General features: G+C 65.4%; 216 protein-coding genes, 1 tRNA gene, 3 pseudogenes and 1 riboswitch (2 of these 221 only partly in view). Of the genes and pseudogenes, 83 read left to right on the top strand and 137 right to left on the bottom strand.

Annotated elements, in window-relative coordinates; genetic code table 11:
- The 3 genes in view from bchB to bchF are tightly spaced (at most 1 nt apart) and all read right to left on the bottom strand, a layout consistent with a single transcriptional unit that may run on beyond the window.
- Positions 1 to 1085 carry the 5' portion of a ferredoxin:protochlorophyllide reductase (ATP-dependent) subunit B gene (gene bchB / locus RPC_RS06600; protein WP_011471781.1) on the bottom strand. The gene continues 508 nt to the left of window position 1, outside the view, so 1085 of the gene's 1593 nt are visible here — the first part of the coding sequence; it begins with the start codon at positions 1083 to 1085; the stop codon falls past the left edge of the window.
- A 1-nt stretch (position 1086) separates the two neighbouring features.
- Positions 1087 to 2373, bottom strand: coding sequence for a ferredoxin:protochlorophyllide reductase (ATP-dependent) subunit N (locus tag RPC_RS06595; protein ID WP_011471780.1), 1287 nt, complete (start codon positions 2371 to 2373; stop codon positions 1087 to 1089).
- Positions 2370 to 3053: a 2-vinyl bacteriochlorophyllide hydratase gene (gene bchF, locus RPC_RS06590; protein ID WP_011471779.1), complete on the bottom strand. Its 684-nt coding sequence runs from the start codon at positions 3051 to 3053 to the stop codon at positions 2370 to 2372. The genes RPC_RS06595 and bchF overlap by 4 nt, the downstream gene beginning before the upstream one ends.
- A gap of 263 nt (positions 3054 to 3316) precedes the next feature.
- Here bchF and RPC_RS06585 point away from each other — a divergent pair, with 263 nt between their 5' ends.
- Entirely contained in the window at positions 3317 to 4057 is a 741-nt protein-coding gene (locus tag RPC_RS06585) for a cobalamin B12-binding domain-containing protein (protein ID WP_167532058.1), read from the top strand.
- Between the two features lie 59 nt (positions 4058 to 4116).
- Positions 4117 to 4797 (top strand): heme oxygenase (biliverdin-producing), encoded by a 681-nt coding sequence (locus RPC_RS06580; protein WP_011471777.1) that lies wholly within the window; start codon positions 4117 to 4119, stop codon positions 4795 to 4797.
- A gap of 7 nt (positions 4798 to 4804) precedes the next feature.
- On the opposite strand, the gene RPC_RS06575 is transcribed toward RPC_RS06580, so the two are convergent.
- Together RPC_RS06575 and ppsR (RPC_RS06570) are read right to left on the bottom strand one after the other, a co-directional pair.
- Positions 4805 to 6973: a GAF domain-containing protein gene (locus RPC_RS06575; protein ID WP_011471776.1), complete on the bottom strand. Its 2169-nt coding sequence runs from the start codon at positions 6971 to 6973 to the stop codon at positions 4805 to 4807.
- 1 nt (position 6974) lies between these two features.
- The gene (gene ppsR / locus RPC_RS06570; protein ID WP_011471775.1) at positions 6975 to 8381 is read right to left on the bottom strand and encodes a transcriptional regulator PpsR; all 1407 of its coding nucleotides are present in this window, start codon (positions 8379 to 8381) and stop codon (positions 6975 to 6977) included.
- 266 nt (positions 8382 to 8647) lie between these two features.
- On the opposite strand from ppsR (RPC_RS06570), the gene RPC_RS06565 reads away from it, so the two are divergent.
- Complete coding sequence (locus RPC_RS06565) at positions 8648 to 9079, top strand: c-type cytochrome (protein ID WP_041802528.1); 432 nt, start codon at positions 8648 to 8650, stop codon at positions 9077 to 9079.
- A 123-nt stretch (positions 9080 to 9202) separates the two neighbouring features.
- Here RPC_RS06565 and RPC_RS06560 read toward each other — a convergent pair whose 3' ends face one another.
- The 17 genes from RPC_RS06560 to RPC_RS06480 form a co-directional block, all read right to left on the bottom strand.
- Positions 9203 to 9472: a hypothetical protein gene (locus RPC_RS06560; RefSeq protein WP_011471773.1), complete on the bottom strand. Its 270-nt coding sequence runs from the start codon at positions 9470 to 9472 to the stop codon at positions 9203 to 9205.
- 45 nt (positions 9473 to 9517) lie between these two features.
- The gene (locus RPC_RS06555) at positions 9518 to 10006 is read right to left on the bottom strand and encodes a TspO/MBR family protein (RefSeq protein WP_011471772.1); all 489 of its coding nucleotides are present in this window, start codon (positions 10004 to 10006) and stop codon (positions 9518 to 9520) included.
- Entirely contained in the window at positions 10006 to 11208 is a 1203-nt protein-coding gene (locus RPC_RS06550; protein WP_011471771.1) for a geranylgeranyl diphosphate reductase, read from the bottom strand. The genes RPC_RS06555 and RPC_RS06550 overlap by 1 nt, the downstream gene beginning before the upstream one ends.
- On the bottom strand, positions 11205 to 12563 hold the full coding sequence (locus tag RPC_RS06545) for a BCD family MFS transporter (protein ID WP_011471770.1): 1359 nt from the start codon (positions 12561 to 12563) through the stop codon (positions 11205 to 11207). The genes RPC_RS06550 and RPC_RS06545 overlap by 4 nt, the downstream gene beginning before the upstream one ends.
- 25 nt (positions 12564 to 12588) lie before the next feature.
- Positions 12589 to 13473 (bottom strand): chlorophyll synthase ChlG, encoded by an 885-nt coding sequence (gene chlG / locus RPC_RS06540; protein ID WP_415914806.1) that lies wholly within the window; start codon positions 13471 to 13473, stop codon positions 12589 to 12591.
- Positions 13474 to 13492: 19 nt separating this feature from the next.
- The gene (gene ppsR / locus RPC_RS06535; protein ID WP_011471768.1) at positions 13493 to 14920 is read right to left on the bottom strand and encodes a transcriptional regulator PpsR; all 1428 of its coding nucleotides are present in this window, start codon (positions 14918 to 14920) and stop codon (positions 13493 to 13495) included.
- Between the two features lie 192 nt (positions 14921 to 15112).
- Positions 15113 to 16033 carry a photosynthetic reaction center subunit M gene (pufM, locus tag RPC_RS06530; RefSeq protein WP_011471767.1) on the bottom strand — a complete coding sequence of 307 codons (921 nt, stop codon included), beginning with the start codon at positions 16031 to 16033 and terminating at the stop codon, positions 15113 to 15115.
- Between the two features lie 30 nt (positions 16034 to 16063).
- A complete protein-coding gene (gene pufL / locus RPC_RS06525; protein ID WP_011471766.1) occupies positions 16064 to 16897 on the bottom strand; it encodes a photosynthetic reaction center subunit L in 834 nt (277 codons plus the stop codon).
- A 134-nt stretch (positions 16898 to 17031) separates the two neighbouring features.
- Positions 17032 to 17202 carry a light-harvesting antenna LH1, alpha subunit gene (gene pufA, locus RPC_RS06520; protein ID WP_011471765.1) on the bottom strand — a complete coding sequence of 57 codons (171 nt, stop codon included), beginning with the start codon at positions 17200 to 17202 and terminating at the stop codon, positions 17032 to 17034.
- 12 nt (positions 17203 to 17214) lie between these two features.
- Positions 17215 to 17418, bottom strand: coding sequence for a light-harvesting antenna LH1, beta subunit (gene pufB, locus RPC_RS06515; RefSeq protein WP_041801471.1), 204 nt, complete (start codon positions 17416 to 17418; stop codon positions 17215 to 17217).
- A 151-nt stretch (positions 17419 to 17569) separates the two neighbouring features.
- Entirely contained in the window at positions 17570 to 17797 is a 228-nt protein-coding gene (locus RPC_RS06510; protein WP_011471763.1) for a hypothetical protein, read from the bottom strand.
- A 77-nt stretch (positions 17798 to 17874) separates the two neighbouring features.
- Positions 17875 to 19323 (bottom strand): chlorophyllide a reductase subunit Z, encoded by a 1449-nt coding sequence (bchZ, locus tag RPC_RS06505; protein WP_011471762.1) that lies wholly within the window; start codon positions 19321 to 19323, stop codon positions 17875 to 17877.
- Positions 19323 to 20930 carry a chlorophyllide a reductase subunit Y gene (gene bchY, locus RPC_RS06500; RefSeq protein ID WP_011471761.1) on the bottom strand — a complete coding sequence of 536 codons (1608 nt, stop codon included), beginning with the start codon at positions 20928 to 20930 and terminating at the stop codon, positions 19323 to 19325. The genes bchZ and bchY overlap by 1 nt, the downstream gene beginning before the upstream one ends.
- A gap of 25 nt (positions 20931 to 20955) precedes the next feature.
- Positions 20956 to 21951: a chlorophyllide a reductase iron protein subunit X gene (locus RPC_RS06495; RefSeq protein ID WP_011471760.1), complete on the bottom strand. Its 996-nt coding sequence runs from the start codon at positions 21949 to 21951 to the stop codon at positions 20956 to 20958.
- Entirely contained in the window at positions 21951 to 22889 is a 939-nt protein-coding gene (gene bchC / locus RPC_RS06490; protein WP_011471759.1) for a chlorophyll synthesis pathway protein BchC, read from the bottom strand. Before bchC ends, RPC_RS06495 begins: the two co-directional genes overlap by 1 nt.
- An 85-nt stretch (positions 22890 to 22974) precedes the next feature.
- Positions 22975 to 24096 (bottom strand): methyltransferase, encoded by a 1122-nt coding sequence (locus RPC_RS06485; protein WP_041801469.1) that lies wholly within the window; start codon positions 24094 to 24096, stop codon positions 22975 to 22977.
- 59 nt (positions 24097 to 24155) lie between these two features.
- Entirely contained in the window at positions 24156 to 25022 is an 867-nt protein-coding gene (locus tag RPC_RS06480; RefSeq protein ID WP_011471757.1) for a polyprenyl synthetase family protein, read from the bottom strand.
- A 103-nt stretch (positions 25023 to 25125) separates the two neighbouring features.
- Between RPC_RS06480 and crtD the strand changes: the two genes are divergently transcribed.
- A complete protein-coding gene (gene crtD, locus RPC_RS06475; RefSeq protein WP_011471756.1) occupies positions 25126 to 26676 on the top strand; it encodes a 1-hydroxycarotenoid 3,4-desaturase CrtD in 1551 nt (516 codons plus the stop codon).
- 24 nt (positions 26677 to 26700) lie between these two features.
- Positions 26701 to 27660 (top strand): carotenoid 1,2-hydratase, encoded by a 960-nt coding sequence (locus tag RPC_RS06470; protein ID WP_011471755.1) that lies wholly within the window; start codon positions 26701 to 26703, stop codon positions 27658 to 27660.
- A 665-nt stretch (positions 27661 to 28325) separates the two neighbouring features.
- Here RPC_RS06470 and phnF read toward each other — a convergent pair.
- Positions 28326 to 29054, bottom strand: coding sequence for a phosphonate metabolism transcriptional regulator PhnF (gene phnF / locus RPC_RS06465; protein ID WP_011471754.1), 729 nt, complete (start codon positions 29052 to 29054; stop codon positions 28326 to 28328).
- Between the two features lie 124 nt (positions 29055 to 29178).
- On the opposite strand from phnF, the gene phnG reads away from it, so the two are divergent.
- The 9 genes from phnG to RPC_RS06420 all read left to right on the top strand — a co-directional run bounded on the left by phnG (position 29179) and on the right by RPC_RS06420 (position 36758).
- Positions 29179 to 29631: a phosphonate C-P lyase system protein PhnG gene (phnG, locus tag RPC_RS06460; RefSeq protein WP_041801467.1), complete on the top strand. Its 453-nt coding sequence runs from the start codon at positions 29179 to 29181 to the stop codon at positions 29629 to 29631.
- 5 nt (positions 29632 to 29636) lie between these two features.
- A complete protein-coding gene (phnH, locus tag RPC_RS06455; RefSeq protein WP_041802524.1) occupies positions 29637 to 30242 on the top strand; it encodes a phosphonate C-P lyase system protein PhnH in 606 nt (201 codons plus the stop codon).
- A gap of 3 nt (positions 30243 to 30245) precedes the next feature.
- Positions 30246 to 31349, top strand: a complete 1104-nt coding sequence (locus tag RPC_RS06450; protein WP_011471751.1) for a carbon-phosphorus lyase complex subunit PhnI — start codon at positions 30246 to 30248, stop codon at positions 31347 to 31349.
- Positions 31346 to 32227 (top strand): alpha-D-ribose 1-methylphosphonate 5-phosphate C-P-lyase PhnJ, encoded by an 882-nt coding sequence (locus tag RPC_RS06445; RefSeq protein WP_011471750.1) that lies wholly within the window; start codon positions 31346 to 31348, stop codon positions 32225 to 32227. Before RPC_RS06450 ends, RPC_RS06445 begins: the two co-directional genes overlap by 4 nt.
- On the top strand, positions 32220 to 33008 hold the full coding sequence (phnK, locus tag RPC_RS06440; RefSeq protein ID WP_011471749.1) for a phosphonate C-P lyase system protein PhnK: 789 nt from the start codon (positions 32220 to 32222) through the stop codon (positions 33006 to 33008). Before RPC_RS06445 ends, phnK begins: the two co-directional genes overlap by 8 nt.
- Before the next feature lie 7 nt (positions 33009 to 33015).
- Complete coding sequence (gene phnL, locus RPC_RS06435) at positions 33016 to 33714, top strand: phosphonate C-P lyase system protein PhnL (RefSeq protein ID WP_011471748.1); 699 nt, start codon at positions 33016 to 33018, stop codon at positions 33712 to 33714.
- A 12-nt stretch (positions 33715 to 33726) separates the two neighbouring features.
- The gene (locus RPC_RS06430) at positions 33727 to 34881 is read left to right on the top strand and encodes an alpha-D-ribose 1-methylphosphonate 5-triphosphate diphosphatase (RefSeq protein WP_011471747.1); all 1155 of its coding nucleotides are present in this window, start codon (positions 33727 to 33729) and stop codon (positions 34879 to 34881) included.
- Positions 34878 to 35456 (top strand): phosphonate metabolism protein/1,5-bisphosphokinase (PRPP-forming) PhnN, encoded by a 579-nt coding sequence (phnN, locus tag RPC_RS06425; protein WP_011471746.1) that lies wholly within the window; start codon positions 34878 to 34880, stop codon positions 35454 to 35456. The genes RPC_RS06430 and phnN overlap by 4 nt, the downstream gene beginning before the upstream one ends.
- A 258-nt stretch (positions 35457 to 35714) precedes the next feature.
- Complete coding sequence (locus RPC_RS06420) at positions 35715 to 36758, top strand: transporter (RefSeq protein WP_011471745.1); 1044 nt, start codon at positions 35715 to 35717, stop codon at positions 36756 to 36758.
- Between the two features lie 7 nt (positions 36759 to 36765).
- On the opposite strand, the gene RPC_RS06415 is transcribed toward RPC_RS06420, so the two are convergent.
- From RPC_RS06415 to RPC_RS06405, 3 genes are all read right to left on the bottom strand, one after another.
- Entirely contained in the window at positions 36766 to 36990 is a 225-nt protein-coding gene (locus tag RPC_RS06415; RefSeq protein ID WP_011471744.1) for a hypothetical protein, read from the bottom strand.
- Between the two features lie 404 nt (positions 36991 to 37394).
- Positions 37395 to 37718 (bottom strand): quaternary ammonium compound efflux SMR transporter SugE, encoded by a 324-nt coding sequence (gene sugE, locus RPC_RS06410; RefSeq protein WP_011471743.1) that lies wholly within the window; start codon positions 37716 to 37718, stop codon positions 37395 to 37397.
- The gene (locus RPC_RS06405; RefSeq protein ID WP_011471742.1) at positions 37715 to 38419 is read right to left on the bottom strand and encodes a class I SAM-dependent methyltransferase; all 705 of its coding nucleotides are present in this window, start codon (positions 38417 to 38419) and stop codon (positions 37715 to 37717) included. Before RPC_RS06405 ends, sugE begins: the two co-directional genes overlap by 4 nt.
- Positions 38420 to 38567: 148 nt before the next feature.
- Here RPC_RS06405 and RPC_RS06400 point away from each other — a divergent pair, with 148 nt between their 5' ends.
- The 6 genes from RPC_RS06400 (at position 38568) to RPC_RS06375 (ending at position 44524) form a co-directional block, all read left to right on the top strand.
- Positions 38568 to 39773: a DUF3419 family protein gene (locus RPC_RS06400; protein WP_011471741.1), complete on the top strand. Its 1206-nt coding sequence runs from the start codon at positions 38568 to 38570 to the stop codon at positions 39771 to 39773.
- Positions 39774 to 39955: 182 nt separating this feature from the next.
- Positions 39956 to 40957, top strand: a complete 1002-nt coding sequence (locus RPC_RS06395) for an ABC transporter substrate-binding protein (protein ID WP_011471740.1) — start codon at positions 39956 to 39958, stop codon at positions 40955 to 40957.
- Between the two features lie 50 nt (positions 40958 to 41007).
- Complete coding sequence (locus RPC_RS06390; protein WP_011471739.1) at positions 41008 to 41823, top strand: ABC transporter permease; 816 nt, start codon at positions 41008 to 41010, stop codon at positions 41821 to 41823.
- 3 nt (positions 41824 to 41826) lie between these two features.
- The gene (locus RPC_RS06385) at positions 41827 to 42612 is read left to right on the top strand and encodes an ABC transporter permease (protein ID WP_011471738.1); all 786 of its coding nucleotides are present in this window, start codon (positions 41827 to 41829) and stop codon (positions 42610 to 42612) included.
- Entirely contained in the window at positions 42609 to 43694 is a 1086-nt protein-coding gene (locus tag RPC_RS06380; protein WP_011471737.1) for an ABC transporter ATP-binding protein, read from the top strand. Before RPC_RS06385 ends, RPC_RS06380 begins: the two co-directional genes overlap by 4 nt.
- A gap of 2 nt (positions 43695 to 43696) precedes the next feature.
- Positions 43697 to 44524, top strand: a complete 828-nt coding sequence (locus RPC_RS06375) for a phosphodiesterase (protein WP_011471736.1) — start codon at positions 43697 to 43699, stop codon at positions 44522 to 44524.
- A gap of 58 nt (positions 44525 to 44582) precedes the next feature.
- Here RPC_RS06375 and RPC_RS06370 read toward each other — a convergent pair whose 3' ends face one another.
- The gene (locus RPC_RS06370; protein WP_011471735.1) at positions 44583 to 44813 is read right to left on the bottom strand and encodes a hypothetical protein; all 231 of its coding nucleotides are present in this window, start codon (positions 44811 to 44813) and stop codon (positions 44583 to 44585) included.
- A gap of 211 nt (positions 44814 to 45024) precedes the next feature.
- Positions 45025 to 45205: riboswitch (cobalamin riboswitch) on the top strand.
- Positions 45206 to 45291: 86 nt separating this feature from the next.
- On the opposite strand from RPC_RS06370, the gene cbpA reads away from it, so the two are divergent.
- The 3 genes from cbpA to RPC_RS06360 all read left to right on the top strand — a co-directional run bounded on the left by cbpA (position 45292) and on the right by RPC_RS06360 (position 47573).
- A complete protein-coding gene (gene cbpA, locus RPC_RS25405; protein WP_157043145.1) occupies positions 45292 to 45441 on the top strand; it encodes a modified peptide precursor CbpA in 150 nt (49 codons plus the stop codon).
- Complete coding sequence (gene cbpB, locus RPC_RS06365) at positions 45438 to 46859, top strand: peptide-modifying radical SAM enzyme CbpB (protein ID WP_011471734.1); 1422 nt, start codon at positions 45438 to 45440, stop codon at positions 46857 to 46859. The genes cbpA and cbpB overlap by 4 nt, the downstream gene beginning before the upstream one ends.
- A gap of 384 nt (positions 46860 to 47243) precedes the next feature.
- Entirely contained in the window at positions 47244 to 47573 is a 330-nt protein-coding gene (locus RPC_RS06360) for a GIY-YIG nuclease family protein (protein ID WP_011471733.1), read from the top strand.
- A 242-nt stretch (positions 47574 to 47815) separates the two neighbouring features.
- Here the strand turns inward: RPC_RS06360 and RPC_RS26445 are convergent, their stop codons facing one another.
- The 7 genes from RPC_RS26445 to RPC_RS06335 all read right to left on the bottom strand — a co-directional run bounded on the left by RPC_RS26445 (position 47816) and on the right by RPC_RS06335 (position 54047).
- Positions 47816 to 47962 carry a hypothetical protein gene (locus tag RPC_RS26445; RefSeq protein ID WP_011471732.1) on the bottom strand — a complete coding sequence of 49 codons (147 nt, stop codon included), beginning with the start codon at positions 47960 to 47962 and terminating at the stop codon, positions 47816 to 47818.
- Positions 47959 to 48099 carry a hypothetical protein gene (locus tag RPC_RS26440; protein WP_011471731.1) on the bottom strand — a complete coding sequence of 47 codons (141 nt, stop codon included), beginning with the start codon at positions 48097 to 48099 and terminating at the stop codon, positions 47959 to 47961. Before RPC_RS26440 ends, RPC_RS26445 begins: the two co-directional genes overlap by 4 nt.
- Before the next feature lie 248 nt (positions 48100 to 48347).
- Positions 48348 to 49262, bottom strand: a complete 915-nt coding sequence (gene hemF / locus RPC_RS06355; protein WP_011471730.1) for an oxygen-dependent coproporphyrinogen oxidase — start codon at positions 49260 to 49262, stop codon at positions 48348 to 48350.
- A gap of 275 nt (positions 49263 to 49537) precedes the next feature.
- Positions 49538 to 50584 carry a phytoene/squalene synthase family protein gene (locus RPC_RS06350; RefSeq protein WP_011471729.1) on the bottom strand — a complete coding sequence of 349 codons (1047 nt, stop codon included), beginning with the start codon at positions 50582 to 50584 and terminating at the stop codon, positions 49538 to 49540.
- On the bottom strand, positions 50581 to 52116 hold the full coding sequence (locus RPC_RS06345; protein WP_011471728.1) for a phytoene desaturase: 1536 nt from the start codon (positions 52114 to 52116) through the stop codon (positions 50581 to 50583). Before RPC_RS06345 ends, RPC_RS06350 begins: the two co-directional genes overlap by 4 nt.
- A 53-nt stretch (positions 52117 to 52169) precedes the next feature.
- Positions 52170 to 53084: an alpha/beta fold hydrolase BchO gene (bchO, locus tag RPC_RS06340; protein WP_011471727.1), complete on the bottom strand. Its 915-nt coding sequence runs from the start codon at positions 53082 to 53084 to the stop codon at positions 52170 to 52172.
- Between the two features lie 12 nt (positions 53085 to 53096).
- Positions 53097 to 54047, bottom strand: a complete 951-nt coding sequence (locus RPC_RS06335) for an alpha/beta fold hydrolase (protein WP_011471726.1) — start codon at positions 54045 to 54047, stop codon at positions 53097 to 53099.
- A 113-nt stretch (positions 54048 to 54160) separates the two neighbouring features.
- Between RPC_RS06335 and hemE the strand changes: the two genes are divergently transcribed.
- From hemE to RPC_RS06320, 3 genes are all read left to right on the top strand, one after another.
- A complete protein-coding gene (gene hemE, locus RPC_RS06330) occupies positions 54161 to 55207 on the top strand; it encodes a uroporphyrinogen decarboxylase (protein WP_041801465.1) in 1047 nt (348 codons plus the stop codon).
- Between the two features lie 163 nt (positions 55208 to 55370).
- Positions 55371 to 55667, top strand: a complete 297-nt coding sequence (locus RPC_RS06325) for a type II toxin-antitoxin system RelE/ParE family toxin (RefSeq protein WP_011471724.1) — start codon at positions 55371 to 55373, stop codon at positions 55665 to 55667.
- Positions 55668 to 55675: 8 nt separating this feature from the next.
- The gene (locus RPC_RS06320) at positions 55676 to 55987 is read left to right on the top strand and encodes a HigA family addiction module antitoxin (RefSeq protein ID WP_011471723.1); all 312 of its coding nucleotides are present in this window, start codon (positions 55676 to 55678) and stop codon (positions 55985 to 55987) included.
- Between the two features lie 33 nt (positions 55988 to 56020).
- On the opposite strand, the gene RPC_RS06315 is transcribed toward RPC_RS06320, so the two are convergent.
- The 3 genes from RPC_RS06315 to RPC_RS06305 form a co-directional block, all read right to left on the bottom strand.
- On the bottom strand, positions 56021 to 57010 hold the full coding sequence (locus RPC_RS06315) for a L,D-transpeptidase (protein WP_011471722.1): 990 nt from the start codon (positions 57008 to 57010) through the stop codon (positions 56021 to 56023).
- Between the two features lie 170 nt (positions 57011 to 57180).
- On the bottom strand, positions 57181 to 57642 hold the full coding sequence (locus RPC_RS06310) for a hypothetical protein (RefSeq protein ID WP_011471721.1): 462 nt from the start codon (positions 57640 to 57642) through the stop codon (positions 57181 to 57183).
- Between the two features lie 2 nt (positions 57643 to 57644).
- The gene (locus RPC_RS06305) at positions 57645 to 59348 is read right to left on the bottom strand and encodes a cache domain-containing protein (RefSeq protein ID WP_011471720.1); all 1704 of its coding nucleotides are present in this window, start codon (positions 59346 to 59348) and stop codon (positions 57645 to 57647) included.
- 377 nt (positions 59349 to 59725) lie between these two features.
- On the opposite strand from RPC_RS06305, the gene RPC_RS06300 reads away from it, so the two are divergent.
- Positions 59726 to 60892: a helix-turn-helix domain-containing protein gene (locus RPC_RS06300; protein ID WP_011471719.1), complete on the top strand. Its 1167-nt coding sequence runs from the start codon at positions 59726 to 59728 to the stop codon at positions 60890 to 60892.
- Positions 60893 to 60967: 75 nt separating this feature from the next.
- Here RPC_RS06300 and RPC_RS06295 read toward each other — a convergent pair whose 3' ends face one another.
- Genes RPC_RS06295 through hemC form a run of 3 tightly spaced genes read right to left on the bottom strand, consistent with a single transcriptional unit; the run spans position 60968 to position 64825 of the window.
- Positions 60968 to 62767, bottom strand: a complete 1800-nt coding sequence (locus RPC_RS06295; protein WP_011471718.1) for a magnesium chelatase subunit D — start codon at positions 62765 to 62767, stop codon at positions 60968 to 60970.
- Complete coding sequence (gene bchI, locus RPC_RS06290; RefSeq protein ID WP_011471717.1) at positions 62764 to 63786, bottom strand: magnesium chelatase ATPase subunit I; 1023 nt, start codon at positions 63784 to 63786, stop codon at positions 62764 to 62766. Before bchI ends, RPC_RS06295 begins: the two co-directional genes overlap by 4 nt.
- Before the next feature lie 58 nt (positions 63787 to 63844).
- Positions 63845 to 64825, bottom strand: coding sequence for a hydroxymethylbilane synthase (gene hemC, locus RPC_RS06285; protein ID WP_011471716.1), 981 nt, complete (start codon positions 64823 to 64825; stop codon positions 63845 to 63847).
- Between the two features lie 293 nt (positions 64826 to 65118).
- Here hemC and RPC_RS06280 point away from each other — a divergent pair, with 293 nt between their 5' ends.
- The 5 genes from RPC_RS06280 (at position 65119) to RPC_RS06260 (ending at position 70761) form a co-directional block, all read left to right on the top strand.
- Positions 65119 to 66432, top strand: coding sequence for a DUF3422 family protein (locus RPC_RS06280; RefSeq protein ID WP_011471715.1), 1314 nt, complete (start codon positions 65119 to 65121; stop codon positions 66430 to 66432).
- 2 nt (positions 66433 to 66434) lie between these two features.
- Complete coding sequence (locus RPC_RS06275; RefSeq protein ID WP_011471714.1) at positions 66435 to 68075, top strand: dienelactone hydrolase family protein; 1641 nt, start codon at positions 66435 to 66437, stop codon at positions 68073 to 68075.
- 281 nt (positions 68076 to 68356) lie between these two features.
- The gene (locus RPC_RS06270; protein WP_011471713.1) at positions 68357 to 68863 is read left to right on the top strand and encodes a CIA30 family protein; all 507 of its coding nucleotides are present in this window, start codon (positions 68357 to 68359) and stop codon (positions 68861 to 68863) included.
- 96 nt (positions 68864 to 68959) lie between these two features.
- Entirely contained in the window at positions 68960 to 70189 is a 1230-nt protein-coding gene (locus tag RPC_RS06265; protein ID WP_011471712.1) for a Coenzyme F420 hydrogenase/dehydrogenase, beta subunit C-terminal domain, read from the top strand.
- A 113-nt stretch (positions 70190 to 70302) separates the two neighbouring features.
- The gene (locus tag RPC_RS06260) at positions 70303 to 70761 is read left to right on the top strand and encodes a ferritin-like domain-containing protein (protein ID WP_011471711.1); all 459 of its coding nucleotides are present in this window, start codon (positions 70303 to 70305) and stop codon (positions 70759 to 70761) included.
- Positions 70762 to 70990: 229 nt separating this feature from the next.
- Here RPC_RS06260 and RPC_RS06255 read toward each other — a convergent pair whose 3' ends face one another.
- From RPC_RS06255 to pufB (RPC_RS06230), 6 genes are all read right to left on the bottom strand, one after another.
- Positions 70991 to 71440 carry a hypothetical protein gene (locus tag RPC_RS06255; RefSeq protein ID WP_011471710.1) on the bottom strand — a complete coding sequence of 150 codons (450 nt, stop codon included), beginning with the start codon at positions 71438 to 71440 and terminating at the stop codon, positions 70991 to 70993.
- Between the two features lie 331 nt (positions 71441 to 71771).
- On the bottom strand, positions 71772 to 72041 hold the full coding sequence (locus tag RPC_RS06250) for a hypothetical protein (RefSeq protein ID WP_011471709.1): 270 nt from the start codon (positions 72039 to 72041) through the stop codon (positions 71772 to 71774).
- 9 nt (positions 72042 to 72050) lie between these two features.
- A complete protein-coding gene (locus tag RPC_RS06245) occupies positions 72051 to 72707 on the bottom strand; it encodes a hypothetical protein (protein ID WP_011471708.1) in 657 nt (218 codons plus the stop codon).
- Entirely contained in the window at positions 72704 to 74158 is a 1455-nt protein-coding gene (locus RPC_RS06240) for a PucC family protein (RefSeq protein WP_011471707.1), read from the bottom strand. Before RPC_RS06240 ends, RPC_RS06245 begins: the two co-directional genes overlap by 4 nt.
- 195 nt (positions 74159 to 74353) lie before the next feature.
- Positions 74354 to 74533, bottom strand: coding sequence for a light-harvesting protein (locus RPC_RS06235; RefSeq protein WP_011471706.1), 180 nt, complete (start codon positions 74531 to 74533; stop codon positions 74354 to 74356).
- Positions 74534 to 74545: 12 nt separating this feature from the next.
- Positions 74546 to 74701 (bottom strand): light-harvesting antenna LH1, beta subunit, encoded by a 156-nt coding sequence (pufB, locus tag RPC_RS06230; RefSeq protein WP_011471705.1) that lies wholly within the window; start codon positions 74699 to 74701, stop codon positions 74546 to 74548.
- Between the two features lie 976 nt (positions 74702 to 75677).
- On the opposite strand from pufB (RPC_RS06230), the pseudogene RPC_RS24960 reads away from it, so the two are divergent.
- Positions 75678 to 75878, top strand: a pseudogene (locus RPC_RS24960) (response regulator transcription factor); the annotation flags it as partial.
- On the opposite strand, the gene RPC_RS06215 reads toward RPC_RS24960, so the two are convergent.
- From RPC_RS06215 to glgX, 10 genes are all read right to left on the bottom strand, one after another.
- On the bottom strand, positions 75867 to 76124 hold the full coding sequence (locus RPC_RS06215; protein WP_011471704.1) for a DUF2249 domain-containing protein: 258 nt from the start codon (positions 76122 to 76124) through the stop codon (positions 75867 to 75869). The pseudogene RPC_RS24960 and the gene RPC_RS06215 sit on opposite strands and share 12 nt — an antisense overlap.
- Before the next feature lie 23 nt (positions 76125 to 76147).
- Positions 76148 to 77359 (bottom strand): NnrS family protein, encoded by a 1212-nt coding sequence (locus tag RPC_RS06210; RefSeq protein WP_011471703.1) that lies wholly within the window; start codon positions 77357 to 77359, stop codon positions 76148 to 76150.
- 105 nt (positions 77360 to 77464) lie between these two features.
- Positions 77465 to 78181, bottom strand: a complete 717-nt coding sequence (locus RPC_RS06205) for an NnrU family protein (protein ID WP_011471702.1) — start codon at positions 78179 to 78181, stop codon at positions 77465 to 77467.
- 292 nt (positions 78182 to 78473) lie between these two features.
- Positions 78474 to 80126, bottom strand: coding sequence for a phosphoglucomutase (alpha-D-glucose-1,6-bisphosphate-dependent) (gene pgm / locus RPC_RS06200; protein WP_011471701.1), 1653 nt, complete (start codon positions 80124 to 80126; stop codon positions 78474 to 78476).
- 149 nt (positions 80127 to 80275) lie between these two features.
- Positions 80276 to 80983: a Crp/Fnr family transcriptional regulator gene (locus RPC_RS06195; protein WP_041801461.1), complete on the bottom strand. Its 708-nt coding sequence runs from the start codon at positions 80981 to 80983 to the stop codon at positions 80276 to 80278.
- A 347-nt stretch (positions 80984 to 81330) separates the two neighbouring features.
- Positions 81331 to 82188: an SDR family oxidoreductase gene (locus RPC_RS06190; RefSeq protein WP_011471699.1), complete on the bottom strand. Its 858-nt coding sequence runs from the start codon at positions 82186 to 82188 to the stop codon at positions 81331 to 81333.
- 9 nt (positions 82189 to 82197) lie between these two features.
- The gene (locus tag RPC_RS06185; protein WP_011471698.1) at positions 82198 to 82422 is read right to left on the bottom strand and encodes a hypothetical protein; all 225 of its coding nucleotides are present in this window, start codon (positions 82420 to 82422) and stop codon (positions 82198 to 82200) included.
- A 94-nt stretch (positions 82423 to 82516) separates the two neighbouring features.
- Entirely contained in the window at positions 82517 to 83344 is an 828-nt protein-coding gene (locus RPC_RS06180; RefSeq protein ID WP_011471697.1) for an alpha/beta hydrolase, read from the bottom strand.
- A gap of 150 nt (positions 83345 to 83494) precedes the next feature.
- The gene (locus RPC_RS06175) at positions 83495 to 83869 is read right to left on the bottom strand and encodes a response regulator (protein ID WP_011471696.1); all 375 of its coding nucleotides are present in this window, start codon (positions 83867 to 83869) and stop codon (positions 83495 to 83497) included.
- A 108-nt stretch (positions 83870 to 83977) separates the two neighbouring features.
- On the bottom strand, positions 83978 to 86137 hold the full coding sequence (glgX, locus tag RPC_RS06170) for a glycogen debranching protein GlgX (RefSeq protein ID WP_011471695.1): 2160 nt from the start codon (positions 86135 to 86137) through the stop codon (positions 83978 to 83980).
- A gap of 225 nt (positions 86138 to 86362) precedes the next feature.
- Here glgX and treZ point away from each other — a divergent pair, with 225 nt between their 5' ends.
- From treZ to RPC_RS06160, 3 genes are all read left to right on the top strand, one after another.
- Positions 86363 to 88183, top strand: a complete 1821-nt coding sequence (gene treZ / locus RPC_RS06165; protein ID WP_011471694.1) for a malto-oligosyltrehalose trehalohydrolase — start codon at positions 86363 to 86365, stop codon at positions 88181 to 88183.
- Between the two features lie 117 nt (positions 88184 to 88300).
- Positions 88301 to 88447 (top strand): hypothetical protein, encoded by a 147-nt coding sequence (locus tag RPC_RS26015; RefSeq protein WP_157043144.1) that lies wholly within the window; start codon positions 88301 to 88303, stop codon positions 88445 to 88447.
- 63 nt (positions 88448 to 88510) lie between these two features.
- Positions 88511 to 88831: a hypothetical protein gene (locus tag RPC_RS06160; protein ID WP_011471693.1), complete on the top strand. Its 321-nt coding sequence runs from the start codon at positions 88511 to 88513 to the stop codon at positions 88829 to 88831.
- Between the two features lie 9 nt (positions 88832 to 88840).
- Here the strand turns inward: RPC_RS06160 and RPC_RS06155 are convergent, their stop codons facing one another.
- A complete protein-coding gene (locus tag RPC_RS06155) occupies positions 88841 to 89626 on the bottom strand; it encodes an SDR family NAD(P)-dependent oxidoreductase (RefSeq protein WP_011471692.1) in 786 nt (261 codons plus the stop codon).
- A 143-nt stretch (positions 89627 to 89769) separates the two neighbouring features.
- Here RPC_RS06155 and RPC_RS06150 point away from each other — a divergent pair, with 143 nt between their 5' ends.
- Positions 89770 to 90942 carry a zinc-dependent alcohol dehydrogenase gene (locus tag RPC_RS06150; RefSeq protein WP_011471691.1) on the top strand — a complete coding sequence of 391 codons (1173 nt, stop codon included), beginning with the start codon at positions 89770 to 89772 and terminating at the stop codon, positions 90940 to 90942.
- Positions 90943 to 91007: 65 nt separating this feature from the next.
- Here the strand turns inward: RPC_RS06150 and RPC_RS25400 are convergent, their stop codons facing one another.
- The 4 genes from RPC_RS25400 to RPC_RS06135 form a co-directional block, all read right to left on the bottom strand.
- On the bottom strand, positions 91008 to 91184 hold the full coding sequence (locus tag RPC_RS25400) for a DUF2934 domain-containing protein (RefSeq protein WP_011471690.1): 177 nt from the start codon (positions 91182 to 91184) through the stop codon (positions 91008 to 91010).
- A gap of 217 nt (positions 91185 to 91401) precedes the next feature.
- Positions 91402 to 93000, bottom strand: a complete 1599-nt coding sequence (locus RPC_RS06145; protein ID WP_011471689.1) for a response regulator — start codon at positions 92998 to 93000, stop codon at positions 91402 to 91404.
- A gap of 204 nt (positions 93001 to 93204) precedes the next feature.
- On the bottom strand, positions 93205 to 93453 hold the full coding sequence (locus tag RPC_RS06140; RefSeq protein ID WP_011471688.1) for a hypothetical protein: 249 nt from the start codon (positions 93451 to 93453) through the stop codon (positions 93205 to 93207).
- A 103-nt stretch (positions 93454 to 93556) separates the two neighbouring features.
- Positions 93557 to 95152: an ABC transporter substrate-binding protein gene (locus RPC_RS06135; RefSeq protein ID WP_011471687.1), complete on the bottom strand. Its 1596-nt coding sequence runs from the start codon at positions 95150 to 95152 to the stop codon at positions 93557 to 93559.
- Positions 95153 to 95334: 182 nt separating this feature from the next.
- On the opposite strand from RPC_RS06135, the gene RPC_RS06130 reads away from it, so the two are divergent.
- From RPC_RS06130 to RPC_RS06080, 11 genes are all read left to right on the top strand, one after another.
- Positions 95335 to 97002 carry an ABC transporter substrate-binding protein gene (locus RPC_RS06130; protein ID WP_011471686.1) on the top strand — a complete coding sequence of 556 codons (1668 nt, stop codon included), beginning with the start codon at positions 95335 to 95337 and terminating at the stop codon, positions 97000 to 97002.
- 162 nt (positions 97003 to 97164) lie between these two features.
- The gene (locus RPC_RS06125) at positions 97165 to 98118 is read left to right on the top strand and encodes an ABC transporter permease (protein ID WP_011471685.1); all 954 of its coding nucleotides are present in this window, start codon (positions 97165 to 97167) and stop codon (positions 98116 to 98118) included.
- A 25-nt stretch (positions 98119 to 98143) separates the two neighbouring features.
- On the top strand, positions 98144 to 99022 hold the full coding sequence (locus tag RPC_RS06120; protein WP_041802519.1) for an ABC transporter permease: 879 nt from the start codon (positions 98144 to 98146) through the stop codon (positions 99020 to 99022).
- 4 nt (positions 99023 to 99026) lie between these two features.
- Complete coding sequence (locus RPC_RS06115) at positions 99027 to 100115, top strand: ABC transporter ATP-binding protein (protein WP_011471683.1); 1089 nt, start codon at positions 99027 to 99029, stop codon at positions 100113 to 100115.
- Entirely contained in the window at positions 100099 to 100296 is a 198-nt protein-coding gene (locus RPC_RS06110) for a hypothetical protein (RefSeq protein WP_011471682.1), read from the top strand. The genes RPC_RS06115 and RPC_RS06110 overlap by 17 nt, the downstream gene beginning before the upstream one ends.
- Positions 100293 to 101708: an Asp-tRNA(Asn)/Glu-tRNA(Gln) amidotransferase GatCAB subunit A gene (locus RPC_RS06105; RefSeq protein WP_011471681.1), complete on the top strand. Its 1416-nt coding sequence runs from the start codon at positions 100293 to 100295 to the stop codon at positions 101706 to 101708. Before RPC_RS06110 ends, RPC_RS06105 begins: the two co-directional genes overlap by 4 nt.
- Positions 101705 to 102730 carry an ABC transporter ATP-binding protein gene (locus tag RPC_RS06100; RefSeq protein WP_011471680.1) on the top strand — a complete coding sequence of 342 codons (1026 nt, stop codon included), beginning with the start codon at positions 101705 to 101707 and terminating at the stop codon, positions 102728 to 102730. Before RPC_RS06105 ends, RPC_RS06100 begins: the two co-directional genes overlap by 4 nt.
- Positions 102731 to 102776: 46 nt before the next feature.
- Positions 102777 to 103361, top strand: coding sequence for an ANTAR domain-containing response regulator (locus RPC_RS06095; protein ID WP_011471679.1), 585 nt, complete (start codon positions 102777 to 102779; stop codon positions 103359 to 103361).
- Positions 103358 to 104521 (top strand): CmpA/NrtA family ABC transporter substrate-binding protein, encoded by a 1164-nt coding sequence (locus RPC_RS06090; RefSeq protein ID WP_011471678.1) that lies wholly within the window; start codon positions 103358 to 103360, stop codon positions 104519 to 104521. The genes RPC_RS06095 and RPC_RS06090 overlap by 4 nt, the downstream gene beginning before the upstream one ends.
- A gap of 154 nt (positions 104522 to 104675) precedes the next feature.
- Positions 104676 to 105227, top strand: a complete 552-nt coding sequence (locus tag RPC_RS06085) for a hypothetical protein (RefSeq protein ID WP_011471677.1) — start codon at positions 104676 to 104678, stop codon at positions 105225 to 105227.
- A gap of 63 nt (positions 105228 to 105290) precedes the next feature.
- Entirely contained in the window at positions 105291 to 105497 is a 207-nt protein-coding gene (locus tag RPC_RS06080) for a hypothetical protein (protein ID WP_011471676.1), read from the top strand.
- Positions 105498 to 105582: 85 nt separating this feature from the next.
- On the opposite strand, the gene RPC_RS06075 is transcribed toward RPC_RS06080, so the two are convergent.
- Entirely contained in the window at positions 105583 to 106353 is a 771-nt protein-coding gene (locus RPC_RS06075) for an exodeoxyribonuclease III (protein ID WP_011471675.1), read from the bottom strand.
- Positions 106354 to 106445: 92 nt separating this feature from the next.
- On the opposite strand from RPC_RS06075, the gene greA reads away from it, so the two are divergent.
- The gene (greA, locus tag RPC_RS06070) at positions 106446 to 106910 is read left to right on the top strand and encodes a transcription elongation factor GreA (RefSeq protein ID WP_011471674.1); all 465 of its coding nucleotides are present in this window, start codon (positions 106446 to 106448) and stop codon (positions 106908 to 106910) included.
- Between the two features lie 576 nt (positions 106911 to 107486).
- A complete protein-coding gene (locus RPC_RS06060; RefSeq protein ID WP_011471673.1) occupies positions 107487 to 108482 on the top strand; it encodes a cytochrome-c peroxidase in 996 nt (331 codons plus the stop codon).
- On the opposite strand, the gene RPC_RS26435 is transcribed toward RPC_RS06060, so the two are convergent.
- Positions 108479 to 108730: a hypothetical protein gene (locus RPC_RS26435; RefSeq protein WP_167532056.1), complete on the bottom strand. Its 252-nt coding sequence runs from the start codon at positions 108728 to 108730 to the stop codon at positions 108479 to 108481. The genes RPC_RS06060 and RPC_RS26435 overlap by 4 nt on opposite strands.
- An 18-nt stretch (positions 108731 to 108748) precedes the next feature.
- Between RPC_RS26435 and RPC_RS06055 the strand changes: the two genes are divergently transcribed.
- A complete protein-coding gene (locus tag RPC_RS06055; RefSeq protein WP_041801457.1) occupies positions 108749 to 108982 on the top strand; it encodes a hypothetical protein in 234 nt (77 codons plus the stop codon).
- On the opposite strand, the gene RPC_RS06050 is transcribed toward RPC_RS06055, so the two are convergent.
- Positions 108953 to 109897, bottom strand: coding sequence for an alpha/beta hydrolase (locus RPC_RS06050; protein ID WP_011471671.1), 945 nt, complete (start codon positions 109895 to 109897; stop codon positions 108953 to 108955). The two genes, RPC_RS06055 and RPC_RS06050, sit on opposite strands and share 30 nt — an antisense overlap.
- Positions 109898 to 110152: 255 nt before the next feature.
- Here RPC_RS06050 and RPC_RS06045 point away from each other — a divergent pair, with 255 nt between their 5' ends.
- Both RPC_RS06045 and RPC_RS06040 read left to right on the top strand, forming a co-directional pair.
- A complete protein-coding gene (locus tag RPC_RS06045; protein WP_011471670.1) occupies positions 110153 to 110530 on the top strand; it encodes a rhodanese-like domain-containing protein in 378 nt (125 codons plus the stop codon).
- Between the two features lie 277 nt (positions 110531 to 110807).
- Positions 110808 to 113123: an FdhF/YdeP family oxidoreductase gene (locus RPC_RS06040; RefSeq protein ID WP_011471669.1), complete on the top strand. Its 2316-nt coding sequence runs from the start codon at positions 110808 to 110810 to the stop codon at positions 113121 to 113123.
- Positions 113124 to 113361: 238 nt separating this feature from the next.
- Here RPC_RS06040 and RPC_RS06035 read toward each other — a convergent pair whose 3' ends face one another.
- Positions 113362 to 114936: an ABC transporter substrate-binding protein gene (locus RPC_RS06035; protein ID WP_041801456.1), complete on the bottom strand. Its 1575-nt coding sequence runs from the start codon at positions 114934 to 114936 to the stop codon at positions 113362 to 113364.
- A 445-nt stretch (positions 114937 to 115381) separates the two neighbouring features.
- On the opposite strand from RPC_RS06035, the gene RPC_RS06030 reads away from it, so the two are divergent.
- The 6 genes from RPC_RS06030 to RPC_RS06005 all read left to right on the top strand — a co-directional run bounded on the left by RPC_RS06030 (position 115382) and on the right by RPC_RS06005 (position 123397).
- On the top strand, positions 115382 to 116512 hold the full coding sequence (locus RPC_RS06030) for a M20/M25/M40 family metallo-hydrolase (RefSeq protein ID WP_011471666.1): 1131 nt from the start codon (positions 115382 to 115384) through the stop codon (positions 116510 to 116512).
- 78 nt (positions 116513 to 116590) lie between these two features.
- On the top strand, positions 116591 to 117532 hold the full coding sequence (locus RPC_RS06025) for an ABC transporter permease (protein WP_011471665.1): 942 nt from the start codon (positions 116591 to 116593) through the stop codon (positions 117530 to 117532).
- A 7-nt stretch (positions 117533 to 117539) separates the two neighbouring features.
- Positions 117540 to 118430: an ABC transporter permease gene (locus RPC_RS06020; protein ID WP_011471664.1), complete on the top strand. Its 891-nt coding sequence runs from the start codon at positions 117540 to 117542 to the stop codon at positions 118428 to 118430.
- 193 nt (positions 118431 to 118623) lie between these two features.
- Positions 118624 to 120282, top strand: coding sequence for an ABC transporter ATP-binding protein (locus RPC_RS06015; protein ID WP_011471663.1), 1659 nt, complete (start codon positions 118624 to 118626; stop codon positions 120280 to 120282).
- A 218-nt stretch (positions 120283 to 120500) separates the two neighbouring features.
- Entirely contained in the window at positions 120501 to 122021 is a 1521-nt protein-coding gene (locus RPC_RS06010; RefSeq protein WP_011471662.1) for a M81 family metallopeptidase, read from the top strand.
- A 209-nt stretch (positions 122022 to 122230) separates the two neighbouring features.
- Positions 122231 to 123397, top strand: coding sequence for a M20 aminoacylase family protein (locus tag RPC_RS06005; RefSeq protein ID WP_011471661.1), 1167 nt, complete (start codon positions 122231 to 122233; stop codon positions 123395 to 123397).
- A gap of 177 nt (positions 123398 to 123574) precedes the next feature.
- Here the strand turns inward: RPC_RS06005 and RPC_RS06000 are convergent, their stop codons facing one another.
- Positions 123575 to 124030, bottom strand: coding sequence for an Lrp/AsnC family transcriptional regulator (locus RPC_RS06000; protein ID WP_041801454.1), 456 nt, complete (start codon positions 124028 to 124030; stop codon positions 123575 to 123577).
- Positions 124031 to 124166: 136 nt separating this feature from the next.
- On the opposite strand from RPC_RS06000, the gene RPC_RS05995 reads away from it, so the two are divergent.
- Positions 124167 to 125804, top strand: coding sequence for a thiamine pyrophosphate-binding protein (locus tag RPC_RS05995; RefSeq protein ID WP_011471659.1), 1638 nt, complete (start codon positions 124167 to 124169; stop codon positions 125802 to 125804).
- Between the two features lie 412 nt (positions 125805 to 126216).
- On the opposite strand, the gene RPC_RS05990 is transcribed toward RPC_RS05995, so the two are convergent.
- The 9 genes from RPC_RS05990 to RPC_RS05950 form a co-directional block, all read right to left on the bottom strand.
- A complete protein-coding gene (locus tag RPC_RS05990) occupies positions 126217 to 129390 on the bottom strand; it encodes an efflux RND transporter permease subunit (protein WP_011471658.1) in 3174 nt (1057 codons plus the stop codon).
- Positions 129391 to 129394: 4 nt separating this feature from the next.
- Positions 129395 to 130540, bottom strand: coding sequence for an efflux RND transporter periplasmic adaptor subunit (locus tag RPC_RS05985; protein WP_011471657.1), 1146 nt, complete (start codon positions 130538 to 130540; stop codon positions 129395 to 129397).
- Between the two features lie 62 nt (positions 130541 to 130602).
- On the bottom strand, positions 130603 to 131526 hold the full coding sequence (locus tag RPC_RS05980; RefSeq protein ID WP_011471656.1) for a PepSY domain-containing protein: 924 nt from the start codon (positions 131524 to 131526) through the stop codon (positions 130603 to 130605).
- Between the two features lie 72 nt (positions 131527 to 131598).
- Entirely contained in the window at positions 131599 to 132264 is a 666-nt protein-coding gene (locus RPC_RS05975) for a TetR/AcrR family transcriptional regulator (RefSeq protein WP_011471655.1), read from the bottom strand.
- A 155-nt stretch (positions 132265 to 132419) separates the two neighbouring features.
- A complete protein-coding gene (locus tag RPC_RS05970; RefSeq protein ID WP_011471654.1) occupies positions 132420 to 135878 on the bottom strand; it encodes an AAA family ATPase in 3459 nt (1152 codons plus the stop codon).
- Positions 135875 to 137101 (bottom strand): metallophosphoesterase family protein, encoded by a 1227-nt coding sequence (locus RPC_RS05965; RefSeq protein ID WP_011471653.1) that lies wholly within the window; start codon positions 137099 to 137101, stop codon positions 135875 to 135877. Before RPC_RS05965 ends, RPC_RS05970 begins: the two co-directional genes overlap by 4 nt.
- Before the next feature lie 115 nt (positions 137102 to 137216).
- Positions 137217 to 140432, bottom strand: a complete 3216-nt coding sequence (locus tag RPC_RS05960; RefSeq protein ID WP_011471652.1) for a helicase HerA domain-containing protein — start codon at positions 140430 to 140432, stop codon at positions 137217 to 137219.
- Positions 140432 to 141148, bottom strand: coding sequence for a hypothetical protein (locus RPC_RS05955; RefSeq protein ID WP_011471651.1), 717 nt, complete (start codon positions 141146 to 141148; stop codon positions 140432 to 140434). Before RPC_RS05955 ends, RPC_RS05960 begins: the two co-directional genes overlap by 1 nt.
- Before the next feature lie 7 nt (positions 141149 to 141155).
- The gene (locus RPC_RS05950; RefSeq protein WP_167532055.1) at positions 141156 to 142220 is read right to left on the bottom strand and encodes an endonuclease domain-containing protein; all 1065 of its coding nucleotides are present in this window, start codon (positions 142218 to 142220) and stop codon (positions 141156 to 141158) included.
- Between the two features lie 730 nt (positions 142221 to 142950).
- Between RPC_RS05950 and RPC_RS05945 the strand changes: the two genes are divergently transcribed.
- Entirely contained in the window at positions 142951 to 143862 is a 912-nt protein-coding gene (locus tag RPC_RS05945; protein WP_011471649.1) for a hypothetical protein, read from the top strand.
- A 295-nt stretch (positions 143863 to 144157) separates the two neighbouring features.
- Here RPC_RS05945 and RPC_RS05940 read toward each other — a convergent pair whose 3' ends face one another.
- The 24 genes and pseudogenes from RPC_RS05940 to RPC_RS05825 form a co-directional block, all read right to left on the bottom strand.
- Positions 144158 to 145402 carry an acetate/propionate family kinase gene (locus RPC_RS05940; protein WP_011471648.1) on the bottom strand — a complete coding sequence of 415 codons (1245 nt, stop codon included), beginning with the start codon at positions 145400 to 145402 and terminating at the stop codon, positions 144158 to 144160.
- 348 nt (positions 145403 to 145750) lie between these two features.
- Positions 145751 to 146830: a response regulator transcription factor gene (locus tag RPC_RS05935; RefSeq protein ID WP_011471647.1), complete on the bottom strand. Its 1080-nt coding sequence runs from the start codon at positions 146828 to 146830 to the stop codon at positions 145751 to 145753.
- A 24-nt stretch (positions 146831 to 146854) separates the two neighbouring features.
- On the bottom strand, positions 146855 to 148099 hold the full coding sequence (locus RPC_RS05930; protein ID WP_011471646.1) for a sensor histidine kinase: 1245 nt from the start codon (positions 148097 to 148099) through the stop codon (positions 146855 to 146857).
- 72 nt (positions 148100 to 148171) lie between these two features.
- Positions 148172 to 149323, bottom strand: coding sequence for a methionine adenosyltransferase (gene metK / locus RPC_RS05925; RefSeq protein WP_011471645.1), 1152 nt, complete (start codon positions 149321 to 149323; stop codon positions 148172 to 148174).
- A 46-nt stretch (positions 149324 to 149369) separates the two neighbouring features.
- Positions 149370 to 150290, bottom strand: a complete 921-nt coding sequence (locus RPC_RS05920; protein ID WP_011471644.1) for a glycyl-radical enzyme activating protein — start codon at positions 150288 to 150290, stop codon at positions 149370 to 149372.
- 56 nt (positions 150291 to 150346) lie between these two features.
- Positions 150347 to 150646 (bottom strand): hypothetical protein, encoded by a 300-nt coding sequence (locus RPC_RS05915; protein ID WP_011471643.1) that lies wholly within the window; start codon positions 150644 to 150646, stop codon positions 150347 to 150349.
- Positions 150647 to 150697: 51 nt separating this feature from the next.
- Positions 150698 to 152236 carry an aldehyde dehydrogenase family protein gene (locus tag RPC_RS05910; RefSeq protein WP_041801450.1) on the bottom strand — a complete coding sequence of 513 codons (1539 nt, stop codon included), beginning with the start codon at positions 152234 to 152236 and terminating at the stop codon, positions 150698 to 150700.
- A gap of 2 nt (positions 152237 to 152238) precedes the next feature.
- Positions 152239 to 152691 carry a GlcG/HbpS family heme-binding protein gene (locus tag RPC_RS05905; protein ID WP_415914805.1) on the bottom strand — a complete coding sequence of 151 codons (453 nt, stop codon included), beginning with the start codon at positions 152689 to 152691 and terminating at the stop codon, positions 152239 to 152241.
- A gap of 61 nt (positions 152692 to 152752) precedes the next feature.
- Positions 152753 to 153019, bottom strand: a complete 267-nt coding sequence (locus RPC_RS05900; protein ID WP_011471640.1) for a microcompartment shell vertex protein GrpN — start codon at positions 153017 to 153019, stop codon at positions 152753 to 152755.
- A gap of 12 nt (positions 153020 to 153031) precedes the next feature.
- A complete protein-coding gene (locus RPC_RS05895) occupies positions 153032 to 153835 on the bottom strand; it encodes a hypothetical protein (RefSeq protein WP_011471639.1) in 804 nt (267 codons plus the stop codon).
- The gene (gene eutJ / locus RPC_RS05890; RefSeq protein WP_011471638.1) at positions 153832 to 154683 is read right to left on the bottom strand and encodes an ethanolamine utilization protein EutJ; all 852 of its coding nucleotides are present in this window, start codon (positions 154681 to 154683) and stop codon (positions 153832 to 153834) included. Before eutJ ends, RPC_RS05895 begins: the two co-directional genes overlap by 4 nt.
- Before the next feature lie 35 nt (positions 154684 to 154718).
- Complete coding sequence (locus tag RPC_RS05885) at positions 154719 to 155393, bottom strand: phosphate propanoyltransferase (protein ID WP_208855634.1); 675 nt, start codon at positions 155391 to 155393, stop codon at positions 154719 to 154721.
- Between the two features lie 90 nt (positions 155394 to 155483).
- Positions 155484 to 155762 (bottom strand): BMC domain-containing protein, encoded by a 279-nt coding sequence (locus RPC_RS05880; protein WP_041801447.1) that lies wholly within the window; start codon positions 155760 to 155762, stop codon positions 155484 to 155486.
- A 13-nt stretch (positions 155763 to 155775) separates the two neighbouring features.
- Positions 155776 to 156363, bottom strand: coding sequence for a BMC domain-containing protein (locus RPC_RS05875; RefSeq protein WP_011471635.1), 588 nt, complete (start codon positions 156361 to 156363; stop codon positions 155776 to 155778).
- A gap of 23 nt (positions 156364 to 156386) precedes the next feature.
- Positions 156387 to 157184: a propanediol utilization microcompartment protein PduB gene (gene pduB, locus RPC_RS05870; protein ID WP_041801445.1), complete on the bottom strand. Its 798-nt coding sequence runs from the start codon at positions 157182 to 157184 to the stop codon at positions 156387 to 156389.
- Positions 157185 to 157214: 30 nt separating this feature from the next.
- Positions 157215 to 157508, bottom strand: a complete 294-nt coding sequence (gene pduA, locus RPC_RS05865; RefSeq protein ID WP_011471633.1) for a propanediol utilization microcompartment protein PduA — start codon at positions 157506 to 157508, stop codon at positions 157215 to 157217.
- Between the two features lie 80 nt (positions 157509 to 157588).
- A complete protein-coding gene (locus tag RPC_RS05860; protein WP_011471632.1) occupies positions 157589 to 158728 on the bottom strand; it encodes a 1-propanol dehydrogenase PduQ in 1140 nt (379 codons plus the stop codon).
- Positions 158729 to 158848: 120 nt separating this feature from the next.
- Positions 158849 to 161392 (bottom strand): glycyl radical protein, encoded by a 2544-nt coding sequence (locus RPC_RS05855; RefSeq protein WP_011471631.1) that lies wholly within the window; start codon positions 161390 to 161392, stop codon positions 158849 to 158851.
- Between the two features lie 804 nt (positions 161393 to 162196).
- Entirely contained in the window at positions 162197 to 163162 is a 966-nt protein-coding gene (locus tag RPC_RS05845; protein ID WP_011471630.1) for a hydroxyacid dehydrogenase, read from the bottom strand.
- Between the two features lie 29 nt (positions 163163 to 163191).
- Positions 163192 to 164499 carry an MFS transporter gene (locus tag RPC_RS05840; RefSeq protein ID WP_011471629.1) on the bottom strand — a complete coding sequence of 436 codons (1308 nt, stop codon included), beginning with the start codon at positions 164497 to 164499 and terminating at the stop codon, positions 163192 to 163194.
- 39 nt (positions 164500 to 164538) lie between these two features.
- On the bottom strand, positions 164539 to 165429 hold the full coding sequence (locus RPC_RS05835) for a dihydrodipicolinate synthase family protein (protein WP_011471628.1): 891 nt from the start codon (positions 165427 to 165429) through the stop codon (positions 164539 to 164541).
- A gap of 18 nt (positions 165430 to 165447) precedes the next feature.
- Positions 165448 to 166581 (bottom strand): iron-containing alcohol dehydrogenase, encoded by a 1134-nt coding sequence (locus RPC_RS05830; RefSeq protein ID WP_011471627.1) that lies wholly within the window; start codon positions 166579 to 166581, stop codon positions 165448 to 165450.
- A gap of 2 nt (positions 166582 to 166583) precedes the next feature.
- Positions 166584 to 166694: pseudogene (locus RPC_RS26735) on the bottom strand (4-hydroxythreonine-4-phosphate dehydrogenase PdxA); the annotation flags it as partial.
- Between the two features lie 31 nt (positions 166695 to 166725).
- Entirely contained in the window at positions 166726 to 167874 is a 1149-nt protein-coding gene (locus RPC_RS05825; RefSeq protein WP_011471626.1) for a four-carbon acid sugar kinase family protein, read from the bottom strand.
- Positions 167875 to 168072: 198 nt separating this feature from the next.
- Here RPC_RS05825 and RPC_RS05820 point away from each other — a divergent pair, with 198 nt between their 5' ends.
- Positions 168073 to 168831 carry a FadR/GntR family transcriptional regulator gene (locus tag RPC_RS05820; protein WP_011471625.1) on the top strand — a complete coding sequence of 253 codons (759 nt, stop codon included), beginning with the start codon at positions 168073 to 168075 and terminating at the stop codon, positions 168829 to 168831.
- Between the two features lie 173 nt (positions 168832 to 169004).
- Here the strand turns inward: RPC_RS05820 and RPC_RS05815 are convergent.
- Positions 169005 to 169079 (bottom strand) — tRNA-Gln (locus RPC_RS05815).
- A 192-nt stretch (positions 169080 to 169271) separates the two neighbouring features.
- On the opposite strand from RPC_RS05815, the gene RPC_RS05810 reads away from it, so the two are divergent.
- Together RPC_RS05810 and RPC_RS05805 are read left to right on the top strand one after the other, a co-directional pair.
- On the top strand, positions 169272 to 171053 hold the full coding sequence (locus RPC_RS05810; RefSeq protein WP_041801443.1) for an acyl-CoA dehydrogenase: 1782 nt from the start codon (positions 169272 to 169274) through the stop codon (positions 171051 to 171053).
- Between the two features lie 113 nt (positions 171054 to 171166).
- On the top strand, positions 171167 to 171922 hold the full coding sequence (locus RPC_RS05805) for an enoyl-CoA hydratase-related protein (RefSeq protein ID WP_041801441.1): 756 nt from the start codon (positions 171167 to 171169) through the stop codon (positions 171920 to 171922).
- A 1-nt stretch (position 171923) separates the two neighbouring features.
- Here the strand turns inward: RPC_RS05805 and RPC_RS05800 are convergent, their stop codons facing one another.
- Both RPC_RS05800 and RPC_RS05795 read right to left on the bottom strand, forming a co-directional pair.
- Positions 171924 to 172400 carry an acyl-CoA thioesterase gene (locus RPC_RS05800; RefSeq protein WP_011471622.1) on the bottom strand — a complete coding sequence of 159 codons (477 nt, stop codon included), beginning with the start codon at positions 172398 to 172400 and terminating at the stop codon, positions 171924 to 171926.
- An 819-nt stretch (positions 172401 to 173219) separates the two neighbouring features.
- Positions 173220 to 173675, bottom strand: a complete 456-nt coding sequence (locus RPC_RS05795; protein WP_011471621.1) for a hypothetical protein — start codon at positions 173673 to 173675, stop codon at positions 173220 to 173222.
- 208 nt (positions 173676 to 173883) lie between these two features.
- Between RPC_RS05795 and RPC_RS05790 the strand changes: the two genes are divergently transcribed.
- The 8 genes from RPC_RS05790 to RPC_RS05755 all read left to right on the top strand — a co-directional run bounded on the left by RPC_RS05790 (position 173884) and on the right by RPC_RS05755 (position 184404).
- Complete coding sequence (locus RPC_RS05790; protein ID WP_011471620.1) at positions 173884 to 175560, top strand: bifunctional metallophosphatase/5'-nucleotidase; 1677 nt, start codon at positions 173884 to 173886, stop codon at positions 175558 to 175560.
- A gap of 420 nt (positions 175561 to 175980) precedes the next feature.
- Positions 175981 to 176910, top strand: coding sequence for a histone deacetylase family protein (locus RPC_RS05785; RefSeq protein ID WP_011471619.1), 930 nt, complete (start codon positions 175981 to 175983; stop codon positions 176908 to 176910).
- Between the two features lie 94 nt (positions 176911 to 177004).
- On the top strand, positions 177005 to 177253 hold the full coding sequence (locus RPC_RS05780) for an exodeoxyribonuclease VII small subunit (protein WP_011471618.1): 249 nt from the start codon (positions 177005 to 177007) through the stop codon (positions 177251 to 177253).
- A 708-nt stretch (positions 177254 to 177961) separates the two neighbouring features.
- Positions 177962 to 179887: a 1-deoxy-D-xylulose-5-phosphate synthase gene (dxs, locus tag RPC_RS05775; RefSeq protein WP_011471617.1), complete on the top strand. Its 1926-nt coding sequence runs from the start codon at positions 177962 to 177964 to the stop codon at positions 179885 to 179887.
- Between the two features lie 236 nt (positions 179888 to 180123).
- Positions 180124 to 180690: a nucleoside 2-deoxyribosyltransferase gene (locus RPC_RS05770; RefSeq protein WP_011471616.1), complete on the top strand. Its 567-nt coding sequence runs from the start codon at positions 180124 to 180126 to the stop codon at positions 180688 to 180690.
- Positions 180687 to 181427: a TlyA family RNA methyltransferase gene (locus RPC_RS05765; RefSeq protein WP_011471615.1), complete on the top strand. Its 741-nt coding sequence runs from the start codon at positions 180687 to 180689 to the stop codon at positions 181425 to 181427. Before RPC_RS05770 ends, RPC_RS05765 begins: the two co-directional genes overlap by 4 nt.
- Before the next feature lie 287 nt (positions 181428 to 181714).
- Positions 181715 to 183124 carry an MATE family efflux transporter gene (locus tag RPC_RS05760; protein WP_011471614.1) on the top strand — a complete coding sequence of 470 codons (1410 nt, stop codon included), beginning with the start codon at positions 181715 to 181717 and terminating at the stop codon, positions 183122 to 183124.
- A 41-nt stretch (positions 183125 to 183165) separates the two neighbouring features.
- Complete coding sequence (locus tag RPC_RS05755; RefSeq protein ID WP_011471613.1) at positions 183166 to 184404, top strand: class I SAM-dependent RNA methyltransferase; 1239 nt, start codon at positions 183166 to 183168, stop codon at positions 184402 to 184404.
- A gap of 392 nt (positions 184405 to 184796) precedes the next feature.
- Here the strand turns inward: RPC_RS05755 and RPC_RS05750 are convergent, their stop codons facing one another.
- A complete protein-coding gene (locus RPC_RS05750; protein WP_011471612.1) occupies positions 184797 to 185654 on the bottom strand; it encodes a DUF1194 domain-containing protein in 858 nt (285 codons plus the stop codon).
- Between the two features lie 238 nt (positions 185655 to 185892).
- On the opposite strand from RPC_RS05750, the gene clpS reads away from it, so the two are divergent.
- On the top strand, positions 185893 to 186198 hold the full coding sequence (gene clpS / locus RPC_RS05745; RefSeq protein WP_041802504.1) for an ATP-dependent Clp protease adapter ClpS: 306 nt from the start codon (positions 185893 to 185895) through the stop codon (positions 186196 to 186198).
- 255 nt (positions 186199 to 186453) lie between these two features.
- Here clpS and aroC read toward each other — a convergent pair whose 3' ends face one another.
- From aroC to RPC_RS05720, 6 genes and pseudogenes are all read right to left on the bottom strand, one after another.
- The gene (gene aroC / locus RPC_RS05740; RefSeq protein WP_011471610.1) at positions 186454 to 187542 is read right to left on the bottom strand and encodes a chorismate synthase; all 1089 of its coding nucleotides are present in this window, start codon (positions 187540 to 187542) and stop codon (positions 186454 to 186456) included.
- A gap of 492 nt (positions 187543 to 188034) precedes the next feature.
- Complete coding sequence (locus RPC_RS05735) at positions 188035 to 188628, bottom strand: histidine phosphatase family protein (RefSeq protein ID WP_011471609.1); 594 nt, start codon at positions 188626 to 188628, stop codon at positions 188035 to 188037.
- An 83-nt stretch (positions 188629 to 188711) separates the two neighbouring features.
- Positions 188712 to 189533, bottom strand: coding sequence for an enoyl-ACP reductase FabI (gene fabI / locus RPC_RS05730; RefSeq protein ID WP_011471608.1), 822 nt, complete (start codon positions 189531 to 189533; stop codon positions 188712 to 188714).
- Between the two features lie 656 nt (positions 189534 to 190189).
- Positions 190190 to 190294 (bottom strand): annotated as a pseudogene (locus RPC_RS26730) (J domain-containing protein); the annotation flags it as partial.
- 187 nt (positions 190295 to 190481) lie between these two features.
- Positions 190482 to 191459: a DnaJ C-terminal domain-containing protein gene (locus RPC_RS05725; protein WP_011471607.1), complete on the bottom strand. Its 978-nt coding sequence runs from the start codon at positions 191457 to 191459 to the stop codon at positions 190482 to 190484.
- Between the two features lie 120 nt (positions 191460 to 191579).
- Positions 191580 to 192104, bottom strand: a complete 525-nt coding sequence (locus RPC_RS05720; protein WP_011471606.1) for an RT0821/Lpp0805 family surface protein — start codon at positions 192102 to 192104, stop codon at positions 191580 to 191582.
- A gap of 15 nt (positions 192105 to 192119) precedes the next feature.
- Here RPC_RS05720 and pdxH point away from each other — a divergent pair, with 15 nt between their 5' ends.
- Both pdxH and RPC_RS05710 read left to right on the top strand, forming a co-directional pair.
- Positions 192120 to 192761 carry a pyridoxamine 5'-phosphate oxidase gene (pdxH, locus tag RPC_RS05715; protein ID WP_011471605.1) on the top strand — a complete coding sequence of 214 codons (642 nt, stop codon included), beginning with the start codon at positions 192120 to 192122 and terminating at the stop codon, positions 192759 to 192761.
- Positions 192758 to 193546 (top strand): SDR family NAD(P)-dependent oxidoreductase, encoded by a 789-nt coding sequence (locus RPC_RS05710; protein WP_011471604.1) that lies wholly within the window; start codon positions 192758 to 192760, stop codon positions 193544 to 193546. Before pdxH ends, RPC_RS05710 begins: the two co-directional genes overlap by 4 nt.
- 218 nt (positions 193547 to 193764) lie before the next feature.
- On the opposite strand, the gene atzF is transcribed toward RPC_RS05710, so the two are convergent.
- The gene (atzF, locus tag RPC_RS05705; protein ID WP_011471603.1) at positions 193765 to 195558 is read right to left on the bottom strand and encodes an allophanate hydrolase; all 1794 of its coding nucleotides are present in this window, start codon (positions 195556 to 195558) and stop codon (positions 193765 to 193767) included.
- 562 nt (positions 195559 to 196120) lie between these two features.
- Here atzF and paoA point away from each other — a divergent pair.
- Genes paoA through paoC form a run of 3 tightly spaced genes read left to right on the top strand, consistent with a single transcriptional unit; the run spans position 196121 to position 199980 of the window.
- Entirely contained in the window at positions 196121 to 196777 is a 657-nt protein-coding gene (gene paoA / locus RPC_RS05700; RefSeq protein ID WP_011471602.1) for an aldehyde dehydrogenase iron-sulfur subunit PaoA, read from the top strand.
- The gene (locus RPC_RS05695) at positions 196774 to 197724 is read left to right on the top strand and encodes an FAD binding domain-containing protein (protein ID WP_011471601.1); all 951 of its coding nucleotides are present in this window, start codon (positions 196774 to 196776) and stop codon (positions 197722 to 197724) included. The genes paoA and RPC_RS05695 overlap by 4 nt, the downstream gene beginning before the upstream one ends.
- Positions 197725 to 197727: 3 nt before the next feature.
- A complete protein-coding gene (gene paoC, locus RPC_RS05690; RefSeq protein ID WP_011471600.1) occupies positions 197728 to 199980 on the top strand; it encodes an aldehyde oxidoreductase molybdenum-binding subunit PaoC in 2253 nt (750 codons plus the stop codon).
- Positions 199981 to 200113: 133 nt separating this feature from the next.
- Here the strand turns inward: paoC and RPC_RS05685 are convergent, their stop codons facing one another.
- Entirely contained in the window at positions 200114 to 200419 is a 306-nt protein-coding gene (locus tag RPC_RS05685) for a hypothetical protein (protein ID WP_011471599.1), read from the bottom strand.
- A gap of 132 nt (positions 200420 to 200551) precedes the next feature.
- Here RPC_RS05685 and RPC_RS05680 point away from each other — a divergent pair, with 132 nt between their 5' ends.
- Positions 200552 to 201022: an NUDIX hydrolase gene (locus RPC_RS05680; protein ID WP_011471598.1), complete on the top strand. Its 471-nt coding sequence runs from the start codon at positions 200552 to 200554 to the stop codon at positions 201020 to 201022.
- 5 nt (positions 201023 to 201027) lie between these two features.
- Here the strand turns inward: RPC_RS05680 and RPC_RS05675 are convergent, their stop codons facing one another.
- A complete protein-coding gene (locus RPC_RS05675; protein WP_208855633.1) occupies positions 201028 to 201261 on the bottom strand; it encodes a hypothetical protein in 234 nt (77 codons plus the stop codon).
- 371 nt (positions 201262 to 201632) lie between these two features.
- On the opposite strand from RPC_RS05675, the gene RPC_RS05670 reads away from it, so the two are divergent.
- Positions 201633 to 202733: a S1C family serine protease gene (locus tag RPC_RS05670; RefSeq protein WP_011471596.1), complete on the top strand. Its 1101-nt coding sequence runs from the start codon at positions 201633 to 201635 to the stop codon at positions 202731 to 202733.
- Positions 202734 to 202924: 191 nt separating this feature from the next.
- Here RPC_RS05670 and RPC_RS05665 read toward each other — a convergent pair whose 3' ends face one another.
- The gene (locus RPC_RS05665) at positions 202925 to 203167 is read right to left on the bottom strand and encodes a hypothetical protein (RefSeq protein ID WP_415914804.1); all 243 of its coding nucleotides are present in this window, start codon (positions 203165 to 203167) and stop codon (positions 202925 to 202927) included.
- Between the two features lie 274 nt (positions 203168 to 203441).
- On the opposite strand from RPC_RS05665, the gene RPC_RS05660 reads away from it, so the two are divergent.
- Positions 203442 to 204293, top strand: a complete 852-nt coding sequence (locus RPC_RS05660) for a hypothetical protein (RefSeq protein ID WP_011471594.1) — start codon at positions 203442 to 203444, stop codon at positions 204291 to 204293.
- Between the two features lie 868 nt (positions 204294 to 205161).
- A complete protein-coding gene (locus tag RPC_RS05655; RefSeq protein WP_011471593.1) occupies positions 205162 to 205875 on the top strand; it encodes a response regulator transcription factor in 714 nt (237 codons plus the stop codon).
- On the opposite strand, the gene RPC_RS05650 is transcribed toward RPC_RS05655, so the two are convergent.
- From RPC_RS05650 to RPC_RS05580, 15 genes are all read right to left on the bottom strand, one after another.
- Positions 205841 to 206299 (bottom strand): hypothetical protein, encoded by a 459-nt coding sequence (locus RPC_RS05650; RefSeq protein ID WP_011471592.1) that lies wholly within the window; start codon positions 206297 to 206299, stop codon positions 205841 to 205843. The two genes, RPC_RS05655 and RPC_RS05650, sit on opposite strands and share 35 nt — an antisense overlap.
- Positions 206290 to 206778, bottom strand: a complete 489-nt coding sequence (locus RPC_RS05645; RefSeq protein ID WP_011471591.1) for a hypothetical protein — start codon at positions 206776 to 206778, stop codon at positions 206290 to 206292. Before RPC_RS05645 ends, RPC_RS05650 begins: the two co-directional genes overlap by 10 nt.
- A gap of 28 nt (positions 206779 to 206806) precedes the next feature.
- The gene (locus RPC_RS05640) at positions 206807 to 207289 is read right to left on the bottom strand and encodes a rod-binding protein (protein ID WP_011471590.1); all 483 of its coding nucleotides are present in this window, start codon (positions 207287 to 207289) and stop codon (positions 206807 to 206809) included.
- Positions 207290 to 207328: 39 nt separating this feature from the next.
- Positions 207329 to 207724: a hypothetical protein gene (locus tag RPC_RS05635; RefSeq protein ID WP_011471589.1), complete on the bottom strand. Its 396-nt coding sequence runs from the start codon at positions 207722 to 207724 to the stop codon at positions 207329 to 207331.
- 6 nt (positions 207725 to 207730) lie between these two features.
- The gene (gene fliR / locus RPC_RS05630) at positions 207731 to 208477 is read right to left on the bottom strand and encodes a flagellar biosynthesis protein FliR (protein ID WP_011471588.1); all 747 of its coding nucleotides are present in this window, start codon (positions 208475 to 208477) and stop codon (positions 207731 to 207733) included.
- Positions 208474 to 210561 carry a flagellar biosynthesis protein FlhA gene (gene flhA / locus RPC_RS05625; RefSeq protein WP_011471587.1) on the bottom strand — a complete coding sequence of 696 codons (2088 nt, stop codon included), beginning with the start codon at positions 210559 to 210561 and terminating at the stop codon, positions 208474 to 208476. Before flhA ends, fliR begins: the two co-directional genes overlap by 4 nt.
- A 70-nt stretch (positions 210562 to 210631) precedes the next feature.
- Entirely contained in the window at positions 210632 to 210898 is a 267-nt protein-coding gene (gene fliQ / locus RPC_RS05620) for a flagellar biosynthesis protein FliQ (protein WP_011471586.1), read from the bottom strand.
- Positions 210899 to 210901: 3 nt separating this feature from the next.
- Complete coding sequence (gene flgD, locus RPC_RS05615; protein ID WP_011471585.1) at positions 210902 to 211309, bottom strand: flagellar hook assembly protein FlgD; 408 nt, start codon at positions 211307 to 211309, stop codon at positions 210902 to 210904.
- 17 nt (positions 211310 to 211326) lie between these two features.
- Positions 211327 to 211731, bottom strand: coding sequence for a flagellar biosynthesis repressor FlbT (gene flbT / locus RPC_RS05610; protein WP_041802495.1), 405 nt, complete (start codon positions 211729 to 211731; stop codon positions 211327 to 211329).
- Positions 211732 to 211739: 8 nt separating this feature from the next.
- Entirely contained in the window at positions 211740 to 212087 is a 348-nt protein-coding gene (gene flaF / locus RPC_RS05605) for a flagellar biosynthesis regulator FlaF (RefSeq protein WP_011471583.1), read from the bottom strand.
- Positions 212088 to 212117: 30 nt separating this feature from the next.
- A complete protein-coding gene (locus tag RPC_RS05600) occupies positions 212118 to 213161 on the bottom strand; it encodes a flagellar hook-associated family protein (RefSeq protein ID WP_011471582.1) in 1044 nt (347 codons plus the stop codon).
- Positions 213162 to 213166: 5 nt separating this feature from the next.
- The gene (gene flgK / locus RPC_RS05595; protein WP_011471581.1) at positions 213167 to 214639 is read right to left on the bottom strand and encodes a flagellar hook-associated protein FlgK; all 1473 of its coding nucleotides are present in this window, start codon (positions 214637 to 214639) and stop codon (positions 213167 to 213169) included.
- A 31-nt stretch (positions 214640 to 214670) separates the two neighbouring features.
- Positions 214671 to 215906 (bottom strand): flagellar hook protein FlgE, encoded by a 1236-nt coding sequence (locus RPC_RS05590; RefSeq protein WP_011471580.1) that lies wholly within the window; start codon positions 215904 to 215906, stop codon positions 214671 to 214673.
- 73 nt (positions 215907 to 215979) lie between these two features.
- A complete protein-coding gene (locus RPC_RS05585; RefSeq protein ID WP_415914803.1) occupies positions 215980 to 216465 on the bottom strand; it encodes a transglycosylase SLT domain-containing protein in 486 nt (161 codons plus the stop codon).
- A gap of 43 nt (positions 216466 to 216508) precedes the next feature.
- Positions 216509 to 217339: a flagellar hook-length control protein FliK gene (locus RPC_RS05580; protein ID WP_415914802.1), complete on the bottom strand. Its 831-nt coding sequence runs from the start codon at positions 217337 to 217339 to the stop codon at positions 216509 to 216511.
- On the opposite strand from RPC_RS05580, the gene RPC_RS26725 reads away from it, so the two are divergent.
- The gene (locus tag RPC_RS26725) at positions 217319 to 217765 is read left to right on the top strand and encodes a hypothetical protein (RefSeq protein ID WP_415914801.1); all 447 of its coding nucleotides are present in this window, start codon (positions 217319 to 217321) and stop codon (positions 217763 to 217765) included. The two genes, RPC_RS05580 and RPC_RS26725, sit on opposite strands and share 21 nt — an antisense overlap.
- On the opposite strand, the gene RPC_RS05575 is transcribed toward RPC_RS26725, so the two are convergent.
- From RPC_RS05575 to RPC_RS05535, 9 genes are all read right to left on the bottom strand, one after another.
- Positions 217714 to 218904, bottom strand: a complete 1191-nt coding sequence (locus RPC_RS05575; RefSeq protein WP_011471577.1) for a chemotaxis protein — start codon at positions 218902 to 218904, stop codon at positions 217714 to 217716. The genes RPC_RS26725 and RPC_RS05575 overlap by 52 nt on opposite strands.
- Positions 218901 to 220172, bottom strand: coding sequence for a MotB family protein (locus RPC_RS05570; protein WP_011471576.1), 1272 nt, complete (start codon positions 220170 to 220172; stop codon positions 218901 to 218903). The genes RPC_RS05575 and RPC_RS05570 overlap by 4 nt, the downstream gene beginning before the upstream one ends.
- A 1-nt stretch (position 220173) precedes the next feature.
- A complete protein-coding gene (locus tag RPC_RS05565) occupies positions 220174 to 220806 on the bottom strand; it encodes a hypothetical protein (RefSeq protein ID WP_011471575.1) in 633 nt (210 codons plus the stop codon).
- Positions 220803 to 222437: a flagellar basal-body MS-ring/collar protein FliF gene (gene fliF / locus RPC_RS05560; protein WP_011471574.1), complete on the bottom strand. Its 1635-nt coding sequence runs from the start codon at positions 222435 to 222437 to the stop codon at positions 220803 to 220805. Before fliF ends, RPC_RS05565 begins: the two co-directional genes overlap by 4 nt.
- 131 nt (positions 222438 to 222568) lie before the next feature.
- Positions 222569 to 223504, bottom strand: a complete 936-nt coding sequence (locus RPC_RS05555) for a flagellin (protein WP_011471573.1) — start codon at positions 223502 to 223504, stop codon at positions 222569 to 222571.
- Between the two features lie 263 nt (positions 223505 to 223767).
- Entirely contained in the window at positions 223768 to 224514 is a 747-nt protein-coding gene (gene fliP, locus RPC_RS05550) for a flagellar type III secretion system pore protein FliP (RefSeq protein WP_011471572.1), read from the bottom strand.
- Positions 224511 to 224954, bottom strand: a complete 444-nt coding sequence (locus tag RPC_RS05545) for a flagellar basal body-associated FliL family protein (RefSeq protein WP_011471571.1) — start codon at positions 224952 to 224954, stop codon at positions 224511 to 224513. The genes fliP and RPC_RS05545 overlap by 4 nt, the downstream gene beginning before the upstream one ends.
- A gap of 50 nt (positions 224955 to 225004) precedes the next feature.
- On the bottom strand, positions 225005 to 225700 hold the full coding sequence (flgH, locus tag RPC_RS05540) for a flagellar basal body L-ring protein FlgH (RefSeq protein ID WP_041802491.1): 696 nt from the start codon (positions 225698 to 225700) through the stop codon (positions 225005 to 225007).
- A gap of 5 nt (positions 225701 to 225705) precedes the next feature.
- Positions 225706 to 225926, bottom strand: the 3' end of a protein-coding gene (locus RPC_RS05535; protein ID WP_011471569.1) for a MotE family protein. It continues 505 nt past the right edge of the window; 221 of the gene's 726 nt are visible here — the last part of the coding sequence; its start codon lies off the right edge, out of view; the stop codon is at positions 225706 to 225708.

Here is a 225926-nt window from a genome sequence, read left to right as displayed (position 1 = left end):
TGCAGCTCGGCGATATGCGCCTCGACCTCGAGGTAATCGTCGGTGATCAGCGGCTCGACGTCGTAGAGCTTGGCGGCCTCGCGGATCTCGCGGCCGAACTCGCGGCTGTAGGTGCCGATGCCGACCACCTTGAAGCCGATTTCATCGGACGCAATCCGCGCCGCGGCGACGACGTGGGTGGCATCGCCGAAGATGAACACCCGCTTGCCGGTGAGATAGGTCGAGTCGACCGAATGCGAGAACCAGGTCAGCCGACTGGAATTGGCTTTCAACACCGGCGCCGCGTCGACGCCGGCCAACGCGGCCACTTCCTCGATGAATTCGCGGGTCGCCGAGACGCCGATCGGGATCGTCTTGGTGAACGGCTGGTGGAAGATCCGATGCAGCCAGGACGCCGCCTGCGAGGCGATTTCCGGGTACAGCACGACGTTGAAGTCGGCTTCGCCCAATCGCGTCAGGTCGGCCGGGGTCGCCCCCATCGGCGCGGTGACGTTGACGTCGATGCCGAGCTTGCCGAGCAGCGCGGTGATTTCGATCACGTCGTCGCGATGCCGGAAACCGAGCGCGGTCGGCCCGAGAATGTTGCACTTCGGGCGAACGCCGGGCGCGCGCTCGGGGCGCTTGCTGCCGGGCGGCGGCGCCGACGGCCCCGCCAACGCGCGGACCAGCTGATAGAAGGTTTCGGCCGCGCCCCAGTTCTCTTTGCGCTGATAGGCCGGCAGATCGATGGCGATCACCGGGACCGGCAACCCCATGCCCTTCGCCAGACCGCCCGGATCGTCCTGGATCAACGAGCCGGTGCAGGACGCGCCGACGATCATCGCCTGCGGCCGGAACCGCTCATAGGCATTCTGCACCGCGGTCTTGAACAGTTCGGCAGTGTCGCCGCCGAGGTCGCGCGCCGCAAACGTCGTGTAGGTCACCGGCGGGCGACGATCGCGGCGCTCGATCATGGTGAACAACAGGTCGGCGTAGGTGTCGCCCTGCGGCGCATGCAGCACGTAGTGCAGGCCTTCCATACCCGTGGCGACGCGCATCGCGCCGACATGGGGAGGCCCCTCATATGTCCAAACTGTCAGCTGCATCTCAGGCCACCAGTTTCGCGCGACGCACCAGCGGACGCGCAAACAATTCCGCCAGGTCAGAAGCCTGTTCGTACCCCTGGATCGGCGTGAACACGAGTTCGATCGCCCATTTCGTCGTCATACCTTCGGCTTCCAACGGATTGGCTAGACCGAGTCCGCACACCACCAGATCGGGGCGCGCCAGCCGGCAACGATCGAGCTGCAGATCGACGTCCTGGCCTTCGGTGATCTGGACGTCGGGCGGCAACAGCTTGAGTTCTTCGGCGAGATGCTCGCGGTGCAGATAGGGCGTTCCGACCTCGACCAGCTGCATTCCCAGCTCGCGGGACAGGAATCGCGCCAACGGAATTTCCAGCTGAGAGTCCGGGAACAGGAAAATCCGGCGGCCCGCCAATTCCTTGCGGTAGTTGTCGAGCGCGCGCTCGGCCCGGGCGCGCGCCGGCTGCGTCACCTTGTCGAACAGCGCCGGATCGATGGCGAAGGCATTGGCGGCGGCACGCAACCAGGCGGTGGTCCCCTCGACCCCGAGCGGGAACGGGGCCCGCAGCCGCGTCGCACCGCGATTTTCCAGCTCGCGCGCGGTATCAGCCAGAAACGGCTGCGCCAGCAAAAACTTAGTGTTAGGGCCGACGCTGGGAAGCGTCGCGGAATTGCGCGGCGGAAGAAACTGCACCGGCCCGATGCCGAGCGCCTCGAACATCCGGACGAACTGGTCTTCGACCACATCGGCCATCGACCCCACCACCAGCAGCGAGGCGTCCTTGCCGGATGCGGCTGGAAGTTCCGGAACCAATGAAGCGAGACAGGCGTCCTCGCCCTGGGTGAAGGTGGTCTCGATGCCGCTGCCGGAATAGCTGAGGATGCGAACGCCCGGCGAGAACGTCTGCGACAGCCGCAATGCCGCGCGCGACAGATCGAGCTTGATCACTTCCGACGGACAGGAGCCGACCAGAAACAGCAGTTTGATATCGGGACGCCGCGTCAAGAGTTGCGTGACGATGCGATCGAGTTCGGTATTGGCGTCGGTGAGACCGGCGAGGTCCTTCTCTTCCATGATCGCGGTGGCGAAGCGCGGCTCGGCGAAGATCATCACCCCCGCCGCCGATTGGATCAGATGCGCGCAGGTCCGCGAGCCGACCACCAGGAAGAACGCGTCCTGGATCTTGCGATGCAGCCACACGATTCCGGTCAGCCCGCAGAACACCTCGCGCTGCCCACTCTCGTGGCGCACCGGCTTGGTCAGATTGTTCGGCGGGGCGACATCGCAGCCCTGAGCGAGAACGGTCATGCGCGGCTCCCCGAAATCGTGGACACCGCCAACGCTTTGTTGCGTTCGTCGAGACGCGCGGCACGCAACTTCAAAATGAATTGAGTGGCGTTGATGACGTAGGAGGCATAGGCGGCCAGCGCCACGAACATCTGCTGCTGCGGGTCGCCGAGGCCGCCGAACAGCATCACCAGATAGGTGGTGTGCAAGGCCAGTACCAAGAAACTGAACACGTCTTCCCAGAAGAACGCCGGCGCGAAGAGATAGCAGCCGAACACTTCACGTTCCCAAATCGCACCCGTGATCATGATTGTGTAAAGCACCAGTGTTTTGATGACGACAGAGGCGGTCGCGACCGCAAAGCCGTCGCCACTCACTAGGTAGCGGATCACCAAGCCGAGGCTTATGAGGAAGATCAAAAATTGGACGGGCGCGAGAATTCCTTGAACCAAAGTCCATTTGGTTTGGTCGCGGCGAATTCGCTGCTCAGGCGTATAGAGCGGCTTAAAGCCTTGGCGCAGCGACGAAAGCCCGGGATCAGCAACAACCGGCGCGTCCTCAAGGACCACCGCGTCGGGAACTGCACTGTAAAGAGCATTTGACACAGACGCATCGCGGTGATGCGATACCGAGCCTGCGGACAACGACGGGCGCTCACCGCCCCCAGCTTGATCCTGTTCTGAATCTTCTCGACGGTGCACCGCGCCACTCCTACTGCGGCTAATTCGAGGAAAACTAAACTCCGGGCCAGCGACTGTCAACCAAACCATACGTAAATTAAACTTGACGGTTCGCTTCAAATGGACACGAATACGAGTCCAAAAGGGGTATCCAGATGGGTGATGGTACCGAGCATCAACTCGCAACGGGCTCCCGCATGGAGGGCATCGGTCCTCCACATCAGATTCAGCGAGCCCCGCCGGCCCCGATTTGGCGTTTCCGGCCCGCAGCGCCTCCGCTCAGCATGGTTCGCGCCATCAAGACCCAAATCATACCGCGGATCGCCTGGGCCTTTCGTGCAGCGCCCGAGCCGAAAACCGAGGCCGGCTCTGGAGAGCTGCAGAAGCTTGTGGCCCTTCTCCAAGGTCAGGACGAGGCGGCGCCTTCGGCTTTCATTGACGCGCTGATCGCAAGCGGCACGCCGGTCGACACGATCTTGTTGCAGTGGTTTGCCCCCGCCGCCCGGCTTCTCGGCGACATGTGGGAAAAGGATACCACTGACTTTGCCACTGTGACGCTGGCGGTCGGCCGGATGCAGCGGATCATGCACCACCTCGGCGAGAGCTTTGCCAAGGACGACTGCCGGGGCGCGGGGGACGCGGCGTTGCTGACGACCATTCCCGGCGAGCAGCACAGCTTCGGGCTGTCGATGGTCGCGGAGTTCTTTCGCCGCGCGGGGTGGACTCTATGTACCGGTCCGTTTCAAACTCAGAACGAGTTGACGGCGCTGGTTCAGGACCGCTGGTTTGACATCGTCGGCTTCTCGGTGACTTCGGACCGCAGGCTGGACGAATTGAAGCGAAGCATTCGCGAGGTTCGCCGCGAATCCCGCAACCCTCGGGTGGCAATCATCCTGGGCGGACCGATCTTGCATAGCCACCCAGAGCTTGCGGCGGCGGTCAGAGCCGATATGGTGATCGGCGATGCGATCGCCGCCCCCGATCAGGCTCGTACGCTCGTCGAATCGATGAAGGGCCAAGTCTGAGCGGATATACCTATCGACCTTCAGCTTCCTCGTGGTGCTGACGCTCAGGAGACAGCAACATGACGGTTGAAGCGCCGACCGAAGCCGTTCCGTTCGATATTACCCGCTCGCTTTACCATCGGACCAGAGCCCTGCATCTGGAAGCGGAGAAATCCGGCATCATCGCCGAGTTGCTGCGCGGCACGGCCACCCGCGCCGGCTACGCGCTGTTGCTGCGCAACCTCTTCCCGGTCTATCGCGAACTCGAAAACGGTCTCGATCGTCACCAGGACAACCCGGGGCTCGATCGGCTGAAGCCGTTCAAGCTTGGCCGCACCCAAGCCATCCAATCCGATCTGATCGCGCTGTGTGGGCCGGACTGGGCCGATAGCGTCCCTTGGCTTCCGGCCGGCCAAGCCTATGCGAAAAGGATATCGCAAACCGCGGAGGGCGACGGGCTGTTGCTGATCGCGCATGCTTACACCCGCTATCTCGGCGATCTGAATGGCGGTCAGATCGTGCGACGGCTGTTGGCGAACACTTATCAACTGCGGCCTTGCGAACTGTCGCACTATGATTTTTCCAGTTTCCCCGACCCGGCCGAGCTGAAACACAATTATCGCGCGGCGCTCAATCGCGCCGCCATGGCCGGTGCCCCCGAGCCAATCGTCGAGGAAGGCGCGACGGCGTTCTCGCTAAACATCAATCTGTCCGTCGCCGTGCAACAATCCGTCTCGCAAAGCGCGGCGATCAGCGGCTAGAGCAAGATCACTTGTCGTCGCCGGAGGTCCGCGACGAATGCCAGATCAGGTGCTGCAGCACTTCGGCGGTTCGCAGCGTCGAATTGCGGACGCTCTCGAGCATGCCGGCGATGCGGCTAGTCTCGACGCCGTAGGTAATTTCCAACGCCGCGAGCTGGGCGTTCTCGACCACCGACGACAATAGGTTCTGGTAGATAAGGTCGGTCTTGGTATCGAGACGCACGCTGCCGACCCGATGGCTCTTCATGATGCCTTCCTGCAGCCGGCTGCGCGCCGCTTCGGCGGCCTTGCGATCCGTCACATCCACGAAGATCAACACGAACCCCAGCACGCGGTCCTTCGAGGGAAAAACCGGATCAGCCCGCACCAGCAGCGGCTTTGCTTCGTTGCCTACTCCGCGCAACAGCATCTCGCCGCGCCAAGAGCGGTGATGGGTGATGAGGTCGTGGACGCGGAGTAGAAAATCCTCGGGATTGCAGAAGGCGCCCGCCAGATTGTCCAGCCGCTGCGAGGGCACGTGATCCTTCGGCAGCAACGAACGAAACGCATCGTTGATCAGCAGGATCTTGCCTTCGATGTCGGCGATGATCACCGGCTGATCCGAGATGCCGACTTGCCTGCTGTATTTCTCCAACTGATCTTGCGCGATCAGGGTGCGTACCGCACGGAATTGCAGCACGATATCGGCCACCGTCGCGCCGATCGCACGCGCGGCTGCGACGTCGCCGGGGCCCCATGGCTCCGACGTTCCCTCCACCAGCTGATGCCACTGCGCAAAGGAGCGTCGCGGCGACAAATCCGACGGATTGTCGCCGATCACGAACGGCTTCAGCGGGTCGCCGCCCCAGGTCACGGTGCGAACGCGTTCCGGCCGGAACCAGATCAGATATTCGCCGGGATTGCTGGAAACCGGGATGGCGGCGATGCCGCTTGCCACCTTGGTCAGGCCGGCGAACTCCGGAACCTCGATTCCGAGCGCCGCGGTGTAGATCACCGCGGTGCGAGGTTGGCGATCCAGCCAAGCGCCGAGCTCGCGAATGTCCTGAGTGCCCGGCACCTCGCCGGCGGTCGTGACCTGCCCCTCATAGATCAGCGCACTGCCGCTGGCGCCAAGCGGTTGCAGGATCGACTGCGACGTGTCGAAAACCCCGGCGCGCCAATCGCCCTCGCGTGAGATCGCTTCGATCATCCGTTGCTCGAGCCGCTGAACGAAAATCTCCGACTGGCTCTGCGCAAAACTTTCGAGCGCGACGATGCGCGTCGCGATCGCCTCGGCAAGCAACTCGCACACCGCCCGCATTTCGAAATGGATGAAACGGGGCTCGTAGTGATGGCAGGCGATCAGGCCCCACAGCTTTCCGCCGACCATCAGCGAGACCACCAGCGTCGCGCGGACGCCCATGTTCTTCAGATACTGCAAGTGGATCGGCGACATGCTGCGGAGAAAACACCGCGACATGTCGAGTTCGCGCCCGGTCAGTGGCGACAACCTCGGCTGCAAGGGAACGGGTTGGTAATTGACGTCGACCAGCACCCGAACCCGGGTCTGCTCGTAAAGTCGGCGCGCCATCTGCGGAATATCGGAGGCCGGATAACGGTTGCCGAGATAGGCCTCGAGATCCGATCGGCAGCGCTCCGAGAACACCTCGCCGTGGCCTTCATCATCAAATCGGTAAACCATCACCCGGTCGTAGCCGGTGCGATCGCGATACAAAGCGGCGGCCTGATCACACAGCCCGCTGAGCGAGGTGGTCGAACGAATCGCCTCGAGTGCCGTCGCGATCTGTTCCAACAGATCGAGCGAGGAGCCGGCGCGTTCGAGTTCGACGATCAATCCGCCTTCGGGCGGCCGGTGCAACAGACAATCGAACTCCAGCGCCGGATTGCCGAGACGGCAGCGCACCGCAATCGGCATGCCTTCGGCGGTGGGATCGAGATGTGGAAGGATTTGAATGAGAAGGTCGCCGTCGAGGTCGGCCAACGGCATTCCGAGAACCTGCTTGAGGTTCAGGAACTCGGCAGCATTGGCGCTGGCCTGAATGACGCAGTGGTCAGGCTCGCTGACCACCAGCAACGCGCCGTGCGGCTGAATCGAGCCCGCGAGATGAATTTCCTCCCGCTCGCAATTCGAAAGGTCAGCCTTTCCGAATGCAGTGGGCGCGTGGGCATGAACCAACTCAGTCCTCTGAGATATCCTGGGTGTCCGCTTCGCGGTCGTCGAGACCGTATCGGTTCAGCTTGGCATAAAGGCTTTGCCGGCTCAATCCCAGCAGTTCTGCTGTCGCCGTCCTGTTCCCGCCGGCATGTTCCAGCGCTTCTTTGACGTAGTGCTGTTCGACGATGCTGACGGTATCCTTGACCAGCTTGCGCAGCGACGATCTGCCAAGCTGCTCGCTGATCGGGCCTAACGCCATGCGGAGGGAATCCCCTTCCACGGCGTCGTTAAAGCGGCGCGAGACGTTGCGAAGCAGCACACCGACATAGCTTTGCTCGTCGCCATCGACGTCGACGGCGGAGATTTCCACTTCGGTCTCGCTTCCGAGTTCGCCGCGAAGCGTGGTGCGGAATAATCGAACGGTCTTGTAGCGCCGCAGCTGCGATAGCAATGCATTCCAGTCCGCACCCGGCTGGGAAAGCCATCGCGCCAACGATTCGCCGATCACCGCCGCCTTCGTTCCGACCTGCACCAGATCGAGAAACGCCTGGTTGGCATGCTGTACACCCCCCGCCGCATCGAGCGCGACAAAGCCGTCGGGCACCCGATCGATCAGTTCCTTGATCGCCGAATGTTCGATCTGCTCAGGGCTCGGCGCGGACACCGCGGCCGGCGTGAAGTGCAGCAGGAAAATCTGCCCGGGCTCCGAGGGCATCAACGCGCCACGCAGCATCCAGGGTTGCGCCGAGGGTCCCAGATGCACGAGAATGCTCAACGCCTTACCGCGCTCGCGCACGCGCGACAGCATGGCGCGGGCGGCCTCACGATCCTGCGGGCGGATATCGAGCAAAAACTCGCGGCCCGCGAGATCTTCGTTTCCGCGTTGCAAGCCGGTCAAGGCCTGAACCGCGGCGAGATTGGCCTCGACGATGCGCAGATCCGTCGGTGAGACGATCACCACGGCTTCGTTCGAGGCCTCGAACACCAGCCGATAGCGGGTCTCGACCTCGCGCAGCCGCCAATAATCGCGCTCCATCGTCTGCTGGGCGGCAATCAGCCGCGCATGCAATTCGGCGACGGCCTGCAGATTCTTGCCCAGCACCAACATGCCGGCCTGGTCGCCGAGCAGCATCGTCGTGAATTCCATGGGAATTTCAACGCCGCTGGGAAACCTTTGATTGATTTGGCGGAACGCTGAAAATCCGATCGCGCGGGCGTCGTCGACCATCCGCTTGATCTTGTCGCCGCCGGTCTCGCCGGCAACCTCGCTCCAAGGCCGCCCGAGCCAACCGTCGATGCTCTCCCCGGCCATTGCGCCCGACAGGGTCGCGTCCCGGATAATTCCGTCCATATCCAGCAGCAGGGTCAGATCAGGCTGCCCCGTTGGTCTCGTGGCGATCTCGGCCACTGCCTTGCCAGATTCTGTCATTTGTGAACCAACCGACGTCACTCGGCGTTGCGACTAGGTGCAGATAGTGACAACGCGGCTTGACATCAAGGCACCCTATGGGCCTCAAACGGGAATGATTTGCGCCAAATCCATGTCGTGAGTCAAGAATTCTATCCTTCATTCCACAAAGTGCCATGTCAATTCGGCTTTACAGCCCGTGAGTAACAGGTTTTTATGATTTCTGTTTAGGGTGCATTTCTCTGCCGAGTCGTTCGAAGAGCCAATGCGAGATCATGGAGAAGAACGTGGTTAAGAAAATTTTGACAATCATGGCGCTTGTCGCGGCAGGGTCGCTGACGGCGGGTGTCGCCTCGGCGCAGGACGCCGCCAAGGGCGAGCAGGTTTTCAAGCAGTGCATGACCTGCCATCGCATCGGTCCCGGCGCGAAGAATCTGGTCGGCCCGGCGCTGACCGGCGTGATCGGCCGCCAGTCGGGCACCGCTCCGGGCTTTGCCTATTCTCCGCTCAATAAGGCGGCCGGCGAAGCGGGCTTGGTATGGACCAACGAGTTGGTCATGCAGTACCTGCCTGATCCGAACGCCTTCCTGAAGAAGTTCTTGACCGAGAAGGGCAAGCCAGAGCTCGCCGTTGGTTCGACCAAGATGACCTTCAAGCTGGCTGACGAGCAGCAGCGCAAGGACGTCATCGCCTATCTCGACACCTTCGCGAAGAATTAATCGGCCGCAGCCGCGCGACAAGCTGATTTCAGGGCGGGATGATGTTTTTGGAAACGTCATCCCGCCCTGTCTATTGGTGCCGCAGGATCAACTCAAAAGCCGCGATCGTTCCGGCATCCGGCGCTACCCGTTTCGCCAGCGTCGGACGATGTCATACAGGTGAGCCACTCCGGCCGCCGACAGGCAGGCGATTGCGCTCTGCCAGCCGCCGCCGGCCAAGGTGAGGCGCAGCGCCAGCAGCATCAGCGCTCCGGAGATCAGATTCGGCAAGAAATCGCCCGGCGGCACGCCGCGCCGCTTCCACCGCCATAGGCCGATCAGAAACGCGGCTTCCAGCACCACCACGACCAGGATCAGGTCGACGAAGTGTCCGTTGGCGAACAGCTCAGCCATGTCCGACGATCTCGCAGCGTGGGGTGTCGGCTGAATTCCGCCCCATCAGCCGAACGGCGCATTCAATCGCACGACGGTGAGGTTGAGGAATGCGGCAAACGACACCCAGAGCAGGTAGGGCACCAGATAGTAGCTCGCGGTGGTCGACCGGCGCCAGAACACCAGGATCGGCAGCAACACCGACAGCCACAGCAACACCACTTCGAGCACCGCCCAGTCCGGACGCTTGACCACGAAGAATAGCGTGCTCCACAGCACGTTCAGCAGACCATTCAGCGCAAACAGCGCCACCACCCATCGACGCTGGGACTCATTTTCGGCGCTGCGCCAGGCATAGATCGCCGACATCGCCGCGAGCGCGAAAATCAGCGTCCAGGCCGGGCCGAACAGCCAGTCGGGCGGCTGCCACGACGGCTTGATCAGGCTCTGATACCACAGCCCGGTATCGGTCAGCAGACCGCCGATCGTTCCAATGCAGGTTGCGACCGCGGCCGCAATCAGGACGGGTTTCCAGAAACTCCTACGCGCTGCCATTATGCCGAAGCCAACCCCGTCATATGCGCGAGATTTTTGAAGAAGATCCGGACATGCGCGATCGGTTTGGCGCGCACTAGCTTCTTGTTCATATAGGCGTCCCAAGTCAGCTTCTGGACGTCGCGGTCGCGACAGATGCTGACGAACTGCTCGCGGCGCTTGTCGTTCGAGTACCAATATTTCTGCATCAGGCCGAGGATCCAGAACACCGTGCCGTTGGCGCGCATGAAGCGCTTGCGGGCGGTGGCCAGCGCGGCGACGTCGCCGGTTTCCAGGAACTGATCGATCGCATCCGCAGCCAGACGGCCGCCCAGCATCGCATAATAGATGCCTTCGCCCGACGCCGGCGCCACGACGCCGGCGGCATCGCCGGCCAACAGCACGTTGCGTCCGTCATCCCAACGCGGCAACGGATGCAGCGGAATCGGCGCGCCTTCCTTGCGGATCGTCTCGACGTCGCTCAGCCCCGCGGCGTCGCGCAGCGCGCCGACCGACTCCCGCAACGAAAACCCTTTGTGCGCCGAGCCGGTGCCGACGCTGACCGTGTCGCCATGAGGGAATACCCAGCCGTAGAAATCCGGCGACACCGTGCCCCGGTAATAGACGTCGCAACGCTCCGCATCGTACAGCCCGTCGGCGTTTTTCGGCGCCCGTACGATCTCATGATAGGCGAACACGAACGGCATCTTGTCGGCATCGGGAATGCACTGCCGTGCCACCGCCGACAATGCGCCGTCGGCGCCGATCACGGCGCGGGTGCGGACGGTCTTCTCCACCATCGTGCCATCCGACGAACGTTCGTCGTAATGCACCAGCGTGGTGCCGCCGTCTTCGTGCTCGAGGCGCTTGTAAAGACCGGTTCGCCGTTCGGCGCCGCCGTCGGCGGCGCGCTTGCGCAGCCACTCGTCGAACACCGCGCGATCGACCATTCCGACGAAACCGCCGTCGATCGGCATATCGACGCGGTGATCGGACGGCGACACCATCCGCGCCGAATTGATCTTGGCGACGATCATGTGGTCGGGAATGTTGAAGTCGCGGATCAGCCGTGGCGGGATCGCGCCGCCGCAGGGCTTGATGCGGCCGGCCCGATCGAGCAGCAGCACCTTGCGGCTGTCCTTGGCCAAATCGTGCGCCGCCGTCGCTCCCGCGGGACCGCCGCCGACCACGACGACATCAAAGAGTTCTCGATTTTCCGTCATCTCAGTCCCCCGGCGACTGCTGCTGTGGAGAGTTCGCCAACATCGCCGCGACGTTGGGTGGCTTTGGCCTGCGCGCGATGGACCCACACCGCCATGATTGCGGACAGAATGAAAAGCCCCGCTTCGCTCGTGAATACGGTGGAGTAGGATAGCGCCGGCGACGACAGGAAATACCGCGCGACATCGCTGGCCAGCGTGCCGGCAAACCCGCCGAGCCCGAAGGCCAGCGCCTGCGCCGCGCCCCACAATCCCATGCGCACGCCCTCGCGATGCTCGCCGCCGGCGCTGACCAGCGCCATCATCGAGCCGATCGCCGCCACGGCGTAGGCGCCGTTGGTCACGCCCAGCGCAAACACCGTCTCGCGCAACGGCCAGGACGGGCCGACGATGGCGGCGGCGGCAAGGCCGAGCAGCGCCATCGCGGAGGCCAGACAGCCGCCGATGGTCCAGACCTGCAGATTGCCGCGCGACTTCGGAAACACCGCGCCGATCAGCGGCACCAACGCCATGCCGAGCAGCGTGCCGCCATGTTGGACGCTCGACAGCTTGGTGGTCTCGCCCGGCGTGAAGCCGAACACTACGCCGGCGAAAGGCTCCAGGATCAGATCCTGCGCGCTGTAGGCCAGCATTGAGATGAAGACGAAGATCGCAAAGCGGCGCGCCTGCGGCTCGGCCCAGACTTCGGCGAATGCTGCGCGGAACGAGGTTTTGGAGTCGGTCCGGGCCGGCTCCGCCGCTGCGGCGGTGGCGACCCGCCGTCCTTCGATTCCCCAAACGCCGGCGATGGTCAAAACCATCGCCGCGATCGAGACGCCGCCCGACACCATCACCAGGCGCAGCGGCGAGAACGGATCGAGCATCTGCCCGGCGACCGCCGTGGTCACGATGAAGCCCGCGATCATCATCACCCAGACGATGGTCGCCGCGGCCGCGCGGCGGCCTTCATCGGTGCGCTTGGCGAGCAGCACCAGAAGCGAGGTGCCGGCCGCGCCGACTCCGCCGCCGATCAGACAGAACGCGACGATCGCCAGCGCCACCCCGAACAGCGGCTGGGTGGCCATCCAGGCGGTCGCCACCGCAGCGAGGAATCCGCCGAATGCCAGCACCGCCATGCCGCCGACGATCCACGGCGTGCGCCGGGCGCCGCGGTCGGAGCCGTGCCCCCAGGCCGGGCGAAACGCCTGCAGCGCGTAGTGAATGGCGACCAGCGCGCCCGGCAGCATCGCCGGCATCGCCAGTTCGACCACCATCACCCGGTTGAGGGTCGAGGTAGTGAGCACGACGATGGCGCCAAGCCCAGTCTGCACCAGCCCCATCCGGACGATGCCGAACCATGACAGCGGTCGCATCGTCATTGCGCTGCTCCGATCGCCACAAAAGTCATGCCGGCCCCCCGAACGAAGAGACCGCGACCGCGCTCGCCATCATGCCCATAACATAAAGGGCGACGCCGAGGCCGCTGAACCAGGTCGCGCGCTCGACCGGCCTGCCTAGGAAGCGCACCATCAGTCCGAGCTGCAGCGCCAGCACCAGGCAGACGATGCCGGCCTGGATCGGTCGATCCCAGGAGACCAGCAGCGCGATCACGATCAGCTGCGGGATCGCCATCACCGCGCAAGCGACGCGGGCGGCATTGTCGACGCCGAGCTTGACCGGCAGCGAGCCCACACCGGTCTTGATGTCGCCCTCGATCGACTTGAAATCGTTCAGCGTCATGATGCCGTGCGCACCGGCGCTGTAAAGCAGGGCCAGCGTCACGATCGGCCATCCCGGCAAGCCGCCGAGCATCACCGCGGCGCCGGTGAACCAGGCGAAGCCTTCATAGGTGATGGCGCAGGCGCCGTTGCCGAGCCAACCGTTCTGCTTCAGCCGCAACGGCGGCATCGAATAGATCCATGCCAGCACCAGGCCGAACGCCGCGGCGCCGAATACCCAGACGCCGAGCTGGCTGGCGAGCAGCAGCGACGCCGCGGTCCACAGGAACGACAGATAAAGGCCCCACCGCCCCGGGATCCGTCCCGACGGAATCGGGCGGTCGGGCTCGTTGATGGCGTCGACGTCGCGATCGAACCAGTCGTTGACGACCTGGCTGGTGGCGACCAAGAGCGGCCCACACAGCACGATGCCGGCGATCACTTCGACCCACCGCGAGGAGATCGGCACCCCCGACGACACCACGCCGCAGGCGAACGCCCACATCGGCGGAAACCAGGTGATCGGGTGCAGCACCTCGAGGATCGCCGAGGGCGCGGGACGCATGGCCATGGTGCTTCCGATCGGCGCGTTAGTCATTGGCGCCCTCACCTTCCGGCGCGTGTTCGGCGAGGCCGTAACGCCGCAATTTCACGTAAAGACTCTGCCGGCTGAGGCCGAGCATATCAGCCGCCGACGCGCGATTGTCGCCGGTCAATTCCAGCGCCGCCTCGATCGACAGCTTCTCGATCACGTCCGTGGTCTCCCGCACCAGATCGCGCAGCGGCACGCGGCCGATCAGTTCGGTGAGCTGCGCCACCGAGCGCGGCAACTCGCGCTTTGAGGTGGTGGCGGCCGATAGCCGCTTTTCGACGTTGCGGATCGCGAAGCCGAAACTCGGCTTGTCCTCGCTGTCGGTGAGCGACATTGCCGACACCTCGACCTCGGCGGTGGCGCCGTATTCGCCGCGCAACACCGTGGTGAACAGCTTGATCGATCCGCTCTGCCGCAGATTGGCCAAGGCCACGCTGAAATCGACGCCAGTGCGCCCGAGCCAGCGATCCAGCGATTCGCCGCGGGACTGCTCGGCATTTCCCAGCTGCGCCATCTCCAGAAATGCAAGGTTGGCCTTCACGATCCGGCCGTCATACTGGGTGATGACCAGACCATCGGCGGCGGATTCGAAGAAATTCAGCAGCATCGCCGTGGCCTTCAAGCCGCCGGCTTCCGGCATCGTCGAATAGGACGACAATCGGATCAAGAACAGCGTCGAATTTTCCTGCCTGAACAACGACACCGAGACGTCGCAATCGCGCGGGCCGTTCGCGGCGTGAACGCGGGCCCGATTGTCGCGGCCGGTGGCGCGGACGTCGGCCAGCAGATTGGAGATGGCCTGCGAGCTGGCGCCGTTGAAATGGCTGGGAAAAGACGAATTCAACATCTGCGGCGCGCTTTGATCGAACAGCGCCAGCGCCGCCGGATTGGCGTCGATGATCGTCTCGCTGCTGGAGTCAACGATCATGACCGCCTCCGAAGAGACCTGAAACAAGAGGCGATAGCGGGTTTCGGCGTGCCGCAGCTTGATGTAGTCGCGCTCCATCGACTGCTGGGCGTTGACCAAACGACGCTGCATCACGGCGAGTTGCCGCAGGTCGCGGCCCATCACCACCAGCCGGTTGCCCCGGCCGTAGTCCACCGCCGAATAAAGCACCGGAACGTCCTCGCCGCCGGGCGAGGGATGGTTGACCTGCCGCCAGCTTGAGGTCCCGCGCTCCGCGGCGTCCTGCAGCAGCTCCCTGACTTTCATCTGGGTATCGGAGGTGACGACGTCGGCCAATTTCGCGCCCAGCCAGCGCCCCTGGCCGTCCAATTCGAGAGCCAATTCGTCCTTGTTGAACGCCACGTCGAGAATCACGCCGTGTCCGTCGACCACCAAGGCGACATCCGTCGCAGCGGCAATCAACTTGGCAGCAGAAAGTGCACCGAGATCTCCCAGCGACTCCTTCGGAGATTTGAACACTTGCGCCAGGGCAAATATCCTCCAACAAGAAGTGACCCTCCGCTCGTGCGTGTTTTCGCCGCGTTGGAATTCACAGACCCATCCAGTCTTGCTGGAGCGGCGAACGAAGAGCAAGAGGTTGCGCGCGCCTGACCAGCAACTTGCAAGTGAGGCGCGCGCGTTCCGAGTTCGCAGGGTCGTTGTTATGCACTTTTACCGGGGCGGCGCCAGCCCGTGCTTGACGCCCCAGTCGAACCAATTATCGACGACCGGTCCGGTGAGGATGATGCCGATACCGCCCGTCAGGGTGGTCAGAACCGCAAACCACCAGGCCCAGCGATGGATCGACTCGGCCGTGGCGTTGAAGCCCATCGTCCAGCGCCAGAACAACGCCGCACGCTCGAGCGCCGTACCACGGTCGACGACCTGCTCGATTTCGCGCTCACCGCCGTAGCGGCTCACGGCCAAGATGGTCGCACCGTGCATGGCGAACAGCAGAGCCGAGCCGTACAGGAACGCGATCGAGAGACAGTGGAACGGATTGTAGTAGAGATTGCCGTACTTGATCGAGAAGTTGTTGGTCCAGTCGAGATGCGGGAAGATCCCGAACGGCGGCGCTTCGCTGAAGCTCCCCATCAACACCGGCTGAATGAAGCCGAGCGAGAAGTACAGGAAGATCGCCGAGGCGAACGCCCACGACACGTGCGTGCCCATGCCGAGCGCGCGAGCGCGGCGATAGGTCCGAACCCACCACAGAACGATCGAGGTGGTCAGGAAGAAGCCGGTCATCAACCACCAGCCGCCTTCCTTGAGCGGCGCGAAGCCGAGGCCATATTCCGGCTTCGGCGGCTCAAGAGCCAGCCAGCAGAAGTTCTTCAGGAACGCGATCGGGCTCCAGTCCACCGAGGCCAACATGTTGAGGCCGATGATCTCGATGGCAACAAACCCGCAGAGCAGGGACGCCACGCCGGTGTAGCCGAGGTAAATCGGTCCCACCTGCGCGTCGCCGATCTTACCCAGCCAGTAGCTGAACGTCGTCTGCGTCTCACGGGCCGAACTCCCGGGCCGTAAGGGTACCCCATGGTGTGCGGCGCTCTGCACCTGCACTTGTGAGAAAATATTCTGATAGGCCATGACAAGACTCTTTCTTGTGACCGGGTTAAATTAGGAGCTCCAGACCGGGAGACGACGCCACCATTCCCACCAATCGGGCCAGGAACCGCCTTCGGACAACACCGGACCGGAGAGCAGCATGCAGACCGCGCTGAAGAAAACGGCACACAGCGCGATGAACAGACCGACGCGATGGATGCCGATGGTGCCGATCGAGTAGCCGACCAGATCGCGGAACACGGTATTCTCATGCTCGGGCGATTTGACGGGTTCGCCGCGGTCGGGATTGGTCGCCGACAGAACCAGGCCGCCATGCAGAGCCAGCGCGAGACACGTCGTGAAGAAGAACGTGATCGCGATCATGTGGGCCGGGTTGTAGTGGAATTGGCCGTACTGATAGCCGGTGTTCGACACCCAATCGAGATGCGTGAAAATGCCGTAGGGGAAGCCGTAGCTCCAGGAACCCATCAGAACCGGGCGGATCACAACCAGGGTCGTGTAAGCAAAGATCGCGAAGCTGAATGCGAACGGGACATGGAAGCCGATACCAAGTTTACGGCAGATTTCGACCTCGCGCAGCGCCCACGACACGAACGCGCACCAGGCGAAGATCGTAACCCACTGCCAAATGCCGCCCTCGGCAAGAGGAGCAAATCCAAGTCCGTATTTAACGTCCGGCGGGTTGACGCTGATCTGCCACAAATTCCAGGTGGGGCCGAGCGCGGTATTCCACAGGATCAGCGCGACGCCGAGGACTGCAAAAAAGACCGTCGCGACCCCAAAGAAACCGACGTAGAAGGGACCAATCCAGAAATCGAGCAGGTCCCCCCCGATAAGCGTTCCGCCGCGAACGCGGTATTTTTTCTCAAAGCTGAGCATTGCCATCGATCGTTCCTCCGCGTGCGAGCCAGGGAATATCCATCGTTCTATCCATCGTAGTTGCCGTCGCCCCCGGAAACGGCCGAGCCCGGCAGGGCGGTCCGTTTCTCGTCCGTTCCGGTGAGCAGTACGTCATGCCATCAGGTGAGCATGCTGAGGGTGATCTCAGCCGTCTTCTTCGCACCATCGAGCCAGTTGAACCGGCTGGTGCTCAGCAGGATGAAGTGGATGATGATGCCGAGCCCGAACAGGAACGTGAACAGCAGAACCAGCGCACGGCGCGGATCAAACAGAAGCCAAATTCGCCACATAGTTGCCTCCCTTTACGACAGATACGTTGCAAAATGCTGGATGCTATCCAGCGCGGTCTTGTAACCGCCAACGGGCGCGAGCCAGGGACGCCACATCCAAGCAAGAATGTGAGCAACCACAGCGACAACGATGAAGAGGAAGAAGCTCGTCACGAAGATCGAGTGGAATTCCTTAGCTTCCGCTTCGGAAAGTCCCGAGATGGAACCGTCACTCATTTGGTACACCTCCTAGTGATGGCCTTTCGGCCGCTCGCCGCCCGAGCGTGGGCGGCAATGAATGCCGTATCGTTTCCGAAACGACAGTGAATTACCGTTTCGTTTCCGAGACGGCGCGTTCCGTCCGGCACCGCCGGACGAAATTCTCGTATTACAAGCCCATGAACGACGAGGTCACCAGAACGCTGGCGGCGTTGCTGGCCTCGCAAAACACCGACTCATGGCTCGCGGACTTCCTCGCGCGCCAAGGCATCGCCCGCGTCACCACGGCCCGGACCAGAAACAGCGCATAGCAGGCGCCGTAGATCACGCGCGATTCCTTGTCAGCACTTTCGGGAAGCAGTTTGAAGCGACGGCCGGTATGGACATATTCGGACATCGATCACTCTCCTGAATGTTGATTTGCGCATATGACACTGCGCAATTTCAGAAAGCATTGTTTTGCCTCAATCACCCTCATGCCGACTGACCTTCCATGAGAGCGCGGGCCTTGGTAACAAAGTCCGTGGTCACCCGCTCTTCGCCGGCACGACGCGCGCTGCTTTCCGCGGCATCGCGCAGCCGTTTGGCCGCCGAAATGCGTACCAGCACCGGATGGCTCTCGAGCACTTCGTCGAGCAGCGCCTTAGCTTCGTCGCTCCAGGCGATTTCCTCGTGCCGACGCGCCGGCGTCGGATCTACCCGATCGAGATCGGCGGCGAGCGGCAGGATATTGAACAAGGCATCGAACAGCGCGTTGCAGACTTCCTGCACCAGATAGGTCGCGCCGGAATAGCCCATGAACGGCGTGCCGGTATGCCGGCGGATCACCGCGCCGGGGAACGACGCCGGAATGTAGATCGCGCGGCTGCCCGCCTCGGCGAGGTACATCCGTTCGTTGTAGCTGCCGAACATGATCAGCGGCGGCTTTTCGCGCACCGCGGCGCGCACCGCGTCGTTGTCGGTCTTCTTGCCGGCCAGCCGCGACACCGCAAAAGTGCAGGGCAGCCCCATCTCGGTCTCGAGGAAATTGCGCACGCCGCGCGCATAGGTCTCGTTGGCGACGATGGCAAAGCTCGCGGTGCCGAAGAAGTCCTGCGTCACCGAGCGCCACAGATCCCACAGCGGCTTGATGGTGGTGTGCTTTTCGCGCTCGATGAACGGCTCGGGATCGAGCCCGAGCAATTCGCCGAGCTTGCGCAGAAATTTGGTGGTGGAATGCAGCCCGATCGGCGCCTGCAGATAGGGCCGCTCCAGCGCTTCGCACAGCATCCGGCCGAATTCGCGGTACATGCAGACGTTGACGTCGGCATTCACCAGCTTCGGGATGTCGGCGAGATGCGTGCCGAGCGGGAATACCATGTTGACGTCGGCGCCGATGCCTTCGATCAGGCGGCGGATTTCCGCGAGATCCGACGGCATGTTGAAGGTGCCGTAGATCGGCCCGATGATGTTGACCCGCGGCTTGACGCCTTCCGCGCGGGGCTTGCGCTCCGGAATCTTCTTGGTGCCGTATTCCTTCCACAGCCAGACGATGGCGCGGTCGGCGCTCTGCCACTGATCCTCGTCGATGGTGCGCGGCAGGAAGCGCTTGATATTGGTGCCTTCCGGGGTGACGCCGCCGCCGATCATCTCGGCGATCGATCCGGTGACCACCACCGCCGGCAGATACGGATCGAGCACGCGGTGCGCGCGCTTCATCGCGCCTTCGGTGCCGGTCTGGCCGAGTTCTTCCTCGCCGAGCCCGGTAACGACGATCGGCAATTCATGCGGCGGCAACGCGTCGGTGTAATGCAGCACCGACGTCACCGGCAGATTTTCGCAGCCCACCGGGCCGTCGATGATCACCTGCAGGCCCTTCAAGGCGGTGAAGGCGTACACCGCGCCCCAATAGCCGCCCGCGCGATCATGGTCGAGGACGAGCATCAGATCATCTCCTCCGACTTACGCTTCTTGGCCATCGCCTCGATCTGCTTCTTGTACTTCTCGCGGAACGGGACGTTGTCCTTCGGCGTGTCTTCCCAGACGCCGGCGGCGTAGCCCTGCCCGACTTCGCCGAAGAAGTCCTTCATCTCGTCGAACCGCGCCTGATTGCCGAGCGCCGCATTGACGACCTGCGCCAGCGAGCCGGCACCGGCGACGCCGAACAGCGGCCGCGCCGAGATCAGGTTGGTGAAGTACAAGGCCGGGATCGCCATCTGCTTGGCCTTCTGCACCACCGGGGTGGTGCCGATCGCCAGCTGCGGCATGAACTCGTCGATCGCCGCGTAGTCCTGCTCCAGCGAGGCGCGGTACTGCACCCGCGCGCCCTTGGCCTCCAACCATTGCCGATCGGCGTCAGACCATTCGGTGCGCGGACAGGCGGTGCCGACATAGGGCACATCCGCGCCGCTCTCGATCAAGAGCCGCGCCACCAACAGCTCCGAGCCTTCATAGCCGGAGACGGTGATGCGGGCGTTGATCGGCTTGGCGGCGAGCGCCGACTTGATCATCGGCAGGAAGCGGTTCTTGGCGGCGTCGATTTTTTCGCGCGACACGTTGCAGGCGGTGCCGATCGCTTCGAGCCAGGCTTCGGTGCCGTCGTGACCGACCGGTGCCGAGCCGACGATCTTGCGGCCGGCGAGATCGAACTGGCGGAAGCTCGCCTTGTAGAACGGGTGAATTGCCGCCACCACCGAGCAATCCAGCGCGGCATAGAGCTCGCGCCATTCGCGGGTCGGCACCACCGGACCGGCGGCAAGGCCGAGCGGCTCCAGCATCATGCCGATGCCGACCGGGTCGGCCGGAAACATTTCGCCGACCAGCGTCACCGTCGGCCGCTCGCTGCGGCCGCCGCGCGGCGCCTGCACCGGACCCTGCTCGACTTCCTTGCGGGCGTATTCCAGCATCGCGCCGGCCAGCACGTCCTTGGCCTCGGCATGGGTCGGCACGCCGAATCCCGGCACGTCGATGCCGATGATGCGCACGCCGTTGATCTCGTTCGGCAACAGATCGAGCGGCACGCCGGACGCGGTGGGCACGCAGAGATTGGTGATGATAATCGTGTCGTAATGCTCGGGGTCGGCGAGCTTGAACACCGCTTCGCGGATGTCCTCGAACAGCTTGCCGGTGACCAGCGTTTCGGAATTGAACGGCACGTAGCCGACGGTGCGGCGCGCGCCGTAGAAATGCGACACGAAGGTCAGGCCATAGACGCAGCAGGCCGAGCCGGACAGGATCGTCGCGGTGCGCCGCATCCGCAGGCCGACGCGAAGCGAGCCGAACGCCGGGCACATGCTCTGCGGCTGGTCGTGCGGCCCTTTCGGATAGTCGGCGGCGTAGCGATCCAGAATGTCGCTCTTGCCGGCGGCATTGGCCGCTGCCTTCATTTCGGCGGCACCCGCATGGCAGCCGAGGCCGTCGGCCTTGGTCGCGGCGACGTTGATCGCCGGCGCCGCGGCGTCCTGCGCTTCGGTGGCGGCGTCGACGTCGATCTCGTCATTGACGACCGAGTCGGCGATCGCTCCGGCATAGCGTGGCAAAACGACGGTCATGTCGAACTCCGCATCATGTTGCTAGTCACGCTGCGTCGTAAACGACTTCGAGGGACGGCTTGTCGAGCACGGCGACGCCGCACATGTCTTCCATGGTGGCGGGTTCGAGCACCACGTCGCGCCCAGTGACGTCGCTGGTGAACAGGCCGAGCAGACCGTCCTGACTGAGCGGCGTCGGACGTACCGGCGGCGCCAGGCCGACATTCTTGGCAAGCTCTTCGAACAAGGGCCCCCATTCGCCGCCCGGCAAGCCGATGATTTCGTAGTTCGCGCTCTTCTTGCGGATGCCGTCGTCGGCCGGAATCGCCGCCAGCACCGGAATGCCGGCAGCCTTGGCGAACGCCTGGGCTTCGCCGGTGTTGTCATCCTTGTTGATGACCATGCCGGCGACGCCGACATTGCCGCCGAGCTTGCGGAAATATTCCACCGCCGAGCAGACATTGTTGGCGACGTAGAGCGACTGCAGATCGTTGGAGCCGACCACGATCACCTTCTGGCACATGTCGCGGGCGATCGGCAGGCCGAAGCCGCCGCACACCACGTCGCCCAGGAAGTCGAGCAACACGTAGTCGAAGCCCCATTCATGGAAGCCGAGCTTTTCCAGCAATTCAAAGCCGTGAATAATGCCGCGGCCGCCGCAGCCGCGCCCGACTTCCGGGCCGCCGAGTTCCATGGCGTAAACGCCGTCGCGTTTGAAGCAGACGTCGCCGATCTTGACCTCTTCACCGGCGAGCTTCTTCTTCGACGAGGTTTCGATGATGGTCGGGCACGCTTTGCCGCCGAACAGCAGCGAGGTGGTGTCGCTCTTCGGATCGCAGCCGATCAGCAGCACCTTTTTGCCCTGCTGCGCCATCATGTAGGACAAGTTTGCGAGGGTGAAGCTCTTGCCGATGCCGCCCTTGCCGTAGATCGCGATGATCTGGGTTTCCTTGGTCACAGGAGTCGTCACCGGAGCCTCCGGCTCGACCGCCGCTTCAGCCCGGAGCGCGTCTTTCATGGTGGCCTGGGGGACGACGTTCATCAGCTCAATCTCCAGTTCAAAACCATCTTCAGACATGCAGCATCTTCAAAAGCGATCCGGTAGGCATCCGGCGCGGCTTTCGCGTCATGGTGATGCGTAATCAATCCATCGAGCGAAAGCCGCCCTGTTTCGATCAAGTCCTTGGTCGCCGCGATATCCGGCGGCTGCCATTCGGCGGCGACCCGGATCCGGGCCTCGCGCATGAATGCCGGCGGAAACGCGAACGACAAAGGATCGCTATAAAAACCAGCCAGCACGATTTCTCCGCCCGCCGCGATGCGCGAAATCAAAGAGTCCAACAATGTCGGATCGCCGCTGACGTCGTAGATGCTTTGGTAGTCCCGCCGGGCGTCGTCCGCGGGATCGATGACGCTATATCCGTCGGCGCCGCCAGCGCGGACTGGGTTCTTTTCCCACACCACCGGCGGCGGATTGCCGAGCGCAACGGCGATCCGCGCCAACAAGCGGCCAAGTACGCCGTGGCCGACAATGCATTCGGGCGGGCGTCCGCCGCGCGCCGCGATGGCGTGATAGGCCGTCGCCGCCAGCGCCAGCAGAATTCCGCGCTCACCCAGGCTCTGATCGAGCGCGATGACGCGCTTCGCTGGGACAACAAGCCGGGACGCCGAGGCGCCGAACAGGCCGCGAACTTCGCCGAAGCACTTTGCGCCGGGCACGAACACCATTTGGCCGGGACGCAAGTCGGTCGCCGAACCAGCTTCCACCACCTCGCCGACCGACTCGTAGCCGGGGACCAGCGGGTAGCCCATTCCGGGAAACGACGGCATGCGGCCCGACCAGAGCAGACGCTCCGTACCGGTACTGACCCCGCTCCAGGCCACATCGACGACGACATCGTCGACAGTCGGAGCCGTTAAAGCCAGCCGATTGACTTCAACATGTTTCGGCTGCTTCAGCACTACCGCGATGGTTTCCATCGCTTACTCCGATTCCATAGGAGCATAGCTTGCCCCCTACCCTGAACTGTCATGCTAACGTGACGGGAGATAGTGTCAAGTCAGATTAACACATTTTCGGAGTACAGCGGCCCGTAATGACGCTTGTGACCAGCGGCATAGCCCCCGGCAGTAACTTGATACCCTCGAAGCCGGCGGCACTAAGCATCTGGTGGAATTGCACAAATGTGCGAGGTTTTCCGCTGCCCATGGCGAGCAAATAGAACGCGAAATAGGCGTCGCCGATCGCTTCGGTGCCGCGCACACCGGTAATCGGTTCCGCCACCACCAGCGTACCGTCGTCCGGAAGCGCGGCGCGGGCCGCCCGCAACAACGTCATCGCCGCGTCGTCGTCGTGATCGTGGATCACCCGGACCAGCGAGATCACGTCGGCGCCTTGCGGCAATGGGTCGGTCAAGAAGCTGCCGCCGATCGCGGTGGCGCGCGACAGCCCGGAGGCGCTGAACCGCGCGGTGGCCTTGGCGGCGACCGCGGGCAGATCGAACAGCAGGCAGTGCAGCTGCGGCGCCTGGGCGGCGACCGCGGCGATGAAGGCGCCATCGCCACCGCCGACGTCGAGCAAGCAGCGATGGGTGCGGAAGGAATAGTTGTGCAGCACCTGCTGGGTGATCATCGGCTGCGACGCCGCCATCAGCGCGGTGTAAGGCGCCACCGCATCGCTGGATAATTCCGCGGTCGCGCCGCCTTTGGCGTAGGGCCAATAGCCGGCGAGTTGGCCGGCGCCGCTCTGGCCGCGCAGCAGCGCCACCGGATCCTGCAGGTCGCCATACAGCATGGCGTGATGCTCGATCATCGCGCTGACGCTGGGATTGCCGTAGAGCTCGGCGCCGAGCTTGCCGAGGCCGTAGCGATCCTGGCTGCGGCGCTGCACCAGGCCAAGCGCGATCGCGGCGTCGAGCAATAGCTGCATCGAGGCGAGCGGCAGCGCCAGTCGCGACGCCAATTCGGCGGCGCCGATCGGACCGGCGGCGAGCTGATCGAGCAGCCGCAGCCGCACGCAGGCCAACAGGATCTGCGAATAGACGAAGCCGGCGCACAGATCGAACAGCGCCCCGGCGCGCTTGCGCGCGATCGGACGGGTCAGCGGAAACACCGCAGCAAATCGTTGAAACCCCGGATTCGACAGCACCGAATCGCGGAATCCCAGCAGCCGGTCACGCAAGCTCATACGAATCCAGAAGGAAGGCGCCACCGGCCAGCCGATCAGCCAGCCGTGGCGATTTGGTGTTAGGCCGCGGACTGCGCGAGCTTGGCCGGGACCAGACGCTTGGCTTCCGACATGATCAGCGAGCGCAGCTCGTTGCCGTTCTCGCACGGCGGCATCGCTTCGATCGCGCCCCGCACCAAACCCTGCAGCCGGAAGATCGCGCCGTCAATGCCGAGCTCGGTCACCGCGCTCGGACGACCGTTGGCGACGTCCTGGCCGACCGGCTTGCCGATCTCGTCCTCATCGGCGGCGGCGTCGCGCAGATCGTCGGCGACCTGATAGGCCTCGCCGATCTTCTCGCCGACCAGCCGCCACGGCTCCGGATCGGCACCGGCCGACGCCGCACCGGCGGCGGTCGCGGCGACGAACAACGCGCCGGTCTTGGAGCGATGATAGTGCGCGAGGTTGATTTCGGATTCGCATTCCCAGGCCTGGCCGGCGACGATGCCGAACGGCACGCCGACCGCCTGCCCGATCGTCATGGTCAACGCGGCGAGCCGCTCCGGCGCGCAGGTGACGCGGGCGATGGTTTGGAACGCCAGCACGATCAGCGCGTCACCGGTCAACACCGCGAGCGGTTCGCCGAACGCCTTGTGCACCGAGGGCCGACCGCGCCTTGTGGCGGCGCCGTCGAAGCAGGGCAGATCGTCATGCACCAGCGAAGCGCAATGCATCAATTCAAGCGCCGCGCCGGCGGCCTCGGTGGCGGCCGGATTGTCCTCGCCGCAGGCCGCTGCGACGCTGTGGCAAAGTCGTGGCCGAACCCGGGCGCCGCGCGGGAACACGGCATAGCGCATTGCCTCGGCGAGCCGGGGCGGGCACCCTGTCACCGCAGCCAGACCGATCGCGTCGGTCAGCGCCCGTTCGATCCGGTTGGTGACGTCCATGGCAGGCTCCCGTGTGAGCAGCGAAGTGTCAATTTGACTTGTCAGGACCGAGTGTAAATATTCATAGACACTTGTCAATGAGATCGGGGAGACTCAAGACCAAATGCTCAGTCCGCGCCTTGCGAAGGATCAAGTGGTCATTGTCGGTGCCGGCATCGCCGGGCTCACCGCGGCGTTCGCGCTGGCCGCCCGCGGCCTCGCGGTGACGGTGCTCGAGCAGGGAACGGCGCCGGGCGGCAAGATGCGGCAGATCGGCATCGGCGGCTCGCGGATCGATTCCGGGCCGACCGTCTTCACCATGCGCTGGGTGTTCGAGGAATTGTTCGCAGCGGCCGGCAAGACTTTTTCCGACCACGTCCGGTTGCGGCCGCTGGATGTGCTGGCCCGCCACGCCTGGGACGAGCACGCGCATCTCGATCTGTTCGCCGACGAGGCGCGCTCGGCCGAGGCGATCGGGGATTTTGCCGGCGCCGCCGAGGCCAAGCGGTTTCAAGCGTTCTGCGCCGACAGCCGGCGGATCTACAAGATTCTCGAGCAGCCGTTCCTGCGCGCCGAAAAGCCCAGCCTCGCCGGGCTGATCGCCGCCGACGGGTTTCGCGGGCTGATCGATCTGCCGAAGATCCGCCCGTTCACCACGATGTGGACTGCGCTCGGCGACTATTTCCACGACTCCCGGCTGCGCCAGATGTTCGGGCGCTACGCCACCTATTGCGGCTCCTCGCCCTATCTGGCGCCGGCCACCCTGATGCTGGTCGCCCATGTCGAGCGCGAAGGCGTCTGGGTGCTGGAGGGCGGCATGCATTCGCTGGCGGTGGCGCTGGCGGATTGCGCCGCCGAGTTCGGCGCCGAGATCCGCTACGAGCAGACCGTGCGGGAAATCCTGACCGCGAATGGCCGCGCCTGCGGCGTGGCGCTGGCCGACGGCGAGCAGATCGAAGCCGACAACGTCATCGTCAGCGCCGATGTGGCAGCGCTTGGCGGCGGGCTGTTCGGTAAGGCCGCGGCCCGCGCCGCGGCGCCGATCGTGCCCTCCAAACGCTCGCTGTCGGCGATCACCTGGAGCCTGGTGGCGAAGACCGAGGGCTTTCCGCTGAGCCGGCATTCGGTGTTCTTTTCCCGCGACTACGCGGCCGAGTTCGAGGACATCTTCGGCCGCGGCGCGGTGCCGAGCGAACCCACGGTCTATGTCTGCGCGCAGGACCGCACCGACGACCAGGCGATGCTGCGCGAAGATGGCGCCGACGAATTGCTGGTGCTGATCAACGCGCCGGCGATCGGCGACCGCTACGCCTTCGGCAAGGCGCAGGTCGAGCGCTATGCGGAGCGCGCGTTCGCCCGGCTTGAGCGTTGCGGTCTACGGATCGCGCGCAATGAGGAGGCCACGCAAGTGACGACGCCTGCGGATTTCAACCGGCTGTTTCCGGCCACCGGCGGCGCGCTGTATGGCCGCGCCTCGCACGGCTGGACCGCCTCGTTCCAGCGCCCCGGCGCCCGCACCAAGATCGACGGGCTGTATCTGGCCGGCGGCAGCACCCATCCTGGACCCGGCGTGCCGATGGCGGCGTTGTCCGGGCGTTCCGCCGCCGCGAGCCTGTTCGCGGACCTGCAACGCGCCCCCGGCACCAAGCCGGTGCTACGCCCGATCACGCCCTGATTCGAACCCTACGGATTCCGAGAAATGCTGCACTGGCCCGACCGACCCACCGCGGAGACCACGTCTGCCGGCTTCAACCTGCCGGTGCCGGACGACGGCTACGCCTGGTGGTACATCGACGCGCTCAGCGACGACGGCCAAGAGGGCCTCACCATCATCGCCTTCGTAGGCTCGGTGTTCTCGCCGTATTATCGCTTCGCGCGGCGCCGCGGCCCGACCGATCCGCTCAATCATTGCGCGCTCAACGTGGCACTCTATCGCAACACCGGCAATCGCTGGACCATGACCGAGCGCGGCCGTCGCACGGTGGCGCGCAGCGCGCCGTCGCTGGTGATCGGCCCGAGTGATCTTTCGTGGGACGGCAACGCGCTGACCATCAATATCAACGAGGTGACGGCGCCGATCCCGGGCCGGATCCGCGGCCGGGTCCGGGTCATTCCGCGCGCGGTGACCCAGCAGGCGTTCACGTTGAATGCCGAGGGCAATCATCGCTGGTGGCCGATCGCCCCCAGCGCCCGGGTCGAAGTCGAGATGGCGGCGCCGGATCTCGCCTGGCAGGGCGAAGGCTATTTCGACATGAACGCCGGCGATGTGCCGCTGGAACAAGGCTTCACGGTGTGGGAGTGGTCGCGCGCGGCGCTGCGCGACGGCACCGCCATTTTGTACGAGGCCGCGCGGCGCGACGGCACCCGGTTCGACCTCGCGATCAAATTCGACGGCAATGGCGAGATGGAACATTTCGAGGCGCCGGCGCTGGAAAGACTGCAACGCACGCCGTGGCGGGTCGACCGCAGCGCGCGCAGCGAGGCCGGCGCCCGCGTCGTCAAGACGCTGGAGGACTCGCCATTCTACGCCCGCTCGATGATCGCCACCACGCTGTTCGGCGAGCACGCCACCCTGATGCATGAAAGCCTGTCACTCGACCGCTTCAAGATGCCGGTGGTGCAGGCGATGCTGCCGTTCCGGATGCCGCGAAGGGGGTAGCGGAGTTAATACTTAGTGGCCTTCCGCGAGCAAGGCCGTAACCTCTCTTCGCTTGCGGGGCGAGAGGGCGTCGCCGCACCGCTGCGATGAATTTCGACACAAGCCAGGTTTCGGTCGTGCTTTCACGCGCGGCCGTATTGCTGAAGCGATGCACCGTGTCCCGGGCAAGGCGCGGCGCCCTCGGCGCTGCGCCGCCGACCCGGGACCGTACCAACGGCAGCATCCGTAACGGCCCCGGCTCGCAGCGCACCTCGCCGCAAAGAGCGGCGTGGTGTGCTGCGTCCGGGGCACGGTTGGTAGAGATCAGCGAAGACAGAACAGCACCGTGTCCCGGGCAAGGCGCGGCGCCATCGGCGCTGCGCCGCCGACCCGAGACCGTACCAACGGCAGCATCCGTAACGGCCCCGGCTCTGCGGCGCACCACGCCGCAAGCGCGGCGCGCTACGCTGCGTCCGGGGCACGGTTGTTAGAGATCAGCGAAGACAGAACAACACCGTGTCCCGGGCAAGGCGCAGCGCCATCGGCGCTGCGCCGCCGACCCGGGACCGTACCAAAGGCAGCATCCGTAACGGCCCCGGCTCTGCGGCGCACCACGCCGCAAGCGCGGCGCGCTGCACCGCGTCCGGGGCACGTGAGTGATCGGCTATTTTCTAAACGCTGCTCGCCTACTCGTTCTCGATGACGAATTCGACGCGGTCGGCGGCGAAGCGGGAGTGTTTGGTCTGCAGCGGTTCGCCGTCCGGCGCGACGTCGGTGCTGTCGACCACCAGCACCGGGCGGCCGAGTTCGAGATCGAGCCGGCCCGCGTCGCTCGCATCGACGATGCCGGCGGTGACCCGGCTCACACCGCGGCGATAGTCGCGGATGCCGTAATGCGCCAACATCTTGGTCATCGAGCCGGTGCGCTGATAGATCGCGGCGGCGTCGGGAAAGCGCGCCGCCGACAGCCAGGTGGTGCCGACGCAGATCGGCACCCGATCGGCCAAGCGCAACGTCTCCAGCCGCACCAAGGGCGCATTCAGCTTGACGCCGAGCTGCCGCGCCAGATCGCGCGAGGCGATGTCGTCGCTGGAGCCGATCAATTGTCCGCGCGGCTCGCGGCCGCCGGCGCCGACGATCTCGGAGAATCGCGTGCGCGCGTGCAGCGGATAGGAAAGCTTGGAGGCCTGCACATAAGTGCCGCTGCCGCGCGCGGCGCGCACCAGCCCGCGCTCGGCCAATGCCGCCAAGGCGCGGCGCACGGTGTGGCGGTTGACGCGATGCGCCTCCGCAATCTCCACCTCGCCCGGCAATCGCTCGCCGTTGGGATAGGAGCCATCGGCGATGCCGCGCTCGATCGAATCGGCCACCCGCCGCCACAGCGCTACGCCGGAGTCCTGGTCTAACGTCGTCATCGTTGCATCACAGCACAAATCGGCGCGGCCCGCAGCGGCAAATCGCGCGATCGTCATCAAAAGGTCATGGCGCGCAGTTAGAAAGTTGTCTATCGTAACAGACAACTTGGAACCGGCCCCGGACATGACATCACACCCTGCCCCGCACCAGCAGCTGCGCCAGGCCGCCATGGCGGTGCTGGTGCGCGCGTCCGCAATCGAGATCGAAGCCCTGGTCGGCGCGCTGGCGCTGCCGCAGGGCGAGGATCTGCGGCAGCCGGAGAACGGCCTGGTGATGGTGCGCGGCCGGATCGGCGGCGACGGCGCGGCATTCCATCTCGGCGAGGCCACGGTGTCGCGCGCCGCGGTGCGGCTGGACGATGGCGCGGTCGGCTACGGCTACACGCTGGGCCGCGACCGCCACAAGGCGCGGCTGATCGCGCTGTGCGACGCGCTGCTGCAGACCGACCATGCCGACGAAATCGAAACCCAGGTGCTGGCGCCGCTGCGCGCCGGCATCGCCGCCGACAACGCCCGCCGCGCCGAACAGACCGCGGCGACCAAGGTGGATTTCTACACGCTGGTGCGCGGGGAGTGATGAACATGACTACGGTGGCCGAACTGCCCGCGGGCTTTGCCGACAAGGTGACGTCGGCGCAATCCACTTTCCGTTCGGTGATGGACGCGATGGCGCGGCCGGGGCGGATCTGCCGGGTCGCGGCCGCGCTCACGGCGCCTTCGCCGCTGATGCCCGCGGTGGCGGCGATCGCGCTGACGCTGTTCGATCACGACACCCCGATCTGGCTCGACGCAGCGATCGCGGGCCATCGCGATGTCGGCCAATGGCTGAAATTCCACTGCAGCGCCCCGGTGGTCGAGGATGCTTCAGTGGCGAGCTTCGCGCTGATCGCCGATTCGGCACAGATGCTTCCGCTGGAGCGCTTTGCGCTCGGTTCGAATGATTATCCCGACCGCTCCACCACGCTGATCCTGCAGGTCGAGAGCTTCACCAACGGCCCGGCGCTCGAACTCAGCGGTCCCGGCATTCGCGGCACCGCGGAGTTGGCGGCGACGATCTCGCCGGATCTGGTCGCGCAACTCGCGTGCAACCGCGCGCTGTTTCCGCGCGGCGTCGATCTCGTACTGGTCGCGGGCAGCGAGGTGGTGGCGCTGCCGCGCACCACGCGGCTCACCGCAAAGGGAGGCTAGAGCATGTATGTCGCGGTCAAAGGCGGCGAACGCGCCATCGACAACGCGCACCGGCTGCTAGCGCATCAGCGCCGCGGCGAACGCGCGGTGCCGGAAATCTCGCTGGAGCAAATCTCCGAACAGCTCAGCCTCGGCGTCGACCGCGTCATGGTCGAGGGCTCGCTGTATGACCGCGAACTCGCAGCACTTGCGATCAAACAGGCGCGAGGCGATCTGATCGAGGCGATCTTCCTGCTGCGCGCATTCCGCGCCACCCTGCCCCGGTTCGGTGTGACCTTGCCGCTCGACACCGGCGCGATGGCGGTGCGGCGGCGGATCTCCTCGACCTTCAAGGATATTCCCGGCGGCCAGATTTTGGGCCCGACCTTCGACTACACCCACCGGCTGCTCGATCCGCAACTGGCGGAGAGCTCGGAGCCGGAAGCGCCCGCGACCGGAGTGGTGGCGAATGAACCGATGCCGCGGGTCACCGACATTCTCGGCCGCGACGGGCTGATCGAGCCGTCGCCCGCGGCGGACGACGATGCGCCGGTCGGCGACCTCACCCGCGAACCGTTGAGCTTTCCTGCAGAGCGCGATCTGCGCTTGCAGAATCTGGCGCGCGGCGATGAAGGATTCTTGCTGTCGCTGGCCTACTCGTCGCAGCGCGGCTACGGCCGCAACCATCCGTTCGCCGGCGAGATCCGGTTCGGCGAGGTCGAACTGGAGTTCTTCGCCGAAGACGCCGGCTTCAGCGTGCCGCTCGGGCCGATCGCGCTGACCGAATGCCAGATGGTCAATCAGTTCAAGGGCTCGGCCACCGAGGCGCCGTGCTTCACCCGCGGCTATGGGCTGGCGTTCGGGCAGAGCGAGCGCAAGGCGATGGCGATGGCGCTGGTCGACCGCGCGCTGCGCGCCCGCGAGTTGGGCGAAGAAGCCGAGGCGCCGGCGCAGGACGAGGAATTCGTGATGTCGCATTCCGACAATGTGCAGGCCACCGGCTTCGTCGAACATCTCAAGCTGCCGCATTATGTCGACTTCCAGTCCGAGCTCGGGCTGCTTCGCCGGCTGCGGCAGGATTTCGAGGACAGAGCGGCCGACGCGCCGTTGCAGGAGGCCGCGGAATGAACGCGCCGACGTATAATTTCGCCTATCTCGACGAAGGCACCAAGCGGATGATCCGCCGCGCCATCCTGAAGGCGATCGCGATCCCCGGCTATCAGGTGCCGTTCGCCAGCCGCGAAATGCCGATGCCCTATGGCTGGGGCACCGGCGGCGTGCAGGTGACCGCCGCGATCCTCGGCCCGCAGGATGTGTTGAAGGTGATCGACCAGGGCTCGGACGACACCACCAACGCGATCTCGATCCGCAAGTTCTTCGCCAAGACCGCGGGCGTCGCCACCACCACGCGCACCGAAGAAGCCAGCGTGATCCAGACCCGGCACCGGATTCCGGAAGCGCCGCTGCATGCCGGGCAAGTGCTGGTGTATCAAGTGCCGATCCCGGAGCCGCTGCGCTACCTCGAGCCGCGCGAGACCGAGACGCGGCGGATGCACGCGCTCGGCGAATACGGGTTGATGCATGTGAAGCTCTATGAAGACATCGCCAAGTTCGGCCACATCGCCACCGCCTATGCGTATCCGGTGAAAGTGGCGGGGCGCTACGTGATGGACCCGTCGCCGACGCCGAAATTCGACAATCCGAAGATGAATGATTGCGAGGCGCTGCAATTGTTCGGCGCCGGCCGCGAGAAGCGGATCTACGCAATTCCGCCTTATACGCAGGTGGTGTCGCTGGATTTCGAGGATCACCCGTTCACCCGCTATCGCCAGGACGCGCCGTGCGCGCTGTGCGGCGCGGAGGATTCCTATCTCGATGAAATCGTCACCGACGATCAGGGCAGCCGGATGTTCGTCTGCTCCGACACCGATTATTGCGAGACCCGGCAGCGCGACGGTCATGTCGGCAGCGAAAGTGCGCCGAACAAGGAGCACGCCCATGACTGATACTCATAGCGATCAGCCGCTGTTGGTGGCCGAGGGGCTGGCGAAATCCTACGGCCATCTTCAGGCCTGCCGCGACGTCTCGTTCAAGCTCTATCCCGGCGAAGTGCTGGCGATCGTCGGCGAGAGCGGCTCCGGCAAGTCGACGCTGTTGCAGCTGTTGTCGGCGCAGTTGGCGCCGAGCGCCGGCAAAGTGTCGTACCGGATGCGCGACGGCGTGCTGCGCGACCTCAACGCGCTCGGCGAAGCCGAACGGCGGTTTCTGTTCCGCACCGACTGGGGCTATGTGCATCAGGACCCGGCGATGGGACTGCGGATGGCAGTGTCGGCCGGCGCCAATGTCGGCGAGCGGCTGATGGCGATCGGCTGGAACAATTACGGAAAGATCCGCGACGCCGCCTCCACCTGGCTCGCGCGCGTCGAGATCGCGCTGGAGCGCATCGACGATGCGCCGAAGACTTACTCCGGCGGCATGCGGCAGCGGCTGCAGATCGCGCGAAATCTCGTGACCGCGCCGCGACTGGTGTTCATGGACGAGCCGACCGGCGGGCTCGACGTCTCGGTGCAGGCGCGGCTCTTGGACCTGATGCGCGGGCTGGTCGGCGAATTGGGGCTGTCGGCGGTGGTGGTGACGCATGATCTCGCGGTGGCGCGGCTGCTGTCGCATCGGGTGATGGTGATGAAAGACGGCCGCGTGATCGAGACCGGCTTGACCGACCAGGTGCTCGACGATCCGCGCGAGCCCTATACGCAATTGCTCGTCTCTTCGATTCTGCCCGCGTGAGGTCCCGATGCCCGTGATGATCGAAATCTGCAACGCCGCGAAAACCTTCACCATGCATCTGCAGGGCGGGGTGCGGCTGCCGGTGGTGCGCGACGCCACCTTCTCCGTCGCCGCCGGCGAATGCGTGGTGCTGTCGGGGCCGTCCGGCGCCGGCAAATCCTCGATCCTGAAAATGATGTTCGGCAATTATCGCTGCGACTCTGGCTCGATCGACATCCTGCATGATGGCGCGCGGATCGATCTCGCGAAGGCCGAGCCGCGGCAGATCCTGCAGATCCGCCGCTCCACGATCGGCTATGTCAGCCAGTTTTTGCGCGCGGTGCCGCGGGTGTCGGCGCAGGACGTCGTCGCCGAGCCGCTGCTCGCCACCGGCGTGCCGCGCCAAGAGGCGCGCGAGCGCGCCGGCGCGCTGCTCGGCCGGCTGAATATTGCGGAGCGGCTGTGGTCGCTGCCGCCGGCGACGTTCTCCGGCGGCGAACAGCAGCGCGTCAACATCGCCCGCGGCTTCATCTCGGAGTTTCCGATCCTGCTGCTCGATGAGCCGACCGCCTCGCTCGACGCCGCCAACCGCGAGATCGTGGTCGAGCTGATCGACCAGAAAAAGCGCGACGGCGTCGCCATGGTGGCGATCGTCCATGACGACGAGATCCGCGCCCGCATCGCCGATCGATTGATCGACGTCACCACATTCGCCGCCGCGGCGTGAAGGACCATTCGAATGACGACGCCTATGACTGAACTTCTCGGCAATGCCAGGATCGTGCTGGCCGATCGCGTCATCGACCGCGGCTGGGTCGCCATTGATAATGGCCGCATCGCCGAATTCGGCGAAGGCCCCGCCCCGCGCGGCAGCGTCGATTGCGGCGGCGACTTGCTGATGCCCGGCCTGATCGAATTGCATACCGATCATCTGGAGATGCATTATCTGCCGCGGCCCAAGGTGCAGTGGGATCCGGTGGCAGCGGTGGTGTCGTATGACGGGCAACTGGCAACCTGCGGCATCACCACGGTGCTGGATTCGCTGCGGGTGTGGCGCGAGGAAGGCGCCGACGACGTCGACGGCCAGGCCGTCATTCTCGCCGAAGCCATCGCCGCCGCGCGCGACGCCAATCTGTTGCGCGCCGAGCATTATCTGCATCTGCGCTGCGAAATCCCGATGCCGAACGTGGTGCAGGAAGCCAAAGAACTGATCGACCGCCCCGACGTGCGGCTGATGTCGCTGATGGACCACACCCCGGGCCAGCGCCAGTTCCGCGACGAAGGAAAGCTGCGCGATTACTATCGCGGCAAGGGCGCCGGCAAGACCGACGCCGAGCTCGACGTGATGTTCGCGCGACGGCTCTACTGCAAGGAAAACTACGCCGAGGCCAATATGCGCGCGATCGTCGCGTTGGCGCATCAGCATGAGATTCCGCTGGCCAGCCACGACGACACCACCGAGGAGAACGTCGCCGATGCGCTGCGCGACCGGGTTTCGGTGGCGGAATTCCCCACCACGCTGGAAGCCGCGCGCGGCTTGCACGAGGCCGGCATCGGCATTTTGATGGGCGCGCCGAACGTGGTGCGGGGCGGCTCGCATTCCGGCAACATCGCCGCGATCGATCTCGCCCGCGAGGGCCTGTTGGACATTCTGTCGTCGGACTACATTCCGTCGAGCCTGCTGATGGCGGCGCTGCAACTGCCGCAGCGCGTCGCCGCGATCAATCTTGCCGCCGCGGTGCGCACCGTGACCAAGGCGCCGGCCGAAGCCGTCGGGCTCAACGATCGCGGCGAGATCGCGATCGGCAAGCGCGCCGATCTGATCAGGGTCCACGTCGCGCACGAGGTGCCGGCGGTGCGCAGCGTCTGGCGCGAGGGGCATCGGGTGGCGTGAGCGACCTTTTCACCAGCGCCGAACAAGCAGCAGCGCCGATCGGCCCCGGCCATTTCATCGCGGTGGTCGGCCCCAGCGGCGCCGGCAAGGACACGCTGATCGCGCTGGCGCGTGCGGCGTGCAGCCCCGAGGTGCTGTTCCCGCGCCGCGTAGTGACGCGCGCGGCCTCGGCCTATGAGGACAACGACGCGCTGACGCGAGAGGCGTTTGATGGAGCATTGGCGCGCGGCGCCTTCGCGCTCAATTGGGACGCCCACGGGCTGCGCTACGGCCTGCCGGCGTCGATCGATGAGGCGATCCGCGCCGGCCGCAGCGTGGTGATCAACGTGTCGCGCGCGGTGCTGCCGACGATCCGCAAGACTTACGCGCACGTCACCGTGGTGCTGATCACCGCGCCGCCGGAGGTTCTGGCGGCGCGGCTGGCGGCAAGAAAGCGGCCGAGCGACGGCTCGCTCGCCGAGCGGCTGCAGCGCGCGGTGAGCGTCGCCGACGTCGCGGCGGATCTGACCATCGTCAATGTCGGCCCGCCCGAGCAGCACGCGCGTGAGCTGCTGGAGGTGATCAAGCGCGGGTGATCTTGGGCGTCATCAAGCGCGGCTGATCTCGATTGTGGCTCCGAAATGAGAGCGTGCCCCGGACGCGGCGCTTGCAGCGGTCGAGATTTGGCCCGTAACGGTCCCGGCTCACGGCGCCGCGCAAAGGGCGCGGCTCCGCGTCCGGGACACCAGGCCGGATCCTGGGCTGCTGACATACGGCCGTAACACAAATCTCATTGCATCGGCGTTGGCTGAGCCGTTCGCGCGGTTCGCGTCTCCTATGATGGTGCAGTCCCAATGCAGTCCGACGTTCCTGACGCGCAACGACTTCCGATCGATCCCGAGCTGCCGCTGCTGGCGCCGCCGCAGCCGATTCCTGGGCTGGTGTGGGCGTTCCGGATCGACGCCGACGGCCGCCCGCAAGCGCTGCCGGTGGACCGGCCGATCGAGACGGCGCAGGACGGCTTGCTGTGGCTGCATTTCAACCTGACCGATGCGCGGGCGCTGCAATGGCTCGGCTCCGCGGCGCCGGCGCTGCCCGAGGAGGCCCGGGCGCTGCTGCTGTCGAAAGACACCTATCAGCAACTGCACGCCAGCGACGACGGCGCCTATGGGGTGATCGCCGACCTGTTGCGCGAGATCGGCGGCGCCACCGAAGACACCGGCTATCTGCGCTTCGTGATGAGCGAGCATCTGCTGATCAGCGGCCGGCATCGCGCGCTGTGCGCCGCCGACGCCACCCGGCGGGCGCTGGAAAACGGCTGCCGGATCGACAGCGTGGCGGAGCTGTTCGAAACCATCGTCGAGAACGTCGCCGCCACCATGGAGCGGGTGATCGACCGGCTCGCCGAGGCGCTCGACGACATCGAGGAAGAGGTGCTGTCGGAGGAGGAAGCCGATCTGCGCAAAGGCCTCGGCCAGGTGCGGCGGACCTGCGTGCGGCTGCATCGGCAATTGTCCGGCCTGCAGCAGCTGTTCCATCGGCTGGAGGAGAAGGACACCTCCGGGCTGAAGCCGGCGCTGCAGATCGCCGCCGGCAAATTGGCGCAGCGGCTCGACGGCCTCGACCGCACCATCATCGAGATGCGCGACCGCAGCCGGCTGTTGCAGGAAGAGCTGCAGCTGAAGATCGAGGAACAGGGCAACAACAGCCTGCGGGTGCTGTCGGTGTTGACCGCGCTGTTGATGCCGCCGACCCTGGTCACCGGGATCTTCGGCATGAACAGCAGGGGATTGCCGTTTGCCGACAGCGACGCCGGGTTCTGGTGGGCGGCGGCGCTGATCTGCATGGCGTCGCTCGCCGCTTATCTGATCCTGCGGCGGATCGGCATCATCCGGTAGCGACGCGCTACGCCGCGAGATCCCACAGCGACGGCGAGCCGCGCAGCAGCACGCTGCGCCCGGTCGGCGTGATGCGCGCGCCGTCGTCGTCCTCGGCCGCCAGCCCGAGCGCGATCAACTCGGCCAGCGCCCAGCCGTTCATCGCCCGCCGCCGCTGCACTGCCGGCAGCCGCAATGCGCGCAGCGTCTCCCAATGATCCGGGGCGAGGCTGCATCCGATCTCGGTGGTCATGTCGTTCCGCCTTCAGTGCGTGGAGTGCTGCGGGCTTGATACGGGTGGTAGATGAATAGGGTGCGACCGCTTTGCGGCGGGACCTTGAAATCCGCGCCGCGCAATGTGATCGACACCATGGGAACCTGACCTGAAGCTTGCCGGCCCGCAGCGCAACGCGACGGACTGCTCCCAGATCACGCCGGTGTCCCGGACGCGGTGTGGCGCGTCAGCGCCGCACCCGCGATCCGGGACCGTTCGGAAGGCAGCGTTCAGGACCGAATGCCACGATCCGTCAAGGTCCCGGGTCTGCGGAGCAGCGCTTCGCGCGGCACCTCGCCCGGGACACGGCTTGTTTTGGAGATCTGTGCAGCAGCGCTTCGCGCTGTGCCCGGACACGAGGCTGATTGCGTAGCGCGCGCGCCTCACACCGAGGAATTCAGCTTCAGCCCGATCATGCCGGCGACGATCAGCAGCAGGCACAATAGCCGCACCGGGTCGGCGGATTCGCCGAACATCACCATGCCGACCACGATGGTGCCGGCGGCGCCGATCCCGGTCCACACCGCATAGGCGGTGCCGAACGGCAGCGATTTCAGCGCCACCGCCATCAAGGCGAAGCTGGCAAGAATCGCCAGCGCGGTCGCTGCGGTCGGCCAGAACCGCGTCAGCCCGTCGGAATATTTCAGCCCCATCGCCCAGGCGATTTCCAACAGCCCGGCTGCGAAGAGCGCAAGCCAGCCGTTCAAGGCGCGCGCGGGCCCGGCGGAAAGCTCAGCACCGCATATTGCGCGTAGCCGCGATACGGCCGCTCGAACCGCAACGTGGCGCCGCGGGCGTCGGCGAAGCGCTGCAGCGTGCGGGCGAGATCGTCGCGCGGGGTGACGTCGAACAGCGCCAGCCAGCGCCGCAGCGCGGTGCGGGCCCAGCGCGGCAGGCCGTGCTGATCGCCGAAATCGACGATGTGGACGCTGCCGCCGGGCGCCAAATGATGCGCCGCGGCCTCGACCACGCGCGGCCAGTCGGCGATCATCGACAGGCAGTAGGAAATCATCACGTGATCGAAGGCGCGGACGCCGAACATCCGCCGCGGATCGAACGCGGTGGCGTCGCCATGCGCCACCCGAACCCGGTCGCTGCGGCCGTCGCGGGCAATCGCCGTGATCGCCGAAGTCAGCATTTCGGTGGACACGTCGAGGCCGAAGAATTTGGCTTCCGGATAGCGCCGCGAGGCGACCACCAGATTGCGGCCGGTGCCGCAGCCGATCTCCAGCACGCGCGCGCGGGGCGCCGGCTTCAGGCGTTCGATCATGTGGTCGCGGCCGAGCAGGTAGTAACGCCGGGTCGCATCATAGATGTGGCGCTGCCAGCGATACATCCGGTTCATGCGCTGCGTCGCGTCGACCGGCCAGGCGGCATTGACGCCAATTTCGGGCTGAAATGCGGACATCGTTGCACCTCATCATGTGTGGGGTTGCGCAATCCTTGCGATGTTTGCGCGACAGCGGTGTGACAACCGCGGCGGGAAAAGTCGCGCGTTGTCGCAAAACTGCATTGCACCGCGGATATTTTCTGCAGATTGCCGATTCGAGGGCCGCATGAATACGCACTTGATCGCGGACGCCGTCCGCAACAGCCGAAGCCGCGATGAGTCGACCCTCTGGGACAAGTTATTCGCGTTCTGGTTTCGCCGCCTGGTTTACACTCAAATCTGGGAAGACCCCGAAGCCGACCTCGCCGCGCTGCAATTGCCGGTGGGGTCGACCATCGTCACGATTTCATCCGGCGGCTGCAACGCGCTGTCGTATCTCACGGCGCGGCCGGCGCAGGTGTTCGCGGTCGACCTCAACGAGGCGCATCTGTCGCTGTTGAAGCTGAAGCTGGCCGGACTGCGGGCGTTCTCGCGCTACGGCGATTTCTGGCAGTTCTTCGGCGAGGGCGCCTCGGAGACCAATAGCGAACTGTATCGCACCAAGCTGCGGCCGCAGCTCGACGCCGAGGCCCGCGAATTCTGGGACAAGCGCAACGTGCTCGGCCGGCCACGGCACGCTTACTTCACCGACGGCTTCTATCGCCACGGCGTGCTCGGCCGCTTCATCGGCATGACGCACGTGCTGGCGAAGGCGGCGCGGATCGACCTCGCAGCGCTGCTCGACGACGACCGCGAGGCGCCGGCCCGGGTCGAGGCGCTGGCGCGGCTCGACCGGCTGTTCCATTCGGCATTGGCGCGGTTCATCACCAGGACGCCGGCGCTGTTGTTCAGCCTCGGCATTCCGCCGCAGCAGCGCGACCTGTTGGGCGGCAATTCGCCGCTCAACGAGGTGCTGCACGAACGCTTGCTCAAGCTGATCAACGTGCATCCCAACGACACCAATTACTTCGCTTGGCAGGCGCTGAGCCGGCGTTATCCGGGCCCCGGCGATGCCTGCCTGCCGCCCTATCTGCAAGCCGGCCGGTTTGCCCAGATGCGGGGCGGCGCCGGCCTGGTCATTCCGGTGCACGCCAATCTGCGGGTGTTCCTGGAAAGCCTGCCGGCGAACCAGATCGACGCCGTGGTGCTGCTGGATTCGCAGGACTGGATGGCGCCCGACGAGATCCGGGCGCTGTGGAATGCGATCGATCGCACCGGCAGCGACAAGGTCCGGGTGATCTTCCGCACCGCCGGCGCCGACTCGCCGCTGGAGGGCGAGGCGCTGGCGTCGTTGCGCGAAGTCTGGCATCGCGACGAGGCGCGCAGCGCGATCGGCTTCGCCCACGACCGCTCCGGCATCTATGGCGGCTTCCACTGCTATCAGCGGATCTGAACGCGTCGCGGTGCCGGATTGCACGCTACGATAGGCAAGCGCGCGGTTGAAGGTCCGCGCGAGGCATGCTCGCGGCTGCAATCCGCGCCGGACTACGCGGTTGTCGCAAATGAGTCACATGCGACCGATAACTGATGCGACCTGAATTGTCCGGTCTGCCGGTCTGTATCTTGAGGTCGTCGATGAAATTGTCTCGCTGGGTGTTCGCGCTGGTTGCCGTGCCGCTGTTGCTGCAGCCGGCCAAGGCGGCGGATGTGATCTGCTACAATTGTCCGCCGGAATGGGCGGACTGGGCCTCGATGCTGAAGGCGATCAAGACCGACCTCGGCTATGACATCCCGCACGACAACAAGAATTCCGGCCAGGCGCTGGCGCAGATCCTCGCCGAAAAGGCCAACCCGGTCGGCGACATCGGCTATTTCGGCGTCACCTTCGGCATGAAGGCCAAGACGCAGGACGCGCTGGAGCCCTACAAGCCCGCGCATTGGGACCAGGTCGATGCCGGCCTGAAGGATCCCGACGGCTATTGGACCACGATCCATTCCGGCACGCTCGGACTGTTCGTCAATAAGGATGCGCTCGGCGGCAAGCCGGTGCCGAAGTGCTGGAAGGACCTGCTGAAGCCCGACTACAAGGGCATGGTCGGCTATCTCGATCCGTCCTCGGCGGCGGTCGGCTATGTCGGCTCGGTCGCGGTCAATCTCGCGCTCGGCGGCTCCGCGAGCGATTTTTCGCCCGCGATCAATTTCTTCAAGGACCTGCAGAAGAACCAGCCGATCGTGCCGAAGCAAACCTCCTACGCCCGCGTGGTGTCGGGTGAGATCCCGATCCTGTTCGACTACGACTTCAACGCCTATCGGGCGAAATATTCCGAGGCCGGCCATTTCGAATTCGTGATTCCCTGCGAAGGCTCGGTGGTGTTTCCCTATGTCGTCGGTCTGGTGAAGAACGCGCCGGACAAGGACAAGGCCAAGAAGGTGATGGACTATCTGTTGTCCGACAAGGGCCAGGCGATCTGGACCAACGCCTATCTGCGCCCGGCGCGCAAGATCGCTCTGCCGGAAGCGGTGAAGGCCAAGTTCCTGCCGGACAGCGATTACGATCGCGCCAAGAGCGTCGATTGGGGCGAGATGGAAACCGCGCAAAAGGGCTTCGTCGAACGCTATCTCGCCGACGTCCACTGATTGCTCCACGTTGCGCCCCCGGCGTTGAGCGCGGGGGCGCCAGGATTCTGATGTCACACCGTTCGTTTGTCTGGATTTGCCTGTTGCCGCTGGCGGTGGTGACCGCGGCGTTCTTTCTGCTGCCGATGGCGCACCTGGTGCTGACCGGCGCCGAGGGGCCGCGCGGCCTTGAAGGCTATTTCGCCATCGTCACCGAACCGCGCTACCGCACCACGCTGATCAACACCGTGGCGCTCGCCGCCGCGACCACTCTTGCCACACTGGCGATCGCAACCGTCGCCGGCATGTTCCTGCAACGCCATCGCTTCCCCGGCCGCGCCGTGCTGATCGCGATGCTGACCTTTCCGCTGGCGTTTCCCGGCGTGGTGATCGGCTTCCTGATCATCCTGCTGGCCGGCCGGCAGGGCCTGATCGGCGACATCTCGAACAGATTGATCGGCGAGAAGCTAGTGTTCGCCTATTCGATCCAGGGGCTGTTTCTCGGCTATCTGTATTTCTCGATTCCGCGGGTGATCCTGACCATCATGGCGGCGGTGCAGAAGCTGGACACCCGGCTCGAGGAAGCCGCGCGTTCGCTCGGCGCCAGCCCCTTCGCGGTGCAGCGCGACGTGGTGCTGCCGGCGCTGGTGCCGGCCTTCATCGCCTCGGGCGCGATCGCGTTTGCCACCGCGATGGGCGCGTTCGGCACCGCCTTTACGCTCGCCACCAACATCGACGTGCTGCCGATGCTGATCTACACCGAGTTCACGTTGGCGGCGAATTTCTCCACCGCCGCGGCACTCTCGGTCGGGCTCGGCCTGATCTCCTGGGCGATGCTGGCGCTGGCGCGCTCACTCAGCGGCGGCACTGTCGCCGCGACCGGATAGCCGATGCGCGACCGCCTGATCTTTACCGGACAATTGCTGTTCACCCTGCTGGTCGCCGGCTTCCTGGTGGTACCGGCGCTGCTGTCGATCTCGGCCGGGGTCACGGAGAACTACTTCCGCGGCATCTCCTCGGGCCTGACGCTGCGGTGGGTGATCCAAGTGTTCGATCTGTATTCGGACACGATCCTGCTGTCGTTCGTGATCGCATTCGCGACGCTGGCGGTGACGCTGCTGGTCGGGGTGCCTGCCGCCTATGCGCTGCATGTGCGCGGCGGTACGCTGTCGCGGCTGATCGAGGAGATCATCACGCTGCCGCTGGCGATTCCCGGCCTCGCCATCGCGCTGGCGCTGCTGCTCGCCTATGGCGGGTTCGGCGGCTTCCGGCGCTCCTGGCTGTTCATCCTGGTCGGCCATGTGGTGTTCACCATGCCGTTCATGGTGCGCTCGGTGATGGCGGTGTTCGCCACCATCGACATCAAGACGCTGGATGAGGGCGCGGCGTCGCTGGGGGCGGCGCCGTGGCGGCGCTTCGTCGATATCATCGTGCCGAATGCGCGGCCGGGGATTCTCGCCGGCGCGCTGATGGTGGTGACGCTGTCGCTCGGCGAGTTCAACCTGACCTGGATGCTGCACACGCCGATGACCAAGACGCTGCCGGTCGGTCTCGCCGACAGCTACGCGTCGATGCGGCTCGAGGTCGCCTCCGCCTACACGCTGATTTTCTTCATCATGATTGTCCCGCTGCTGGTGGCGATGCAGATGTTTGCCGACGAGGGACGTGACAGATGACCGCGATCGATGGCCACGGTTCGGCGGTGCGGGTCGAAGCCTGCGGCAAGACCTTCACCGACGGCACCCGCGCCTTGCTGCCGGCGACGCTCGACATCGCCCGCGGCGAAACCTTGGTGCTGCTCGGACCAAGCGGCTGCGGCAAGACCACGATGCTGCGGATCATCGCCGGGCTGGAGCAGCCCGACGCCGGCGGCCGGGTGCTGTTCGACGGCGCCGACATGACCCGCGTGCCGATCGAGCAGCGCAATGTCGGCATGGTGTTTCAGTCCTACGCGCTGTTTCCCAATATGAGCGTCGCCGACAATATCGGCTACGGCCTGAAGATCCGCGGCGTCGGCAAGGCCGAGCGCGCGGCGCGGATCGCCGAACTGGTGGCGCTGACCAATATCGGCGGGCTGGAAAATCGCCGCATCGAGCAGCTCTCCGGCGGCCAGCGGCAGCGCGTCGCGCTGGCCCGCGCGGTCGCCATTCGCCCCGGCATCCTGTTGCTGGACGAACCGTTGACCGCGCTCGACGCCGCGCTGCGCGACCGGCTGCGCGGCGAACTCAACCGCCTGCTGCGCTCGCTGGGCATCACCGCGATCTACGTCACCCACGACCAGGCCGAGGCGATGGAGCTCGGCGACCGCATCGTGGTGATGCGCCACGGCGCGATCGCGCAGATCGGCACGCCGCGCGAGATCTATTTCGCGCCGCAGAGCCGCTTCGTCGCCGAATTCGTCGGCGCCGCCAACATCATCGAGGGCGCGGTCGATAACGGGCTGCTGCAGCTACCGGGCGGCTCGGTCGCGGTCGCCGCTTCCGGGATGCGCGCCGCCGCGGTGGCGATGATCCGCCCGGAGACCATCCGGATCGTCGATCCGGCGCAAGCCGCGCTCACCGGCATCGTCGACAGCGTCGCCTTCGTCGGCGATCGACAGCGCATCGTGGTGCGCGGCGCGGCCGACAAGCCGCTGGCGATCGACGCGCCGAACACGATCGAGGTGAAGTGCGGCGAGCGGGTCGGGCTTTCGATCGCCGCCGACGCGGTGCGGCTGTTGCCGGACGACGCCGCCATCCCCCACAGCAACGGACAATAATAATGGCCAAGCCGGTTCTGATCGCTCAGATTTCCGATCTGCATATCAAGGCCGAGGGGCAGCTCGCCTATGGCCGGGTCGACACCGCCGCCGCACTGGCGCGTTGCGTGGCGACGTTGAACGCGCTCACGCCGCGGCCCGACCTGGTGGTGATCTCCGGCGATCTCGCCGACACGCCGACGCCTGAGGAATACGATCACCTGAAGCGGCTGTTGGCGCCGCTGCAGATTCCGTTCGTCGCGGTGCCCGGCAATCACGATTCCCGCGAGCTGATGCGCGCGGCCTTTGCGGGCTTGCCGGACCACGGCGCGCTGAACCAGACCCTGCAGGTTGAGGGACTGCAGATCGTGGCGCTGGATTCCAGCCTGCACGGCAAGCCGGAGGGCGAGTTGGAGGCGGCCACGCTGCAATGGCTCGACGCCACGCTGGCGGCGTCAGCGCAGCGCCCGGCGCTGGTGTTTTTGCATCACCCGCCGTTCAAGGCCGGGATCTGGCACATGGATCGCCAGAACCTGCGCAACGCCGACGCGCTGGCGGCGGTGATCGGCCGCTATCCGCAGGTCCGGCTGGTGGCCGCCGGGCATGTCCATCGCGCGGTGCTGACGACGTTCGCAGGCGTCGCGGCGACGATCTGCCCCGCCCCCAATCACGCGGTGGCGCTTGATTTGGCGGAATTGAACGCGCCGTCCTTTGCGGTCGAGCCGCCGGCGTTTCATCTGCACGCCTGGATCGCCAACGGGGACGACGGCCGCCTCGTCACCCATAGCGTGCCGATCGGCCAATTCGACGGGCCGCATCCGTTCTTCGGGCCGGACGGCAAATTGCTGTGACGCCGCGAGACGCGTAGCGCCGGTGGCGGACAACGCCGTCCGCGTCACCGGTTGAGTGCTAGCTCTTGCCCTTGCCCTTCTGCTCGCGGCCGATACCGGCGACCAGCAGATAGGCCACCACCAGGCTCGCGACATTGAATGCGGCATAGCGGATGCCGTCCGGCGAGAACCCGAACTGGGTTCGCGCGATATATTCCACGGCCGCGGCGACGATCAGGGCACCAACGCCCGCCAGCGCCAGATAGCCCCAGGATTTCGGCGAGAGTTTCGGCAGCGAGATTTTCGGCATGGTATGATTATGCCCTTTGCGCATTGGTAGCAGCTAGCCGGACCGGTCGGGCCCGCTCGAAACATACACCTAACGGGAACCAGTCGCGCCAGGTTCCATCAGCTTGCAAATAGCGTCGGCTCCAGGCCAATGACCATAGAGGGTTACCTCCGCACAGGCCAGCACGTCCGGCGCTCGCCTCGGAGTTTGACGAGTCCGCCGCCGCGCAGTAATTGAGAGGGATAGTTTCAGTATCTAGGAACACGGTGCAATTCCGTGGCGGACCCGCCGCTGTATTCGGGGACGCCGGCTGCAAGGCGAAAGCCAGTCACTGATGGGGACGTCCTGTCGGGAAGGCGCAGACGGCGGACGATCCGAGAGCCAGAAGACCTGCTGAAACGGTCCGACCGGGCGAAATCCGATGGCAAAGGGTTTCGGTGAGGAACGTGCTTACGCGCGCGCCTTGCCGTATGCCCGGTCATCACGATGGAGCCTGATGATGACTAAGACTGCCACCTCGACCTCGACCACCCCCTCCACCCAGCCTGCCGCGCAGCGTCCCGACGTCATCGCGATTCGCAAGACCTGCGATTCCGAAGGCACCGGTCTGTCGCACTTCGTGCTGATGGACAAGGAGGCCGCGAAGTGAACGCGCCATTCCAATTGGCGTCCGGAACGGCCCCCTCGCGGGGCCGTTTCACTAACAGCGGCGCCGGTCCCACCATCCAGCCCTACGACATCGGCCATGATAGCCACATCGCGCTGATCTCGCCGGACACCGCGTTCTGGTCGCTGGTGCGCAAGGATCAGCTCGCCGAAACGCTGTTGGGCGGGCCGCTGCTCGACGGCTACCGCGAAAAGGCCGACGAGTTCGCCCGCGAGATGCAGGCGCTGCGGTTCGGGCTGAAGCCGTCGGCGGTCTATGTCAACGCCACCGAGCGCTGCAATCTGAACTGCACCTATTGCTACATCCCGGCCGATATGCGCCGCGACGGCATCGACATGGACGGCCCGACGCTGCTGAAGGCGCTGGACACGCTCGACCGCTATTTCAGCCGCCATATGCCGGCCGACCGCCGGCCGCAGATCATCTTCCACGGCGCCGAACCGTTGATCGCGCGCGAGGCGATCTTCGCGGCGATCGACGCCTTCAAGGACCGCTTCCGCTTCGGGCTGCAGACCAACGCCACGCTGCTGACCGATAAGGCCGCCGAGTTCCTGACCTCGCGCGGCGTCGGCATCGGGCTGTCGCTCGACGCGCCGGTCGAGGCGATCGCCGATCGCACCCGCGCCAATTGGGGCGGCGTCGGCGTATTCGGCAAGGTGGTGGAGGCGATCGAACGGCTGAAGGGCTATCCGGCGTTCAACGTGATCTGCACCATGAGCTCGCAGAATCTCGATCAGCTGACGCCGATGGTGGAATTCCTGCACCAACGCGAAGTGCCGGCCTGCATGCTCAACGTGATCCGCTGCACGCTGCCCGGCGCCCGCACGGTGCGGCCCGACGACGCGCCGCTCGCCGAAGCGTTCATCGGCGCGTTGGAGCGCAGCCACGCGCTGTATCGGCAGACCGGGCGGAAGCTGGTGGTCGCCAATTTCGCCAACATCCTGATCGGCATTCTGGCGCCGACCGCGCGGCGGCTGATGTGCGACATCTCACCCTGCGGCGGCGGCCGGGCGTTCTTTGCGCTGGCGCCGAACGGCGATCTGTTTCCGTGCAGCGAGTTCATCGGGCTGCCGGCGTTCAACGGTGGCAACCTGTTTCGCGACGACATCGAGGACGTGTTGCAGACGCCGGCGTTTGCCGCGGTCACCGGCCGCAAGGTCGAGGACATCGCGCCGTGTCAGAACTGCGCGATCCGGCACTTCTGCGGCTCGCCCTGCCCGGCCGAGGCGCATGAGATGAACGGCGGCATGACGCAGACCGGCGCCTATTGCGAGTTCTACGAGGAGCAGACCCGCTACGCGTTCCGGCTGATCGCCGACGACCGCCATGGCGATTTTTTGTGGGACGGCTGGGATGAGGGGGCCGCCACCAGCTTCGACGCGGCGCAGTTGGGGTGCTGAGGAATCGGCCCCATGGCCTTCTGCCGGGCCTGCAAAGGCTCGCCTCCGCGAGAGTTAACGACGCATGCTGAGTCGGCGTGCGGCTCTGGACTCTCTCCGTCATGGCCGGGCTCGTCCCGGCCATCCACGCCCACAAGGGACGCCTTGCCTGTTTCCGTAGATGGCCGGGACAAGCCCGGCCATGACGTGGAGAGGGCGGTGTCCACAGAAACGGCCGCGTTCGCGGCAACGAAGCTGAGTTCATTTCAAAAGCGACATTGTTCGAAGAAAGGTTGTCGCAGGGCTGAGGACGGCACGTCGTCCATTGACATCACCCTGTACCACTTGGCCATGAGCGCGGCGAAGGGCCGCAGTCTTTGCATCCGGCGGGATCCCCTCCCCGTCATGGCCGGGCTTGTCCCGGCCATCCACGTTGGGCAAATTTGCTGGATGCGAGCGGGATATGTGTACTTCCTGACCAATCGGCCAAACGGCATCCTGTATGTCGGGGTCACCAGCGATCTCGCGCGCCGGGTCTACGAGCATCGGACCGGCGCAGTGGAAGGTTTCACGCGTCGTTATGGGTTGAAACGTCTGGTGTACTTCGAGGTCTACGACGATATCCGCTTGGCCATTCAGCGTGAACACAACATCAAGCATTGGAGCCGGACCTGGAAGGTCCGGCTGATCCTCGCCAACAATCCGGAATGGAACGATTTGTTCGAAACGCTGTAGGCCGGAAAGCGTGGGGCGGCGGTGTGCTCCTCCGGGTCTCTGGACCTCGCATCCGTGGATGGCCGGGACAAGCCCGGCCATGACGTGGAGAGGGCGGTTGTACAAGAAAGGTCGGCACCCTCGGAAAAGCGGTCTGTTCCGGAATCGCCTACAAACATAGCCAAGCGTCGCAGCATCAGGGGTCGGCCGAGCCCCTATCCGTCATGGCCGGGCTTGTCCCGGCCATCCACGGCAACGAGACGCTACCGCTTTTCGCTCTCTCGCTTCGCCTTCTCCGCCTCGCGCTTTTTGTCGAGGCGTTTGCCCTGCCATTCGAGAATCAACCAGGCGGCGACGAACATCGCGAGAAGAATGAATTCGAAATAGTTGAACGAGCTCTCGCTGGTCATGGCGCGTCGCCGCGATGCTTGTCGCGCGCCGCGCGTTGGCGGTCGAGGCGGCGGCCCTGCGCCGACAGCACCGCTCCGCCGACGATCAGGCCGACGAACACCACGGCCAGCTCGATCAGTCCGAAGTAATCCTCCATCAGGCGTCCTCGATCGGGGCTAATCGCTCGCACACAGCTCCTAGAACATATCGGTTGGGATTGAAGCATCCAACCCAAATGCAGTCGTCATTCCGGATTGCGAGTTCGTAAGAACGAGCAAGTCCGGAATCCATATCCCCTGCAGGGGTTATGGATCCCGGGCTCACTCGCAGCTGTCGCTGCTCGTGCCCCGGGATGACGGCATACAGATATCGAAACGCATCAATCCAACTCGAAAGGACCAGGCCCTACCCCCAGCTCACCAAGGGCGGCATCGAACTCAAGATGGTCTCGATATTGCCGCCGGTCTGCAGACCGAACATCGTGCCTTTGTCGTACAGCAGATTGAATTCGACATAGAGCCCGCGGCAGGCGAGCTGCTGCGCGCGCTCGGCGTCGCTCCACGGCTCCTGCATCCGCTTGCGGACGATTTTCGGATAGACCTCGAGCAGCGCCAGGCCGACCTCGCGGGTGAAGGCGAAGTCGCGTTCGAAATCGCCGCTGTTGAGATGATCGTAGAAAATGCCGCCGACGCCGCGCGCGGTGCCGCGATGCGGCAGGAAGAAGTAGCTGTCCGCCCACGGTTTGAATTTCGCGTAGTAGCCCGGATCATGGGCGTCGCAGGCGCGCTGCATGGCGGCGTGAAAGGTCACGCAGTCCTCGGCGTCGGCACGGCGCTGCTCGGCCAGCATCGGCGTCAGATCCGCGCCGCCGCCGAACCAGCCCTGCGAGGTCGCGAGGAAGCGGGTGTTCATGTGCACGGTTGGCACGCGGGGACTGCGCGGATGCATGATCAGGCTGATGCTGCTGGAGACGTAGTTAAGCGAGACGCCGTCGCCGGGCAAGGTCTTGGCCATCTCCGGGGTCAGCCGGCCGTTGGCCGAGGAGGTGTGGATGCCGATTTTTTCGAACAGCCGGCCGCCGGAGAGAAAGCCGCCGACGCCGCCGCCCTGCCCGGTCTGGCGCTGCCACGGCTTGTAGGTGAAACGCGCCGGTTCGCCGGGAAACAGCGCCGCCGGCGCCTCGCGCTCCAGCGCCTCGACCTCGGAGCAGATCCTGTCGCGCAAGGATTCGAACCAGGCTTTGGCGCGGGCGCGGTGTTGCTCGGCCTCGCTGCGGGGGGCGTGAGGGATCTCGGCGCGGAGATCGGTGTCGATGGTCATCGGCAACTCTTCGGCTGGACGGCACCAAGAGCCCCATCGGTATCACGGCCGCAAGCCGGCTTCGAGCGTTTTTGCGAATGGGTGGCAAGGAAGCAGATGGGCGGCCGATGTGACGCCGTGCCCCGGACGCAGCGCAACGCGCCGCATTTGCGGCGTGGTGCGCTGCAGATCCGGGGCCGTTACGGAACGCGGTATTTGGAACGGTCCCGGATCTGCGCTGCAGCGTGAAGAACGCTGCAGCTCGTCCGGGACACGAGGTCTTGAACGAGAATAGCTTACGCCCGGCTACGCGCCAGCTGGTCGCGGCGTTCCAGCCTGGAGAACAGATCGACCAGCCAGGCCACCTTGTTCTCGATCGGCTTTTGCTGCGGCACCACCGGGGTGTCGCGCAGCGGCGTGGCGATGATGGCGTCGATCAGGAAGCGGGTCTCGGCCATGTCGCCGAACCGCGCCGGCAGATCCTTGGCCGGGGCCCATTCGGTCTCGCTGAACGCCAGCATCCTGGCCAGCACGGCAAGCTTGCGGCCGGTCGAGACCACGGCGCGGCTCGACACCGAATCCAGCCCCGACCGTTCGACCTCGCGGCCGATCTCGGCATACAGCGCGCGCGCGGCGAAGATCCCCGGGCGGCAGGCGCGCGGCAGATTCTCGATGCCGAAGGTGGCACGGTCGTACAATGCGTCGGCGGTGTCGATCAGCCGCTTGACGATGGAGGCGATCTGCGAATTGAACACCGGGTTTTGCAGCCACTGCTCCGGATCGAGGCCGGCCTCGCGCATCCAGGACAGCGGCAGATACAGCCGGCCGGCGCGGGCGTCCTCGCCGACGTCGCGGGCGATGTTGGTGAGCTGCATGGCGCAGCCGAGATCGCAGGCGCGCGCGACAATGTCGGGCGAGCGCTGGCCCATCACCAGCGTCATCATCACCCCGACGGTGCCGGCGACGCGGGCGGCGTAGCCATACAGATCGGACAGCGTCTCGTAGCGACGGCCCTCGGCGTCCCAGGCCAGGCCCTCGATCAGCGCGGCCGGAATGGCGTCGGGAATGGCGTAGCGCGCCACCACGTCGGCAAACGCCCGGTCGGACGGGTACGGCATCGGCAGGCCGCGGCAGATGCGGTCGAGCCGGTCCTTCAGCAATTCGACGGCGGCGGCGCGATCGACGCCGAGATCCACCGCGTCGTCGGCGACGCGGCAGAACGCGTACAGCGCGACCGCCGGATCGCTGATCCGCCGCGGCAGCACCAGGGAGGCGGCGTGGAAGGTGCGCGAGCCTTCCTTCAGCATTTCGCGGCAGGCGGCGAGATCGGATTGCGTGCTCATGATTTCACCAGGGTGTGGGCGTCGGGGATCAGCGCATCGAGCACCCGCGCCGACGACAGCACACCGGGTAGCCCGGCGCCGGGATGCGTTCCGGCGCCGACGAGATACAATCGATCGATGTCTTCGCTCTTGTTGTGCGGCCTGAACCAGGCCGACTGGGTCAGGATCGGCTCGAGGCCGAAGGCGGCGCCGCGGAACGAGGACAGCCGGTCCTGGAAATCCTGCGGCGTCAGCATCCGTGAACTCACCACCTGGTTTTCCAGATCCGGCAGGATGGTGGCGCCGAGCTCCTTGGCGATCAGCTTGCGATAGCTTTCCGCCTTGGCCGGCCAATTGATGCCGCTGTCCATATGCGGCACCGGCGACAAGACGTAGAACGTATCGCAGCCCTCCGGCGCCAGCGACGGATCGGTCGCGGTCGGGCGGTGCAGATACAGGCTGAAATCGTCGGCGCAGATCTTGCGCTTGAAGATGTCGGTGACCAGCTCCTTGTAGCGCGGCCCCAGCATGATGGTGTGGTGCTTGACGTCGGGGTACTGCTTCTTGGTGCCGAAGTACCAAAGGAACAGGCTCATCGAGTAGCGCGCCTTCTCGATCTTGCGATCGGTCCAGCGCGAGCGCACCGCGGCCGGCAGCAGATAGCGATAGGTCCAGGCCGAATCGGCGTTCGACACCACGATGTCGGCGGCGAGCACCTCGCCGGAGGCGAGCCGCACGCCGGTCGCGGCGCCGTTCTCGACCATGATCTCGCGGACGTCCTGATTATAGCGGACAATATTGCCCTGGCCGAGGATCAGCTTGACCAGGCCTTCGGCGAGCTTGCCGGTGCCGCCCATCGCGAAATGCACGCCCCAGTGCTTCTCCAGGAAGGTGATCAGGCAATACACCGAGGTGGCGTTGAACGGATTGCCGCCGACCAGCAACGGATGGAACGAGAACACCACGCGCAGCTTAGGGTCGCGGAAATATTTCGAGACCAAGCCGTAGACGCTGCGATAGCTCTCCAGCTTGATCATGTCGGGGGCGATTTTCACCATGTCGGTGAAGTTGTTGAACGGCATGTCGCCAAGCTGTTCGAAGCCGACCTTGAAGATCGCCTCGGAGGCCTTCATGAAGCGATCATAGGCCGGAACGTCGTCCGGGCAGAGCTGCGCGATCTGCCGCAGCACGTCCGCCTTGTCGTCGGAATAATCGAAGCAGGTGCCGTCGTTGAAACGGATCCGGTAGAACGGCGAGATCGGCTTCAGCGTGACGTCGTCGGACAGCTTCTTGCCGCACAGCTTCCACAATTCTTCGAACAGATAGGGCGCCGTGACGATGGTCGGGCCGGCGTCGAAGGTGAAGCCGTCCTGCTTGAAGACGTAGGCGCGGCCGCCGGGCGCATCGAGCTTTTCCAGCACGGTGACGCGGTAGCCTTTGGCGCCTAATCGGACCGCGGCGGCGAGGCCGCCGAATCCGGATCCGATCACCACCGCATGGGGTTGATGATCATTGCGCATGGGTGGGGTGGGCCTGGAACCTGGGTCGAGCATCCGAGCAGTGTAACTGTTTCTTGACAGTTTTCCAGCCCATCAGTGTAAGATTTTCATGACACAGTTAGCGCGTTATCGCCGGGCTGAGCCGCTTGCACCGCGTATCTCAGGATCAGATCAGCCACCAATCGGGGCTGCTCTTCGTGCGCTAAGTGCCCGAGACCGCTTAGATTTTCGATCACGGCCGGGGGATAGATCTGCTTCAACCGAACCGCCTCGGCGGGCGAAATCGCCCGGTCGCGGTCCGCTGTCACGAGAACCAGCTTGGTTTTCAACCCCGGCAACGCCTGCAGCAGCGGCTCGAGCTGCCAATTGGCCATCATCCGCAACGCCGCGGCGACGTGCGCCGGGCTGCGCACCAGCTTGCCATACAGCGCGATACCGGCCGGCTCCAGCTGCGAGCCGGTGTTGCCGATCAGACGCTCGACCGAGCCCGGCACCGCCGCCTGCCAGGCGAAGATGCGCGGCACGAACGGATTGAGCACCAGCATCTTCGCCAACGGCGAGAACAGGTTCGCGGCATGCCCGCCATACGGCAGAAAGGCGCCGTTGAGGCTGACCAACAGATCCGGGGCGATTTTGCCGTCGAGGCACATCCGCGCCAGGATCGCGGCGCCGGCGGAATGCCCGACCACCACCTGCGGCGCGACGTCGAGCACCCGCAGCAGGGCGGCGAGATCCGCTGCCATCCCGGGCAGCGACAGCCGATGCGCCAGCGGCGCCTCGGTGAAGCCGTGGCCGGGCAGGTCCGGCGCGATCACGCTGAAATGCTGCGCCAGGATCGGCATCAGCCCGCGCCAGGAATGCGACGCCGCGCCGGTGCCGTGCACCAGCAGGATCGCCGGCGCATCGGCGCCGGCGCGGTTCATGCGTTGCACGTGCCAGCGGATGCCGGCGGCCGCCACGAACTCGCTGGCCTCGCGATGCGGCCAGTCGCTGCCGTCCCTGCTCCAGACCAGATCGGACATCGGCGCTATTTGCTACGGCACATGCGGCTGGGCCACCCCGGCGAGGAATGCATCATAGTCGCGGATGAAGGCGTCGGGCAGCTCGAAATGCGGCATCGCCCCGGTCTGATAGACCGTGACGGTCCAGTTCGGCCGGCCTTCGACCGTGGTCTTGTTGCCGTAATCGACGAAATCGCCGCGGCTGCCGTGCGACATCCACGCCGGCATCGGCAGCGACTGATACAGCGCCAGCGCATCTTGGGCGAACAGATAGCCGGAGACGAAATAATACGGCGCGTGCTGGGCGCCGGGCTGATGCGTCGTCAGATAGTCGTAGTCGAGCAGCCCGCGGTCGTAATTGTTGGAGCCGAAAGTCTTCTTCAGAAACCAGCCGATCACCGGACGGGCGGTCAGCAGGCGAAAGAAGCCCTCGCTCCACAACGGCTGCTCGAACGCCTTGTGCAGCCAGGGAATCGCCCGCGAGCCGCGAATCCAGCGCACCGTGCGCGTATCGAAGCCGGTCGGGCTGATCACCGCGACGCTGCGATAGGCCTGCGGCCGCTCGTTGGCCGCACGCGCCAGAAACTCCGACGACAGCGACAGCGCGATGGCGTCGATCGGCCCGTCGTAAGTCTTGGCGATCTCAGCGGTGACGGCGAGGATCGCGTCGGTCATCATCCGAATTGTGTATTGACGGTTTTCCCGCGAGGTATGACCAAAGCCCGGCAGCTCGATCGCATAGACCGGGCGGATGGTGCGGTAGTGCTCGTAAAGCGGCTTGATCTCGTAGGCCGAACCCGCGGCGTTGATGCTGTGAATCAGCAGCAGCGGCGTTTGGTCGGCGGCGGCGTCGGGAGCCGCGGCCCAATAGCTCAGCTTTCCCGCTGAACTATCGATCTCATGACGCTCTCCGGAGACCGGCGCGGGCAGGCTGACGGCGTTGCCCGCGACGGGCAAGGCAACGGTGGGTGCGACTGCATTCATCTTTGTAATTCCTGTTTCAGTCTATCTGGCCCGCATCTCGCCGTGGTCAAGACGGTGTCGGCAGTGTATCAGACCCGTCGAGAAAGCTTGGCGACCAACAATGGAACCATCTCTTGACACAGAATCTCGTAACCAAACCGTTCATTGAAGTGCTTTCCGGTCATCGCCAGGCCTCGCCGCCGATGTGGATGATGCGTCAGGCCGGCCGTTATCTACCGGAGTACCGGGAGGTTCGCGCCAAGGCAGGCGGCTTTCTCGACCTGTGCTTCAACGCGGAATTCGCCGCCGAAGTGACGCTGCAGCCGATCCGCCGCTTCGGCTTCGACGCCGCGATCATCTTCTCCGACATTCTGGTGGTGCCCTACGCGCTCGGCCGCGCGGTGCGGTTCGAGGTCGGCGAAGGCCCGCGGCTGGAGCCGCTGGACTCGCCGGACAAGGTCGGCACGCTGTCCAAGGCGATCGACCTGTCGAAGCTGCAGCCGGTGTTCGACGCGCTGAAGATCGTGCGCCGCGAACTCCCCGCCGAGACGGCGCTGATCGGCTTCTGCGGTTCGCCGTTCACGGTGGCGACCTATATGGTCGCCGGCCACGGCACCCCGGATCAGGCCCCGGCGCGCAACATGGCCTATCAGCACCCCGGCGCGTTCGCCAAAATCATCGACGTGCTGGTCGAGAGCTCGATCAGCTACCTGTTGGCGCAGCTCGACGCCGGCGCCGAAGTGCTGCAGATCTTCGACACCTGGGCCGGCGTGCTGCCGCCGCGCGAATTCGAGCGCTGGTCGATCGAACCGACCCGCCGCATCGTCGAAGGCGTGCGCAAGGTCAAGCCGGGCGCCAAGATCATCGGCTTCCCGCGCGGCGCCGGCGCGATGCTGCCGGCGTTCGTCGAACGCACCGGCGTCGACGGCGTGTCGATCGATTGGACCGCCGAGCCGTCCTTCGTTCGCGAGAAGGTGCAAAGCAAGGTCGTGGTGCAGGGCAATCTCGATCCGCTGGTTCTGATCGCCGGCGGTGCTGCGCTCGACGAAGCGGTCGACGACGTGCTGAACAGCTATTCCGGCGGCCGCCACATCTTCAACCTCGGCCACGGCATCCAGCCGGAAACCCCGATCGCTCACGTCGAGCAGATGATCAAGCGGGTGCGCGACTACAAGGGCTGAGCGCAGCGCTTCCCCAACCGCAATTGGAAATGGCCGGGCACTGCCCGGCCATTTTCGTTTCGGGCATGCTGTGACACGTCGAGGAGATAAGCTTCGCTGGGCCGGCGCTCTTGCACATGTCCCATAGAGTGGTACACTCACTCAATCGCGACGGGGGTGACGAATGATCGTCAGTTTCCGATACGAATGGCTGCGTGCTTTTTTCGTTGACGACGTCCGGTCCCGAAACATTCCTGCCGATCTGCAAGACCGGCTGTTTCGCAAGCTGCAGATCATCGACGACGCGACCAGCGATCAGGATTTGCGCGCGCCGCCCAGCAACCATTTTGAAAAGCTGCGCGGCCAATTGGCGAATTTCCATTCGATCCGGGTCAACCAGCAATGGCGGCTGGTGTTTCGATGGGATGGCGGGCGCGGCAGAGCGACCGATATCTATCTCGACAACCACAGCTACAGGTGAGGCCCGCGATGCTGATGACGAAACGCAAGCCGGCGAGCGTCGGTGAGATCCTGGTCGCCGAATTCATCGAGCCGCTCGGTTTGACCCAGGGCCGCTTGGCCGAGGCGATGGGCGTGCAGCGCAAGCATGTCAACGAATTGTGCAACAACCGCCGGACGGTGACCGCCGCGACCGCGCTGATCCTGGCTAAAGTGTTCGGCAACAGCGCCGAGTTCTGGCTCAACGTGCAGCGACGCAGCGATCTGTGGGAGGCGATGCATTCGCCGCGCGAACGCGAACGCATCCAACGCGCCCGCCCGCTGAAACCCGCCGCGGCCTAGTGTTCGGCGGCCGGGCGGCGCCGCCCTGCCCGCTTACTTCGCCGCCTGCTGGTCGTCGACGAACGCCACCTCGACGCCCTTCTTCACCATGCGCGACAGCCGCAGCACGTCCCAATTGGTCAGCCGCACGCAGCCGTGGGAGTCGCTCTTGCTGACGCGGGAAGGATCGGCGGTGCCGTGGATGCCGTAGCCCGGCTCGGACAGCCCGATCCACATCGCGCCGACCGGATTGTTCGGCCCCGGTTTGATGTTGAACGGCTTCTTGGACTTCACGCCGCTGAATTTGTATTTCGGGTTGTAGCGGTAGTTCGGATTGGCATCGACGGTGTCCACCTTCAGCGCGCCGGACGGGGTCGGCTTCTCCTCGCTGCCGACGCTGGCGGGATAGAACGCCAACAGCGAGCCGTCCTGCGCGAATGCCTTGACGGTCTGGCGCTCTTTGTCGACCTCGAGGCGCGTGGCCGGCGTCGGCATCGCCTCCGGCGGCAGGCTGACGATGGTGATGGCGTCGCCGGCGCGATTGAATTTCTGCCCCGGATTGAGCTCGGCCAGCAATTCCTGGCTGATATGGAAACGCTCGCTCAAAGCTTCCTTCGGCCCGGTGTAGTTCAGATGCTTCAGCGTCTTCATCTGCTCCATCTTGGCCGGCAGCTTGGCGAGGAACGGCCCCTTCAGGTCCTGCGCGGTGAGGGTGTATTGCGCCAGCACCGGGTCGCCGGAATTGGCCTTGAGCTTGGCCCAGATCTCCGGGGTCAGCGCCTTGCCGGGCGGCAACGCATTTGCCTCGGCATAGGCCGCGAGCGCCTTCTCGACGTTCTCGCCGAACCGGCCGTCGATCTCGCCCGGCGAGAAGTGCGCGCGATCGAGCAGCACCTGCAGCTTGACCGCGAGCGGGCTGAGCTTGTCCTCGGTGGGGATCTTGCCGGAGAATTCGGCGGTGTTGATGGCGTCCGGCTGCAGCGCCGCCGCATAGGCCGGCTGAGCCAAACACAGCAGTCCGACAACGAGAATGATAGGATTCATGATGGACCTGGATTGGATCACTGCCGACACGGCGTGAATCCCATGACAAGATCCGGTGCGACGCCTGGTTCCACGGCCGTCGAAAGATCCTTGGCGCGGTCTAGCGCGAGACCCGTCGACCGCCTCGCGCTTGCGCACCCGAGCAGGCCTCGCCGACGTCGCGACCTCCGTCAGACCTCGCCACGAGCGCGATCGAGCCGACCACCGACGATCAGGCTGAACTGACGCGGCCAAGCCTCCGGTTGCGGCGGCTTGAACCGCGACAGAGTTTGCAGCTGACCTTGCAGACGGCTCGCCGCCTGCCGCAAGCTGCTGCGGCTCGCCGCCAGCTTGGCCAGCAACTCGGCTTTGCTCTCCGCATCGTCGAGCAGATCGACCGCCCGCGTAGCGCGCGCAAGATGATGAAACAATTCGTCGATCAGCGCTTTCCAGGAATCGCCCGACGCGCCGATCGAGGCGATGGCCTCTTGAATATCTTGCAGGGCAACCGCCGTCTCGGCTGAGGGCTCGGCGAACGCGCCAGCGTCGCCTGGCTGCGAGCAACCGGCCAGCGCAAGCGCCATTCGCCGCAACGCCGCGGCACGATCCGCACCGGACGACGCGACCTCATCGGCGGTCAAATCGTGCATCATCGTTACGCCGCGCGGACGCTGTGCAGGAATCTGCTGACCTCGGTCTTCAGCCTGCTGCTGTCGCGCGACAGCACCTGCGCCGCCGACAGCACCTGCGCCGATGCCGACCCGGTTTCGCCGGCGCCGTGTTGCACATCGGAAATGTTCGAACTGACCTGGCTGGTGCCTTGCGCGGCCTGCTGCACGTTGCGTGAAATCTCGCGGGTCGCCGCGCCCTGCTCCTCTACCGCCGAGGCGATGGTCGAGGCGATCTCCGACATCTTGCCGATGGTGGCGCTGATCTCCTCGATCGCGGCGACGGAGTCGCGCGTGGCGCTCTGAATGCCGGTGATCTGCTGGCCGATCTCGCCGGTCGCCTTGGCGGTCTGCTCCGCCAGCGCCTTGACCTCGCTCGCGACCACGGCGAAGCCGCGCCCCGCCGCGCCGGCGCGGGCGGCTTCGATGGTGGCGTTCAGCGCCAAGAGATTGGTCTGGCCGGCGATGGTGTTGATCAACTCCACGACGTCGCCGATCCGCGCCGCCGCCTTCGACAATTCGCCGACCCGGTCGTTGGTGATGCGGGCCTGCGTCACCGCGTCGTGCGCGATGCGGGCGGAGTCCTGCACCTGGCGGCTGATCTCGTCGACCGACGAACTCATCTCCTCGGTGGCCGAGGCCACCGACTGCACATTGGTGGAAGCCTCTTCGGAGGCCGACGCCACCATCGTCGCGAGTTGCTGCGAACGCGCCGCGGTGGTGGTCAGCGTGGTGGCGGAGGCCTCCAATTCGTTGGACGCCGAGGTTACGGTTTCGATGATCTCGCCGACCGCGGTTTCGAAGTCGTCGGCGAGCCGACTGGTGTCGGCCTTGCGCTGCGCGGCGGCGCGCGCCTCCAGTTCTTTCTGTTCGGCTTCCAGGCGCTGGCGCTCCACCGCGTTGGTCTTGAACACTGCGACGGCCTCGGCCATCTCGCCGATCTCGTCGTTGCGACCGACGCCGGGTATCGCGACGTCGAGCCGGCCGCCGGCGAGTGCCTTCATCGCATCGGTCATCCGGTGCAAGGGTTTGGTGATGCGGCCGGCCATGAAGACCGAGACCGCGAGCGTGATCAGCAGAATGACGGTCGCGGCGATCAGCGAGCGCTGCGTGGAAGCCCAGGTCTGCGCATCGAGATCGTCGATATAGACGCCGGTCGTGATCACCCAGCCCCACGGCGCAAAACCGGCGGCGTAGGACAACTTCGGCTGCGGCTTGTTGGAGCCCGGTTTGGCCCAGCTGTAGTCGACGAAACCGGAGCCCTTTTGCTTCACCGCGTCGACCATTTCGGCGATGAAACGTCTGCCGTTCGGGTCCTTGGTATGCGACATGTCCGTCCCGACCAAACCCGCGGTGACCGGGTGCATCAGCATCCTGCCCTGCATGTCGGTGACGAAGAAGTAATCATTGTTGCCATAGCGCATGGTCGCCACTCGCGCCTGCGCGCGCTTTTGCGCTTCGGCGACCGATATCTCGCCGCTTTGAGCCGTGGCGTATTCGTCCTTGACGATAGCGACGGCGAGTTCGGTGAGCCGTTGCAGCTCGACCTGCTTCTGCTGCTTCAAGCCGGACCCGAGTTCGCTGGAATCCAGAAATGCGATCCCCAGCAGCCCGACAAAGCCGAGACCGATCAGAACGTAAATCTTGCGGCTGATGGTGAATCTGAACCCAGTCGATAGCGCAGGCGGCATGTGTGTTTTCTCCGCGGGGCATGGTGGCAACGATTCCGCGTTCAGTGTGCCGGACAAACGTAAATGCCGACCCCGGCACGATAGCGCCCGCGGCGTACGGATCACGTCCGAGGCGGCGCGACGCCGTCCGCGCCGGCAGCTGCGCGAAAGCATCGCGAAAGGCTCGGGACAGCATTAAACTTGCGTTTCAGCACGTCCGTGCAACGCATTGGTTTTACACGCCGGAGATCATTTCACTGTGTGACGCGCTGCTCAAAATGCGCCTCGGAAGATCAAAAACAGTCAAGGTTTACAGCTAAGTAACCATTTTGATCAGCGTGGGTGATCCGTCGATCGGGTTGACTTTTCAGTGCTCACACGCGCATGGATAGCGCGATATGATCAAGAGCAAGACGGTCGCGCATACTCGCCTTTTCACTCGGCCTCCGGTCCACACGTCGCCCGCGACCATACCTTTTTCGTTTCTCGAACAGACCATTGAGAGCGGCGGCCTGGGCTTTGCAAAGTTCGATCCGTTATCAGGAAAGCTGGTGTCTACGAACCCGCGCTTCTGCCACATGCTCGGCTACGCGACGGGGGAGTTGTGCGACGGCAGTTTTACGTCCAAGTCTCTTACGCATCCCGACGATATCGAACGGTGTAACGGAGAATTGCAGCGGCTGTTTCGCGGCGAAATCGACTCTTACACGATCGACAAACGATTTTTGCGAAAGGACGGCTCGATCTTGCCGGCGCGCGTCACGGTGACCGCGCTGGAGCGCGACGGCGACAACTGCGCCGCCGAGATGATCGGCGTGATCAGCGCGCCGGCGGATACCAAGTCAACCGACTATCCGGCGCCGCGCCGCGATCAGCCGCGCAGCGTGGCGTTCTGGACCAAGGATTTTCGCACCAAATCGGCAAGCTGCTCGGAGGGGCTGAACATCCTGCTCGGCCGCAGCCTGAATGGTCCACCGCCGACCTTCGAAGATTTCGTTGCGCAGCTTCACCCGGAGGACCGGCCGCGCGTCCTTGAAGAGGCGCGACGGGTCAGCAACGGCATGGTCTACACCAGCGAGCATCGCATCGTTCGGCCGAGCGGAGAGATTCGCTGGGTCAACCAGACGGTGATGCCGGTGTTCGACGATCTCGACGAAGTCGTCGGCCTGGTCGGCGTCAGCCTCGACGTCACCGAAGCCAAGCGCGGCCAGAAATACAATTCGGCGACCAGCACGGTGCAGGCGGTGAAGCGCTACGTCGATCAGAACTGGGACAAGCCGCTCAACATCGCGGCGTTGGCCGCAGCCGCCAGTGTCAACACCCGCACGCTGTTCAAGCACTGCAAGCTGGCCTGGGGCTTCACGCCGAACGAGTACATCAAGCGGGTGCGGCTGAACCACGCCCGGGCGCTGTTGCAGATGCCGGAGAGGTCCACCACCGTGCTCGGCACCGCGCTGAAATGCTGCTTCCAGAACCAGGGGCATTTTGCCCGCGACTATCGGCTGGCGTTCGGCGAGCGGCCGTCGGAAACGTTGGAGCGCGCCCGCCAGCGCCGCGGGCGCTGACGACCAGCAGCAACATCCGGAAACGTGGATCGCGGTGTTCGGATCGGATCATGCGCCCACAATAGAGCGCCGCCGCTACGCCGCCTGGGTGCTCGCCAGCACCGCCTGCGACAGCACGGTGGCGTCGGCATAGGGCAGCGGCAGATAGCGCGCGCCCATCTCCTTGGCGATCTTCTCGCCCTGCGGCCCCGGCCGCGGCGACATATCGACCAGCACCGCGTTGATATTGGCGGCGCGCAATTGCCGCGCCGAGGCGATGGCGTCTTCCTCGGCCTTCGGCCGGCCGGGCGCGCCATCGCGGGCGATGTTGGCGCGGCCGTCGGTCATCAGGATCACGGTGGGCGTCTGGCCCTTGCGCTTGATGGAATCCGCCAGCGCGTAGGCGGCATCCAGCCCGCAGGCCAGCGGCGTGCCGCCGCCGCCGGGAAGCCCCGCGAGGCTGCGCTTGGCGCGCGCCAGCGAGCGCGTCGGCGGCAGCAGGATTTCGGCGATGGTGCCGCGGAACGCGATCATCGCCACCTGGTCGCGGCGCACATAGCAATCCGCCAGCAACAGCTCCACCGCGCCCTTGGCTTCGGCGAGCCGATGCAGCGCCGCCGAGCCCGAGGCGTCGACCACGAAGATGGTGATGGTCTCGGTGCGCTGCTTGAACCGCGCGATGCGGAAATCGTCCTTGCGGATCAGGATGCGCGGCTGCGGCGCCGCCTTGCCGCCGGCGGCGATCGCCTCTGCGGCGGTGGCAGCGGCTTCGCGGCGGCGCAGCGGCTGCCAGGGCGCTGCCGAGCGCAGCGTCTCGATCACGCTGAGCTTGGCGCCGGCGCGCAGTTCGCCGCGCACCGTGCCGGTCGGCCGGCCGCGCTTGTTGGATTTCTGCAGCTCGCCGGCCTTGCCGGAGGAGCGCGCGCGGGTGCGGCCCGCGGAGGCGCGCAGCGAGGCCAGCACGTCGGGCGGGATCGCCGCCTTCGCAGCAGCCAGGATCACCTCGTCGAGTGCGCGGTCGATGTCCGGAATCTGCTGCTCGTCCTGGTCCTTGTTGTCCTCGGAATTGTCCTCCGGCGGCGGCGGTTCTTCCGGCGGCGGCTCCGGCTGGTCCGGCTGTTCGGCCTGCGGGAAGTACAGCGCACGTGGCGCCAGCACCAGGCGCGCCGCAATCGAAATGTCTTCCTGGTCGATCTCGGTGTGGCCGCTCCAGGCCGCGGCGGCGCGGGCGACGCGGATGGTCAACAAGGGCGCGCGCAGCGAGACGATGCCCATCGCCGCAGCCGCGGTGACGATCGCCTCGATCTGCTCGTCGGTGGCGCGGATCAGCGGCAACCGCGAGCGCGCCACTTCGATGTCGGCACCATTGATCTCGAATTCCTCGGTGTCGCGGAACGAGAAGCGGTCGAGGTCGAGGTGGAACGCCAGCCGGTCGCGCAACCCGGCCGGGGCGAATTCGTCTTCCAGGCCCTCGTCGAGCGCCACCACGCCGAACCGCGCAGGCATCCGCAGCGACAGCCCGTCGCGCTCGATCAGCGTCTCATGGGCGTCCATCGCCGCGGTGACGTGCACCGTGGTCGAGGATTGCATCCGCTCGGCCATCGCCAGCATCAACACGCCGCCGTCGGCCTCGGCCAGCAACCCGCGTTCGGCGACCGGACGGCCGGAGACCAGCGTCGCCGACAAATCGAGGCCGCCGAGCAGCCGGCCCTCGGCGATATGCAGCGGCAGGTGCTTATGGGCGTCGTTGGGCGGCAAGGCGGCGCGCAGCATCGCCAGCCAGCGGTCGCGCACTGGCCCGGCGCGCGAACGCAACAAGACGCCGGTGCCGACCGGATCGACCGCGAACAATTGCGCCGCGGTGGCCGCATCGGACCATGCGACGGCCTGACTCATCCGAACACTTCGACGATGGCGCGGTCGACGCGGACGGTGGAGCCGGCGTCGTCGAGCGGGTTGCGCCGCAGCCGATGCCGCAGCGCCGAGGGCGCGATCTTCTTCAGGTGCGCGTCGGTGACGTGCTTGGCGTGTTCGATCGCCGCCAGTGCGCGGGCGGCGCGCATCAGGGTCAGTTCGCCGCGCAAGCCGTCGGTGCCAAGTCGCATACACAAGGTCGCGGCGCGTTCAAGGGCAGCATCGGACACCGTGACCTCGGGCAGCCGTTCGCGCGCCTGGGTGATCTTCTTGCGCAGCTTGGCCTCTTCCTTGGTCCAGGCGGCGAGGAACGCCGTGGGATCGCTCTCGAAGGCGTCGCGGCGGCGCACCACTTCCATCCGGCTCGGCAGGTCGTCGGGGGTCTTGACCTCGACCGACATGCCGAAACGATCGAGCAATTGCGGGCGCAACTCGCCCTCTTCCGGGTTGCCGGTGCCGACCAGCACGAAGCGGGCGGGATGGCGGATCGAGAGGCCCTCGCGCTCGACGACGTTCTCGCCGGAGGCGGCGACGTCGAGCAAGAGGTCGACCAGGTGATCTTCAAGCAGGTTGGCTTCGTCGATGTAGAGGAAGCCGCGATGGGCGCGGGCCAGCAGGCCGGGCTCGAACGCCTTCTCGCCGCGCGCCAGCGCGCGTTCCAGATCGAGCGCGCCGACTACGCGGTCCTCGGTGGCGCCGAGCGGCAGATCGACCACCGGCACCGGCACCTGCGCGGTCTTCAGCTTGCCGTGCTTGTCCTTGTCGCGGCACTCGTCGCAGAACGCCTTCGGCACGTCGGGATCGCAATTGTAGCGGCAGCCGACCACGACCTTCATCTTCGGCAGCAGGGCCGCCAGCGCGCGCACCGCGGTGGACTTGCCGGCGCCGCGATCGCCGAACGCCAACACGCCGCCGACCTTCGGATCGACCGCCGCGATCAGCAGCGCAAGCTTCATCTCGTCCTGGCCGACGATGGCGGAAAAGGGGAAAACAGTCGCCATGCTATGCTTTCGTCACGTTAAGCTTTGATCGTGGGAAGTCGGGTGGCGGGGCTGAGACTTACTCGGGCCGGGTGCGCTCGATGATCGCGGCGGCGCCCTTGTCGAGCAATTCGAGCGCGACCGCGCGGCCGAGTTCGCGGGGACGATTGGCCGGACCGCTGCGCGACGCCTCGATGAACAGACCGCCTTCTTCGTCGAGCACCGAGGCGCTCAGTGTCATCTCCGAGCCCTTGATGGTGGAGAACGCCGCCATCGGAGAATTGCAATGGCCGTTCAACACCCACAGCACTTCGCGCTCGGCGTCGCAGCTCAATCGCGCCACCGGATCGTCGATCAGTTCGAGATACTTGCGGATCTGCCAATTGTTCACCGCGCATTCCACCGCGACGATGCCCTGCCCGGCGGACGGCAGCATCTCCTGCGGCGTGAAATCATGCACGATGCGGTCGACGAAGCCGACCCGCTCGAGGCCGGAGCGCGCCATGATCAGCGCGTCGGCGGGGCCGACATGGCCGCCGTCCGGCAGCCGCTGCTTCTCGGCATTATCGAGCTTGCGCACGCGGGTGTCGGCGGCGCCGCGGAAATGGATGACGTTGACTTCGGGAAACAGCCGCTTGGCATAGGCGGCGCGCCGCACCGCATTGGTGCCGATGGTGTAGCCCTTGCCGCGGGACTTTCGCAGGTCTTCCAGCGTCAGGCCCTTGCGCAGCACCAGAGCGTCGGTCGGCGGATCGCGCGACAGCGTGGCGCCGATGATCAGGCCGGGGGTGTCTTCGTTGCCCGGCATGTCCTTCAGCGAATGCATGCAGGCTTCGAGCTTGCCGGCGGTCACCGCGGCGCGGATCTCGGCGACGAAGGCGCCGCCCTTGCCGCCATGCGGCAACAGCTTGCTAACCTGGTCGCTATCGCCGACGGTTTCGAATTTGACGATTTCGACGTCGAGCTCGGACGCTGCGGCGGACAATCGACGCGCGATGTCCTCCGTCTGGGCAAGCGCCATGATACTCTTGCGAGTGCCGATACGGACTGGAATTGCCACCGCTCATGCTCCATTCGACGACCGCGTGAAGGGCGCGGTATTCTTTTCGGGCCGGAGAGTAAGACCAGCCCGCGCCGGAATGCAAACGGATGGCCCGCAGTTTCCGGCGATTGTTGACTTTGGCCGCGAACCTTCTGTTTTCGCGGCGTATTCCGCGCACTGCGAACGGCTCGCAGCCGACCGCGCGCGTGCGGTACCTTTCGGCTTCTGTCTGTCGCAACGCAATGCTACTCAAGTCAAGCATGCCGTGCCGGAACCCCGTGTTTCAGCCGGACAACCGGCTGGGATTTTGAATGACTGCTGAGGTTTTGATTGGCGACGGCGCCACCCGGCTGGCGCCGCATCCGTTGCGCGCCGCGGTGCTGGGCGAGGTCCACGCCCGCCCGTTCACCCCGCTCCCGGTGCCGTCCCGCGTGATCCATTTCGCGTTCGATACTACAGGGCCGCGCGCAGCCGCCGATCGCGCCCATCTGGCCGCGTTCTGCGTCGAGCGCGGGCTGCAACCGCCGCCGCCGCACGAAAAGCATCACCGCATGCCGTTCGGCTCCACCGTGTTGCGCTGGGAACAGCATTCCGAATTCACCACCTACACCTGGGAGGTGCGCGCCGATCCGCTCGGGTTGCCGTTCTATCCCGACGCGGCGTCGTTGGCCTTGCCGATGCAGCTGGTGCCGCAGCCCGGTCCGCTGCTGGTCGCGGTCGATCTGCATCTGTTGAAGGACGATCCGCCGCGCACCGATCCGGAGCAATTGTTCGACCGCGCCAGCCTGGCGGTCGCCGAGAATTCCGATGGGGCGGCGCTCTATGCCACCGATTTCCAGCCGGGGCCCTGCGGCTTCGTGCGGGTGCTGGTGATCGACCGCGGCATGTCGGCGGGCCGCGCCGGCGCCCTGGTGCAGCGCGTGATCGAGATCGAGACCTACCGGACGCTCGCTCTGCTCGGGCTGCCCGAGGCGCAACGGCTGGCGCCGTCGATCGCCTCCTCGGAGCGCCGATTGGCCGAAGTCACCAACCAGATGCGCTCGGGCTCCGACCTCGCCGGCAACCACAAGCTTCTGGAAGAACTCACCGGGCTCGCCGCCGAGGTCGAGGCCGGCGCCGCCGAGAGCCTGTTCCGGTTCGGTGCCAGCCGCGCCTATGAGGAAATCGTCGAGCAGCGGCTGCACACCATCGGCGAACGCAAGGTCGGCGGGCTGCCGACCTGGAGCTCGTTCCTGGCCCGCCGGATGAAGCCGGCGCTGCGCACCTGCGTCACCATCGAGGAGCGGCAATCCAGCCTGTCGCTCAAGCTGGCGCGCGCCGCCAATCTGTTGCGCACAAGGGTCGACGTCGAACTCGAACAGCAGAACCAGGAACTGTTGAAATCGATGAACGCACGCACCCGGCTGCAGCTGCGGCTGCAGACCACGGTGGAAGGACTGTCCACCGCGGCGATCACCTACTACGTGGTCGGGCTGTTCGGCTATCTGATGAAGGGGCTTTTCGAGGCCGGCCGGCTGCCGGTCGACCCCAGCGTCGCGGTCGCCGCCTTCGTGCCGATCGCCGCGCTGGCGATCTGGTGGACGGTGCGCAGCATCCGGCGCCGCCACGTCGGCGACGAGGACTAGGCATGCACGGGCAATCCCAGAGCCGCGGCTGGAAGCAGCGCTTGGCAACGCCGGCGCGCTGGCTCGTCGCCATCGCCGCCGTCATCGCCATCGCCACAGCGCTGTGGCATTTGCAGCAGGCGGAGAGCGGGCTGCGGATCACCACGGCCACCGTCGGCGAAACCCCGGTGACGGTGTATCGGCCGCAGGCCGAAGGCCCCGCCCCGGTGGTGGTGATTGCGCATGGCTTTGCCGGCTCGCAGCAATTGATGCAGCCGTTCGCGGTGACGCTGGCGCGGAACGGCTATGTCGCGGTGACCTTCGATTTCATCGGCCACGGCCGCAATCCGGTGGCGATGAAAGGCGACGTCAACGAGCCGACCAAGATTACCGGCGTCTTGGTCGATGAACTCGGCCGGGTCGCCGACTACGCCAAGACCCTGCCCGACAGCGACGGCCGACTGGCGGTGCTCGGCCATTCGATGGCCTCCGACATCGTGGTGCGCTACGCGATGGCGCATCCTGAGGTCACCGCCACGGTGGCGGTCTCGGTGTTCTCGCCGGTGGCGACCGCGACCAGCCCGCGCAACCTGTTGGTGATCGTCGGCGCGCTGGAGCCGAACATGCTGATCAACGAAGGCTTGCGCATCGTCAACCTGGCCAGCGGCGGCGGCGCGGTGGCCGGCCAAAGCTATGGCGACTTCAAGGACGGCAGCGCGCGGCGCCTGGCGCTGTCCTCGGGCGTCGAACATATCGGCGTGCTGTACAGCCGCGACAGCATGGCGGAATCGCTGCAATGGCTGAACCAGGCGTTCGGCCATCAGGGCTCGGGCTTTCTCGACCGCCGCCCGCCCTTGCTGGCGCTGTTGTTCGGCGGACTGATCGCGCTGGCCTGGCCGTTGTCGCGGCTGCTGCCGAAAGCGGCAGAAGCGCCGATGGGCGCCAACTTACGCTGGAAGCCGCTGCTCGCCGCAGCCATCGTGCCGGCGCTGCTGACGCCGCTGATCCTGTGGAAGATGCCGACCGACTTCCTGATCATCCTGCTCGGCGATTATCTGACGCTGCATTTCCTGGTCTATGGCCTGTTGACCGCGCTGATCCTGCGGTTCGGCAACCGCGGCAAGCCGCTCGCCGGGCAAACCTTGCTGTGGCCCGGCCAATCGCGGCACCGCCATGGCAAAGCCACCTGGACGCCCGGCACCTCCAATCCGATCACCGCGCAAGCCTCGCTGACCTACGTCGCCATCGCGGCGCTCGCGGTCGGCGCCTACAACATCATCGCGATCGGGCTGCCGCTCGACCGCTACGTGTTTTCGTTCCATCCGATCGCGCCGCGGATCCATCTGATCCTCGCGGTGGCCTGCGGCACCGTGCCGTATTTCATCACCGCGGAATGGCTGACCCGCGGCGACGCCAGGCGCGGCGCCTATGCGCTGACCAAGTTCTGTTTCCTCGCCTCGCTGGCGATCGCGGTGGCGCTGAACCTGTACAAATTGTTCTTCCTGATCATCATCGTGCCGGCGATCTTGCTGTTATTCCTGGCGTTCGGGCTGATCAGCCATTGGAGCTACAAGGCCACCAACCATCCGTTGCCCGGCGCGCTCGCCAACGCCGCGGTGTTCGCCTGGGCGATCGCGGTGACGTTTCCGATGGTGATCCGCTGAGGGCGGCCCGGCTGGGTCGATGCATCCAACCGAAATCGGCCGTCATTCCGGGGCGCGAGAGCGTCAGCTCGAGCGAACCAGGAATCTCTGAACGGGTATCGCGAAGGCGATCGGGCACTTCGCCCAACCCGTCATGGCCGCGCTCGTCGCGGCCATCCACGCCCACAAGCGAAGCCTTGCGGGTCTCCGTGGATGGCCGGGACAAGCCCGGCCAAGACGTGGAGAGGTTCGCGTGCTTCCGATAAGTCGTGGAGTGGCCAATATCCGGAGGAAAGACGCGCATGACCGACCTCGAATTATGGCCCGCAGACGGCACGAGGAACTGGCAGCTGATCACCGACGCGGTGATGGGCGGGATTTCGCGCGGCGCCATCGCCGAGGAGATCGTCGACGGTCGCGCCGCGGTGCGGATGCGCGGCGCGGTGTCGACCGACAACAACGGCGGCTTCATCCAGATCGCGCTCGACCTCGCCGCGGCGGGCGCCATGATCGACGCCTCTGGCTTCGAAGGGATCGCGCTCGACGTCGCCGGCAATGGCGAGAGCTACGGCGTGCATCTGCGCACCCCGGACGTCAGCCGGCCGCAGCAATCCTGGCGGCAGGGCTTTGTTGCGACGCGGGAGTGGCAAACCATCCTGTTGCCATTCGCGCAATTTGTTCCGCATCGCATCGACATTGCGCTCGATCCCAGCCGGCTGCGGCGGATCGGCCTGGTGGCGATCGGCCGCGAATTTGACGCAGATCTATCGGTGGCGCGGCTGGCGCTGTATGGATCGACAACAGCCTGACTTATGGCGAATGGCGGCGGTCACCGCCGGTTCTTAGAAATGCGGCTCGCCCGAAGCAGACGCGGCGTGAACGCCCAGCCAGGACTTGAGACGCGCATGGCAGATCTGGCCGATCCAGTTCCCGCGGTGTGGACCCCGCCTCTGGCCGAGCCGGTGGCGCGCGAGTTGTGCACCGATTGCGGGGTGTCGCGCACCAGCGATCCCAAGCAATGCGGCCAGGCCTGCCAGTTCATCAAACCGGACTATCCGGCGATGGAATTGCGCGTCCACGGCCGGGTGCGCGATCCCGCCAAGCCCGACGAAGCTTTCTTCGGCCCGTTCCGCCGCATGGTGCGCGCGGCGATGAAACAGCCGCGGCAGGGCGCGCAATGGACCGGCATCACCACAATGATCGGCGAGCGGCTGTTGCAGACCGGCGCGGTCGACGCGGTGCTGACCATGGCGCAGGACCCCGACGACAAATGGAAGCCGATGCCGGTGATCGTCACCAAAGCGGAGGGCATGAAGGCCTGCCGCGGCATGCGGATGGGCTACGCGCCACTGTTGTCGCTGCTGGAGCCGGCGCGCGACGCCGGCCACAAGCGGATCGCGGTGATCGGGATTCCCTGCCAGATCTACGCGCTGCGGCAACTCGAACAGAAACTCGGCTTCGAAAAGCTCTACGCGATCGGCACGCCGTGTTCCGACAATACCACGACGGAGAGCTTCCACCAGTTCCTCGATCTGCTGTCGGACAAGCCCGACAGCATCACCTATCTGGAATTTCGCGCCGACTATCATGTCGAGCTGCGCTTCGATGACGGAAGGGTGAAGGAGATTCCGTTCCTGCTGCTGCCGATCTCCAAGCTGCCGCCGGATTTCTTTCCGATGACCTGCCGCACCTGCGTCGACTACACCAATACGCTGGCGGACATCACCGTCGGCTATATGGGCGGCCAGGGCGAACAGTGGCTGCTGATCCGCAACGAACGCGGCGAGGAATTGCTGCGCGTGCTTGGCGACGAGGTGAGGCTCAGCGAACCCGGCAGCGCCGGCAAGCGCACAGCCCCGGTGAAGGGCTTCATGAAGAACGTCGAACTCGCCGCTGGCGGCCTTCCGGTGCGCGGCATGCCGAACTGGCTGCGCCCGTTGATGGGCTGGCTGATGCCCAAAGTGGGTCCGCGCGGGCTGGAATTCGCCCGCACCCGGGTCGAGATGAAGGCGATCGAGAGCGTGCTGCATCTGCGCCGGCAATATCCGCAACGCATCAAGAACATGGTACCGGCGCACGTCTGGGCGCTGGTAAAACCATACGGTATCGAGCCGCAAGACGGCGAGCGCAAGTAACAACCTCCTCCGCTGCGACACCGTGACGGGAACCCGCCTGCTCCGCGGCGGTTGTCTGGCATCGCTGCTACAGCCTGCGGCGGGCCGGCGGCGCCTAACCCGTGGAGGATAATGTGGACCAGGACCTACTCGATCATTTGAAGACGCTGCACACCGCGGCGATCGACGCCCGCAACGGCTATCAGGAAGCGCTCGAGGATGCCGAAGGCCGCGGCCTGACCGGGCTGTTCAACGAAATGATCGCGCTGCACGAAGCCAACGCCCGCGAACTCGGCGCTGAACTCACCGCGGCCGGCGAAACGCCGGACAATGACGGTTCGTTCATGAGCATCGTTCACCGCACCATCATGAACGTGCGATCGCTGTTCAATGGCCTCGACGGCAGCGTCCTGCCGGGCCTGATCGACGGCGAGAAGCGCAACGTTTCCAAGTACGACGACGCGTTGCAGACGGCGGCCGCGCCGACTTCGATCGCCGCGTTGCTGACTTCGCAGCGCAGCAAGATCCAGCAGAAGATCGCCAAGATGGAAGTCGAACAGGCGGACTACGAACGCGCCTCCGCCAGCACCTGAACCGAGTCGCTCGTGGCTCTTGATTGAGGATGATGTTTCCCGAAAACCGCAATCCGGGACTCCCAAACCGAAAACCTCTGAGACGATGATCTGAGCGATCGATCTGAGACGACGATGCCAACCAGCTCCGCGCAAGCGGGGCTGGTTTTTTCGGGCGGCCGCCAAGGGTGAAGTCAAAATGAAATCGGGGGCCGAGGCCCCCGATCCGATCACCAAGAGGTGATTGCGCTTACTTGGTCGGGGTGCCGGTGTTGCCCGGCGAGGCGCCGACGCCAGTGTCAGAGCCGGTCGGCGCGACGCGGTTGTCAGTGCCCGGATTGGCCGGCTGATAGCGCTTCGGCTGGTTGAACGACCCCGGATCCTGCATGTTGCCCTGGCCCTGTCCCGTGGTGGTGCCGACCTGACCGGGCAGCTGCGCGGTTTCGACGCTCGGCTTGTTGTTCTGGCCGACGGCCAGCAGGCCCATGGCGATCAAGGCGAACGCGGTGATCCCGAGCAGCTCGGGCAGAGCTCCGCTCGGCGCGGCGCCGCGGCTGCGACCATCGCCTTCCAGCGCATTTTCCGCCGCCTCACGGTTCGAACGCGAACGAATGAAATTGAGAAATACCGCGCCGACAATCACGACGCCGGCAGCAAGCGTGAAGAACATCAGCCAGCTGATGGGTTGGTCACCGTTCATAAGATCCTCCAAGGGGTTTGCAGATTTCAGCAAAAGTAACGGAGGATGTTTGGTTTGGTTCCAGAGCCAACGACGTCGCGACTCACGCGCCGAGGAGCGCCCGCGGCACGGCGTTCGAAGGGGCTATTCGGCCCGGCTAACGATCGGACTATATGTCCGGCAGCACGCTTAGCGCAGGCCAAACGCGGGGCCGGCTCACGTGGTCGGCACCCACGTCGTTGAAACGAGACTGGCGACACCGATCGCGGCGGCCGGCTTGCGGCGCGGCACAAAAACAAACGCCGCAGGCATTGCTGCCCGCGGCGTTTGGTTTGACAGGCCGGCGTTGGGTTTACTTGCCGAGCAGCAGCAGCGAACCGGAGAACGACTTGTACTCGCCCTCTTGCTGCAGCAGCAGCGGAGAGCCCGAGAAGAACGTGTTGCTGTCGATCAGCAGCGGCATGCCTGAGAACGACTTGTACTCACCCTTCTGCTCGAGAACGAGCGGGGTGCCGGAATAGGTCTTGTCGCTGTCGACCAGCAGCGGCGTGCCGGAATAGAACTTGTTGCTGTCGGCGAGCAGCGGCGTGCCGGAATAGGACTGATAAGAATCGTTGGACATTTTTTCCACCTACTTTGAGAGGACAGGAAGACCCAGCCAGGACGACAGCGGGGTCGGATTGTTGATCAGGAGCGGTGTGCCGGAATACGACTTGTAAGATCCCTCGGTATCGAGCAGCAGAGGGGTGCCGGAGAAAGATTTGTACGGTCCCTTGCTATCAAGCAGAAGCGGCGTGCCGGAATAGGTCTTTTGGCTATCGACCAATAACGGGGTACCGGAATACGTCTTGTTGCTATCCACCAACAGCGGGGTACCGGAGTAGGATTCGTATGGCCCCGAGTTATCCAGCAGCACCGGCGCGTGCAGGATATTGGAGAACGGCGTCGCATCGTCGATCTCGACGCTGCCGGTCGACGAACTCGGGATGCTGGCCTTGTTCGGGCTGTAGCGATCCAGGATCGCGGACGCCTTGGCGCCGAATCCGAATTCGGCCTGAACCGAAACCACCGCGCCGCCCTTCTTGATGGCCTCGACATAGGAACGGCCTTCACCGCGCGACACGCCGGCCCGCACCAGCGCGGCCAGAATGGTCTCGTCGAGTGTCGTGCCGGGCTTGCCGGGCTGCGCGCTGGTGACGACGGCGTATTTGAAGCTGGCGCTCTTCAGTTCGGTCTCGATCGCCGAGATCTGCCTGCTGGTGTCATACAATCGGGTGATTTGGGTCATGACTTCTCCGTTTCAGTCTCAAGGCCGATCGGTGGCCGTGTCAGAAGCTGCCCCGCTCCGGCATAGGCTCCGGGTTGTCGAATGAGCGGGACCATGATGATGAGCGTCGCCAACAGCAGAACGATTTCGAGGCAATAGACGAAATCATAGCCCGCGGCGGCGCCAAGCGAGGTGTGGGGTGCGATCGCATCGACGAGATCTCGCAGCACGCCGCCGAGCGCGATCGCAATGCCGGCGGCCGAGGCCTGCACCGCGCCCCAGGCGCCGAGCGCCAGGCCGGCCTGATGCTTCGGCGCGGCATTCATGGTCGCGGTCAACGTGCCGTGACCGAACAAGCCGGCGCCGAAGCCGATCAGGAAGGTGCCGGCGCCGAACAGCAAGGCTGACATCAAGGGGGCGGCGAAGATCACCGCGAGAAACGCCGGAATGCCGACCAGGGCGCCATAGCTCGCCATCCGGAACGGATCGGCGCCGCGGCTGAGCACGCGCGAGGCCAGAGCGAAGCCGAACAGGCCGCCGAGCGCCAGCGCCGCGGTGAGCTTGGTGGTGTCGCCCACCGCGAGATGAAGAATTTGGCCGCCGAACGGCTCCAGCAGCACGTCTTCCATGCTGAACGCCATGGTGCCGAGGCCGACGGCAACCAATCGGCGCAGCGCGTTGTCGCCGGCGATGAAGGCGTCCCAGGTTTCGCGGAAGCCAGGCGTGCGCGGCTGCTGCGCGGCCTGCGCGGCGGCGCCGGAGCGCCGGGTTTCCTGCTTCCAGACCGCGATGCCGTTCAGCACGATGGTGACCACCGCCGCGCCCTGGATCACCTGGATCAGACGGCCGGGCGAGAAATCCGCCAGCAGCGCGCCGAAGATGAAAGCGCTGGCGATCATGCCGAACAGCAGCATGACATACATCAGGCCGACGACCTTGGGCCGCGATTCCGGCGCCGCCAGATCGGTGGCGAGCGCGAGCCCGACGGTCTGGGTGGTGTGCACGCCGGCGCCGATCAGCAGGAAGGCGATCGCCGCGGCGGCCTGCCCGATCCACACCGGGGCATGGCCGGCTTCGCCGCCGCCCGACAGCACCAACAGCGCGAACGGCAGGATCGCCAGCCCGCCGAACTGCACCATGGTGCCCTTGTAGAGGAACGGCACCCGCTTCCAGCCGAGCACGGACTTATGGACGTCGGAGCGAAAGCCGATCAGCGCCCGAAACGGCGCAAAGATCAGCGGCAGCGAAATCATGATGCCGACGATCGACGCCGGCACGTTTAACTCGACGATCATCACCCGGTTCAACGTGCCGACCAGCAGCACCAGGGACATTCCGACCGAGACTTGAAACAGGGAGAGCCGCAGCAGCCGCGACAGCGGCAAGTCCGGGGTCGCCGCATCCGCGAACGGCAGGAAGCGCGTCCCCAACGATATCCAGGCCTTCATCGCTTTTTGACTGACAGGGTTCATCGTTGAGCTAGTCCAACAGATGAGAGGCTGGCGTTGCTGCGAACACCGCTCCCCAATCGATAAGCGGAAAGACCGCTTCGTGGCCGAAGATGAACAAGCCTGGCCAAGATGGCACCGCTTGTTCACCCCGGCTACAAAGCAAGCGACCGGGACCCTTGGATCCCGGTCCTGCCATCACAGCTCTAAGGAGCCGAATTAACCGACGTTGACCGAGGACTCGATCGCGGCGGTCTTGCCGTTCCAGTACTTCGGGAACCAGGTGGTGTGCGAGAGCACAGCGTAGTGCACGAGGATCGCGATGATGGTGACGCTGCCCAGCAGCAGGGGCAGACCGACGGTCGGCTTAACGACAGTCCAGATACGACCTTGATTCATTTTCGGTTCCCCTTACTTCAGCCACGGCGAATAGACATACGCCAGAAAGTGAGCAACGATCGCGATCGCGCCGAAGATGCGCGTGCCGTCGATGACGTGCTTGTGGAGTTCTTCCGATTCCGCGATTGTCAAGCCAGTCGGCCAGACCTTGTTCGGATCGTCTACCATAACATAACCTCCTAAGAGACTTACGATCAGTTTCGTGCTGAACCCGCACGCAGGTTATTTCGCTGCTACGCCGAACAGATGTTCGCTTGGTCTCAGCATGTCCTGTCTGTTGCCTCGCCCAGAGCCCCGTCACCAATCGAGACGCGGATCGAACGAAGCGATTCCAGACTCGTTTGATCGGAAATTCCCAGACCGGAATGCCCCCAATTTGCTTGGGAAACACCCTCGTTCGTGATGGGAACTCCTACTCGCTCGAGTGAGTGTAAGAATAACCTGACACCCAACTTTGTCAACTAAACGTGACAACAAGCGGCGAACTTGTGATGAGGATCCCGAGGATGCTGCGGGATACCATCGCGATTGATGGCCGGCATTAACGTACCAGCCCCGGCATTTGCCCCAATATCCCCGAGTCCGCCGCTAAGCGGCTTGATCGGCTTTGTTTTCTGCCGCGACCCGGGGTTTTCCCGGCGCGCCAGCTAGGACCGCCTGGCAAGTCACCCGAGCGACCGGATCTGCCGACGCAGCCGGACAACTGGATTATTCTTTGGTCGTAAGGAGGGGCGGAATCGCTCGTCTCAGGGACCACCGCGGCGGGCAGCCCCTGCCAGGAAAGCCCGGGGCAATCGACCGGTCGTGCGGACTGGCCAGGCTGCGCCAGCTTCGATCGGCGCGGCGGGGGTTTTCGAGGGGGCGATGGCGCCGGCCACGGCGATCAGGTTCACTGACCTGATCGGCGCGGCGGGGGTTTTCGAGGGGGCGATGGCGCCAGAGGGCCGCCGTTCGATGTCCAGCCCCCGGACTGTCAAAATTACTTGACGAATATGATGTCAGTTTTACATGACAGAATGCAGCTTCCCGTGCGATATCGAGGTCCGAAGCCCTGCTCGGAGCGCATCAGGATCGAAGTTTTGGTTGCCGATCATCCGCCGTTGAAACGTCCGGATTGCACATGGATCAACGATCGAGACACCAACTCAGCGCCCGCGAGAATGAGGTGCTGCGGCTTGCTGCGGTCGGCTACAGCAACAAGACCATCGCCGCCAAGCTGCAGATCGGCGCCAAGAGCGTCGAGACCTACAAGGCGCGCGGCATGAACAAGCTCGGATGTCACAACCGCGTCGACGTGGTGCGCTTCGCGATCAGCATGGGCTGGCTCGACGAGTCAGAGTGCTGATGCAACGCCCCGGCGCAGCTTGACCCGCCAGACCTCCGGGCCCTGTTCGAGATAGCTCCAATCGGCTTCGTCGCCGTGCACCATCTCGAGATAGCCGCGCAGCGGTCGCGGATTGTGATCGGCTATCACTTGCAGGCTGCGGCCCGGCGGCAGCCGATCGATCAGCCGCTGGACGATGGCGTGGCGCTGCTGCGGCTCGAGCCGGCGCACGTCGAGCACGGTCTCGGTGTCGTCGCTGTCGGACATCGGCATTTCCTTGTTGCGGGGACTCAGGCGCTGGGCTGCGCTGCGGGCACCGCCGACTGCCGCTTGCGATGACCTAGCAACAGCGGACCGAAGCTGATCGCGAAGCCGAGGAAGGCCGCCGCCCAGGCGAACGCCGCCAGGTGCAGCAGGCCGACGCTCCAAGCCGGATGGACCGCCGCGCAGATCCGCGCCAGCACCGCCACCGTCGCCATCGCGTAGATGGTTTGGGTGGTCAGCGACGCGGTGAGTTGCTGGCCGGTGTGGCCGAGGCTGGCACGGGTCATCACCGCCAGCGTCATGATGCCGGCAGCGCCGACCATCCAGGCGTGGGCGCCGGCGCTCGGCGCGGTCAGTCCGAACGCCGCCGCGGCGGTCAACAAGAAGCCGAGCGGCACGAACAAATAGCCGACGTGCAGCACCAGAACCAGGCGCTCCCTGGTGGTGCGGTGGCCGGCCCAGCGGGCGAGCCGAACCAGATGCAAGACCCCGGCGATGCCGAGCGCGGCGCCGACCAGAGTGCCGTCCTTGAACGCCACCCAGAGCACCAGGCTCGCCGCACTCGCGGCCACCACCGCCATGTCGAAGCGGCCGAACGGCGAGGGTAAGCGGCCAGGGTTCTCGCGCACCAGCCAATTGCGGGTGAAGCTCGGAATGATGCGGCCGCCGATCATGCCGATCAGCAGGATCACCACGGCGATGCCGAGCCGGATGCTGATATCGGCGAGGCCGCCGAAATGCGCCTCGAGGTGAAAGCCGATATTGCCGGCCAGCAGCAGGGTCAGCAGTAGCACCACCGGAAGATTGTTCCATTTGCGGCCGGTGATGATTTCCCGCGCCACCACCAGCGCCACCAGCGCCAAGAAGCCAGCGTCGATCAGCAACGCCGCGAGCCAGCCGATGTCGGCGGAAAACGCCATCACGAAGCGGCCGGCCAGCCAGACCAACACCAGGCCCAGCAGGGGCCAGCCCTGGATCGGCATCCGGCCGGTCCAGTTCGGGATCGCGGTGAACAGAAAGCCGGTGATCACCGCCGGCAGATAACCGTACAGCATTTCGTGGACGTGCCAATCGCGCGGCGCCAGCGTGGTCGCAAGCGTCAACTCGCCATAATAGAACGGCAGCCAGATCAGCACCGCGAGCGCGGCATAGATCGCGCCGGCGAAAAAGAACGGCCGAAAGCCGCTCGACAGGATGGCCGGGCCATGGTGCGGCTGAAAGCGGGGAATCGGGCTCATGTCGGATGTCCGGTGCGTTGCGCTCCGAGCATTTGTAGAGCGGTGCCGACCGCCCGGGTTGTGCCAGCGCAAGCTTCGCGGCGATTGGGCGCGAGATCACGCGAGTTAGGGCAGTGGCGACACGCCGATCACCGGCGCATGCAGCGCCAACAGCGTCAGCCAGGCGACCAGGGCGATCGCCAGCCGCTTGGCGTCGACGCCATAGGATCGCGGCCGAAAGCGGCCCTGCAGCAGCGCGGCGAACGGCCAGAACGAGGTGTTGCGGGCCAAGGCGTGCCAGGCCTCGTATCCGAGCCGGCGCTGCTTGCGGCGGTCGATCATCACCATGCCGGCAAGCGCAATCAGCGCGAAGAAGCCGAACAGCAGGGCATGGGCGAGATCGCCATTCGGCACCAGATGCGCGCCGGACCACAGCGCGATCGCCCACAACAACGGATGCCGCGCCGCGCCGACGATGCCGGGTTGCTCGGGGTCGAAGGCGAGCCTGGGATTGCCGCCGAACGACAGCGGGTTGGCGGCGCCGACACCGAACGCCGCCAGCAGGCAGACGAACGGCATCGCCAGATTGGGCGCCAGCATCTGCCAGGGCTCGAACGGCCACAGCGGCAGCAACGGCGCGCGGCCGGCGGCGCCGATCAGCCAGGCCAGCACCAATAGCGAGACGCCGCTGTAGAGCGCCAGAAAACCGCGCTCGCCCAGCCGCGCCACCATCGCGGCACGCACCGCAGGGCGCGACGGCACGGCATGCGAGGCCAAGAACACCGCGAAGGCGGCGATGAACTCCGCCCAGTCGCCGAAGTGGATCACCGCGCTGGCTGGCATTGGGCTCCCGTTGTGGCCGTTGAAGCTACGACACTGCCCCGGCGCATGTCCATTTGGGGCGACGCGGTTCGCAACGACGAAGCTGTCATTCCGGGGCACGAGCAGCGGAGCTGCGAGTGAACCCGGAATCTCGCCGCTGGTGCGAGGTCCAAACCTGTTGCGAGAGTCCGGGTTCGCTCGGCCTTTCGGCCTCGCGCCCCGGAATGACGGCCTCCTTTTCCGGTTGGCGTCGCGACGCACCTACGAGGGATTGCGGACGCCCGAGACTCTTAACCGCGAAAGCCTCTGGCCATCACCCCTTCGCGAACACCGCAGACAACGCGCTTTGCGCCTCCTGCTGGATCTGCCGCAAATGATCCTGGCCGCGGAAGCTTTCGGCGTAGATCTTGTAGACGTCCTCGGTGCCGGAGGGGCGCGCCGCGAACCAGCCGTTCGCGGTGACCACTTTGACGCCGCCGAACGGCTGATCGTTGCCGGGCGCTTTGGTCATCACCGCCTCGATCGGCTCGCCGGCCAATTGCTTGAGGCCGAGCGTCTCCGCGGTCAGCGTCTTGAACTTGGCCTTCTGCTCGCGGCTCGCCGGGGCGTCGATTCGCTCGTAATAGGGCCGGCCGAGCTCCTGCGCGAGCTTCTGATAGTGTTCTCCCGGATCGGATTTGGTGGTCGCGGTGATCTCGGCGGCGAGCAGGCCGAGGATCAGACCGTCCTTGTCGGTGGTCCACACCGTGCCGTCGCGGCGCAGCAACGAGGCGCCGGCGCTCTCCTCGCCGCCGAAGCCGAACGAGCCGTCAACCAGGCCGTTGACGAACCATTTGAAGCCGACCGGGGTCTCGACCAGCTTGCGACCGAGTCTGGTGGCGACGCGGTTGATCAAGCCGCTGGAGACGATGGTCTTGCCGATCGCGCTGTCGGCGCGCCAGCCCGGACGGTGCTGGAACAGATAATCGATCGCCACTGCGAGATAGTGGTTCGGGTTGAGCAGGCCGCAGGAGCGGGCGACGATGCCGTGGCGGTCGGCGTCGGTGTCGTTGGCGAAGGCGACATCGAACTTGTCGCGCATCCCGATCAGCCGCGCCATCGCATAGGGCGAGGAGCAGTCCATTCGCACCTTGCCGTCCCAATCCGCGGTCATGAAGCGGAAGGTCGGATCGACCACGTCGCTGACGATGCTGGCGTCGATGCCGTAGCGCTCGATGATCGGCTGCCAATAATGCACCGCGGCGCCGCCCAACGGATCGATGCCGATCTTGACGCCGGAGGCCTTGATCGCCGCCATGTCGATGACGTTTTCCAGATCGGCGACGTAGGGTCCGACATAATCGTGGCGGTGCACGTTGGCCGAGCGTAGCGCGCGATCCAGCGTGATCCGCTTGACGCCGCGCAAGTCGTCCTCGAGCAACGCGTTGGCGGTGCGTTCGATGTCGCTGGTGATGTCGGTGTCGGCCGGGCCGCCGTTCGGCGGATTGTATTTGAAGCCGCCGTCCTCCGGCGGATTGTGCGACGGCGTGATCACCACGCCGTCGGCGAGACCGCTGGTCCGGCCGCGGTTGTAGCTCAGGATGGCGTGCGAGATCGCCGGGGTCGGGGTGTAACCGTCGTGTTCGTCGATCATCACCTCGACGCCGTTGGCGGCGAACACTTCGAGCGCGCTGGCCAGCGCGGGCTCCGCCAGCGCGTGGGTGTCGATGCCGATGAACAACGGCCCGTCGATGCCGGCGCGGCGCCGGTATTCACACACGCCCTGGCTCACTGCCAGAATGTGCGCCTCATTGAAAGCATTGTTGAAGGCCGAACCGCGGTGGCCCGAGGTGCCGAACGCCACGCGTTGCGCCGGGATCGCCGGATCGGGCCGGCCGGCGAAATACGCCGTGACCAAACGCGGCACGTTGACCAGCATTGACGAGTCAATGATGTGGCCGGCGAGCGGACTGACTTCCGCAACCATTTGTTGCTCCTGGATGGACGAGAAAACACGCGACCGGGCGGCCGCTTCATCGCGGCACCATGGCACGTCGCTGATCCGATTGAAAATTCCGCGTGCGCCGCGGCGGCCCTACCAAAGTGGCAGAGGTTGAGCCGACCCGAGGTTTGCTCTCAGAGCAACATCGAGGACTGTTCCAGCAGCGTCTCGTAGCATTCGCACGACAGCTTCGCCACCGCCGGCCGATTCAGGATCTTGATGACGCCGCGCGAATAGGAGATCAAGCCGGCGGTCTGCAACTTGGTCGCGACCTCGGTGACCGAGGTGCGCCGTACGCCGAGCATTTCGGCGAGGAATTCCTGGGTCAGGTTGACGGTGTCGCCGCCGGCCCGGTCGGCGGATTGCAGCAGCCAGCGACAGAACCGGGCCTCGATCAGATGAAGCGCGTTACACGCCGCAGTGACCCGGGCCTGCGACAGCAGCACTTCATTGTATTGGATGCACAGGTTGCGCAGCACGTCGCTGCCGGTGGCGACCTTGCGGAATTGCGAGGACGGAATCTTGGTCAACGAGGTCGGCATCTGCACCACCACGCGAACCAGCGACTTGTACAGTCCGAACCCGGCCATCGCGCCGACCACGCCTTCGCGCCCCACCGTCGCGGTTTCGATCGCCTTGCCGTCGCGCAAAACCGCAAGCAGCGACAGCATCCCATTGTGAGGGAAATAGACGTGTTCGAACTCGTCGCCGGGCTCGACCAGCACAAGCCCCTGCGGCAGGGACGCCGTCGTCATATGCGGCGTCAACAGATCGAACTGAGCGCGGGGCAGCCCCGCCAACAATTTGTTTTCCAAGGGAAATCTGAAGTTTAGGGATGTCACTGCGATGTTCCGCCCGGTCGGTCGGGCCGTCAACCGCAGGGGGAGGGAGGACGCGCCGAGACGCATTCCGCGGATAGAGCAATATATGAAAACGGCCTTTGATTTGTCTGTCCGGTTCCGCGCTTAGGCGGGCAGCGGCGCAGCGCACCGGAAACCGCCAAAAAGACTACGGGAGCAAGGTTTGCACACCCTCCAGCGCTGCAGCCGGCGGAACTTAATCTGTCCGAGACACGACAGAGGCTCAATCCTGGTTGGTAAATTTGCGAATCGCGCAACCGCGCAGTTTGGCGGCAACGCCAAGTGCCCTCCCATACCGGCGGTTGCCCCCACCCGGCTTGGCGCGATTCTCAGATGAACGGCTTGCCGCCGGTGACCGCAATGGTGGTGCCGGAGACATAGCTCGACAACGGATCGGCCAGCATCACGTAAGCTGTGGCGAGTTCGGCCGGCTGGCCTGGGCGCTGCATCGGCGTTTGCTTGCCGAAATTCTTCACCGCCTCCTCCGGCATGGTCGATGGAATCAACGGGGTCCAGATCGGCCCCGGCGCCACGGCGTTGGCGCGAATCCCCTTGGGCGCCAGCATCTGCGCCAGCCCGCCGGTGAAGTTCTGGATCGCGCCCTTGGTGGTGGCATAGGCCAGCAGCATTGGATTCGGCATGTCCGAATTCACCGAGGCGGTGTTGATGATGGCGCTGCCCGGCTTCATGTGCGGCACCGCCGCCTTGGTCAGATGGAACATCGCGTGGATGTTGACCTTGAAGGTCAGCTCCCATTCCTCGTCCGTTATGTCGCCGATGTCCTTGAAGGTCGCCTGGTGCGCGGCGTTGTTGACCAGGATATCGATGCCGCCCAGCTCCTCGGCGGCGCGCTGGACCACCCGACGGCAATGCTCCGGCCACTGCAGGTCGCCCGGCACCAGAACCGCCTTGCGGCCTTCCCGTTCGATCAACTCCTTGACCTCGGCCGCTTCCTCGTTCTCGTCGAGATAGGAGATCAGGATGTCGGCGCCTTCGCGGGCATAGGCGATCGCCACGGCGCGGCCGATGCCGCTGTCGCCGCCGGTAATCACCGCCTTCATGCCAGCCAGTCGCCCGGATCCCTTGTAGCTGTCCTCGCCGTGATCGGGCCGCGGCGTCATCGCGTCGGTCGAACCCGGCATCGGCTGCGCTTGCGACGCGAACGGCGGCTTCGGATAATGCAGCATGTGTCGCACTCAGTGACGGAAGGCGTTTTCGAACGCCGAGATCGCCTTGTTGGCGAGACGGATCTTGTTGCGCTCGCCGCGGTAGTACAGATCCACCACCGTATCGAGCAACAGTTCGTGCACCCCGAACATCTCAGGGATCGCACCGCTCATCCGGAGATAGTCGAAGGCGATATCATAGGCTTGATCGAGAACTTCCAATCCGGCGGTGCGCAGATTTTGCTGGGCCAACATGGCAATCACTCCCGTTCCGGAGTGAAAAGCACTCGCTCGAAAAAAGGTTCCCAGCGCTGGCGTCGCAGCGTCGCGAGACCGCCGGCCGTAACAGCTATGGGCCCATCGCCCGCGGATCGGTCAGCAACTTGCCGGTATCGACCGGGCCGAGCTGGCTGGCGTCTTCTTCACTGAGAAATTTATCCAGCGTCTCCTGGATCCTTTGCTTGACGGTATCCGGACCGCGGTCGCTCATGTCGGTGTGTTGATACTCGGTCCGAACGATGTCGATTCCCGCCTGTTTGGCCAATTCGGGATCCGGCAACACGCCCGGGTCGGTCTTGAACACCGGGTCCTTGGAGCGGAACGACAGGATCTTGGCGGCCCCCGACGTGACGAACGGCACCCGCAGATTGTCCAGCGTTACCACCCGCCGCACCAGCTCGGGACGCTGCTGGGCGAAGAACATCGAAATGTCCCCGCCGTTCGAATGACCGGCCAACGTCAGATGCTGGTAATCCGCATTGGGCTGGATCTTCTTCAGCTCGCTGATGGCAAACAGGATGTTCTCCATGCCCCGCTCGTAGACCTGCAGGCGGCCGACATAGAGCGAGCCGGCCTTGGTCATCAGCGGCACGTCGGTGGGCAGATCGTGCTGGATGCTGGCGACCATGTAGCCGCGGGCCGCCAGCACGTTGGCGAGGAAGGAGTATTCGGTGTTCTTGACGGTGTTGCCGTGGCTAAGAATAGCGACCGGCAGGGGAATGCCAGCCATCGCCCTCATCTCGGCGTCGCGCCGCACGGCGATGTCGACATCAATCGCGCGATTTCGCGCGCTGTCGAACAAATGCAACGTCTCGTGCCGGATCGCCAGCTTACTGGCGACGAAATACGAGCCAACCGCCAGGACAAACACGCTCACAATGATCGCCAGCTTCTTCATCGCGCCATCCGTGCAAAAGATCCCGCTCAGGTGGGCTTCTTTGATAGCGCGGAAAGCCCCCGGATTGCACGCCACGAATTAAATTTTTGAAATAGAACCGCAGGTTAGCTTACCGCAGCGCGAAAAAAGCGGTGGCAGTGCAATATCCGGTCAGGTGATCAATTCGCTGATCATGCTGGCGATCTGCGCTGGGCTGTAAGGCTTGCGGACAAACCGACCGCGCGCGGGAAGATCATCAGGACCGACCGACACGTGACCCGACGTTGCAATGATTTCGATCGGCGGCCACCGTCCCCGTACCGCCTGGGCGAGTTTCAGCCCATCCATCGAGCCGGGCATCTGAATATCGGTGAACACCACGCGAATGTCGTCGCGGGCTTCCAGGATCTCGATCGCCTCGTCGGCGCTTGCGGCCTCCAGAACCGAGAAGCCCGCCGCTTCGATGAAGTCGACGGCAGCAGCCCGGAGCAGGAGTTCGTCCTCAACCACCAAAACGATGGGCTTTTTCTTCGACAATCCCGCCATTTACCCGCCTCACGCCACCGCAACAAAGTCTAAGCTTTTGAGACTGCTATCGTTCCGGGGATGCAAGATTAATGTCGGAGATCCGACATTGCCGTTGTCGTCGCGCCCTCAGGCCTGCCGCCCCTCCCAAAGCGATAACGAGCGTCCCACCATGTCGTAGTGGCCCTCTTTCTTGATCCGGGAGAGCTTGCCGTCACCTGGCTTATCGGTGTCGATCAGACACTCCCAAGTGCGGCACTGCGGCACCGCCGGGAATTTAAACGTCACCGTCTCATGGTGAGCGTTGAACAACAGAAACAGCGTGTTGTCGGACCCCTTGCGCCGGATGCCCGTCACCTGCGCGCGCCCGTCGAGCAACATGCCGACGCAGCGCGCATTGCCGTCGTTCCATTGCTCGCAAGTCATTTCGGCGCCGCTGGGATCGACCCAGGTGACATCCTTGACGCCGAGTTCTTCGTTGTATGCCCCGGTTAGAAAGCGGCCGCGGTGAAACAGCGGTTGGCGTTGCCGGGTCTCGATCAGACGCTGCGTGAACTCGATCAAGCGGCGGCCGTCCTCATCAATGCCCTCCCAATCCAGCCAGCTGATCTCGTTGTCCTGCGCGTAGGCGTTGTTGTTGCCCTGCTGCGAACGGGCGAATTCGTCGCCGGCCAGGATCATCGGGGTGCCGCGCGACAACAGCAGGGTGGACAACAGATTGCGCATCTGCCGGAAACGCAATTCGCGGATCTCCGGATCGTCGGTGGGTCCTTCGACGCCGTGATTCCAGGCCAAATTATGCGAATGACCGTCGCGATTGTCCTCGCCGTTGGCCTCGTTGTGCTTGTGGTTGTAGGAAACCAGATCGTTCAGCGTGAAGCCGTCATGGGCCGTGACGAAGTTGACCGAAGCCCACGGCTTGCGGCCGCGCTTGTTGAACAGATCCGGCGAGGCGGACAACCGGGTGGCAAGCTCCGCGAGCTTGCCTTCGTCGCCCTTCCAGTACGCCCGGGTGGTGTCGCGAAAACGGTCGTTCCATTCCGCCCAGCCCGGCGAAAAGTGCCCGACCTGATAACCGCCCGGCCCGCAATCCCACGGCTCGGCGATCAATTTGACTTGGCTCAGCACCGGATCCTGCCGGCAGGCGTCGAGAAAGCCCCCGCCCTCGTCGAAGCCGTACGGCTCGCGGGCTAGAATGGTGGCGAGATCGAAGCGGAAGCCGTCGACCCGGGTCTCCTGCGCCCAATAGCGCAGCGAATCGGCGACCATCTGCAGCACCCGCTGGTGCGACAGGTTGACGGTGTTGCCGGTGCCGGTGTCGTTGATGTAGTAGCGCCGATCCGGCGCGAGCCGATAGTACGAGGCGTTGTCGATGCCCTTGAACGACAGCGTCGGTCCGAGTTCGTTGCCTTCGGCGGTGTGGTTGTAGACCACGTCGAGGATGATCTCGATCCCGACGCGGTGAAACTGCGCCACCATTTCCTTGAACTCGTTGACGAACGGCCCGGACAAATAGCGCGCTTGCGGCGCGAAGAAGCTGATGGTGTTGTAACCCCAATAATTGTGCTTGCCCTTCTCGACCAGGTAACTGTCGTCGACGAAGGCGTGGATCGGCAACAGCTCCAGCGCGGTGATGCCGAGCTTGCGGATGTAGTCGATCACTTCGTGATGCATCATGCCGGCGAAGCTGCCGCGCAGCGCTTCCGGCACGGCGGGGTGCTTCATGGTGTAGCCGCGGACGTGCGCCTCGTAGAAAATCGTCCGCTCCCAGGGGATTTGCGGCCGGCGGTCCTCGCCCCAGGTGAAGGCCGGATCGATCACCCGGCATTTCGGCACGAACGCGGCGCTGTCGCGCCGGTCGAACGACAGATCGGCATCCGGCGAGCCGAGGGTGTAACCGAACAGCGCCGGATCCCATTGCAACTCGCCGACGATCTGCTTGGCGTAGGGATCCAGCAGCAGCTTGTTGGGGTTGAAGCGGTGGCCTTCGGCCGGTGCATAGGGGCCGTGAACGCGGTAGCCGTAGACTTGTCCGGGCCGCGCGTCAGGCAGATAGCCGTGCCAGACCTCGTCGGTGTATTCCGGCAGTTCGATCCGCTCCAATTCGCGCAGCCCGTCATTGTCGAACAGGCACAGCTCGACCTTGGTGGCGTTGGCCGAAAACAGCGCGAAATTCACCCCCAGGCCGTCCCAGTTGGCCCCTAGCGGAAACGGTCGGCCTTCGAGCACGCGGTGGCGAGCGGGCGACGCCACAGACTGGGCGGTGGAAATCCTCGGCATCTGGTTCATGACAGCCCCCTATATATATGAGCAATAACGACCAGCTACCAGCAAAGTTCAAACCGCCGATCAAGGCAATCGTCGACGGCGCGAGGATCGCGCCAGCTAGAAGACCAGTCCAAGCGAGCGCGCCCAGCGCGCGCGAGTAAGTTGGGGCCGACCAACGACTGAGGAACGTGTGTTCGACTATGTCGTTCATCAACGGCCACCCGCCGAGCTGAAAGAACCACCCGTATGGACCAAGTTTCCCCGCCCGCTCCGCCCACCCGATTCGGCCCCGAGATCGACGACCAGGGGGTGCTGTTTCGGTTATGGGCGCCAAGCCAAAACCAGGTGACGGTGGTTCTTGAAGGCGGCAGTGCGCTGGCGATGAACAAAACCGACCTCGGCTGGCACAGTTTGCTGGTTCAGGAGGCCGGCCCCGGGACCCGCTATCGGTTTCGCCTGGCCGACGGCCTGGAGGTGCCCGACCCGGCGTCGCGTTATCAACCGGAGGACGTTCACGGTCCGAGCGAAGTGGTCGATGCCATGGCGTTCGCCTGGTCCGACCACGGCTGGCGCGGCCGGCCCTGGGAAGAAGCGGTGGTCTACGAGCTGCACGTCGGCGCCTTCACCGAACCAGGTACCTTTGCCGCCGCGATCGACCGGCTGGATTATCTCGCCGAACTCGGCGTCACCGCGATCGAATTGATGCCGGTGGCGGAGTTTCCCGGCGCCCGCAATTGGGGCTACGATGGCGTGCTGCTGTTTGCGCCCGACGCCAGCTACGGGCGGCCGGACGACATGAAGGCGCTGGTCAACGCCGCCCATGCCAAGGGCATCATGGTGTTTCTCGACGTGGTCTATAACCATTTCGGGCCCGACGGCAATTATCTCGCCGCCTACGCGCCGATCTTCAACGACCAGCACCAGACCCCGTGGGGCGCGGCGGTCAATTACGACGCGGCCGGATCGGAGACGGTGCGGGAATTCGTGATCCAGAACGCGATCTACTGGATCGACGAGTTTCACCTCGATGGACTGCGGTTCGACGCGGTGCATGCCATCAAGGACGACAGCGACCCGCATCTGTTGGCGGAGATCCCCTCGCGATTGCGCGCCAGCGGCATCAACCGGCCGATCCATCTGATGCTGGAGAACGAGGAGAACGAGGTGGCGAGGCTGGCCCGCGACGTCGACGGCGAGCCGCAGCAATACACCGCGCAGTGGAACGACGACCTGCACCACGTGCTGCACACCGCCGCCAGCGGCGAACGGTCGGGCTACTACGCCGAATATGCCGGCGACACCGAAAAACTCGGTCGCGCCTTGGCTGAGGGCTTCGCGTTCCAGGGCGACCATATGCGTTACCGCGACCGCAGCCGCGGCGCGCCCAGCCGTCACTTGCCGCCCACCGCGTTCGTCGGCTTCATCCAAAACCACGACCAGATCGGCAATCGCGCCTTTGGCGAACGGCTGACCGCGTTCGCGCCGGCGGTCGCCGTGCAAGCGGTGGCGGCGGTCTATCTACTGCTCCCGCAGATTCCGATGCTGTTCATGGGCGAGGAATTCGGCTCGTCGCGGCCGTTTCCGTTCTTCTGCGATTTTTCCGGCGATCTCGCCGACGCGGTCCGCGAGGGACGCCGCAAGGAGTTCGCGCGGTTTCCGGAATTCGCCGATCCGCAGATGCGCGAAGCCATCCCCGACCCCGGCGCCGCCGGGACCTTCGCGGCCGCAAAGCTCGACTGGAACGAACCCCCACGCGAGCTCCATGCGCAATGGCTAGAGTTTTATCGCGCCCTGCTGGCGATCCGGCATCGCGAGATCGTGCCGAGGCTGCAAGCCATCGGCGGCAACGCCGGCCGGTTCAAGGTTCTCGGACGCCTGGCGGTGCAGGTCGAGTGGACCCTGGCGGATGGAGCACATTTGACGCTGATGGCTAACCTGACCGACCAGCCGCTCCCGGGGATCTCGCGGCCGAGCGGCCGCCGCTTATGGCCGACCGCGCCCGTGGCGTCGTCGACGCTGGAGCCCTGGCAGGTGGTGTGGTCGATCGCCGATGCGGGTCAAGCCTGAGCCTTGGTGCAGCCCCGCCCCGCTTCGCAGAATGGAACCCTCGGCGCGATTAGAAATTGAACCGGCTAACGGAGTTGACGATCGGTCGTGCTTTGTCACGCGATATGGGAGCACACGATGCAGCCGGATGAAGCCGAGCGGAAGCGGATCCAGGAGAAGCAGGGCGGCCACCCGATGCCGCCGCGACCCGACGATAGAGCACCGCTCGACGATACCGATCGCAACACCGACAAGGTGATCAAACCGTCGCGCAAGCCGGAGTAACAGGCCTCGCGGCCAAGACTTCGCGGCCAAGACTTCGCGGCCAAGACATGGAGTGACGTCCGCATGGCGACCAAGCTGATGCCCTTGATTTTCACCATCGATATCGGCGGCCAGCCGATCTTGACGTTCGAAGCCGCCAATCTGCGCGAAGCCTATCAGGTCTGCCACGAACATTGGCTGCTGGCTGATCTTCGGCAGATGACTCACAACGGCGTGCCGTTGTGGAACGGCAAGATCAGACTGCGGGCTCGCTACGCCACCGATCCGGAAAAACGCGCCTATCGGCAATCGCCGCCGGAGCATGAGGCTGAGGAACTGAAGCTGGTCTATCTGCTCGAGATCGACGGCGGCGCGGCGCAACCTGCCAGCCAAGCCGCCGAATAGCCGCCTCGATCAGTCCTTCGCCGTCCCTGGCTCCGCCCATTTGCGGTGCTGCGACGCCAACACGCCGGCCGGCACAACATGGGCGACCCTCGACTGGAGCTTGTTCTTCCAGCCGCTGACCACGTCACCCTCGCCGCTCATCATCGCATCGAAGCCGATCCTGGCGACATAGCAAGGATCGTCCTTGCCGATGGTGCCGACGCTGGTATCCAACATATCGGCGCGCCGGAAGAACTCGGTGTTTGTTGCCCCCGGCATCAGGCACGTCACGCTGACGCCGCTGTCCTTCAACTCCTCACGAATCGCAAAAGAGAAGGAATTCAGGAACGCCTTGCTCGCGCTGTACACCGCCTGGAAGCTGCCGGGAACGAAGCCGGCAATCGATCCGGTAATCAGAATACGGCCGGATTTGCGCCGCCGCATGTCGTTACCGATCTTGTGGATCAGATAGGCCGTGCCGGTGATGTTGGTGTCGATGACGCTGCGCGCCTTGGCAAAATCCTGATCGAGAAAAGCGTGGCCGAGACCGCGCCCCGCATTCGCCAACAGCGCGTCCACCGGCCTTGCCTCGGTCGCGGCGTAAAGCCTGTCGACTCCGTCCATCGTGGAGAGGTCGACTTGTGCGGCCTCGACGTCCGCTCCCGTCGCTCTCAGTTCGGCGGCGGCCTGGTGAATCCTGTCCTCGTCGGCGGCGATCAGCAGATCGAAGCCGTCCTTGGCGCAGCATCTCGCCAACTCCAAACCGATCCCGGTAGACGCTCCGGTGACGATGGCGAAGCGGCGTTGCAATGACATGAGGTACTCCGTGCGCGTGGTATGCGGGCGCTAACCCATACTATCGCTTCAGGTTCCCGCTCGGTCCGGATTCTATGGCGGCAAAGGAACAGAACACCGCTCCCGCCTTTGTGCCTGCACCAATTTAGCAGATGGAGAGAGCGATGAAAGCGCTGACCTGGCACGGCAAGAATGACATTCGCTGCGAGAGCGTGCCGGATCCGACGATACAAGACGGTCGCGACGCGATTATCAAGGTCACCGCCTGCGCGATCTGCGGCTCCGACTTGCATCTGTTCGACGGGGTGATGCCGACCATGGAAAACGGCGACGTGCTCGGCCATGAGACGATGGGCGAGGTGGTCGAGGTCGGCAACGACAACAAAGCCCTGAAGGTCGGTGACCGCGTCGTGGTGCCGTTCACGATTTCCTGCGGGCAATGCTTCTTCTGCAAGCGCGGCTTCTTTTCCGGCTGCGAGCGCTCCAACCCCAATGCGAAGATGGCCGAAAGTGTCTGGGGCCATTCGCCGGCCGGTCTGTTCGGCTATTCGCACATGCTGGGCGGCTTCGCCGGCGGCCAGGCGGAGTACCTGCGGGTGCCCTACGCCGATGTCGGGCCGATCAAGGTGCCGGACGGGTTGAGCGACGAGCAAGTGCTGTTTCTGTCGGACATCTTTCCGACCGGCTTCATGGCGGCGGATTTCTGCGATCTGAAGGGCGGCGAAACCGTCGCGATCTGGGGCTGCGGACCGGTCGGCCAATTCGCGATCAAGAGCGCCTTCCTGCTCGGCGCCGAGCGGGTGATCGCGATCGACACCGTGCCGGAGCGGCTGGCGATGGCGCAAGCCTCCGGCGCGATCACCCTCGATTTCATGAAGGAGGATATTTTCGACCGCATCCAGGACTTGACCGAGGGCCGCGGCGCCGACGCCTGCATCGACGCGGTCGGCACCGAGCCGGAGACCGGATCCGGGGTGGACGCGGTGATCGACCGCATCAAGGTCGCGACTTTCATAGGCACCGATCGTCCGCACGTGCTGCGCCAGGCCATCCATTGCTGTCGCAATTTCGGCACGGTGTCGATCGTCGGCGTCTATGGCGGATTGCTGGACAAGATCCCGATGGGCTCGGCCATCAACCGCGGGCTGACCTTCCGCATGGCGCAGACCCCGGTGCAGCACTATCTGCCGCAATTATTGGGACGGATCGAAAAGGGTGAGATCGACCCGTCCTTCGTGATCACCCATCGGGCGACTTTGGAAGAAGGTCCGGAACTCTACAGCACGTTCCGCGCCAAGCAGGACGGCTGCATCAAGGTGGTGATGAAGCCCTCTTGATATAGCAGCGGCCCTGTGAAAACAGGGCCGCGCTTTCGCCAGGCTGGACCGCAGGGTTGGACGGTTCAGCTGTTGGTGGTGATGCCGGGATCGGCGCGGAGCTTTTCCAGCGTCTCGCCTTCGCCGCGAACCTGTTGCTCGGCCTTGTGCCAGAACTCGTCCTCGCGTCCCTCCGGACGACCGGCCATTTCCCACAATTCATGCGCCCGGCGCTTGATGTCTTCGTCAGAAACTTCAGCCATAATCTGCTCCACTCGTGACGTTGGAACCATCTAATGAAGTTGTCGCGGACAAGTTCCAGCGGCAAACGTAGAGCTGATGCGTGATCGTCTGATGACGATTCCGGCGCTACCCAGAGAGCTCCGGGGCCGCGGATAACTGCGGTGCCGCCGACGAAACGCACGGAAAGCGCGGCGCGCGCCGCGCGTCCTGATCGTCGGAGAGCCTGGTTTCGGACCGTCAGACGCGATCGAGGATGCTGCGGATTTTTGCCGCCAGCGCCGCCTGCGACAACGGTTTCTGAATAAGGTCGACACCGACGTCGAGCCTGCCCTGATGCACGATCGCGTTGCGGGAATACCCCGTCATGAACAGCACTTTCAGATCTGGGCGTTGCTGACGCAGTTGGTCGGCGAGTTCGCGGCCGTTCATTCCCGGCAGCACCACATCGGTCAACAGCAGATCGAGTCCGCCGTCGAGCTTGCCGATGATGCCGAGCGCGGCGCCGGCATCGGCCGCCTGGAACACCCGGTAGTCGAGATCCTCCAAAACTTCGACGACATAGTCGCGGACCTCCGGATCGTCTTCCACGACCAGGATCTGCTCCGCCCGCGCCGCCCCGACCTGAATATCGTCGGGCCCCTGCTCGGCTGCGGACGTCGCATGCAGCCGCGGCAGATAGAGCTTGATGGTGGTGCCCTGGCCGACCTCGCTATAGATCTTGATGTGACCGTTGGATTGCTTGACGAAGCCATAGACCTGACTGAGCCCCAGCCCGGTGCCCTGGCCGACATCCTTGGTGGTGAAGAACGGCTCGAAGGCCCGGGCCACGATGTCGGCGGTCATTCCGACACCGGTATCGGTCACTGCGACTTGGACATATTGCCCGGCCGCGACCTCGGCGTGGCGACGCGCATAGTCCTCGTCGAGAAACACGTTGCTGGTTTCGATGGTGAGCTTGCCGCCGTCGGGCATCGCGTCACGGGCATTGACCACTAGGTTGAGCATCGCCGTCTCGAAATGGCTGGCATCGATCTCGGCCTGCCACAGCCCGGCGGTGCCGACATATTCCAGATCGATGGTCTCGCCCAATGTGCTGCGGAAGAAGCCGGCCATGCCTTTCAGCAATTGGTCGAGATTGCAGGCCTTGGGGTCGAGCGGCTGCCGCCTGGCAAACGCCAACAGCCGGCTGGTCAAGGTCGCAGCGCGCTGCGCACCGGACATCGCGCCGCCGATCAGCCGACGCAGCCGGCCATCGACGCCGTCGCGCAGCTTGCCGAGGTCGCGTTGCGCAATCTCCAGATTGCCGATGATGATGGTGAGCAGATTATTGAAGTCGTGCGCCACGCCGCCGGTCAATTGTCCGACGGCTTCCATCTTTTGCGACTGCCGCAGCATGTCTTCCGCCTCACGGCGCTGCAACGTCTCCATGTGCAAGGCATGCTGCGCCTCTCGCAATTGCGACGGTGACGGCACCGCGAGCAGTTTCGGCAACAGCGGCCACAGCATCGCGGCGGTGACCAGCGAAGCGATCGCGGTGAGCGCCTTGATGATCCCTTCCAGTTCGTAGATCGGAATCCACAACGTCACGATGGCGAAGATGTGGGTGAAGCCGCAAGCCAAGATGAAGATCGAGAAGGCCCAAAACACCCACCCGAATTCGACGTCCGGTCGCTTGGCGACGAAATACGACAACGCGAACGGGATCGAGAAATATGCCAGCGCGATTGCGGCGTCGGACACCACATGCAGCCAGATCAGTCCGGGTTCCCACAGCAGGCAAATTCCGTGAGGCGAGAACGTCGAAGTGTCCAACAAGCCTTGCAGAAATGCCCACATCCCTTCGTTTCCTCTCACAGTCGATCGTATTGCCCCCTCGCATCCACGAAAAGCAAGGGCCAACGATTCTCAAACTGGAGAGGATTAGCACGTGCGCAAAGCGATTCCGTAGCGAAGTCCTACTACATTGGGGATTTTACCAGTCTCGCCGCACAGCAACACGGGATCTGCAAGCAGGCCGCTACAGCAGTCGACAATCGTCACCTACAAGGGAACGCCGATTCCGCCGCGCATGCTGCGCCGACGTTCGAACCTGGCGCGCAGCCGCGGCGCAAGGCCCCATGCCAGCGGCGCCGCCAGCACGAAGCTGGCGACCACCACGGCCGGGATCAATTCCATCGCCCGAGCCGACAGCGCCGGCACCAGCAGCACCGTGACCAAGCCGGCTCCGAAGATCACCGCGTTGGTCATGGTGAAGATCAAAGCCGCGACTCGAAACCTGGTGTTGAACATGTTCGCCTCCTGACGGAAGATTCAGAAAGCTAATTCCCGGCTCCACGATCTGGTTCCCTCGACCGGCAGGCGCGAGGGTCGCGCCTGCCGACGCTTTGCGCGCTTACTGCAGACCGATCGTAGTGAGGTCTTGGAACCAGTGCTGCGCCTGCACGAAGCTCTTCACCTTAGGCGACAGAGCGTGCGGGTTGGTGTCGTGCACCACCCAGACCAGCACCGCGTCGTCGACGATCAAGCCATGCGCCTGCGCCAGCAATTCGTCCTGCTTGGTCGGGTCGAAGGTGGTCTTGGCTTCGTCGATCAAGGCGTCAACCTTCGGATTTTTGTAACCGCCCCAATTGACGCCGACCGGCGCGATCTGCCCGGAGTGGAAGAACCGCACGATGGCGTAGAGCGGATCGGAGGTGACATAGGCGATGTTGTTGGCGGTGATGCCCTTCATGCTGTCGTCGGCCGCGCCCTTGCGCCAGGCGGTGTACAGCACTTCGAGTTCGACCACCTTGAACTCGACGTCGACGCCGATCTCCTTGAAGCTCTGCTGCAGAAACTCGTTCATCGGCAGCGACAGCATCTGGCCGGTGCCGCCATTGGCGATGATGAAGGTCGCCTTCAACGGCTTCTCCGGCGAATAGCCGGCTTCCTTCACCAGCCGCTTGGCTTCGGCGAGATCGTATTTGATGTTGAAGGTCGGCTTGCCGAACCACGGGCTCGACGGATCGACCTGGCCGATCGCCGGTTTGGCGAGGCCATTCATTAGGCCGACGACGGCATCGCGGTCGATCGCCAGATTGAGCGCCTTGCGCAACCGCACGTCGGTCCAGGGCGAACCCGGCAACACGCTGAGGTGATAATTCCAGACGTGCGGGGTGACGTTGTCGACGATCTTCATGCCGGCCGACTTCAACTGCGGCACGGCATCCGGCGCCGGGGTCTCGATCAGATCGACCTGGCCGGCGAGCAGCGCGTTGGTGCGGGTTAAGGCTTCCGGCATCGGCACCAGCACCAGCTTGTCGGTCTTCGGCAGCCGCGCCTTGTCCCAGTACTCATCATTGCGGGTGAGTTCGGCGAGTTCGCGCGGCACCAGCTTGGTCAGCTTGAACGGCCCGGTGCCGGACGGCTGCGCGGCGAACTTGTCCCAGTCATTGCCGAGCTTGGCGTATTGCGTCGGGCTCGACACCAAGAACCAGAGCATCTGGTACGGGAAGAAGGAGTCGATCGTCTTGGTTGTAATTTCCACGGTGTCGTCATCGATTTTGGTGTAGCTGGCGACCGACGGCAGCCGGGTCTTGACCTGCGCGCTTTGCCGCTTGTCGAACTGCGGTGCCTTGTCGTTCAGCACCTTGTCTAAATTCCAGACCACCGCATCGGCATTGAATTCACTTCCGTCGTGAAATTTGACGCCCTTGCGCAAAGTGAAGCGCCACTTTTTCTTATCGCCATCATCGACTTTCCATGATGTCGCGAGCCCCGGCACCAGCTTTCCCGGGCGGTCCGCCACATTCATCTCCCAGGCCACCAACGGATCGTAGATGGTGTACCCGGTGAACTGGTAAGCGCCGGCGCCACGATCCGGCTGGCCGGTGGTCAGCGGAATATCGGCCATCGATATGCCGTATCGCACCACCGACTCGGCGCGCGCAGAACTAATTGCGCCGATCGCCACGATGGCAGCGACGACGAGAGATTTTCGAACGGTCATTGAAACACAGCTCCACAGGAATGGTGAAGCACAGGCTGCAACGATGATGCCAGCAATGCGATGCGCCGCGCGTGATGACGCAAACGTGTGAGTCCGCTAGACGTACGGTTTGCGATTTTGCTGGCACAGCCATTGCATGAGATTGCATAAGTTTTTGGCAGCCCGGATAGAGGACATCTTACATGCGTATGATTGGTTTGGTGGCTCGGCGCACAGCCGCAGCCGTGTTCGTGCTGACGACCGCGAGTGCGATCGCGCTGCCGCAATCTGCCGGCGCGGAAGCCGTGCTGCGCATCGGCATGACAGCCGCAGACGTGCCGCGCACGCTCGGCCAACCCGATCAGGGCTTCGAAGGCAATCGCTTCACTGGCCTCACCATGTACGACGCGCTGACGATGTGGGACCTGTCGTCTGCAACCAAAGCCAGCGTGGTGATCCCGGGGCTTGCCACCGAATGGGCGGTGAATGAGAGCGATAAGACCAAATGGACCTTCAAGCTGCGTCCCGGCGTCAGCTTTCATGACGGCTCGCCGTTCAACGCCGATGCGGTGGTCTGGAATGTGGAGAAGGTGCTGAAGCAGGACGCGCCGCAATTCGACGCCAGCCAGGTCGGCGTCACCGCATCGCGGATGCCGACATTGGTCTCGGCGAAGAAGATCGACGACATGACGGTGGAACTGACCACCAAGGAGCCGGACAGCTTCCTGCCGATCAACCTCACCAACCTGTTCATGGTCAGCCCGAGCAAGTGGCAGGCGTTGTATGAGAAGGCCGAAGGCGCCGACGCCAAGGCGAAGTCGCAGGCCGCCTGGGCGTCGTTCGCCAAGGACGCCTCCGGCACCGGGCCGTGGAAGATGTCGAAGTTCACGCCGCGCGAACGGCTCGAACTGGTGAAGAACGACAAATATTGGGACGCCACACGCGTGCCGCATGTCGACCGCCTAGTGCTGTTGCCGATGCCGGAAGCCAACGCCCGCACCGCGGCGCTGTTGTCCGGCCAGGTCGACTGGATCGAGGCGCCCGCCCCCGACGCGGTCAAGGAAATCACCGCGCGCGGTTTCAAGATCGAGAAGAACGAGCAGCCGCACGTCTGGCCCTGGCAGTTCTCCCGCGTCGAAGGCTCGCCGTGGAACGACATCCGGGTGCGCCGCGCCGCCAATCTGTGCATCGATCGCGAAGGCTTGCGCGACGGCCTGCTCGCAGGATTGATGGTGCCGGCGACCGGCACCTTCGAGCCCGGCCATCCGTGGCGCGGCAAGCCGGCATTCCAGATCAAATACGATCTGCCGGCGGCACAGAAGCTGATGAAGGAAGCCGGCTACGGCCCGACCAAGAAGCTCAGCGTCAAGGTGCAGACCTCGGCGTCGGGCTCCGGCCAGATGCTGCCGCTGCCGATGAACGAATATCTGCAGCAGGCGCTCGCGGAGTGCTACTTCGACGTCAAGCTCGACGTCATCGAGTGGAACACGCTGTTCACCAATTGGCGCCGCGGCACTAAGGATCCCTCCGCCAACGGCGCCAACGCCACCAACGTCACCTATGCGGCGATGGACCCGTTCTTTGCGATGGTGCGCTTCCTGCAGTCGTCGATGGCGCCGCCGGTGTCGAACAATTGGGGCTTCATCAACAACCCGAAGTTCGACGCGCTGGTGACCAAGGCGCGCACCACCTTCGATGCCTCGCTGCGCGACGAAGCCTTGGCCGAACTGCACGCCGCCTCGGTCGACGACGCCGCCTTCCTCTACGTCGCCCACGACGTCGGCCCGCGCGCGCTGAGCCCGAAGGTCAAGGGCTTCGTGCAGCCGAAGAGCTGGTTCGTCGACTTCTCGCCGGTGACGCTGGCGCCGTAACGAACGACGTGTCCCGGACGCGGTGCGGCATTCTTCATGCCGCGCCGCGTCCGGGACCGTACCAAATGCCGTCTCTCGAACGGTCCCGGCTCGTAGCGCTGCGCTACGGCGCAGCACGACGTCCGGGACACGCTCTGCTAACAATCTGATGAAAGAACCGCTTTGTTCATCTATATCGCCCGCCGCATCGTCTATGTGATCCCGATCGTGATCAGCGTCGCGCTGGTGTGTTTCCTGCTGGTGCACATCACCCCCGGCGATCCGCTGGTCGCGGTGCTTCCGGCCGACGCCTCGCAGGAACTCGCTGCGCAACTGCGCATCGCCTACGGCTTTGACCGGCCGCTGCCGGTGCAGTTCGGGCTGTGGCTGTGGAAGGCGCTGCACGGCGATCTCGGCAATTCGATCGCCACCGGCCGCCCGGTGCTCGCCGAAGTGCTGCGCGCGGTCGGCAACACCGTGACGCTGGCGATTGCCGCGGCGACCATCGGCTTTTCGCTCGGGCTGTTCTTCGGGCTGATCGCCGGTTACTTCCGCGACACCTGGGTCGACAAGCTGGCGACCTCGATCGCGATCGCCGGCGTCTCGGTGCCGCATTATTGGCTCGGCATGGTGCTGGTGATCATCTTCTCGGTGCAGCTGAACTGGCTGCCCGCGGTCGGCGCCGGCCCCGGCGGCTCCGGACAATGGGGCTGGGACTGGGAGCACCTGAAATATCTGGTGCTGCCGGCGATCACCACCTCCGTCATTCCGATGGGCATCGTCACCCGCACGGTGCGGGCGCTGACCGGGGATATCCTGTCGCAGGATTTCGTCGAGGCGTTGCGCGCCAAGGGGCTGCGCGAGACCGGCGTATTCCGTCACGTCATCAAGAACGCGGCGCCGACCGCGCTCGCCGTGATGGGGCTGCAACTCGGCTACATGCTCGGCGGCTCGATCCTGATCGAGACGGTGTTCTCCTGGCCGGGCTCGGGGCTTTTGTTGAACTCCGCGATCTTCCAGCGCGACCTGCCGCTGTTGCAGGGCACCATCCTGGTGCTGGCGCTGTTCTTCGTATTCCTCAATCTCGTCGTCGACATCGCGCAGGCCGCGATCGATCCGCGCATCAAGCGAAGCTGAGCAGGATGGGCCGCCGATGACCGTCATGACCGACACCGCGCTGCAGAGCGCGCCTTCCACCCCCGCGCGCGGCTATTGGGCCACCGTCGGCCGCCGGCTCCGCCGCGACAAGGTGGCGATGGCCTGCGCGCTGATCCTGTTGTTGATCTTCGTCTCGGCGCTGGTGGCGCCGTGGCTCGGGCTTGCCGATCCCTATCAAGGCTCGATGATCCGCCGCTTGAAGCCGATCGGCACGCCGAACTACTTGCTCGGCACCGACGAACTCGGCCGCGACATGCTGGCGCGGCTGGTCTATGGCGGCCGGCTGTCGCTGCTGATCGGCATTCTGCCGGTGGTGCTGGCATTCGGCATCGGCACCTCGCTCGGCCTGGTCGCCGGCTATGTCGGCGGCAAGCTCAACACCGCGATCATGCGCACCGTCGACGTGTTCTACGCGTTTCCCTCGGTGCTGCTGGCGATCGCGATCTCCGGCGCGCTCGGTGCCGGCATCACCAATTCCATCGTGTCGCTCACCGTGGTGTTCGTGCCGCAGATCACCCGGGTCGCGGAGAGCGTCACCACCGGGGTGCGCAACATGGATTTCGTCGAGGCGGCGCGGGCGTCGGGCGCCGGCGCCTTCACCATCATGCGGGTGCACATGCTGGGCAACGTGCTGGGGCCGATCTTCGTCTACGCCACCGGATTGATCTCGGTGTCGATGATCCTCGCCGCCGGCCTGTCGTTCCTCGGTCTCGGCACCAAGCCGCCGGAGCCGGAATGGGGCTTGATGCTGAACACGCTGCGCACCGCGATCTACGTCAACCCCTGGGTCGCAGCCTTGCCCGGCGCGATGATCTTCGCGGTCTCGATCTGCTTCAACCTGCTCAGCGACGGTATGCGCAGCGCGATGGACATCAGGAATTGATGGCATGACCGACATCCTTGACCCGCTCGACGCAATCGAAAAACTGGAACCGATCGAAGACATCGGCGGCGCCGCGCAACCGCTATTGAAGGTCAACGGCCTCACCAAGCATTTCCCGGTGCGCGGCGGGCTGTTTGCGCCGAGCAAGACGGTGCGCGCGGTCGACGACGTGTCGTTCGCCATCGCCAAGGGCGAGACGCTCGGCATCGTCGGCGAATCCGGCTGCGGCAAGTCGACCACCGCGCGCCTCTTGATGCATCTGATGCCGACCACCGGCGGCGAGATCATCTTCGACGCCCGCCAGGTCGGCCGCCAGCTGTCGTTGCGCGAATTGCGCCGCGGCATGCAGATGGTGTTTCAGGACAGCTACGCCTCGCTCAATCCGCGCCTGACCATCGAGGAGTCGATCGCGTTCGGCCCCAAGGTACACGGCATGGACGACGCAGCCTCCCGCACGCTGGCGCGCGAGCTGCTCGGCAAGGTGGGCTTGCGCCCGGAGAATTTCGCCAACCGCTATCCGCACGAGATTTCCGGCGGCCAGCGCCAGCGCGTCAACATCGCCCGCGCACTGGCGTTGTCGCCGCGCCTCGTGATCCTCGACGAGGCGGTGTCGGCGCTCGACAAGTCGGTCGAGGCGCAGGTGCTCAACCTGTTGGTCGACCTGAAGCGCGAATTCGGCCTGACCTATCTGTTTATCAGCCACGACCTCAATGTGGTGCGCTATATCTCCGACCGCGTGCTGGTGATGTATCTCGGCGAAGTGGTCGAGGTCGGCCCGGTCGACGAGGTGTGGGATCAGCCGGCGCATCCCTATACGCGGGCGCTGTTGGCGGCGATGCCGTCGTCGGATCCCGACCGCCGCACGCAAGTGCCGCCGATCACCGGCGATCCGCCGAACCCGATCGATCCGCCGGCCGGTTGCCGGTTTCATCCGCGCTGCCCGTTCGCCGAGCCGTTGTGCGACGGCGCCACGCCGAAGCTCACCGAACTCAATCCATCGGGCCATCAGGCCGCCTGCTACATGGCGATCCCCGGCTCGGGACACAGCCGCGCGCCAGCCAAGGAAGTACAAAACAATGTCGACCAAACCTGATTCCGCAACGATCAACGCGATGGCGGCGGTGGCCGGCGTTCCTGTGAGCAACGAAGTGGCGGCGCGGATCGCCAATTCGATCGGCCCGGCGTTCGAGGGCTTCGCGCCGATCACGGGCACGCTGCCGTTCGATCTCGAGCCGGCGAGTTTCGTCGTGACCCAGACCAAGGCTGCGTCATGAACGGGACTGATCCGACACTGTTGTCGCTAACCGAAATCGCGCAGGCGATCGCGCAGAGGAAATTCTCATCGCGCGAGGCGACGCAGGCCTGCCTGAACCGCATCGCGGCGTTGCAGCCCAAGCTCAACGCCTTTGTCGCGATCGAGCCCGACGAAGCGCTGGCCGCGGCCGACGCCGCCGATGCGGCGCTGGCGCGTGGCGAGAGCAAAGGCGCGCTGCATGGCGTGCCGCTGGCGCACAAGGACATGTATTACGACCAGGGCTACGTCGTCACCTGCGGCTCCAAGATCCGCCGCGACTTCGTGGCGACCACCACCTCGACCGCGCTGCAACGGCTGAAGGACGCCGGCACGGTGCGGCTCGGCTCGCTGCAGATGGCGGAATTCGCCTATGGGCCGACCGGCCACAACGCGCATTTCGGCGCGGTGCATAATCCGTGGGCCATTGAGCGCATCACCGGCGGTTCGTCCTCGGGCTCAGGCTCGGCGGTCGCGGCACGGCTGACCTATGCGGCGCTCGGCTCCGACACCGGCGGCTCAATCCGGATGCCGGCGCATTTCTGCGGCGTCACCGGCTTGAAGACCACGGTCGGCCTGATCAGCCGCGCCGGCGCGATGCCGCTGTCGCAATCGCTCGACACCGTCGGGCCCTTGGCGCGCACGGCCGAAGACTGCGCGCTGCTGCTCGGCCTGATGGCCGGCGCCGATCCCGCCGATCCGACCTGCAGTTCGCGCGACGTCCCAGACTATAGCGCGGCGACGAAGGGCAAACTGAGCGGCGTCCGCATCGGGCTTCCCAGCGCATTCTATGTCGACGACCTCGATCCCGAAGTCGCACGCGTGCTCGACGACACCGTTGCAACGCTGCAACGCGAAGGCGCCGACATCGTCAAGGTCGAGCTGCCGGATCAGCGCCAGCTCTCGGCAGCGTGCCAATTGGTGCTCGCGGTCGAGGCCGCCGGCTTTCACACAAGCTGGATGATCGAGCGGCCGCAGGACTACGGCCCGCAAGTGTTGATGCGGCTGCAGAACGCGCTGGCGATTCCGGCCGTGACCTATCTTGAAGCGATGCGCTGGCGCGGCGTGGCGCTGGCCGCGCATCTCGCAGCGACCGCCGGCGTCGACGCGGTGCTGGCGCCGGTGGCGCCGGTGGCAGCACCGACCATCGTCGAGAGCGACGTCGGCAATTCGCTCGACGCCGAGGCGGTGATCCAGCGGCTGACGCGCTTTACCCGGCCGATCAACTATCTCGGCCTGCCGGCGCTGGCGCTGCCCTGCGGCTTCACCAAAGCCCTGCTGCCGGTCGGGCTGCAGCTGATCGGCAAGCCGTTCGACGAGGCGATGCTGCTGCGGATCGGCGCGGCCTGGCAGCGCGTCACTGACTTTCACAGCAAGACGCCGGAGCTTGCATGAGCAACCTGGTCGAGGTGAAAAATCTCAACATCCGCTTCACCGGCGAGCGCACCGTGCATGCGGTGAACGACCTCAGCCTGTCACTCGGCGAAGGCGAAGTGCTCGGGCTGCTCGGCGAATCCGGCTCCGGCAAGAGCGTGACGCTACGCGCCTTGATGCGGCTATTGCCGAACAAGCGCACGCAGATTTCCGGCACCGTCAACGTGCTCGGCCAAGACGTGCTGGCGCTCGATGACGACGGGCTGTCGGCGTTTCGCGGCCAGACCGTATCGATGATCTTCCAGGAGCCGGCGCTGGCGCTGGACCCGGTCTACACCATCGGCCGGCAGATCGCCGAAAGCGTGATGCGCCACGAAGGCAAGAGCCAGACCGAAGCGATGGCGCGCGCGCTGCAGATGCTGGAAGTGGTGCGGATCCCGTCGGCCAAGCGACGGCTCGACGCCTATCCGCATGAAATGAGCGGCGGGATGCGGCAGCGCGCGATGATCGCGCTGGCCTTGGCCTGCAAGCCGAAGATTCTTCTGGCCGACGAGCCGACCACCGCGCTCGACGCCACCGTGCAGATCCAGATCCTTTTGTTGCTGCGCGAATTGCAGCGCGAATTCGGCATGTCGGTGATCTTCGTCACCCACGACATCGGCGTGGCGATCGAGATCTGCGACCGCGTCGCGGTGATGTATGCCGGGCAGATCGTCGAACAGGGCACGCTCAGCCAGATCGTGCGCACGCCGCTGCATCCCTATGCGCAGGGGCTGTTGGCCTCCACCGTGCACGGCGCCAAGCGCGGCGCAAGGCTGGAGACCATCCCCGGCACGCCGCCGTCGCTCGACAAGGCGCCGAGCGCCTGCTCGTTCGCGCCGCGCTGCCGCTACGCGCAGCCGCGCTGCGTCGAGGCGTTGCCGCCGGACGTCCAGGTCGGCCCGAACCGCACTGCGCGTTGCATCCTGGCCGAGCCGATCGCCGACGGTGTCGCGCCGGCGCGCGCCGCCGATGCTGTTGCGGGCGGGCTCGATCTCGCCTAAGCGATCGGGGAGCCTTGCTTCGACAGCCTTAGAGTGACGTCGCGCCATGGAATCCCCGCTGAAGATCGTCATCGTCGATGAGAGTCCGGTGCGGGCCGCGATCCTCAAGGATGGGCTGCGCGAAGCCGGCGTGTCGCAGGTGATCCATCTCGAGGCCACCACTAACCTGTTGGCGCGAGTCTATGAGATCGACCCCGACGTGATCCTGATCGACCTGGAGAACCCCAGCCGCGACATGCTGGAGCAGATGTTCCAGGTCAGCCGCATCGTCAAACGGCCGATCGCGATGTTCGTCGACCAGAGCGACACCGCCTCGATCCAGGCCTCGGTCGACGCCGGGGTCTCCGCCTATATCGTCGACGGGCTGAAGAAGGAGCGGATGAAGCACATCCTCGATCTGTGCATCTCGCGCTTCAACGCATTCTCCAAATTGCAGAACGAGCTCGACCGCGCCAAGACCGCGCTCGACGACCGCAAGGTGATCGACCGCGCCAAGGGCATTCTGATGAAGGCCAAGTCGCTGACCGAAGAGCAGGCCTATGTGATGCTGCGCAGCGCCGCGATGAACGAGAAGAAGAAGATCGCCGAGATCGCCCAGTCGGTGATCACCGCGTCGGAGATGTTGAAATGAGCACGCGCTTGCGGATCGGGTTCATCCCGCTGGTCGATGCCGCGGCCTTGATCGTCGCGGTAGACAAGGGGTTCTGCGCCGCCGAAGGGCTCGACGTCGAACTGGTGCGGGAGATTTCCTGGGCCAATGTCCGCGACAAGCTCAACATCGGGATGTTCGACGCCGCGCATATCCTGGCGCCAATCGCGATCGCCTCCAGCCTCGGCATCGGCCACGTCAAGGTGCCGATCGTCTCCGCCTTCGGGCTCGGCATCAACGGCAATGCGATCACGGTGTCGCCGGATCTCTACGCGGCGATTGCGGCCAATGCCGACGGCGACCTGCTCGATACGCTGGTGACGGCGCGCGCGCTCGCCCGCGTCATCGCCGAGCGCAAGCAGAAGGCGCTGGAGCCGCTGACCTTCGGCATGACGTTTCCGTTCTCCACCCACAATTACGACCTGCGGTTCTGGATGGCCGCCGGCGGCGTCGATCCGGACGAGGACGTCCGCCTCGTGGTGCTGCCGCCGCCGTTCATGGTGGAGAGCCTCGCCAACAAGCATCTCGACGGCTTCTGCGTCGGCGCGCCGTGGAACTCGGTCGCGATCGATCTCGGCATCGGCCACGTGCTGCACTTCACCTCCGAATTGCTGCAGCGGGTCGCCGAGAAGCTGTTGGCGGTGCGCGCGCCGTGGGCCGCGGAAAATCCCGATGTGATGATGGCGCTGGTCCGCGCCCACGCCCGCGCCGCGGACTACATTGAGGATCTCGGCAACCGCGACGAGGTCGCGGCGCTGCTGACCGCGCCGGGCCGCATCGAGGTGACTCCGGAACTGATCCTGCGCACGCTGGATGGCCGGATGCGGGTGGCGCCGGACGGCACGGTGCGGCTCAGCGACCGCTATCTGCTGGTCGGCCGCAACGGCGCGGCGCGGCCGGACCCGGTGCAGGCGGCGTGGTTCTATGCGCAGATGGTGCGCTGGGGGCAGGCGCCGCTGTCGGACGAGTTGCTGGCCGCCGCCAAGGCGGTGTTTCGGCCGGATCTGTACGACGCGGCGCTCGACCCGACCGCGCCGCCACCTCAATCGGAACCGGTCGACGGCATCGGCGCATTCACCGGCCCGGCGTTCGATCCCGACGACATCGCCGGCTATATCACGGCTTGCCGCCGCCCCGCCTAAATACAAGCGCCTGCTGCATTGCATATTATTCAATCCGCGCGGTCCAACGCCGCGCATGCGCAGCGCGCCGTGCGATGCGGCGCGGGAACCAACTGCAACGGTGGCAATTGTTCCGATGTGATTGATCACACGTTGTTGCTTAGTTGGAGGTCCCATGGACACCGAGAAGACCCCGTCATCGGCCGATGAGACCGAGCCCGCCGAAACGTCCGCGCCTGCCGAGAAGCCGAAGCCGCTGGTCGACAACATCATCGACATCGTCATCGACGGCGCCGCGGCACTCGCCAAGGGGGCGGCCAAGACGGCGGCCAAGCGCGTCGCCAAGTCGGCCGGCAAGACCCGGCCCGGCAAGGCCATCGAGTCGGTGACCAAGGCGGTGACCGAAGCCGCGCCAAAGCCGGCAAAGAAAACGGCCAAGAAGACCGCCAAGAAGGCGGCGAAATCCCCGAGCGCCAAGAAGGCGTCGAAGAAAGCCTCGAAGACCGCGGCGAAGTCCGGCGGCCGCAAGACAGCCGGCAAGCAAGCCGGCACGAGCGGAAACACTGCCAAAGTCGGCAAGAAGGTTGGCAAGACCGTCGGCAAGGCCGCCAAGAAGATTGCCAAGAAGGCCGGCAAGAAATCCGGCAAGAGCAGCGGCAAGACCGCCGGCAAGAAGGCCACGGCGAAAACCTCCGCCAAACGCGGCAAGAAGTCCGGCAAGCGCTGATCGCCGGCTTGCAACCTCCGCCGTCGCCGTTGAACCTTGCGGCGGCGGCGGCGTTGGCGAAGCATGTCGGACGCTGTGGATTATTTCCGGGCCTATGCACGCCGCGCCATCTGCCGGGCGCGAGCCATGCCGTTCGGCCGCAGCAAGCGGCTGCAGCGCGTGATCGCGCGGATCTATCATCTGCTCAGCAAGGAAGCCGCCTACGGTCCGAACCTCGATCACATGGCGGATTTCCGCGCCGCGGAGAAACTTGAGAAGACGCTGCAATAGCGTGCTTGACGCGGCCAGGCCTCGGTTCCACCGGCTCAAGCAACGCCGCGGGTCGACTCGGTAGTCGCGCGTGGCGCGCAAACAACTACTTCAGCACAATCCAGGTCGGCGCGTGGTCGCTGGCACCTGGCCGGCCGCGCACCGCGCGGTCGACACCGGCCTGGCGCAGCCGCGGCGCCAGCTGCGGGCTCAGCAACAGATGGTCGAGCCGCAGCCCGGCGTCGCGCTCATAGCGTTGCCGCATATAGTGCCAGAACGTGTAGATCCTCCGGTCAGGATGCAGCTCGCGCAGCGCGTCGGTCCAGCCCTGCTTGACCAGCCGTGCGAACGCCGCGCGGCTCGCCGGCTGCACCAGCGCGTCGTGGTCCCAGGAGCGGGTCGGATAGATGTCGAGCGCGGTCGGCGCGACGTTGAAATCGCCGGCCAGCACCACCGGCACATCCTGCCGCAGCAATTTGCGCGCATGGCCGGCAAGCCGCTTGAACCAAGCGAGTTTGTAGTCGAATTTCGGGCCGGGTTGCGGATTGCCGTTCGGCAGATACAGGCAACCGACCACGATGCCGTCGATCGCGGCTTCGATGTAGCGGCTTTGCAGATCGCTGCGATCGCCGGGCAACCGGGTCTGCGTCACGATCGGCGCGCCGCCGCGTGACAGGATCGCCACCCCGTTCCAGGTATTCTCGCCCTGCCACACCGCCTGATAGCCGGCGCGTGCGATCGCCCGCGCAGGAAACTCGGCATCGCGGCATTTCAATTCCTGCAGACAGACGACGTCCGGCCGCGCCTGCTTCAGCCAATGCAGCAGGTTCTCCAGCCGGCGATTGACGTTGTTGATGTTGAAGGTCGCAACTTTCATCGGCACCCAGGCGATCGGGCTGCCGGAAATTGGAACCGGAAGCCGGGGCTGCGCTTGTTGGATTCCACGAGATCAGATCGGAAGCCGTCGTCATGAGCAGAGCGTTCGTCAAGGAACAGGATATCGAAACGTTCCAGGAGCTGCCGGATCGGCCGATCTCGCCGCACTCGAACGATGTGACGCCGGAGGGCATGGCGCAGATCGAGCAGGCGTTCGATGCCTCGCGCGAAGCGCTTGCCGCCGCGCAGGCGGCGGACGATCAGGACGCGATCACCGCAGCGGCGCGTGAACTGCGCTATTGGAGCGCGCGGCGCGCCACCGCGCGGATTGCGCGCCCGATCGGCGACGTCACAAAGGTGCGGTTCGGCTCCACGGTCACCATCCGCCGTAACGACGATCGCCGGCAGACTTTCCGCATCGTCGGCGAGGACGAAGCCGATCCGCCGAACGGCACCATCTCGCACGTCTTGCCGCTGGCGCGCTCGCTGTTCGGCAAACGCGTCGGCGACGTGGTCCGCGCCGGCACCGGTGAAGCGGAGATCGAGGAGGTCGGGTGACGGGACCCGTCTGCCGGCTCAGCTGGCGCGATTTGGTTATGAACTACTTCTCGGCTGGGACCGCCGATCGCGACGCCTTGCTATCTTCGTTCCTGAGATATTTCTGACGCATTTCCCCGGGTTTCTTGGGGGCCGCGAGACGCGCAATCACGTCCGACGGCAGTTGCACTCTGCCGCTATCGGAAACTTGCGGGATGTTGTCCGCCGATGCCGGGCCGACGGCTCCGCCGAGCAAGAGAGCCGCAAGAGCTATCCCACGCATGTTCGCCTCTATTCAGAGTGGACCGCTGAACGCGAATGACACAACGATAGTAACAAACCTGATGTGGCAAAAACAGGACAGCGATTTCGTTAGCTTGGCGCGATGTCCCCGTCATCGACCACAAAAGCGCGCCCCGGAGGGATGTGCCCACACGCTGTAGTGCCTCGCGCGCTAGTTGCACATCAGTCTTATTAAAATTGATCCCGGTCAATTCGCCGTGAACGCCCCACTGTTAGAATAGAAATAGTTTGCAAGAGCGGCGGGTACGCACACCCTGGGGGTTGGGCGCCCGACCGCATCATCGAGGGGCTCCCATGACATTTTCCAAAGCGCTGCTGCTGGCAACGACCCTCTGTATCTCGACACCATCATGGGCGGCTCCCGCCGACGAACCGATCAAGCCGCTGCCGGCGGCCGTGGTCAAAGACCCCAAGCTGGTCGAGCTCGGCAAGAAGCTGTTCTTCGATCCGCGGCTGTCGCTGTCGGGCTTCATCTCCTGCAATTCCTGCCACAACCTGTCGATGGGCGGCTCCGACAACCTGAAGAGCTCGATCGGCCACAACTGGCAGAAGGGCCCGATCAATTCGCCGACGGTGCTGAATTCCAGCCTCAACGTCGCGCAGTTCTGGGACGGCCGGGCGCTGACGCTGCGCGACCAGGCCGGCGGCCCGATCGCCAATCCCGGCGAGATGGCCTCCACCCATGAATTGGCGGTGGCGACGCTGCAGTCGATCCCGGGTTACGTCGGCGAGTTCAAGTCGGTATTCGGCAACGACAAGGTGACGATCGAGGAAGTCACCAAGGCGATCGCGGCGTTCGAGGAAACCCTGGTCACCCCGAATTCGCGGTTCGACAAATGGCTGAAGGGCGACAAGAAGGCGCTGACCCCGGTCGAACTCGCGGGCTACGAACTGTTCAAGGATTCCGGCTGCACCGCCTGCCACAACGGCTCGGCGGTCGGCGGCAACACCTTCCAAAAGATGGGCGTGGTGGAAGCCTACAAGACCACCAACCTGGCGCAGGGCCGCATCGCGGTGACCAAGGAAGAAGCCGACCGCTTCAACTTCAAGGTGCCGACCTTGCGCAACGTCGAACTGACCTATCCCTACTTCCACGACGGCGAGGCGGCGACGCTGAGCGAAGCGGTGGAAACCATGGGCCGGATCCAGCTCGGCAAGACCTTCACCGCCGACGAGAACACCAAGATCGTCGCCTTCCTGAAGACCTTGACCGGCGATCAGCCCGATTTCAAATTGCCGATCCTGCCGCCCTCGACCGACAAGACCACGCCGCCGAAGCCGTTCAACTAATCATCGCCGCGGCGCGATTTTTCCGAGACAGGCCCGATGGCAGCGATGCCATCGGGCCTTACTTTGTGGTGCGTTGCGCTCAGCTTCGCGGAGTTCTCGCTTCCAATCGTCGGGTAGCTTCGCTCGCTCGATCGCTCGCCGGTTTCGGCCGAAACGCTGGATGGCGTAACAAGTTCCAGATTTTTTTTCGCCGGCTTGTGTCGGCCGTCGGACTGAACTTTGGTGGCCGGTTGAGTAGCTTCAATCATCGACGAGGAGGCGCAAAGATGAAGCGAATTCGCACGACCTATTTGTCCAGTGATGAACTACACAAGGTCGCCGCCGAAAAGCTCCAAGAAGCCGCGGTGTTGCCCGAGGGACCGCCCCGGCACGAAATGCTGCGCGCCGCGCAGACGCTGTCGAATCTCGCCGACATGAAGCGCTGGCTGTCGTCGAAAGAACTGCAGCCGCCGCGGCTCGCGACCGAGACCTCACCGAGTCTGCGACGCCGCCGCGGTTGAGTCCAAGGTCGAACCGCGCGCGCGACAGGCCGCGTCCAGGAAGGCGACCAGCTCGCCCGCATAGGGTGCGAGCGTCTCGCGCAAGTCGTGATCGCCGTCGACCGACAGCAGCCGCGCCCGACGAGACGCCGCCGCCAGCCGCTCGGCGTCGGAGAACGGCACCGTGGCATCGCCGCAGCCGTGCACCAGCAGCACCGGACATCGTACGGCGGCGATGGTGGAGAGCGGCGCGATGTCGTCGAACTTGGCGCCGATCACCTGCTGCACATGGCGCAGCACATACCAGCCGATCACCGGATAAGGCACGTGCTGTTCGGCCATCCAGCGCTGCATCACCTCGCGCGGATGGGCGAACGCCGACAGACTGACCACCGCGCGCACGTCGTCGCAGCGTGCGGCGTGCAGCAGCGTCGCGGCGGCGCCGACCGAATGGCCGAGCAGCGCGATGCGGTCCGGCGCGATCCCCGGCCGTCCACGCAGCCAGCGCAACCCCGCGGCGATGTCTTCGGCAAAGCGCGGCATTGAGGTGAAAGCCTCGTCGTCGCTGCGACCATGGCAGCGCGCGTCGATCAATAGCACCGCGTAACCCGCCTCGTGCAAAGGCGGCACCACCGGCCACATCTGCGCGGCATTGGAGCCCCAGCCGTGCATCACCACGACCGCCGGCACCGGTCGCACGGCAGCCTGCGGCGGTTCGACCATCCAGCCGAACAGGCTGCGGCCGCGCGGCCCGGGAATCCGCACCTCGCTGACGCATGTCGGCGGCAAGCCGAAATCCGCCGGTCCGTGCTCGTGCGGCAGCCGCGGCGCGCGCAAACCGCGCAGCAGCGCATGATGCGCCAGCGCCCGCACGCCCCACAGCGCGGCGGCGGTCGCGAGCAGCGTCGAGCCGATCACGGAGAGGCTGGGTGTCACGCGCTTCCCTTCTTCACGCTTGCCTTCTTTAGGCTTGGCCGGGCGCTTCCGCCGAGCCGAGTTGATCGCAACGGTGCCGCGTCGGGCGAGCTGAGTCAGCGCTCCGACGGACTGCGCACACCCTGCCACCTCAAACAGATTATTCTCTTCATGACGACTATAAGACGAGTCTCTGCTCCCAAAGCGGTTTTGATTGCAACAATTTCCTCTTTGGGGCTTAGTTCGCACCTCACAATCCTCTTACGGAGAAACGCGATGAAAACGGTGCAAATGATGGTCGCCGAGGCTGATGCCGAGGTCCCGCGGATCAGCCCGGACGACGCAAAGACGCTGCTCGGCCGTCCCGACGTGCTGTTTCTCGACGTCCGCGAGCCGGGCGAAGTCGCCACCTCCGGCAAGGTCCCGGGTGCCCTGGCGGTGCCGCGCGGGCTGGTCGAATTTCGCGCCGATCCCACCTCGCCGCTGCACGAGGCGGCGTTCGACCGCGCCAAGACCGTGGTGACCTATTGCGCCTCCGGCGGCCGCTCGGCGCTGGTCGGCAAGACGCTGAAGGATATGGGCTACAGCAATGTCCGCAATCTCGGCGGCTTCAAGGGCTGGCTTGACTCCGGCGGCGAAGTCGAGAAGGCGTGACGACTTCGGACGCGACGCAAGCGCGTTGCCCCGGACGAAGCACACCACGCCGCGCTTGCGGCGCGGTGCCCCGCGGATCCGGCGCCGTTACGGAGATAGCCTTTGAAATAGTCCCGGCTCACGGCGCAGCGCGGAGCGCTGCTCCGTGTCCGGGACACGATGCTCACTCTTGATCACCGCTTGGTCATCGGCGGAACCTTCGCGCCCATCTGACATTCCACTCCGGTCATTTTGCCGCACGGCGCCCCCGCGGCGGCGGCAAATCGGAGTGAGCAGCATGGCATCGAAGCGCGAATTCGGACCCGATCTGGTTGTCGAGCCGAACCACGAGCCGGCCGGCGGCTGGGGCTCGGTGCGGTCGCTGGCGAAAAGCCTGGCCCGCGACCGGGTGCCGTTCACCGGCCCGGAGCTGCTGCTGAAGCAGAACAAGCCCGACGGCTTCATGTGCGTCAGCTGCGCCTGGGGCAAGCCGGCGGATCCGCGGGTGTTCGAATTCTGCGAGAACGGCGCCAAGGCCACCACCTGGGAGGTCACCAGCAAGCGGGTGACGCCGGATTTTTTCGCCGAACGCACGGTGAGCGAACTGGAGAGCTGGGACGATCACCAACTGGAAAACGCCGGGAGACTTACCCATCCGCTACGGTGGGATGCCGCGACCGACAAATATCTGCCGGTGAGCTGGGACGACGCCTTCGCGGAGATCGGCCGCGAACTCAAGGCGATGCAACCCGAGAGCGCGGTGTTCTACGCCTCCGGGCGCGCCTCGCTGGAGACCGCATTCATGTATTCGCTGCTGGCGCGGGCCTATGGCAACAACAACCTGCCCGACAGCTCCAACATGTGCCACGAAACCACCTCGGTCGCCTTGCCGGAAAGCATCGGCGTGCCGGTCGGCACCTGCACGCTGGACGACTTCAAGACCACCGACTGCATCTTCTTCTTCGGCCAGAACGTCGGCACCTCGAGCCCGCGCATGCTGCACGAATTGCAGGAGGCCGCCAGACGCGGCGTGCCGATCGTCACCTTCAACCCGTTGCGTGAGCGCGGGCTGGTGGAGTTTTCCAATCCGCAGTCGCCGACCGAGATGCTGATCAGCGATCCGACACGGATCAGCTCGCAGTATCATCAGGTGAAGGCCGGTGGCGACACCGCGGCGATGCTCGGCATCGCCAAGGTGATGTTCGGGCTCGACGACGCCGCGGTCGCCGCCGGCGCTCAGCCGGTGCTCGATCACGATTTCATCCGCGAACACACCCACGGCTTCGACGACTTCGCCGCCGCCGCGCGCGGCTGCGATTGGAAACACATCGAGCGCCGTTCGGGCCTCACCCGCGGCGCGCTGGAAGCCGCCGCCACGGTTTATGCCAACGCCAAGTCGGTGATCTTCATCTACGGCATGGGATTGACCCAGCATAAGAAAGGCGTCGAGACCGTGCAGACGCTGGTCGATCTGGCGCTGCTGCGCGGCAATATCGGCCGCCCCGGCGCCGGGATCTGCCCGGTTCGCGGCCATTCCAACGTGCAGGGCCAGCGCACCGTCGGCGTCACCGAGAAGCCGGAGACGGTGCCGGCCGACAAGCTCAAGCAATTGTTCGACATCGAGGTGCCGCAGAACAAGGGCCTCAACACCGTCGAGGCTTGCGAGGGGATCATCGACGGCAGCGTCCGCGCGGTAATCTCGCTCGGCGGCAATCTGGTGCGCGCGGTGCCGGAGCATCGGCTGGTGACGCCGGCCTGGCGCAAGCTACGGCTCACCGTTCAGATCCTGACCAAGCTCAATCGCACCGCGCTGGTGCACGGCGAGGTGTCGTTCATCCTGCCGTGTCTCGGCCGCATCGAGATCGACACTCAGGCCAGCGGTCCGCAGGCGGTGTCGATGGAGGACAGCCTCGGCTGCATGCACGGCTCGCGCGGCCAGATGGAACCGGCGAGCTCCGAGCTACTATCAGAGCCGAGGATCGTCGCCGAACTGGCCAAGGCGACGCTGAGCAGTTCCAAGGTGCCGTGGGACGACTGGGTCGCCGATTACGGCAAGATCCGCGACGCCATCGCGGCAACCTACCCGAAGATCTTCCACGACTTCAACGCACGGATGTGGCAGCCCGGCGGCTTCCATCGCCCGCTCGGCGCACGGCACCGGCAATGGCAGACCAAGACCGGCAAAGCCAATTTCATCACGCCCTCGACGCTGACGTCGGACATCGACGTCTGCGAGGACACGCGCGACGTGGTGCAACTGATCACGCTGCGTAGCAATGGCCAGTTCAACACCACGATCTACAATTACGACGACCGCTTCCGCGGCATCTACGGTTCACGCGAGGTGGTGCTGATGCATCGCAACGACATCGACCGGTTCTCGCTGCGCGAGGGCGACGTGATCACTTTGCAGACCGTGGTCGACGACGGCGTCGAGCGCGAGGTCGGCGGCCTGCGGGTGGTGGCCTACGACATTCCGGAAGGCTGCATCGGCGGCTACTATCCGGAATGCAATCCGCTGATCCCGCTGTGGCACCACGCCGAAAAGAGCAAGGTGCCGGCGGCGAAGTCGATCCCGGTGCGGGTGCTGAGCCGCGCCGCCGTAGCAGCGTAGCTTCGACGGCGGCGCAGGCGGCTTCCACGACGGGAACGTCATTCCGGGGCGCGAGAGCGGTAGCTCGAGCGAACCCGGAATCTCGCAACGAGCACAAGCCCTCCCCCAGCAAGACTCCGGGTTCGCTCGCAAGTGCTCGAGCCCCGGAATGACAGGTGTTAGCATCCTGGCGCCCCGGAATGACAAGCTGTCAGTATCTCGCCTTTTGAAACGACGCGATGCCGGCTTGTCCCGCGCGCTACTCCTTCTTGTCGATATTCCAGAACACCGGGGTCGCCGGGCCGCTGAGCACGCCGGACAGCGATTTGCGCCAGGCGCTCGGCACCTTGTATTGACCGAGCGGGATATACAGCACCTGCTCATAGACCCGCGCCTGGATCGCTTCGGCGAGCTGCTTCTGCTCATCCAGCGCCTTGGCGCGGGCGAACTTGTCGCGCAGCGTTTCCATGGCGGGATCGTCCGGCCAGCCGAACCAGCCGCCGCTCTTGCCCTTGCCGCTGGTGGAGACGTTGGCGATCGGGTTGAGAATTTCCGGGCCGGCCCAGTTGGTGAAGAAGATGTTCCAGCCGCCGTCCTTCACCGGCTTCTGGCTGGCGCGCCGCGTCACCACGGTCTGCCAGTCGGTGGCCTGCACGTCGACCTTGAAGCCGGCGTCGCGCAGCAATTGCGCCGCCACGATCGGCTGCGCCCGCAACGTGTTGACGTCGGTCGGCGCCATCAGCGCGATCGGGGTGCCGTCGTAGCCGCTCTCGGCCAACAGCTTCTTGGCCTCCGCCATGCCGTTGCCCTTCACCAGGCTCTCCGAGCCGACGTCGGTGGAGAGCGGCGTGTCGCAGCCGAACACCGCGCCGCAGATCTTGTAGTAGTCCGGATTGCCGACCAGCGCGTCGAGCACCGGCTTCTGGCTCATGGCGAGGAACGCGGCGCGCCGCACCTTGATGTTGTCGAACGGCGGATACAGGAAGTTCATCCGCCCCAGAGTCTGAAACCCCAGCGGGCTCAGCGTCTGCACCGTCAGCTCGCTGTCGGCCAGCAGCATCGGCAGGATGTCGAACGAGGGATTCTCCAGAAAATCGATGTCGCCGGACTGCAGCGCGTTCACCGCGGTCTGCGCGTCGGCCATGGTCAGCCATTCGACGCGATCGACCTTCACCACTTTGCCGCCCGAGGTCCAGCTCGGCGGCTCGGCGCGCGGCACATAGTCGGCGTTCTTGACATACACCGCCTTGACGCCGGGCTGGAACTCGGCGGCGACGAATTTGAACGGCCCGGAGCCGATCTGCTCGGAGATCGCCTTGCCGGCCGGGGTCTCGGCGATGCGCTTCGGCATCATGAACGGCACCAGCGACGACGGCTTGCCGATCGATTCCAGCACCAGCCCGTAGGGCTCCTTCAATTTAAGAGTGATGGTCTTGGCGTCGGTGGCCTCCAGCGACGCGGTGAAGTCCATCAGCTTCTGGCCCATGCCGTCGGAGGAGCCCCAGCGCCGCAACGATGCGACACAATCCTCCGCGGTGACCGGCGCACCGTCGTGCCACTTCAACCCGTCGCGCAAGGTGAAGGTGTAGGTCAATTTGTCGTCGGACACCTTCCAGTCCGCCATCTGCGGCTGCACTTTGAAATTGGCATCCATCGCCAGCAGCGTGTCGTACACCATATAGCCGTGGTCGCGGGTGATGTAGGCGGTGGTCAGCCCCGGATCGATCACCCGCAGATCGGAATGCATCACCGCGGTCAGCGTCTTCGCCGAGGCCGGTAGCGATAACGCCAACACCACAGATGCGATAACGCCGCGTAATCCCCATGAGGACATCGAGCGACGCGGGCCGCGCAGACATTCAGACATTGAGCTCTCCTGGCTTGAAACTGGTCAACCGCAGATGATTAGTTGTGCAAGGCGACAAATTCTTAGGCGGATCGTTCGGCGGATCGTTCGGCGCCCTTGGGCGGGAGTGAGCCTACTAACATCTTGTGTTAGCTCGCCTGCGAGACTTGCATCGCAAGACTGATGCGTCAATCGCGTTTTCACGCATGGTCATCGCGCAATGCCTCCGCGCAAAATCGCAGAGCGCCGCACGCGCAAATCGCTTGCTGATAACTCCGACACCATGTTTGATACGCGACGTCGCGCAAGCTGTTGCTTGCGCGCTGGGCGAACGCGGGGCGTCAAGACGACAATACGTCAACGCTTCGACAGCGACCGCACTTCTTCAACGTCCGCACTTCGAACCAACGACGCGACGACCAGGAGGAACTGAATGAATCCCGCGAACCTGCCGTTCGATTCCGAAGCGATGCTGCAAGGGCTGCGCGCCTGGGTCGAATGCGAAAGCCCGACCTTCGATACGGCCGCGGTCAACCGCTTGCTCGATCTCGCCGCCCGCGAGATGGCGATCATGGGTGCTCACATCGAACGCATCAGCGGGCGCCAGGGCTTCGCCGATTGCGTCCGCGCCACATTTCCGCACCCTAAGCAAGGCGAGCCGGGCATCCTGATAGCCGGCCATCTCGACACCGTGCATCCGATCGGCACGCTGCGCGATCTGCCGTTTCGCCGCGACGGGAATAAGTGTTTCGGCCCCGGCATCTACGACATGAAGGGCGGCAATTATTTGTCGCTGGAGGCGATCCGGCAATTGGCCCGCGCCGCGTTCACCACGCCGCTGCCGATCACCGTGTTGTTCACGCCGGATGAGGAAGTCGGCACGCCGTCGACCCGCGACGTGATCGAAGCGGAGGCAATGCGCAACAAATACGTGCTGGTGCCGGAACCCGGCAAACCGAATAACGGCGTCGTGACTGGACGCTACGCCATCGCCCGGTTCAACCTCGAGGTCCGCGGCAAGCCGAGCCACGCCGGCGCCACGCTGTCGTCGGGGCGTTCAGCGATCCGGGAAATGGCCCGGCAGATCATCGCCATTGATGAGATGACCGATGACGACTGCACCTTCAGCGTCGGCATCGTGCACGGCGGCCAATGGGTGAATTGCGTGGCCTCGAGCTGCCGCGGCGAAGCGCTCAGTATGGCGAAGCGGCAGGCAGATCTCGATCGCGGCGTGGCGCGGATGCTGGCGTTGACCGCGAGTTCGCCGGACGTGACGTTCACGGTGACGCGCGGCGTCACCCGCCCGGTGTGGGAACCGGGCGACGCCACGCTGGCGCTCTACGAACAGGCGCGCGGCATCGCCGCGCAATTGGGCATCAAGCTGACCCATGGCAGCGCAGGCGGCGGCTCCGACGGCAACTTCACCGGCGCGATGGGCATCGCGACGCTCGATGGACTCGGCGTGCGCGGCGCCGATCCGCACACCTTGAATGAGCATATCGAAGTCGACAGCCTCGCAGAACGCGGGCGTTTGATGGCCGGACTGCTCGCGACCTTGGAGTAGCAACGATCAGCAAACCGCGACGCCGCCGTCAGTGGCATGGGAATTGCTAACTTTTAGCCGGGGCAACGAAAGGAAGCGATGCTGTTATATCTGCTGCGCCGCGTGCTCGCCGCCATTCCCGTGATGGGCGTGGTCGCCTTGTTCGTCTTCCTGCTGCTGCGGCTGACGCCGGGCGATCCCGCGGCGATCCTCGCCGGCGACAACGCCAGCCCGGAACAACTCGAGCGCATCCGCGCCTCGCTCGGGCTCAACCTGCCGCTGTACACGCAATTCTTCGCCTGGATCGGCAAGCTGATGCACGGCGACCTCGGCGTCTCGCTGATCTCGCAGGTTCCGGTGCTGAAGATGATCGGCCAGCGCGTCGAGCCGACCATTGCGATTGCGGTCTCCACCATCGTGCTCGCCATCGTGGTCGCGGTGCCGCTCGGCGTGATCGCGGCTTGGAAACACGGCAGCCTGATCGATCGCTTCGTGATGGGCTTGTCGGTGGTCGGCTTCTCGGTGCCGGTGTTCGTGATCGGCTATGTGCTGATCCAGATGTTCGCGATCGAATTGCGCTGGCTGCCGGTGCAGGGCTATCGCAGCATCTATAACGGCTTCGGGCCGTTCTTCGAGCGGCTGATCCTGCCGACGCTGACGCTGTCCTTCATCTATATCGCGCTGATCGCGCGGATGACGCGCGCGGCGATGCTCGACGTGCTCGGCGAAGATTACATCCGCACCGCGCGCGCCAAGGGCATCGCCGAGCCCGGCGTGCTGCTGCGCCATGCGCTGCGCAACGCCGCAGTGCCGGTGATCACCGTGATCGGCACCGGCTTTGCGCTGCTGATCTCCGGCGTGGTGGTCACCGAAAGCGTGTTCAACCTGCCCGGCGTCGGCCGGCTCACCGTCGACGCGGTGCTGGCGCGCGACTATCCGGTGATCCAGGCGATGATCCTGTTGACCTCCGGGATCTACGTCGCGGTGAATCTCTTGATCGACGTCGCCTACACGCTGCTCGACCCCCGCATCCGATATTGAGGCGCTGATGGCGATCGATACTGTTCCCGGCCCCGCCCTTCCCGTCCGCGTCCGCGCCGGCTCGGCGCTGTCGTTTCTGGTCGGCAGTCCGATCATCACGCTCGCCTCGATCTGCCTGGCGCTGATCGTCGCCTCCGCGGTGTTCGCGCCCTGGCTGGCGCCGCACGATCCGTTGCAACTGGCGCCGGCGCAGCGGCTGAAACCATCCAGCGCCCAGTTCCTGCTCGGCACCGACGCCTATGGCCGCGATATTCTTTCGCGCATCCTCTATGGCGGACGGATCTCGCTGTTGATCGGCGTCGGCGCCGCTGTCGTCTCGGTGGTGATCGGCCTTGTCATCGGCCTGGTCTCCGGCTTCTTCAAATGGGTCGACGCGGTGATGATGCGGGTGATGGACGGCCTGATGGCGATCCCGAGTATTCTCTTGGCGATCGCCGTGGTGTCGCTGTCCGGCGCCAGTCTCACCACCGTGCTGATCGCCATCACCATTCCGGAAATTCCCCGCGTCGCCCGGCTGGTGCGCTCGGTGGTGCTGTCGGCGCGCGAGGAACCTTACGTCGAAGCCGCGATCTCGCTCGGCTCCAGCCTGCCGAAGATCATGGCGCGGCATCTGCTGCCCAACACCGTGGCGCCCTTGATCGTGCAGGGCACTTACGTCTGCGCCTCGGCGATTCTCACCGAGGCGATCCTGTCGTTCCTCGGCGCCGGCATCAGCCCGGAGACCCCGACCTGGGGCAACATCATGGCTGAGGGCCGCGCCTACTTCCAGATCAAGCCGTCGATGATCTTCTGGCCGGGCCTGTTGCTGTCGATCGCGATCCTGTCGGTCAACCTGATCGGCGACGCCGCCCGCGACGCGCTCGATCCGCGGATGAAACAGCGGGAGGGTGCGAAGTGAAAGCAATGCAGCTTACGGGCACGTGCCCCGGACGCGATGCGATACGAAGTATCGCGTCGCAGAGCCGGGGCCGTAACGACGGCAGCATCTGGAACGGTCCCGGTTCTGCGGTGCGGCATGAAGTATGCCGCACCGCGCCCGGGACACGACTCACCATGTTTCGCCACGACGTCGCTAACTGCGGGGCCCCGACATGACCGCCCCGATCCTCGACATCGAAAACCTCGTGGTCGGGCTCGGCCGCAATCCCGGCGGCGAGCGGGTGATCGACGGGCTGTCGCTGCAGCTCGCGCAGGGCGAGACGCTGTGCCTGGTCGGTGAATCCGGCTCCGGCAAATCGGTGACTTCGCTCACCACGATGGGGCTGTTGCCGAAGGGTGCGCTGGTGGCGAATTCCGGCCGCATCCGGCTGGTCGGCGAGGACGTGCTCGGCGCCAGCGATCGCCGCTTGCGGCAGCTCCGCGCCACCACCATGGCGATGATCTTTCAGGAGCCGATGACCGCGCTCAATCCGGTGGTGCCGGTCGGCCGCCAGATCGACGAGGTGCTGCGGGTGCACACCGATCTCGACGCCCGCGCCCGCAAAAAGCGCATCCTCGCCATGATGGAGCAGGTGCGGCTGCCGGACGTCGAACGGATCTTCCGCGCGTTTCCGCATCGTTTGTCCGGCGGCCAGCGCCAGCGCATCATGATCGCGATGGCGCTGGTGCTCGAACCGAAACTGCTGATCGCCGACGAACCGACCACCGCGCTCGACGTCACCACGCAGAAGCAAATCCTGACGCTGATCCGCGACCTGCAGAAAGATCACGGCACCGCGGTGCTGTTCATCACCCACGACATGGGCGTGGTCGCCGAGATCGCAGATCGCGTCGCGGTGATGCGGCACGGCCGGCTGGTGGAGACCGGCACGCTCGACCAGGTGCTGCGCGCGCCCGCGATGGAGTACACCCGCAAACTGTTGTCGGCGGTGCCGAGCCTGGTGCCGCGGCCGCCGCGGCCGGAGAGCTTTGCGCCGGTGGTGCTGGAAGCCAGCGAACTCGGCAAAGTGTATCGCGAGCGCGCGATGTTCGGCCGCGCCCGCGAAGTGGTGGCCGCGCAAGACGTCTGGCTGACGCTGCGCAAGGGCCGCACGCTGGGCATCGTCGGCGAATCCGGCTCCGGCAAATCCACCGTGGCGCGCTGCATCGTGCGGCTGATCGATCCGACCTCCGGCGGCGTACGGCTGGTCGGCCGCGAGATTTCCAACTTGTCGCGCCGGCTGCTGCAGCCGCACCGGCAGAAGATCCAGATCGTGTTCCAGGATCCCTATCGCTCGCTCAATCCGCGGATCAGCATCGGCGAGAGCATCGCCGAAGGGTCGATCAACTACGGCATGTCGCACAAGGACGCGCTGGCCAAGGCCCGCGAGCTATTACAGCTGGTCGATCTGCCGGCGGATGCGATTTCGCGGTTTCCGCATCAGTTCTCCGGCGGCCAGCGCCAGCGCATTGCGATCGCCCGCGCGCTGGCGCTCGATCCCGACGTGCTGGTCGCCGACGAAGCGGTGTCGGCGCTCGACGTCTCGGTGCAGGCGCAGGTGCTGGAACTGCTGGCCGACATCCAGACCCGGCTCGGCATCGCGCTGTTGTTCATCACCCACGATCTGCGCGTCGCAGCCCAGATCTGCGACGACGTCGCGGTGATGCAGCAGGGCCGAATCGTCGAACAGGGCCCGGCCGGCGAGATTCTGACCCATCCGCGCCAGGCCTACACAAGACAGTTACTTGACGCGGCGCCCGGCCGCGGCTGGGATTTTGCCAATTTCCGGCCGGTCGAGGCCCCGATTGCGGATGCGAGGGTCGGCCTGTGAGCAACGCATTGCGAAGGAGCCGGACGACTCCTGCAACCACGGTCTCGTGTCCCGGGCAAGGTGCAGCGCCTTTGGCGCTGCGCCGCCGAACCGGGACCGTTACGAGCTCCGCGTTCCGCAACGGCCACGGCTCTGCAGCGCACCACGCCGCAAGTGCGGCGCGATGCGCTGCGTCCGGGGCACGCCTGTGATCCAAAAGTCAGAAACTGAGTAATCGCATGACCCGTATCGCCATCGCCGGCTTCCTGCACGAGACCAACACCTTCGCGCCGACCAAGGCGGAATACGACGCCTTCGTGCATGGCGGCGGCTGGCCGGCGATGGCGCGCGGCGCGGCGATGCTGCAGTCCATGCGCGACATCAACGTCGGCATGTCCGGCTTCATCGGCGAGGCCGAGGCCGCCGACTGGCAGCTGGTGCCGACGCTGTGGTGCGCCGCCAGCCCCTCGGCGCACGTCACCGAGCACGCTTATGAGAAAATCGCCGGCGAGATCGTCGACGGCGTCAAGAAGGCCGGCAAGCTCGACGGCGTCTATCTCGACCTGCACGGCGCCATGGTCACTGAGCATTTCGACGACGGCGAAGGCGAGATCATCGCGCGGGTGCGCGACGTGATCGGGCCGTCGGTGCCGCTAGTGGTCAGCCTCGATCTGCACGCTAACGTCACGCCGAAGATGGTCGAGCAATCCGACGCGCTGATCGCCTATCGCACCTATCCGCATGTCGACATGGCCGACACCGGACGCGCAGCGGCGCGGCATCTGGCGAAACTGTTGCGCGCGCAGCGCTTCGCCAAAGCGTTCCGGCAATTGCCGTTCCTGATTCCGATCTCCTGGCAATGCACCACCATCGAACCGTGCCAGAGCATCTATCAGAAACTCGCCGCGCTGGAGAGCGTCACGGTGCCGACGCTGTCGTTCGCGCCGGGCTTTCCGGCCGCCGACTTTGCCGATTGCGGGCCGAGCGTGTTTGCCTATGGCGCGACCCAGGCCGACGCCGACGCGGCGGCGGATGCGATCGTCGCGCTGGTGATCGGCCACGAGGACGATTTCGACGGCCGCGTCTATACGCCCGACGACGGCGTGCGCCATGCGATGCAGCTTGCGGCGAGCGCGAGCAAGCCGATGGTGATCGCCGACACCCAGGACAATCCCGGCGCTGGTGGTGATTCCGACACCACCGGGATGTTGCGCGCGCTGGTGCGCAACGGCGCCACCCGCGCCGCGCTCGGCGTGATGGTCGATCCGGCCGCGGCGGCTGCGGCGCACCAAGCCGGTGAAGGCGCGACGATCTCGTTATCGCTCGGCGGCAAGTCGGGCATTGCCGGCGACGCGCCGTTCGAGGCGAGCTTTGTGGTCGAGAAACTATCCGATGGCCGCTTCATCGCGCCGGGGCCGTATTTCGGCGGCAGCGCGATGAATCTCGGCGCCTCCGCCTGCCTGCGGATCGGCGACGTCCGCGTCGTGGTCGGCTCGCGCAAGGCGCAGCTCGCCGATCAGGCGATGTATCGCTTCGTCGGCATCGAGCCGACGCAGCAGAGCATTCTGGTCAACAAGAGCTCGGTGCATTTCCGCGCCGATTTCGAGCCGATCGCCGAAGAGATCATTCTCTGCGCCGCCCCCGGCGCGATGCCGGCCGACACCGCGGCGCTGCCATGGAGCCGGCTGCGCCCCGGGATACGCATCCGGCCGAACGGCAACGCCTTCGCCGCCGCGGCGCTCGAGACCGTGGGGTCGTGAATATGTCGCTGCAGCGGACGTGCCCCGGGCGCGATGCAACGCGTAGCGTTGCGTCGCAGAACCGGGGCCGTTGCGACGGCAGCACCTGCAACGGTCCCGGATCTGCGCCACAGCGCTGCGCGCTGCGGCTTGTCCGGGACACGCGGGGAGATTTCCCCGATGATTTTCTCCACTCCATTTGAACCCACCACCCGCAACAAGGATCACGCATGCCGACCCTCGACCGTATTGACGCTTTCGCCGACGACCTCACCGCGATCCGCCGCGATCTGCATGCCCATCCGGAGGTCGGCTTCGAGGAGGTCCGCACCTCCGGCATCGTCGCCGAAAAACTCGCGCAATACGGCATCGAGGTGCATCGCGGGCTCGGCGGCACCGGGGTGGTCGGCGTGCTGAAAGGCAAGGGCGCCGGCGGCAAGCGGATTGGGCTTCGCGCCGACATGGACGCGCTGCCGATGGAGGAGAACACCAACCTCGCCTGGCGCTCGACGATTCCCGGCCGCTTCCACGGCTGCGGCCATGACGGCCACACCACGATGTTGCTCGGCACCGCGCGCTACCTCGCCGAGACCCGCGACTTCGACGGCACCGTGCATTTCATCTTCCAGCCCGCCGAGGAAGGCCTCGGCGGCGCCCGCGCCATGATCAAGGACGGGCTGTTCCAAAAATTTCCCTGCGATGAAATCTATGGCCTGCACAACGCGCCCAATCTCGCGCTCGGCGAGATCGCGGTGTTTCCCGGCCCGGCGATGGCCGGCGCGGATTTCTTCGACATCACCATCACCGGCTACGGCGCCCACGGCGCGATGCCGGAGCGCTCCAAGGATCCGGTGATCGTCGCGATGACGCTCGGTCAGGCGATGCAGAGCATCGTCAGCCGCAACATCGATCCGTTCAAATCCGCGGTGCTGTCGATCACCCAGATCCATTCCGGCTCGGCCTACAACGTGATCCCGGGCGAAGCCAAACTCTGCGGCACGGTGCGCGCCTTCGCCGACGAGATCCGCGTCTTGATCCGCGAGCGGATGCGCGCGCTCGCCGCCGGCATTGCGCTCGCGTTCGATGTCGAGATCAAGGTCGAGATCCGCGACGGCTTCAGCGTGCTGGTCAATCAGGAGGAGCAGACCGCGGTGGTGGCCGGCGTCGCCCGCGACATCGTCGGCGACGCCAAGGTGCTGACCACGTCGCGGCCGAAGATGGGCAGCGAGGACTTTGCCGATATGCTGCACGCGGTGCCGGGCGCTTACTTCTGGCTCGGCCACGACGGCTCGGTGCCGCTGCACAATCCCGGCTACGTGTTCGACGACCAGCTGCTGCCGATCGGCGCCAGCATGCTGGCGCGGATCATCGAAACCCGGTTGCCTGTCGCGGGGTGATCGCGGCGCCAGAAACTTGGTGTCCCGGGCGCGATGCGGCACGCAGTGCTGCTTCGCAGACCCGGCACCGTTACGTATGCCGCGTGCCGTAACGGCCCCGGCTCTGCAGCGCACCACGCCGCAAGCGCGGCGTGGTGCGCTGCGTCCGGGTCACAAACCCCGCCGCTAATCTCGCCCTCACCCGATCTTGATCGCCGTGGTTTCCTTGATCCGCTTCACCGGGATGATGCTGCGGGTGTTGGCGACGCCTTCGATGCGCGCCAGCACCTGGGTGAGAAAGCGGTGAAACTCGTCGAGATCGGCCACCGCGATCTTCAAGAGATAATCGAACTCGCCGGTGACGAAGGCGCAGTCGATAACCTCCGGCCGGGTCAGCACCACCGATTCGAAGCGGCTCGAATAGGCCTCGACCTGCTTCTCCAGCCGCACCTCGACAAAGGCGATGAAGCCGGTGCCGACCGCAGGACCATCGACCAGCGCGACGTAGCGCTTGATCACGCCGGCCGCCTCCAACGCCTTGACCCGGCGCAGGCAGGGCGACGGCGACAGCCCGACCCGGGCCGCGAGATCCTGATTCTGGATCGAGGCATCGTCTTGCAGAATGCGCAGTAGCTTGCGGTCGAGCTCGTCCATGCGCAATCCAGTGCCATGATTTGATCGGTTGAGCATAGCGGATGCCAAAGCGCCGCGCGAGTGCGTCGCAGTTCGCCGCCTGCTGCCACGCCGCCACTGTTAGTCTGGCGACAAGCTCAACCCACGAGGAAATGCCATGACGCGACCGGCCAGCGACATCCTGCTCGACATTCTGCGCGACGAGGGCATCACCCACGTGTTCGGCAATCCGGGCTCGACCGAGATGCCGCTGATGGACGCGCTGGTCGACGCCCCCGACATCCACTACGTGCTGGGGCTACAGGAGGCCACCGCGGTCGGCATGGCCGACGGCTGGGCGCTGACCTCGGGCAAGACCGGCTTCGTCAATCTTCATGCGATGGGCGGGCTCGGCAATGCGATGGGTGTGCTGGTCGCCTCCAAGGCCAGCGAGACGCCGCTGGTGGTCACCGCCGGCCAGCAGGATACGCGACATCTGGCGACCGAGCCGTGGCTGTCCGGCGATCTGGTGGCGCTCGCCGCCCCGGTGACCAAATGGGCCAAGGAGGTGCATCGCGGCGAGGACCTCGGCGCAGCATTGCGCCGCGCCTTTGCGATCGCCCGCACCCCGCCCTGCGGCCCGGTGTTCCTGTCGCTGCCGATGGACGTGCTCGATCAGCCGGTCGAAGGCTCGACGCCGCCGGCCTCGGCGCCGCCGCGGCTCGGCCCCTCGCCGGATTCCGATGGCTTTGCCGACATGCTGGCGCGCCATGATCCAGAGAAAGTATTCGTGCTGCTCGGCGACGATCTGCCGGCCGGCGCGGCGCCGGGCCTGGTCGCCTTCGCGGAGGCCGGCGGCTATGCGGTGGCGGGCATGCAACTGACCTCGCGCTCGGCATTTCCCTCGGCGCATCCGTGCTGGGCCGGCGTGCTGAAACCGGACTTCGCGGCGATCCGCGAACGGCTGGAACGCGTCGAAGCGCTGGTGCTGGTCGGCGGCCGCGCCTTCGTCGCCTATCCGTATCGCGACGTCCGGCCGATTCCCGACGGCGTGAAGATCTTGCACGTCGCCGACAATCCGGACGCGTTCGGCCGCGAACACCCGGCGCACATGGCGTTGCTCGGCGATATCGGCGCGACGCTGCAATCCGCAGCGGCGCGGCTCGGCGGGCTGCTCGACCGCAACAGCGTGGTGGCGCGACTGGCGCAGCGCGATGCCACGAAGCAGGCGCAGATCGCCAAAGTCCGCGCGGAGATTCTCAGCACCGCGCATGAGACGCCGCTGTCACCCGACGCCGCGGTGCTCACCGTGTCGGACGCGCTGCCCGCCGACACGCTGCTCGCCAATGATTCCGCGGCGACCTTCGGCCAGGTGCAGGACTTGCTGATGACGCGGCCGGGGCGCTACTTCTTCGCCCGCGGCGGCGTGCTCGGCTGCAACATGCCGGCCGCGGTCGGCGCCGCACTGCTGCATGACGGGCCGGTGGCATCGTTGGTCGGCGACGGCGGCGCGATGTATTCGCCGCAGGCGTTGTGGAGCGCGGCGCGCTATCGCGCCAAGGTGCTGTTCATCGTGTTCAACAATCGCCGCTACGGCGTGCTGCAGAACATCGCCAAGCAGCTCGGCTGCAAGAACGCGGTCGCCGGCCGCTTCGTCGGCATGGATGTCGACGATCCGGCGATCGACTTCATGGCGCTGTCGAAATCGATGGGCGTACCGTCGGTGCAGGCCGACGCCCCCGACGCGATCCGCGCCGCGATCGCCGAAGCGCTCACCCGCGACGGCCCGTCGCTGATCGAGATCGCGGTGAAGTAAGCGCGACATAAGACTAAGCGCGACACAAAGACGACAGCGCCGTGCCCCGGACGCTGCGCAACGCGCCGCGTAGCGGCGTGGTGCGCTGCCGATCCGGGGCCGTTCCAGAACACGGCTGTCGTCGAACCAGCACGCGTAACGGTCCCGGCTCACGGCGCAGCGCTACGCGCTGCACCGCGTCCGGGACACGAGGCTTATCGAATAGAATTCAGGCACTCGCCCTCATCTCGATGAGCGCCGTGCCCCGGACGCAGCGCAATGCGCCGCGGAGCGGCGTGGTGCGCTGCAGAGCCGGGGCCGTTCCAGAACGCGGCTGTCGTCGGCTCAGCACGCGTAACGGTCCCGGCTCACGGCGCAGCGCTACGCGCTGCACCGCGTCCGGGACACCAGGTCTACCGAAGAGAACAGACTCTTACGATCGTTTGCCGAACGAGCGTGCCCAGTGCGGCAGGTGGCTCGCCGCCCACGCGCCGAGCCGGCCATTGCCGGCAACCGACTCCCGCATCGACTGGAACACGACGTAGAGCATCGGGATCAACAGGATGCCCAATAGACTGGCGGTCAGCATCCCGGCGAACACCGGCGTCGACAGATTGCGCCGCGCCAGCATCGCCGCGCCGTCGGCCCAGACCAGCGGCACCAGCCCCAAGATGAAAGCGATCGAGGTCATCATCACCGCGCGGAATCGCAAGCGGGCGCCGAGCACCGCGGCCTCGGTGATCGACAGCCCGGCCTCGCGCTGTTCCTTGGCGAATTCGACGATCAGGATGCCGTTCTTGGCCGACAGCGCGATCAGCACGACGAGGCCGATCTGGGCGTAGAGATCCAGCGTGACGCCGGCGATCAGCACGCCGACGAAGGCGCCGAGCACCGCGATCGACACCGACAGCAGCACCGGGATCGGAATCACCCAGCTCTCATACAGCGCCACCAGGAACAGATAGGCGAACAACAGCGCCAGCCCGAGGATGTAGCCGGTCTTGCCGACCGCCTCGTGCTCCTGATAGGCGGTGCCGGTCCACTCGAAGGCGTAGCCCGGCGGCAGCGTCTTCTGCGACACTTCCGCCATCGCCGCCATCGCGGCGCCCGAGGACACGCCGGCCGCCGGCGAACCGTTGATGGTGACTGAGCGATAATTGTTGTAGCGGGTGATCACCGCGGGCCCGGTGACGCTGCGCACCGACGCGATCGACTGCAGCGGCACCATGGTGCCCTTGGCGTTGCGGACGTAGATGTCCCACAGCGCCGGCAGGTCGCGGCGGCCTTCCGCGTCGCCCTGCAGGTTGACCTGCCAGGTGCGGCCGAACATGTTGAAGTTGTTGATGTAGAGCCCGCCGAGCGTGATTTGCAGCGCGGAGAAGATGTCGTTGATGGTGACGCCGAGCGACTGCGCCTTCTCGCGGTCGATATCGAGATAGTAGGACGGCGCGTTGGCGCCATAGGTGCTGAACACCCGGGTCAGCTGCGGGTGCTGATTGCCGGCGGCGAGCAGCCCGTTGGTGACGCTGCCCAACGCCGCGGGCTCGGCGCCTTCCAGCGATTCCAGCTGATACTGGAAGCCGCCGGCGGTCGACAACCCGATCACCGGCGGCAGGTTGAACGGCAGCACCGTCGCGGTGCGGACCTGCTGCACGGCGCCGAAGGTCTTGGCGATCAGCGTCTGCGCCGACGAGGAGGCGGCGCGGCGGTCCTCGAACGGCTTCAATTGCACGATCATGAAGGCATTGTTGCTGGCGGAATAATTGTCGAGCAGCGACAATCCGACGATCGACAGCACGTCGCGGACCTGCGGCATGGTCTTGACGATGTTTTCCACCGCGATCACGGTTTCTTCGGTGCGCGCCACCGAGGCGCCGTCGGGCAATTGCACGTTGATGAAGAACGCGCCCTGATCTTCTTCCGGCAGGAAGCCGCTCGGCGTGGTGCCGTTGAGCGCGGCGATGCCGAGGCCGCAGCCGATCACGATCAGGATCGACAGCGCCGGGCGGTGCAGCGCGATCCGCACCGCGCCGGCATAGCGGTCGCGGGCGCCGTCGATGCGCCGTCCGATCCAATGCATCACGCCGCGGCGCGGCCCGCCGTGGCGCAGGAACACCGCGCAGAGCGCCGGCGACAGCGTCAGCGCGTTGATCGCGGAGATCAGCATCGCGGCGCTGATGGTGATGGCGAATTGCCGGAACAACTCGCCCATGATGCCGGGCAGAAAGCCGATCGGCACGAACACCGACAACAGCACCAGCGTGATGGCGATGATCGGCGCGGTGACCTGGTTCATCGCCTTCTTAGTGGCGTCGGCGGGAGACAGCTCCGGCTCCTCCTCCATCACCCGTTCGACGTTCTCCACCACCACGATGGCGTCGTCGACCACGATGCCGATGGCGAGCACCAAAGCCAGCAGCGACACCGTGTTGACCGAGGCGCCGAGCGCCAGCAGCACCGCGAAGGTGCCGATCAGGCTGACCGGCACCGCGATGATCGGAATCAGCGTGGCGCGCAGATTGCCGAGGAACAGGAACACCACCAATGCGACCAGCGCGAAGGCTTCGAGCAGCGTGTGCATCACCGCCTTGATGGTGTCGTTGACGAACACCGTGGAGTCGAACACCACGCGCGCCTGCACGCCGTCGGGAAAGCGCTGCCGCAACTCGTCGAGCTTGGCCCTGACCGCGGTCGCGGTGTTGATGGCATTGGCGCCGGGCGCCTGGAAGATGCCGATGCCGACCGTCGGATCGCCGTTGAGCCGGGCGTGGGTGTCCTCGCTCAGCGCGCCGAGCTCGACGCGAGCGACGTCACTGACCCGCAGCACCGAGCCGTCGGCGTTGGCGCGCAGCACGATGGCGCCGAATTCCTCCGGCTTGGTCAGCCGGCCCTGGGTCTGCAGATTGATCTGGAATTTCTGATCGTCCGGCACCGGCTGCGCGCCGATCCGGCCGACCGGCGCCTGGACGTTCTGCGCGCTGATCGCCGCCACCACGTCCGACGGCACCATGCCGAGGCTGGACAGCCGCTCGATGTCGAACCAGATCCGCATCGAATAGTTGAGCCGGCCGAACAACGTCGCCTCGCCGACGCCGGGGACGCGGGCGAGTTCGTCCACCACGTTGATCAGACCGTAATTGGTCAGAAACACCGGGTCGTATTTGCCGCCCTTGCTCGACATGTCGACGACCTGCAGCATCGACGACGAGCGCTTCTGCACGGCCACGCCCTGCAGCCGCACCTCTGCCGGCAGCTGCGACAACGCGTTCTGCACCCGGTTGTTGACGTTGACGGTGTTGATGTCGGGATTGCTGCCGAGCGCGAACGAGACGTCGAGCGTGTAGGAGCCATCGTTGCCGCTCGAGCTCTTCATGTAGAGCATCTTGTCGACGCCGACGACTTTGGCCTCGATCGGCTGCGCGACGGTGGATTCCAGCACTTCCGCGGACGCGCCGGGGAAGTTGGTCGAGACCCGGACCTGCGGCGGCACGATGTCGGGCAATTGCGACACCGGAATCCGCAACATCGCCAGTCCGCCGACCAGCGTGGTGACCAGGGCGACGACGACGGCCAGCCGCGGCCGGTCGATGAACAGATCGGAGATCATCGGCTCAGCCCTTGCTGTTCGGCCGGGAGGCCTGGGCGTCGATCGGCGACGGCGCCACCGGCGCGTTGGGCCGCACCCGCTGCAGGCCTTCAACGACGACGCGTTCGCCGCCATTGAGGCCGCTGTTGATCACCGCGGTGTCGGCGGTGGATTGCCCGAGCTTGACCCGGCGCGGCTGGGCGATGTCTTTGTCGCCGACCACATAGACGTAGTCGCCTTGCTGATCGGTCAAGATCGCAGCACGCGGGATCGTCATCAATTCGCGCGGCGTGACGTTTTCCAGCACCACCCGCACCATTTCCTCGTTGGTCAGTTCGCGGCCGCCGCCCGGCAACAGCGGATTGGCGATGACGCCGCGCAGGATGATGCTGTCGGTGTCGCGGGCGACGTTGATGTCGACGAACTGCAATTTGCCGACTTCGCCGTAGAGCCGGCCGTCGGGCAACCGCAATCGCAGCCGCACCGCGTCGAAGCCGCCTTGCGTCGCCAATTGCTCGCGCAGCAGCAATAGCCGCTTCACCGAGATCGGAAACACCACATGGATCGGGTCCTGGCTGACCACGGTCGCCAGCACGCCGGACGAGGCGCCGACCACGTTGCCGACGGTGACCTGGATGCGGCCGATGCGGCCGTCGATCGGCGAACGGATCTCGGTGTAGCCGAGATTGATTTCCGACTGCTGGAGCTGTGCCTTGGCCGAGCGCAGCTGCGCCGCCGCGGTGCGCTGCGCCGCGCGGGCGTTGTCGGCGGTGCTCTGGCTGCCCGCCGCGGTCTTCAGCAATTGATCTGCGCGCGCCAGCGCCAGGTCGGCGTAGTCGAGCTGCGCCTCGGCCTGGGCGACTGCGGCGCGCTTGGCTTCGACGTCGGCCTGGAACGGCGGCTGCTCGAGCCGGAACAACAGGTCGCCCTTTTTCACCTCGGCGCCTTCGACGAACAGCTGCTCCTGCAGGAAGGCATTGACCCGTGCGGTGAGGTCGACGCGGCCGATCGCCTGCACCCGGCCGTTGAGTTCGGTGGTCTCGGTGATCGGTTGCGGCGCCGCCACTACCGTGCCGACCGCGGGCGGCCCGCCGCCGGGCATCTGGGCAGATGCCGGCGAACCAGCGACGAGGAACGCGGCGATCAGCAACGGGCAGGCAACACGCAACATCAAAAATACTCCGACATTTGGCCGCGGCCCTAAAGCCGCGACCTTTATTATCTTATGACACTTTACGACACTGGCCCGACGGCGGCGCCGCGGCCGACGTCGACGGCACGGCGGTTGCGCGGCCGCAGCTTGCGCCGTCCCCACATCACCAGGCCGGTGCCGAGCAGTCCGATCAGCACGACCGAGGTGATGACGTTGAGCGAGCCAGACAGCAACGTCCACCAATTGCCCTCATGCAGCAACCGCGGCCAGTTGCGCGGCAGCGGCGCGACGCCGTCGGCGCTGACCGTATAGGCGCGCAGTTCGCCGTCCTCGTAGATCCTCGCCATCACCCGGCCGCCGCGATTGCGCAACGAGGTCAGCTTGGCCAGATCGTGGGATTGCGCGATCGCGCGGACCGCCTCGATCAGCGGCAACGGCTTGGCGGCCGCGGCCGGCGGCGCGCCCTGGAAGGTGATACCGGACAGCATGAACAGGGCCGTGATCGGGCTCAGCAACAGCAACGGAATCGTGAACCAGGCCATGCCCTTGTGCCAGCCGGCGAGGCTGTTGCGCAGCCGCGGCAGGCCCATCAGGGTGCCGATGATCATGATCGCCACCATGCCGATGGTCGAGGCGATCAGCAGCCATTCCTGATCGAACAGATGCTCATGGGTGCGCCGCGACCACAGAATGACGCTGCCCGCCACATCGCTGGTGGTCGCAGCCTCGCCGGTCACCAGATCGATCGCCGGCGCCGGGGTACCTTGCAGCTGCAGCCGCTGGCCGACTGCGCTGATCGACAATCCGCGGGCCCGGCCGTCGGGATCGAAGCGCTGAATCAGAGATGTGACGCGGTCGGCATTGACCAGCGCAGGATCCAGCGCGCGGTCCTGCACGATCGGCTCGAACGACAAGATCAAGCCGGTGAGCAGCACCACGATCAGCGGCAGCGCGAACACCAGGCTGGTCCAGCGATGAAGTTTCAAGAGCAGTGCGTTGTTCATGGCAGTCTCCGTGATCCGAACTCCGCAGCGAATGACAGCCCGCGCAGGGTCGGCACGTCGTTGTATCCGAGGTTAGCTGACGGGATGCTGACCGGCGCGGTGCTCATCGCGCGGCGGTGCCCCATAGGCGGCGAGAAACACGCGAATCCCTCCTTCGATCAGCGCCTCGTAGTCGGCGGCGTTCGGCGGCTCCATCGACAACTCCCACTGCAATTGCAGTCGCCCCTGCACCAGATTGAGGAATTGCACCGCAGCGAGCGGCACGTCCGGTATCCGCAGCAGGCCTTGGGCTTCGGCGGCGCGCAGAAACGCCGCGACTTCCGCCTCGCATCGGAGCGGACCGGCGATCATGAAGACCTCGGCCATCTGCGGAAAGCGCTGGGCGTGGCCGATCACCAAGCGGTGCAAACCGCGACCGCGATCATGCAAGAAAAACGCGGTGTAGCCGCGGGCGATCGCCTGCAGATCGCGTTCGACATCGATTGCGCCGTCCGGCTGCCAGAGCGTCTGCGGCCCGAGCCGCCGGCATTCGTCGTCGACCAGCGCCAGCAGGAGATCATCCTTGCTGGCGAAATGAACGTAGAGCGTCGCCTTGGAAACCCCGGCCTCGCGGGCGATCGCCTCCATGCTGCTGGCGTCGAAGCCGTGCGTCAGAAACAGCGCGCGGGCGGCATCGAGAATCTGCCGGGCCTTGCGATTTTCCTTCGGGTCTCGAATAGCGGTGGCGGCGTGCGGCATGGCGAGGTTCGCTTGTCAGCGGGCGACCGCCTGAGGGTCAGCCGCTACTTCACGTTTACCGCAACGGGCGGAGTTCGGCAAGAAAACTAAACTGTTCAGTTTAGTTCAGTTTGCAGCGGTTGTGTCGACTGCCATCCGGTCGCAACTGAAGCATCTCACAGCTCGATCAGCTCGATCGGCCGATCGTTGAGCGACCGCGCCAGATCGGCAACATGGCGATGATGGGTGAACAGGATGATCTGGCGTTGCTGGCCGGCTTCGGCGAGCAACCGCAGCGTCGCCAGCGTGCGTGGCTCGTCGAAGCTGGTCAATAGGTCGTCGCCGATGAACGGCATCGGCTCCGAAGTGCGGCGCTCCAACAGCGCCAGCCGCAACGCCAGAAACAACTGATCGCGGCTGCCTTCGCTGAGCCCCGCGACCGCCACCTGCTCGCCGGCGCCGCGCCGCGCCACCAGCACCGGCTGGTCGTCGTCGCCGTAATCGATGCCGAGCCCTGCGAAGGCCGCCCCGGTCGCGGTGGCGAATAGCGTGCTGGCGCGCGCGATCAAGGGATCCTGCACCATCGCGCGATGCCGTTCGATGGCGCGCGTGGCGAGCCGCGACGCCGCCGCGCGGAGCAGCCAGCGCTCGGCGATCGACAGCAATTCGGCATTGGCCTCGGCGCGTTCGGCTGCCTGCGCGGCGGCGTCGCGGCCCTTGGTCAGCGCGGCGCAGTCGGCTTGGGCCTGGTGCAGCAGCGCCGACGCCGCGGCGATGTCGTCGAGCAATTGGGTCTGCCGCAGCGTCTCGCGATCGATGTCGCCGGTCAGCCGGTCGAGATCGAGGCCCTCACGCTGCTGCCGCAGCGCGGCTTCGTCGCGACCGTCGGCGATTTCGTACAGATCACGTCGCAGCGTCTCCTGGTCGGTCTCCAGGCGCTGCCGCTCCAAGGCGCGCTCTAACGGCAATGCCAGTTCAGCGGTGGCCGCGACGCCGAGAGCGCGGCAGGCTTCACCCAGCAGCAGTTCGGTCGTGGCACGGCGGGCCAATAGCGCGTTGCGGCTGGCGGCGCGCTTGATCGCCGCCTCGTGCAGCCGCCGACAGGTCTCGGCGTCCCGCCGGGTGGCGTCGAGTTTCTCCACCAGCCGCGCCAGCGATTGTTGCGCGGAGTCGGATCGCAGCGTTGGCGCGACCCGGTCGACGATGTCGAATACGTCAGCATCGAACGCTGCAAGATCCGCCTCGATCGCGGTCACCCGGTGGCCTTCGAGCTGATAGGCCGCCTTCGGCACCGCCACCGATTGCCACACAGCTAAAGCCGCGGCGGCCTGCACCGGCGTCGCGCCGGTATCTTGCCCGATGCCCGCCATCGCCGCGGGCCAAGCCGCGCGGTGCTGTGCGAGCGCGGTTTGCGCGGTTTCGCGCGCCGCCGTCGCCTCCAACAGATCGCGTTCGACCCGAGTCTTGGCCACAGCGCGCGCCTTGGCCTCGGCCCAGGCGCCCTGCAACGCCTCGAACCGCGCCTTGGCCTCGCGATAAAGCAAATCCGCCGCCAGCGCGCGATCAGCAACGCGGCCGGTGCTGTCGAGAAAGCCCGCGACGGCGAGCTTGCCCTGCTCCAGTGCAGCCGCCAGCGCATCGAGCCCGGCCTTCTGCGCGTCGCATCGCTCGAGACGTTTCAAAATGTCGTCGAACCGCTCGCGCCAGCGCAGCATCTCGGCCGGGCTGCGCGGCTGGAGTCCAGAGGCCGCCCAGCTACCGCGCCAGGCGGTCTCGACCTCGGCGAGCCGCGCCTGCAGGCCGGTGAGCTTGTCGTGTTGGCGTGCGCGCTCGTCGCGGCCGGCGGCCAGCCGCTGCTGCGCATCCTCGTGGCGGGTGGCGCGCTCGGTATCGGTCAGCAACAGGTCGGTGACACGGTCGATGCTCTGCGAGGCTTGCTCCGCCGCATCGAGCTGGCGTTCCGCCAGGTTGCGGTCGCCGGCCAAAGCGGCGCGCAGGCCGGTGAAGTGCTGGTCGCGTTCGCCGCGGACGCGGACCAGATCGCCGCGCGTCGGCACCACGCCGGCCTGCGACAGCCGCGCCAATTCGGCCTCGGTGGTGGCGATCGCGGCATCGGTCGTGGCCAGCGCTTCGTTGAGCCGCTGCACCTCGGCCTCGCCGACTTCGGCGGCACGGGAGAATTTTGCGATCGTTGCATTGTCGGGCGCCGGCAGCGCGCGCAGCCGGTCGAGCGCGCCGGGCGACGGATCGAGCGACCCCGAGGCTGCCACCAGCGCGTCGGTCTCGATCTGCAAACTGGCGCGATCGCGGCGCAGCCGGTCGGCCTGCGCCGGGATTTCGCCGAGCGCATCGAAGCGCTGGCGCAACTGATCGATGTCGACCACGGCAGTGGCCTCGGCCTGCTCGGCCGCAAACGTATCGTGCTCCTGCTGCGCCCGCGCGCAGCGCACTTCGGCCTCAACGATCGCCTGTTCGGCGCGCGCGGTCTGCGCGATCAAGTCGCGGGCCTGCGCCAGCGCCGGATCGCTCGGCAATTGCGCCAGCACCTCGCGATGCGACGTGAGCCCGAGCCGCTGCGCGGCGTCATCCAGCTGAGCCTGCGCCGACTCGTGAGCTTGCCTGCGCTTCGGCAAATCCTCCAGCGCCTTGCGCACCGCGCCGAGCCGTTCGCGCAAGCCGTCGATGGTCGCGGCTTCGGCCAGCAGGGTCTGGTCCACCGCCATCGCGGCGATCTCGGCGGCATCGGCCGCGGCGTCCGCCTCCAGCGCTGATAGCTCGCGTTGCAGCGCCGCGAAAGTTTCCAGCGCAGCGCGCCACTCGGTCAGCGCGGGGGCGGCGACCATCGGCAGATCGGCCAGCGCCGTCAGTTCCGCAGCGATGCCGTCGAGTCGCGCCAGATGCGAGCGCACCCGCAGCGTGCGCTGCCACAGCGAAAGCGTGCCGCCGATCTCGGCGTGCGTGGCGTTCAACCTCTCGAGCTTCTGGCGCGCCTCGCGCACCGCGGCCTCGGCTTGCGCCACCGCCTCGCGGGTGACGATGGCGTCGCGCAGCGCCCGGTCGGCGGTGTCGCGCCGCTCGGCGGCCAGATAGAACGGCTTCGAACCGGACTTGCGCGGCATGAACAGTTCGTCGGCTTGGCTCTGCAGCCGCAATCGGGTCTGCGACAGCGACGCCATGCCGGCCGAACTCGCCGCCAGCGTTTCCGCCAGCCGGCCGCCGGCATCGAGCAGATCGTGGCCGCCCTCGCGCAGCGCCTGCGCGGTCAGTCCGAATTCGCGGCTGAACGCCTCGCGCGACAGCCCGGCGAGCAGCGGCGCCAGCAGATCGTCGGGAAGCGGCTGATCGTTGGCGTCGATCAAAGTGTTCTTGTTGCCCTTGCGGCGCCGCGCCGAAATCAGCCGGCCGTCGGAATGGCGGAAGCTGCCGCCGATCCGCAGGGTCTTGCTCTCGTGTAGGAAGTCGTAGTCGGTGCGGCCGCCGAAACCGAACAACAGGTCGCCGATCGCCGCCAGCGCCGAGGTCTTGCCGGCTTCGTTGGCGCCGAGCACGACGTGCAACGCCGCGCCGGCAGCGAAATCGAGCTTGCGATCGGTGAAGCGGCCGTAGCGCTCGAACGCCAGTTGTTCGATCCTCACGCGACGTCTCCGGCGAGCAACGCGCGCGCATCGTCGGCCAAGCGCGTCAATGCCTCCGAACGATCGAGCTCGTCGTGCAGATCCTTCGGCAACTTCGCCTTGATGGTGTCGGTGAGCTCGGCCAGCACAGTGGCGAATTCCGGATCGGAAGCCGCCTCGCGCAGCAGCTGATCGACATCGAGCGCATCGGCGGCAGACATCGCCGCGCCCGTGAGCACCGGGAGGCTGGTTCTGACCTTGAGCTGTTCCACCCAGCATTCGGCGCCGAGCTGAAAGCCGATGGCGCGCAGTTCGTCCTGCAACGTCTCGCGCCGCGCGACGAGATGATTGTGCAGCGAGGTCGCGCCGGTGAGCGTGATACGCGCCGCCAGCGGCCGGCCCTCGCTCTGCGCCTGCGCGTCGGCGAGCGCGGCGCGGCAGCGCGCCAGCATCTCGTCCTCGCTGCTGATCCCCGCGACGTCAAGCGTCAACTGCGCCCAGCGCGCGCCGTCCAGCGCCAACGGCGTCACCTCGACGATGCGGCCGTCTTCGACGGTGACGCGCACCGCGCCCTTGGCGCCGGTCTCGCGCACGCTGCGGCCCTGCAGATTGCCGGGATAGACGATCCACGGATCGCGGCTGACGATCTCGGCGGCGTGGACGTGGCCGAGCGCCCAATAATCATAGCCGAAGCGCTTGAGGTCATCGACGCTGCACGGCGCGTAGCCCTCGTGGCCGCGGGTGCCGTCGAGCGAGGTGTGTAGCACGCCGATATTGAGCCAGCCGTCGCGGCGCGGCGGATAGCTCTCGACAAAATCCGCGGTGAGCCGGTTCGGAAAGCTGCGGCCATGCAAGGCCACGCGATGCGCTTCGAGCGTGACGGTCGAGGCCTTGCCGGAGCCGAACACGGTGACGCTGTCGGGATAAGGCAGGTCGCGCGACATCACGCTGGCGGCATCGTGATTGCCCTTGACCATGACCACCGGGATGCCGGCGCGATCGAGCGCGCTGACGGCGCGGACGAAAAACAGCCCGGTCGAGACGTCCTTCCAATCGCCGTCGAACACGTCGCCGGCGATGATCAGGAACGCCGCCTTGCTGGCGATGGTCTGTTCGATCAGCGCCTCGACCGCGCGCCGGCCGGCCTGCGCGAAACGCGCCGCCACCGCCTGGTCCTTCAGGCTTAGTCCGGCGAGCGGACTGTCGATGTGGAGATCGGCGGCATGAATGAAGCTGAAGCGCATTGCGATCCGGATCGGTCGGCGTTGCGAGCACACCACCGCGCGTGGCGACGTCGCATCACGCGTGTGCCGCGAGATTCCCTTCTTATAAGTAGAAACACTCCTTGATCAAGGGTCGTCAGTTCGGCACCGCGGCACGGGCCTTGGTCACGACCTGTTCGGCGGTGAGCGGATTCGCCGGGTGCCAGGTCAGACAGATCGGCGTGCGAATCCGGACCGGCCGCGGCAGGCCTTCGGTGGAGAAATAGAACTCGCCGCGCGACAATTTTCCGATGTCCTCGCCGCTGCCGCCCTTGGCCGCCATCAGGCCCTTGGTCGCCTCGATCGTGGTCGGCGAACTCATCCGCCCATAAAAATGCGTGGTGCAGTTCGAGATGATCTTGTGGTCGATCCCCGTTGGCGTCTGGGTCGCCAGGATCATGCCGAGGCCATATTTGCGGGCCTGCGCCGCCAGCGACAGCGTGCTTTCCTTGCACGGCGTGGTGCGCTGCGACGGCGCGAAGTTCTGCGCCTCGTCGAGCACATAGAGCCGCCCGGTCGGGCTCGGATTGCGCTTGATCCAGGAGAACAGCGACATCTGCAGCTGATTGACGAAAGCCTGCCGCGCCTCGTCGCTGGCAAGGCCGGAGAAATTGATCACCGAGATCCGGGTCTTGCCGGCATCGGTGCCGAACAACACTTGCGGATCGAGCGGGGTGCCGCGGGATTGCAGCAAGGGATTGGTCGCGATCGCGGCGCGCAGCTGGTTGGCGATCGCGGCCGCGAGCTTGGCTGCGTCGTCGATCCGGCTCGTATCATCGGGCAGTTCGGCCAACAGCTCGATCAGCCGCTCGAGGTCGCCGCCGCCGGCGTGGGCGAAGCTGCGCAACGCGTCGGCCAGCACGCCTTCCTTGAGCTTGGCGCTGGCGCCCTTGCCGCCGCCGATATAGGGCGACAGCGTCGCCCGTGCCATTTCGATCGCCAGATCGCGCTCCCCCTCGTCATCCTTCAACGCGGCGAAGTCCGGCAATAGCGCCAGCGACATCGGCCGGCCGGCGTTGAAGCCCGGGGTCCAGATCACCACCTCGACGTCGCGTTGATAGTTGGCGGCCTTGGCGGCGTCGTCGGCGCTCCTGCCCTCGGGCGGCGCCGGCCATTGATCGCCGAGCCGCGCCAGATCGTTGTTGGTATCGAGCACGATCGCCGGAATCCCCAACAGGGCGGCTTCCTCGACGATGCGGCGAAGCAGCACGGTCTTGCCCGATCCTGCGCCGGCCAGAATTGCGGTGTGACGCGGCAGCAGATCCGCGGGCAGCATCGCCGCGGCGCCAGCGGTCCCGCGCTCGTAACGGTGTCCAACCGGAATATCGCGATCGACTGGCTTGCTCGCGGCGGGCGCGACGGGAGACGGCGCGGAGCGAGGTGCCGTCGAAACCAGCGACGGCGCAGGCGGGGCCGGTGGAGGAACCGGCGACGAGCCGCTGGGCTTTGCCGGATCGGGCTGCGGGCCCGCCAGGAACGGCGGCGGCGCCAGACCCGCGGCCTTGAACAGCGCGGTGTCGAACAACGGCTTGCGCGCGCGCAACCAAGCCTCGAAGCCGTCGGCATTGCGCTGCGCCATCGCCCGCAACGCCACGAAGGCGCGCAGATCCTGCTCGGTCGGCGCGATGAACTGGCCGCCGGCCTGCAGGAATTTTTCGACCAGTTGTGCGGTCTTGGCGCCGCCCGGCGCCGCGCCGGCGCGCAGGATGAACAGGTGGCGAAACTTCAACGCGCGATCGACGCCCGATGCGGTCATCGCGGCCCGTAGCCGTCCCTGGAACGCGATGGCGTTGGTATGCGCCAGAACGCGGAAGCAGTAGTGCTGCTCGCGGTCGCCCTCGCTCCGGAACACGAAGCTCAGCCGGCCGTGCAAGGACGGCCGGCGCTGATCCGGATCCGGCTGCGAAACCACGTCGACATCATCGGGAAGTTGCAGATGCGCGGTGTAGATCTGCAAGACATCGGCGAGCAGATCGCGCAGTGGATCCTCGTTGGAGAGGTCGAGTAAACCGGCGGTCGAAGCAGCGCGGAGTTCGTGGCCGAAAGCCTCGTCGTATCCGTTCCGAGTTGGCCGCGGAGGCGGCGGTTGCGCGGCATCGAAGGACTTGCAGAGGATGACCCTGCCCTCGGCGAGGCAGCGCTGACGATGCTCATCGCACGCCTTCAATAGCTGCCGCGGCGTGAAACCGACCGCCGTCTCGAACGTCTCCGGCGCGAAGGGATAGGTTTCGTCGGGCGGGGTATAACCGCTGGCGGCATATCCCTGGGCCAGCCGAGCGCTCACCAACGCCCGCGCCAACTGCGGCTGAGTCAGTGCATAGAGAACATTCGGCCGGTAGTAACGGTCCGTCACCGCCACGGTCGCCTGCGATCTGAGCACCTCCCACGACGCTTCCAGACATGAAACGACGGTGATGGCGCGACGTTTGACGTCATGCAGATCCATCAGCCCATGTGCCAGCGCCTCGATGATCGATTGCGTCTCCTGGGTCTGCTCCGACGCCGCAGCGCCATTGCCGCGATGCCGCTCGGCATTGGCTTCGCTGATGATGGCGTCGATCTGATCGACCGCAATCAAGGTCGGCCCGACCAGGCTCAACAGCCAGGAAATGCCGCGCACGATATCGATCGGCGATTTCTTGACGACCACAAATCCGAGATCGCGAAGCTGCTCAGCGTCGAGATCCATCCCTTGCAGCCAAGCGTGCGCGATGCTTCCGCATTCCAGATCCTCGGAGATCAGCAGAACGAAGGCGCGCACCACGTCGCCGTGCTGCTGGGTCATGGCGCGATCGCGGCGGGCGAGCGCTCCGAGAAATGTCTTCACGAGTTCCGCCATCAACTCCCGCGGCCGTCCCCGCAAACGGACGGCGATGTCGGCCAGTTGCGACTGCAGTTCGAGCAAGGTGGCGAGCTTGTGGATCAACCTGTCGTATTGCGTGCGCCGCTCGTCGATGCGCACTTGCAGGGAATTGAGAAATCCGAGCGCCACCGACGACCAGAAATCCTTGATCCCGACGAAGTCCAGCAGGATGAACACTGCGTCTTCTTCCCAGACCCGGCGCCGCAGTTCCCCGATCAGATGAGTCTTGCCGAGACCGGCCGATCCGATCACGACGCGCCCAAGCGGCTCGTTGTCCGGCTCCGCGTCCCGGGTGTTGCTGAGCAGGTAGCCCATCAGCTCGTCGAGCACGTCCTGATGCAGCGGCGCGTGATAGGGTTGATCACGCCAGATGCCCTTGAGCTGGCGGGTCCAGTTGAAATCGACCGCGCGAAACGCTTCGAGGTCGCTCACCGCTTCTTGACTGCTCATCAGTTCTCGATCCAGACGATGTGGCGCGGCTCGTTGCCGATTTGAATGGCGGCGTCGCGGTCGGCATCGGTGACGTCGATTCGATTGTCGAGCTGCATCAGCGAGGCCTGCTGCTCGCGCTGCATCTGCTTCAGCGCGTCGTCGAGCGTTGCTCTGTCGATCTCCGGCAGTTTCGCCCGCAGATCCTTCAGCAAGGCGCGGCGGTTGAAGCCGCCGGCGACCGCCAGATAGGCGTTGCGGATTTTTTCGCGCAGCTCGGCCGGATCGGCAGGCGCGGGCGCTTCGTCAGCCTCGGCGCTTCCGCCAGGATCAGGAACAGCCGACGCAGCCAACACATCGGCGAGGCGCAGATCCCGGGCCTGCAGGTAGGTTTTGAGCCGCGTCAGCCACGCCTGCAACACGAAGGCGCCGCTGTAATTTTTCTCCGGCAGCGGATCGCCGAGGTGCCGCTCCGCCCAGTCCCAGCCTCTGTCGGTGACGGTGAGCCACAACGCGCGGTTTTCACGCGGCCTGGACTCGATCAGGCCGGCCTTGATCAACGCCTCGCGTTCGGCCTTCTCGATCTCCGGCTTCAGCTTGCGGCCGTAACCGGCGCCGCCGGCGCCGAGCAGCGCCCACATCGCCAGCGCTTGCTTTTCCGCGTCTTTCTGCTCGCGAGTCTTGGGGCGTGGTTTGTCAGCGGGCTTCGGGTGTTTGGATTTGCGAGATGCTGCCACGGTCGCCTCATTTCATCCGATCGCGACAAAGGTGGACGATGTCGCGGATCTTCTCAATCGCTTTTCCGATGTCCTGCGCGATTTCATCATTGGCCAGACGCAAGACAGTGTAGCCGCTGAGCGTCAACTCGTAGTCGCGATGACGATCGTACATGAAAGCTGCCCGATTGCCGTGACTGCCATAGCCGTCGAGTTCGACGGCGAGACGACCGTGCTGCCAGACGAAATCCACTTTCGGGCGCGAGCCTCGAACGGTATCCACGAACTGATTGCAGCCAAATAACGATCCAAGTTCAGCATCGGTACGCAGTGCCTTTGCGAGCCGCTGCTCGGCTTCGCTGAGCGGATGCGGCGAACCCAGCCACGGCGCGAGCCAAATCTCGGACTCGGCGCAAGCCTCGGCTCGGGGCGCCTCGGCTTCGGGCTCGATCTGCTCGGCAAGCAACGTCCGCGCGCCATAGAGAATACGGTCGAACGGCGGCTCGCGTGCCGGCAATTGTGAGAACAGCGCGACCACGGCGCAATCGGCATGCTGGGCGATCCACTCCAGCGCATACACGACTGCGGCGGGGCTGGATCGCTGGCAGGCCTCGTCGCCGTCGACAACCAACACCAGACCATGACGGCTGATCGCGAGCGCGAGCTGTGCCAATTCGACCGCCGGCAGCGCCGCCCTGACGCGCGGCGGGCGATCCGCGAGCGCGAGTTCGACCGCCGCCTCGGCCCAGCTCGGCGAAAGCCCCGGAATATCGCCGGCGACACGCCGAACCACCGCGGTGGCGGCGAGCTGTCCGAGCTTATCGTTGCGACATTCCGCGAAACTGACATCGGTGAACCACAGCGGCCACAGCCGTTGCACGGTCTCGGCCAGCAGATCGATGACCTGCGCGACAATCGCCTCGACCGATCGCGCCGGCGCGACAGGCGCAAACAGCACACGGGGCGAAGTTCGGTCCGCCTCGACCTGATCGAGCCGGCGGCGGAGCGCCACGCGGTCAATCCCAGCCAGAACCGAAACGGCGCCTGGTCGGGCTTCTATGACAAGATTCGCAAGCGTCGAGAGTCGCGTCATCCGGTCGACCATACCAGATGATGCTCGGAGACGTCACCGCTTCGAGACGGCCGTCAGTGTGTCCACAAACGGGTTGAAGGCGCAGCCGGACTGATGCGCCACCATCTGGTCGAGGCCTACAATCGGGCGGTAAAAACCCGAACGCCGCAGGCGATTGACGCGCCGAGACCATTTTCTTGGACGCGGAAATTGGTCGCAACAGCGTTTGGCCAACGCCGGCCGAACAATTGCTAAGCCGGCCATCCGCTCCGCCGGACCGGCTCGGTGATAGCGCCCGCCTTTTGAGCCTCGCGGTTCGACGTCAGCGAAGCGACGCGGATAGCATCTTGTCGGATGGGTCGGGCGGGCCTCCGAAGGCGACGATGCGCCCATTGCGGACAAGTTTTTACTAGCGAATGTCAATTCTTTTCCGTTGAACGCCGCACATGCCGATGGTTGTACTGCTCATAAGACTAAGCAGGATTGAACTGTCTACCCGATGAGGTGACGGCGGTCCTCGGGGCCATGTCGCTGCGAGCGTCGGCATGCTGATGGCCGACTGCCGCGCTCGTCATCACGCCTCCACTAATAACTCTATGTCTTCAAAACGCGAACTACAACATGCTTGCGGGCGTGAGGCGTGGCGCTGTGGAATCGGTGTTGAGAACGTCATCACAGACCGGACGCTGCCAATGAACAACGGGCCACGGATAGTCCGGGCCCTTGGGTCGAGTAATCCTTGGAGGTCAAAATGACGATGTTCGGTCTGCTCGCTGCCTTCGGCGGCGGGATTTTCGGCACGGCGATCGGCGCCCTCACGGCGTTCGCATTCGTCGGCTTTCTGGTGATGATCGGGGTCGCGATCCAGCTCAGCATGGCTCCCGGCGACGTGACGTTCTACGGCATCCCGTTCGGGATGTTCGGGCCCCATGTCGGCGGCTTTGCCTCCGGCGTCGCCGCCGCCGCCTATGCGGCGAGCCGCGGCAAGCTGGATAGCGGCCGCAACATCGTCGCGGGCATGATGGGGCTGAACCGTCCCGACGTGTTGCTGATCGGCGGCGCGTTCGGCATTTTCGGCTATATCGTGCAGTGGAGCCTGGCGCAGGTTCCCGACTTCGGGCCGGGCATTGTCTGGACCGACACCGTTGCACTGACGGTGGTGATTTCGGCAATCCTTGCGCGGCTGATGTTCGGCAAGACGGGGCTGTTCGGCAAGGCTGAGCCCGGCAGGGCGTTCTACTCGCCTTCCGACGGCGCAAAATGGCTGGCCTTCGAGAGCGATCCCGGCCAGCTGCTGGTGATCGGACTTGGCGTCGGCCTGATGTCGGGTTATCTCGGCGTCACCTATGGTGCACCGGGCGTCTTCCTCGCCTTCGGCGTTGCCGCAGCCAGCCTGTTGTTCTTGCAGCTCGGCATTCTCATTCCGGTTACGCATCACATTGCCCTACCGGCCGCGCTGGTGGCGGCCTCGTCCGGCAGTATCGTGTGGGCGGGAATTGCCGGCGTGGTCTGCGCCTTCGTCGGTGAATTCTTCGCCAGAACCTTCCTCTCGCACGGCGACACCCACATCGATCCGCCGGCATGCACCATCGCGGTGATGACGCTGGTCATCAATTTCCTCACCTCGATCGGCTTCTGGAAACTGGCGCATATTCCGTTCTGAGCGATCCGACACCGAACGGCCCCGTCGCAGATCGCGCGACGGGGCCTTTTCGTGCGCCGCGTCGTCTGATCGAGCAAGATCAGCTCCTGCAAACTCCCGGCGCGCCGGATGATCTGCCTCGACCACCTTCTTGCCGCTCACCGTGGCCATGGCGAGCGCAGGCTCCGATTCCAACCCTCACCGGATCACGCAACGAAACGACCAGCCAATGGCTGATCGTTCTGTTCGAAACGGCAACGCCGCAGAGGCCCGAGACCCGCCCCCAGCAGCCATTGCCCGGCTGCCAGGAGCCGGACTACCCGGCCGCGGCTTCGACCCGCTGCGCCGAACGTCGGCTGTGATCGCCGCAACCGGCCGTCAGATGCACGGTGTCGAGTGCGATCATCTTTTCCTCGTCGGTGGGAACGACCATGGTTGCCGCCGACGCCGTTCTCGGACTGATGATGGCGCAAGCTCCGTCCACCGCGTCATTGGCCAGGTCGTCGACCTCAATGCCGAGGAAGCCCAAACCGCCGCAGATCCGGGCTCGGATGTAGGGACTGTTCTCGCCGATCCCGGCGGTGAACACCAAGGCGTCCAGCCCACCCATCGCCGCGGCATAGCCGCCGATGTATTTCTTGATCATGTAGACGAACATGTCGATGGCGAGGCTGCAGCGGTGATTGCCGGCGATCGCGTGTTCCACCACCTCCCGCATGTCGTTGCTGACACCCGACACCCCGAGCAGGCCGCTCTCCTTGTAGCAAGTCGCCTCGATGTCGCCCAAGCTCATATTGAGCGTTCGGTTCAAGTAGAAGATCAGGCCCGGATCGAAGTCACCCGAACGCGTGCCCATCATGGTCCCGGAGAATGTTCCGAACCCCATGCTGGTATCCACCGAGCGACCGCCGGCCACGGCGTCGATGGTGACGCCATTGCCAAGATGGCAGATCACCATGCGAAGCTCTTGCAGCGGGCGTTCCAAGACCTCGGCGGCGCGGCCGCTCACGAAGCGGCACGAGGTGCCGTGAAAGCCGTAGCGCCGAATTTTGTGTTCGGCGTAGTAGCGATACGGCAGCGCGTAGACATAGGCCTGGGCCGGCATTCCCTGATGAAACGAGGTGTCGAACACGACCACTTGCGGAATTCCCGGCAGCAGCCGCCTGGCCTCGTGGATGCCGTGCAGATTGAGCGGGTTGTGCAGCGGTGCCAACGGCGTGCATTGCTCGAGCTGCCGAATCACGTCGTCGGTGACCAGAACCGACTCAACGAAGATATCGCCGCCATGTACGGCGCGATGGCCGACCGCTTCGATTGCGCTGACGTCTTTGATCGCGCCCCATTCCGGGTGCAGCAGGCTTTCCATCGCCACCCGCAGCGCCATGCGGTGGTCGGCGGCCTCGACGTCTTGCCGGATCTTACGTCCGCCGGCGCGATGCTCGATATAGGGACACGCCTCGCCGATCCGACTGACGATCCCCTTGCCCACCACACCGCTCAGATCCGACGTATAGAGCTGATATTTGAGGCTGGAACTGCCGCAGTTGATGGTCAAGATCATATTAGCATCCCTTGAGACAGAGCGACCTCTTGGGACAGGGTTTCTCGCGGCGCATTCCGGCGCAGCCGTACGCAAGCATCCAGCTGCGGTATCGGCGAGCCGGCCTCGGACTCTTCTGAATCACTGCCGCCGCCTCACGCCTCGCTATCGCGAAGTCGCTCGGACCACGGATCCAGTCAGTCGCCGCGAGCTCAGTCTGCCCAAGCTACGGCGGGATATAACTAGTCGCGCAACGACGGCTCAACGCGATATCCTTGCGATTGGATAGTCAAAATTTGTCGGCAATCACCGGCCCTCTGCCGACAACTCGCTGCCATGCCGAGGCATGACATGCGATCCCGTTCTGCACTACGGCCGCGGCTCCGCCATGGTCGCCATCCTGACGCCTGGGGCTCCGCCTTGGCCTTCCCGCGCCTGGCGGCGATATTCGGAGGGCGACACCCCGATTTCCTTCTTGAACGATTTGCAGAAATAGTTGAGGTCGTTGTAGGAGAACTCTTTTGCGATGTTGGTGATGGACCGCTCGGTGCCAGCCAGCAGCTCCTTGGCGAGCTCCATCCTCCGCGTCGTCAGATAGGTCACGAAATTGACGTCCAGCGTCTTTTTGAACATCCTGCTCAAATAGCAGGCGCTGATCTTGGCGTAGTCGGCGGCGTCCTCCAAGGTCACCCGCTTGCTCAGATTGCGTTCGATGTAGTTGATGGCCTTTTGGACGGTGCTGCCCGCCTCGTCGAGCTGTTCCTCGCGAACGTCGAACAGAAGATCTGCGAGGCCGAGAAATACACCAAGCACGGACTGCAGGCCGCGGTCGTCGAGGCTCATGGTCCGCAGTTCTGTGACCTGCCGCGCCAACGCCGCCGAGACCCGCAGACCTTTCGCCCGAATGAGCGCCAGCAGCGCGGTCGCCGAATTCTGCGCTACGTCGCGGCACGGGTAATCGCGCTGCGTGCAGATCCATTCGACGTGTCGACGCACCAGGGCAACGCCGTCTTGATAGGCGTTTTGATCGGCCAATTCGCCGAGCCGCGCCACCATGACCCGGCACTTGCGATCCGCACCGAGCTGCTGGATGCAGGTTTCGAGGGTGGAGACCAGCGCCTGGGTCCGCACCGGCTTCAACAGGTACTCGTCGACCTTCAGATGAATCGCCTCGCGCGTCATCTCGAAATAGTCGTAGGCGGTGGTGACGACCACCTTGGTGTCGACGTGGCCTTCGCGCAGATGCCGGATGACATCCAGGCCGGTGATGATCGGGATGTTGATGTCCACCAGCATGAGATCGACGTCACAGGAATCGATCAGCGCCACGGCCTCCGCGCCGGTTCGCGCCTCGCCGACGATGCGAATGCAATCGAAGTTCTCCGTCAGGATCTTGCGAAGCGCCTCGCGCTCCAGGTCTTCGTCTTCAACGATAACGAGGTTGTACATGTCATGGCACTCCGACCCGGACGCTCAGGCGTGGAAACCGTCAAATTTCAGCGGAAAGCGCATCTGCACCCAAGTGCCCCCGCCCCTGGAGCGGCGGCTTTCGACCTTGAGCTTGTAGTCGTCTCCGAAGAAATGCCGGAGCCGGCTGTCGATATTGTGCAGCCCGATGCTGGTGCGACCGTGGTGATCGGCCACCCCGGAGATCGCCACCGGGATCATGTCCGGGGCGATGCCGTCACCGTTGTCGGTGATCTCCAGGATCATGTCCTTGCCGTCGTCGCGCGCCGTGATCTCGATCCAGCCGTCTTTCTCTTTCGGCTCGATCGCGTAGTGAATGCAGTTCTCCACGATCGGATGCACGACCATGAACGGACAGCGGATCTCGCCGTATTTTTGATGCACGTTCAGGGTGAAGGACAGCCTGTCCCCCATGCGCACCTTTTGAATGTTCAAGTAGTTCTGCACGTGCTCCAACTCGCTGTGGAACGAGACGATCTGCGAGCGGCTCTTCTTCAGAACGTAGCGCATCATGTCGGCGAATGCGTACAGCATGGTCTCGGTCTGCTTGGCGTTCTCCTTCAGCGCCAAACGGCCGATGGTGTTCAGCACGTTGAAGAGGAAATGCGGATTGACCTGGTAGGACAGCGCCTGCAGCTCCGCTTCGCGAAGCAGCTTCTCCAATTCCATACGCCGCTTCGATTCCGCCATCAGCCGTAGGTTCTCGGCGCCGAGTTCCTCGCTGACGGCCTTGGCATAGCTTTCTTCCACCAGATAGGTGGCAAGGTGAAACGAGGTGAATGCCGCGGCGCGCAGCTTCTGATACGCCACTTCGGTGGTCTTCTCGCGCAGCGCGCGCAGCCGGTCATCCTGCCGCCACCAGTCGTCGGGCGGATGGATGTAGTCCACGGGAATCGCGGATTCGTCGCGAAGACGCACCTGCCCGGAAAGGATGGCTCCCAGATATTGGCCGCGCACCACGATCGGCGCGGCGAAATCGACCAGACCGGCATGACAGCGGTAGATGCTCGGCTCGCCCTTCGCCATCGCGATCCGGCCGCCCTCGTCGTCACAATGAAAGCACTGGTCGCGCTTGTCGGCGGAGGTCCGCACCGCCTGGCAGAAGGCGGAAAATCCGCTCGGCTTGGTCACGGGCGCGCCAGCTGCGTCCACCATGATCATCGCGATGCCGACGGCAGCGCTAAAATTGTCCTGCACCTTCTGCAGCGCATCCACGCTGATCAAGTCTTCAAGCAGCAGTTCCGCATCCATGGCGCTATCCCTTAGCATGCAGCCGACAAAAAACACGGTGCAGGCAGACGCGGCCGTTCTTTTTGATCTGCGTCAACGCGTGCAAAGCGCCAACAACTCGCCCGATCGATCGGTTTTTTCCCATTGGAAGCCTTGATCTTCCCGGCCGAAATGGCCGTAGGCCGCGGTTTTCCGAAATCTCGGCTGACGCAGCTCGAGGGCTGCGATCATCCCGGACACGGTCCAAGGGAACACCTCGCGCACCGCCGCGCAGATGCGATCGCCATCGACGGTTTCGGTGCCGAAGGTTTCGACGGAAATCATTTCGGGGTCGATCTGGCCGATGGCGTAAGCCAGCGCGAGCTGGCAGCGGCCAGCCAGCCCGGCGGCGACGACGTTCTTGGCGGCGTAGCGGGCCATATAGGCCGCGGTGCGATCGACCTTGGTGGCATCCTTTCCGGAAAACGCCCCGCCGCCGTGCTGGGCGCATCCGCCATAGGTGTCGACCATCAGCTTGCGCCCGGTCACTCCGGTATCGCCGGCCGGACCACCCACGACGAACCGGCCGGTCGGGTTGATCAGCACGCGGGTGCCGGGCTGCAGCCAGTCGTGCAATTCTGGGTAGATAACGCCCTCGACGAGACCGCGGACCAACGTGTCCCGGTCGACGGCCTCGTCGTGCTGCGCCGAGACCACCACGCTGTCCAAGCCGCAGGGGCGCCCGTCGCGGCCATAGCGCATCGTGACCTGGACCTTGCCGTCGGGCCGCAGCCACGGCAGCGTTCCGTCGCGACGCATCATCGTCAGCCGCAGCGACAGCGTGTGCGCCAGCGCAATCGGGATCGGCATCAGGTTCGCCGTCTCGTCGCAGGCATAGCCATAGAAAACGCCCTGGTCGCCGGCGCCGAGCTCGTCGCCGCGGGACACGCCGAGATTGATATCGGGCGACTGCGTCCGCAAGTTGGTCAGGATGAAGCAGCTGTCGCTGTCGAAGCCGAGCGCCGGATCGTCGTAGCCGATCGCCTTGATGACCGCGCGCGCGGTGCGCTCGGCGTCGATCTGCGCCGTGGTGGTGATTTCGCCGGCGATAACGGCGATGTTGCCGGAGACGAGAGTCTCCACCGCCACCCGCGACGCCGGATCTTGCGCCACGCAGGCATCGAGAATGCCGTCGGAGATCTGGTCGCAGACCTTGTCGGGGTGGCCTTCGGTCACCGATTCCGACGTTACGCAATGTTCTCGCATCCGCTGTCTCCCACTTCGGCCGCGCCGTCACGCCATCCGGCCGTCGTCATCCGCCGATCAGACAACGCAAGCCCTGCCCCTCGACGACGAGCTTGAGCGCTTCGGCCTTCGCACCGGCCAACGCCGGCGTATCGCCCATCGGGTAGTCGCGACCAAGCAGCGCGTATTTGTTCTCGCCGAACCGGTGGTACGGCAGCAGATGAACGGTCTCGACGCCGTGCATCAGCTTGGCGAATTGCGCGATGGCGGCGATCGCGGCGGGATTGTCGTTGACGCCAGGGATCACCGGCACCCGCACCGCGGTGTTGCCCGACAATTTCGAGATCCGGATCGCGTTCTCCAGGATCAGCCGGTTCGGCCTTGCGGTGTTCTTCTCATGCACCGCGGGATCGATCGATTTCAGATCCACTAGAGCGTGGTCGACATAGGGCATCACCCGCTCCACCACCTCCTGCGGCACGTTGCCGGTGGTCTCCATCGCGGTCGACCACCCCTTGTCCTTGCAGGCTTTCAACAATTCCAGCGCAAAGTCGCTCTGCACCAATGGCTCGCCGCCCGACAAGGTGATCCCGCCGCCCGACCTGCGATAGTTGGTGGCGTCCTTCTGCAATTCCTGCATCACCTGCCACACCGTCATGCTGCGCCCCTTCATGGTCAGCGCGCCGTAAGCGCAGACGTTGGCGCAGGTGCCGCAGGAGATGCATTTCGACCGATCGATGAAGGCCGGGTTTTCGGGCGAGATCGCGCCGGTCGGGCAGACTTCCTTGCACTTGCCGCATTTGACGCAGTTCGCCTTCTGAAAGAACAGCGACGGCTCGGCCTTCTGCGATTCCGGATTGCTGCACCAGCGGCAGGCCAGCGGACAGCCCTTCAGAAACACGATGGTCCGGATTCCGGGACCGTCGTGAATCGAATAGCGCTGAATGTCGAAGACGATCCCTTCCTGCTCGTACTTGATCTCGCTCATCTGGATTGTCCTCTACAAATTTGTCATCGGAGGCGGTTCGCGACGCGAACGCCTCGTTAGAAACTCGCGCCGTCGGCCTCGATGGCCTCGATCGCGATACGAACGGCGGCGGTTTCGCCGAACAGCGCCAGCGTGGAGACGTTCTGCGGGCAGCTTCCGAACAGCTCGGCGGTGAACACGCCGGACGCCTTGCCGGCGAGATCCGCGTAGTAGAACAGGTCGGCCACGCTGGTCTGCAGCAGGCCGACCGAGTCGAACCGGATCTCGCTCAGATGATGCCGGGCGTCCGGCCGCATCCGGCGCTCGAGCATGTCGACGACTTCGGGAAGCGGCGCATTGATGATCCGGGTGGTCATGCTGTGTCTCCTTCCGCCGGGGCATCGCCCCGGCCCGTCGTCGGTACGGCCTCAACGGATATTGAGCGCTTCCACCATCACGCATTTGCGGCGGCGCGCGAACGACTTCGCCGAGGTCAGGCCCTCGCCCGTGGGACCCGCGATGGTGAAGGTGGAATATCCCTCGCCGCCGGCGCCGAGCCCCGCATAAGACGGGCCGTTCTTCACGAAGATCGTGGTCTGGATCAGCTTGGCCATCTTGGTGAGCTTGCGCACATCGGTGGAATGCATGATCGCGGTGTGGCGATTGTCGTGCTCCACCTCGATGGCGAGGTCGATCGCATCATCCACGGTTTCGACCCGGACCAGCGGCAGGATCGGCATCATCAGTTCTTCCTGCACGAAGGGATGTTCCCGCGGCACTTCCATCAGGATGATCTTGATGCTGGCGTCGACGCTGATGCCGATCTGCGACAGCAGCCACACCGCACTCTTGCCGACGCATTTGGTCTGTGGCCCGCCCTTGGCGGTCAGCACCAGGTCCTGCAGTTGCTGCAGAACCGCCGGATCCTTGATCTCGTAGGCGCCGTTCTTCTTCAAGTTGAAGATCAGGTAATCGGCGATCTGGGCGACTGCGATGATCTCCTTCTCGGCGACGCAGGGCAGGTTGTTGTCGAAGCTGCAGCCATTGACGATGTCGCAGGCGGCTTTTTCGATGTTGGCGGTTTCGTCGACCACGACGGGCGGATTGCCGGCGCCGGCGCCGATCGCCTTCTTGCCGGTCGACAGCACCGCCTTGACGATGGCGGGGCCGCCGGTGGCAACCAGCATCCGCACCTTGGGATGCGCCATCATGGCGTTGGTGTTCTCGATCGAGGGCTTCTCCACGGTCACCACCAGGTTTTCCGGCGCGCCGAGCGCTGCCAGCTTCTGGTTGATCAGGCGGACCAGCAGCAGCGACACCTGCCGGGCGCGCGGATGCGGGCTGAACACCACGCTGTTGCCGGCCGCCAGCATTCCGATCGAATTGCAGACGATGGTTTCCGTCGGATTGGTGGTCGGCGTGATCGCGCCGATCACCCCGAACGGCGAGTATTCCACCAGCGTCAGACCGTTGTCGCCGCTGAAAGCGTCGGTGGTGAGATCTTCGATGCCCGGGGTCTTTTCGCCGGCTAGCCGGTTCTTGATCAGCTTATGCTCGTAATTGCCCATGCCGGTTTCTTCGACCGCCATGCGGGACATCTTTTCGAGCGTATCCTGATTCAAGATGACGTCGCGGATTCCCTGCACGAAGCGCGCGCGGTCGGACATCGAGCAAAGCAGGTATTGCTGCTGCGCCAGAGCAGCGGCCTCGACCGCGGCATCCATGGTCTCGAACACGCCATCGCTGACCGCCGCCGACGACGTCGCGGCGTTACCGGACGGCTGCGCAGTTCCGGCGTGGTCGCGGATCGCCTTGGCCACCATCCGGGCGACCACATCCGCATCGGCGGACGAGTTGCTTTTCCCGTCGGGGCTCTTGGCGGTCAGCGCCGCGACCGACACCGCACCAGGCGCGCCATATTCGCCGAGGACCTTCGTCACGACATCGGCGATGTTTGCGTCATTCATCACTATTCTCCTTCAGCGCAGAGCTTTGCTTCTGCCTCGAATGTTTGCAGCGCAAAGGTTGCGATCTGCATGTCTTGTTCGACGGTGCCACCACTGACCCCGATGGCACCGATCACGGTTGTTCGGCGCAACACCGGATATCCGCCGCCGAAAATCACCACCCGACCCTGATTGGTGGTTTGCACGCCGTAGAGCGAGCGGCCGGGCTGCGCCAAGGCCCCGAGATCATGAGTTGCCATCCTGAAGATGGCGGCGGTGTAGGCCTTGTTGATCGCGATATCGAAGCTCGCCGGCAGCGCGCCATCCATCCGATGCAGCAGCAACATGCCGCCTGTGGCATCGGCGATCGAGATCACCATCGGCACGCCGATCTCGGCGGCCTTGTGCTCGGCCGCGCGCGCCAGCCGACAGGCATCGTCCAACGCGAAGGCGGGACCATTGAGATTGGCCAGCACCGCGTGGATTGCCTCGGTGATACTTCGCATCTCGGCTGTGGGTGCACTCACGGCGGCCTCCCTAACTGACTTCGACCGTATCGACGATGCCGACGATCGCCGCGTCGATCACCGACTGTTCCTTGCCGGCGGTTCGCCGCGCGGCACTGCCGCAGGTCACGATGACGATTTCGCCGTTGCCGGCGCCCACGGTGTCGACGGCGATGGCGACCGGCCCGATCACAGCCAGCGTTTCGGAGAGCCGGGTCACGATCAGGAGCTTGGTGCCCAGCAATGATTCGCTCTTGCTCGTGGACACCACGGTGCCGATGACTTTGCCGAGATACATGACCCTGCCCGCCTATGTTTGAATCAGACGTACATTTCGGATGCGCAGTTCGTCGGCGGCGAGCGGCGTGACCAGGACTTCACGGCCTAGCCGCAGCTCGCCTGGCTGACACTGCACGGCGTCGTTGCGGCTGAAGATTCGCCTGTCGCCGGCACCGACCGCGACACCCGCCGCCGGCATCGCCGCCACGCCGCCCGTCGCTTGCGTGCCAATCGCGGTCGCCGGAGTGATCGCGCGCTGCGCGGCGACTGCCAGTTTGCGCGCGGGGACCAGCCTGACCCCGTAGTCCCTCAACGCCTGCAGGTTGGCGCGGAGCCGCGCCTTATAGGCATCGGCGACCAGGAAGCCTCTGGCCTGCCGTTCCGGATTGTCCGGGCAACAGCCGTCGAAGGCGGCGATGATCGGCAGCCCGCGCTCCAGCGCCCGCGCCATCAATCGCGACGCCAGACTGTCGCGGATGCCGCAAGCCACCTTGGCGGCCGTCGTCATCGTCAGCGCCGGCACCAGCAGCGAGCCGCAACCGTCGAGCAGGACGTCGAGGTCGGTTGCTGTGTCGGCCACCACGTCGATGCCGAGCGCCAGCAACTGCCCGGCGCCGAAGTGCCGGCGCGCCTGCAGCGACAACGCGAACCGCAGCGTCCAGCCGTTCTCGCGCAGGCAGCCCAGCGCCTGCGGAATATGGTCGAGCCCCAGATCGGTCCCGGTCATCAACACCACGGCGCGCTTCTGACGCGCCTGCATGGCCGCGACCACGCGATCGGCGAGACATCCGATAATCGCCTCCGCGATGCTGGCCTCGAGCTGCTCCCTGGTCATGATCGCCCCCCGCAGCCTGCGGAGCCGCCGTACATCGCGATGCCGAGCGGCGTCACCAGCAGCGGCTCGGCCGGTTTGATCACCTTGCAGCCGGTCTCGCGGCTGAAGACGTGCTCGAATTGTTCGAAGCTGCAGGCGCCGCCGACCACATAGATCGTCTCGACGTCATGGCCTTGCAGGCAGCGCTTGACGATGCTGGCCATCTTCTCGACCACCGGCTGCACCACCGCGAATACGTCGCGAGTCGAGGCCGGGGACATCTTGATCAGTTCGGCATCCTCGAACGACACCCCATAGGCGCCGGCGAGCACCAGCGTCATGTGGGTGCCGCCGGTGGCTTCGTCGTCGGTGAACACCACCTTGCCATCGCGAAAGATGCTGATGCCGGTGGTGCCGCCGCCGACATCCACCACCGCACCGTCGCGCACGCCGAGCACCCGTGCGGCGGCGGTCGGCTCGTCGCTGACATCCGCCACCACGAAGCCGGCGGCCTCCACCACATTGGCGATGGCCTTGATGTTGCCGTGGAGAATGCCGGGCGGCACCGCGGTGCCGGCTTCGATCAGGCTGCAGCCCAGGCGTTGCTCGAGCTTCGCCTTAAGCTGCCGCACCACATTCACGGCACCGACATAGTCCACCACGATGCCGTCGCGAACCACCTTGGAGGGATAGCTCGCCCCCGCCACCGGCGTGTTACTGGCATCGACCACCGACAGCACGATGTTGGCGGTGCCAAGATCGACGCCGGCCTTCAGCGCGCCGGTTCGATCCGCCGCCGGCAGACAGAGCTCGTCCCGGATCAGTCGCGAGAAGTCCCGTAGCGTTGCGTCCGCATTGCTGTCGTACATGGCGTTCGCTCTTTTCCGAATGCTGCAACAAGGCGTCACTTTTTGCAGATACGGACCACGTCATCGTTCTTGAGGCACAGCGCGTTGGCCTCTTCGACGTCGATATGCATTTCATCGGCCGAGGCTTCCGCGACGCGGATCAGCACCCGGTGCATCACCCCGCCGCGCTCGCCGCCGGCCTCGACGTCGACTTCGTCGCCGTTGCGCAGACCGAGCTTGGCCGCCGTGCTCGGGTGCATGTGGATATGCCGCTGCGCCACGATCACGCCGTGGTCCTTGGTCACGCTGCCCTGCGGCCCGATGATGGTCAGTCCCGGCGTGTCGTCGAGCTGGCCCGACTGGCGCAACGGCGGGGTGATTCCGAGCGCGAAGCCATCGGCGACGGAAACCTCGACCTGGGTTTCGCGGCGCAATGGTCCGAGCACCCGCACCTTGGAGAGGCTTCCCTTCGGCCCCTTCAGCGTCACGGTTTCCTCGGCCGCGAATTGCCCCGGCTGCTTCATCGCCTTCTTGCGTTGCAGTTCGGCGCCCGGACCGAACAGCGTGTCCATGTCGGTTCGCGACAGATGGATGTGCCGGTTGGATACACCGACCGCGACTTGAAATGGATCCACGCCGGCGTCGCCGGAGAGCGTCGCGATCGAACCGCCCGCAGGCCCGACTTGCCCGAGCACTTGCCGAATGATCCGTTCGATTGTTTCTTGCTGCATGTCCATCGCTTCGTCGCCAACTCATTCAAGTTAAGAAGACTGCTGCGCCGCCGGCGGCCCGTTCGTCACGGGCCGCCAGCTTTGTGGCGCCTAGCCGAGATGCGGCAGGATCTTCTCGACATCCGCATGCGGCCGCGGAATGATGTGCTTGGAGATCACGGTGCCGACCTTCTCGGCCGCCGCGGCGCCGGCATCGACCGCCGCCTTGACCGCGCCGACATCGCCGCGGACCAGCGTGGTCACGAGGCCCGATCCGATCTTTTCGTAACCGATCAGGGTCACATTGGCGGACTTGGTCATCGCGTCCGCGGCTTCGATGGACCCGATCAGACCCTTGGTTTCGACCATTCCCAGTGCTTCGCCACTCATCATCGTTCTCCTCTCAGGCGCCATGCCTGTGTTTCGGTTTGCCGTTGTGTCCATTGCTCGATCGACCGCCGGCTTTTGCCTGCGGCAATTGGGTTGCAGCCGATTGCTCGGATGGTGTTGGATTCTGTGCAGCGTCGGTGGCCTGCCGCGGCGCGGCGGCGGCGGCGCTCGGCGATGCTGCCGCAGCCGTCGGATCAGCGGGCGCGGCCATGCCGGCGGTTTCATCGACCGACGCAGCCGGAGCGATCGGCGCCGGCGCCGAAGCCACCACCGGCGCGGCAGCGGATGACAGGCAGGCCGGCGCGGCTTCAGCGCCAACCGTATCGCCATTCGCGATCATCCCGGCGATGCCGACCGCCGGTCGGGCGATCACCCGGGTGGAGACCACCCGGTTGATCTTGGCCGCCGCGACCGCCGCGGCGGCGATGGCGGCGTTGACGGCGCCGATTTCACCCTCGACTTTGACCACGGTCATGCCGTCGCCGCGCGCGAGTTCGTACCCCACCAGCGTCACATTGGCTGATTTGACCGCGGCATCGGCGGCTTCGATCGCGGCAGCCAGACCGATCGTTTCGATCAATCCGAGACTTCGTTGCGTCATGGCGGGGTACTCCTACGCTTTCGTCAGATGTACGGCGTGGTGGTCGACTTGATCTCCGCCGGATCGAGCGTCGCCAGCAGCCGCTTGCCGACATCACGCGCGGCGATCACCGACTGCCGCACCGCGCCGGAATCGCCGGAGAACATGAAGATCACTTCGTTGCTGAAGCTGGTGCCGTTGCCCGGCGAGGCGTAGCCGACAGCCTGCACCGTGGCGGCCTTGGCGGCGGTATCCGCCAGCACGACGCCGATCGCCGCGGGCGCGCCGACCGTGATGCCGAAGGCCTGGCCAAGCGGCGCGCCGAACGCCTTTTGCAACGCGTAGCTCGCCCGGGCGGTGTACTGGAATTCCAGATGCCCCGCCGGCGTGCCATAGACGTCGCCCATGGTGCGCTGCACTTCGCTCAGGGTGACTTCGACCGCGCGACGGGCGTCCGAAACATCCTCGGCGCCGAACAGGATCAAGCAGCCGTGACCCGCGCCGCCTTCGGTATCGCGCGCCAATTCGATCAGCACCACTTCGCTGTTGGTGGCCTTCACGGCTTCGTCCGCCGCGAAGATCTGCGGCCCTGCTCCGGTGCGTGCGCCGATGATGCCGATCGACCGGTACTTCGGGTTGATCTTCATCTTCTCGTGCAGCAGCGGGTCGACATTGGCGATCACCAACCCGATGGTGTGGCCGATCGCGGTGCCGACGAATTCGGTCATGCCGCAGCCACTCAGTGCAGCGAGTGACTTCGGAGCGTCCGGGCGAGCCGCCGGCTCCGCACCCATCTTCCTCATCACCTCGCCCATGACTTTCTCAACCAGATCGTCTTTCACAGCAGATCCCTTTCCAAATTCCGTTGTTGATTAGGCTGCGGCGGCGGTTGCGCCATGCGGCAGGATCTTTTCGACTTCCGAATGCGGCCGCGGGACGACGTGCACCGACACCACCTCGCCGACCTTCGCGGCGGCCACGGCGCCGGCGTCGGTTGCGGCCTTCACCGCGCCGACATCGCCGCGGACCATGACCGTCACCAGTCCGGATCCGATCTTTTCGTAGCCGATCAAGGCCACGTTGGCCGACTTCACCATGGCGTCGGCGGCTTCGATCGCGGCAACCAAACCTTTGGTTTCCACCATGCCTAGAGCTTCCTGTTGCATCGCGTGCTCCTATCGTCGTCTCAGAGTTTCAGGGGGACTGTCTTGATTGTTGCGGCGTTGGTCTCGATCGTTGAGGTGAGCTATCCGGCCACCGCGCGAACCAGATGGTTGATGTCGCTGAGGCTGGGCTTGCGCGGGTTAGCCGCCGTGCAAGGATCCATCAGCGCAGCTTCGGCCAGTTCCGGCCCCCAGCGCGGCAGCTCACTGAGATCGATACCAAGCGCGCGCAATGTGGGTGGAATGCCGAATTGCTCGTTCAGCCGGGACAGCGCGCGAATCAGGCTCTGCGCGCCGGCCCGCGGGGTCGCGGCTTCCCAGCCGGCGCGGCTGGCGATCGCGGCGTAGCGGGTGGCGGCGGGCAGGCAGGGAGCAAAGTCGCCCTGCACGCCGGCATTGTATGCGATCACCAGCGGCAGCAGCATCGCGTTGATCTTGCCGTGGGGAATGTGAAGCCGGCCGCCGAGCGCATGCGCCATGCCGTGATTGAGGCCAAGCCCGGCGAGTTCGAATGCCACGCCCGCCATGCAAGATGCGCTATGCATCGCAGAACGGGCCGCGATGTCGTTGCCGTTGGCAAAAGCGGCCGGCAGGTTGACGAAAGCGAGACTGAGCGCCTTTTCGGCGAAGGCGTCGCTGAAATCGGTCGCTCCGGTGGCGACGTAAGCTTCCAGGCAATGGGTGATGACGTCCATGCCGGTGTCGGCCGTCACGTTAGCCGGCACGGTGCGGACCAGTTCGGAATCCAGCAGTGCGATATCCGGGATCATCTGCGGCGAACTCAGCGGAAACTTCAGCCCGCGCGCCGGATCGGAGATCACCGAATACGACGTCACTTCCGAGCCGGTGCCGCTGGTCGTCGGCACCGCCACCAGGATGACGTGGCGAGCCGGATCCATCTCCCGCATAGTTGCGAGAATTGCCTTGGCTGCGTCGATCGCCGACCCGCCACCGAGTGCCACGACGACGCTCGGGCCAAAGGCTGCCATCGTCCGCGCGGCCTTTGCGACCAGCGCGACCGTGGGCTCCGCGGTGATCTCGCCGAAGATCTCGATGGCGCACTCCGGCAGCTTGGCCCGGATCCGGTCCACCGCACCCGACTTCAGCATGAAGGCATCCGTGATGATGCCGGCCCGCTGTCCTCGGAATGCCTCCAGCCGATCGAGAATCGATGGCCCGGAAACAATCTCGGTCTTGAGAACGAAGCGCTGAATTGCGGTCATGACCGTCTGTCTTTCAAGTGTCCGCTGCTTTCGGGAGGGAAACGATTTCCCTCCCCATTTGCGAATCGCCTGGCGAGCGGTTTGTCCCGATCAAACCGACCGGGACAAACCCTTGTCGACCTACAAGGTCTGTTCGGTGCGGCTGATGATGTCGTCCTGCACTTCCTTGGCGAGCACCACGAACTGCGCGCTGTAGCCGGCGACACGAACGACGAGGTCGTTGTGCTTCTCGGGCTCGCGTTGCGCATCCAGCAGCGTCTGTCGATCCACCACGTTGAACTGCACGTGCATGCCCTTGTGGTCGAAGTAACTGCGGACCAGCGAGGCGAAGTTCTGCAATCCGCTGTCGCCGGCGAGCGCCGCAGGCAAGAACTTCTGATTGTAGAGCGTGCCGTTCGAGGCGATGAAATGGTCGAGCTTGGCGACCGAGTTGGCCGCCGCCGTCGGACCATTGACGTCCTTGCCCTGACGAGGAGAAACGCCGTCAGCCAAGGGTGCCTTGGCGAACCGGCCGTCCGGCAGCGCGGCGACGTCCTTGCCGAACAGCACGTTCGCCGACACCGGATAGATCCCCGCCTGGAATTGGCCGCCGCGCGGGTTGGTGTATTTCTCGACTTCGAGGCAATAGATCTGGGCGCATCTGCGGGCGACCATGTCGACTTCGTGGATATCGTTGCCGAACGCCGGGGTGGCTTCGAGCAAGCGATGCAGCGCGTCATAGCTCGACGAGGCACCGCCGCTCTTCGCGCCATTGGCCCCAGCCAGTGCGCTGTAGACCTTGCCCTTGAGCGCCGAGACATCGGTCGAGCCGCTGCTGTTCAGCACCTTCTTCACCGCAGCGAACACCTGTTCCTCGGTGTAGTTGGTTCCCGCGTCGGCATGCGCGCTCTCGCCCACCGGCCGACCGAAATTGGCGTCGAGCGCCGCTTTCAATTCGCCGAGGGTGATCTTCTTGTCCTCGAACACGTTCTTCTGGATGGCGTAGACCGAGTCGCCGGTGTCGGCGACGCCGAAGGCCTGCGGGCCGGTGAAGTTGTAAAGCGCGCCGCCTTCCTGCAGCGACTTGCCGCGGCCGATGCAGTCTTCGACCAGCGCCGAAACGAACGGCAACGGGCAGCGTTCCCCATGCGCGAGATCGACGCAGTTATCGGCTTCGACGAGGTAGCGCACGAAGTATTCGATCTGCTTTTGGAATGCGGCGAAGACATCGTCGATGCAGCGGAAGCTGAGAAGTTCTCCGGACGCCGGCCCGACCTGCTTGTCGCCGACCCGGCCGTTATTCAGGGTGATTTCGAGAACCTTGGCGACGTTGAAGAACGCGGCGTCATGCCAGCCCTCGGTCTTGTGGATCGCCTGCGGCTCGACACAGCCGACGATGCCGTAGTCGCGGGCGTCGCGGAGCGAGACGCCGCGGTTTTGCAGCGAAGGGACAATGACTTCGTCGTTGTACATGGCGGGAACGCCAAGCCCGAGGCGGACCACTTCGCAGGCCCGGTAAAGGAAATCGTCGGGCGTGCCCTGCCAGACGCGGATCGAGAACGAGGGCGCCGGCAGCGCCACATGCGCGGTCGCTTCCATGCACATGAAGGAGACGTCGTTGGTGGCGTCGAGACCTTCTTCGGTCTGGCCGCCGACGCAGAGATTCTGGAACACCGCGTAGCCGGCAAAGGCCTGAGCCGAACCGCCGTCGCGGGTTTTGTTGACGTCGTTGAGCTTGATCCAGATGCAGTCGATCAGTTCCTGCGCGAACTCCCGCGAGATGCTCTTATCGGCGGCGAGGAATGGATACATGTACTGATCGAAGCGGCCGGGCGAGATCGAGTGGCCGCTGGATTCGATCTGCAGCAGGGCCTGCAGGAACCAGAACGACTGGCAGGCTTCGTAGAAATTGCTCGCGCCATATTCCGGAACACGGGCGCAATTCTTGGCGATCTGCAGCAGTTCGGCCTTGCGCGTGGCGTTGGATTCGGTCTGCGCCAGCTCCTCGGCCTTGACCGCATAGCGGTGCGCGAAATTGATGGCGGCGGTGTAGGAAATGATCACCGCGTTGTAGAACTGCTGCTTCTTGATATAGCCCGGATCCATCCGGTCAAGCTTCTCCATCGCCAGCACGACTTCAGTGATGATGCCGCGGAAACCAATCTTCAACACCTTGCCGTAATCGACGCAGACGTGGCCGACACCGCCATAGAAGTAGTTGCCGACCGTGAATACGCCGGCGGCGATGCAGTCCTTGGCTTCCTGCGACATGTAGGAGGACGCAAGATCGCTGGTGGTCTTGCCGGGCCAATACTTGAAGGCCTCATGAAGTTCGGCCGCGGTCTCCTTGGGGATCTGGAACGGATCGGCCACGCGGGTGGCCATGGTCTCGAATTCCTTCTCGACCCAGTCGAACGAGAATTCCGGGCAGATCTCGGTGGAGCGCGGACGCTTAGTAATCGCGCCGACGATCAACTCGTCCGCGCGGATCGTCACCGGCAGGTTGTTGAAGATCTTCTCCGCGGCCTTGGCGCGGCGCAGAATGGCCGGCAGGCCTTCGGTTTCCTTGTAGGCATCGGTGACCAGGACGGCGCGTTCCGACTCCACGAACGGCTTGGCGTTCAGGATGACGTTCTTCAGCCGCATGACCCTTTCGGTCGGCTTGGAGAAACCTTTTTCGATCATGACAACCTCCAGATGGGGATTACAGGTTCGCGTTCGCCGCTCGGCCTGATGGCCGGGAAACGCTCATTCGGTTAGCGAAACTTCATATTCAGCAGAGGGATAGGGCTTCGGCGCCCCGTCCAGACGGTCGCCGATCTACAGATCAGTCGTTCAGTTTCAGCTATTGAGCCACTCACGGACGGGCTTTGGTCTCTCGACTTGATACTAAGCTGTCTGCGCGTTGGCTCCTTGCCGTGTGGGTTGATCTCACGACGACATTTGCGCCTCAATCGTACTTTCTTGCTTTTGACTGGGAGAATATTGTTCGCGTCCGGATCGGCCGGGACGGCGCAGGTTGCCGATCAGGTTCAATCAGCCTTGACAAGGCGAAACGGCCGTCGCTCGGGCCCCTTGAAGGAGCCGATAGACGGCACGGCGCGCGACCAAGACGATGGCGGCAAGTTTGGAAACGGCCGCCAGGCGATCGCGGATGGCCCTGTCGCAGAGGGGGCGGACCGCGAGCACGCCACGGCCAAGGTTGTGGGGCCGGTCGATTGCCGGGCGGCGGATACGACTTTCGGATGAAGCGATTGGCTCGCCGAGGCGGTGAGGTGCGCTTCGCCGCGGATGACGCGACGACGCCGTTTCAAACGACGAAGGCGCAGTCTTGGTCACGGCGCTGGAACCACGAGCCGCGCCCTCGCGGCGCAGATATAATGTGTGTCGCAGATCGAGGCGTCGAACGCCTTCGATCAGACGGCGCCGGCGTCGCGTGCCCGAGGTTGCGGACCCGCTCGCCTTGCCATCAATTGCGCATCATCGACGCTACCGATTGACCAAACAATGCTGATCGACCGCGCCGCCCTGCAACAGCGCGAGCACGTTGCGCACCGTCATCAACGAGACCTCGCGCCGCGCTTCTTCCGTGACCCCGCCGCAGTGCGGCGTCACGATCACATTCGGCAAAGCCCAGAGCGGGTTGTCCTTCGCGGGCGGCTCGACTGCGAAACTGTCGAGACCCGCCGCGGCGATACGACCGGACGTCAAGGCGCCGACCAGCGCCGGTTCGTCGACGACTTCGCCGCGCGCCGTGTTGATCAGCAACGCGCTCGGCTTCATCAGGCCGAATTCCCGCACGCCGATCAGGTTTTGCGTCTGCGGCGTCAGCGGACAGTGCAGGCTGACGACGTCGGATTGTGCGAGCAATTCGTCGAGCGAGTCCACTCTCCGCGCGTGCGGGCCGAACGCCGCGGCGGGCGCGAACGGATCGTAAGCGATCGTCGTCATGCCGATCGGCTGAACCATCGCCGCGAGCGCGCGACCGATCATGCCGATGCCGACCAGGCCGAGTACCCGGCCGCGCAATTCGCGACCGCGGTAGCCCTTCTTGTCCCAGCCGCCGCCGCGCACATAGGCATCCTGATTGCGCACGTCCTTGATCAAAGCGAGCATCAGCATGAACGCGTGTTCGGCGACCGAATGGGCATTGGCGCCGACGGCGGCGAGAACCGGCACACCCAGCGCCTTCGCCGCCGCAAGGTCGATGTCATTGGTGCCGGCGCCGTGCTTGGCGACGACCTTGAGATTGGGCGACGCTTTCATGAGGTCGGCGTCGATCCGCTCGACGAGGCGGACGATGATGGCATCGGCGCCGGCGCGGCTGAGCAGATCGACCGCCTCCCCCTTCGCCGGATAGGTGCCGGTATGCAGCGAGGTGACGCCGGCCTCGCGCAGCATTTCCTCGCCTTCCGGCGCGACGGGGCCGCCGAGGCTGACAACGGTGAACGCCATGATCTGTCCCTTTCTGTTTTCCCTGCCGCTCACGCGGCCGCCCGGATCGGCTCGACCTTGCCGAGCAGCAGTGCGTAGTTGAGGATTCCGAGCATTCCGATGCCCGCCGAGAAAACCAGCGCAGCGGTGAACGACCCGGTTTGTGCGACAATGAACCCCGTGACGATTGGGCCAACGACGCCGCCGAAATTCGACACCATGTTCTGCAGGCCCGCCACCACGCTCGTCATGTTCTTCGGCGCGACGTCGCCCGGCAGCGCCCACACCTGCGAGGCGGCGATCGTCGTGCCGGCCTTTGCGATGCACAGCAAAGCGACGGTGAGCGCCACACTCTCCGCGACCGCGGCAAGCCCGATGCACAGCGCCATCGACAGACCGGCGATCAGAAAGAGCTTGCGCGTCGCCGTCAGCGACAACCGCTTCGATCGCACGACGCGATCGGACAGCATGCCGGCGACGATTTCCGCGACGAGTCCGGACAACAGCGGCAGCGCGGCGATGAAGCCCATCTGAATCATCCCCATCCCCTTCTCCTTGACAAGGTACATGGGTAGCCAAGTGATGAAGAAATACGAGATGTAGTTGATGGTGAAGAAGCCCAGGCACATCGCCCAGATGTTGCGATAGCGCAGCAACTCGTACCATCGCATCGGAATGGTCTTGTCCTCGCCATGCTTCATCGCCTGGCCGTCGCGGATGTAATCGACCTCCGCCTTGTTGGCCATCGGATGGGTTTCAGGCGTCTCCGTGTAGAACCACCACCAGATGATCGCCCAGACGACGCCGATGGCCCCGATCACGACGAAGGTCATCCGCCAGCCGACCAACGCAATCAGCCATACGATCAGCGGCATGGCGACCGCGCCGCCGAATTTCGACGCGCTGTCGAACAGGCCGGAGATTGTCGCGCGCTCGCGGTCGGGGAACCATTTGGACGCGATGCCCGCATTGCTCGGATAGGCGCCGGCCTCGCCGACACCGAGGCCAAGACGCATGGCGAACAGCGAATAGAAGCCGGTGGCGAGCCCTGTCGCGGAGGTGGCGACCGACCACAAACCGACCGACGCGCCGAGGCCGATCTTCTGCCCAAAGCGGTCGGCGAAATAGCCGGCCGGAATTTGCAGCAACGCATAGGACCAGAAGAACGCCGACAGGATGAAGCCCATCTGGTCCGCCGGTATCGACAGTTCCGCGCTGAGATGCGGCGCCGCCGCCGACAACACCGTGCGATCGATGTAGTTGATGGCGATCGCCGACCACATCAGGCCGGCGACGATCCAACGGATCTTCGTCGCCTTCACCAAGGAACTCGCCGGCAACGCTGCAACATCGCTCATTTTTTCCTCCCTTTTCAATTCATTTCCTGAGATCGTCGATCAATTGGCTGCTTCGACGAAGCGGTTTGAAATCTCGCGCACCTTGTCGTTGACCTCGTCTGAGATCAGCACCGGAGCGCGGCTCGCCCCGACCTCGGGCATCGCAAGACGCAGCGCCCGCTTCACCAGCGCCGGCGGGAAGCCGTGGGCGTAAAGTTGCTTGCGCAAGCTCGAGTAATGATCCTGGTGCTTCGCCGCGGCCGCCGCGTCGCCGGCGACGAACGACGAATGAATCGCGTTCAGCGTCACCGGCGAGATGTTACCGAGCCCCGAGATGCAGCCGGCGGCGCCGTTCTGAAGTCCGTGCAGAACAAGCGAATCCGCGCCGACCAGCACGTCGAAATTCTCGCGCTCACGCGCGATCGTCAGAAAGGCATCGAGGCTTTCCTGCGATCCCGCGCTGTCCTTGATGCCGATGATGTTCGGATGATCGGCGAGGATGCGCGCCGTGTCCGGCTGGATCGTATTCCCGGTGCGGGCGGGAATATTGTAGAGATAGACCGGCTTCGCCATCGCATCGGCGACCCGACGATAGTGATTGATCAGCTCTGCTTGCGAACAGGCGATGAAGGATGGCGTAATCGCCGACATCGCCTTGACGTCGAGCTTCTCGATCAGTTTGCCGAGCGCGATCGTCTCGTGCGTCGAGATTTCGCCGATGTGCGCCAGCACCGGAACGCGGCCGGCGGCCGCCTCCACGCAGATTTCGGCGACGCGCAGTTTTTCCTGGAACGACAAAGCGTAGAACTCGCCATTGGTGCCGGCGCAGAACACGCCGTTGCCGGCGCTTGCCTGGCGATCGACCTGGCGTCGCAGTGCGGGTTCGCTGATGTCCTCGTTGGCGTCGAACGGCGTGACGATGGCGACGAATGGTCCAAAGATTTTGCTCATGGTTCTTCCTTCCTGGCCTTAGGCAGCGGCACGGTAGATGGCGAGAATGTCGTCGCGCGTCAGATCGCGCGGGTTGTTGTCGAGCAGGCGGCGGATGGCGTGGGCTTCGTCGGCCATCACCGGCAGATCGTCGGCCGGAACGCCGAGAGCCGACAGCCGCATCTCGCAGCCAAGATCGATGCACCATTGGTGCGCGACCGCGAACACGCCGGCGGCGTCGGATTTCGCCTCGAGGCCGAGCGCGGCGAGGATCGCCGCGGTGCGCTTGGCAACCGCGGGCGCGTTGAAGGCCAGCACATGCGGAAAGATCAGCGCATTGGCGGCGCCGTGCGGAATGTGATGACGCGATCCGAGCGGATAAGCCACCGCGTGGCCGCCCGCGGTATTCACCGGGCCGAGACAGAAGCCGCCGTAGAGCGATGCGAGCGCCATGCCGGCGCGGGCTTCGCGGTCGGCGCCATTCTCGGCCGCGCGCGGCAGCCAACGCCCAACCAGGCGAATGCCGGCCAGCGCGTAGAGGTCGATGGTCGGATGCGCCTTCTTGTTGGTGTAGGCTTCGACGCAATGGGCGAGCGCATCGACCCCGGTCGCAACCGTAATGGCGCGCGGCACGCTGAGCGTGAGATCCGGATCGACCGCGGCAAGATCGGCCAACATGTGGTCGCTCTGCACCGCGAGCTTGGCGAGCGTCTTCGGATCGGTGACCAGCGCGCGGGTCCCCGCCTCGCTGCCGGTGCCCGCGGTGGTCGGGACCTGCACCAGCGCGCGCGCGCGACCGAGAACCTTATCCGGACCGACGACATCCATGAAATGCTGGCCGCTGCCCGGCAACACCGCAGCGAGCTTGGCGAGATCCATGGCACTGCCGCCGCCAAAGCCAATGATGAGATCGGGGTTCGCGGTCTCGACGGCTGCCAAGAGCCTCTCGAGATCGGCGGCATCCGGTTCCGGCCGGAAGGCATCGAAGACGATCGTCTCGCAGCCGAGCTTCAGGACGTCGACGCGGGTCGCATTGAATGTATCGGCAACGACGAAGACCTTCTTCAGGTTGCGCTTGCTCACCCAATCACCGACGCGCGCGGCGACGCCGGACCCAAACAGAATCTGCGACGGGCGGACGAGATCGATCGGCTGAGACAGAGATAGAGTCATTATCAGTTCCTGATGTGGAGGCGGGCAGCGGCGAGTTTCATGGCGTCGTCGATCGCTTCGAGCAGCGAGGTCTCGCCGGCGATGCCTTTGCCGGCGATGTCGAACGCGATGCCGGATCGCCCGTGGTGATCGCCAGTTGCGGCGTCATGCGAAAACTCCTCTGCGAAGGTCGAGCGCCAATAGCCGCCGCAGCAGATCGCGATCGCCGAACGCGCCGGATTTCGAGACGACGTCGACGCCGTCGAACCGGCCGCCGCGCATGATCGAGCGGGGAACGCCCGGCTCGGTCTGGCCGACCAGCTCGAGATGATCGGTTTCGAGGATTGCGCAGAGCGCCCGCAAGGTCTCGCCGCCCGCGACCAGCAGCGTCGAGGGCGGAGCCATTTCGCGCACCAGCCGGCCGAATTCGCGGGCGATCGTCGCGGCCGCTTGCGGTCGGGGCGCACCGTCGGGAATCGCCAGGCTCACCAGCGCCACGCCGTCTCGCGACAGCCGCTCGGCGATGTCCTTGGCGATCGCCGCGCCGCCATCCGGAGCCGCTAGCGCCACCCCGCCGCAGGCTGCCAGCTGGTCCGCCGTGACCGGCTGATCGCTGCCGAACAGGCCGAGCACCGGTCGGACAAGGTTGGTCGCGGCGCGCGAGGGTGGGGCGCCGAGGCTGCGAGCCAATGCCGCGGCGAGTCCGCTGCTGCCGCACCACAAGGTCGGCGTCGCCGCCGCCCGCGCGGCTGCGACGATGGCGTCGAGATCGGCGTCGGTCTCGGCATCCCACAGGCTGATGCCGTCCGGCGCAGGCGCCCCGGGGCATCGGGCCGCCACGCGAAACCCCAACCTTTCGAGATCTTTGGTCAGATCGGCGGCGACCGCGGTCCAGCTGTCGCCGTGCCGGCGATATTGCCGGCCTTGGCGCGTGATCCGTCCGTGATGCGGAAACGCCGGTGCCACGATGCATCGGACGAAGGCGCCGGACCGCAGCCAGGCTGCGATCTCCTCGGCCGGATGGCCGCGCAGCAGCGTGTCCAGCTTGGCGTAGTGCAGCGCCGAGGGATCGTGTGGCGTTTGCGCCAGCCGTTCTGCGACGAGAGCGGCGGCTTCGGCGCCGGATTTTTCCCGCGCACCCGTGTCGAAAGCGACGCTGCGATCCAACGCGGCGTCGCCCCAGCACACGCTGATCGGGCTTGAGACCGAGACGAATTGCGCGGCGGTGTCGAGCGCGCCGGTCAGGTCATCGGCGACGAGACAAAGACGCGTCGACCGCGTCCGTTCTGCTCCGAAGATTTCCCTGACACTCATTGCTGCGTCCGCCTCGGCAGGCGGATTCAAGCCGCCTTGGATTATGGCGGAGGTCGATATTCGAAAGGCCGCAATATGTCAATTATTTGTCAAACATGTAATCTACGGTGGAACTTTGGTGAAGAATCCCGTTTTCTGTTTTACAACTTTACAGGTCTGGATTAGGTTTTCGGAGAACGGAGCGAGCAGATCGACAGCATGACCAACACAACCGAATCCGAGAACGCCGCGCCGGAGCGGGCGCCGGCCGGGCGCAGCCCGTTGGCGCAGAACGTCTTTCAAGCGCTTCGCGCGCAGATCACCGGCGGACAATTGCGGCCGGATCAGAAACTGCCGGGGGAGCACGAACTCGCCGAGACCTATCTGGTATCGCGCCCGATCGTGCGCGAAGCGCTACGGCAACTCCGGGAGCAGCGGCTGATCTATTCGCGGCGTGGCGCCGGTAGCTTCGTGGTCGCGCGGCCCGATCTCGGCGCCGAGCAGCCCGCGGTCGGATTCGCGCCGGTCGAAACCATCGCCGACATCCAGCGCTGCTACGACTTCCGCCTGACCATCGAACCCGATCACGCTTATTGGGCGGCGTCGCGTTGGAATGCCGAAGCGCTCGACGAGATCGCCACCGCGCTCGACCTCATGCGCGACGCAACCGTCGCCCGTCTGCATCGCGAGGACGCGGATTTCGCCTTTCACCTGGCGATCGCGCAGGCCACCAACAATCACTACTACGTCTCTTCGATGACGGCCTTGAAGGCCCACATCTTTGTCAGCATGAAATTCCACGGCAATTCGGTGATCGTGGCCAAGGAACGCCTGGAGAACGTGTTCGCCGAGCACTGCGGCATCTTCGAAGCGATCCGCGCCCGCGACTCCGACCGCGCGCGCGAGTTGATGCGCCGCCACCTCGAAGGCTCGCGCGACCGGCTGTTCGAAGGTCGCATGCTGGATTTGTCGCTCTGACGCTAGCGATGCAGACCCCGTCAGCGCCGCTGATGCCGCGCTGGCGGCGGCGATACTGGCGTCGTGGTTCGAACGCCCGGTCTGAGAGACCATGGGGCGGGATCCACTCGCAGATCCTCCGGCCCCCCACAGCCGAGCCAACTCTTTGATTTAAATGTGTTAAGCTGAAATTCTGGCTGGGGCGGGAGGATTCGAACCTCCGCATGGGGGAATCAAAATCCCCTGCCTTACCACTTGGCGACGCCCCAATGACCTGTCCGGAAAGCGGCGGGACGATAGCCACACAGATTCCCTCTGGCAACGCCGGTCTATAGAGTGAATCGACGCATTTCAACCACCCGCAGCCGCGCTCCGCCCTGGGGCAACCCGCCCAGTTGAGGGCGGGCCGGTTTCGTGGGAAGACGGCGGCCTGCGCCAACCGACCAAGAAGCGAGACCCGCATGACCTACCGCGCCCCGATCAACGACATGCTGCTGGCCCTCAATCACGGCGCGGGGCTGAACGCCGCCGTGATCGCCGGGCATTATGGCGACTACGACAGCGAAATCACCGCGGCGGTGCTGGAAGAGGCCGGACGGTTCGCCTCCGACGTGCTGGCGCCGCTCAACCGGGTCGGCGACGAGCACGGCATCAAGCTGCAGCATGGCAAGGTGACCACCGCGCCGGGCTGGCCCGACGCCTATCAGCGCTGGATCGCGGCGGGCTGGAACGCGGTGTCGGGCGACGAGGCGTTCGGCGGCCAGGGCCTGCCGCTGGCGCTCAACGCCGCCTGCACCGAGATCTGGGCGGCCTCCAACGTCGCCTTCGGGCTGTGCCCACTGTTGACGCTGTCGGCGATCGAGGCGCTCGACGCCCACGGCAGCGACGCCTTGAAGAAGATCTACCTGGAGAAGCTGGTGTCCGGCGAATGGCCCGGCACCATGCAGCTCACCGAGCCGCAGGCCGGCTCCGACGTCGGCGCGCTACGCAGCCGTGCCGAGCGCTACGGCGACGGCAGCTACCGCATCATCGGCAGCAAGATCTTCATCACCTATGGCGACCACGACATGACCGACAACATCGTGCATTTCGTGCTCGCGCGATTGCCCGACGCCCCGCCCGGCACCAAGGGCATCTCGCTGTTTCTGATTCCGAAATTTTTGGTCAACGCCGACGGCTCGCTCGGCGAGCGCAACGACATCTATCCGACCGGCATCGAGCACAAGCTCGGCATGCACGCCGCCCCCACCTGCACCATGACGATCGGCGATCACGGCGGCGCCGTCGGCTATCTGGTCGGCGAGGAAAACCGCGGCATGCAATGCATGTTCACCATGATGAATCAGGCCCGGCTCGCGGTCGGCCTGGAAGGCGTCGGCATCGCCGACCGCGCCTATCAGCAGGCTTTGGCCTTCGCGCAGGACCGCAAGCAGGGCCGCGCGATCGGCGAGAAGCCCAGCAAATCCGACCCGATCATCGTGCACCCCGACGTCAAGCGGATGCTGCTGCAGATGCGGGCGATGACGGCGGCGGCGCGCACCATCTGCTACGCCACCGCGGTTGCGATCGACATCGCCAACCGCAGCGACGATCCGGCGATCAAGGCTGCCGCGGCGACCCGCGCCGCGCTGCTGACGCCGATCGCCAAGGCCTACGCCACCGACATCGGCAACGAGGTTGCCTCGCTCGGCGTGCAGGTCCATGGCGGCATGGGCTTCATCGAAGAAACCGGCGCGGCGCAGCACTTTCGCGACGCCCGTATCACCCCGATCTACGAAGGCACCAACGGCATCCAGGCAATTGATCTCGTGACCCGCAAGCTGGCGCCGAACGGCGGCGAAGCGGTGTGGGCGCTGATCAGCGAACTATCCGCGACCGTCGACGAGGTCGAGGCCTCCAACGATCCTTCGTTCGGCACCACCGGCGCGAAACTGCGAGAGGCGCTGGCCGCGCTGGAGCGCGCCAGCAAATGGCTGCTGGAGCGCGTCGTCAGCGCGCCGAACGACGCTTTGGCCGGCGCCACGCCGTATCTGCGGCTGTTCGGCGTGACGCTCGGCGGCTGCGTGCTGGCGAAAGAAGCGCTGGCGGCGCGCGACATCGACGGGCTCGGCGATCCGCAGCGCTACGTCACGCAGGCGCGGTTCTTCGCCGAGAACGTCACCGTGCAGGCGACCGCGCTGGAGCGCACGGTGACCGAAGGCTTCGGCGCGCTGCGCGGCGCCGACGCGGTTCTGCTGGCCTGAAAAAACTTGCGGCAAACCAAAGGCAAATTGTGGCGGCGCTGCCGCAAGACTGTTTGCCCCGGCTCGCCGCCAAAAACGCCTCGGCTCTCCGAGGACCCCGCAAAGGATACCGCATGACCGGCCACCTGACCGTCGTCGATACCGCCGCCACCCGCATCATCACCCTGACCCGGCCGGACAAGAAGAACGCGCTGACCCAAGACATGTATCGGGCGATGAGCGCGGCGATCAATTCCGCGCAAGCCGACGCCGCGATCCGCTGTCTGTTGATCGAAGGCTCGGGCGGCGTGTTCACCTCGGGCAACGACCTGGAGGATTTTCTCAACGCCGGCAGCGACGGCGCCGGCTTGCGCGGCTCCGAGGCCACGACCTTTCTGCACGCGCTTGCTAACAACGAGAAGCCGCTGCTGGCTGCGGTCGAGGGCGCGGCGATCGGCATCGGCACCACGCTGCTGCTGCACTGCGACTACGTGATCGCATCGAGCGACGCCAGCTTCGCCACCCCGTTCGTGCCGCTCGGCCTGGTGCCGGAAGGCGCCTCCAGCCTGTTGGCGCCGCGCGCGCTCGGCCATCACCGCGCCTTTGCGCTGTTGGTGATGGGCCGCAAGCTCGACGCCAACGACGCCCGCGACGCCGGCTTCGTCAACGAGGTGGTGCCGGCGGAGCAGCTCGCCGCGCAAGCGCGCAAGGTCGCCGCAGAAATTGCCGCGCTGCCGGTCGAAGCGGTGGCGATCTCGCGGCGCTTGTTGAAGCCGCAGCCTTCCGAACTGATCGACCGCATCGATCACGAAAGCAAGCTGTTCGGCGAACGCATGACCTCGGAGGAAGCGATCGCGGCGTTCAAGAAGTTCTTCGACCGCAAGAAGTGAGCTACGTCGCGCCGCCCTCGACCAACGCCGGCATATAGATCTGCAGAAACTCCGGCGGCAGCCGCCGCGGCCGGCCGCTACTGATTTCGATGCAGACCATTTGCCAGCGCCCGCGCATGATGATGGCGCCGTCGCGCGGCCGGATCAGTTGAAACCGCCGCTCCATGGTCAGCTTGCCGTCGCTGGCGGTGATCCAGGTGCCGAGCGTGAGCGCGTCGCCTTGCGCGCTCGGCAGCAGATAGTCGTATTCGCCGCGCCGGATCGCCACCGCGCGATCGAGCTTTTGCCAATTGATCAACCCGAGGCCGAGCGCCTCGGAATGCGCCCAGCCGATCGCCTCGCACCAGCGCACATAGACCGCGTTGTTGGTGTGGCCGAGCCCGTCGATATCGGCGGCCTCGGGCTGCACGGGAAGCGTGAATGGCGCGGGATAGTCCCAGGCGAAGGCGTCGGCAGGTTTGTCGGAATGGTCTTGCATCGGGGTGATTTCAGGAGTTGCTGCGATGGCGCGTGGAACTGCATCGGCGAGAAGCACGTCGTGGTGCACTGCCAAGGATTGGACGTCTGCAAGATGCTAGCGCATCCACGTCGGCTTGGCGACCAGGTGGACGCGACGGCGACGGGACGAAGACGCGCAGTCTTCATCTCCACGCCCTGTGCTCGTCATTCCGGGGCGCGAGTTCGCAAGAACGAGCGAACCCGGAATCTGCCGCTGGCACGGGAAGCCACCGCGTGTTGCGAGCTTCCGGTTTCGCTCACAGCTGATGCTGCTCGCGCCCCGGAAGGACCGTTTTCCCGAGTGAGGCTTGGTGTCCCGGGCGCGGTGCAGCGCGTAGCGCTGCTCCGCAGAACCGGGACCGTTACAAGTGCTAAGGCCAACACCAATTGAGACAACGAGCGGCCTCGTTCCGTAACGGCCCCGGCTCTGCAGCGCACCACGCCGCTACGCGGCGTATTGCACTGCGTCCGGGGCACGCTCCGTTGAACCGATGGTGATTGCCGCCTCATGGTTCGACACGCGCGCCGAACAGGCCCGCTCCTCACCATGACGCGGTGTGGTGCTTGCGACCGACCAAGACGACGTCATTCCGGGGCGCGAGTTCGAAGAACGAGCAAGTCGGAATCCATACGCCGCAGCATCTCATGGCGGGCACACACGCTTGGCGGTTGTGCCCTTCATTCAAGTGAGGGGTTATGGATCCCGGGCTCACTCACGGCTTCGCCGCTCGTGCCCCGGGATGACAGCTTTGCGTGAGGGCGGCCACGTGCCCCAGGAAGGCACGAGCAGATCTTCTCGCTACCTCTTCCCGTCGAATTCCTGATTGCTGAACGGCTGCGACGTCGGTTGGCGGATGGCGATGAAGCCGCGCTCGTTGTTCTGGTGGCAGGCGTTGCAGCCGGCGGTGAGGTGATCGAAGGCTGCTGCGAATTTCGCCGGGTTCTTGGCGGCGATCGCCGCGGTGAGCGCGTCGATCGGCGTCGCCATGCCGGTGACGTCGGAGAGCGGCAGGCTTTGATACAACGACGCGGCGTCCTCCAGCCGGGCCTTGATCTGCGCGGTCTCGTAGTCGGCGAGTTCCCAGTTGCGCGCCTTGCCGGCGTACCACAGTTTCAAGTGCCGCACCCGCGCCGCCTCCATGATATCGGCGAGCCGCGGGTTGTTGTCGCGGGTGGCGTAGCGCGGCTGCGCGATCGCCAGCGAGCTCGAAGCGACGACGGCGAGCAAACCGAAAACCAACCAACGTGGGGTCATGTGCAATCCTTAAGCTGAATCCGTGCGGCCGCGCCAGGCGGTGCGGCGTCGGGCGATGGGAAGGCTCAGACGTCAAGCCGCATTGCACGGCGAAACCGAACATTAGGCCAGGATTAACCGGCGCGCCACGGGCCGGGAAGATTTCGATTGCATTGCCAAGCCGCGATGCGCGAATGGATGGCAACGCCACTCGCCGGGACATCGCCGCATGACGCCGAACCATCATCGTTTCGCAAGCTTTGCCGCGGCGCTGTTGCTGGCAGGCCTCGCCGGCTGCGACGCCATGGCGCAGCAATCGCAAGACACCGTCGAGGTGCGGATTCTGGCGATCAACGATTTCCACGGCAATCTCTTGCCGCCGCCCGGCGGCCTCGCGATCCACGATCCGGCCGATCCCGCCAAGACCATCAATGTCCCGGCCGGCGGCGCCGAGCACATGGCGACGCTGGTCAAGCAATTGCGCGAAGGCCACCCCAATTCGATCTTTGTCGCCGCCGGCGATCTGATCGGCGCGAGCCCGTTCCTGTCGGCGATGTTTCATGACGAGCCGACCATCGAGTCGCTGTCGATGATGGGGCTTTCGCTGGCCTCGGTCGGCAATCACGAATTCGACGAGGGCAAGACCGAATTGTTGCGGATGCAGAACGGCGGCTGCCATCCGTTCGACGGCTGCCGCGGACCGCATCCATTCCTCGGCGCGAAATTCAAATATCTCGCCGCCTCCACCATCGAGGTCGCCACCGACAAGCCGATCCTGCCTCCTTACGCGATCCGCGAATTCTCCGGCGTGCCGGTCGGCTTCATCGGGCTGACGCTGCGCGCGACGCCGACCCTGGTGTCGCCGCCCGGCGTCGCCGGATTGGAATTTCGCGACGAGGCCGAGACCGTCAACCGACTGGTGCCGGAATTGCAGGCGAAGGGCGTCGAGGCCATCGTGGTGCTGATCCACGAAGGCGGCTTTCCGACCGGCGACTACAATGCCTGTCCCGGAATATCCGGGCCGATCGTCGATATCGTGCGCAAGCTCGACCACGCCGTCGACGTGGTGATCTCCGGCCACACCCACCGCGCCTATAATTGCCGGATCGATGGCCGGCTGGTCACTTCGGGCGACAAATACGGCACGCTGGTCACCGCTATCGACCTCAAGCTCGACCGCAAGACCCGCGACGTGATCAGCGCCAAGGCCGACAACGTCATCGTCGGTCACGACACCGCGAAGGACGCCGCACAGACCAAGCTGATCGCCGACTACGACCGCGTCGCCGGTCCGTTGGCGGCGCGGCCGGCCGGATCGGTCACCGCGGCGCTGCCGCGGATGCCGAACGCCGCGGGCGAAAGCGTGCTCGGCGACGTCGTCGCCGACGCCCAGCTGTTCGCCACCCGCGCCGCGGACCGCGGCGGCGCGGTGATCGCCTTCACCAATCCGGGCGGCATCCGCAGCGAGATCGCCATGAAGGACGACGGCAAGGTCAGCTACGGCGACGTGTTCGCGAGCCAGCCGTTCCGCAATCAGTTGGTCACGCTGACGCTGACCGGCGCACAGATCAAACAGGCGCTGGAGCAGCAATGGCAGGACCCGGCGCGGCCGCGCATCCTGCAGGTGTCGGGCGATTTCAGCTATGCCTGGGACGGCGCCGCAGAACCGGGCAACCGCATCGTGGCAGATCAGATGCGGCTCGGCGGGGCGCCGATCGACCTCGGCAAATCCTATCGGGTGACGATCAACGCGTTTCTGGCGGTCGGCGGCGACGGCTTCACCGCCTTCAAGGCGGGCCACGATCCGCGCGTCGGGGTCTACGACGTCGACGCGCTCGACGCTTATTTCCGCGCCAACAGCCCGATCGCGCCGACGCCTGCGGATCGCATCCGGCGGCTGAACTAATCCCGGACGGTCTTGAGAGGCCCCCACCCCAACCCTCCCCCGCAAGCGGGAGAGGGAGCGCGCAGCGGATGGGGACACGGCGCCGGCAATTTTTCAGCTGAGAGAGCAATCGAGGATTCAGAGCAATCCTAAACAGAGCAAGCTGAGCTTGAGGAGAAGCAGTGCATCGCCGCGGCGGCAGCCGGACTCCCTCTCCCGCTTGCGGGGGAGGGCTGGGGTGGGGGAAACAAACGCACCCCTCGCACGCCGGGGGCAATCAGTTCTCGCTCCTGTTCTTCCTAACAGCTGTTGCGACGAAGCCGTGTTAGCTGGCTTTCGCTGAAGATCGCCTCTACGCCTTTAGGCGGCCCTTTCGCAACGCCCGGCAAGCAACTAGATTGAGTTGACATAACCGCGCAGCGCAAGCGCCAGGTGGATTTCATGACCACACTGTTTATCAACCATCCTGCCTGTCTCGAGCACGACACGCCCTATGGTCATCCGGAGCGCGCCGACCGGCTGCGCGCGGTGAACCAGGGACTGGCGGAAGCGCGCTTCAGTGCATTGCAGCGCAGCGAAGCGCCGGAAGCCGATCTCGACACCATCGCGCTGTGCCACACCGATCATCACATCGTCGAACTGCGGCAGATGTCGCCGCAGACCGGGCTGATCTTCGTCGACAGCGACACCTCGATGTCGCCGGGCACCTGGGAAGCCGCGTTGCGCAGCGTCGGCGGCGCGGTGGCGGCGACCGACGCGGTGATGACCGGCCAGGTCCACAACGCCTTTGTGGCGACGCGGCCGCCCGGTCACCACGCCGAGATCGGCAAGCCGATGGGGTTCTGCTTCTTCGGCAATGCAGCAATCGCCGCGCGCTATGCGCAGCGCAAATACGGCATCGGCCGCGCCGCGGTGGTGGATTTCGACGTCCACCACGGCAACGGCACTCAGGAAATCTTCTGGGGCGACAAGACCGTGATGTATTGCTCGACGCATCAGATGCCGCTGTTTCCCGGCACCGGGGCGGTCGGCGAGCGCGGCGAGCACGACAATATCGTCAACGCGCCGCTGCAATCCGAGGACGGCACCGCGAAATTCCGCGCCGCGTTCGACGACCTGATCCTGCCGCGGCTGACGGCGTTCGCGCCGGAATTGATCGTGATCTCGGCCGGGTTCGACGCGCATTGCCGCGATCCGTTGGCCAGCCTCAACCTGCAGACCGAGGATTTCGCCTGGGTGACGCAGAAGCTGATGGACGTCGCTGATTTGAGCGCCGGCGGGCGTATCGTCTCGGTGCTGGAAGGCGGTTATGATTTGCAAGGCTTGCGGGAATCGGTGAATGCCCATGTCGGCGCCCTGATGGGCTCATGAATTTCGCCCCAATCCGGCTTTAGGGCTGCCCCCCGTAACCGGTTTCCCAAGCCACTCCGGCGCGCCCGGAGACGATCGCATTCAGGATGACCCCATGGCCGACGCCGCCACCGACGTGAAGAAGCTGACCTTCGAGCACGCCATCGAGGAACTGGAATCCATCGTCAAGCGGCTGGAGGACGGCAAGGTGCCGCTGGAGGAGTCGGTGGCGATCTACGAGCGCGGCGAAGCCTTGAAGCGGCGCTGCGAGGAGCTGTTGCGCACCGCGGAGGCGAGAGTCGACAAGATCACCACGGATTCCAGCGGCGCGGTCACCGGCACCACCCCACTCGACGTCGAGTAAAGCAACCGCGCCGTCCCACGGCCGCGGCGCCGTCATCCTGAGGCGCCCGAGCAACGCGAGGGCCTCGAAGGATGCGGCTGCGCGCGATGTGGCCGCCACCTCCCTCGCAGCCCATCCTTCGAGACGCCCGGCTTCGTCCTTCGGACTTCGCCGGGCTCCTCAGGATGACGGCGACCTTGCAGAACACGTTGAACAGCACTTTTGCCTCGCCGCATTCCCGCCACAGATCGCCTGCCCAGGCCGCGTGCAGCCGCGGCGGGCGGCCGAACGCGACCCGTATTCTGCAGCGCGGCGCAACCCAGCCCCGCGCTGCTCCAAATCTCCACAATCTGTGACTAAAATCCCACGGTTCCCTGTTACTGCTGGCAAAAATGCCACAACTTTCGTCTCCCCGACCAAGGAGCAATGCCCGGGCGGTTGGCTTTGGGGGGCGCATTGTGTAAAGGTATGGGCTTATGCGCTGGCCGCCCCGATCAAAAAGGTGGCAGCGATTATGATCGCCGTGTGAAAGAATGCCGCCGCCAATGTGATGATCACAGCCGCGGCGGGTCAACCGTTGTAGGCTTCGATCGGGGTTCTCTTTGTTTAGGGGCCGGTTTGGGTGGCTCTTGCCGAGCAGACGCCGTGACAGCGCCGCTGTTGCAGCACCCTTGCCGACCATTCGTCACCGGGGCGTCACATCCCCCTTATTGAGACTGGAATATCGCCGTGTCCGAATTCAGTAAAACGCCGCTCCTCGACACCATTCGCACCCCCGCCGACCTGCGCAAGCTCCGCATTGACCAGGTGCGACAAGTGGCCGACGAATTGCGTCAGGAAACCATCGAGGCCGTGTCGGTCACCGGTGGGCATTTCGGCGCCGGCCTCGGCGTGGTGGAACTGACTACCGCGATCCATTACGTGTTCGACACCCCGCGCGACCGGCTGATCTGGGACGTCGGGCATCAGGCCTATCCGCACAAGATCCTGACCGGGCGGCGCGACCGCATCCGCACGCTGCGCACCGGCGGCGGCCTGAGCGGCTTCACCAAGCGCACCGAGAGCGACTACGATCCGTTTGGCGCCGCGCACTCCTCGACCTCGATTTCCGCCGGCCTCGGCATGGCGGTGGCGCGCGACCTCGCCGGCGGCAAGAACAACGTCATCGCGGTGATCGGCGACGGCTCGATTTCCGCCGGCATGGCCTATGAGGCGATGAACAACGCCGGCGCGATGAATTCCCGGCTGATCGTCATCCTCAACGACAACAACATGTCGATCGCGCCCCCGGTCGGCGCGATGTCGGCCTATCTGTCGCGGCTGTACTCCGGCAAAACCTACCGGACGCTGCGCGAGGCCGGCAAGCAGATCGGCAAGCATTTGCCGAAGCTGATCGCCGACCGCGCCGCCCGCGCGGAAGAGTATTCCCGCGGCTTCATGATGGGCGGCGGCACGCTGTTCGAGGAACTCGGCTTCTATTACGTCGGCCCGGTCGACGGCCACAATCTCGACCACCTGCTGCCGATCCTGCAGAACGTCCGCGACGCCGACACCGGCCCGTTCCTGATCCACGTCGTCACGCAAAAGGGCAAGGGCTACGGCCCGGCCGAAGCCGCCTCCGACAAGTATCACGCGGTGGTGAAGTTCGACATCGCCACCGGCGCGCAGGCCAAGGCGAAGTCCAACGCGCCGTCGTACCAGAACGTGTTCGGCCAGAGCCTGGTCAAGGAAGCCCAGAAGGACGACAAGATCGTCGGCATCACCGCGGCGATGCCGTCCGGCACCGGCATCGACATCTTCGAAAAGGCGTTCCCGACCCGCACCTTCGACGTCGGCATCGCCGAGCAGCACGCGGTGACCTTCGCGGCGGGTCTCGCCGCCGAGGGCTACAAGCCGTTCTGCGCGATCTACTCGACCTTCCTGCAGCGCGGCTACGACCAGGTGGTGCACGACGTCGCGATCCAGAGCCTGCCGGTGCGCTTCGCGATCGACCGCGCCGGGCTGGTCGGCGCCGACGGCGCCACCCATGCCGGATCGTTCGACAACGCCTTCCTCGGCTGCCTGCCCAACATGGTGATCATGGCGGCCTCCGACGAGGCCGAGCTGGTGCACATGGTGGCGACGCAGGTCGCGATCAACGACCGCCCGAGCGCAGTGCGCTATCCGCGCGGCGAAGGCCGCGGCGTCGAGATGCCGGAGGTCGGCATTGCCTTGGAGATCGGCAAGGGCCGCATCGTCCGCGAGGGCAACAAGATCGCGCTGTTGTCGTTCGGCACGAGGCTCGCCGAATGCGAAAAGGCCGCCGACGAACTCGCCACGCTCGGGCTCTCCACCACCATCGCCGACGCCCGCTTCATGAAGCCGCTCGACGTCGAGCTGGTGCTGAAGCTCGCCCGCGACCACGAGATCCTGCTGACCATCGAGGAAGGCTCGATCGGCGGCTTCGGCAGCCATGTGATGCAGACGCTGGCCGAGCACGGCATGCTCGACGGCGAGGTGCGGATGCGCTCCTTGGTGCTGCCCGACGAGTTCATGGACCACGACACCCCGACCGCGATGTACGCCCGCGCCGGCCTCGACGCCAAGGGCATCGTCAAGAAGGTGTTCGAAGCGCTCGGCAAGGACGCCAAGACCGACACCGTGAAGCTGGCGTAAGCCGGGTTCGGATCCGAAAGACGCCCGCGCTGCGGCGCCACATCCTCTGAGCCGTCATCCTGAGGCGCTCGCCCGCTTGGGCGAGCCTCGAAGGATGCGGCCGCGAGTGCCCGCGGCCCATGCTTCGAGGCCCTCGCTGCGCTCGGGCACCTCAGCATGACGGCGTGGGTGTTGCGAGGCGGCGTCGCGTGCCGTGCTATGATCGCGAGCGATGCGCCTCGCCGGATAACTCCCCGATGTTGATCTATCTCGCCGGTCCCGACGTGTTTCTGCCGGACGCCGCCGAGATCGGCCGGCGCAAGCAGGCGATCTGCGCCCGCCATGGCATGACCGGGCTGTACCCGCTCGACAACGCGTTCGACGCCGCCGCGCCGCAGCTGTCGCTGAGCATCTTCCGAAGTAACGAGGCGATGATGCTCAAGGCGCAAGCGATCGTCGCCAACCTCACCCCGTTCCGCGGCCCCAGCGCCGACGCCGGCACGGTCTATGAGCTCGGCTTCATGGCCGGGCACGGCAAGCTCTGTCTCGGCTATTCCAACGACCCCTTGCCCTACCCGAAGCGCGTCGCGGCGCGCGGCGCGGTGAGCGCGCGTGACGGCGTGCTGCGCGACGCCCACGGCCATGTGGTGGAGGATTTCGGCCTCGCCGACAATCTGATGATCGCGCATGCGCTGGATCTGCATGGTTGCGCGCTGGTCACGCCGCAGCACGCACCTGATGATCTGTGGCAGGACCTCGCAGCCTTCGAGGATTGCGTGCGGTTGGCGGCGGCGCGGCTGTTGCCGACGCAGGCGTCGCGATGACCGTGCCGCGCAAAAAACGCGCCGACGTCCTGCTGGTCGAGCGCGGGCTGTTCGAGAGCCGCGCCCGGGCGCAGGCGGCGATCGAGGCCGGGCTGGTGTTCGCCGACGGCAAGCTGGTCGGCAAGGCGTCGGAGGGCGTCGCCGCCGACGCCGAACTGCAAGCCGCGCCGGCGCATCCTTACGTGTCGCGCGGCGGCGTCAAGCTCGCCGGCGCGCTGGAGCGTTACCCGATCGAGATCGAAGGCCATGTCTGCCTCGACGTCGGCGCCTCCACCGGCGGCTTCAGCGAGGTGCTGTTGCAGAACGGCGCGCGGCTGGTGTTCGCGGTCGACGTCGGCCACGGCCAGCTGCATGCCTCGCTGCACGGCCACCCCAATCTGGTCTCGATGGAAGGCACCGACATCCGCAGCCTGCAAGGCATGCGGCTGCCGGCGCGGCCCGACGTGGTGGTGATCGACGCCAGCTTCATCTCGCTGAAGGCGGTGCTGCCGGCGGCGCTGGATCTGGCGGCGTCGCCGATGTGGCTGCTGGCGCTGATCAAGCCGCAATTCGAGGCGGCGCGAAAACACTCCAAGCGCGGCATCATCAAGGACGCCAACGTGCACCAGGCGGTGTGCGACGACATCGCCGCCTATGCGGCGTCGCTCGGCTGCAGCGAGATCGCGGTGTTTCCCTCGTCGATCGCCGGCGGCGACGGCAATATCGAGTTCTTCCTCGGCGCGCGGCGGGGCGGTTAGAGCATTCACCTTTGGGGGCGCAGCATTCGACCCAATGCATCCGTCATTCCGGGGCGCGAGCCGCGCAAGCGGCGAGCGAGCCCGGAATCTATAACCCCTGCCCTCGATGATAAGGCCCGACCGTCGACCCTCTTGCCCAGCATGAGATGCTGCGGCGTATGGATCCCGGGCTCACTCACGGCTTCGCCGCTCGTGCCCCGGGATGACGACTGGATTTGCGGTCAAGCGCGACCAACCGTCGCGAGTTCGGCCTTTGTTCGGCCGCAACTTCGGATAGGGTGCGCGGCATGACATCCCCCGGCTTCACCATCGCCGCCGGCGCCAGCGCGCCGGCGCGTTCGTCTGCGTGGCGCATCGAGATCGGCGAGACGCTGTGGCTCGCCGCGCCGATGGCGCTGACCCAGCTCGGCCAGATCGCGATGATGACCACCGACCTGGCGCTGATCGGCCGGCTCGGCGATGCCGCGATGGCGGCGGCGGCGCTCGCCCATACCGTGCTGTTCATCGCCTTCATGCTCGGCATCGGGCTGGTGGCGGCGGTGGCGCCGCTGGCGGCGCAGGGTTTTGGCGCGCGGGCGCCGCGTCAGGTGCGGGCCTCGCTGCGGATGGGCATCTGGGCGGCGCTGCTCGCCGGGATCCCGCTGACGCTCGTCCAGCTCTATGGCGAACAGCTGCTGCTGGCGCTCGGCCAGCACTCCGACACCGCGCAATTGGCCGGCCGCTATCTCGACGGGCTGGCCTGGTCGCTGGTGCCGTCGTGGATCTTCATCGCACTGCGCGGCTTCATGGGCGCGGTGAACCGCCCGGCGCCGGCGCTGTGGATCATGCTGGCCGCGGTGCCGATCAATGCCGCGCTGGCTTACGCGCTGATCAACGGCGCGCTGGGGCTGCCGCGGCTGGAGATTTTCGGCGCCGGTCTCGCCACCGCGCTGGTCTCGGTCGCGATGTGCGGCGCAGCGCTGCTGGTGTGTTACGGCTGCCAACCGTTTCGCAAATACCGCGTGCTGGCGCAGTTCTTTCATCCGCATTGGCCGCTGCTGCGGCGACTGCTGGCGCTCGGGCTGCCGATCTCCGGCGCCTCGGCGCTGGAATACGGCGTGTTCGGCGCCGCCGCGCTCTTGATGGGCCGGATCGGCACCAGCGCGCTCGCCGCGCATCAGATCGCGCTGCAGATCGCGGCGATCCTGTTCATGGTGCCGCTCGGCATCTCGCTCGCCGCCACGGTGCGGGTCGGCCATGCGGTGGGCCGCAACGATGCGGCCGGCGCCCGCCGCGCCGGCTTCGTCGCCATCGGGCTGGGACTGTTGTTCATGGCGGCGATGACGCTGCTGGTGGCGCTGACCCGCCGGCAGATCCCGCAGCTGTTTCTCGGCGACAGCGCGGCAGCCACCGAGACCACGCGGATCACCGCCGCGCTGCTGGTGGTGGGAATCAGCTTCTTCATCGCCGACGGCCTGCAGGTGGTCGCCAACGGCGCGCTGCGCGGCCGCAACGACACCAAGATCCCGCTGTTGTTCGCGGCCTTCGGCTTCTGGGCGATCGGATTTCCCTGCAGTTACCTGCTCGGCTTCAACGCCGGGTTCGGCCCCGCCGGGGTGTGGAGCGGGCTGTCGATCGGGCTGGCGATCTACGCAGCACTGCTGGTGTGGCGCTTCCACCGGCTGACGCTGCCGCCGCGCAACTTCCCCGCGGTCTGATTGCGGCTTTACGCGCTGCCGGCTGCGGGCTATCGCAAGCCATGACGGAAACGCTGATCATCGACCATGTCGGGCACCGCGGCGACGGCGTGGCGACGCAGCGCGGCGAAGCGCTGTATGTGCCCTATACGCTCGGCGGCGAGACCGTCGAGGTCGACGCCGTCGCCGGCCATCCGGATCGCCGGGTGCTGCTGCGCGTGGATCAGCCGAGCGCGGAGCGGATCGCACCGTTCTGCAAACATTTCGGCGTCTGCGGCGGCTGCGCCATCCAGCATTGGCAGGCTGAGCCGTATCAGGCCTGGAAGCGGCAATTGGTGATCGCCGCGCTGGCGCAAGCCAAGATCGATTGCGAGGTGGCGCCGTTGATCGACGCCCACGGCGCCGGCCGCCGCCGCATCACGCTGCACGCCCGCAAGGGCACCCATGAGGTGCTCAAGGTCGGCTTCACCGCCGCGGGCAGCCACGACATCGTGCCGATCGATGCCTGCCCGATCCTCGATCCCGGGCTCGACGGCGCGCTGGAAGCCGCCTGGGCGCTGGCCGAGGCGCTGATCGAGACCGGCAAGCCGCTCGACATCCAGGTCACCGCCGCCGACAACGGGCTCGACGTCGATATCCGCGGCTCCGGGCCGCTGCCGTCGAAGCTGATCGCGGCGCTGTCGCGGCTCGCCGAGCAGCACAAACTGGCGCGGCTGACCCGGCACGGCGAGTTGGTGCTGATGCGCAAGCCGCCGGTGATCAGCATCGGACCTGCGCATCTGACGCTGCCGCCCGGCGCCTTCCTGCAGGCCACCGCGGCCGGCGAAGCAACACTGGCGGCATTGGCGATCGAGCGCTGCGGCAAGGCCAAACTGATCGTCGATCTGTTCTGCGGCGTCGGGCCGTTCGCGCTGCGGCTGGCGGCGAAGGCCAAGGTGTTGGCTTACGACAGCGAGCCGGCGGCGATCGCCGCGCTGCAGGCCGCGGCCAAGACCCCGGGGCTGAAGCCGCTCACTGCCGAAGTGCGCGACCTGTTCCGCCGGCCGCTGGTGACGCAGGAACTGCGCGACGTCGACGCCGTGGTGTTCGATCCGCCGCGGCAGGGCGCGCAGGCGCAGGCGGAAAAACTCGCCGCCGGCAAGGTGGCGACCGTGGTGGCGGTGTCGTGCAACGCTGCCACCTTTGCCCGCGACGCGCGGATCCTGATCGACGGCGGATATCAGATCGGCACGGTGACCCCGGTCGATCAGTTCCGCCATACGCCGCATGTCGAACTGGTGGCGAAGTTTTCCAAGAAGTAAGCGGCGGACCTTAACGCGCCTGCCCCGGACGCGACGCAGAACGCCGCGCAGCGGCGTGGTGCGACGCAGATCCGGGGCCATTCCAAGCGCAGCCTTTGCAACGGTCCCGGCTCGCGACGCCGCGCAAGGCGGCGGCCTCGCGTCCGGGACACAGCTGTCGACCTCATCACAGCCCGCGAGCGCCCTCTTCCTGAGCTTACTGCAATGACTCCGTCATCCTGAGGTGCCCGAGCAACGCGAGGGCCTCGAAGGATGGGCCACGGGGGCGCGGAGCCCGGCCACGCGTGACCGCATCCTTCGAGACGCCCGGCTTCGCTCTTCGAGCTCAGCCGGGCTCCTCAGGATGACGGCGTTGGACTTGTTGCGCGCATGGCTGCGCGCTTTGAAGCCCCTCACCGTCCCCACCTGTCCTGCCAGATCCGCTCGCCGACCATGCACGACACCCGCGGCTCGGCGGGCGTTTGCTCCGCCACCGGCACCACGCGATGCTCCGGCACCCGGCCGGCGACTTCCATCACCAGCTTGGTGTGGATCGCCTCCTTGAATTTGTCGCGGTGCTTGATAGTGACGACGAACGATCCGGGCCCGCCGATCACGCAGTCCTCGTAGTAGTAATCGAGATTGTCGATATCCATCGTCGAATAGGACGGCTCCTTCACCATGATCGGCAGGCCGTTGATGATGATGCCCTTCTCCAGCGCGGCGTCGCGCGCCATGGTGACCGGCATGCCGTTGTTGTTGGGGCCGTCGCCGGAGATGTCGATCACCCGGCGCAGCCCGTGATAGGGATTGTCCTCGATCAGCGGGATCGCGAAAGCGATCGCGCCGGAGATCGAGGTGCGCGAGGCGCGCCTGATCGGCGATTTGAGGATTTCGGCGGCCACCGCGTCGGCGGATTCCGGGCCGTCGATCACCACCCAGGGAATGATCAGCTTCTGGTCGCCGGAGGCCGCCCATTCGAACATCGTCACCGCGATCTTGCCGGTCGGGCCCGACTTCAGCGCCTGCAGGAATTCCTTGGAGACGATCGCCTGGGCGTAGCCTTCGCGCTGCAGCGCCAATTCGTCGAGATCCATCGAGTAGGAGACGTCGAGCGCCAGCACCAGTTCGACGTCGACCGGCTTGAGCTCCTCGCCGGCCGCGGGCACCGGCGGCGAGGCGGCGGGCGCGGCGACGCCGGCGACGTCGCCGGAGATCAGCGCCGCGGCGATCAGCGCGGTCGCCGTCGCGATCGAGACACCCCAGCGCATCCGCGGTCCTCCCGTCGTCGGACGCGATGCTCGCGCCGGCTCCGATGGTGACACGGCAACGAAAATGCGAAAGGCGCGAAACCCCTGTTCCCGTTCACAATCCGGTTAGCGCGCCACCGTGCTCGATCAGGACGGCGGGCGGGCGGCAGGGCCGGGGCCCGGTTTCGCCGCGCCGCGCAACGCGGTAAACTGCCTGGCCGGCCAAAACTAGCCGGGCACCACATCGATGAGCGCGCGCATGAGTCCCGTCGACGTCGCACCGCGAACCAAGGTCAAGCCGAAGACCGAGCGGCCGAAGCTGCACAAGGTAATCCTGGTCAATGACGACTACACGCCGCGCGAATTCGTGGTGCGGGTGCTGCAGGCGGAGTTCCGCATGACCGAGGACCAGGCCCACAAGGTGATGATCACCGCGCATCAACGCGGCGTCTGCGTCGTCGCGGTGTTCACCAAGGACGTCGCGGAAACCAAAGCTACGCGAGCGACCGACGCCGGCCGCGCCAAAGGCTATCCGCTGTTGTTCACCACCGAGCCGGAGGAGTAGCGGCGCGACCGGCTCTTTGCAGACCGCTGATACACACGCGCCGTCATCCTGAGGCGCCCGAGCGCAGCGAGGGCCTTGAAGGATGTACCCCGAGCGAGGCGGCTGCACCATCGAGCGACACGGCGCGCAGCCGCATCCTTCGAGACGCCCGGCTTCGTCCTTCGGACTTCGCCGGGCTCCTCAGGATGACGCCGTGCGGGTGGCAAGAGTGCCGCGACGTGGGCGCGTCGCTGGGACCCAGACGACGCGGCTGCCCTACCCGCCGATCTGGCCGCGGTGGCGGATCAGGTGATCGGCGAGCACGCAGGCGACCATGGCTTCGGCCACCGACACCGCGCGGATGCCGACGCAGGGGTCGTGGCGGCCCTTGGTGAGAATGTCGGTGTCGTGGCCGTCGCGATCCACGGTCTTGCGCGGCGCCAGGATCGAGGAGGTCGGCTTCACCGCAAACCGCGCCACCACCGGCTGCCCGGTGGAGATGCCGCCCAAAATGCCGCCGGCGTGGTTCGACAGGAAGCTCGGGCCATCATTGCCGGCGCGCATTTCGTCGGCGTTCTGCTCGCCGGTGAGTGCTGCGGTGGCGAAGCCGTCGCCGATCTCGACGCCCTTCACCGCGTTGATGCTCATCAGCGCCGCGGCGATGTCGGTGTCGAGCTTGGCGTAGATCGGCGCGCCCCACCCCGCCGGCACGCCGTCGGCGACCACCTCGATCACCGCGCCGATCGAGGAGCCGTTCTTGCGGATGCCGTCGAGATAGTCCTCGAAGAATTTCGCCTTGTCCTTGTCCGGGCAGAAGAACGGATTGTTGCCGACCTCCTCCCAATCCCAGTTGTCGCGGTCGATCTGGTGCGGCCCCATCTGCACCAAAGCGGCGCGCACGGTGATGCCGGGCACCACTTTGCGGGCGATCGCACCGGCGGCGACGCGGGTCGCGGTCTCGCGCGCCGAGGAACGGCCGCCGCCGCGATAATCGCGGATGCCGTATTTCGCCTCATAGGTGAAGTCGGCGTGGCCGGGGCGAAACTTGTCCTTGATCTCGGAATAGTCTTTCGAGCGCTGGTCGGTGTTCTCGATCAAGAGCGCGATCGGCGCGCCGGTGGTGACCTGCAAGCCGCTCTGCGGATGCACCATCACCCCGGACAGGATCTTCACCTGGTCGGCTTCCTGGCGCTGGGTGGTGAAGCGCGACTGCCCCGGCCGCCTGCGGTCGAGGTCGCGCTGGATGTCGGCCTCGGTAAGCGCGATCAAGGGCGGACAGCCGTCGACCACGCAGCCGATCGCCACGCCATGGCTCTCGCCGAAGGTGGTGACGCGAAACATGTGGCCGAAGGTGTTGAACGACATTTTGGGGCGCCTGGTCGCGGGAGATGACAGACAACAGTGGCGTCGAAGGTCAACGCGCGCTTGTCGTAACGCGGGGCGCCAGATGGGTCAAACGACCGGCTTAGCCATGAAGATGACGGCGCTGCCCCGCGGTCTCTTCTCTCCTCCCTTATGAGAGAGGATGGCGTCGCAAACTGGAGCGAGGCGCCTCTTCTCCCCTCCCCCTTGCGGGGAGGGGGCGGGGGTGGGGGTCTCCGAGCACAGCGTCGGTATCGAGAACTTGCTTACGTCGGCTTGTGCATCGGAAAATGTGATGAAGCTTGAGCGCTGCGACGTGTGGACCCCCACCCCCGACCCCTCCCCGCAAGGGGGGAGGGGAGCGCGCTGCCGTTGCGGCTGCGGGAGTGTTTCACACGAAGGCGCACACCCCACCTTCACCAGCCGAAGCTCAAGGCGTTCGCGGCAAGCTCCGCGAAGTGCCGCGCCCCTTAACTGATCGAACTCAACCGCCGCTCAGCTATAAATCTCCAGCCCGCCGTCGCGGAACACGTAGACTGCGCCTTGCACGATCGGGCCTTCGATCGCCAGCGTCGGGGTGGCGAGGCCGAGCGCCACCATCAGGGTGCGCGCGGTGCCGACATGGCCGACCACCACGGTGTCGGCTTCGAGCGAATTCGCCCAGTCGGCGACCAACGGCAGCCGGCTGGCGTAGCTCTCACCGCCGAGCGGCGCCACGCTCCAGCGGTCGGCGAGCCGCGCCGCATAGATCTGCGGATCGGATTTCTCCATCTGCGGCAGCGTGAAGCCTTCCCAGTCGCCGTAGCAGATCTCGCGCAGCCGATCGTCGACCGCGTAGTCCGCCGGCGAAAGCTGCAGCGCGCCGCGCAGCAGCTCCATGGTGAGCCGGGCGCGGCCCAAAGGGCTCGCCACGAACGCCAGCTCGGCCGGCGTGCGTCGTTCGCGGGTCAGCAAGTCCCCCAGCATGTGGCCCGCCGCGGCGGCCTGGGTGCGGCCGATGTCGTTGAGCGGAATGTCCTGGGTGCCTTGGAAGCGGCCGGTGGCGTTCCAGTCGGTTTCGCCGTGGCGGACGTAGTAGATGGTCGGCATTTCTAAATGGCTCGGGTTCGAATGAGCCGTCCCCCCGAGGAGCGGCGCAGCCGCGTCTCGAAGGGCACGGCGGTTGGGTGGCGTCAGTCCTTGCTCGCCAGCGAAATATCCGGCGCGTCGGGGCGCTTCATGCCGACCACGTGGTAACCGCAATCGACGTGGTGCACCTCGCCGGTGACGCCGCGCGACATCCCCGACAACAGATACACCGCGCTGTCGCCGACCTCGTCGATGGTGACGGTGCGGCGCATCGGCGAATTGTACTCGTTCCACTTCAGAATGTAGCGGAAGTCGCCGATCCCCGAGGCCGCCAGCGTTTTGATCGGCCCGGCCGAAATCGCGTTGACCCGGATGTTCTTTTCGCCGAGGTCGGCGGCGAGATAGCGCACGCTGGCCTCCAGCGCCGCCTTGGCGACACCCATCACGTTGTAATGCGGCATCCACTTTTCGGCGCCGTAATAGGTCAGCGTCAGGATCGAGCCGCCGTCGGTCATCAGCTTTTCGGCGCGCTGCGCGATCGCGGTCAGCGAGTAGCAGGAGATCAGCATCGACTTGGAGAAATTGTCGGCGCTGGTGTCGACATAGCGGCCGACCAGCTCGTCCTTGTCGGCGAACGCGATGGCGTGCACCACGAAGTCGATCTTGCCCCATTTCTCTTTCAGCACGTCGAACACCGCGTCGATGGTCGACGGATCGGTGACGTCGCAATGCCCGAGCAGGATGCCGCCCAATTCGGCGGCGAGCGGCTCGACCCGCTTCTTCAGCGCGTCGCCCTGCCAGGTCAGCGCGATCTCCGCGCCCTGGGCGCGACAGGCCTTGGCAATTCCCCAGGCGATCGAACGATTATTGGCCACGCCGAGCACCACGCCACGCTTGCCCTGCATCAAGCCCGTAAAGTCAGCCATTCCGTCTCCGATCGCCGGGCGCATGATCCGGAAAGTGCATCCGGTTCTCGGAAAAGATCATGCGCAAACAAAAATCTAGAGCGGGATGACTGGTCCGGGACCGGCCGCCGTGCTCTAGCGGCTGTGGAGGTACACCAGCGAAAGAGGCCGGTACAGCCCAAAACTGCCGCAAAATCCCCTGATTCGATGCTGTCGGGACTTCCCGGAATAGGCTCTTCGTCGCGGGGTTAAGCAGACGGGCCGTGGCCCGCAATCAACGGTAATACCGGAATGGCAGGCGTGGCGGCTGAGGTGCTCCGCCTCGTCGAATTACTAAGGCCAACATTGATGTGCCTCAACATCGCACCGCAAGTTGGAATGAAAATAACGTCGCGTTCGATCCGCCGGTCGACCGCACGCGGCCTTGGCCGGGGTGACGCGCTGATCCCCCGGTCGAGGCCGTAACCTGTATTGCCTGCTTTGATGAAGAGCGTGTGCCCCGGACGCAACGCAGTGCGCCGCCCTTGCGGCGTGGTGCGCTGCAGAGCCGGGGCCGTTACGGAACGCGGCGCTTGCAACGGTCCCGGCTCGCGGAGCAGCGTAAGAACGCTGCTCGCGTCCGGGACACCACCTCATGGACGAGCAACCGCGCGGTCGCCCCCGTGCGCGCCCGCGCTTCAGCCCAAATCGCTGCGCGGATGGTAGGGGCGATGATCCCGCCATTTTTCCATCAAGGCTTCCAGCTCGGCGTCGTGGCCGTCCGGCAGCACGATCTTGGTAGAGCGTGTGCCCCGGACGCAGTGCAACGCGCCGCTCTTGCGGCGTGGTGCGCTGCAGAGCCGGGGCCGTTACGGACCGCGGCGCTTGCAACGGTCCCGGCTCGCGGAGCAGCGTAACAACGCTGCTCGCGTCCGGGACACGAGGCTCATTGACGAGCCCCGCGCGGTCGCCCCCGTGCGCGCCCGCGCTTCAGCCCAAATCGCTGCGCGGATGGTAGGGGCGATGGTCCCGCCATTTTTCCATCAAGGCTTCCAGCTCGGCGTCGTGGCCGTCCGGCAGCACGATCTTGGTGGTGACGAACAGGTCGCCGGCGGCGCCGCCCTGCTTCGGGATGCCCTTGCCCTTGAGCCGGAAGATCCGCCCGCTGGAGGTGTTTTTCGGCACCGACAATTCGATCGCGCCGGTCAGCGTCGGCACCCGCACCTTGCCGCCGAGCACCGCCTCGTACAGCGTGATCGGCAGCTCGACCCGCAGGTCGTTGCCGTCGACCTTGAAGAATGGATGGCTGGCGATGCTGACGGTGATCAACAGGTCGCCGGGGCGATGGCCGGGGGCGCTCTCGCCCTGGCCCTTCAGCCGGATCTGCTGACCCGAGGTGACGCCGGCCGGCACCTTGACGTTGAGCTCCTTGCCCGACGGCAGCCGCACCCGCTTCTCGACGCCCTTGACCGAATCTTCCAGCGATACCGTCATCGACACGGTGAGGTCGAGATCGGCCGCCAGTCCTCCGGTGTCGAAATCGAACGCCTGGCCGCCGCGCGGCCCGCGGGCACCGCCGGCCGCGCCGCCGAACATGCTGTTGAGGATGTCCTCGAAACCGCCGCCGCCGCCGCCGAAGCCGCCGGGGCCGCCCGGACCGGTGCGGAAATTGTGCTGCTCGAAGCCGCCGCCGGGCGACGCGCCGCGCCCGCCGCGGCCGCCGCCGGGAAAGCCTTGAAAGCGCGGCTTGCCCTCGGCATCGATCTCGCCGCGATCGAACTGCTTGCGCTTGACCTCGTCGCCGATGATCTCATTGGCGGAATTGACCTCGGAAAACCGCGACGCGGATTTCGGGTCGTTCTTGTTGTTGTCCGGGTGATGCTTCTTGGCGAGTTTGCGATAGGCGCTCTTGATGGCCGCAGCGCTGGCATCTCGCTGCACCCCCAGGACCTCATAGGGGTCGCGCATCCGTCTCGTCTCCTTCGAGGAATTCAAACCTGGCAGATTCGGGGCCGAAGCCCCAGCTGCCCTTCATCTGGGGTCTTCGTGTCATTTTTGCAACTGGATTCGGTGCCGATCGCGGCGTGCTCAGCTCTTTCGCCAAGGCTTTAATGTATGAATTTCCCAGTGGCCGGAGGCGGTGCGGCAGCCGGCGCCCTGCAGCCAGCTTTCGCTGCGGTCCTTGACATAACTGGCGAGAAAATCCCGGCAGGAGCGGCCGTCGGTGGAATAGACCGAGGCCAGCGGCGTCACCGAGCCGCGCGCCCCGGTCGAGGGATTTTCCCAGGGCTGGCTGGAATCCTTGTCGCCCTTGGTCAGCACGTCGGAGGCGGCGTTGCGCGCCAGCGCGAGGTCGGCTTCGGTCGGCCCGTCATTGCTCGACGATCGGGTCAACGAACGGATCGAGCCGGTGAAGTCGGACGACCCATCCATCTGCGCATAGGCGGCATCGTTGTGCGACAGGCTGCAGCCGCCGACCCCAAAGCCGATTAGAATGGTTGTTAGCAGGATCGCCGGCGGCCCGATCGCCGATAGGCCAACGCGTCGCCGTGTCCTATATAGGTCGGACCCCGACCGGGGCCACAGCGCCTTCTTGGCCGCGGTAACGAACAACTCGGAACTCCTCGCATGAGCGATGCAACCTCCATCAAACACCCAAGCGGGTTAACGTCCGGTGATTTCACCGCCGCCGAGGAGCCATTCGCGCTGTTCGCCGAATGGTTTGCCGAGGCGTCGGGGTCGGAGCCGAACGATCCCAATGCGATGGCGCTGGCCACCGTCGACCCCGACGGGCTGCCCGACGTCCGCATGGTGCTGATGAAGGGCTACGATTCCCACGGTTTCGTGTTCTACAGCCATATCGCCAGCCAGAAGGGCCGCGAACTCGCCGCCAATCCCAAGGCGGCGCTACTGTTTCACTGGAAATCGCTGCGCCGCCAGGTGCGGGTGCGCGGGGCCGTGACGCCGGTCAGCGACGCCGAGGCCGACGCCTATTTCGCCACCAGGTCGAAGCAATCGCAGATCGGCGCCTGGGCCAGCAAGCAATCGCAACCGTTGGAAAGCCGCTTCGCCTTCGAACAGGCGATCGCCGGCGTCGCCGCCAAGCATCTGATCGGCGCGGTGCCGCGGCCGCCGGGCTGGAGCGGCTGGCGGGTCACCCCGGCGCGCTTCGAGTTCTGGCACGACCGGCCGTTCCGGCTGCACGACCGCATCGAATTTCGCCGGGACACCCCGGACCATCCCTGGACCAAGACAAGGCTGTACCCATGAGCCCCGAGACTCCGAAAGCTAGGCCGGCGACCGCGCTCGCCGACAGCAACGCGCCGCGCCGCACGCTGCTGCTGACCGGCGCCAGCCGCGGCATCGGCCACGCCACCGTGATCCGGTTTTCCAGCGCCGGCTGGCGCGTCATCACCTGCTCGCGGCATCCGTTTCCGGAGGAATGCCCGTGGGGCGCGGGTCCCGAGGACCACATCCAGGTCGATCTCGCCGACCGCGCCGACACCGTGCGGGGAATCGCCGAAATCCGCGAACGGCTGGACGGCGGACAATTGCACGCCCTGGTCAACAACGCCGCGATCTCGCCGAAGGCCGCCGGCGGCGGCCGGATGGGCTCGATCGACACCGAGATCGACACCTGGGAGCAGGTGTTCCGGGTGAATTTCTTCGCGCCGATCATGATGGCGCGCGGGCTGATCGAGGAATTGAAGGCCACCAAGGGCTCGGTGGTCAACGTCACCTCGATCGCGGGCTCCCGGGTGCATCCGTTCGCCGGCGCCGCCTACGCCACCTCGAAGGCGGCGCTGGCGTCGTTGACCCGCGAGATGGCCTCGGATTTCGGCCATGTCGGGGTGCGGGTCAATTCGATCGCGCCCGGCGAGATCGACACCTCGATCCTGTCGCCCGGCACCGACAAGATCGTCGAGGAACAGATCCCGCTGCGGAGGCTCGGCACCCCGGACGAGGTCGCGAAAATCATCTACGTGCTGTGCACCGAGACCTCGTCCTACGTGAACGGCGCCGAGATCCACATCAACGGCGGCCAGCACGTGTAGTTGCGGGCGTCGCTGGGCTTGCGAACGCGGTCGCTTGCGACGCGATTGACGTCGCGGAAGCCCGCTCACCTCTCCGCGTCATGGCCGGGCTTGTCCCGGCCACCCACGGAAACAGGCAAGACTCGCTTGTGGGCGTGGATGGCCGGGACAAGCCCGGCCATGACGTCGCAGGTTCAGTGCGCGATCCTGAACGCAGCATACTGAGCGATGCTGCGCGCCTACACCGTCGCGGCGATGAAGGCACGCCAGCCGCCGTAATGCGAGATGTCGAGCGCGCCGGTGATGGCGATCGGCTCGACCAGGAAGCCCTTCGCCAGCGAGCCGTCGGCGAGCCGCACGCTGCCGATCGACAACGGCCGCGGGATCGCCGCGACGAAGCGGCCGAACGCAGCCTGCGACAACGCCCACACCTCGACCGCGATCGCGGTGCCGCTGCCGGCCTCGACCCGCAACATGCCCGGCTTCGGCGGCACCGAACCCGGCAACGCGTAGAGCTGATAGTCCGGCGCGGTGTCGGTGGCGCGCAACAGCCGCGCATGCAGCGCCTGCAATTCGCCGTTCAGCGCCATCCCCGACAGATGCGCGCCGACCACCACCAGCGCGATCTCGTCGGCGCCGAGCTGCGGCTCCAGCGCGGCGAGCGGCGGCTGCGGCAGTTGCGAGGCGCCCATAGGTAGTTGCGTGTCGGCATGAAACAGCCGGCCGAGGCCGGCCAGCCGCGCGTCCTGCCCGGCCGGCGCCAGCAGCGTGACGCCGAACGGGATGCCGTCGTCGCGGATCGTCGACGGCAGCGCCAGGCCGCACAGATCGAGCAGGTTGACGAAGTTGGTGTAGATGCCGAGCCGGCTGTTCAGCGTCACCGGGTCGGCCGCGAGCTCGGCCACCGTGTAGGCGGTCGGCGCGGTCGGCAATAGCATCGCGTCGATCTGCTCGAAGGTTTTGGCGCTGCGCTGGCGCAGCGCCTGCAGCCGATACAACGCCGCGAAGCTGTCGGCGCCAGTAACATTGGCGCCGGCCTCGATGATGCCGCGGGTCACCGGATACACCGCGTCGGGATTGGACTGCAAAAGCTCGCGGATCACCAGATAGCGCTCGGCCACCCACGGCCCCTCATAGAGCAGCTTCGCGGTCTCGTCGAACGGCGCAAGATCGAATTCGACCGGCGTGCAGCCGAGTGCCACGAAGCGCTGCAGCGCGGCCTGATAATCGCGCTCCGACTGCGCATCGCCGAAGAATTGCAATTGCCCGGCGCGCGGCACGCCGAGCCGCAGCGGGGCGGCAAACGGGCCGTGCTGCGGCAGCGGCAGCTTGCGCGAATAGGCGTCGGCCTCGTCGTAACCGGCCAACGCCTGCAGCGCGATCGCCGCATCGTCGACGGTCAGCGCGAAGATCGAGACGCAATCCAGCGTCCGACAGGCCGGCAGCACGCCGGCGGTGGAGATCAGCCCCAGGGTCGGCTTCAGCCCGACGATGTTGTTGAGCATCGCCGGCACCCGGCCGCTTCCGGCGGTGTCGGTGCCGAGCGCCAGCGGCACCAGCCCGGCCGACACCGCGACCGCGGAGCCGGAGGACGAACCGCCCGGCACCAGATCGTCGCGCATCGCGTTACGCGGCACGCCATAGGGCGAGCGCACGCCGACGAGGCCGGTGGCGAACTGATCGAGATTGGTCTTGCCGATCACGATGGCGCCGGCGGCGCGCAGTTTCGCCACCACGGTGGCGTCGCGCGCCGGCTGAAACGCAAACGCCGGACAGGCCGCGGTGGTCGGCAGGCCCAACACGTCGATATTGTCCTTGATCGCCACCGGCACGCCGAACAGCGGCAGCGCCGCGGCGTCCTTGCCGCCCAGCGCCTGGGCTTCGGCGATCGCCTCGGCCTCGTCGCGCAGGCTGATGAAGATCGACGGATCGTTGCGCTCGCGAATTCGGCGATAGCTGCGCGCCACGGTCTCGGCGGGGGTGGTGGTGCCGGCGCGATGCTCGGCGACGAGGTCGGCGATGGTCTCAGCCACGGGTACGCTCCGCCGCCGTGGAGACAACGGGCATCGCCCGATCGGCGCGGGTGGGATCTGTCAAACGCTGCAAGGCAAACTCCGGAAACCACAGGACGGGACACCGGCGGCCTGCGCCGCGCGGCGCCGCAGCATAGCCAGCGCGATCCGGTGCGTCACCCCGATTGTGCAACAATGCGGGACGGCGGGCGGCACAACGAACGTGACCGCCTGCGCTTGGTCTCGGCTGACTCCACCCCGCAGGCGCCGTCATCCTGAGGTGCCCGAGCATCGCGAGGGCCTCGAAGGATGCGCCGCAAGCACCCGCGGCCCATCCTTCGAGACGCCCGGCTTCGCTGCGCTTCGCCGGGCTCCTCAGGATGACGGCGGGGGGCGGTTAGCGAACGCGCGGCGGGGAAGTTTTTCGGCCGCCGGGGCGCGGCCTTGCAAATCATAAATTTGTGCAGCCGAGACGTTCAATGCTCTCGGCTTTTTGCGCGTCATCGCATCCCGCACCGCGGAACGTTTCGGTTTTGCAACGTTTAGCCCCGCGACTTTTCGCAGCGGACACGGAACCAGATCGATGCCGCCCTTCGGTGAACTGAAGCTATCGCGACGCCACGTATTAATGGCAACCGCCGGCACGCTGGCGCTCGGCGCCATGCCCGGCCATGCCAGAGCCCAGGACCTCGGCCGACCGACGCCGCCGCTCGCGGTCGGCGCGCCGTCGCTCGCCAACGTCTCGTTCACGGTGAACGGAGTTTCGCACCAACTCGATCTCGATACCCGCACCACCTTGCTCGACGCGCTGCGCGAGCATCTCAATTTGACGGGATCGAAGAAAGGCTGCGATCAGGGGCAATGCGGCGCCTGCACGGTGATCGTCGAAGGCCGCAGGATCGCGTCCTGCCTCAGCCTCGCGATCATGCATCAGGGCGACGCCATCACCACCATCGAAGGCTTGGGCACGCCGGACAACATGCACCCGATGCAGGCCGCCTTCGTCAAACACGACGGCTATCAATGCGGCTATTGCACGCCGGGTCAGATCTGCTCGGCGGTCGCCGAGCTCGACGAAATCAAGGCCGGCATTCCGAGCCATGTCACCGCGGACCTCGAAGCGATGCCGCAGCTGACCAACGCCGAGCTACGCGAGCGGATGAGCGGCAACATCTGCCGCTGCGGCGCCTATTCCAACATCGCCGAAGCGATCAGCGACGTCGCAGGGAGGCCGGCATGAAGCCGTTCAGCTACGAGCGCCCGAACTCGCCCGCGGCAGCGGCCGCAGCAGCAGCCCGGGTCGATGGCGCGAAATTCGTCGCCGGCGGCACCAACCTGTTGGATCTGATGAAGCTGCAGATCGAAACCCCGAAGCACCTGATCGACGTCAATCGGCTCGGGCTCGACAAGATCGAAGCGACCTCCGACGGAGGCTTGCGGATCGGCGCGCTGGTGCGCAACACCGATCTGGCGGCGGATCACACGGTGCGGCGCGACTACGCCGTGCTGTCGCGCGCGCTCCTGGCCGGCGCCAACGGCCAGTTGCGCAATCAGGCCACCACCGCCGGCAACCTGCTGCAGCGCACCCGCTGTCCGTATTTCTACGACACCAACCAACCCTGCAACAAACGCCGGCCCGGCAGCGGCTGCGGCGCGCTGCACGGCTTCAGCCGCCAGCACGCCATCGTCGGCGTCAGCGACGCCTGCATCGCCACCCATCCGAGCGACATGGCGGTGGCGATGCGGCTGCTCGACGCCACCGTGGAAACCGTGAGCGCCGGCGGCGCGGAACGGCGGATTCCGATCGCGGACTTGCACCGGCTGCCCGGCGACACCCCGCAGATCGAAACGTCGCTCAATCCCGGCGAACTGATCACCGCGGTGACGCTGCCGAAACCGCTCGGCGGCAAGCAGATCTATCGCAAGGTGCGCGACCGCGCGTCTTTTGCGTTCGCGCTGGTCTCGGTCGCCGCCATCGTGCAGCGCGATGGCTCGGGGCGCGTCGCGCTCGGCGGCGTCGCCCACAAGCCGTGGCGCGTCGAGGCCGCGGACAGCGAGATGCCGCGCGGCGCTAAGGCGGTCACCGCGCAACTGCTGGCCGACGCCAGGCCGACCGAACAGAACGCATACAAGCGGCCGCTGGTCGAGCGCACGCTCGGCGCCGTGCTGGCCGAAGCGAAAGGTTGAGCCATGAAGTTCGACGCGCCTGCAGGGACCAATCCGATCGACCAGCTCAAAGTGATCGGCCAGCCGCTCGATCGCGTCGACGGCCCGCTGAAGACCACCGGCACCGCACGCTATTCCTATGAGCGCCACGACGTGGTGCCGAACCCCGCCTATGGCTTTGTGCTGGGTGCTGCGATCGCCAAGGGACGCATCAAGGCGATCGACCTCGCCGCCGCCAAGGCGGCGCCGGGCGTGCTGGCGATCGTCACCGCCGAGAATGCCGGCGCGCTCGACAAGGGCAAGAACAACACCGCGAAGCTGCTCGGCGGCCCGCAGATCGAGCATTATCACCAGGCCATCGCGGTGGTGGTCGCCGAGACCTTCGAGCAGGCCCGCGATGCGGCGCAGCTGATCCGGGCCGACTATCAGGACGACGGCGGCAGCTTCGACCTGCGCGCCGGGATGGCCGATGCCAAGCCGTCCAAACTGCTCGGCGGGCCGGCCGACAGCGCGGTCGGCGATTTCGACACGGCGTTCGCGGCGGCCCCGGTGCGGCTCGATCAGATGTACGCCACGCCGGATGAATCCCACGCCATGATGGAGCCGCACGCCACGACCGCGCTTTGGGACGGCGACAAACTCACCTTGTGGACCTCGAACCAGATGATTGCCTGGGGCGTCGGCGAGGTAGCGAAGACCTTGAAGATGCCGCAGGAGAAGGTCCGGCTGGTCTCGCAATATATCGGCGGCGGGTTCGGCTCCAAACTGTTCGTGCGGGCCGATGCGATCTTGGCGGCGCTCGGCGCACGCGCCGCGGGACGGCCGGTGAAGCTGACCCTGCAGCGCGCGCTGCTGTTCAACAACACCACGCATCGCCCGGCGACGGTGCAGCGGATTCGCATCGGCGCCGACAAGGACGGCAAGATCACCGCGATCGGCCATGAGAGCTGGTCCGGCGATCTGCCGGGCGGCAAGCCGGACGGCGCGGTGAGCCAGACCCGCCAGCTCTATGCCGGCGCCAATCGCATGACGGCGACGCGACTCGCCGTGCTCGATCTTCCGGAAGGCAACGCGATGCGCGCGCCCGGCGAAGCCAGCGGCATGATGGCGCTGGAAATCGCGGTCGACGAGATCGCCGAGCAGCTGGCGATGGACCCGATCGCGTTTCGGATTCTCAACGACACCCAGGTGGTGCCGGACAATGCCAAAGCGACTTCAAGGGATTCGCAGACCGTCGGCATGGCGACCAAGACCGAGCTGCCGTTTTCGCAGCGCCAGCTGATCCAGTGTTTTGAGACCGGCCGCGACCGCTTCGGCTGGGCGAAACGTACTCCAAAGCCCGGCGAGCTGCGCGACGGCCGCTGGCTGGTCGGCATGGGTGTCGCCGCGGCGTTCCGCAACAATCAGCTGACCAAATCGGCCGCGCGGGTGCGGCTCGAGCAGAGCGGTGGTATCACCGTCGAGACCGACATGACCGATATCGGTACCGGCAGCTACACCATCATCGCGCAAACCGCCGCCGAGATGATGGGGGTGCCGATGGACAAGGTGGTGGTGAAACTCGGCGATTCCGCGTTCCCGGTGTCCGCGGGATCGGGCGGGCAATGGGGCGGCAACAATTCCACCGCGGGGGTCTATGCGGCCTGCATCAAGCTGCGCGAGACGATCGCGCAGAAGCTCGGCTTCAATTCCGCCGAGGCCGAGTTCAGCGGCGGCGAGGTGCGTTCGGGCCGGCGCGGCATTCCGCTCGCAGAGGCCGCGCGCGACGGCAGCCTCAGCGCCGAAGACGGCATCGAGTACGGCGATCTCGACAAGAAGTATCAGCAATCGACCTTCGGCGCACATTTCGTCGAGGTCGGGGTCGATGCCGCGACCGCCGAGATCCGGATCCGGCGCATGCTCGCGGTCTGCGCGGCGGGCCGGATTCTCAATCCGAAGACGGCGCGCAGCCAGGTGATCGGCGCGATGACGATGGGCGTCGGCGCGGCGCTGATGGAGGAACTCGTGGTCGACAAGCGCCGCGGCTTTTTCGTCAACCACGATCTTGCCGGCTACGAAGTGCCGGTGCACGCCGACATTCCGCATCAGGAGGTGATCTTCCTCGACGAGACCGACCCGATGTCGTCGCCGATGAAGGCCAAGGGCGTCGCCGAACTCGGCATTTGCGGGGTGGCGGCGGCCGTTGCTAATGCGGTCTACAACGCCACCGGGGTCCGGGTGCGGGACTATCCGGTCACGCTCGATAAGCTGATCGACAAGCTGCCGGCGGTTGGCTGAGCTCTCAGAAGAACCAACATTGCCTGCGTCGCGCGCCTGCAGTTGGCGCGACGACGAAGGGGGTTTCCACGGCCGATCGTCGGAGAACGTGGACCTCGGAAATGGCCCGACTAGCGGCATGGCGGTCGTTCGATCAGCTCGTGCTGACGTCCTGCGCGCCGGCCTGCTTCAGCGCCGCCGCGACGATGTCCGCTTGACTCACCCCACAGCTGATCGCCACGTCGATCGCGCCGTTCAATTCCGGAGCGCCGTGTTTCTCGATGCCGGGATGCCCGCTCTCGGCGTCGGCGCCGGCAATCTTTGATCCGGCGCTGTTGGCCTCGCCGCGAGCCGTGACGACGATCGCGGCGCGGTCGACGCCGTGTTCCTGCACCAGACGCTCCACCGCGAGTTCGGCGTCCCTGCGGGTGGCGAATCCACCCCTGATCGACTGCTGCATCGTGCCTCCATCGTCCCGGTTTCCGGTATAACAATCTCGGCTCGCCTCGCGTTCCTCGCCCGGTTGCCGCGAGCGCAGAAGGAACCGAGCGGACAGCACGACGTTTTCGCCCTGCAATTGAGGGAACCGCCGATGAAGCTGATGCAATACGGTGCGCTGCCGTTTCGTTTGACGCCGTCCGGCCCCGAAATCCTGCTGGTGACGACGCGGAACAAACGGCGTTGGTCGGTGCCGAAGGGCTGGCCGATCAAACACCATTCGCCGCACCAGACCGCCGAGATCGAAGCGCGCGAGGAAGCCGGGCTCGAAGGCTCGGCCCACCCCAGGCCGGTCGGGCGCTTCAAGCACCGCCGGGTCAAGCGCGGCGAGCCTGTCACTTGTGAGGTGCGGCTGTTTCCAATGCAGGTCATCAAGCAGCACGAGATGTGGCCCGAACGGCTGCAGCGCGAGCGGCGATGGCTTCCTGCCGGGAACGCCGCGGCGATGGTCCATAAACGCGGGTTGAAAAAGGCGATCCGGAGCCTGATGAAAGATGAACTGCTCAAAGCCGAGGCGGCAAGATCTGACGTGCCAAAATCTGACGTGCAAAGCGTCGAGACGTAAGCGGCTTACTCGTCGAACGCCGGCTTGCGGGCGGCGCCGCGCTTCCGGCGGCTGGTCTCGTTGAGGAACTTGCCGTGCGACCGCAGCGCATGCATCATGCCGATGCGGGCGAAGTCGGTCGGGCCACCGTCGCTGCCGACCATCAGCACCGCGGCCAGGGCGGCTTGCCAGCGCGGCGTATTGCATTCGTCGGTCGGCAATCGGATCAGAAAGGCGCGCGCGTCGTGAAGAGTGACCAATTCGCCGCCCCCTGGCAGCAGAATTGGCGGCGAAAACGGGGCTGACCACGACACAACGCAACTCCACAGCGCAGAACAACAGAGGTCAGAAACAGAGTCCAGAAACAGAGTTCAGAACCACAGCGGCTCCGCCCCTGCTGGGTGAGCACGACGCCGCCGTTCGGGGGATCGCTCCGACCTAAGCAGGCCCCGACCGGCAGAGAATTCGTCGGGACGGGAATCGTTCCTGCGAAGGCAAGGCCATCGGCTGCGGACGTCCACGGAACAGGTTTGTCGTGTAGGGTGCGTGCCAACCGGTTCGTCGATGGAACCAATGCCGCGCGAATGGCTTCGGTAGCACGGGCTCGTCACGGCATCGCACGGAGTGAGATATGCGCGATCGTTTCTCCCGCGTTGCGACCGTCATTCTGATCGCGCTGCTCGCCGCGCTGGTCGGGCAGCCCTATATCGACCGGCTGCTGTTCGCGGCAACATCGCCCAGGGCGGTCGCTGCACGAAGCTATCTGGCGGAATCCGAGCGGGCGACCATCAACCTGTTCGAGCGGGTCTCGCCCTCGGTGGTTCAGGTGGTCGGCTCAGCCGCCGGCAGCGGCCCAACCGACTTCGAAGGCGAGCAGCCTCGGGAGCAGAGCGGCACCGGCATGATCTGGGACGCCGCAGGTCACGTGGTGACCAACAACCACGTGGTGAACGGGACCGCTCACGTCGCCGTTCGTCTCGCCAGCGGCGATGTCGTTCCCGGCACGATCGTCGGCACCGCTCCGAATTACGATTTGGCGGTGGTTCGGCTGCAGAACCCTCGCCGTCTGCCTGCGCCGATTACGGTGGGCAGCTCGGCCGATTTGAAAGTCGGACAGGCCGCGTTCGTGATCGGCAACCCGTTCGGTCTCGACCAATCGTTGTCGACCGGCGTAATCAGCGCCTTGAAGCGGCGCTTGCCGACCGGTTCAGGGCGGGAAATCGGCAACGTCGTCCAGACCGACGCCGCCGTTAATCCTGGAAACTCCGGAGGTCCGCTACTGGATTCCGCGGGACGACTGATCGGCGTGACCACCGCGATTATCTCGCCCTCGGGCTCGAACGCCGGGATCGGCTTTGCGATTCCTGTGGATACGGTGAATCGGGTGGTCCCCGAACTGATCAAATACGGACGGGTGCCGACGCCCGGGATCGGCATCGTCGCCGCCAACGAAGCGGTCGCGACCCGGCTCGGAATCGAAGGCGTCATCATTGTCCGTGCGCTGCCGGGATCGCCCGCCGCCAAATCCGGACTGCGCGGCATCGATCAGGCGGCCGGCGAAATCGGCGACGTGATCGTCAGCGCCAACGGCCAACCGACGAGACGCCTGTCGGATCTCACCGACCAGTTAGAGGCGGTCGGAGTCGGACAGGAGATCGAGCTATCGATCAGGCGCAACAACCGGTCGAGCACGGTTCGCGTCAGGGTGCAGGACATCAGTCAGCCTTCTTGACCGCCGCGGTGCCGATCGAGGCGCGGATCGGCCATTCGGAGCTTGCGCGTTCTTCCCACGCACGCACTCTGTTACCGCGACTGAGTCGCATGAGTGACCAGACGCACGCAGACGAGGACAACGATAAAGATAAAGATAAAGGTGAATCGTCGGATGAGAGACAAGCGCTCCGCTGCAGCCGACACCAACCATCAGGGCGACGAGCGCGGCGCCGGCGAGGCGCCGGCTTCTTCTCGACGCGCCAGCCTGGCGTAGCCGGCCCGCAGTTGATCCGCCGAGATCGGACCACCGTCACCGCGCCGTGCGCCGGCGCGCGCCAACAGGGACGCCATGCTGCGCCATGTCAGACGCGAGGTGGCGCGAAGCTTCGTGATCTCGTCCAAATGATGGGCGAGCACGCGCTCGAACGGCACGCGCTCGCCATCAACGGTCAACTCAGCAGCGAACTTTTCAGCCCAAGATTTCAAATCAGTACTCATCACCTCAACCTATGACCGAACTCTTCACTCAACATGAATCAAAACGAAGAAAGTCGGCTTAGATAAAACATTGCTCGATTTTTGCACAAAACAAACACATTAATTTTTACGCGCCTGTGCGCCTGCAAATGCACGAAAAAATCACCGCAAACATCGCAACACGACGGCTTCGGACAAGCTTCGCTTGCTATCCACTGCCGATATTTTTTCTCATTCGCCGCAGACAGCCATGGTCGACGCATCAACTAATAAGGCCACCTCGCCGCCCGCCGCCGCGGCCATGGCGTCGCCGAGCCGAGCGGCCGGCAACGGCGCCACCGCCCCGCACCGCACGACCACGGCGAGCTTCGACGAAATGCTCGCAAAGGAGGTGCTGGCCAGCTTCAGGCGAACGCAGGCCATGGCGCGCCCCGAGCCGGCGAAGCCGAAGCGGCGCGGACTGCTGCCGCCGGCGACTCTCGTGGTGCGTCCTGCAAAGTCGTATCCATGGACGATGCCGTTCGCCTCGCTGGCCACTTACGTCGCCGTCTCGACATTGCTCTGCGCGGGCGGGCTCGCCTATGTGGTGCTGCAGCCGTCGCCGGTCGCCAAGCCGCAGGTCGCCGACCTGCGCACGATTCGCGAGTCCGTCGAACAACTGCGCCGCAACGTCGCCGAGCTTTCGGATGATGTGGCCGCCACCAAGACGGCGCTCGCCGCAGCGAACCAGGCGGTCAGTGAACGCATCGGCCGGCTCGCCTCTCGCATTCACCGCGCCGATCAAGCGCCGCCAACCCGCAAGGTCGAGCGGCTGCCGGACGACGCCACGCCGTCCGCTCACGCCGACCCGACCGATGCTTCCGGCGAGGTCACCGGGAGCATTCAGCGCCCGCGGCCGGCGAATCCGGTCGCCGAGGTCATCACCGGCTGGCGCGTTCGCCGCGCCTATGACGGCGTCGCGCTGCTCGAGGGACCATCGGGCGTGATCGAGGTCAATCTCGGCCAGGACGTCCCAAACCTTGGGCGCATTCAGGACATCAGAACCGTCAATGGCCGCCCAGAGGTGGCAACCACCCAAGGCGTGATCAATTCCGCGCGCTGAGCGCGGTCGCGCTCGGCGACGGCGAAGGCGTATCCGCCGGACCGCCTCATTCTGCAAAAGCAGCGCCACCGGGCCAGCGACCGTCCTCGCGCGAGCATAAGTCGGCATCGGCAGGACCACGCATCGCGGCACGCACGCGGCCGGCGGCATAGCCGACGCGTGAGGCAACCCCACGGCGGCCGAGCGCATCCTGCTCCGGCGACGCCGCGGCCGCGGCCCGCCGGTCGACGCCCGGCGCAGCCGCGGACCACGCCCCTTCGACGCGAAGACCAGATGCCCGGCGCGTCGCGCACCGGAGGCGACGCGCACGCACTGATTCGCCACCCGAAACGCCGCTTATTTCCACGAACATTACGTAGCAACGCGTAGCACCGTGTATCAACGCGTAGCACCGCGTCGCACTGCGTAGCAGTGCGTTGCATTATGTAGCACTACGTCGCAGCTGATTATGCGGTATTTGACGAAAATGGACGGCGTAGTGAGTCTTTTATGCAACTTTGTCAGTTGAATTGTTTGCACTGCATTTCTGCATATGTCGATCGCTTGACGCACCGGCATCATTTTGACGTAATGCGTAATACTACGAGTTCGGATTGCACTGCGATGCTTCGAAATACGATGGACAGGCCGACGAGCCGCCGCGCTCGCATCGACCACCAACATTCATCGCATTGCCCACAGCATCATCACGGCCGCCGTCCCCACAGACGTAAGACGGCCGCTCCGTGTCAATCCTTCGAGGGGCGCATTCGCGCTTTCCGAATCCCGTAACTGTTGTGTTGCGTCAGTTTGCGTCGGGCGAATGGAGCAACATGCCTGGTTTCGGCTCCGCAATGACTTCTAGACGAACACGCTGGGGGATTGTTACATGTTTGTTGTCATCGATGACCGCAAGGGTGTCATTCAGGGCTACGCGGACGGGTTTGATCGCGAGGGAATCGTCTCGATCGGTTTCTCTTCGACGGACTTTCGCGATTGGCTGGAAGGCGCGCTCGGCAATGACCTGGGGGCGATCGGGGCGTTCTTGCTCGGAGACTGCGCCGACCGCATCAGTCTGCCGCCGAGCATTCGCAACAGGTGTCGGGCGCCGATCATCGCCCTGAACGGCCTGAAACATCTCAAGAGCACGATCGAGTTGTTCGAAGCCGGCGTCGACGACGTCGTCAATGCGCCGGTGCACGTTCGCGAGATCCTGGCGCGCACCGCGGTGATCCGCCGCCGCACCATCGGGCCGGCCGAACAAACGCCGACCAGCGTGATCCGGGTCTTCCTCGACGGCCGCGATCCCGAAATCGGCGGCCGCACCTTGGCGCTGCCGCGCCGCGAGCTGCGGATTCTCGAACATCTGGTGAGCCACCAGGGAAAGTGGCTGACCAAGAACCAGATGTTCAACGCCATCTACGGACTGTTCGACGCGAGCTTCGACGAAAACGTCATCGAGAGCCACGTCAGCAAATTGCGCAAAAAGCTACGCGGCCATCTCGGTTACGACCCGATCGAGTCGAAACGCTACATGGGTTATCGGCTCGACGATCTGAAGTCGCGCGCTAACGGCGAATCTGATCCTTCGAGACATAGTTGAAATCCTGCACGAGCACGTCGCGAACGGCATCGGTTTGCAGCCGTTCGTTGACGTGCTCGCGCACCGTCTGGGTGAACTGCGACAGGTCGAAGCGAGACAGATTCTTGAAGTCCAGCTTCTGATCGCCGTAGATGCTGCGAAACGCCTCGTCGACGACGAAGGCCTCGGGCGGCACCGGCAATTGCCGCAACGCCCGCGCCTCGGCGGTGAACACCAGCTGCGTGACGATGTAGCCTTGGACGCTGCCTTCGGCAATCATCGGCACGTTGATCACCTTGGTCTTCTCGTAGACCAAACCGCCGAGCGCCTCCTCCGCGGGCGGCGGCGCGATGCGATCCTGCTTCCAGTAGGACATTGCCATGCTGGCGCCCACGGTCACCAGACAGGCCCACGCCCCGGCGATCAGCAGTCTGATCATTTGCATCGGCGTGACCCCGCCGCCGAATAGGTGCCGTCGGATTCCACCTCCTGGATCGATCTGGCGATGATGGCGGAGACTTGGCGAACCGCGTCGAGGTGAATCTGCAGCGCCGCCTGATTCCTGACCAGGCTGGCGCGAAGCCGCGCCAGATGCGGCACCACGCGCGGATCGACGGCGGCGCCCTGCGCCAGCCGCATCGCCCGCGTCAGTTCGAGCAGGCCGTGATTCTTGCGCCGGCTGGACTCTTCGAGATCCACCGACACCCTGATTTCCAGCCGTTCGGTTTCCTCGTCGATCGCCGCATTGAGCCGCTCGATGGCGTTCAGCGTGCTGCTGCTTGTGCCAAGCCACTGGCCCGGCGCCGGCGGCTCTTCGTCGAGGGCGGGGGACGGCGGTGCCGCCACCGTCGCATCGTCCGTCGCCTCAACGGGGGACCGCTCGTCGCCCCGGACCGGGACATTGTGCCGCTGTTCAGAATCCATTTGCCTTCTCCTTACTTGCCGACCGCGCTCAGCCCGCGGCGGCCGCATCCGCCGCCGCTCGCGACTTCGCCAACTGCTTGGCGATGCCGATGCCGTTGCCCTTGCTCATCTCGTTGCCGATCTGCTCCGCCAGCATCGATCGCCAGATCGTTCCGGCGGTGCCTTTGCCAAACACCTCGTTGGCGTCCTTCGGCAGCATCGACTCCACGAACATCTGCAGGATGAACGCCTCGAATTTCCGGTACACCGCGGCGTTGCCGCCCGACGGTTTGATGATCGTTGCGTGCCCGGCGAGGTCGAGCGCCGCGCCCGACCCGGAGCCCGCGTTCTGTGCCGCCATGCCTTGCTGGTCCAACGCGCCGGCCTCGATCTTCCGATCCACCGTCGCGGCGAAGTCCTGCTCCGCGGTCGAGGCCAGCCGCTCGAGCCTGCTGGCGGCGACCCGCCGTGACGCCGGATCCGCCGCCGCCATCACATCGACGATCAAGTCCTGCACCGGCGCGACCGTCATGATCGCCTCCGCGCGGCGGTCGACGCCGCGGTTGCTGGGCTATTGTTTGTCGATCGAGCGTTTGACTGACTTGTCAATTTCGTCCTCCAACGTCCGCTTCTCTTGTTCACGAATGGCGCGGCCGGCAAGCACGTGAACCTTGCGCAGCACCTGCTTCAGCTTGCGCGCCTCGTCGCGGGCATGCGCCGCCAGCCGCTGCTTGGTCTTGCTGACGACGCCGTGTTCGACACTCGCCGCCCTCAGGCTTCGACTGGCGATCTGCGCCACCAGCTCCGGCAGCTTGGTCTCGTCGTTGAACCCCTCGATGATCCGCCGCCGCCGTTCGTCCAGTTCGCTCTCCTTGGCCTGACATTCCATCAGCTGCCATTCGGCGATGCGGTGCAGCCGCGCCTGGACGGCGGCGATGCGGCGGATTTTGCGGTCTTTCGCCGTCATCTGCGCTCACCCCGCGAGCCACGCCGCGAAGGCGATGGAGAACTGCAGCACCATTTCGCGGCCGGTGAGATACAGCAGCAGCAACCCGCCGAACAACACGAAGGGCAGCGATATGAAGTACACCGGAATGCTCGGCGTCAGCTTGTTGGCGAGCCCGATCGCCAGATTGACGATCACCGAATAGATCACGAACGGGCTTGCCACCCGCAGCGCCAACGTGAAGGCCTGCGACAGGTGATCGACCAGCTGGGCAACGCCGTCCCCGATGCCGACGCCGGTCGCCGGCAACCAGATCCGGTACGACCCGAGCAGGCCGCGCAGCAGCTGCCAATGCTGCTCGGTCATGAAGAACAGCACCGTCGCCGACACGGTGATCAACGGCACCAACGCCGGCACGTGTTCGCCGTCGTCCACCGTGCCGGCCAGATTGAGCCCGATCGCCGATGCGACGAAGGTGGCCAAGGTCTCCAGCGCGGCGAAGAACACCCGCGCGGTCAAGCCGATCATCAGTCCGACCACCAGTTCCGACCAGATCAGGCCGAGGATCGCCGGCGCGGCCGCGCCCTCCAGCGCCGGCCGGACCGTGGCTTCGAGCAAAGGCGACAACATCAGCGTGACGCTGAGCGCCAAGAACAGCCTGACCTGCACCGGAATGTTCGACCTGGAATAGCCCGGCGCCACCATCATGCAGGTGCCGACCCGGCAGAAGATCAGGAACACCACCAACACCGAGATCGACGCCGGTGCGATCAAGAGATTGCTCCAAGCGACATCACCTCGACGCCGCGCGCGATCTCGACATGCGACAGGATCGGCAAGGTCGGGAACATCCGCTCGGTGATCATGCGGACATAGGGGCGCACCTCGGGAGGCGCCACCAGCACGACGTTCTCGCCCTGCCCGGTGACTTTGCGAACCGCGACGGAGACGTCGGCCGCGAACTGCTCGACCAGGCGGGGATCGGCGTCGAATTCGACGATCTCGCCCTTGCCGTCGCGCTTCAGGCTTTGATGGAAGGCAAGATCCCAGCGATTGCCGAGCCGCAACACCTTCAACACCCCGTTGTCCGAATAGTCGCCGCAAATCTGCTGCGCGATGCGCATCCGGACGTGTTCGGCGATCTGCTCGGAGCGCCGGACATGCGGCGCAATCTCCGCGACCGCCTCCAGAATGAGATGCAGGTTGCGGATCGAAATCCGTTCCGACAGCAGCAGCTTGAGCACCGCCTGCAGACCGGAATAGGAGATCTGCGACGGGCAGATGTCGTCGATCAGGCGCTTGTATTCGGGATCCAGCCGGTCCAGCAGCGCGCGGGTGTCCTTGTAGGACAACAGCTGCGCCAGATTGCTGCGAATCACTTCGCTGACATGGGTCAGCAGCACCGAGATGTTGTCGGCGACCTTGAAACCGTCCTGCTTGACCTGGTCGAGGAAGGTGTCCGGGACCCACATCGCCTTCATGCCGAACGCCGGCTCGATGGTCTCGTCGCCCGGGACGTCCGGCTTGCGATCGCCGTCGAACAACACCAGCACCTCGCCGATGCGCAAGTCGTGCTGCGCCACCACCGTGCCGTAGATCTTGATGCGGTAGGTCTTCGGTGCGATCGACAGATCGTCGGTCAGCTTGATTTCCGGAATGACGAAGCCGTATTGCGTGGCGAAGCGGCGACGTATCTTACTGACCCGATGCGCCAGCTCGCCGTGCGCGTTGAGCATCTGCACCGCCAGCTGGCTGCCGACGCAAAGCTCGATGTCGGCGCCCCGCAGACATTCCTTGATGGAATCCTTGGACTCGGCCTGGGCGCGCGCCTGATCCTGCGTCGCGCGGGCCTGCTCGTCCTGCTGTTCGGCCGCCCGCCGCCGCGGCAGCGCGTAGCTCATGAAAGCCATCACCCCGCCGAGAAAGGCGAACGGCATCAGCGGCAGGCCGGGCAGCATCCCCAGCGCGAACATCATCAGCGCGGCCACGGATTGCGCGCGCGGATAGCTGCCGAGCTGGCGCAGCACCATCTGCTCGGCCGACCCCCGGGTTCCGCCCTTCGACACCAAGAGGCCGGCGGACAACGAGACGATCAGCGCCGGGATCTGCGACACCAGCCCCTCGCCCACCGAGAGCTTGGTGAAGATGTCGGCGGCCTGCGCCAGCGGCAGGCCATGATGGGTGACGCCGATGACGATGCCGCCGAAGATATTGATCGAGGTGATGATCAGGCAGGCGATGGCGTCGCCGCGCACGAACTTCGAGGCGCCGTCCATCGCGCCGAAGAAGGCGCTTTCCTCCTCGAGCTCGCGGCGCCGACGTTGCGCCTCTTTGTCGTCGATCAAGCCAGCCGACAGATCGGCGTCGATCGCCATCTGCTTGCCCGGAATCGCATCGAGCGTGAAGCGCGCGCCGACTTCGGCGATACGGGTCGCGCCCTTGGTGATCACCACGAAATTGACGGTGACCAGGATGGCGAAGATGATCAGGCCGATGACGAAATCACCGCCCATCACGAATTTGGAGAACCCGGCGACGATGTAGCCGGCCGCGGTTTCGCCCTCGCCGCCATGCGACAGGATCAGCCGCGTGGTGGCCACGTTCAGCGCCAGACGCAGAATCGTGGCGATCAGCAGCACGGTGGGAAATGCGGAAAAGTCCAAAGGCCGCTGGATCCACAGCGCGACCATCAGGATCAACGCCGACAGCGCGATCGAGAACGCCAGGCCGATGTCGATCAGCAACGTCGGCACCGGCAGCACCAGCATCGTCAGGATGGCGACGATGCCGACCGCGAAAGCCACGTCGGTGCCGATCCGACGTTCGACCGGCACGCCCGGCACCATTACATCGGTCATGGGGAATCCTGTGATTCAGACATGCCGCCAGCTTGCAGCACCGAGCTTGCGTGGAGGTGGCGCTGGGCGCTCAGAATCCGTGCTCGATCCGCGAGTAGAGCAACTCGGTGAACGCATAGATGTGCGCGCCCATGAACGATCCGGAAACCGCGACCACGATCAGCATGACCACGATCTTGGGAATGAACGTCAGCGTCATCTCCTGCACCTGGGTCAGCGCCTGCAGCAGCGCGATGGCGACGCCGACCGCCATCGCGGCCCCGACCGCCGGGCCCGAAACTACGATGATCGTCCAGATCGCCTGTTGGACGATGTCCAGCGCGTCACGTTCGTTCATGGCTCAGCTGATGGTGATGCCCGGGCCGAGTTGCACCTGCACCCCGTTGTCCAGCGTCGCCACCGCCCCGCCCTGAATGATGTGCACCGCGGTGATCTTGCCGGTCGAGCTTTGGCCGTCCTCGGCGGTGAAAGAAGCGGTGCGGCCGATCAAGCCTTCGGCTTGCGACAGCGCGCTGGTGGACAACAGCGCGTCCAGTTTGAGATTGGTCTGAATCGCCTGCTCGACCGAGGACAGTTGCGCGAACTGGCTCATATATTGCGACATGTCGGTCGGACTGGTCGGGTCCTGGTTGCGCATCTGCGCGATCAGCAACTGCAGGAAATCGTTATAGCCGATCGAAGCCGACGTCGATGACGTGCTGCTGCTGTTCGCCGTCGATTGCGCGGCGTTTACACTGTCGACAACCATATCATCCTCCTCGCGTGTCAGGCCGTTTCATCGAGCATCATCAATCCGTTCAGGATGGATTGCTCGATCTCGAACAGCGCCCGCAGTTTTCTCAGGGCCTCGTAGTAGCGTTTCGCCTCGACCAGATCCTCGACAGCCTCCAGGCCGCGCAAGATCTCTTGGTTCTCGGTGATCGCGACCAGAGCGCAATGTTGCTCACGGTAGACCGCCTTGGCCTCGTCGATGTCGTGCGGGCTCATCAGCAGCAGCTGCACCACGAAATACAGCTGTCGCAGCGGCGTCCTGGCATCCGCCACCTGCATCACCTGGCCTTCCAGCAGGAAGGCGACGTCGTTGATCAGCTCGAGCGTCACCTTGCGGTCCACCCTCAACACCGCTCCATTGACATAAATCCGCTCGCCGCCGCGCAACGAGACACACATCGGCTTCTTCATGCCAGCGAGTCTCGGATCACGACGTTGACGGCGATCAGTTCGGCGATGTCGGTGGCCTTCTCCTGGCGGATACGGTCGGCTTCCTTGATGACCCAGAACCCGATCGAGATCAGGTCGGCGCGCAGTTTTTCGGGCAATCCGTTTCGCGGGCTGGAAAGATCCAGCACGAAGAACGTCCATAGCCGGCGGATGTACAGCAGCGCCTCGACGTCGTCGGGCGACCGAAGGTCGCCGCTCTGCAACCGCGTCAGCAGGTCGATGCCATGGCTCAGCGCCAGTCTTTCGCGGGCACGCGCTTCCTGCCCGCTGTCTTCGATCACGGTGTCGTAGCTGGATAATGTCATTTCGATGGACGACCTGCTGCTTTGACGGGATCAGAGATAATTGAGGATGCTGAGCTGCTGGATCCGCGCGGTGAGCGCCAGCGACATCTCCAACTGGCTCTTCAGGTTGGTGACCCGGACCGACGCCTCGGTGGGATCGACCTGTTCCATGGCGTTGATCTGCTGGGTGATCAGATCGCCCTGCACCTTGAGCCGCTCGGTGGCCCCGGTGGTCTGCTCCTGGGCGGTTCCGATCTTGGCGCCGACTCCGGCCAAATCGTTGATCGCCTCGCCGATGTCTTCGATCGCGGCATCGATCACGGTTTGGAAGGCGGACTGATTGAGGCCCGACGTGCCGAGATCGCTGAGCATGGTGTAGGCCTTCGCCAGCTTGCGGAACGCCGGCTCGTTGGCGCTGGCCGACGAATCGATGGTCTGTGTCGTGGAAATGCGGCTGCGCATCACCTGATCGGTCGCCGTCGACCAGTTGGTGCCCCACGCCGGGTCGTCGAACTGGGCCTGGAACGTGGTGTCGAGGAAGCTCTGCATGTCGGCGGCGGTGATCCCGGAGACCAGCGGGGAATTCTGCGCGAAGCCGAAAGTCGCCGAGAACGCCGCATCGACCGCGGTCTTGCTGGCGGAGCCCGCCGCGTAATCCAAAATCGGCCGCGTCGCGGTGTTGATGCCGCCGAACAGATATTGGCCGTCCATCGTGACGTTCAGCGTCGAGATCAGGCCCTGCAGGTTGGCGCTGGCCGACTGCGCGATGATGGTGCCGCCACCGGCCGAATTGCGCGCCGCCAACAGATCCTTTTGAAACGACTTGGCGGTGTCGATCAGTTCGTCCACCCGCTGCTGCGCGGTGTCGAGGCGCCCGCCGACCAGCCCGTTGGTATCCACCAGCTTGTCGACATTGAGCAACTCGGCGCGCAGCACCACATCGCGGCCCGCCAGCGCGCCGAGGCTAAGGCCGACGTCGGCGTTGCGGCCGGTGGTGGCCTCCTTGGTCGCCCGCGACAACGCGGCCTGACTCTTCATCGCGGAGATCCGCAATGTCGTGGAGATCGAATTTGTGGAAATGAAAGTCGTCGCCATATCCGTTACCCCACAGCCGCCAGGAGATCTTTCAACATTTGGTCCACCGCCGAAATCAGCTTCGACGAGGCCGAATAGGTTCGCTCGACCTGCAGCATGAAGGTCATTTCGTCGTCCATATTGACGCCGTTGACGTTGCTGAGGGCGTCGGCGCTGCGCTCCAACAGGGTCTGGCTGTAGGTCGATTCGTCGCTGGCGCCCTTGCGCTGCGATTCCAGCCAGCTCACCGACGATCCGGCAAAGTCGATCAGGCCGGTGTTGGGCTTGGCCAATGCCGCCGGATCGAACGCGCGGCTTTGGGTGAGACCGTCGGCCATTTGCTGCAGACGAGCGAAATAGCCGGCATGGCCGGTGGTGTTGTAGGTGTAGGCGGGGTTGCCCGAGATGCCGCCGTCTCTGAGCCGCGTCGGATCGCCGCCGACGCTCTGATCCACCGATGCGCTCACCGTGATCGTTCCCGCGAGTCCGACCGCGATCACCCCGGAGCCCGGGATCGCAGGCGCGCCCGGATAGGTGAACAACCCCGGCACGTCGGGCAGTGACGCCCCGCTCTGATCGCGTTCCGCGAAAGCCTCGACCAGGCCGCGCGCGATCTCGTCGAGCTGGTTCTGATAGGACACCGTGGTGTCGTCGCGCAGCGCGGCGAGGCCGGCAAGCTTGCCGGATTGCACCGGCATCACCGCGGAGGCGCCGATCACCGGCACGCCGTCGATATAGACCGCGTTGCCGGTGGTCGTCGGCGAGAAACCATAGGTCTGATCGAAGCTCACCGAGCGCGCGGTCTTCTCGAACATGGTGACGCCGGAATCGGTGTAGATCACCATGTCGTTGTTGGCGCGGGTCGACACGGTGATGCCGACCTCCTGCGAGAGCTTCGACAAGATGCTGTCGCGCAGGTCGAGATAGTCGGTGGTATCGGCCCCCGTGATGGTGCCTTTCACGATCGAGGTGTTGACCGTTTCGAACTGCGCCAGCAGCTGGTTGATGGTCGCGACCGAGGTCTCTAGCTCGGCGTCGGCATCGAGCCGCACCCCCTGGACGGTCTTGGTGGCGTCGTTGAGCGAGGCGGCGACACCCTTGGCAGCCGTCACGGCGGCTTGCGCCAGCGTGACATTGTCGGGCGCGGTCGCGCTTTGCTGCAGCGCGGTGCGCAGCTTGGCGAGTTGCGCAGCGGGCGATTGGTCGAGCTCCGGATCGTCGATCGTCGCCGCCGCGATCTTCTGCAGCCCGTTGTAGAGCGTATCCTGCATTGCCGAGGTCGACGCCGCCTTCAGTACGTTGTTGAACAGTCCCGCGCTGGCGGCGCGTTGGATGCCTTCGACGAACACGCCGCTTCCCGGCATCGTCGCCAGCAGCACGTTCTTGCGCGAATAGCCGTCCTGCTTGGCGCCGGCGATGTTGCGGGAGACCGCGGCGGCCTGGGCGCCCGCCGCCATCAGCGACGACCGGGCCGAGTTGAGCGCGACGGTGAGTGTCATGGTGATGCCTGCTTTGTTGACCGGGTTCCGCTCAACGTTTCAGATTGACGAGGACGTCGAGCAGATCCGCGCCGGTCTGGAACACTTTGGAATTCGCCGTATAGCCACGCTGCGACTCGATCATCGCCGTCAGTTCGTTGGCGAGGTCGACGTTGGAGGCTTCGAGCGCTTCCGCCTTGACGATGCCAAGCCCGCTGTGCCCGGCGAAATCGACCTGCACGTTTCCGGAGTTGATCCCGATCGAATAGACGTTGCCGACTTCCGGCACGAGGTTGTCCGGGCTCGGCACCGTCGCCAGCGGAATCTTGTAGGTCGCAATCCGGGTGCCATCGTTGTAGATCGCGTACATGGTGCCGTCGGTGGCGACTTCCACCTTGTCGATCGAACTCGGCGAATTGCCGTCGACCGTCGCCTTGAACTGGAAGTCCGCGGCAACCTGGGTCATCGACGACAGATCGAGTGTGAACGGCGAGCCGTTCGGGATGGTCAGCGACAGCGAGGTCGGGCTGCCCCCCGCCAGCCGGCCCTTGCCGGTGGCGCTGACGTCGAAGCTGAAGTTGCCCGTCGCCAGCGGCGCGCCCGTATAGGGAAAGCCGCCGCCGGTCGAGTCGGCGCTGTCGTAGACCTCCATGGTCCAGGCGTTGGCCGCGGTCTTGTAGGCATAGATGTCGAGCGTCACCTTGTTGCCGATATTGTCGTAGGTGACGAGCGAGGTCTTCGACGTGTAGTTGGGCGCACCCGCGGTAATGCCGGCGTTGGCGTTGAGGTTGGCGGTCGCCGCGGCCTTGGTCGACGGATTGCCTTCCAGCGCGGTCTGCCCGATGTTGACGACCTCCAATCCGGTCAGGCCATTGGCGACGACGTTGGGCGGGCCGTTCTTGAGGTTGTAGCCCATCAGATAGTAGCCCGCCGCATTATACAGATTTCCCTGACCATCCGGCACGAAGGAGCCGGCGCGGGTCAGGAACGGCGTGCCGCCGGCGTTGCTCACCGCGAAGAAGCCGTTGCCCTGGATCGCCAGATCGGTCGCCGAGGTGGTGTATTGCAGCGTCCCGGGGTCGGAGATCGCATAGCGCACCTGGGTTTCGACGCTGCCGGAATTGTAGCTGCCGGAACCGCTCTTCAAAATCAGCGACGAGAATTCGGTGGAGGCGCGCTTGTAGCCGGTGGTGTTGACGTTGGCGATATTGTCGGCCACCGCCGACAGCTTGTTCGACTGCGCGGTCATTCCGGAGCCGCCGGTGCGCATCACGCCATACAGACTCATCGAAGCTCTCCATTCTGCCTGTTTGTCATTAGAGTCCACATCGCTTGCGTGGGGCTGATCATTCACTACGCATCTATCGTAGTGCGGTGCGGTCGTTGCAAAAGGCTCGCGCCCGGCTGGTCCAGGACCCGAAGCCGCTCGCTACCAGACTTCCGATGACGCCGCAGACGTAGCGTTGTTGTCCGATCTTGTTGCTGGGCCCTGCGTTGTAGCGCGCGACCGCCATCGTCCAATTGCCTTCCCGCGCCCGCAGCTCCTTGAGAAACCGCGCCGCGTAGTCGACGTTCTTCGCCGGATCGAACATCGCCTCGACGCTGGCGAACTTGTCGGCGTGGTAGCGGTGATTGATCTGCATGCAGCCGAGATCGACCAGCTTGGCGCCGTTCCGCTTCGCCTCGGTGAATCGACTGACGGCGCCTCGAAGATCGGCGGCCAGCACGGTCTTGCCGTCGACGTTGAGCGCATAGGGATTGAGCACGCCCTTGCGCCCGGTCTCGCTGAGGCCGACCGAATACAACACGCCGAGCGGAACGCCGTGCCGTCCGGCCGCCAACGCCATCTGGCGTTCGCACGGCCCGCCGGCGCAGGCGTGGTTTGCCACGCTACAGATAAACAGCGCCGCCAGCCCTGTCGCGGACGACCTCGTTATCCTGCGGGCGGTCCGCCGGCTCGGTGAATTGCTCATGCTGCTGCCTGTTGTGACGCGGGCCCGACTGGGCATCGTTGGATTGCCGCCCGGACTCCGCGAAATTGATCGGCGATCCGCCGGGCGACTGCTGCGGTTGACGCTGGTCCGGCTGCGGCTGCTGCTGGCCGGAGCCGGCATTGCTATCGGCCGCGCGACTGTGATCGATCGCCGCGATGTCGAACTTGTAGCCGGCGGACTGCATGATGTCCGTCAACGTGCCGCGCTCGTGCTGCAGCATCCGCGCGGTGTCGGCGCGCTCCGCGGTGAGCCGGATCTCGACCGCGTCGCCGGCGAGACGCATCTTGACCGTCACCGCGCCGAGGTCCGGCGGCTCCAACTGCAGCGTCAGAATCTTGACCGGACCGTCGCTCGCCTTGTGCAGGCCCGACGGCGCGGCATCGGCCGCGGTGCCGACGATGGGCGCGGAGGCCGCCGGCAACTCGGCGCTCATGCGATCGACGATCTTCTGCAACTGCGTGAGCTGTTGGACCGGCGCGAAGTGGGTCTCCTGGTCGCGCACCGCCACCTTGACCGGCAGGGGGCGGGCCTCCGCCGTGTCGATGGAGAGCGCGACGCGCGGGGCCGAGAGGTCATTCGACGGCGCGGTCTCGGCGGTGGCGGCGGCATCGACCAACGTCAAGCTGGCGTCGCGCGGCTCGGCACGAAGCTGCGGAAGCGACAGCGGTGGCGCGGCGTCATCGCCGGCCGCGGAGGATGGCGCAGGTTGATCGAACTTGGCGATCATCGCGCTCAGCGCCGCGTCGGGGCTGCGTCCTTCCAACGACGCAATTACTTCGGACGCAGCGTGCCGTGCCGCTCGCTCGGCGGATTTTCCGGCGCGGTTTTTCGGCCGGCTCGACACCTCGGCGTCGTCGTCGGTGGGCTCCGCGCCGCGGACCGCCATCTCGAGGTCCGGGATGGCGACCTCGGTGCTGTCGCGCGGGGTTTCGGCTTTGGCGCCCGGCTTCGCCGCCTGCGCGATCACCCGCAGCTGCTCGCGAAAATGCTCGGGCTTGTCGGCCCGATCTTTCGCGGCCGTCGCATGGGCGGCACCGACGCGCGCCGTGGTTTTCGCGACGGCAAGTTGACGAAGCGCCGTCATCAGCAGATCGGCCTTGTTCATCGATTTCGCTCCTTGAGTTGCGCACCCGACTCGTCGAGCAGCTGCTGAGCGCGATTGATGGCGCCGAGCGACGCGCTGAAGTCGATCCGCGGCCGCATCGCCGTCGGCACGCCGTCGTCGACGTCGACCTTGGCCGAGACCGTCGGCAACGCCTTTCGCACGGTGCGCCCGAGCTTGAGCGCTGCCGCCAGCAGCTCGGCGTCCTGCTCGGGCAGCCGCCCGGCGTCGATCTGCTGCAGATCCTCGAGCGCCTGCGCATGGCCGCTGGTGACCAGGCGCGCGGCGGCGCGGTACAACTCCGCCCGTCCGCGCGCGGGGCTGTCCTCGTCCTCGGTCAGCGCCAGGACGCGCTCGGCCGCGAGCACCGTCATCTCGGTCTTGCCGCGAACCAGCGCGGTGCGGGCGATCAGCAGGTAGAGTGCGCGCTGGCTGGCGCCGTCGAGATGGTCCAGCACGCCGACGAGCCGCGGAAACCGCGCGGTCTGTTGCGCGAAACTGAAGCGCGCCACCGACAGCGCAAAGCGCTGGCGGAAATTCCCCGCATAGATCGAGTGACGATAACGCCGGAAGTATCGGGTCGCCAGAAACTCGAATTTGTCGAAGTCGTCGGCCTGCCCGACCAGAAAGATCTCGCGGCGCAGCGCCGCCTCCTCGACCAGGGTGCCGGGCATCAATAGCCGCACCTCGTCGAGCCGGTCGATCGATGCCTTGACGTCGCTCTTGGCCAGCAGCGCCGACTGCACCAGCGCGATCTCGGCACCGAGCGCCGCCGGCAGGCTGCGCGCCCGCACCCCGCCGAGCCGCTCCCTGGCCTCGTCGGGACGGCCTTCGATATAGGCCATCGCGCCGTCGAGGATCGCCGCGTCGAGGCTCAGCAGGTCGCGTGAGCGCAGCGCGTGGACCACCTGCGGGTCACCGCCGCTCAGCAGGAACGTGACCGCGGCCCGCGCATTGCGCGAGTCCTTCCACAGATTGGGATCAGCCTGCTGAAACTGCTCGCCGAGCTGTTTCAGCAATCCGCGTTGCGCGTTGTGGGCGTCGAGATTGCCGCGCGCGATGTCGTCCTGCAAGGACTGCAGCGAGCGCACCAGCTGATAGGGCTCGCGCGCCGCGGCTTCGCCCTCCTCGGCGCGCGCCGCGCCCAGCACAGCGAGCAAAGCCAGCGCCATGATGCTGAGATAGATCATGGCGTCGGCGCGCGGATCAGCAGCTCGATCCGGCGGTTCGGCGCCGCCGACGGATCGTTCGGGTCTTTCGGACGGCGATCAGCGTAGCCCTCGATCCGCTCGATCCGCCCGGCGTCGAGGCCGCCGCGGATCAACATGTAATAGGCCATGTGCGCGCGGGCCGTGGACAGCCGCCAATTGTCGTATTCTGCCGAGCGATAGGCGCGGTTGTCGGTGTGGCCGCGCACGATCATCTGGCCGCGATTCTGCGCGATCAGCGGCGTGATCTTGTCGAGCGCACGAACCAGACCGGGCGATGGCGCCGCCGACCCGGTGGCGAACATGCCGTAATTCACGTCGTCGGTCAGGCTGATCAGCAGGCCCTCGGTGGTCTCGCGGACCTCGGTGACCGGGCGCGCCGCGCCCAGCGTCGCCAGCGCGGCGGTGATCGTCGCCTGCAACTTGCCCGCGGCATTCGCCGCCGGCGTGGTGTCGCCACGCGCCCCGGCCGGACGATTGCCGGGCGCGCCGGTCTTCGTTGCGTCGTCGGCGAACAACCCGACCGGCCTCGGCCGATCCTGCTGCGGTTCGGACGAAGCCGGCGCGGCTTTCGGCGGTTCGGCATCCTGAGGCGCCGCCGTGGCGTCCGGGGTGCCTTGCGACGGGCGACGACCCTGGCCTTCGCTCAGCGCCGCGGCGGCCTCGTCGAACGGCAGGTTGCCGGCTTCCTTGCGGCCCAACGCCTTGTCGTCGAGCGGCGAGGTCTGCGCCATCGGCCAGCTGATCGGATCGAACGGATCGCGATAGGCCTCGCCGCCTTTCATTCCATCTTTGCGCGTCGCCTCCGGCGCGCTTCCGGCCTGGGCTGCGCGCGGCGGGCCGCCGGCGATTTCCGACAGCACCGCATAGGGATCGCGGAACAGCGCGGCTTCGTCGGGGTGCGATTGCTCCGGCTGCTGACGCGGCGCCGGCTGCGCGGCGTTGTCCGGCTCGGGGTGCGGCCGCTCGTTGTCGCCCTCGTCCGCTTTGCCGGGATCGACCCGGCGCGGATCATGGATGCCTTTGCGATCGGGCGTCGAGTCGGTCAGCTTGATCGGGTTGAAGTAGGCGGCGACGCTCTCGCGCGTCTCCGGGTTGGTGGCGTTGATCAGCCACATCACCAGGAAGAACGCCATCATCGCCGTCATGAAGTCGGCATAGGCGATCTTCCAGACGCCATTCTTCTCTTCGACGTCGAGCGAGTTGCGGCGCCGAATGATGATCAGTTCGGGTCGGTCTTGCTCGGCCATCTCAGGCGAGAACCGCGAACTTCAGCCGGTCGGCCCAGACCTTCACCTGGGTTTCCAGCACCACCTGGTCGGCGATGATCGACACCTCCGGCAGCGCTCCGGCCACCAGTTCCACGGACATCGCGCGGGCGCCGAGTTTGCTGCGCACCAGCTCGATCAATTCCGGCGGCGCGGTGATGCGCAGCGCCGGACGCAGGTTGTCCGACGTCACCGACGACAGCTTCTCGACGAAGCTGGCGACCGCCTGCTTCTGCACCACGCCGACAATCAGCGGCTCCAGGATGCGCGCGGTGACGCCGGCGATCTTGACTTCGAAACGCCGACCGAGCTCCAGGATTTCGTCGGTGATCTTGCCGGCCACCTCATCCAGCAACGCGTTGCGCTGGTCATCCAGCTGCGCGCCGAATTTGCTCCTCTCTGCATCGAGCTTCTGTTCGTACTCGGCGATCGCCGCGGCGTAGCCGTCGGCCACCCCACGCTGATAGGCATCGTCGACCGGCGGCGGCGCCGGCCTGGGCGGCGTTTTCGGCGCTGAATGCAGCGCGTGGTCGAACGGAACCACCCGGCTGCGCCCCCTGGCAGGCTCCGGCTGATCGAAGTTGGCCAACAGGCGTGCCACCATGTCCGCGCTCATGCGGGTTCCTCCTGCCGGATCCATTGTTTGAGAATCGCCGCGGCCTGCTTCTCATCGAGCTGGACGATCTGCTCCAGGCGTTTCTGCGGCGCATGCTGCGCGCGTCGCGAAACGTCCTGCACCAGATTAGGCATCGCCTCGCGGGCGATCTGCGCCGCCACGGCGGCGTCGGCGCCGAGCAGAGCGGCGGCCTCGGCCGCCAGCAACGGCGCCCCCTCGCTCGACTTGGAACTGGCCAGCACCACGTTGATCGCCGGCCGCAAGCCGAACCAGATCAGCATCCCCGCCACGGCGAGGATGGTGATGGCGCTGACGAAATTGCCGGACTGCCGCATCAGCACCTCGGTGAAGGTGATGCCGGGGACCGGCGCCAGATCGCGCGCGCCTTCGATGAATTCCACCGCGGAGACTTGGATCTGATCGCCGCGCGGGCGGTCGAGCCCCGCGGCGGTGGCGGCAAGTTGCGAGATCTCCGCCACCTTGGCCTCCATCGCGGATTCGCTGACCTTGTCGCCGAGACTGGCGATCAGCCGCGGCCGGTTGACCAGCACCGCCAGGAACATCTTGTTCACCACATAACCGTCGCTCACCGTCGTCGTGGTCTTCGACGAGACTTCGTAGTTGGTGACGTCCTCGCGGCGCTGCTTCTCGTCGTTGGAATTCTTGCCGCCGCCGGCGTTGAGCTGCTGGTCGGGCAGATTCTGCTGCACCGTGGTCGGCGTCTGCCGATCGAGACTTTGCGACGTTTCGCGCTCCCGCACCGCGCGGACCGACCGCTGCACCCGCGACTCCGGATCGTAAACCGTCTCGTTGGTCTGCCGCTTGTCGGTCGAGAGCTGGGTGGCGACGCTGACTTCGAAATTGTCCAGCCCGAGATAAGGCGTCAACGCCTTGCTGACGTTGTCCTGAATCAGCCGGCTGACCACGCGCTGCAGGTTGGCCATGGTGGTCGGCGTGGTGCCGGTGCCGTCGTCGTCGGCGCCGAGCAGCGAGCCGTCGCTATCCAGCACCGTCACCTTGTCGGGGGTCATGCCGGGGACCGCCGCCGCCACCAGATGGCGAACCGAGCGCGCGGTCTTCGCGTCGGCGGGGCCATCCGTGCGCAGCACCACCGACGCGGTCGGCGGCGCCTGCTCGCGACGGAACGAGCCGCGCGCCGGCATCACGATGTGAACCCGTGCGGCCTTGACTCCCTTGATCACCTGGATGGTGCGGGCGATCTCGCCCTCCAGCGCGCGGACCCGCGTCACCTCTTGCATGAACGACGTCAGGCCGAGCGAACCGATCTTGTCGAACAGTTCGTACCCGCCGCTGGTGCTGCTCGGCAGCCCCTTGTCGGCGAGCAGCGTCCGCGCCTGCGCGGCCTGTCCGGGGCGCACCAGAATCGTGTCGCCGGTGGCGTTGACGTCGAAGGGGACGTTGGCGTCGCGCAGCACCGCGCTGACGCGGGTGATGTCCTCGCGGCTTAGTCCCGAGTAGAGCACGTTGAATTCCGGCCGACTGAGATAATAGGCGCCGCCGCCGACCCCGAAGAACACCGCGAGGCCGACCATCGCCAGCACCGTGAGCCGCCGCGGCCCGAGCTCGAGCAGATTGCTCCAGAGCTTTTGCGCGTATTCGCGATTGACCATAAAACCCTCTGCTTTGCCTTCGACGCCATTGTCGATTGCGAAGCTTGTCCGAGGGTTACGTAGTTAACATCAAAGAAACGGCCGCGACCATTTCGGTCGCGGCCGCCCTTGTTATCAGACGATTCCGGCTGTTACTTGAACAGCGACAGAATGCTCTGGCTGCCGGAGTTGGCGATCGACAGCGCCTGAATGCCGAGCTGCTGCTGGGTTTGCAGCGCCTGCAGCCGGGTCGATTCGGCGTTCATGTCGGCGTCGACGAGCTGACCGACGCCGCGATCGATGGCGTCGCGCAGCGACTTGATGAAGTTCGAGTTGGAGTCGATGCGGGTCTTGGTGGCGCCGAGGTCGGCCGAGGCCTGGGTCACGGAGCCCAGCGCCTGATCGACGATGCCGATGAGACCGTCGAGCTTGGTGAGGTCGGCCGCCGAGTCCGTCAGCAAATGGATGTCGATCGTCGAGACCGCGTCGGTGGCGGTGCCGACCGTGACCGTCTTGTCCATGATGCCGGCCGGCGTACCGCCGTTCGGGTCATAGAGCTTCAGCTTGTCGATGTTCACGTCGATGGTCTTGATCGCGACAGTGCCGCCGACGCGCGTGAACGACGACACCACAGACTTGGTGGCGTTGTAGCCGGTGACGCTGGAATCGACCGAGAGCCAGTTCTCACCGTTGAACACCGCCAGACCGGCGGTGTTCTTCAGGTCGTCCTGGATCGCCGTGATTTCCGACTGCACCTTCACACGATCCACGCCCGGTTCGCGGGCGGCAACGAGCTTGGCCTTCAGCGCGGTGAGACCGCTCTTGCTGTCGCCGACCACGGAGGTCAGCGCGGTGTACATGGTATCAACCGTCGCGGCACCGAGACCCAACGCGTCGGAAACCGCCGAAAGGGCTTCGTTGTCGGAGCGCATCGTGGTCGCGATCGACCAATAAGCGGAGTTGTCGGAGGCGGTTGCCACGCGATAACCGGTGGAGATGCGGTTCTGGGTGGTCGCAAGGCTGGAGCTGACGTTGCGCAGAGTCTGCAGCGCGGTCATCGCAGAGGTATTCGTCAAGAGGCTCGACATCGTATGTCCCTTTGGTTTGATGATGTGTTTTGGGGGGACATACCGGACTTTCACCGGTACGGCGGAGCGGCATCATGCCTATGGGAACGTCGAATCCAAGATTCGCCCAACCCGCCGTGCGAATAAATTACCAGACAAACCTTACTCAAAGCTGAACGGTGTCGCGGCAACAGAGCTACGTTGCGACGCGCGCTACGACTCGCAACGATCAGCGCATCACTTCGAAATTCGCTGAGACAGGTGACGGGCGCGCGCCGCGCGCTCTACAGATAGGATCGCACCAGGCCGACGGCGAGCAGATTCCACCCGTCGATCAGCACGAAGAACAACACCTTGAACGGCAGCGCGAACACCGTCGGCGGCATCATCATCATGCCCATCGACATCGTCAGCGTGGCGACCACCATGTCGATCACCAGAAACGGCATGACGATCAGAAATCCGATCTCGAAGGCCCTGCGCAACTCCGACACCATGAAGGCCGGAATGATCACGCGCAGATCCACCTTCTCGCCCTCCGGCCGGATACGCAGGCTCTCGGCCGCGAGACTTTCGAACGTCTGCAGGTCCTTGTCGCGGACATGCGCCAGCATGAACTCGCGAAACGGCTCGGTGACGCGCGAATAGGCCTCCTTCTCGGTGATCTCGTTCTGCATCAAAGGCTGCAGACCGTCCCGCCAGGCCCGATCGAAGGTCGGCGCCATCACATAGAAGGTCAGAAACAGCGCCAGGCTGATCATCACGATGTTGGCCGGCGTGGTCTGCAATCCCAGGCCGGTGCGCAGAAACGACAGCGCCACGACAAATCGGGTGAAGCTCGTCACCATGATCAGCAGCCCCGGCGCCAGCGACAGCACGGTGAGCAGCGCGACCATCTGGATGATACGTCCGCTGGCGCTGCCTCCGCCCGGCGGAATCAGCGTCGACAGATCCGGCATCTGCGCCAACGCCGCGCTCGGAAGCAAGGCGGCGGCCAGAACGCCAAGCGGCACAGCCGAGGCGCGGTTCATTGGACCACCAAGGTTTCGATGATCAATTCGCGCACCTTGCCGCTCGAGCGAATGGCGGCTCGTTCGTTGAGATCCTCACGCAGATATTGCAAACCGCGCGCGCCCTCGATTTGCGTCGGCGAGATCGTTCGCAGATACGACACGACGTCTTCGCCGACCCGTGCGATCAGCACATTCGCCTGTTCGTCATCGACCTGATCGGTGATCACCGAGGCTTCGACGCGGATCCAGGCGCCCGGCGGCGACGCCATATTGGTCACCACCGGCGCCATTTTGCGAAGCCGCGCGCTCGGGCTGAAAGCCGACGCTGCCGGCGGCGGCTCGACCTTCTGCTGGGTGTCTGCGGTGTGCTGCACCGCGGATAACACATGGAGGCTCGACAGCACGCCCGCCGCCGCGGAAACCGCCGTGAGCACCAGAAACACCACCAGCCATTGCATGCGTTACGTCTTTCTCGTGCGCCGCTCGCCGTTCTGGCGCCGGCCGTGGTCTAGAACGGCACCACCTGATCGTAGACCTGGTGACCCCACGCCGGCTGCTGCACCTCCATCAGGCGCCCGCGGCCGCCATAGGAAATTCGCGCCTCCGCCACTTTCTCGTAGGCGATGGTGTTGTTGCGGGTGATGTCGAGCGGCCGGACGATGCCGCCGACGTGCAGGACGCGCATCTCGTAGTTCACCCGCACTTCCTGCGAGCCCGCGATCAGCAGATTGCCGTTCGGCAGCACGTCGACCACCGCCGCGGCAACCGAGAACTTGACCTCTTCGGTGCGATCGATCTTGCCCGTGCCTTTGGTCGAGGTTTGCGAATCGACATTGGCTTCCAGCTTACCCTTGCTCGACCAGGGCAGAAACTCGGCGAGATAATTGGTTTTGAATTTGGTTTCGGAATCCCGCGACCGATCGGTCTTGTTGTCGAGCGTCGCCTTGTCGTTCATCGAGATGGTGACGGTCAGCAGGTCGCCGACCCGCGACGCCCGCGGATCGCGATAGAGGTCCCTGCGCTCGTTCCATAGCGAGTAGCGATTTTGCGCGTAGCGGCTGCGCGGCTCGACCGGAATCGCGCGGGCGTCGGCATACAAGCCCTGGCCGATCGGCGACATCGCCGGCGCTTGGCCGAGTTCGGCCAGATTGTTGGCGCAGCCCGCCAAGGCCAGGCACGCCGTCACCGCAACGGGCAATCGCATCAGCGTCATTTCTTGGTCTTCCCATCGTCGGCGCGACGCATGCCGGCCAACGTATCGGCGAGACGGGCGCCACGCCCCGGCTCCATTTCGTTGAGGATCGCGCTGGCGTTGCGGACCCGAAGTTTGGCGAGCACCGCCGCGGCGGTGTCGTCGGCCATGCTGGCGATCTGCAGCGCGGCGGCTTCCGGCTCCATGCGCGAATAGATTTCGACCACGCTGTCTTCCG

The organism is Rhodopseudomonas palustris BisB18, from assembly GCF_000013745.1.
GTDB classification, from domain to species: Bacteria; Pseudomonadota; Alphaproteobacteria; order Rhizobiales; family Xanthobacteraceae; genus Rhodopseudomonas_A; species Rhodopseudomonas_A palustris_F.
The sequence above is the reverse complement of the archived record's forward strand: the minus strand, read 5'-3'. Positions and strand labels throughout refer to the sequence as shown.

Excerpts from the sequence above, each read along its gene's own strand:
- RPC_RS06595 (WP_011471780.1), bottom strand. The coding sequence starts at position 2,373 with ATGACCGTTCTCGCTCAGGGCTGCGATGTCGCCCCGCCGAACAATCTG.
- RPC_RS06585 (WP_167532058.1), top strand. The coding sequence starts at position 3,317 with ATGGTTCGCGCCATCAAGACCCAAATCATACCGCGGATCGCCTGGGCC.
- RPC_RS06580 (WP_011471777.1), top strand. The coding sequence starts at position 4,117 with ATGACGGTTGAAGCGCCGACCGAAGCCGTTCCGTTCGATATTACCCGC.
- ppsR (WP_011471775.1), bottom strand. The coding sequence starts at position 8,381 with ATGACAGAATCTGGCAAGGCAGTGGCCGAGATCGCCACGAGACCAACG.
- RPC_RS06560 (WP_011471773.1), bottom strand. The coding sequence starts at position 9,472 with ATGGCTGAGCTGTTCGCCAACGGACACTTCGTCGACCTGATCCTGGTC.
- RPC_RS06555 (WP_011471772.1), bottom strand. The coding sequence starts at position 10,006 with ATGGCAGCGCGTAGGAGTTTCTGGAAACCCGTCCTGATTGCGGCCGCG.
- RPC_RS06550 (WP_011471771.1), bottom strand. The coding sequence starts at position 11,208 with ATGACGGAAAATCGAGAACTCTTTGATGTCGTCGTGGTCGGCGGCGGT.
- RPC_RS06545 (WP_011471770.1), bottom strand. The coding sequence starts at position 12,563 with ATGACGATGCGACCGCTGTCATGGTTCGGCATCGTCCGGATGGGGCTG.
- chlG (WP_415914806.1), bottom strand. The coding sequence starts at position 13,473 with ATGGCCATGCGTCCCGCGCCCTCGGCGATCCTCGAGGTGCTGCACCCG.
- pufM (WP_011471767.1), bottom strand. The coding sequence starts at position 16,033 with ATGGCCTATCAGAATATTTTCTCACAAGTGCAGGTGCAGAGCGCCGCA.
- pufL (WP_011471766.1), bottom strand. The coding sequence starts at position 16,897 with ATGGCAATGCTCAGCTTTGAGAAAAAATACCGCGTTCGCGGCGGAACG.
- pufA (WP_011471765.1), bottom strand. The coding sequence starts at position 17,202 with ATGTGGCGAATTTGGCTTCTGTTTGATCCGCGCCGTGCGCTGGTTCTG.
- pufB (WP_041801471.1), bottom strand. The coding sequence starts at position 17,418 with ATGAGTGACGGTTCCATCTCGGGACTTTCCGAAGCGGAAGCTAAGGAA.
- RPC_RS06510 (WP_011471763.1), bottom strand. The coding sequence starts at position 17,797 with ATGTCCGAATATGTCCATACCGGCCGTCGCTTCAAACTGCTTCCCGAA.
- bchZ (WP_011471762.1), bottom strand. The coding sequence starts at position 19,323 with ATGCTCGTCCTCGACCATGATCGCGCGGGCGGCTATTGGGGCGCGGTG.
- bchY (WP_011471761.1), bottom strand. The coding sequence starts at position 20,930 with ATGACCGTCGTTTTGCCACGCTATGCCGGAGCGATCGCCGACTCGGTC.
- RPC_RS06495 (WP_011471760.1), bottom strand. The coding sequence starts at position 21,951 with ATGAACGTCGTCCCCCAGGCCACCATGAAAGACGCGCTCCGGGCTGAA.
- bchC (WP_011471759.1), bottom strand. The coding sequence starts at position 22,889 with ATGGAAACCATCGCGGTAGTGCTGAAGCAGCCGAAACATGTTGAAGTC.
- RPC_RS06485 (WP_041801469.1), bottom strand. The coding sequence starts at position 24,096 with ATGAGCTTGCGTGACCGGCTGCTGGGATTCCGCGATTCGGTGCTGTCG.
- RPC_RS06480 (WP_011471757.1), bottom strand. The coding sequence starts at position 25,022 with ATGGACGTCACCAACCGGATCGAACGGGCGCTGACCGACGCGATCGGT.
- crtD (WP_011471756.1), top strand. The coding sequence starts at position 25,126 with ATGCTCAGTCCGCGCCTTGCGAAGGATCAAGTGGTCATTGTCGGTGCC.
- RPC_RS06470 (WP_011471755.1), top strand. The coding sequence starts at position 26,701 with ATGCTGCACTGGCCCGACCGACCCACCGCGGAGACCACGTCTGCCGGC.
- phnF (WP_011471754.1), bottom strand. The coding sequence starts at position 29,054 with ATGACGACGTTAGACCAGGACTCCGGCGTAGCGCTGTGGCGGCGGGTG.
- phnG (WP_041801467.1), top strand. The coding sequence starts at position 29,179 with ATGACATCACACCCTGCCCCGCACCAGCAGCTGCGCCAGGCCGCCATG.
- phnH (WP_041802524.1), top strand. The coding sequence starts at position 29,637 with ATGACTACGGTGGCCGAACTGCCCGCGGGCTTTGCCGACAAGGTGACG.
- RPC_RS06450 (WP_011471751.1), top strand. The coding sequence starts at position 30,246 with ATGTATGTCGCGGTCAAAGGCGGCGAACGCGCCATCGACAACGCGCAC.
- RPC_RS06445 (WP_011471750.1), top strand. The coding sequence starts at position 31,346 with ATGAACGCGCCGACGTATAATTTCGCCTATCTCGACGAAGGCACCAAG.
- phnK (WP_011471749.1), top strand. The coding sequence starts at position 32,220 with ATGACTGATACTCATAGCGATCAGCCGCTGTTGGTGGCCGAGGGGCTG.
- phnL (WP_011471748.1), top strand. The coding sequence starts at position 33,016 with ATGCCCGTGATGATCGAAATCTGCAACGCCGCGAAAACCTTCACCATG.
- RPC_RS06430 (WP_011471747.1), top strand. The coding sequence starts at position 33,727 with ATGACGACGCCTATGACTGAACTTCTCGGCAATGCCAGGATCGTGCTG.
- RPC_RS06420 (WP_011471745.1), top strand. The coding sequence starts at position 35,715 with ATGCAGTCCGACGTTCCTGACGCGCAACGACTTCCGATCGATCCCGAG.
- RPC_RS06415 (WP_011471744.1), bottom strand. The coding sequence starts at position 36,990 with ATGACCACCGAGATCGGATGCAGCCTCGCCCCGGATCATTGGGAGACG.
- RPC_RS06405 (WP_011471742.1), bottom strand. The coding sequence starts at position 38,419 with ATGTCCGCATTTCAGCCCGAAATTGGCGTCAATGCCGCCTGGCCGGTC.
- RPC_RS06400 (WP_011471741.1), top strand. The coding sequence starts at position 38,568 with ATGAATACGCACTTGATCGCGGACGCCGTCCGCAACAGCCGAAGCCGC.
- RPC_RS06395 (WP_011471740.1), top strand. The coding sequence starts at position 39,956 with ATGAAATTGTCTCGCTGGGTGTTCGCGCTGGTTGCCGTGCCGCTGTTG.
- RPC_RS06390 (WP_011471739.1), top strand. The coding sequence starts at position 41,008 with ATGTCACACCGTTCGTTTGTCTGGATTTGCCTGTTGCCGCTGGCGGTG.
- RPC_RS06385 (WP_011471738.1), top strand. The coding sequence starts at position 41,827 with ATGCGCGACCGCCTGATCTTTACCGGACAATTGCTGTTCACCCTGCTG.
- RPC_RS06380 (WP_011471737.1), top strand. The coding sequence starts at position 42,609 with ATGACCGCGATCGATGGCCACGGTTCGGCGGTGCGGGTCGAAGCCTGC.
- RPC_RS06375 (WP_011471736.1), top strand. The coding sequence starts at position 43,697 with ATGGCCAAGCCGGTTCTGATCGCTCAGATTTCCGATCTGCATATCAAG.
- RPC_RS06370 (WP_011471735.1), bottom strand. The coding sequence starts at position 44,813 with ATGCCGAAAATCTCGCTGCCGAAACTCTCGCCGAAATCCTGGGGCTAT.
- cbpA (WP_157043145.1), top strand. The coding sequence starts at position 45,292 with ATGACTAAGACTGCCACCTCGACCTCGACCACCCCCTCCACCCAGCCT.
- RPC_RS06360 (WP_011471733.1), top strand. The coding sequence starts at position 47,244 with ATGGCCGGGCTTGTCCCGGCCATCCACGTTGGGCAAATTTGCTGGATG.
- RPC_RS26445 (WP_011471732.1), bottom strand. The coding sequence starts at position 47,962 with ATGACCAGCGAGAGCTCGTTCAACTATTTCGAATTCATTCTTCTCGCG.
- RPC_RS26440 (WP_011471731.1), bottom strand. The coding sequence starts at position 48,099 with ATGGAGGATTACTTCGGACTGATCGAGCTGGCCGTGGTGTTCGTCGGC.
- hemF (WP_011471730.1), bottom strand. The coding sequence starts at position 49,262 with ATGACCATCGACACCGATCTCCGCGCCGAGATCCCTCACGCCCCCCGC.
- RPC_RS06350 (WP_011471729.1), bottom strand. The coding sequence starts at position 50,584 with ATGAGCACGCAATCCGATCTCGCCGCCTGCCGCGAAATGCTGAAGGAA.
- RPC_RS06345 (WP_011471728.1), bottom strand. The coding sequence starts at position 52,116 with ATGCTCGACCCAGGTTCCAGGCCCACCCCACCCATGCGCAATGATCAT.
- bchO (WP_011471727.1), bottom strand. The coding sequence starts at position 53,084 with ATGTCCGATCTGGTCTGGAGCAGGGACGGCAGCGACTGGCCGCATCGC.
- RPC_RS06335 (WP_011471726.1), bottom strand. The coding sequence starts at position 54,047 with ATGAATGCAGTCGCACCCACCGTTGCCTTGCCCGTCGCGGGCAACGCC.
- RPC_RS06325 (WP_011471724.1), top strand. The coding sequence starts at position 55,371 with ATGATCGTCAGTTTCCGATACGAATGGCTGCGTGCTTTTTTCGTTGAC.
- RPC_RS06320 (WP_011471723.1), top strand. The coding sequence starts at position 55,676 with ATGCTGATGACGAAACGCAAGCCGGCGAGCGTCGGTGAGATCCTGGTC.
- RPC_RS06315 (WP_011471722.1), bottom strand. The coding sequence starts at position 57,010 with ATGAATCCTATCATTCTCGTTGTCGGACTGCTGTGTTTGGCTCAGCCG.
- RPC_RS06310 (WP_011471721.1), bottom strand. The coding sequence starts at position 57,642 with ATGATGCACGATTTGACCGCCGATGAGGTCGCGTCGTCCGGTGCGGAT.
- RPC_RS06305 (WP_011471720.1), bottom strand. The coding sequence starts at position 59,348 with ATGCCGCCTGCGCTATCGACTGGGTTCAGATTCACCATCAGCCGCAAG.
- RPC_RS06300 (WP_011471719.1), top strand. The coding sequence starts at position 59,726 with ATGATCAAGAGCAAGACGGTCGCGCATACTCGCCTTTTCACTCGGCCT.
- RPC_RS06295 (WP_011471718.1), bottom strand. The coding sequence starts at position 62,767 with ATGAGTCAGGCCGTCGCATGGTCCGATGCGGCCACCGCGGCGCAATTG.
- bchI (WP_011471717.1), bottom strand. The coding sequence starts at position 63,786 with ATGGCGACTGTTTTCCCCTTTTCCGCCATCGTCGGCCAGGACGAGATG.
- RPC_RS06280 (WP_011471715.1), top strand. The coding sequence starts at position 65,119 with ATGACTGCTGAGGTTTTGATTGGCGACGGCGCCACCCGGCTGGCGCCG.
- RPC_RS06275 (WP_011471714.1), top strand. The coding sequence starts at position 66,435 with ATGCACGGGCAATCCCAGAGCCGCGGCTGGAAGCAGCGCTTGGCAACG.
- RPC_RS06270 (WP_011471713.1), top strand. The coding sequence starts at position 68,357 with ATGACCGACCTCGAATTATGGCCCGCAGACGGCACGAGGAACTGGCAG.
- RPC_RS06265 (WP_011471712.1), top strand. The coding sequence starts at position 68,960 with ATGGCAGATCTGGCCGATCCAGTTCCCGCGGTGTGGACCCCGCCTCTG.
- RPC_RS06255 (WP_011471710.1), bottom strand. The coding sequence starts at position 71,440 with ATGAACGGTGACCAACCCATCAGCTGGCTGATGTTCTTCACGCTTGCT.
- RPC_RS06250 (WP_011471709.1), bottom strand. The coding sequence starts at position 72,041 with ATGTCCAACGATTCTTATCAGTCCTATTCCGGCACGCCGCTGCTCGCC.
- RPC_RS06245 (WP_011471708.1), bottom strand. The coding sequence starts at position 72,707 with ATGACCCAAATCACCCGATTGTATGACACCAGCAGGCAGATCTCGGCG.
- RPC_RS06240 (WP_011471707.1), bottom strand. The coding sequence starts at position 74,158 with ATGAACCCTGTCAGTCAAAAAGCGATGAAGGCCTGGATATCGTTGGGG.
- RPC_RS06235 (WP_011471706.1), bottom strand. The coding sequence starts at position 74,533 with ATGAATCAAGGTCGTATCTGGACTGTCGTTAAGCCGACCGTCGGTCTG.
- pufB (WP_011471705.1), bottom strand. The coding sequence starts at position 74,701 with ATGGTAGACGATCCGAACAAGGTCTGGCCGACTGGCTTGACAATCGCG.
- RPC_RS06215 (WP_011471704.1), bottom strand. The coding sequence starts at position 76,124 with ATGTCCGACAGCGACGACACCGAGACCGTGCTCGACGTGCGCCGGCTC.
- RPC_RS06210 (WP_011471703.1), bottom strand. The coding sequence starts at position 77,359 with ATGAGCCCGATTCCCCGCTTTCAGCCGCACCATGGCCCGGCCATCCTG.
- RPC_RS06205 (WP_011471702.1), bottom strand. The coding sequence starts at position 78,181 with ATGCCAGCCAGCGCGGTGATCCACTTCGGCGACTGGGCGGAGTTCATC.
- pgm (WP_011471701.1), bottom strand. The coding sequence starts at position 80,126 with ATGGTTGCGGAAGTCAGTCCGCTCGCCGGCCACATCATTGACTCGTCA.
- RPC_RS06190 (WP_011471699.1), bottom strand. The coding sequence starts at position 82,188 with ATGCTGCATTATCCGAAGCCGCCGTTCGCGTCGCAAGCGCAGCCGATG.
- RPC_RS06185 (WP_011471698.1), bottom strand. The coding sequence starts at position 82,422 with ATGTTGGCCCAGCAAAATCTGCGCACCGCCGGATTGGAAGTTCTCGAT.
- RPC_RS06180 (WP_011471697.1), bottom strand. The coding sequence starts at position 83,344 with ATGAAGAAGCTGGCGATCATTGTGAGCGTGTTTGTCCTGGCGGTTGGC.
- RPC_RS06175 (WP_011471696.1), bottom strand. The coding sequence starts at position 83,869 with ATGGCGGGATTGTCGAAGAAAAAGCCCATCGTTTTGGTGGTTGAGGAC.
- glgX (WP_011471695.1), bottom strand. The coding sequence starts at position 86,137 with ATGAACCAGATGCCGAGGATTTCCACCGCCCAGTCTGTGGCGTCGCCC.
- treZ (WP_011471694.1), top strand. The coding sequence starts at position 86,363 with ATGGACCAAGTTTCCCCGCCCGCTCCGCCCACCCGATTCGGCCCCGAG.
- RPC_RS26015 (WP_157043144.1), top strand. The coding sequence starts at position 88,301 with ATGCAGCCGGATGAAGCCGAGCGGAAGCGGATCCAGGAGAAGCAGGGC.
- RPC_RS06160 (WP_011471693.1), top strand. The coding sequence starts at position 88,511 with ATGGCGACCAAGCTGATGCCCTTGATTTTCACCATCGATATCGGCGGC.
- RPC_RS06155 (WP_011471692.1), bottom strand. The coding sequence starts at position 89,626 with ATGTCATTGCAACGCCGCTTCGCCATCGTCACCGGAGCGTCTACCGGG.
- RPC_RS06150 (WP_011471691.1), top strand. The coding sequence starts at position 89,770 with ATGAAAGCGCTGACCTGGCACGGCAAGAATGACATTCGCTGCGAGAGC.
- RPC_RS25400 (WP_011471690.1), bottom strand. The coding sequence starts at position 91,184 with ATGGCTGAAGTTTCTGACGAAGACATCAAGCGCCGGGCGCATGAATTG.
- RPC_RS06145 (WP_011471689.1), bottom strand. The coding sequence starts at position 93,000 with ATGTGGGCATTTCTGCAAGGCTTGTTGGACACTTCGACGTTCTCGCCT.
- RPC_RS06140 (WP_011471688.1), bottom strand. The coding sequence starts at position 93,453 with ATGTTCAACACCAGGTTTCGAGTCGCGGCTTTGATCTTCACCATGACC.
- RPC_RS06135 (WP_011471687.1), bottom strand. The coding sequence starts at position 95,152 with ATGACCGTTCGAAAATCTCTCGTCGTCGCTGCCATCGTGGCGATCGGC.
- RPC_RS06130 (WP_011471686.1), top strand. The coding sequence starts at position 95,335 with ATGCGTATGATTGGTTTGGTGGCTCGGCGCACAGCCGCAGCCGTGTTC.
- RPC_RS06120 (WP_041802519.1), top strand. The coding sequence starts at position 98,144 with ATGACCGACACCGCGCTGCAGAGCGCGCCTTCCACCCCCGCGCGCGGC.
- RPC_RS06115 (WP_011471683.1), top strand. The coding sequence starts at position 99,027 with ATGACCGACATCCTTGACCCGCTCGACGCAATCGAAAAACTGGAACCG.
- RPC_RS06110 (WP_011471682.1), top strand. The coding sequence starts at position 100,099 with ATGTCGACCAAACCTGATTCCGCAACGATCAACGCGATGGCGGCGGTG.
- RPC_RS06105 (WP_011471681.1), top strand. The coding sequence starts at position 100,293 with ATGAACGGGACTGATCCGACACTGTTGTCGCTAACCGAAATCGCGCAG.
- RPC_RS06100 (WP_011471680.1), top strand. The coding sequence starts at position 101,705 with ATGAGCAACCTGGTCGAGGTGAAAAATCTCAACATCCGCTTCACCGGC.
- RPC_RS06095 (WP_011471679.1), top strand. The coding sequence starts at position 102,777 with ATGGAATCCCCGCTGAAGATCGTCATCGTCGATGAGAGTCCGGTGCGG.
- RPC_RS06090 (WP_011471678.1), top strand. The coding sequence starts at position 103,358 with ATGAGCACGCGCTTGCGGATCGGGTTCATCCCGCTGGTCGATGCCGCG.
- RPC_RS06085 (WP_011471677.1), top strand. The coding sequence starts at position 104,676 with ATGGACACCGAGAAGACCCCGTCATCGGCCGATGAGACCGAGCCCGCC.
- RPC_RS06080 (WP_011471676.1), top strand. The coding sequence starts at position 105,291 with ATGTCGGACGCTGTGGATTATTTCCGGGCCTATGCACGCCGCGCCATC.
- RPC_RS06075 (WP_011471675.1), bottom strand. The coding sequence starts at position 106,353 with ATGAAAGTTGCGACCTTCAACATCAACAACGTCAATCGCCGGCTGGAG.
- greA (WP_011471674.1), top strand. The coding sequence starts at position 106,446 with ATGAGCAGAGCGTTCGTCAAGGAACAGGATATCGAAACGTTCCAGGAG.
- RPC_RS06060 (WP_011471673.1), top strand. The coding sequence starts at position 107,487 with ATGACATTTTCCAAAGCGCTGCTGCTGGCAACGACCCTCTGTATCTCG.
- RPC_RS26435 (WP_167532056.1), bottom strand. The coding sequence starts at position 108,730 with ATGATTGAAGCTACTCAACCGGCCACCAAAGTTCAGTCCGACGGCCGA.
- RPC_RS06055 (WP_041801457.1), top strand. The coding sequence starts at position 108,749 with ATGAAGCGAATTCGCACGACCTATTTGTCCAGTGATGAACTACACAAG.
- RPC_RS06045 (WP_011471670.1), top strand. The coding sequence starts at position 110,153 with ATGAAAACGGTGCAAATGATGGTCGCCGAGGCTGATGCCGAGGTCCCG.
- RPC_RS06040 (WP_011471669.1), top strand. The coding sequence starts at position 110,808 with ATGGCATCGAAGCGCGAATTCGGACCCGATCTGGTTGTCGAGCCGAAC.
- RPC_RS06035 (WP_041801456.1), bottom strand. The coding sequence starts at position 114,936 with ATGTCCTCATGGGGATTACGCGGCGTTATCGCATCTGTGGTGTTGGCG.
- RPC_RS06030 (WP_011471666.1), top strand. The coding sequence starts at position 115,382 with ATGAATCCCGCGAACCTGCCGTTCGATTCCGAAGCGATGCTGCAAGGG.
- RPC_RS06025 (WP_011471665.1), top strand. The coding sequence starts at position 116,591 with ATGCTGTTATATCTGCTGCGCCGCGTGCTCGCCGCCATTCCCGTGATG.
- RPC_RS06020 (WP_011471664.1), top strand. The coding sequence starts at position 117,540 with ATGGCGATCGATACTGTTCCCGGCCCCGCCCTTCCCGTCCGCGTCCGC.
- RPC_RS06015 (WP_011471663.1), top strand. The coding sequence starts at position 118,624 with ATGACCGCCCCGATCCTCGACATCGAAAACCTCGTGGTCGGGCTCGGC.
- RPC_RS06010 (WP_011471662.1), top strand. The coding sequence starts at position 120,501 with ATGACCCGTATCGCCATCGCCGGCTTCCTGCACGAGACCAACACCTTC.
- RPC_RS06005 (WP_011471661.1), top strand. The coding sequence starts at position 122,231 with ATGCCGACCCTCGACCGTATTGACGCTTTCGCCGACGACCTCACCGCG.
- RPC_RS06000 (WP_041801454.1), bottom strand. The coding sequence starts at position 124,030 with ATGGACGAGCTCGACCGCAAGCTACTGCGCATTCTGCAAGACGATGCC.
- RPC_RS05995 (WP_011471659.1), top strand. The coding sequence starts at position 124,167 with ATGACGCGACCGGCCAGCGACATCCTGCTCGACATTCTGCGCGACGAG.
- RPC_RS05990 (WP_011471658.1), bottom strand. The coding sequence starts at position 129,390 with ATGATCTCCGATCTGTTCATCGACCGGCCGCGGCTGGCCGTCGTCGTC.
- RPC_RS05985 (WP_011471657.1), bottom strand. The coding sequence starts at position 130,540 with ATGTTGCGTGTTGCCTGCCCGTTGCTGATCGCCGCGTTCCTCGTCGCT.
- RPC_RS05980 (WP_011471656.1), bottom strand. The coding sequence starts at position 131,526 with ATGAACAACGCACTGCTCTTGAAACTTCATCGCTGGACCAGCCTGGTG.
- RPC_RS05975 (WP_011471655.1), bottom strand. The coding sequence starts at position 132,264 with ATGCCGCACGCCGCCACCGCTATTCGAGACCCGAAGGAAAATCGCAAG.
- RPC_RS05965 (WP_011471653.1), bottom strand. The coding sequence starts at position 137,101 with ATGCGCTTCAGCTTCATTCATGCCGCCGATCTCCACATCGACAGTCCG.
- RPC_RS05960 (WP_011471652.1), bottom strand. The coding sequence starts at position 140,432 with ATGAGCAGTCAAGAAGCGGTGAGCGACCTCGAAGCGTTTCGCGCGGTC.
- RPC_RS05950 (WP_167532055.1), bottom strand. The coding sequence starts at position 142,220 with ATGACGCGACTCTCGACGCTTGCGAATCTTGTCATAGAAGCCCGACCA.
- RPC_RS05945 (WP_011471649.1), top strand. The coding sequence starts at position 142,951 with ATGACGATGTTCGGTCTGCTCGCTGCCTTCGGCGGCGGGATTTTCGGC.
- RPC_RS05940 (WP_011471648.1), bottom strand. The coding sequence starts at position 145,402 with ATGATCTTGACCATCAACTGCGGCAGTTCCAGCCTCAAATATCAGCTC.
- RPC_RS05935 (WP_011471647.1), bottom strand. The coding sequence starts at position 146,830 with ATGTACAACCTCGTTATCGTTGAAGACGAAGACCTGGAGCGCGAGGCG.
- RPC_RS05930 (WP_011471646.1), bottom strand. The coding sequence starts at position 148,099 with ATGGATGCGGAACTGCTGCTTGAAGACTTGATCAGCGTGGATGCGCTG.
- metK (WP_011471645.1), bottom strand. The coding sequence starts at position 149,323 with ATGCGAGAACATTGCGTAACGTCGGAATCGGTGACCGAAGGCCACCCC.
- RPC_RS05920 (WP_011471644.1), bottom strand. The coding sequence starts at position 150,290 with ATGAGCGAGATCAAGTACGAGCAGGAAGGGATCGTCTTCGACATTCAG.
- RPC_RS05915 (WP_011471643.1), bottom strand. The coding sequence starts at position 150,646 with ATGACCACCCGGATCATCAATGCGCCGCTTCCCGAAGTCGTCGACATG.
- RPC_RS05910 (WP_041801450.1), bottom strand. The coding sequence starts at position 152,236 with ATGAATGACGCAAACATCGCCGATGTCGTGACGAAGGTCCTCGGCGAA.
- RPC_RS05900 (WP_011471640.1), bottom strand. The coding sequence starts at position 153,019 with ATGTATCTCGGCAAAGTCATCGGCACCGTGGTGTCCACGAGCAAGAGC.
- RPC_RS05895 (WP_011471639.1), bottom strand. The coding sequence starts at position 153,835 with ATGACCAGGGAGCAGCTCGAGGCCAGCATCGCGGAGGCGATTATCGGA.
- eutJ (WP_011471638.1), bottom strand. The coding sequence starts at position 154,683 with ATGTACGACAGCAATGCGGACGCAACGCTACGGGACTTCTCGCGACTG.
- RPC_RS05885 (WP_208855634.1), bottom strand. The coding sequence starts at position 155,393 with ATGCAGCAAGAAACAATCGAACGGATCATTCGGCAAGTGCTCGGGCAA.
- RPC_RS05880 (WP_041801447.1), bottom strand. The coding sequence starts at position 155,762 with ATGAGTGGCGAAGCACTGGGAATGGTCGAAACCAAGGGTCTGATCGGG.
- RPC_RS05875 (WP_011471635.1), bottom strand. The coding sequence starts at position 156,363 with ATGACGCAACGAAGTCTCGGATTGATCGAAACGATCGGTCTGGCTGCC.
- pduA (WP_011471633.1), bottom strand. The coding sequence starts at position 157,508 with ATGCAACAGGAAGCTCTAGGCATGGTGGAAACCAAAGGTTTGGTTGCC.
- RPC_RS05860 (WP_011471632.1), bottom strand. The coding sequence starts at position 158,728 with ATGACCGCAATTCAGCGCTTCGTTCTCAAGACCGAGATTGTTTCCGGG.
- RPC_RS05855 (WP_011471631.1), bottom strand. The coding sequence starts at position 161,392 with ATGATCGAAAAAGGTTTCTCCAAGCCGACCGAAAGGGTCATGCGGCTG.
- RPC_RS05845 (WP_011471630.1), bottom strand. The coding sequence starts at position 163,162 with ATGGCGTTCACCGTTGTCAGCCTCGGCGGCCCCGTCGCGCCGGAAGGC.
- RPC_RS05840 (WP_011471629.1), bottom strand. The coding sequence starts at position 164,499 with ATGAGCGATGTTGCAGCGTTGCCGGCGAGTTCCTTGGTGAAGGCGACG.
- RPC_RS05835 (WP_011471628.1), bottom strand. The coding sequence starts at position 165,429 with ATGAGCAAAATCTTTGGACCATTCGTCGCCATCGTCACGCCGTTCGAC.
- RPC_RS05830 (WP_011471627.1), bottom strand. The coding sequence starts at position 166,581 with ATGACTCTATCTCTGTCTCAGCCGATCGATCTCGTCCGCCCGTCGCAG.
- RPC_RS05825 (WP_011471626.1), bottom strand. The coding sequence starts at position 167,874 with ATGAGTGTCAGGGAAATCTTCGGAGCAGAACGGACGCGGTCGACGCGT.
- RPC_RS05820 (WP_011471625.1), top strand. The coding sequence starts at position 168,073 with ATGACCAACACAACCGAATCCGAGAACGCCGCGCCGGAGCGGGCGCCG.
- RPC_RS05810 (WP_041801443.1), top strand. The coding sequence starts at position 169,272 with ATGACCTACCGCGCCCCGATCAACGACATGCTGCTGGCCCTCAATCAC.
- RPC_RS05805 (WP_041801441.1), top strand. The coding sequence starts at position 171,167 with ATGACCGGCCACCTGACCGTCGTCGATACCGCCGCCACCCGCATCATC.
- RPC_RS05800 (WP_011471622.1), bottom strand. The coding sequence starts at position 172,400 with ATGCAAGACCATTCCGACAAACCTGCCGACGCCTTCGCCTGGGACTAT.
- RPC_RS05795 (WP_011471621.1), bottom strand. The coding sequence starts at position 173,675 with ATGACCCCACGTTGGTTGGTTTTCGGTTTGCTCGCCGTCGTCGCTTCG.
- RPC_RS05790 (WP_011471620.1), top strand. The coding sequence starts at position 173,884 with ATGACGCCGAACCATCATCGTTTCGCAAGCTTTGCCGCGGCGCTGTTG.
- RPC_RS05785 (WP_011471619.1), top strand. The coding sequence starts at position 175,981 with ATGACCACACTGTTTATCAACCATCCTGCCTGTCTCGAGCACGACACG.
- RPC_RS05780 (WP_011471618.1), top strand. The coding sequence starts at position 177,005 with ATGGCCGACGCCGCCACCGACGTGAAGAAGCTGACCTTCGAGCACGCC.
- RPC_RS05770 (WP_011471616.1), top strand. The coding sequence starts at position 180,124 with ATGTTGATCTATCTCGCCGGTCCCGACGTGTTTCTGCCGGACGCCGCC.
- RPC_RS05765 (WP_011471615.1), top strand. The coding sequence starts at position 180,687 with ATGACCGTGCCGCGCAAAAAACGCGCCGACGTCCTGCTGGTCGAGCGC.
- RPC_RS05760 (WP_011471614.1), top strand. The coding sequence starts at position 181,715 with ATGACATCCCCCGGCTTCACCATCGCCGCCGGCGCCAGCGCGCCGGCG.
- RPC_RS05755 (WP_011471613.1), top strand. The coding sequence starts at position 183,166 with ATGACGGAAACGCTGATCATCGACCATGTCGGGCACCGCGGCGACGGC.
- RPC_RS05750 (WP_011471612.1), bottom strand. The coding sequence starts at position 185,654 with ATGCGCTGGGGTGTCTCGATCGCGACGGCGACCGCGCTGATCGCCGCG.
- clpS (WP_041802504.1), top strand. The coding sequence starts at position 185,893 with ATGAGTCCCGTCGACGTCGCACCGCGAACCAAGGTCAAGCCGAAGACC.
- aroC (WP_011471610.1), bottom strand. The coding sequence starts at position 187,542 with ATGTCGTTCAACACCTTCGGCCACATGTTTCGCGTCACCACCTTCGGC.
- RPC_RS05735 (WP_011471609.1), bottom strand. The coding sequence starts at position 188,628 with ATGCCGACCATCTACTACGTCCGCCACGGCGAAACCGACTGGAACGCC.
- fabI (WP_011471608.1), bottom strand. The coding sequence starts at position 189,533 with ATGGCTGACTTTACGGGCTTGATGCAGGGCAAGCGTGGCGTGGTGCTC.
- RPC_RS05725 (WP_011471607.1), bottom strand. The coding sequence starts at position 191,459 with ATGCGCGACCCCTATGAGGTCCTGGGGGTGCAGCGAGATGCCAGCGCT.
- pdxH (WP_011471605.1), top strand. The coding sequence starts at position 192,120 with ATGAGCGATGCAACCTCCATCAAACACCCAAGCGGGTTAACGTCCGGT.
- RPC_RS05710 (WP_011471604.1), top strand. The coding sequence starts at position 192,758 with ATGAGCCCCGAGACTCCGAAAGCTAGGCCGGCGACCGCGCTCGCCGAC.
- paoA (WP_011471602.1), top strand. The coding sequence starts at position 196,121 with ATGCCGCCCTTCGGTGAACTGAAGCTATCGCGACGCCACGTATTAATG.
- RPC_RS05695 (WP_011471601.1), top strand. The coding sequence starts at position 196,774 with ATGAAGCCGTTCAGCTACGAGCGCCCGAACTCGCCCGCGGCAGCGGCC.
- paoC (WP_011471600.1), top strand. The coding sequence starts at position 197,728 with ATGAAGTTCGACGCGCCTGCAGGGACCAATCCGATCGACCAGCTCAAA.
- RPC_RS05685 (WP_011471599.1), bottom strand. The coding sequence starts at position 200,419 with ATGCAGCAGTCGATCAGGGGTGGATTCGCCACCCGCAGGGACGCCGAA.
- RPC_RS05680 (WP_011471598.1), top strand. The coding sequence starts at position 200,552 with ATGAAGCTGATGCAATACGGTGCGCTGCCGTTTCGTTTGACGCCGTCC.
- RPC_RS05670 (WP_011471596.1), top strand. The coding sequence starts at position 201,633 with ATGCGCGATCGTTTCTCCCGCGTTGCGACCGTCATTCTGATCGCGCTG.
- RPC_RS05660 (WP_011471594.1), top strand. The coding sequence starts at position 203,442 with ATGGTCGACGCATCAACTAATAAGGCCACCTCGCCGCCCGCCGCCGCG.
- RPC_RS05655 (WP_011471593.1), top strand. The coding sequence starts at position 205,162 with ATGTTTGTTGTCATCGATGACCGCAAGGGTGTCATTCAGGGCTACGCG.
- RPC_RS05650 (WP_011471592.1), bottom strand. The coding sequence starts at position 206,299 with ATGCAAATGATCAGACTGCTGATCGCCGGGGCGTGGGCCTGTCTGGTG.
- RPC_RS05645 (WP_011471591.1), bottom strand. The coding sequence starts at position 206,778 with ATGGATTCTGAACAGCGGCACAATGTCCCGGTCCGGGGCGACGAGCGG.
- RPC_RS05640 (WP_011471590.1), bottom strand. The coding sequence starts at position 207,289 with ATGACGGTCGCGCCGGTGCAGGACTTGATCGTCGATGTGATGGCGGCG.
- RPC_RS05635 (WP_011471589.1), bottom strand. The coding sequence starts at position 207,724 with ATGACGGCGAAAGACCGCAAAATCCGCCGCATCGCCGCCGTCCAGGCG.
- flhA (WP_011471587.1), bottom strand. The coding sequence starts at position 210,561 with ATGACCGATGTAATGGTGCCGGGCGTGCCGGTCGAACGTCGGATCGGC.
- fliQ (WP_011471586.1), bottom strand. The coding sequence starts at position 210,898 with ATGAACGAACGTGACGCGCTGGACATCGTCCAACAGGCGATCTGGACG.
- flgD (WP_011471585.1), bottom strand. The coding sequence starts at position 211,309 with ATGGTTGTCGACAGTGTAAACGCCGCGCAATCGACGGCGAACAGCAGC.
- flbT (WP_041802495.1), bottom strand. The coding sequence starts at position 211,731 with ATGTGTGTCTCGTTGCGCGGCGGCGAGCGGATTTATGTCAATGGAGCG.
- flaF (WP_011471583.1), bottom strand. The coding sequence starts at position 212,087 with ATGACATTATCCAGCTACGACACCGTGATCGAAGACAGCGGGCAGGAA.
- RPC_RS05600 (WP_011471582.1), bottom strand. The coding sequence starts at position 213,161 with ATGGCGACGACTTTCATTTCCACAAATTCGATCTCCACGACATTGCGG.
- flgK (WP_011471581.1), bottom strand. The coding sequence starts at position 214,639 with ATGACACTCACCGTCGCGCTCAACTCGGCCCGGTCGTCGCTGATGGCG.
- RPC_RS05590 (WP_011471580.1), bottom strand. The coding sequence starts at position 215,906 with ATGAGTCTGTATGGCGTGATGCGCACCGGCGGCTCCGGAATGACCGCG.
- RPC_RS05585 (WP_415914803.1), bottom strand. The coding sequence starts at position 216,465 with ATGGCGTTGGCGGCCGGACGGCACGGCGTTCCGCTCGGCGTGTTGTAT.
- RPC_RS05580 (WP_415914802.1), bottom strand. The coding sequence starts at position 217,339 with ATGATCGCCAAGTTCGATCAACCTGCGCCATCCTCCGCGGCCGGCGAT.
- RPC_RS05575 (WP_011471577.1), bottom strand. The coding sequence starts at position 218,904 with ATGATCTATCTCAGCATCATGGCGCTGGCTTTGCTCGCTGTGCTGGGC.
- RPC_RS05570 (WP_011471576.1), bottom strand. The coding sequence starts at position 220,172 with ATGGCCGAGCAAGACCGACCCGAACTGATCATCATTCGGCGCCGCAAC.
- RPC_RS05565 (WP_011471575.1), bottom strand. The coding sequence starts at position 220,806 with ATGAGCGCGGACATGGTGGCACGCCTGTTGGCCAACTTCGATCAGCCG.
- fliF (WP_011471574.1), bottom strand. The coding sequence starts at position 222,437 with ATGGTCAATCGCGAATACGCGCAAAAGCTCTGGAGCAATCTGCTCGAG.
- RPC_RS05555 (WP_011471573.1), bottom strand. The coding sequence starts at position 223,504 with ATGTCGAGCCTCTTGACGAATACCTCTGCGATGACCGCGCTGCAGACT.
- fliP (WP_011471572.1), bottom strand. The coding sequence starts at position 224,514 with ATGAACCGCGCCTCGGCTGTGCCGCTTGGCGTTCTGGCCGCCGCCTTG.
- RPC_RS05545 (WP_011471571.1), bottom strand. The coding sequence starts at position 224,954 with ATGCAATGGCTGGTGGTGTTTCTGGTGCTCACGGCGGTTTCCGCGGCG.
- flgH (WP_041802491.1), bottom strand. The coding sequence starts at position 225,700 with ATGCGATTGCCCGTTGCGGTGACGGCGTGCCTGGCCTTGGCGGGCTGC.